The sequence below is a fragment of the Bradyrhizobium sp. WSM4873 genome (assembly GCF_055811355.1).
The window spans coordinates 14731-245416 of record NZ_JBVVPS010000005.1 but is presented as its reverse complement, the minus strand read 5'-3'; the positions used below and the strand labels follow the sequence as shown (position 1 = coordinate 245416).

Genomic DNA, 230686 nt, shown 5'->3' with positions numbered 1-230686 from the left:
CCTAGATCGAGGGTTCAGGAGAACGCCCACATGTCCCTCGCTCCCTCGATTTCGGTTCCCCGCAGCCGCTTCAATACGCTGCCGCTCGCCATCGGCCTGTTCTGCCTGCTCTGGAGCTACGCCTTCGTCGCCGGCAAGATCGGCGTGACCCATTGCCCGCCGCTGATCCTGCTTGCCGCGCGCTTTTCGCTCGCCGGCATCTTGATTCTCGGTGCCACGCTGGTCCGCGGCGACGACTGGTCGCTGTCGTGGCGCGATGCCGCGATCTTCGCGGTGCTCGGCGTCGCCAACAACGCGCTCTATCTCGGCCTCGGCTACACCGGGCTGCAATCGGTTTCCGCCGGCCTCGGCGGCCTGATCGTGTCGGCCAATCCGGTGTTCACGGCGGGCCTCGCCGCGCTGCTGCTCGGCGAAGGCATGACCTGGCGCAAGGCGAGCGGCCTCCTGCTCGGCATCATCGGCGTGACCTTGATCGTCTGGCACCGCCTGTCGGTCGGCACCGACTCGCTGCACGGCATCGTGTTCACGCTGGCCTCGCTCGCCTCCCTCGTCGCCGGCACTATCCTGTTCAAGCTGCTCGCGCCGAAGGGCTCGCTGTGGATCGGCAACGGCGTGCAGAATCTCGCCGCCGGCGTCGTGCTGACGCCGGTCGCGCTCACCTTCGCTGACGTCCATGCCATCGACTTCACGCCGGGCCTGATCGGCGCCTTCGCTTTCCTCGTGCTCGGCGGCTCGATCATGGCGTACTGGCTCTGGTTTCATCTCCTGAAAGTGTGTGGCGCGACGGCTGCCAGTGCCTATCATTTCCTGATGCCGCCGCTCGGCATGCTGTTCGCGTATCTCGTGCTCGGCGAGCATGTCGAGGCACGCGATCTGCTCGGCATCATCCCGGTCGCACTTGGCATCTACCTGGTGACGCGGCCCGCCAAATCCGTCGCGTAAGAGGAGCCCATCATGCCCATTTCCATCACCCTGATCGGCGGTCCCACTGCGCTGATCGAGATCGATGGCTTTCGCCTGCTCACTGACCCGACCTTCGATGCGCCAGGCGCCTATCAACTGCCGCACGTGAAGCTGGAGAAGACGATCGGCCCTGCGCTCAAGGCCGATGCGATCGGCCCGGTCGATGCCGTGCTACTCAGCCACGACCAGCATTCGGACAATCTTGACAATTCCGGCCGCGACTTTCTCAAAAATGTGAAGCGCGTGCTGACCACCGAGGCCGGCGCGCAGCGCCTCGGCGGGCATGTCGAAGGTTTGGCGCCGTGGGGCACGGCGCATCTGAAACATCGTGACGGCAACTCGCTGACGATCACCGCGACCCCGGCGCGTCACGGCCCGGCCGGCATCGAGCCGCTGTCAGGCGATGTCATCGGCTTCGTGGTGACGTCGAGCCGCAAGGATACAACCTCGGTCTACATCAGCGGCGACACCACCTGGTTCGACGGCGTCGCCGAGGTCGCGCGCCGCTTCAAATGCGGCGTGGTGATGCCTTTCGCCGGCGCCGCGCAAACGCGCGGGCCGTTCCATCTCACCATGGACACCAACGACACCATCGAGACCGCGCGCGCGTTCCCCGATGCGGTGATCGTGCCTGTTCATACGGAAGGGTGGGCGCACTTCCGCCAGAACAGGGAGGATCTGCGCAAGACGTTTGATGTGCTGGGTTTTGGGACAAGGTTGCGATTGCTGGAGCCGGGAGTGCCCACGGTGGTGCAGGCGCCGTAGCTCTCCCCAGTGTCGTCCTGGCGAAAGCCAGGACCCATTACCCCAGGGAGCAGTTTGACGCTTAGTGGTAACTCCGAATCCTCGTAACCACGACTGCCTGTGGTTATGGGTCCTGGCTTTCGCCAGGACGACGGCGGAGAATTCGTTGGGCTGCTGCGCTCGCAATGACGAAGGTCAATCCTTCCGAAACACAATCGACGCCATCCAGCCCGTCATCAGTGCCATCGCGGCGGTGACGAGGCCGTAGATCAGCCCGTTCTGCCGCGCCGTCGTTGCGACGAACTGCTCGAAGCCGACCTTGACGATCTCGAACGCGGTCTCGGTCTTGCCGATGAACGCGCCGTCGGCGAACAGCTTGATCTCCACCTCATAGGTCCCGATCGGCACCTCCGCCGGCAGTGGAATGCCGGTGCGGAACAATGTCGGTGTCAGGAACGTCACTGCGCTCGGATCCTCGCGGTAGAGACCGCGCTGGGTTCGCAGGCGGATGAAGGCGGAGCGGAACGCGTCGTTCGGCACCACGTCGGCATAGTCGCCGCTGACGCGTTGGGTCAGCAGCACGTTGTTGAGCCCGATCTGCTGGCGCCGCGCGATCTCGGGCGACGTGATGACGTCGAACGGGCGGTTGGCGAACAATGCGAGATAGCTCGGCACTTCCAGGAACTGGCGATAGTCGGTGTTGATCCAGATTCCGAACGTACGCTCCTTGCGTCGCGTCACCATGTCGGCGCGGGGGCCCATCACGGTGACGACGAGATCGTAGGTCTTGCGGTCGGCGGGCGTGGAGGCGTCCTTCTCGACCGAGCCGAACAGCACCAGCTCCTCGCCGGAATAGTTCGGCGTCACCGTGACGCGATGGTTGGAGACCGACACGATCAGCCGCTCGGCGCGCGCAGCGGAGCCGAGCAGCACAACGAGCAGGACCGCGAGAGCTGCGCGCGTCATCCGTTCACTCCCAGCTCGCGGATGGTGAAGAGATCCTCTGGCCGGATCACCAGCTCGATGGCGAAGCGGACGCCGACCGAGAGGATCAAGAGGCCGAGCAGCAGCCGCAACTGTTCGCCGCGGATCTTCTGGCCGGCGCGTGCCCCGAACTGCGCGCCGGTGACGCCGCCGACCATCAGGATCAGCGCGAGCACGGCGTCGACCAGATGATTTGTCACCGCATGCAGCAGGGTGGCAAACAGCATCGTGACCAGCGTCAGGACCATCGAGGTGCCGATCACCGTCGAGGTCGGCACCCGCAGCAGGTAGATCATGATCGGCACCAGGATGAAGCCGCCGCCGATGCCCATGATGGCGCCGATGAAGCCGATCACGATGCCGACGATCACGACCGGAATGACCGAGAGGTAGATCTTGGAGCGCTTGAACCGCATCTTCAGCGGCAGGCCATGGATCCAGTTATGCGTGCGTCGCGGCGGCACCGCGCCACGCCGGGTCCGCATCAGGGCACGCAGGCCTTCGGAGAACATCAGGCTGCCGACGGTGGTGAGCAGCACGACGTAGGACAGTGCGATCATCAGATCGAGCTGGCCGAGCGCGCGCAGCTGCGTGAAGGCCCACACGCCGAGCGCCGTCCCGGTGACGCCGCCGCACAACAGCACGCTCGCCAGCGCCGGATCGATCGCGCGCCGCCGCCAATAGGCGAGGGCGCCGGAAAAGGACGAGGCGGCGATGTGGCTTGCGACGGAAGCGACCGCGACCGCCGGCGTGATGCCGATGAAGATCAAGAGCGGCGTCATCAGGAAGCCGCCGCCGATCCCGAACATGCCGGAGACGAAGCCGACGGCCGCACCCATCGCCAGCACGAGGAAGACGTTGACCGGGAGATCGGCGATCGGGAGATAGAGCTGCATCGAGAGACCACGCTTCCGGCGAGACGGATCGATTGCGCGGAATGCTCGCAGGAGGGCAGAACGATTGCCGCGCCTCTCAATAGCGGAATTCGACGGCGGGCGGGACCGGGAATTTCGGGCGTGGTGAATGGCTGCGGTGAGGAGGGTGATCGAGGCGCCGTGGCTCCTCCCATGTCGTCCTGGCGAAAGCCAGGACCCATTATCCCGACTGGTCGTTATCGCGGCAGGCTGTGGCCACACCGTCCTCCAACAACGATCGCTTGTGGTAATGGGTCCTGGCTTTCGCCAGGACGACCAGGCGAGATTTTTCGTCAGAGACGGTTGAGTGACCGCTCTCAGCGCACCGCGGACGCTGCGCGCTTGGCGGCGACCGGCTTCGGCGCAGGCTTCGCGTTGGCCTGCGGGGCGCTGTCCCAGCCGCCGTTCGGGGCCGCAACGTTGACGGCGTCGTCGGGCTGCGGCTCGGCGCTGAAGGTCTGGATCGCGAGCTTGGCGGCCGCGAGCGATTGCGGGTCGAGACGCTTGGCGACGTCATCGCGCTTGGTTGCTGCGTCCGCATCGCCCTGGGCGGCGGCGAGGGTGAACCATTTGTAGGATTCGGCGAGGTTCTGCTCCACGCCGATGCCGCGGGCATAGAGGATGCCGAGATTGAACTGGCTGTCAGCGACGCCGCGGTCGGCGGCCTTCCGGAACCACAGTGCCGCGCTCTTGTAGTTGGCGCCGCGTCCGCCGCCATCGGCGTCGAGCACCGCGAGATTGTGCATCGCCTTGGCGTTGCCGCGCTCGGCGGCTTGCGTGTAGTAGCGGCGGGCGATGTCGGCGTCCTTCTTCACGCCGAGACCCTTTTCGTAGAGTGTCCCGAGGCGGAAGGTGGCGGGTACCACGCCGGCCTGCGCCGCGCGGTCGTACCATTTGGCGGCCTCGTCGTAGTTTGCAGCGACGCCCTTGCCCTCGGCAAAGCGCACGCCGATCTCGTAGGCCGCGGTCGCATCGCCCTTCATCGCGGCGGTGCGCAAGCCGGGGCCACCGATGCCGTCAGGCAGCTTTTCGGTCGGCGGCACCTGGATCATCGCGAGTTTCGCGCGGCTCGTGCCCGACAGCGCGCCGGTGACGTCGCTGGAGGCCGGCTGCGGCGCTGCGGCAGGCACCGGCGGAATTTCGACCGAGGCCGAGTTGCCCGAACTGGCGGCGGGCGCCGGCGCGGCATTGTTCTGGGATTGCCGCCCGATCGGGGTCGGCGAGGTCATCGACGGCGTGACCTGCTCGGGCGTGGCGGGCTTGTTCTCGACCGGCGGCGGGGCCTGCGGCGCGGGTGCGGGCGACGAATTCTCCATCGCCTGCGGCGACGGCGACGGGCTGCCGCCATCGAGCAGGTTCATCGCCATCTTGAAGGTACCGAGCACGATTACGACCACGCTCGCGCCGACCAGCAGCGAGCGGATCTTCGAGGTGATGGTCGAGGCACCTTCCTGGCCCTTGTCTTTGGCGCGGGCGATTGCGGCCTTGGCGCCACGGGCCGGCTTCTCGGTCGGCTGCGCGGCGGCGGCCTGCGCGGCGCGGCGCGCGGCGGCGATGAAGCTCGACGACGACACCGGCTCCTTGGGCGCGGCCGGGATGTCGCTGATTGCACTTTCGGACGCAGCAATGCGCTCCGACGGCGTGGCGATGCGTGCACCCGGCCTTGTGCCCGGCTCGAGCGGATGATCCGGCGGCAGGTCGGGCGCAAGCGCGGCGCGCGGTGGCGCCGTATGCGGCTCCAGGATTTCGCTGATCGCGCGTGGCGGAACCGGCGGTGCCATCGGCATCTGCGGCGGCATCGGCGGCGGCGCCGCCGGCGCGGCGGCATGGAATTCGCGCGGCGCGGCGGCGAAGGCGGCATGCGCCGCCTGCGCGGCTGCCGGATTGGGCAGCTCGGGCTTCGGATCGTATTTCGGGTGCTGCTGTGCTTGCTGCCGCGGCTCGTGCGCCATCGGCGCGGGCGCCATGGGAGCCGCCATCGGCATCGGCTGCGGCGGAGGAGCGGGCGGCGCGGTGCGCACATTGCGCAGATCGCCCTCGATCATCGAGAGACGATCGACGACGTGGCCAAGTGCGTTGTGGACGGCCTCCAGCGAGTCCTGGGTAGTCCGGTTGGTCTCGGCCTGGCTGAAGCGGATGTCGGAGAGCTCGCGCTTGACCAGATCGACCATGCCGGACTCGGCAGGCGGCGCGGAGCTGCGGCTCTCGGCCAGCGCGGAATAGGTCGCCTGCTGCCGCTCCAGGTGGCGCAGGATGTCGTGCAACCCGTCCTCGACGCGGCTGAAATTGCCGTTGCGCGGATCGGAGGCGGCCTCGAGCCGCTCCAGCAGATACGAGACCCGCTGTTCGAGATGAGCAAAGGTCGATGCCGAGTCGTTGCCGACCTGCATGCGGTCGAAACGGTCGGACAGGGCGCGGATCGCGCTTTCGAGATGCTCGCTGCTCTCGGATGGCTGAGGGCGCTCGCGCGTTTCCAAAGCAGCTGTGAGCGCCGCGATGCGCTGCTCCAGCACCGCAAAACTGTCGCCCTGGCCGGACGAACGGGTGACCTGGTCGACCTTGGACGACAGCAGCTGCACGTCGTCCGAGAGCCGTGCCAGCGCTTCGTTGGAGGCGACGTTGGAGACGATGCCGCGCAGTGCCGAGATCGCGCCTTCGAGCTGGCGGACCGTCGAGGGATCGTCATTGGCGCGCAGGATCAGATCGAGCTTGGCGCCGAGATTGCGGATCGCCTCGTCATAGCCGGTGAGCTGCTCGGCCGGCGTCAGCGTGCGGAGCACCTGCTTGATCTCGGAGAGCGCGTGCTCGATGCCGGACAGGACCTGACCGTCGGTGCCGTTGGAGCGGGTCTCGTCGATGCGCCGATGCAGCGAGCGGATCTCGTTCTCGATCGATTCGATCGCGCGGCGCGGCATCGCCTCGGTGATGGCGTTGCGGATCTCCGCAAGCTCGCTGCGGAAACTGTTGATCGCCTGCTCGGTATTGTCAGGCCGCTGCAGCGACTCGATCTGGCTCGTGATCTTGAGCAGATGGCGCTCGAGCGCAGAGAAATCCGGCCCCGGCTGCGGTGGCGGCGGAGCGTAGGCAGGGGGCGCGTAAGGAGCTGCCGCAGGCGCGATCGAGGGTGCTGCGCGCGGCGGCATCTGCCTGGGCGTAAAGCCGTCGAGCTCGCTCTGCCGTGCCGTGATCTCGGCGACCGCGACGTCGAACGAAGCGGGGCTCAGGGGCGGTGAGCTGCGATAGACCTGCGCTGCCGCACGCTCGACCGCATCGGCTTGGCGCTGGCGCGTTTCAACGGGTGCCTGTCGCGGTGCCGGAGCCTGCTGCGGCTTCGAAATTTGCGACAGCCGAGCATCGAGCCGCGAGATCGCGTCGTTGAGCTGACGCGCAACGCCCTGCTCCCGCGAGACGTCTTGTCGCGAAGAATCCTGCCGCGAAGTATCTTGCCGCGGCGCCGGCTTTGAAATTCGTTCGATCTGCTGGGTGATGGCGTCGAGCCGCTGGTGGATGTCGGCGACTTCGCGGCTTTCCTGGCTCGGCACGTGACTTGGTACGTGACTCGGGACTTGGCTCGGAACGTGCTGGGCTTGCGGACGCTGGTCGTAAAGTCCGCGAAAGTTCGGCGGGGCGGTCTCGCCGAGCGTGGAGTTGAGCCAATCGTTGAGTGACATGCCGGCGCGACGCGCAGCAGCTTCGGCCCGCTCCCGGACGGATGGATCGATGCCGTCAACACTCCACGATACGCGCGAATTCATGACTCTGTCCGGTTCCGACTCCGGCGCCCCACCCGGCGCCTCCAGTCTCCCCTCGCGTGCCGGTTGAAAGACAATCGGATTTGGCGCGGGTCGTCTGCCTCGAAAACCGACTTTTGTCTGTTACGGTAAATAACGGGTTAAGGAACCCGTTGACGGTGTCTTAAAGTTGGGCGGGGGCGCTGTGCTCCCCAGCCCGTCGGATGCGATCGGAATCTCGCATTGCCAGGAACTCTCCGGGTGCTAGCAGCTCGGAACTTCAGCGACCAAAGGATGGCTCAGAATGGCTGGTCTGACCGAAGAAGAAGTTCGCAAACGCGCTTATGAGATCTGGAGGGTGCCGGCGAGCCCAGCGGGAAAATGGACACCTTCTGGTACGAGGCCGAAAGCAACTTCTGGCCGAACGCTCGGAGCAAGGCGAGGTGCCGCCCGGAATGACTGACAATTTGCCGAGCTAGGTGCTGTACCCAAACCGTCAGCGGCATTGGACTTAGATCCCGATCGGCGTCCAAGGACACGCGGCAGGAGTTTGTGGCACCCTTGTCGGTTCTCGCATCGGGCCTTAATTCCTGCCCAGACGACACCGGCGAAGGAGATCAGTCCATGCAGCGGAAAAGTTGGGCCTCGTACGAGTGCCCCATGGCCCGCTCCGTTGACGTCATCGGCGACTGGGGCAGTTTGATGATCCTGCGCCAGGCCTTCGGGGGCACGACCCGATTCGACGATTTCCAGAAGGAGCTGGAGATGTCGCGGAATCTACTGACCGCCCGCCTGAAGAAACTCGTCGCCTCTGGCATTCTCGAACGCCGGCCCATCACCGAGGAAGCGCGGCGGCACGAGTACGTTCTGACCGAAATGGGCGAGGATCTCTTTGCGACCATCATCGCACTTCGCCAATGGGGCGACCGATGGCTATTCCGGCCCGATCCGCCCCCCATTCGAATGCTTGACGGCATCGACGGCAGCGAACTGGAGCCGATAAAGGTCCGCTCCTCCCTTGGGCGCGAGATCACGCTTGCCGATATTCGCTTGCGCCGGCGCGCCGCGGGCAAGCCGAAGGCTCGGGCCGGCAACCTCTAGAGCTTTATCGGTTCTAGAGTCTCGTTTGACGCGTTTTCTTCACGCAAACCGGCCTCCATTTCGCTCGAAAACGCTCTGGTTCACGCCGGCGCCGCGACGAGGGCTTGCCAACAACCATTCATGCCAGTAAAAGTTCAATAATGAGACTAATAGGTCGGGCGACCTAGCGCGAGGAGTATGAAATGCGGGCAGCGTACATCAACGGCTACGGCGACAATTCGGTGGTCACCTGCGGGGAGGTCAGCGACCCCGTTGCGGGGGCCGACGAGGCAATGATCGAGGTTCGGGCCGCCGGTGCGAATCCCGTCGAGGTCGCCATGCGCCAGGGTCTGTTCCATGCCGCCTTTCCATTCACCTTTCCGCAGGTGATGGGCTACGACGTCGCGGGCGTTGTTGTCTCCGCGCCCTCGGGCGCGGCGTTCAAGGCAGGTGACGAGGTTTACGCCCGCCTGCCTAACCGGCGTCCCGGCGCCTATGCCGAGCGCGCAGCCGTTCCACTGAATCTCCTGGCCCACAAGCCGCGCACCCTTTCGTTCGAGGAGGCGGCGAGCCTGCCGACCGTCGCCTTGACCACCTGGCAGGCATTTGTGGAGCGCGCCCGGCTCAAGGCCGGCGAAAGCATCTTGATCCAGGCAGGGGCGGGTGGCGTCGGCGCCTTCGCCATCCAGCTCGCCAAGCACCTCGGGGCCTACGTCGTTGCGACGGGCGGACCGAACAGCCAGACGTTCATGGCCGGGCTCGGAGCGGACCGCACGATCGACTACACAACCGAAAGCTTCGAGGCTGCCGGCCCGTTCGATGTGGTCTATGACGGTGTGTGCGGTCCACTGACCGAGCGTGGCATCGACACCCTGCGCGAAGGCGGCCGCTATGTCGGTCTCGTGCGCACCGCCGACGCCCAGAGCTATCGCGAAATCGGCTTACCGCCTCCCGTGGCCGAGCAAGCTTCGGCGGCCGTTCGACCGTTCATCGCGCGCGCCGCTGCCCGAAAGGCGGAGTTCCACGGCCCTCTCACCCGGCCGGACGGCGCTCAACTGGCGGAGATCGCGGCCCTGATCGACACCGGCGCCATCCGCGCTTCCGTGAGCGCGGCCTATGGCTTCGACCAGCTCGCCGCCGCCTACGAGCTTCTGGCCGGCCGACATACGCGCGGGAAGCTCGTCATCGTCCCCTGAGGCAAGGCTCCTTCAACAAGTCCGCGGAACGGAGGCAACCATGAGCGACATCCCCGCTAGGATCAGCATCGACAAGTCCACGCCGGGGTATTGGCGCGTGACCTTCAACAACCCGCCGATCAACGCGATCGACGATCGCACCTACGACGAGTTCTACGACCTGGTGGAGGAGATCGAAGCGGACGATGCGTTGAAGGTCGTGACCTTCGAGAGCGCCAACCCGGACTTCTTCATCGCTCACTACAGCACAGCCGAGCCCCACAGCCGGTTCGGCGCGCCACGCTGGATCGAACCGGCCACCAAGCTGGCTCAGAGTAACGTCCTCAGCATTGCAGTGATCCGCGGCCGGGCGCGCGGCGGTGGAAGCGAGTTTACCCTGGCCTGCGACATTCGCTTCGCCAGCAGGGAAAAGGCGATCTTCGGCCAGCCAGAGGTCGGATGCGGCCTCATCCCAGGCGGCGGGGCGCTTCAACGCCTGCCGATCCTGGTGGGCCGCTCTCGCGCCATGGAGATCATCCTCGGCAGCGACGATTTCGATGCGGAGACCGCCGAACGATACGGCTGGATCAACCGCGCCATCCCCGAGGCCCAGCTTGATGAGTTCGTCGCGAATTTCGTGCGGCGCATCCTGTCGTTCGACAAGCAGGCGCTGAGCACCTGTAAAGCGACGATCAACCAGCACGGGCTGCCGGACCCCGCTCAGCTGCAGGCGACGCAGGACACCTTCTTCACGACGTTCGGCTGGCCAGGCGCAGCAGAGCGCATGGCGAAGCTGCGCGCGCGAGGCATTGGATCCGCCGGCGACTTTGAGCTGAACCTCGGCCGCGAAGTCGGGAATCTTTAGCCGACAGCGGTCTCAGCCCTTGCCTTCCCGCTTGCCATCCTCCAGCGGCACCACGGTGCCGTTTGCGCTCATCGCCGACAGCGCCTCGAGCGCCTCTTCGCAGAAATCGGCCACCATCTGCTCGTGCCGGGCGCCGAGCTGAAGCAGCAGCAGGTTACCGAGGTCGAGCACGCCGGAGGCCGCGCCTTCCGGAAAGCGCTTCTTCAGGATGCGCTCGTAGTTCTCGTGGCGATCGCGGTGGTGCTCGAGCCGGGCCATCAGGTCGGTGCGCATGGGCTCGAGGCCGATGCTGTCCAGCGCATGCAGCCGCACCAGGAGGTCGTCCTTGATGGAAGGGGGCGTGCTTGGCCGCGCGGCCCAGTGCCGCAGCGCTGTTCGGCCCTCCGGAGTGAGCGTATAGATCAGCTTATTGGGCTTGCCGGTTTGCACGACCTCGCGGCCCTGGATGTAGCCGCGGTCACGCAGCTTGGAGAGCTCGCGGTAGATCTGCTGGTGGTCGGCCTTCCAGAAGAAGCCGATCGAGGAATCGAATGTCTTGGCGAGCTCGTAGCCCGTCATCGGACGTTCCGTCAGGCATGCGAGGATTGCGTCGCCCAAAGCCATGACCCGGTCCTCCTGTTCTCGACCTTAACCAATTGGCTTGACTTTATGCGCATCGGCGCATATGCGTCAATGTGCATATGAGGCGACCCAAGAACGAGGGCAAACACCGCCCCGAAAATCCTAGTGGAATCAACCTTCGCGCTACTGTGCATGGGGTTGTTTTCGCGTTTTTTGCCCAAGCCTTTAAGTTGCACTGCCTTTAGGGAGGCACCTGAATGACCGGCCTCGAGTCCTGGTACGGCTACATGAAGTCGCATGACCAGGCAGCGCTCTGGGACCTGCTCCATCCCGACGCAATCTTCGAAAGCCCCGTCGTGCACGCGCCGCAGCGCGGCCGCGACATCACCTTCAAATATCTCGCCAGCGCCGAGAAGGTGCTCGGTGGTGCCGGCTTCAGCTATGCCGGCGAATGGAAGAGTGAGAGCGGCGCCGTGCTCGAATTCAAGACCATCATCGACGGCATCGAGATCAACGGCGTCGACATCATCACCTTCGACGGCGAGGGCCGCATCACGCATTTCAAGGTGATGGTGCGGCCGCTCAAGGCCATCGACATGCTGCATCGCCTGATGGCGGAACAGCTCGCCGCCGCTCAATCCTAAGCCAGCATCATCGCTTCAAGGCCTGCCGGGAGACTACCATGCCGATCTACAAAGCCCCCGTCGAAGACGTGAACTTCCTGCTCAACGACGTCTTCCAGATCGACCGCTACGACAATCTGGCCGGCTTCTCCGATGCGTCGAGCGACGTGCGCGAAGCCATTCTCGGCGAAGCCGCCAAGCTTGCCGAAGAGGTGCTGCAGCCGCTCAACCGCGTGGGCGATCTCGAAGGCTGCAGGCGCGCCGATGACGGCAGCGTCACCACGCCCAAGGGATTCAAGGAGGCGTTCAAGCAGGTCGCCGAGGGCGGCTGGCTCGGCCTGTCGGCACCGACCGAGTACGGCGGCCAGGGTCTGCCGGTGACGCTCTCCCAGGCCGTCAACGAATTCCAGATCTCCGCCAACATGGCGTTCTCGATGTATGGCGGCCTCACCATGGGCGCGACTGCGGCGTTGATCGTCCACGGCACGCCGGAGCAGAAGCAGACCTACGTGCCGAAGATGGTGGCGGGCGAGTGGACCGGCACCATGAACCTGACCGAGCCGCATTGCGGCACCGATCTCGGCATGCTCCGCACCAAGGCGGTGCGGCAGGCCGACGGCAGCTTCAAGATCACCGGCACCAAGATCTTCATTTCGGCCGGCGAGCATGACCTCGCGCCCAACATCATCCACCTCGTGCTGGCCCGCATCGAGGGCGCGCCCGCCGGCATCAAGGGCGTGTCGCTGTTCGTGGTGCCGAAATTCCTGGTCAATGCCGATGGGTCGGTGGGGCAGCGCAACGGCGTGGTCTGCGGCTCGATCGAGCACAAGATGGGCATCCACGGCAATTCCACCTGCGTGATGAACTACGACAACGCCGTCGGCTGGCTGATCGGCGAAGAGAACAAGGGCATGCAGGGCATGTTCGTGATGATGAACGAGGCCCGCCTCGGCGTCGCCGTGCAGGGTCTCGCGCAGTCCGAAGTGGCCTATCAGAATGCGGTCGCCTATGCCCGGGATCGCATCCAGGGCCGCTCGCTCACCGGCGCCAAGGCGCCGGACAAGCCGGCCGATCCGATCATCGTTCATCCCGACGTGCGCCGCACGCTGCTGTCGATCCGCGCCTTCAACGAGGCCGCGCGCGCCTTCGTGATGTGGACCGCGCTGAAGAGCGACGTCGCCCATCGCTCCGAGGATCCCAAGGATCGCCAGGCCGCCGACGATCACATGGGCCTGATGACGCCCGTCCTGAAAGGCTTCCTCACCGATTACGGCTTCGCCAACGCGGTGCAGGCGCAGCAGATGTATGGCGGCCACGGCTACATCGCCGAGCAGGGCATGGAGCAGTTCGTGCGCGATGCGCGCATCGCGATGATCTACGAAGGCGCCAACGGCATCCAGGCGCTCGACCTCGTCGGCCGCAAGCTGCCGCGCGACGGCGGCCGCGCCATCATGGCGTTCTTCGGCGAGGTCATGGCCTTCGCCAAGGAGAACGGCGGTGACGAGGCGATGAAGCCTTTCATCACGCCGCTCTCGGCGTCGCTCGGCCATCTCCAGCAGGCCACGACGTGGCTGATGCAGAACGCGATGGCCAAGCCCGACAATGCCGGTGCCGCCGCGACCGATTACCTGAACCTCTTCGGTTTCGTCGCGCTCGGCTACATGTGGGCGAAGATGGCGAAAGTGACACAAGCCAAGATTGCCGAGAGCGGGGCAACTCCCTATCTCTCGACCAAGCTCGTCACCGGCCGCTTCTTCATGGAGCGGATGCTGCCGGAGACCGCCGCCAATCTCGCGCGCATCCAGGCCGGCTGCGCCACCATCATGGAACTGCCCGCGGAAGCGTTCTGAAGATTCCGCCCACCAATGATAGCGACCGCGCGGCGGTCGCGACCAATAACTGCAATCAGGAGGCGCCCATGGCAGATGCCTATATTTACGACCACGTCCGCACCCCGCGCGGCCGCGGCAAGGCGGACGGCGCGCTGCACGAAGTCACCGCGCTCGCGCTCGCGACCGTGCCGCTGAAGGCGCTGAAGGACCGCAACAACCTGCCGGAAGATTCCGTCGATGACGTCATTCTCGGCGTGGTCGATCCCGTCGGCGAAGCCGGCTCCGACATCGCGCGCTTTGCCGCGCTGAAGGCGGGCTTGGGCGAAGCGGTGCCGGGCGTGCAGATCAGCCGCTTCTGCGCCTCCGGCCTCGATGCCGTGAATTTTGCCGCAGCCCAGGTGATGAGCGGCCAGCACGAGCTGGTGATCGGCGGCGGCGCCGAATCGATGAGCCGCGTCGGCATCGGTGCGTCCGGCGGCGCCTGGCCGATGGACCCGTCAATGGCAGTGCCGGCGTATTTCATGCCGCAGGGTGTCTCGGCCGATCTGATCGCAACCAAATACGGCTTCTCGCGTGACGACGTCGACGCCTATGCGGTGCAGAGCCAGCAGCGCGCGGCGAAGTCCTGGGAAGAAGGCCGCTTCGACAAGTCCGTCGTCCCGGTGAAGGACATCAACGGCCTCACCATCCTCGCCAAGGACGAGCATATGCGTCCTTCGACGACGATGCAGTCGCTGGCGCAGCTGCAGCCGGCGTTCACGATGATGGCACAGATGGGCGGCTTCGATGGCGTCGCGGTGCAGTCGCATCCGGAAATCGAGCGCGTCAATTACGTGCACCACGCCGGCAATTCGTCGGGCATCGTCGATGGTGCCGGCGCCGTTCTGCTCGGCAGCAAGGAAGCCGGCGGCAAGTACGGCCTGAAGCCGCGCGCCAAGATCCGTGCATTCGCTAATATCGGCTCTGAGCCCGCGATGATGCTGACCGGCCCGGTCGATGTCACCGAAAAGCTGTTCGCGCGCTCCGGCATGAAGAAGTCGGACATCGACCTGTTCGAGCTCAATGAGGCCTTCGCCTCCGTCGTGCTGCGCTACATCCAGGCCTTCGACATCGACAACGCCAAGATCAACGTCAATGGCGGTGCGATCGCGCTCGGCCATCCGCTCGGCGCCACCGGTGCGATGATCCTCGGCACCGTGCTCGACGAGCTCGAGCGAACCAACAAGGCGACCGCACTGGTGACGCTGTGCATCGGCGGCGGCATGGGCACGGCCACAATCATCGAACGCGTCTAAGGGTAGGGAACAACCAGCATGGCTTACAAGAACTTCAAGGTTGAGACCGATTCCGACGGCATCGCGCTCGTCACCTGGGACATTCCGGGCCGTTCGATGAACGTGCTCGACGAGACCTCGACCAGCGAACTCGACGCGATCGTCAAGGCGACCACGGCCGACGCCGCGGTGAAGGGCGTCGTCATCACCTCCGCCAAGGAAGCGTTCTGCGCGGGTGCCGATCTTTCCATGCTCGAAGGCATGAACCAGGCCTACGCAAAGGTCTTCAAGGAGCAGGGCGAGACCGCGGCGAACCAGATGCTGTTCGAGCAGAGCCGGCGCTTCTCACAGGTGCTGCGCTCCATCGAGACCTCCGGCAAGCCGTGGGCGGCGGCGATCAACGGCCTCGCGCTTGGCGGCGGTTTCGAGATCACGCTGTGTTGCCACTACCGCGTGGCGGCGGAGAATCCCAAGACGCGCCTCGGCCTCCCCGAGGTCAAGGTCGGCCTGTTCCCGGGCGCCGGCGGCACGCAGCGCGTGCCGCGCCTGGTGCCGCCGCAGGACGCGATGACGATCCTGCTCAAGGGCGATCCGGTTACGGTCGAGAAAGCCAAGGCGCTGAATCTGATTCACGCCGTCGTCCCCGCCGCCGATCTGATCAAGGCGGCAAAGGACTGGATCAAGGGCGGCGGCAAGGCTGTTGCGCCCTGGGACGAGAAGGGCTTCAAGCTGCCAGGCGGCCCGGTGTTCTCCAAGGCCGGCATGATGATGTTCCCGGCCGGCAATGCGATCTATCGCCGCGAGACCTACGACAATTATCCGGCTGCGCGCGCGATCATGAGCTGCGTCTACGAGGGCTTGCAGTTGCCGATCGACGCCGCATTGCGGGTGGAGTCGCGCTACTTCACCTCGGTGCTGCGCTCGAAGGAAGCGGCCGCGATGATCCGCAGCCTGTTCCTGTCGATGCAGGAGCTCAACAAGGGTGCGCGTCGTCCGAAGGACGTGCCGCCGACCAAGGTGAAGAAGATCGCCGTGATTGGCGCCGGCTTCATGGGCGCGAGCGTCGGCTATGTCTCGGCGCGCGCCGGCCTCGACGTCGTCCTGATCGATCGCGACCAGGAGAGCGCCGACAAGGGCAAGGCGCATGCGCAAAAGGTGATCGAGGAGCAGATCAAGAAGGGCCGCGCCAAGCCCGGCGACGCAGAAGCCCTGCTCGCGCGCATCACGCCGACCACGGACTATTCCGCGCTGAAGGACGTCGATCTCGTCATCGAAGCCGTGTTCGAGGACCGCAAGGTCAAGGCCGATACCTTCGCCAAGGCGCAGGAGCATATGAAGCCGGACGTGATCTTCGCGTCCAACACCTCGACGCTTCCGATCACCTCGCTGGCGGAATCCTTCAAGGACCAGGGCAGGTTCGTCGGCATCCACTTCTTCTCGCCGGTCGAGAAGATGATGCTGGTCGAAATCATCCAGGGCAAGAACACCGGCGATCTCGCGATCGCGACCGCGCTCGACTACGTCCGGCAGATCGGCAAGACGCCGATCGTCGTCAACGACTCCAGAGGCTTCTTCGCCAATCGCTGCGTCGGCCGCTACGTCGCCGAAGGCAACGAGATGTTCCTCGAGGGCGTGCCGCCCGCGATGATCGAGAACTGCGCCAAGATGGCCGGCATGCCGGTCGGTCCGCTCTCGCTGTCGGACGAGGTCGCGCTCGACCTCGGGCTCAAGATCATGAAGGCGACGGAAGCCGATCTCGGCCCCAACGCCATCAATCCCGACCAGAAGAAGCTGATGGTGGAAATGGTCGAGAAGCAGGGTCGTCTGGGCCGCAAGAACAGCAAGGGTTTTTACGACTACCCCGAGAAGGGCAAGGGTCAGAAGAGCCTGTGGCCGGGTCTCTCCGCACTGCAGCCCAAGCAGCTCGATCCTGATACGCTCGACGTCGAGGAGCTGAAGCAGCGCTTCCTGGTGGTGCAGGCGGTGGAGGCCGCGCGCACGGTGGAGGACCACGTCATCACCGATCCGCGCGAGGCGGATGTCGGCTCGATCCTCGGCTTCGGCTTCGCGCCGTTCACCGGTGGCACGCTGTCCTACATCGACTTCATGGGCACGAAGAAGTTCGTCGAGCTTTGCCACAAGCTGGAAGCGAAATACGGCTCGCGCTTCACCCCGCCGAAACTCCTCGAGGAGATGGCCGCGAAGGGAGAAACCTTCTACGGCCGCTTCGCTCCGAACAAGGCGGCGGCGTGATTCTCTGAACCCCTAGCCGGGATGAAAAATACGAAAGGCCGGATCTCGATCCGGCCTTTCGCATGGGCGCCTCAGGCAGCCTGAATCAGTCCTTCCTTCTTCATCGCCTCCTGCACCTGCGGCCGCGCCGCGACGCGGGTCTTGTACGCGGCAAGGTTCGGCATCGCCGAGAGGTCGAACTTCATCCGGTCGGCCCAGGTCAGCATCGTGAAGAGATAGCCGTCAGCCACCGTGAACTGCTTTCCCATGAGGTAGTCGCGGCCGGCGAGCTGACTGTCGATGTATTTCAGCTTGCCCATGACGCGGTCCTTGAAGAAGGCCTTGGCCTCATCGTTCAGCGTCGGCGCGAACATCGGGCCGAAGCTCTTGTGGACCTCCGAGGTGAGGAAGTTCAGCCATTCGAGCAGCTTGTAGCGCTCGGAGCTGCCGTGCCCCGGCGCCAGCGCCTTGGCTGAGGCCTGATCGGCGATCATCTGGACAATCACCGGGCCTTCGGTCACGATCTCTCCGCTATCGAGGCCCAGCGCAGGGACCTGGCCCTTGGGGTTCAGCTTCAGATAATCCTCACCGTTTTCGAGCTTCTTGGCCCGGATATCGACCTTGACCAGTTCATAAGGCAGGCCGGCTTCCAGGAGCGCGATATGGGGGGATAGCGAGCAGGCACCGGGCGAATAGTACAATTTCATGGAATTTCCTCCTCTTGTTGCTTGGTTCAGGCGAAAGAACGACTACATGCATCTGCTTGAAATAGTCAAGATTGATGCAGGTGCATCGAATAGGGTAAGAGACGGGCGACGAGCTTGAGCGGGACCATGAAACGCAAACCATCGACCGAGGCGACCTCCGCCTGGATCCGCTTGATGCGGGTGCAGAGCCGTGTGCTCAATTGCGTCGAGCAGGACCTGAAGAAGGCCGGCTTCCCACCGCTGGCATGGTATGACGCGCTGCTCGAACTGTCACGGGCGCCCTCGGGCGAGCTCCGGCCGGTGGAACTTGAGCGGCAGATGCTGATCCCGCAATATTCGACATCGCGGCTGATCGACCGCCTGGTCGACGAGGGCCTCGCCTCGCGGCGCGAATGCAAGATCGACAAGCGCGGCCAGTTCGTGGAGATCACCGAAGCCGGCCGCGAATTGCAGAAGCGGATGTGGGGCGCCTATTCGGCCGCGATCGAGAAATATGTCGGTTCGAAACTGTCCGATGCGGATGCCGTGAAGCTCAGCGGTCTGCTCGACCGTCTGGGCTGCTCGTGCGGCGAGATGAAACTGCCGCCTGCCCACGTCAACGAAACCACGCCGTTGCGATGATCGCGCGGCAAACCAGCTCGTCCGTGCAGCCGGTGGCTGCGCGGACCATCCCCGTCACCCACGCGCGTTCGATCGAAGCGCTTTTGATTAGAGTCTGATATGGCGCGAGACCAGATCGATATGACGCCGTTGCAATCGCGTGACGAACTCGTCAAGTGGTTCGAGGAAGGCTGCAAGGACCCGTCCGAATTCCGCATGGGCACCGAGCATGAGAAGACGCCGTTCACGCTCGAAGGCCACCGCCCGGTGCCCTACGAAGGCCCGCGCGGTATCGGCGCGCTGCTCGAAGGCATGAAGCTCCTGCTCGGCTGGGAGCCGATCATGGAGAAGGGCAACATCATCGGCCTCTACGACGTCACCGGCGGCGGCGCGATCTCGCTGGAGCCCGGCGGGCAGTTCGAGCTTTCGGGCGCCCCCGTCGAGAACGTGCACCAGACCCAGAGCGAGCTGATGGCGCATCTGGCGCAGGTGCGCGAGATCGCAACGCCGCTCGGCATCGGCTTTCTCGGGCTCGGCATGACGCCGTCCTGGTCGCGCGCCGACATCCCGGTGATGCCCAAGGGCCGCTACAAGATCATGACCAATTACATGCCGAAGGTCGGCCAGTACGGCCTCGACATGATGTACCGGACCTGCACCGTACAGACCAATCTCGACTTCTCCTCCGAAGCCGACATGGTGAAGAAGCTGCGTGTCTCGCTTGCGCTCCAGCCAGCCGCAACCGCCTTGTTCGCCAATTCGCCGTTCACCGAGGGCAAGCCGAACGGCTTCCTGTCCTTCCGATCCGAGATCTGGCGCGACACCGACGATGCGCGCGCCGGCATGATGCCGTGGGCATTCGAGGACGGCATGGGCTTCGAGCGCTATGTCGACTACGCGCTCGACGTGCCCATGTATTTCGTCAAGCGCGACGAGGACTACATCGACGTCTCGGGCTCCTCGTTCCGCGCCTTCTTCGATGGCCGCAACAACAATTTGCCCGGGGAACGTCCGACGCTGTCGGATTGGGCCAACCATCTTTCGACGATTTTCCCGGAGGTACGGCTCAAGCGCTATCTCGAGATGCGCGGCTCCGATGGTGGCCCGTGGGGCCGACTGCCGGCGCTATCGGCGTTCTGGGCCGGGCTGCTCTACGACGATGTGTCGCTGGATGCCGCCTGGGACCTTGTGAAGCACTGGACTGCGCATGAGCGTCAGGCCCTGCGCGACGACGTGCCGCGCTTCGGTTTCAAGTCGCGGATCAAGGACCGCTATCTGTTCGAGATCGCCAAGGAGTGCCTCGTTCTGGCACATGCCGGCTTGCGCCGGCGCGGCCGGATCGACCAGCTCGGCCGCGACGAGACGCGGCATCTGGAGCCGCTCGATCGCATCATCGATTCCGGCCGCACGCCGGCTGAGGAGATGCTCGACAAGTTCAAGGGTCCCTGGAACGGCTCGGTGGAACCAGCCTACGCGGAATACGCCTTCTAGACACAAGGCCAGCGATCGGGACCCGAGCCGTTCATCGCCCGTACAGGTTTGCGGCGATCAAATGGCCGGCTGAAAAACCCGAGCGTCGTCAATAACTCGAAAGCTGTTCCGATGGGGAAGGGCCGCCTGGCCGTCATGGCAAGGGTCCTAGCAAGCGTGCTGGCAAGCGTCGTGGCCTGCGCCGCGCTGCTTTCGCTCGTGTTTGCGAGCTGGCCTGCGCGTGCCCAGACGGCGTTTGATCGGCCCGGCGGAGACTATTTCAGCACCCCCGTCACGTCGGGCGATCCGGAGGATTGCGCGCTGCTGTGCGAGCGCGACCGCCGTTGCCGCTCGTGGAGCTTCAGCTATCCTGACGTCGAAGGCGGCTCGGCCGTGTGCTGGCTGAAGAACACGGTGCCTGCGCGCGTGCCGGGAAGCTGCTGCATCTCCGGTGTGCGCGGCGCTGGCGTGATCGAGCCGCGTGTCGAAGGCGTGGAGACCTCGATCGACCGCCCCGGCGGCGATTTGCGCAATTTCGAGATGAAGGACGGCGAAGGCGAAGAAGCCTGCAAGGCCGCCTGCACCGCCGACAACAAATGCCGCGCCTTCACCTATGCCCGCCCCGGCTACACCGGACGCGAAGCGCGCTGTTTCCTGAAAAAGGAAATCAAGCCGCCGCGGCGGAAGGCAGGGTTCACGTCGGGCGTGGTGCGGTAAAGAGATTCCACGAGGGGTGAGGCACTCTTGTTTGGCCCACCTCAATGCGCCGCGATCACCGTGATCTCGGGCCACAGCGCCTTCCAGCGTGCCGCCTTCGCCGCGTAATTGGCGGCGGAAAAATTCGGCGCCCGATTGGGGCGCACGATCAGCTTCGCGACGTCGTCGAACCCGTGCGGCGCGTAGACGTCGAAATCCCCACCGGCGGGGCGAATGCCCACCTGCGTATTCTCCGTGAGGAAACGGTCGATACCGTTGGTCGCGCGCATCAGGGGCGGATAGGGCAGACCGTGCTTGCCGGGATACCAAAGGTGCACGCGCGCCTGGTTGCGGATTTCGACCTTGGCGCCGAGATGCGCGAGCTGCGCGTGCAGCTTGCGGATCACCGCGTCTTCCGCCTCCCATGAGGTGTCGGAATCGAAATAGAACACGTCGTAATCGGCGATGCCGTGATCGATCGGTCGGCCAGTGAGCACGTTCCACACCGTCTGCACCAGGCAGCCCGCGACGAGCCACGCATCCGGCAGCGCGAGGCGATGGACTTCATCGAGGATCGCTGCGTTGAACGGATTTCGCAGGGCGAGAGCCAGAAATTCGTCGCGGTCCATCACTGTTGCGCTCCCTCTCCCGCGTGCAGGAGAGGAGTGAAGACATTCGGCCTTCAATGCACGGCGGTGAAAAACCGCGCCATGCGAAATCCGGACAGCCAGGTCCACACCGGCTGGCCGCGAATGCCGAGATCCCAGGATCCGAGCACGGCATCCGCGCGGCCGACCAGATTGTCGATCGGCAACATGCCGACGCCGCCGGAGCGCAACGGCACGCGGCTGTCGGCGGAGTTGTCGCGGTTGTCGCCCAGCACGAAGAGATGGCCTGCCGGCACCGTCACTTCCTGCGTGTTGTCGAGCGGACCGTTGTCGCGCATCTTGAAGATCAGGTGCGAGACGCCGTTCGGCAGCGTCTCGACATAGCGGTAGGCGGGTTCGCTGCCGCCATTGTCGTCCTCGGCGGCGCCAACGCCGTCCGGCTTCAGCTCGGCGGGGCGGTCGTTGACGAAGAGCTGGCCCTGGCGCAGCTGGATGCGGTCGCCGGGCAGACCCACGACGCGCTTGACCCAGGCCTGCGAGCGGTCGCCGGGCCAGCGGAAGACCACGACGTCGCCCTGCTTCGGCGTCTCCGCGAAGACGCGGCCGCTCTCAGGCAGGTTGATCTGGATCGGCAGCGACGAGGTGCCGTAGCCGTAGGGGAATTTCGAGGCGATCAAGGCGTCGCCGATCAACAGCGTCGGCTCCATCGAGCCCGACGGCACGTAGAACGGCTCGGCCAGCGCACCCTTGGCGATGAACACCGCGGCGACGATACCGGCGAGCTGCACCAGCTGGCCGGCCCAGCCGCTGCTCTTCCGTTTGGTGGTGACAGTTATCTTTTCGACACTCATCCGCCTGTTCCACCCACCGTAATACGTTCCATCAACAGCGACGGCTGGCCGACGCCGACCGGCACGCCCTGACCGTTCTTGCCGCAGGTGCCGATGCCGGTATCGAGCGCGAGATCGTTGCCGATCATGCGGATGCGATGCAGGTCGGTCGGCCCGTTGCCGATCAGCATGGCGCCCTTCAAGGGCGCACCGATCTTGCCGTTCTCGATCTTGTAGGCCTCGGTGCACTGAAACACGTATTTGCCCGAGGTGATGTCGACCTGGCCGCCGCCGAAATTCGCGGCGAAGACGCCGTTCTTCACCGAGGCGAGGATCTCGGCCGGATCGCGGTCGCCCGCGAGCATGTAGGTGTTGGTCATGCGCGGCATCGGCACATGGGCATAGCCCTGGCGACGGCCGTTGCCGGTCGGCTTCATGTTCATCAGGCGCGCGTTCTGACGGTCCTGCATGTAGCCGACCAGGACGCCGTCCTCGATCAGCACGGTGCGGTTGGTCGGCGTGCCCTCGTCGTCGATCGACAACGAGCCGCGGCGCGAGGCAATGGTGCCGTCGTCGACCACGGTAACGCCCTTGGCCGCGACCTGCTGGCCCATCAGGCCGGCAAACGCCGACGTCTTCTTGCGGTTGAAGTCGCCTTCGAGGCCGTGGCCGACCGCCTCATGCAGCATCACGCCGGGCCAGCCGGCCCCGAGCACGACGTCCATCTCGCCGGCGGGAGCGGGAATCGATTCCAGATTGACAAGGGCCTCGCGCAGCGCGCCGTCGGCGGCGTCGCGCCAGGACTTAGCTTCGATGAATTCGGCGTAACCGGCGCGGCCGCCATATCCCTTGCTGCCGCTCTCCTGGCGGTCGCCCTGACCGGCGACGACGGAGACGTTGACGCGCACGAGCGGGCGGATGTCGCGATAGCTCTCGCCGTCGGGCCGCAGGATCTCGACCACCTGCCAGGTCGCGCCCAGGCTGACACTGACCTGCCGCACCCGCGGATCCTTGTCGCGCAGATACGCGTCGATCTCGGCGAGCAGTTTGACCTTGGTCTCGAAGCCGGGGGAATCGAGCGGATTGTCGTCACTGTAAAGCCGCACGTTGGTATGCGCTGGAGGCGCGGCGAAACTGCCGGAATAGCCGCCGCGCACGGCCGCGACCGCGTCCGCGGCGCGAATCAGCGCCGGCAGCGACACGTCGGAGGAATGCGCGTAGCCGACAGCATCGTCCTTGACGGCTCGCAGGCCAAAACCCTGCGAGGTGTCGTAGGTCGCCTGCTTCAGCCGCCCATTGTCGAACATCAGCGCTTCGGTCTGGCTGTATTCCAGGAACAATTCGCCGTCGTCGGCACCGGCAAGCCCGCGCGCGAGCTCGTTGCGAACCTGGTCGCGGTCGAGATTGGCGCGGTCGAGCAGGGAGGTTGTGGCAGGGTTGGTCATGCGTCCGTCCATTATCGGGGGATGTGAGGCAAGATAATGGTTTCCCGGCAGTTCCGCGAGGGGCTTGGCCGTCACATTACGGAAACGATAGGAAGGGCTGGAAGCAAGGGGCCCTGACGCGGACGCCGATCGGTGCTATGCTAGTTTCATGAATTACCGAGATATCATCTCGATTGAACCCGGCAAGCGTGGGGGGCGACCCTGCATCCGCCACATGCGGATCGCTGTGGCAGATGTGCTCGGCTGGCTGGCTGCTGGCCAGACCCACGCTCAAATCCTCGACGACTTCCCCGAACTGACCGAGGACGATATCCGCGCTTGCCTGGCCTATGCCGCCGACCGCGAGAGGCGATTGGTGACCGCACCGATATGAGGCTGCTGTTCGATCAGAATCTCAGCTTCAAACTTTGCCAGATGATCGCCGACCTTTTTCCGGCTTCGAGCCAGTCCGGTCTCATGGCCTGTCCGAAGTCGCCGACGGTGTACTTTGGGAGTTTGCGAAGGCAAATGGCTTCGCGATTGTGACCCAGGACGTCGATTTTGCCGAGCTGGCGACCCTGTTGGGCTCTCCACCCAAAGTGGTTTGGCTTCGGGCCGGCAATCAAACGACGGCGACGATTGCGGCTCTGCTTCGCCGTCACGCGCGGACGATCGAGTCCTTCGAGAGCGATGACAGCACTGCCTGCCTTGAGATTTATTAAACCGGGAATAGCCTACGGCAGTTTGTCATATCCCTCGCCGAGCCCATTCAGGCTGAGCGGGAAGCCGATGCCTTCTTCCGGGGTCTCGAAGATGATGAAGGTCGCGGTCTTGGCGGTGCGGAGCTGGCCGAGCAGCTTGTCGTCCATGACGACCTCGGCGACACAGCCATTGGGCAGGCAGCGGACAAAGCCGGCCCGGCCGACATCCTGGTTGTCGAGCTTGAGGCCGAGGCCGGAGGGCAGGAGAACGCCGAGAGGGGCGACGACCCGCATCAGGCGGCTTTTCTGGTCGGCGGTCTTGAGGACGATCACGGTCAGGCCGGCGTTGGAGCGGTCTTCGGCCACCACGCTCTGGATCAGGGCGCATTGCTCGGACTGGGCGCCCGGCGGGGTGTCGCAGCGGATCTGCCAGTCGCCATGGACGGAGCGCACCGCGCCCTGCGCATGGGCGAGGCCCGGAAGCGCCAGGGCGACGACCGCCGCCAGCACGGCAGCCAGCATCGTGAGGCCGCCAGCCTGGCTTTTAGCCCGCCTTGCCATGGATCTCGAAAACCCCATCGGGTCGGTCCCTCTGCTCGCCTGGGTCGCTCGCGTCAGGCGGACTGATACGGGAATGACGGCGTCTTGAAGGCGATTCGCAAGCAAATTCCACGCCGCCACGGCCGCCGTCGCCCGCACGAATCAGGTTCCTGTGCGGCTGTCCGCCAGTGCCTACCGCGGGCAATTCCGCTGTCAAGCGGCAGCATCCCGGGAAATGGTATTTTTGTCTGATGTTACTAGGAAATATCTTGCGGGTGATGGCTGACAGACGAGGCTCAAGACTGCATTGCGATAGATCAAGAATTATGGTTTGAGAGGCTTGATTTCGGCGTTCTAGCGATCTGGCCCCAATTCCTCTTAGAGGTATTCTTGCGCGGCGGTTTGTCAGACGGGGGGATCGAATAAAGCGTTTCCCGAAAATAGGGGAATGCACTTGGGGTGATTTCGTTAGGGGAGCGCGAACGGCATGAAGATGTCGATGGGCCCGGTGGGCCGGCACTTGCTGGGATTGGCCGTAGCGGGTCTGACGCTGGCGACGGGCGGTGCGGCATTTGCCGAGCTCGGGCAACCGGCTGCGTGGGAGTGGACGCTTCAGCAGTCCGCTTCCCCGGTGATGGACAACATCGTCTGGTTCCACAATTTCCTGTTCGTGCTGATCACGCTGATCACGCTGTTCGTTCTGGCGCTGCTCGTGATCGTGGTCGTCAAATTCAACGCGAGAGCCAATCCGGTGCCGTCGCGGACCACGCACAACACGCTGATCGAGGTGGCGTGGACGCTCGTTCCGGTGCTGATTCTGGTCGGTATCTCGGTGCCGTCGTTCCGCCTCCTGTTCCTCGAACTCGACGTGCCGAAGGCGGATCTGACCATCAAGGCGACCGGCAAGCAGTGGTACTGGTCCTACGCCTATCCGGATAACGGCAAGTTCGAGTTCGACTCGCTGATGGCCCAGGACAAGCAGCCCCGTCTGCTCGGCGTCGACAACGAGATGGTGGTGCCCGTCAACAAGGTGGTTCGGGTTCAGGTGACCGGGGCCGACGTGATTCATGCCTTTGCGCTGCCGTCCTTCGGCGTCAAGATCGACGCCATTCCAGGCCGGCTCAACGAGACCTGGTTCAAGGCCACCAAGACCGGCATGTTCTACGGCCAGTGCTCGGAATTGTGCGGCAAGGACCACGCCTTCATGCCGATCGCCATCCGCGTGGTGAGCGACCAGGAGTTCGCCTCCTGGGTCGAGACCGCGAAGAAGAAGTACGCGAGCGGCGGCACCAGCACCTACGCCTCCACGGCCGGCCCGACGCAGTGAGCGCCGGGCGAACGGCTCGAGGAAACTGAAAGCGACATAAGGGCGGGACCTCCAGAGGTCCGATCGGGACGCAAGGCAGGATTAGAAAATGGCAACGAGCGCAGCGGCACACGGCGATCACGCGCAAGACCACGGACATGACGAGCACGCCCATCCGACCGGATGGCGGCGCTACGTCTATTCGACCAACCACAAGGACATCGGCACGATGTACCTGATTTTCGCGGTCATCGCCGGCGTCATCGGCGCCGCGATGTCGATCGCGATCCGCGCCGAGCTGATGTATCCGGGCGTGCAGATCTTCCACGAGACGCACACCTACAATGTGTTCGTGACCTCCCATGGCCTGATCATGATCTTCTTCATGGTCATGCCTGCGATGATCGGCGGCTTCGGCAACTGGTTCGTGCCGCTGATGATCGGCGCGCCCGACATGGCGTTCCCGCGCATGAACAACATCTCGTTCTGGCTGCTGCCGGCGTCGTTCGCGCTGCTGCTGATGTCGACCTTCGTCGAGGGCGAGCCGGGCGCCAACGGCGTCGGCGCCGGCTGGACCATGTACGCGCCGCTGTCGAGCTCGGGCCATCCGGGCCCGGCCGTCGACTTCGCGATCCTGTCGCTGCATCTGGCGGGCGCCTCCTCGATCCTCGGCGCCATCAACTTCATCACCACCATCTTCAACATGCGCGCGCCGGGCATGACCCTGCACAAGATGCCGCTGTTCGTGTGGTCGATCCTGGTGACGGTGTTCCTGCTGCTGTTGTCGCTGCCGGTGCTCGCCGGTGCGATCACGATGCTGCTCACCGACCGCAATTTCGGCACGACGTTCTTCAACCCCGAAGGCGGCGGCGATCCCGTGCTGTTCCAGCATCTGTTCTGGTTCTTCGGTCACCCCGAAGTGTACATCCTGATCCTGCCCGCCTTCGGCATGGTCAGCCAGATCGTCTCGACCTTCTCGCGCAAGCCCGTGTTCGGCTATCTCGGCATGGCCTACGCCATGGTCGCGATCGGCGGCATCGGCTTCGTGGTGTGGGCGCACCATATGTACACGGTCGGCATGTCGTCGGCGACGCAGGCCTATTTCGTCGCCGCCACGATGGTCATCGCGGTCCCGACCGGCGTGAAGATCTTCTCGTGGATCGCCACGATGTGGGGCGGCTCGATCGAGTTCCGTGCGCCGATGATCTGGGCGGTGGGATTCATCTTCCTGTTCACCGTCGGCGGCGTCACCGGCGTGGTGCTGGCGAATGCCGGCGTCGACCGCGTGCTCCAGGAGACCTACTACGTCGTCGCGCACTTCCACTACGTGCTGTCGCTCGGCGCGGTGTTCGGAATCTTCGCCGGCTGGTACTACTGGTTCCCGAAGATGTCGGGCTACATGTACAATGAAGGGCTCGCGAAGGCGCACTTCTGGGTCACCTTCATCGGCGTGAACCTGGTGTTCTTCCCGCAGCACTTCCTCGGCCTCTCGGGCATGCCGCGCCGCTATGTCGATTATCCCGACGCGTTCGCGGGCTGGAACCTGGTCTCGTCGGTCGGTTCCTACATCTCCGGCTTCGGCGTGCTGATCTTCCTCTACTGCGTGATCGACGCCTTCGCGAAGAAGGTGCCGGCTGGCGACAATCCGTGGGGTGCAGGTGCGACCACGCTGGAATGGACGCTGCCCTCGCCGCCGCCCTTCCACCAGTTCGAAGTGCTGCCCCGCGTGCAGTAAGCCAATGCTCGCGGCGCCCGTGACGGGCGCCGCGGCTCGACAACCAAGCGAGTCAGTCTAGTGTCCGTCCTCGACCACAACGCCATCGACATCAATCCCCGCATCTCCGAAGCGGAGGTTGGCGATTACATCGCGCTCCTGAAGCCGCGGGTGATGTCGCTGGTGATCTTCACCGCGCTGGTCGGAATGGCGATGGCGCCCGGGCATTTCCACCCGGTGCTGGCCATCACCTCGCTGCTCTGCATCGCGGTCGGCGCCGGCGCGTCCGGCGCGCTCAACATGGCGCTGGAAGGCGACATCGACGCCAAGATGTCGCGCACGGCGAACCGCCCCATTCCACGCGGCCGCATCACCCGTCCCGAGGCGATGACCTTCGGCATGACGCTCGCCTTCTTCTCGGTGATGACGCTCGGCATCCTCGTCAACTGGATCGCGGGCGCGCTGCTCGCCTTCACCATCTTCTTCTACGTCGTGATCTACACGATCGGCCTGAAGCGCTGGACCGCGCAGAACATCGTGATCGGCGGTGCCGCCGGCGCGCTGCCGCCGGTGGTCGCCTGGGCCGCGGTCACAGGCACGGTCGACGTCGAGCCGCTGCTGCTGTTCGCCATCATCTTCTTCTGGACGCCGCCGCACTTCTGGGCGCTGGCGCTGTTCCGGTCCGACGATTACGCGCGCGCCGGCATCCCGATGCTGCCCAACGTCGCCGGCCCCGACGCGACCCGGCTTCAAATCCTGCTCTACACCATTGTGCTGATCGCGGTCGCTGCTGCGCCCTGGGCGCTCGGCTATTTCGACGCCATCTACGGCATCGTCTCTCTGATCCTCGGCGCCGGCATGCTGGCGTTCGCCGTCAACGTCTATGTGCGTCGCGAGCGCAGCCAATCGCTGCGGGCGACCCGCAAGCTGTTTGCATTCTCCATCCTCTATCTGTTTGCGCTGTTTGCGACCTTGCTGGCCGAGGTCGTGTTCCGGGCGCTTGCGCCGATGGTAGGGAGCGCATGATCGCAGGGATGGCCGACAAACCCGAGATAGATGGAATCGTCCTCACCGAGGCGCAGAAGAAGAGCCGTCGTCAGCGCTCGATCGCGATCGCACTCGCGCTCGGCGTGCTCGTGGTGCTGTTCTTCGCCGTGACCATGGTCAAAGGACCGGCCGTGCTCGTCCGGCCGATGTAGGAAACATGGATCAGAAGCCGACCATATCGCAGGATCAGAGCCGGACGGCCACCAAGGGGCGCAGGCCTGCCAAGGGGCTTGGCCGCGACGTGGTGGTCGCCTCGATCTGCGGCGGCGTGGTCGCGCTGATGGTCGGCGCCTCCTACGCGGCGGTGCCGTTCTACAACTGGTTCTGCCGCGCCACGGGCTTCAACGGCACGACCCAGGTCGCGACGTCGGCGCCGGCCAGCGGCCCGATCGCACGGAAGATCGCGGTGCGCTTCGATTCCAACGTCGCGCCCGGCCTGCCCTGGAAGTTCGAACCCGAGCAGAGCGAGATCGAGGTCAATATCGGCCAGGTCGTGACCGTCTTCTACACGGTGACGAACCAGGCCGCGCGGACCACCGCAGGCCAGGCCGCCTACAATGTCGCGCCGCTGACGGTCGGATCCTATTTCCAGAAGATCAACTGCTTCTGTTTCACCGAGCAGACCATGGCGCCCGGCGAGAAGCGCGAGATGCCGGTCGTGTTCTACGTCGATCCGTCGATTGCCGACGACCACGACAACGACGGTCTCAACACGATCACGCTGTCCTACACGTTCTATCCGGTGAAGGATCCGGTGGTGAAGCCGCTCGCGGCCAGCGAAGACGACAAACGCAAGGGAAATCTCTGATCTCCGGGCTCACGCGCCGGGGTTGGACATAAGGGGATAAGTGCCTGACAGGCACGGGATTGAGGAGCGAGACCGCAAATGGCAACGGCGCACACCAAGCATCACGACTACCACCTGGTCGATCCCTCGCCATGGCCCGTCGTCGGCTCCATCTCCGCCTTCATCATGGCGGTCGGCGCGATCACCTGGATGCACCACATGTTCTCGGCCGCGCCGATCATCTTCGGTGTCGGCACCGTCGGCGTGCTCTACACCATGGCGAGCTGGTGGGGCGACGTGATCAGGGAAGCCCAGTACAAGGGCGACCACACCCGCGTCGTGCAGCTGCATCACCGCTACGGCATGATCCTGTTCATCGCCTCGGAGGTGATGTTCTTCGTCGCCTGGTTCTGGGCCTATTTCAACGCGGCGCTATTCCCGGCCGACGCCGTCCACGCCACCCGCGATGCGGTGTTCGGCTGTGGTCTCGGGACCGCGGCCGGCGCCTGCGCCGTGCCGGGCACATGGCCGCCGCACGGCATCGAGACCTTCGATCCCTGGCATCTGCCGCTCCTGAACACGCTGATCCTGCTCACCTCCGGCACCACGGTGACCTGGGCCCACCATGCGCTGCTCGAGAACGATCGCCAGGGCCTGAAATATGGCCTGATCCTCACCGTCGTGCTCGGCGCGCTCTTCACCTGCGTGCAGGCCTATGAGTACAGCCACGCGGCATTCTCCTTCGGCGGCAACGTCTACGGCGCAACCTTCTTCATGGCGACCGGCTTCCACGGTTTTCATGTGCTGGTCGGCACCATCTTCCTGCTGGTGTGCCTGTTCCGCGCCTATGCCGGCCACTTCACGCCGACCCAGCATCTCGGCTTCGAGTTCGCCGCCTGGTACTGGCACTTCGTCGACGTGGTCTGGCTGTTCCTGTTCCTCTGCATCTATGTCTGGGGACACGGTGCCGAGACCATGGCCCACGGCGCGCATTAAGCGGGCTGACATCGGATCGAGAAAGGGCGGCCCCGGGGCCGCCCTTTTGCTTTCTGCGCGCAGGGTTTCGGCAGAAACTGTGATAGACCCTTTGACCATGAACGAAGCCAGCGATACGTCCGAGCCGCAAGTCACCGTCCTGCAAAGCGCGCTGCGCGGGCTTGCCTGCAGATGCCCGCGCTGCGGCCAGGGCAAGCTCTATGCGGGCTTCCTGACGCTAGCGCCGTCCTGCGAGCGTTGCGGCCTCGACTACGCCTTCATCGATTCCGGTGACGGTCCGGCGATCTTCATCATCATGCTGGCCGGCGCGATCGTGGTCGGCTGCGCGCTCGTCGTCGAGGTCAAGTACCAGCCGCCGTACTGGCTGCACGCGGTGCTGTGGCTGCCGCTGATTCTCGCGACGACTCTGCTGCCGTTGCGCGCGATGAAGTCGCTGCTGATCGCGCTGCAATTCCACCATAAGGCGGCGCCGGGCCGGCTGGTCGACCGCGCGAAATGAACGAGACCGCGCGCAAGCCTCGCGTGGCCGGCTTCGCGCTGTTCACGCTGTTCCTGACCGCGGTCTGCGTCGTGCTCGGTGTCTGGCAATTGCAGCGCCGCCTCGCCAAGCATGAGCTGATCGCCGCCCTCACCGAGCGCCTCGCGGAAGCACCGGTCGCTCTGCCGCCGCCGGCACGATGGGCGGCGCTAAGTCCCGCGCGCGATGAATTCCGCCGTGTCAGCTTTACCGCGACCTATGCGCCGTTACCCGATGCAATGGTCTATTCCCCCGGATCCGCCGTACGCAAGGATGCGTCAGGCCCCGGCACCTGGGCGTTCCTGCCGGCGCGGCTGCCGGGCGGAGAGACGGTGGTCATCGATGCGGGCTTCGTCGAAAACACCATGCAGGATCGCAGCGTCGAGGATCGCGCGGTCAAGAAGCTCGTCACGGGCCAGGCGGTCTCATTCACCGGCTATCTGCGCTTCCCGGAGGCACCTGGCTGGCTGACCCCGGCGGCGAACCGCGACAAACGGCTGTGGTTCGTGCGCGATCACGTGGCGATCGCGAGCGCGCTGGGCTGGGGCGCGGTTGCGCCGTTCTATGTCGACCTCGAGCAGCCCGCCCCCGAGAACGGCGTTCCGCGGCCGGGACCGCTCGACGTGCATCTCAAGGACGATCACCTGCAATACGCCATCACCTGGTTCACGCTTGCAGGCGCCGTGCTCATCGCCTTCGCCGTGTGGGCAAGAGGGCGGCGGCGGGGCTGAACTGCGCAATCCCTCCAGGGAACCCGGTATCGCCCGGGGTTTACCATTCAGCAGACATTCACGAGTGTGGTCCTAAGCCGCCATCGTTTTTCCGCGGCAGACAGGATTGCAGCGTGAGCGATTTCGACCAGATGGGAATTGTCGTCGACTGGGTGGATGCCTGCAGGAAGGGCGACCTCGCGACGCTCCTCGATCTCTATGCGGACGATGCCGAGGTCGAATGCACGTGCAACGGCACGCAGCACTATCGGGGCCGGAGCGAGCTCGAAGCCTATTGGCAGCCGCGTCTCAGCGCCTTCTCGTCGGCCGGTTTCGGGTTGGAGGAAATCCATCCTGCGCCCCACGGCGTCGATGTCGAATATTCCGTCGCCGGCGCGCTACGCATCCGCGCCTCGTTTTGTTTCAGTCCCGACGGCAAGATCCGCACCACGTTGTGCGAGCCGGCGCGACAGAACGCGCAGCTTGGCTGTGCGTGCTAGAGTTTCGGTTCTCATTAAATCAGAACCGAACTCTGGATTCTGTTTTGACTCCTTTTCTTCACGCGAACCGGTATCCACTTCGCTCGAAGACGTTCTAATCGTTGACCGGCGCCTCGCGTGCCGGTCCGGCGGGAAGGCGGCAGCGCACATAGGTCCTGTCGTCCACGCGCAGCAGTGACAGCGATCCGCTGAGTGCGCGCACGCGCTCATGCATGCCGGTCAGGCCGCGGCCGAACACATTGCCTTCGGGAAAGCCGCCGCCGTCGTCGGAAATCTCGATGGCGACCGTGTCGCCGGCGACGGTCGCCTGCACATGGGCATTGCTGGCGCCGGCATGACGCAGCACGTTGGTCAGCGCCTCCTGAATCACGCGATAGACGGTCTGAGCCAGCGGCCCGTCGATCGCGTTGAGATCCGGATCGATCGTGTCCGTCAGGTCAATAGACGGCGCCTGCTTGCGAAAATTCCGGAGCAGCGTCTGCACGCTGGTCTCCAGACCCAATTCCTCAATATAGAGCGGTCGCAACCGGTCGAGGATGCGGCGGTTGGTCTGCTGGAGCGCCTCGACCGATTGCAACACCTCCTGTGCCGAACTGCCGGGATTTCCCGCAGGAGGCGAGGCGTCGGCCAATGCGATCGTGCCGGCGCGGATGCTGAACAGCAGCGGACCGAGTTCGTCGTGCAGTTCGCGCGCGAGATCGCGCCGCTCGTCGTCCTGGAGCGACACCAGGCGGTGCAGCAGGTCGCGATTATCTTGGCTCAATTGCGCCAGCGTTTCGGCCAGCGCATTGGCCTCTTCACAGCTTTGCCGGATTTCCGGCGGTCCTCCGACCGGGATGGGCGTTGCATAGTGGCCGCTCCGCATCCGCGAGAGTCCTTCGCCGAGATCTTGCAGCGGGCGCAGGGCCGATCCCGCGAAAACATACGCAATGGTGCCGGTGAGCACCATCAGCACGGCAACGAGGATGGTCAGTGCGAGAAAGCCGATCCACTTCTCGAACAGGTCGGCCGACAGGTCCGGCAGGAAGACGAGATCGCCGACACGCTGGCCGTCGATCGTCACCGGAGCTGCCGCGTTCACGTCCGGAATGGCGAGCAGGTCGACAAACCATTGTGGTACGCCATGCGGCTTGCGCAGGCCGCCCCTCGCCGAGGAAGCTGGACCCGTCTCTACGGCACGGAATTGGATATCGGAGGAGGTGTCCAGAGAATGGACAAAGGCGTCCAGCGTCTGCCGCGGATTGTTTGAGGTCCGCAGGGTGTTGTTGAGCGCGGCGGCAATGGTCTGGATCGAACGCCGCCCCGGCTCGTTCTCGTCCGCCAATTGGTCGGTGGCGAAGGTTTGGAGCAGCACGCCGCTCATGATCAGCGCGGCGAGGAAGCTCAAGCCGAGTGGCAGAAATAGTTGGGTCCTGAACGAGAAGCGGTGCCACATTAGGTCAATTCTAACGCGCATCAGGGGATTTTGCTCTTTCCATTTGTTCCCGTCGGTTTATGAGTCGAAAAACTAGAGAGTTACAATGCAAGATACTGCCAAGCCGGCGACCCGAGTCCTGATTGTCGACGACCATCCCGTGGTGCTGTCCGGTTGCCGCACCCTGTTCGCCTCCGACCATTCGATCCGGATCGACGAGGCGACCGACGCCAAATCCGGGCATCGCGCCTATGTCACCAAGCGCCCCGACGTCACTGTGATCGACATCAGCCTGCCCGACGTCTCCGGCTTTGAACTGATGCGGCGCATTCGCAAGGACGATCCCGACGCCAAGATCATCATGTTCAGCATGAATGACGATCCGGCCTTCGTGGTGCGGGCGGTCGAGCTTGGGGCGCAGGGCTACGTCTCCAAGGGCGACGATCCCCGGATCCTGCTCAAGGCGGTGCGCAAGGTGGTTGCGGGCGACAATTTCATCTCACCGCAGCTCGCGGAAGCCGTGACGTTTTCCGGCGCGGCGATCAAGGCCAATCCTGCCTCGCAGATGACGCCGCGGGAGCTCGAGATTCTTCGCCTGCTGGGTCGAGGCGACAAGATCGTCGAGGTCGCCGAGGCACTCGGTATCTCCTATAAGACCGTCGCCAACACCACCTCCCTGCTCAAGCAGAAGCTCGGTGCCAAGAACCATTCCGACCTGATCCGGATCGCGGTGGAAATCGGGATGAACTGACGCCCGGGGCGCCGAACCGGCTGCTCCAGGATGCTGCCGGTTCGGCGGGCGGACCGGTCTCGGCGCTCAGCCGGGCAATGCATGGATAGCGCCGATACCATCCGCCGACACAATGGGCCCAACCGACGTTCGTTCCCGAACTGTCCTGTCGCTTGGGATATAATGGCAATGCGTGACGCAGTGCCGCTGGCGAACGCTTGCCCGCGCCGAAACGCGTCGGGAAAAACAGGAACATTTTCTCACACATCCCGTTTTGTCCCTTGACGATGTCGTGACAGCCGACGAAAGCTTGCGCGAACAGTTTTTGCGGGTCGGTGACCCCAAGAGGCCAAACTGGTCTGCACACAACGACAGACCTTCCAAGAGAGGGCTGCGGCATTGCCGCAGCCCTTTTCGTTGGCAGCCTTTTTCCTTGGATGGCCCCAGCCGCGAAGCGGTTTCCTGATGCCGCAAAACACTTTATGGTGGCTCAAAGCCTCTGGCTGTTAACAAGTAATTTCGTAAAATCAAAGGCTTGCGGATCGAGCCCAAGCTCGGCCGGCCTTTGGAGGGCAGTTTGACTCGTTATATCTCGACCCGGGGCGAGGCCCCCGAACTCGGCTTCTGCGATGTGATGCTGACCGGGCTCGCCCGCGACGGCGGCCTGTATGTGCCGGCCACCTGGCCGCAACTCTCGCCTGACGCCATCGCCGGCTTCTTCGGTCGCCCCTATTGGGAGGTCGCGGTCGAGGTGATCCGCCCCTTCGTCGCCGGCGAGATCTCGGACGCCGAGCTAGGCCGCATGGCGAACGAGGCCTACGCCACTTTCCGCCATCCGGCGGTGGTGCCGCTGCGCCAGATGGCGCCGCACCAGTTCGTGCTGGAGCTGTTCCACGGTCCGACGCTCGCTTTCAAGGACGTGGCGATGCAGCTGATCTCGCGGCTGATGGACCACGTGCTCGCCAAGCGCGGCCAGCGCACCACCATCGTGGTCGCGACCTCGGGCGACACCGGCGGTGCTGCAGTCGACGCGTTCGCAGGGCTCGAAAATGTCGATCTCATCGTGCTGTTCCCGCATGGCCGCATCTCCGAGGTGCAGCGGCGGATGATGACGACGACGGGCGCGGCCAACGTCCATGCGCTCGCCGTCGAGGGCAATTTCGACGATTGCCAGGCCCTCGTGAAGGCAATGTTCAACAACCATCGCTTCCGCGATGCGACGTCGCTGTCCGGCGTCAATTCCATCAATTGGGCGCGGATCGTCGCCCAAGTGGTCTACTATTTCACCTCCGCCGTTGCCGCCGGTGCACCCGCGCGCGCGGTGGACTTCGTCGTGCCGACCGGCAATTTCGGCGACATCTTCGCCGGCTATGTCGCCAAGCGCATGGGTCTTCCGGTGCGGACCCTGGGCATCGCCGCTAACGTCAACGACATCCTGGCGCGCACGCTGAAGACCGGGATCTACGAGGTGCGCGAGGTCCACGCGACGGCGTCGCCGTCGATGGACATCCAGATCTCCTCGAATTTCGAGCGGCTGCTGTTCGAGGCTGGCGGGCGCGATGCCGCCGGCGTGCGCCGTCTGATGGATTCGCTGAAGCAGTCCGGCCGCTTCGTGCTGCCCGATGCGACGCTGGCCGCGATCCGCGAGGGGTTCGACGCAGGCCGCGCCGACGAGACCGAGACCGCGGCCGCGATCCGCGCCGCCTGGCGCGAGGCGGGCGAACTGGTCGATCCTCACACAGCGGTCGCGCTTGCGGTCGCCGACCGCGACACCACGGACAGGACGGTTCCCAGCATCGTGCTGTCCACCGCCCATCCGGCCAAATTCCCCGATGCGGTCGAAGCCGCCTGCGGCCAGCGGCCGCAACTGCCGGCCTGGCTCGATGGCCTGATGACCAAATCCGAACACATGAAGGTGATGAAGAACGACCAGGCCGAGGTCGAGCGGTTCGTGCTGTCGGTCAGCCGCGCCGCGAAACAGGGAGTTGCCGGATGAGCGTCGAGATTTCCAAGCTTGCGTCCGGCCTGACCGTCGTCACCGACAAGATGCCCCATCTCGAGACCGCGGCGCTCGGCGTCTGGGCCGGCGTCGGCGGGCGCGACGAGAAGCCCAATGAGCACGGCATCTCGCATCTTCTGGAACATATGGCGTTCAAGGGCACGACGAAGCGCTCCTCGCGCGAGATCGTCGAGGAGATCGAGGCGGTCGGCGGCGACCTCAACGCCGGCACCTCGACCGAGACCACGTCCTATTATGCACGGGTGCTGAAGGCTGACGTGCCGCTCGCGCTCGACGTGCTCGCCGACATCCTGGCCAATCCGGCCTTCGAGCCCGACGAGCTCGAGCGCGAGAAGAATGTCATCGTGCAGGAGATCGGCGCGGCGCAGGACACGCCTGACGACGTCGTGTTCGAGCATCTCAACGAGCTCTGCTATCCCGACCAGCCGATGGGCCGTTCGCTGCTAGGCACTGCGAAGACCTTGCGTGCCTTCAGCCGCGACTCGCTGCGCGACTATCTGTCGACGCATTACCGCGGGCCGGACATGGTGGTGGCGGCGGCCGGGGCGGTCGATCACGAGCAGGTGGTCGCCGAGGTCGAGCAGCGCTTTGCCAGTTTTGAGGGGACAGCGGGTCCCAAGCCGCAACCCGCGCAGTTCGGCAAGGGCGGCACCAAGGTGGTGCATCGCGAACTCGAGCAGGCGCATCTGACGCTAGCACTGGAGGGCGTGCCGCAGACCGATCTGTCGCTGTTCTCGCTCCAGGTCTTCACCAACATCCTCGGCGGCGGGATGTCGTCGCGGCTGTTCCAGGAGGTGCGCGAGAAGCGCGGCCTCTGTTACTCGATCTACTCGTTCCATGCCCCCTATACCGACACCGGCTTCTTCGGCCTCTACACCGGCACCGATCCGGCCGATGCGCCCGAGATGATGGAGGTCGTGGTCGACATCATGAATGATTCGGTCGAGACCCTGACCGAGGTCGAGATCGCGCGGGCCAAGGCGCAGATGAAGGCGGGGCTGCTGATGGCGCTGGAGAGCTGCTCCTCTCGTGCCGAGCAGCTCGCCCGGCATGTGCTGGCCTATGGCCGGCCCCAGACCGCCGAGGAGCTGGTGGCCCGGATCGACGCCGTCAGCGTCGAATCGACCCGGGATGCGGCGCGTGCGCTGCTTTCGCGTAGCCGCCCTGCGGTTGTCGCATTGGGCAGTGGCAGGGGTCTGGACACGGCGGTGTCTTTTGCGGAAGGATTGACCCGGGCACGCGCCAAGGCGCGGCTGCATTAGGAGCCGCGCACGGGTTGATCCGTCCCCGGGAAGCATCACCATGGCCCTCTTCCGCCTGCCATCCAGTGGACCCGCCGCTCTCGCGCCGCGCGGCAACGGCCTGTTGCTACGCGCGCCGCAGATGTCGGATTTCCTGCAATGGGCCCATCTGCGCGAGTCCAGCCGCGATTACCTGACGCCCTGGGAGCCGATCTGGCCGTCGGACGATCTCACGCGCTCCGGTTTCCGCCGTCGCCTGCGGCGCTATTCCGAGGACATCGCCGCGGACCGGTCCTATCCCTTTCTGATCTTCCGGGAGCTCGACGGCGCCATGGTCGGCGGCATCACGCTCGCCAATGTCCGCCGCGGCATCGTCCAGGCCGGCACCATCGGCTATTGGGTCGGGAAGCCCCACGCCCAGCGCGGCTACATGACGGCCGCACTGCGGGTGCTGCTGCCAACGCTGTTCGGCGAGCTCAATCTGCACCGGGTCGAGGCCGCCTGCATCCCGACCAATGCGCCGTCGATCCGGGTGCTGGAGAAGTGCGGTTTCTCCCGCGAGGGGCTGGCGCGCCGCTATCTCTGCATCAACGGGATCTGGCAGGACCATTTGCTGTTCGGCCTGCTGCACGAGGATTTCCGCGGCTGAGTCCGTTCATTCATGGGACCAAAGTCTGCTGTGTGCCTGCCTTGGGTTCGCCGGTTTTGACGATATAACGGCGCAAGCCGGCCGGTGATCGGCCGGGATGTTGTCATGGAGTATGGGCGTTGAAGGTGCAGGAGCTTCGGTCATCGCGGAATGCGTTGCGGCGGGGGGCAGCGGTCGCGCTGGCGTTGTCAGTTGCGCTGGTCTCCATTTCGCCGGTCGCGGCGCAGTCGCTGACCGATCGATTCAAGGGCCTGTTCGGCGGCAAGTCGGACGAGCCGGCCCAACCCAAGCCGGCGCCTGCACCAGGCCAGCCGGCGGCTGATGACGATCTTGATTGCCCGCAGGTCACGGTGCGTGCCGGAGCCTCCACCTACGCGGTCGGTGCCACCGGCAAGCCGGCCGTCGGCAACGAGATCCGCTTCCAGGCCACCATCACCAAGATGGCGCGCGAATGCGCCCGCAATGGCGGCGACATCACGGCCCGGATCGGTATCCAGGGCCGCGTCATTGCCGGTCCCGCCGGCGCGCCTGCGAGCGTCGAGGTGCCGCTGCGCGTTGCCGTGGTGCAGGGCGGCGTCGGCGAGAAGGTGATCGCTTCCAAGGCCTACCGGACCACGGTCGGAATGTCGGAGGGCGGCAGCGTGCCGTTCACCTTCGTGGCCGAGGATCTGGTCTATCCGATGCCTCCGGCCAAGGACGCCGATAGCTACATCTTCTATGTCGGCTTCGATCCGCAGGCGCTGTCGCCCGAGCCGAAGGCGCGGGCGAAGAAGAAGTAGCCACGTAAAGATAGTCGTCATGCCCCGCGAAGGCGGGGCATCCAGTACGCCGCGGCTTCTCGACTGGTCAGGACTGTCTCTGAATAGTGGATCGCCCGCCTTCGCGGGCGATGACATCAGATTTGCCGATGCCGTGCCCGACAAACAAAAAAGCCGGCGCTCATCGCGCCGGCTTTTTGATGGGTGAAGGCGAGGCCCCTCAGTTCAGCTTCTGCCTGACTTCGGTGATGCCCTTGGCGAGCAGATCGTCGGCGACCTGGCCCTTGACCGACTGCGACAGGATCGTGGAGGCGGCCTGGACGGCGGCTTCGGCGGCTGCGGCGCGCACATCGGCGACTGCCTGGGCCTCGGCGAGCGCGATCTTGCCCTCCGCGGTCTTGGTGCGGCGAGCGACGAAATCTTCCACCTTGGCCTTGGCCTCGGTTGCGATGCGCTCGGCTTCGCTCTTCGCGTTTGCGATGATGTCGGCGGCCTCGCGTTCGGCCGAGGCGGTGCGCGCCTTGTAGTCGGCGAGCACTTTGGCGGCTTCCTGCTTGAGGCGCGTCGCGTCGTCGAGCTCGGCCTTGATGCGATCGGCGCGATGGTCGAGGGCAGTCATGGCCTTCTTGAAGACCCCGAGATAGCCGAACCCGACCATCAGGATCACGAAGGCGATGGCGACCCAGGTTTCAGGATCGAAGAACATATCGATTAACCCTTCAAGGACGCATCAACGGCGGCATTGACCAACGCCGCGTCCGGAACCACGCCGGTGAGCTGCTGCACGATGCTGCCTGCCGCGTCGGCCGCGATGCCGCGGACGTTGCTCATGGCGGTCGCACGGGTCGAGGCGATGGTCTTCTCCGCCTCGGCGAGCTTGGCCGCCAGTTGCTCTTCCAGCGCCTTGCGCTCGGCGTCCGCCTGCGCATTCGCCTTGTCGCGGGATTCGTTGCCGATGGCCTGCGCGCGCGAGCGTGCCGAAGCAAGCTCGCTTTCATAGGCCTTCAGCGCCGCTTCGGACTGGTCCTTCAGCTTCTGCGCTTCGGCGAGGTCGCCCTCGATCTTGTTCTGACGCGCCTCGATCGCACCGCCGACGCGCGGCAGAGCGAGCTTGGACACGATCACGTAAAGCGCGACGAAGAAGATCGCGAGCGACACCAGCTGTGAAGCATAAGTGCCGCTCTCGAACGGCGGAAAACCGCCACCGTGGTGACCACCGTCAGCCTCAGTGTGAGCGCCCGCCGCCGGACCTTTTGCGCCGCCATGACTTTCAGCCATGGAGTACTCCTGTTGCTGTCATGCGCGTCGCTTCGGTTGAAGCGGCGCGAAAAATCGTTCTCAGAGGGGAACGAACAGCAGCAGCAGCGCGATCAGCAGCGAGAAAATGCCGAGCGCTTCGGTCACGGCGAAGCCGAAGATCAGATTGCCGAACTGGCCCTGAGCGGCCGAGGGGTTGCGAACGGCTGCGGCGAGGTAGTTGCCGAAGATCACGCCGACGCCGACGCCCGCGCCGCCCATGCCGATGCATGCGATGCCCGCGCCGATAAGTTTTGCTGCTGCCGGATCCATTTTAGACTCCTTGGAAGAAAGATTGGGTTTTGGGTGGAAATTCCCCGGACCGCTCAGTGTCCCGGATGAATGGCGTCGTTGAGGTAGATGCAGGTCAGGATCGCAAACACATAGGCTTGCAGGAATGCGACCAGAATCTCGAGAGCGTACAGCGCGACCGTGAGCGCCAGCGGCAGCACGCCGCCGACCCAGCCAAGGGCGCCGAGCGAGAAGCCGAGCATGGCGACGAAGCCCGCGAACACCTTCAGCGCGATGTGGCCGGCCAGCATGTTGGCGAACAGACGAACGCTGTGGGAGACCGGCCGCAGGAAGAACGACAGGATCTCGATGAACATCACCAGCGGCAGGATGTAGCCGGGGACGCCGTGGGGCACGAAGATCGAGAAGAATTTCAGGCCGTTCTTGGCAACGCCGTAGATCAGCACCGTGAAGAAGACCAGCAGCGCGAGTGCCGCGGTGACGATCAGATGGCTCGAGATCGTGAAGGTGTAGGGGATAATGCCGACCAGGTTCGAGACGCAGATGAACATGAACAGCGAGAAGATCAGCGGGAAGAACTTCATGCCTTCCGCGCCGGCCGTCGAGCGGATGGTCGAGGCCACGAATTCGTAGGAGATCTCGGCGACCGATTGGAGTCGCCCGGGAACCAGCTGCGTGCCGCTGGCGAGCATCAGGATCGAGATGATCGCGACCGCCACCAGCATGTAGAGCGACGAATTGGTGAAGGCGATCGTGTGATTGCCGATATGGCCCAGGGTGAAGAGAGGCTCGATGTTGAACTGGTGGATCGGATCGATTTTCATCAGCGCGGCATCTCTTGGTCTGCCGGGCGATGCCGGCGGGTCTCGGTCTGCCGGTCAGGCCGGCCCGTACCGGCTCGAGCCGGCACGATCATTCCTCTCCTGGAGTGGATCGCTTAAGAACCACCGCGCCTGTTTTGACCCGCGCCTGCCGTTCTCACCACATTCACCACGCCGGCGACGAAGCCCAGCAGCAGGAACACGATGAATCCGAAAGGCGACGTCGACAGCAAGCGGTCGAAACCCCAGCCAATCCCCGCTCCGACAACGACCCCGGCGACCAACTCGGAGGATAACCGGAAACCAAGCGCCATCGCCGAGGCTCTGGCCGCTCTGTCTTCACCGTCACCTGCGGGTTGCTCGGTCTTGACGTGGCGGCCGCGAAATTCGGACAACCGCTGATCAAGATTTCCGAGCCGATCGGAAAGCGCAGCTTCCTCGGGCGATCTATCGCGATCTCCATTCTCGCCGTGTCCCGTGCCCTGTGTCATGCAACGAAGACCCGAAACGCCGCGGCTGAATGGAAATTACGCCCGCCACCCTCAAAAGCCGCGCGGACCATACTGATGGCCCATAATCAAGTCAAGCCAAGTCACGATTGTGTCCATTCCCGTTATGTGTCTGATTTATCTGGAAATATTGACGCGAGCGGTAGCGCTGCACACAGCGTGACGCCGCACCGCAGCAGGTCTCCGCTTGATCGGCGGACGCAGTCGCCATTTCGCCCAGTGGCAGGGATCAAAGGGGGCGCCGCGATCGTTCATCTCAGAGGCGCGTTTTGGGCGGCGGATCGCCTCGCCGGGGTGTAGAATTTGCGAGAAGTGCCACCTTTATGAGCGCCATCTTTGGAAGTGCTAGCGGCGCGTCGTGGCGGAGAATGCGATGAGAGCAGCGAATTCATCCACAGCATCATGGCTTGCGGCGGCGGCGTTCGCCGCGGCGATGGCTGTCAGCGCCGGCGGCCTGGCCGCGCAATCTGCGCCCGACAGCGAAAACGGCCGCTACAGCATGACCCCCATCCCCGAGGGCGTGCTGCGGCTCGACAGCCGCACCGGGACGGTGTCGACGTGCACCAAGAGCAGCGCCGGCTGGGCCTGCTACGCGGTACCCGATGAACGTGCCGCGCTCGACGCCGAGATCGGCAGGCTCCAGGCCGAAGTCGAGACGCTGAAGGGACGGCTTGCGGCGGGGCCGACCGTGTCAGGCAAGATCGACGAGGCACTGCCGAAAACCGATCCGCTCAAGAAGGCGGAGCCGCAAGCACGAGAACCAAAGGCCGCCGAGGGCGACCGCAGGATCGAGATCCCGCTGCCGAGCGACCAGGACGTCGATCGCGTGATGTCATTCCTGGAAAGGGCCTGGCGCCGGCTGATCGACATGGCCAACCGCGTGCAGAAGGACGTGTCGGGGAGGATTTAGCGGGTCCCTCGGTGTCGTCCTGGCGAAAGCCAGGACCCATACGCCGCAGCCTCTCTGTTTTTCTCGGTGCGCGTGGCCAACTTCTCGTCATCACGAGCATTTGGGGTAATGGGTCCTGGCTTTCGCCAGGACGACGTAACGGGAGCGCTCATGACGTCAGCCAAATCCATCTCGCGCTCGGCGCCGCGGTCAGGGCCGGCCACCACCATCGCATCGTCGCTGCTGACTGTGCAGACGCCGGGGCGCGGCTTCAGCGACCTCACCGCCGAGGCGGCGCGGTTCATCGCCGACGTTCATGCGCGGGACGGCGTGCTCACGCTGTTCATCCGTCACACCTCGGCGTCTCTGACAATCCAGGAGAATGCCGATCCATCGGTGCTGGTCGATCTCACTACGGTGCTGACGCGGCTCGCGCCCGACGATGAAGATGCGGGCTGGACGCACGACACCGAAGGGCCGGACGACATGCCGGCGCATATCAAAACCATGCTGACGGGGACATCGCTCCAGGTGCCGGTGCTGAACGGCAGGCTCGCGCTTGGCACCTGGCAGGCGATCTATCTGATCGAGCATCGCGCCCGTCCGCACCGGCGCGAGGTGGTGCTGCAATTCCTCGGCAGCAATCAGTAGAGCGTTTTCGAGCGAAGTGGATCCCGGTTCGCGTCAAGAAAACGCGTCAATATAAAGAATCCGGAGTTCAAAACAAAACCGGCCGCGGAGACCGCGGCCGGTTGGCGTTGATCTGGATCTGCGTCGATCAGGTCGTCTTGATATCGACGTCCTTGGTCTCCGGCAGGAAGAACAAGCCGATCACGACGGTAATCGACGCGAAGATGACCGGATACCAGAGGCCCGCATAGATATCGCCCGTCGAGGCCACGATGGCGAAGGCGGTCGCCGGCAGCAGGCCGCCGAACCAGCCGTTACCGATGTGGTAGGGCAGCGACATCGAGGTGTAGCGGATGCGGGTCGGGAACAGTTCGACCAGCATCGCGGCGATCGGGCCGTAGACCATGGTGACGAAGATCACCAGGACGAACAGCAGTCCGACGACCGCCGCCACCTGCGGACGGAAGATGTCGAACGGATGCGCCATCTTCACGATGCCCGCATCGCCGGCCTTCGGATATCCGGCTGCCTGCACGGCGGCGAGGACCGCCGGATTGCCATCCTTGGCGTTGGCGTAGGCGACTTCCTTGCCGTTGACCATCACCTTCACGCCGGATCCGGCCGCACCTGGCGTGGTCCCGTACTTGACCGACGACTGCGACAGGTAGGCACGTGCGGTGTCGCAAGGCGAGGTGAAGACGCGGGTGCCGACCGGGTTGAACAGGTCGCCGCAACCTGCGGGATCCGCCACCACGTCGACCTTGACCGACTCGATCGCCTTTTCCAGCGCCGGGTTGGCGTTGGTGGTGATCATCTTGAAGATCGGGAAGAAGGTCAGCGCCGCGATCAGACAGCCGCCGAGGATGATCGGCTTGCGGCCGATCTTGTCGGAGAGCATGCCGAACACGATGAAGAAGCCGGTCCCGAGCAGGAGCGACCAGGCGATCAGCAGGTTGGCGGTGTAGCCGTCGACCTTGAGGATCGATTGCAGGAAGAACAGCGCGTAGAACTGGCCGGTGTACCAGACCACGCCCTGGCCCATCACGCCGCCAAGCAACGCCAGCAGCACGAGCTTGCCGTTCTGCCAATTGCCGAAGGCTTCCGTCAGCGGGGCCTTCGAGCTCTTCCCCTCGTCCTTCATCTTCTGGAAGATCGGGGATTCGTTGAGGCGAAGCCGGATCCAGACCGAGACGCCAAGCAGCAGCACCGAGACCAGGAATGGAATGCGCCAGCCCCAGGCTGCGAAGTCGGGTTCGCCGAGCGCGGAGCGCGTGAACAGGATCACCAGCAGCGACAGGAACAGTCCGAGAGTCGCCGTGGTCTGGATGAAGGAGGTGTAGTAGCCGCGCTTGCCGTTCGGAGCATGCTCCGCGACGTAGGTCGCCGCACCGCCATATTCACCGCCGAGCGCGAGGCCCTGGGCGAGACGCAGCGCGATCAGGATGATCGGGGCCGCGATGCCGATGGTCGCCGCATTGGGCAGCAGGCCGACGATGAAGGTCGACAGACCCATGATCAGGATGGTGACGAGGAAGGTGTATTTGCGGCCGACGATGTCGCCGACACGGCCGAACACGATCGCGCCGAACGGGCGCACCAGGAAGCCCGCCGCGAAGGCCAGCAGCGCGAAGATGTCGCGGGTTGCCGGCGGATAGGCCGAGAAGAACTGCGCGCCGATGATGCCGGCCAGCGAACCGTAGAGATAGAAATCGTACCACTCGAAGACGGTACCGAGCGAGGAGGCGAGAATGACGAACCGTTCGTCCTTCGTCATCCCTCCCGCGCCTGCTTGAGACACAGCCATTGTCGACATGTTGAGTCGCTCCCCGAAAAATCGTTTCCTCGCGCCCTGGATGTCCGGTCATGCCGGATCAACCCAAGCCTTGCCCCCAAGGTAACATTGGCGTGAAACCCGCCCCAATACGACTTTCGGCCTTTCGCACTGACGCGCACCTGACGCCGCGGGCGTTCCATCCGGCAACATAGTGCCGACCTGTGGATTAACCCCGTTGCTGCAAAGGGATAATGTCCACTTGCATGCCACGGCTGGTCGGGAAAGAATTGACCAGCGCCCCGCGCCGGCTTACTGGCCCGGTGCGATTGCCAGCAAGAGAACGATGAACGCTCCCTCGACCCATCTCGTCATTGCCGATGACCATCCATTGTTCCGCGACGCGCTGCGGCAGGCGGTGGCAGGCGTCCTGAGCTCGGCCAGGATCGATGAGGCTGGATCGTTCGAGGATCTGACCAAGCTTTTGGAACAGACCTCCGACGTCGACCTGATCCTGCTCGACCTCTCGATGCCCGGGATTTCCGGCTTTTCCGGCCTGATCTATCTGCGCGCGCAATATCCGGCCATTCCGGTGGTGATCGTCTCGGCTTCCGACGACAGCGCCACGATCCGCCGCTCGCTGGATTTCGGCGCCTCCGGTTTCATCCCGAAGCGCTTCGGCGTCGAGACCCTGCGCGACGCCATCCTCAAGGTGATGGAGGGCGACGTCTGGGTTCCCGCCGACACTGATCTGTCGGCGGTCGCCGACCCCGACATGACGCGCCTGCGCGACCGGCTGGTGACGCTGACGCCGCAGCAGGTCCGGGTTCTGATGATGCTGTCGGAGGGATTGCTCAACAAGCAGATCGCCTATGAGCTCGGCGTCTCCGAGGCCACCATCAAGGCGCATGTCTCAGCCATCCTGCAAAAGCTCGGCGTCGAAAGCCGGACCCAGGCCGTGATCGCCGCCGCGAAAATCGCCGGCGGCCAATGGAAGCAGGGCACCCCGACGGGGTGAGGCTGTAGCGAGCGGACGGCCCGTGGTCGCAGCCCGGATGGCTTGTCCGCCGTAGCTCTAAGAGCGAGGGAGGAAGCGTAGCGCAATCCGGGGCCGCTCGCCCCGCATCGGCACCTTCCCGGATTACGCTTCGCTCCATCCGGGCTACCGGACCTCCTCTGTGTCGCCTCTGTCAATCCGCTCACGCAAATATATTCCGCTTTACCGAAATTCGGAAACGGCGTATGTGTCGGTCATCCCGGCTCATCCTTGAGGGGCGATCTTGTGGTCGTCACGTTCGCGAGCCGGGGCTTGCGGTGGACGCGGCAGCGTTCGGGTGCGAGAGGCCAAGGGCAGGGCGGATTGCTCTCCGTGAGCCCAAGGCTTCGTTCCGACGAGCGGCGCTGTCAGGCTTCGTCTCGTCTGTAAGTTTCCGGCTCCGTCGACAGGGCTGGAAAAACTGCGGCGAAATGGCGGGCCGTGCGTACGGCAAAACCGTGTGGTCCTGGCCGTCGTTGCTACGGTCAAGCCCCGGCGAATGCGGCATCTGCGTCAACCGGCGCGGTGTCGGTGAATTTCGTTGGGACGAGGGAGGCCAGCAGGAACTCGGCTCCCGGGAGATCACGGCATAAGCCGTCCAACCATCGCGCAGGGAAGGCCGAGTGATTGGCTACACCTGTATGCTGCTGTGCGGTTTTCCTGCGTGTGCTTTTCGCGCAGCGGACCGCGGGTGCCAGCCGGCACCCGGCCTTCCCTGCGCCCTCTTGGGTTTGAGGGTGAAGTGACCAAGCAAAGCTCGGGCGAAACGCGCCGCGAGAAGGCGAGCGCATGTGCGTCGCCTCGCGCTCGGTGTCATCGTCCGCGCAGGCGGACGATCCAGTATTCCAGAGACGCCTGTGGTGGAATCGAGACGCCGCGGCGTACTGGATTCCCGCTTTTGCCGGGAATGACAGCGCTGGTTGGAGAACCAGTTTGCCGCCCCAGCAATCGGGCCGCAGATGCTGGAACCGGAACCTCACAACTTCTCACAACTCCAAACGGGTGTCTCGCGGTCACCGCTGCTAGTCAGTGCACGACCGATCAACGAGGGAGCAGCATCATGAAACAGATCATCGATCAGCACCGGCGCCAGTTTTTCGGCGTCGCCGCGGGAACTGTCGCCGCCGGCCTCGGCGTGATCGGCCTCGCCCGCGCCGAATCGGAAGCGCCGCGCTCGGCCGCAACGAATGCGTCGTTCGGCGCGATCAAGCAGATCGATGCCGGCGTCCTCAACGTCGGTTACGCGGAGGCCGGTCCTGCGAACGGTCCGGTCGCGATCCTGCTGCACGGCTGGCCCTACGACATTCATGCCTTCGTCGACGTCGCGCCGATCCTGGCGAAGGCCGGCTATCGCGTCATTATCCCTTATTTGCGCGGCTACGGCTCGACCCACTTCCTCTCCGAGGAGACACCGCGCAACGGCGAGCCGGCAGCAATGGCTGCCGACATTATCGCGCTGATGGACAAGCTCGAAATCAAAAAGGCGGTGGTCGCCGGTTTCGATTGGGGCGCGCGCACCGCCGACATCATCGCCGCGCTGTGGCCGGAGCGGTGCCGGGCGCTGGTGTCGGTCAGCGGCTATCTGATCTCCAGCCAGGCCGCGGGCAACGCGCCGCTGCCGCCGTCGGCCGAGCTGCTATGGTGGTACCAGTTCTATTTCGCGACCGAGCGCGGCCGCGCCGGATACGAGAAATACACGCATGATTTCGCCAAGCTGATCTGGAAGCTGGCCTCGCCGCAGTGGAAGTTCGACGACGCCACCTTCGACCGGAGCGCGGCGGCGCTGGACAACAAGGATCACGTCGCGATCACGATCCACAATTACCGCTGGCGGCTCGGGCTCGCCCAGGGCGAAGCCAAATACGAGGAGCTCGAAAAGAAACTTGCGGCAGCTCCGGTGATCAGCGTCCCAACCATCACGATGGAAGGCGACGCCAACGGCGCGCCGCATCCCGATCCAAGCGCCTATGCCAAGAAGTTCTCGGGCCGCTACGACTATCGCCTGATTACCGGCGGCATCGGCCACAATCTGCCGCAGGAAGCACCGCAAGCCTTTGCCAAGGCCGTCATCGACGCCGACGGCGGTGCCTGACGCGCTACTCTGCCGCCACTATCTGCTGCGTGCGCCACTGGCCGAGCAGGGCGCGCAGCGAAGCCGGCTTGACCGGCTTGTTGAGCACCGCGACCTTTTCGTCCCGTGCAGCCATTTGCACGGCGGGGCTGCGGTCGGCGGTGATCAGGATCGCGGGGATGCCGTCACCGAAGCGGCGGCGGATGTCGCGGATCGCGGCGATGCCGTTGCCGCGATCGAGATGGTAGTCGACCAGCAGGCCGGTCACGCGGCGGCCGGCAGTTTCGATCGCGGCGATCGCGCCCTCGGGATCGGCGACCGCAATCACTTCGGCGTCCCACGCCTTCAGCAGCGTGCGCATGCCGTCGAGGATCGCGGCGTCGTTCTCGATGCAGACGATCAGGGTCCCCGAGATCGAGGTGCGTGCGAGCGGCGTTGCGCTGGTCACGGCCGCGGTGTGGGTGATCGCCTTCGCCGTCGGCGCCGTCACGGAAAACACAGAGCCGCCGCCGACATTGGAATCGATGGCGATGTCGTGCTTGAGCACGCGCGCCAACCGCTCGACGATCGACAGGCCAAGGCCGAGGCCGCGGGCGATCCGAGCGCCCTGCTCGAGGCGGTGGAATTCCTTGAAGATCTCGCCGCGCTTGACCGTCGGGATGCCGACGCCGGTGTCGTAGACGCAGATCTTGAGCGAGGCGCCATGGCGGCGGCAGCCGACCAGCACGCGCCCCCGCGGGGTATATTTGATCGCGTTGGAGATCAGGTTCTGGAGCAGCCGCCGCAGCAGGAGACGATCCGACTCGACGGGCAGCGAGCATGGCACGAAGACGAGCGCCAGATTCTTGGCGCGTGCGATCGGCGCGAATTCGATCTCCAGCGAGCGCATCAGATCGGCCATCTTGAAGCTCGAGATGGAGGTCGTCATCGCGCCGGCGTCGAGCCTGGAGATGTCGAGCAGCGCGCCGAGGATCTCCTCGATCGCCTGGAGCGATTCGTCGATGTTCTCGACCAGCCGCGTCTCCTCGCCGCTGTGCTGACGCTCGACCAGGCTCGTGACATAGAGCCGCGCCGCGTTCAGCGGCTGGAGAATGTCGTGGCTGGCGGCGGCGAGAAAGCGCGTCTTGGAGATGCTGGCGTCTTCGGCCGCGCTCTTGGCCAGCGCCAGCTCGGAATTCAGCCGGGTCAGCTCCTCGGTGCGGTCGCGCACCCGCTTCTCCAGCGTCGCATTGGCGCGCTCCAGCGCTTCGGCCGCCTCGAACGTGGGCGTGACGTCGGTGAAGGTGATGACGAAGCCGCCGCCGGGCATGCGGTTGGTCAAGATCTCGATCACCATGTGACGATCGGGCAGGCGCTCGAGATAGGGCTCGCCGTCGGTGGTGTAGGCCACCAGCCGGCGCTCCAGCATGGCCTCGCGCTCGATCGGATCGGCCGGCTCGCTCACGCCCATGAATTCCAGGATTTCACGCAACGGCGTGCCGAACTGGATGAAATGCGGGGGAACGTTGAGGAGATCGCCGAACTGCCGGTTGGAGCAGATCAGTTGCAGATCGGCATCGAACACCGCGATGCCCTGGCGCACATGGTTGAGCGCAGTCTGGAGGATCTCGCGGTTGAAATGAAGCGCCGCATGGGAATCGTCGAGCAGCTTGAGCGCAGCCTTCGCCGACACCGTCCGTTTGCGCAGCAGCAGCGACATCACCAGACGCGAGGAGGCCGCACCGATCGAGGACGCGATCAGGTGCTCGGCATGCTGCAGCAGCTCGAAATCGGCGGGCGCCCCGGACTCCAGCCGCACATTGCGCCGCGCGGAGAATGCCTCGAACGAATGCCGTGCGCGGTCAGGCCCGAGATATTGCGCCACCGTGGTCTGGATGTCCTGCACCGTGACGGTGGTGCGCCAACGGCGGAAGTTCGGGGAGATCGGCGCGAGCGTGTTGGGGACGAACAGATCGGCCTGCACCAGCTCGATCGACGACGGCCGGCGCGCCAGCGACAGCAGCACATACGTGAGGATATTGAGCGACAGCGACCAGACCACCCCGTGCATCAGCGGCGGCAAATCGGCGCCGAACAACGCCTGCGGCCGCAGCGCCTCGATTCCGAACGGGCCGTGCTGGAGCAGCAGGATGCCGGCCGTCGAAGTATCCATGAAGCTCGGGATGAACAGCGTGTAGAGCCACACCGCGAAGCCGACCAGCATGCCGCCGATCGCGCCGCGCGCGGTCGCGCGCCGCCACAGCAGTCCGCCGAAGAAGCTCGGTGCAAGCTGGGCGATGGCGGCAAAAGACAGCAGACCGATCGCCACAAGCTGGGTGTTGCCGAGCGCGCGGTAGTAGAAATAGGCCATCACCATGATGGCGAAGATCGCGAGCCGGCGCGAACGCAGCAGGAAGTCGCTGAAATCGGCGCCGCCGGTGCGCCCCTCGGGCCGTCGTTGCAGCACCAGGGGCACCACGAGATCGTTCGAGACCATGATGGAGAGCGCGACGCATTCGACGATCACCATCGCGGTCGCCGCCGACAGGCCGCCGACGAAGACGGCGACGCTGAGCAGATCCGCGCCGCCCTCCATCGGCAGCGCCAGCACGTACATATCGGGATCGGCGGCGCCGAACGGGAAGCTGACGAGGCCGGCGAGCGCGATCGGGATCACGAACAGATTGATGGCGACGAGATAGAGCGGGAACAGCCAGCGCGCGCGGCCGACCTCGGCGTCCGAGGAATTCTCGACCACGCTGACGTGGAACTGGCGCGGCAGCAGCATGATCGCGCACAGGGACAGCAGCGTCATGGTCAGGAAGTTGCCGATCGACGGCGAATAGTTGATGACGCGCACCGCCTCCGGCGTCTTCATCGCGCGCTCGATCAGCTCGTGCGGCGAGAACATCCAGAAGGTGACGAAGATGCCCGCGGCGAGGAAGGCGACGAGCTTGATGATGGATTCGGTTGCGACCGCCAGCATCAGGCCGTGCTGGTGCTCGGTGGCGTCGGTCTGCCGCGTGCCGAACAGCACGGCAAAGGCCGCCATCGCCAGCGTCACCATCAGCGCCACGTCGCCGAAGATCGGGATGTGGGAGAAGGCCTGGTCTTCGCTCAGGATGGTTTCGAGCGAGGAGGCGACCGCCTTGAGCTGGAGTGCGATGTAGGGCACCGAGCCGATGATGGCGATCAGCGCGACGGTTGCCGCCACCGCCTGGCTCTTGCCGTAGCGCGCTCCGATGAAGTCGGCGATCGAGGTGATGTTGTGGGCCTTCGCGAGCTGGATCACGCGGCGGAGGACGCCGGCCCCTAACCCGATCATCAGGATCGGGCCGACATAGATCGCGAGGAAGTCGGTGGAGGTGCGGGTGGCGAAGCCGACCGAGCCGAAGAAGGTCCAGGAGGTGCAGTAGATCGCCAGCGACAGCGGATAGATCAGCCCCGAGGCGCGGCCGCGCCCGGCCGGCCTGCGGCGGTCGCCATGGCTCGCCACCAGGAACAGAAAGCCGATATAGCCGAAGGCGGCGGCGATCACGCCCCAATCGTGCAGCATGGCGAGCGTGCTTCTCCCGGGCGCGCGCTGGCCGCGCCCGATCTCATTTTCGCTGTAAATCTAGCGCGTTGGACGGGTGGAGGCGACAGCGAAATGCCGTGTGGGTGCGGGAACCGGGGTTGTCGTTAAGCGGTGGGGCGAGCTGCCCGCTCACCCTCGCCCCGCTTGCGGGGAGAGGGTGGGGTGAGGGGACTCTCCCCGGTGACGGTGATAGTTGGATTCGCGGAGACTCCCCCTCACCCGGAATCCGCGCTTCGCGCGCATTCCGGCCTCTCCCCGCAAGCGGGGAGAGGCGAGGGAAACGCCTACTCCGCCGCCAGCGACTTCTCGCGAAGCGGCAGGCCCAGGCGGTCCCACACCTGCAGCAGGGCTTCGGCGAGTTGATCGATCAGGCCGTCGTCGTGATAGGGCGAGGGCGTGATGCGCAGGCGTTCGGAGCCCTTGGCAACCGTCGGATAGTTGATCGGCTGGATGTAGATGCCATGCTGTTCGAGCAAGAGGTCGGAAGCCTGCTTGCACTTCTCCGCGTCGCCGATGAACAACGGGACGATGTGGGTGTCGCTCGACATCACCGGCAGGCCGGCGGCGTTGAGGATCGCCTTGACCCGGGCGGCGCGATCCTGGTGACGCTCGCGCTCCCAGCTTGATGTCTTCAGATGCTTGATCGCGGCGGTCGCGGCCGAGCAGATCGCCGGCGGTAGCGCGGTGGTGAAGATGAAGCCCGGCGCATAGGAGCGCACGGCGTCGATGATCTGACCGTTGGCGGCGATGTAGCCGCCGAGGCAGCCGAACGCTTTGGCGAGCGTGCCTTCGAGAATGTCGATGCGATGCATCACGCCGTCGCGCTCGGCGATGCCGCCGCCGCGCGGGCCGTACATGCCGACGGCGTGGACCTCGTCGACATAGGTCATCGCGCCGTACTTCTCGGCGAGGTCGCAGATCTTGGCGAGCGGGGCGATGTCGCCGTCCATCGAATAAAGGCTCTCGCAGGCGATCAGCTTGGGCCGGCTCGGGCCCGCAGCCTTCAACAGCGCTTCGAGGTCGGCGAGGTCGTTGTGGCGGAACACGACCCGCTCGCATCCGGACTGGCGGATGCCCTCGATCATCGAATTGTGGTTGAGCTCGTCCGACAGGATCAGGCAGTTCGGAATGAGCTTTGCGATGGTCGCGATGCCGGTCTGGTTCGAGACGTAGCCGGACGTGAAGAGCAGCGAGGCTTCCTTGCCGTGGAGATCGGCGAGTTCGGCCTCGAGCTGCACAAGCGGATGATGCGTGCCGGCGATGTTTCGGGTGCCGCCGGCGCCGGTGCCGACGCGGGTCGCGGTCTCGACCATCGCGCCCACCACCTTCGGGTGCTGGCCCATGCCGAGATAGTCGTTGGAGCACCAGATCACGACGTCGCGCTTGCCCTTGGGCGAGTGCCAGAGCGCATGCGGGAACCGGCCGGCGATGCGCTCGAGATCGGCGAACACGCGGTAGCGCCGCTCGGAGTGGAGACGATCAAGGGCGGAATTGAAGAACTGGGCGTAATCCATCGTCAAACCTGCAGCGGAACCGACCAAAGACCCGCATATCCTTAGAGCTTTTCTAGCTCCAATGTCTATGCGCTATCCCACATTTGGACCTGCGGGGCATTTGGGCAAAATGCCCTATCATGCGATTTGAAACTTGATCCGGATCAAGTTCACGCGAGATGCAATGTTGCTCTGCACCATCCGGTGAATTGAGCGCAGCCCTCAGGTCGTCCTGAACTGCAACACGCCGTCTTTCATCTCAGCCGTCAGCCGGCCTTCCACGATCATGTAGTTGACGTGGGCGACCAGTTCGCCGGCGGCGAAACCCATCTGGTGTTCGTCCAGCACGTGCTTGTTGAACACCACGGGCACCAACGCGCGCGAGGTCTGCGGCACCTCGCGGCAGGCTTCCGCGATCAGGCGGCAGCGCTCCTCGTGGTGATCGGCGAGCTGCTTGATGCGGGTCTTCAGTCCGTAGAACGGCACGCCGTGGCCGGGCAGCACCAGCACGTCATAGGGCAGCGTGGTGGTGAGGCTGGCGAGCGAGGCCAGATATTCGCCGAGCGAGTTCTGGTCGGGTTCGACCGCCCACACGCTGACATTCGGCGAGATCTTGCTCAGCACCTGGTCGGCCGAGAGGAACAGCTTGTCGTCGGCGCAATACAGCATCACCTGGTCGAGCGCGTGTCCGCCGCCGGTGATCACCTTGAAGCGGCGCGTGCCGATCACGACGTCCTCGCCATGCGAGATGCGCCGGTAGGACGGCGGCAACACCGAGACGCGCTTGAGATAGTCCTGGCCGCGGCCGAGCAGTTTTTCGGTGAGCGAATCGTCCATGCCGTGGCGGCGGAAGAACAGCCGCTGCGCCTCCTTCCGCTCCTCGGTGCCGCGGTTCTGGTGATAGACCGATTGCAGATATTCGACCTGCGACATCACCAGCGGGCAGTTGAACCGCTCGACGATCCACCCGGCCAGACCGACATGATCGGGATGGGAATGGGTTACGATCAGGCGCGTGATGTTGACGCCCTTCAACGGCCCGTCGAACAGCTTCGTCCAGGCTTCGATGGTCTCCTCATTGCCGAAGCCGGCGTCGATCATGGCGTAGCCGTCGCCGTCGGCGAGCAGGTAGATGTTCACATGGTTGAGGCGGAACGGCAGCTTCAACCGCGCCCACAACACGCCCGGCTTCACCTCGACGACCTCTTCGGGGCCGGGATGCTGTTCCCAGGGATAGCGCAGGGCGTCGGCGGAGGACTGCACGGTGTCGGTCTTTGCGTTCATGCTACCGGCTTAAACCCGCTCGTCACGGCGCGCCAGCCGAAAAAGGACGCTGGCGCGGCCCGCATAGCGGTCATTCCGGGCTACGGAACGACCCCTTACGCCGCCCGCATGTTGTTGAGGAACGCGTCGATCTCTCCGCGCAGCATGTCGGCCTCGCGGCGGAGCGCGTCGGAGGCGCCGAGCACTTCGTTCGCCGCCGCGCCGGCTTCCGCCGAAGCCGTGGAGACGCCGACGATGTTGCTGGAGACCTCGCTGGTGCCGCCGGCGGCATGCTGGATGTTGCGGGCGATCTCGCGTGTCGCCGCGCCCTGTTCCTCGACCGCGGCGGCGATCGTCGTGGTGACGTCGTTGATCTCGCCGATGATCCGGCCGATGCCCTGGATGGCGCCGACCGCCGAAGTCGTCACCGACTGCATGCTGGCGATCTGGCTGCGGATCTCCTCCGTCGCTTTCGCGGTCTGGCTTGCGAGGCTCTTCACCTCGGAGGCGACCACCGCGAAGCCACGGCCGGCTTCGCCCGCGCGCGCCGCCTCGATGGTGGCGTTGAGCGCCAGCAGATTGGTCTGCGAGGCGATGGTCTGGATCAGGTCGACCACCACGCTGATGCGGCTCGCGCTGTCGGCGAGGCTCTGTACCGTGGCATCGGTCGCGCCGGCTTCGTCGACCGCTTTCCTGGCGATCGCGGCCGAGGTGACGACCTGCTTGCTGATCTCCTCGATCGAGGACGAGAGCTGCTCGGTGCCTGACGATACGGTCTGCACGTTGACCGAGGTCTCTTCGGCTGCGGATGCAACCGCGTTCACCAGCGCATTGGACTGATCTGCCGTGTTCGACATGCTCTGCGCGGTCGATTGCATCGAATTGGCTGATTGCGCGAGATTGTCGAGTGCGGAGCGGACCGTGCTCTCGAAGTCTGCAATCTTCGCCTCCATCTGCGCCGCACGCTCGGCCTTGGCGACGCGATCCCTGTCCTGCTCGCTCGCAAGCGCCCGGGCTTCGATCATGCTGTCGCGGAACACCGTCAGCGTTTCCTTCATCGCGCCGATCTCGTCGTTCTGCCGGGAGCGGACGATCTCGGTATCGAGGTCGCCGGCAGAGAGCAACTGCATGGCGCGTTGAAGCTCGCGAATGCGGCGCAGGATGTTGCGGCCGACATAGAGCCAGACGAACAGCGCCGAGCCGACCAGCGTCAATGCGCCGAGTGCCAGCATCGCGGTGGTCGCAAGCGAAATCTCCTGCCGCGCCTGGAAGGTCGACGCGTTGGTCTCCTTCTGCACGCCTTCGACGAGCTGCTGCACGCTGATGCCGAGGCCGACATTGAGCTTGCGGGTCTCGTCCAGAATGGTCTGGCCGTAGTCGATGGCGTCGAGCTCCTTCTGGCGGATCTTGAAAACGCCAGACTTGCCTTCGCCGAAGGCGAACAGCTTTTGCACGGTGTCGCGCACCGCTTGCATCGAGGCCATGTTCGGAAGGTCCTCGAGGTTCGACTTGACGCGGTCGCGAGTCGCCTTGAACTCCTTCTCGATCGCCTCCAGCGTATCGCTGTTGTTGGCCGACAGCGCCGCCATCATGTCGGCGGCCATCAAATTGCCGTTGGCGGAGATGGTCGCGACCTGGGAGACGGTGCGGGCAGCTTCGGTGGCATCGTCGGCGGAAACTTCCGCCGCGCCGAGGATCGCGTTCAGGCGCGTCTGCGCGTCCAGCATGGCAGGACCGGCCGCACCGACGAAGGTGAGCTGCGCCTTGCGGAGCGCTTCATATTGCTTGTCATGCAACGCGCCGGTATCGAGCCGCTCGCGCGCTGCCGACACCAGACTCTGGGTCGCCTCGTCGATGCTCTTGGCGGTGTCGCGCAACGCGGTTGCGACCTGCTTGTCGGCGCCGAGCTCGATGATCTCGCCGAGCTTGGCCATGGCGAGCTGCTGGATCTCCTGCACCTTCTTGGTGCGTTCGTTCAGCGCCTCGTCGGACGGCGACGCCAGGAGGCCCGGCCCCTGCGCCGCGAGCGTTGCGCTTTGCGATGCGAGTTGAAGGCTGGCGGAAAGGCGCGGGATGTCGCGGCCGCTCAGGTCCATCATGGTGCTGCCGAGATGGTTGAAGACGAAGCCGGCGCCGGCTGCAATCACGAGGCCCATGCCCGCGATCACCGCGAAGGCCGTGAACAGGCTGCCGCGCACGCCCCATGTCGGCATTTTGAAACGAGGCCGGATACGACCAAGCAAACGGCCAAGGCCCAGACGGATTGCCATCAAAATTCCCCCACGCGTGATCTTTATGTTTTCGCCGCGGAGTATCCTTGGGACGGGTTAAAAAATCGCAAGTTGCTCAATCGGTTGCGTGCGTTCCGCACAGCGAAAAAAGAAGGGCCGGCAACGATGCCGGCCCTTCATCATGATAAGGTCTTGGTAACCGTTTAGTAGCGCGCGACCGCCGAGTTGGCCCAGTTGAAGCGGTAGTTGACGCCCGCCTTGATGGTGTGGTCGTCGGTGGTGAAGTTGCCGGTGCCCGCCAGCGGACCACCGGTGAAGTGCGCGTCGCCGAAATTGTAGTACTGGTACTCGGCCTTGGCCGACCAGTTCGGGGCGAACATGTATTCGAGGCCGGCGCCGACGGTGTAGCCGTTGCGGTGGTCGCCCGTGATGACGAAGGCAGCCGGCACGCCGCCGACAGTGACCTTTTCGTTGTTGTCCGAATAAGCGTAGCCGCCCTTCACATAGAGCAGGCCCGGACCCCAGGTGTAGCCGACGCGGCCGGTGATCGAGCCGAGACCGCGCTGGTCGTTGGTGTAGGCGACGCCACCCGGGAACACCGCGCCGACGCTGCCGGAGAGCCAGGAATACTGGCCTTCGACGCCGACGACGAAGTTCGGGTTGAACTGCCAGTCCGCACCGGCCTGCAAGCCGCCGAGGAAACGGCCGTTGCCGTTATTGCCGGTGGAGAGGCCGCTGAAATTGTTGTCGCTGGAGAACGCGCCGCCGACATGGCCGCCGATATAGAAGCCGGTCCAGTTGTAGATCGGCGCGGCATAAGCGGGCGCGGGCGCCTTATAGTAATTGCGGTTACCGAGATCGGCACCGACCGCCGGTGCGGCAGCGCCCACAACGAGCAGCGCAACGGTCGCAAACAGAAACTTCTTCATCGTCCAACTCCAACACTTAGGTCCCCGGCAGGCGCGCTTTCCGCGCCGTCGTTGATTCTGCAGATAGCTCGCTTTTGACGAAAATGCTGTCACATCCGTGGCACAGCGGCAGCCAACCTAACGTATTGGGCTGCAAATAATTTTCGTGCTTAATGGCGGCTTAAGAAATGGTGAAGGAAGGCTTAACCCGGCGCTATTAGGGTAACTTGCGCGCGCATCTCCTTAACCAAGACGGCGCCGCGCCTCATCGCGCATCTGTTCGCGGAATGCAGCGCGCTTTGCGGGCCGGTCTTCCTCGCGCACGTCATGGCGATCGAAGACGTCGAACTTCTCCAGGATCGGATAGCGCTCGCTCGCCATCGCGAGCACGCGCAGCACCTTGGTCGCCGACGGTGTCGGGCCGCTCACTTCCCAGCGCCGAATGGTGTCGGCGCCGCCCTTCTCCGGCAATCCGCAAAGCCGGGCCATGTCGGCCGCGGTGAGCTTGCGTTCGAGGACGTCTGAGAGATCGTTGCGGAGTTGCTTCAGTTCGGGACCGGTCATGTCGCCTCAATACGCGCAGTCGATGAGGTGAATGCACTAGCGCTGATTCGGGTCCATCCGAAGGCGAGCCGCGCGTCAGAGGCGGGCGTGCTAGTCTCGCGCCCGCCGGGCTCAGCAAAGGAAAGGATAGCCGCATGCCCGTGTTCAAGCTGCCTCTGTCGGGGGACGTCGTGCAGTCCATCAACCCGATCACGTCGTTCTTCAGCCCGACCGGCGGCCAGTTCGGTCTCGTGAACATCACGGTGGGCCAATCCTCGGCGCCCGATGTCGAGAAGGACCTGCTGTCGGATGTCGGCAGTTACGGCAAGCAGATCGGCCAGGTTGCGGATGCGCTGCTCGTGGTCATTGAGCATCTGGAAGCGCTCGGTGACAGCGCACTCGGCGACGACAAGGCAATCACGGCTTTCAAGGAGCTGATGCACTCGGTCGCGACCGTCAAGGAGCGCCACAACCGCAAGGCCTGTCGTCCGCGGCGGCGCTGATCAAGCCGTGCAACCGCTCCCCGGCACCTTCGCCCGCGCACGGAGTTATGAACGGGACCGCTATGGAATTCTTCCGAACAATGAACACTTGGCGCAAGGGGTCCACGGCGACCAAAGGATCAGCCATGACAAGCCTCAAATTCGCAATTGCCGCACTTATCACGGTTGGCCTAACTACGGCCCCCTCCGTTGTCGAGGCGAAGAAGCACAGATCCGCCAGACATTACAGCTCCGGTCTCGCGGCCCCGAACTATGGCAGCGCTGGAGGGGCGATGGCCGCGCCGTCGAGGGCTTACGGTAGCTCAGGACAGTCGGTCGGGACGGTCACGGCGCCGTCGATCGGCACGTATAATTGGCCGTCGGTCGGCGTGACCAACGCAGTCCCGACCTGGAGTAACACAAACCCGCCCGTCCGGTAGGCGCGCCTGTTCGGCGAGCCAATCCCGGTCTCCGCCTGCCGGTCGCAATGCCAGAGAAGATGGAGCGCGACCAGTAATGATCATGGCGGTGGACCAGGCATTTCGGATCGTTCAGGGACAGCGCAGCTCGATCCTAAATTCCCCGGCCGGCCTGTTGGCCCATCACGCAGCGCCATCCGGCGAGACGCTCGGCCGGATGCTGGTTCATCCATTCGGCGAGCTGTGGCGCACCCATCAGGCACGATTGCATCGAGACGTCGGCGAAGTCGGATGTGGTGACGGTCTGCTCGTGACAGTTCGCTGGAGAGGCGAGGTTGCAGAGCACGGCGATGATCTTGATCACGCGAGGTTGCCTCCGTCGCCGCGACGCGCGGAGGCTCCGCTCGACGATTCGCTTGCCGGATCAGCCGGCGGGAAAATGCTGTCGTAGATCGCGCGCGCTTCCTGGATGAGGCGAATGCGCTCGCGCTCGGATTTCGAGACAAACTCAATAACCTGGCCCATGTCGGCTCCAATAGATCCTCGATCCATCATCACATGATGGAAATCATTTCATCCGGATGTGGGGTGCCGGCTCCGGCTTTGCAGCCGTGCAGCGGTCACGAGGGATAAAAAGCCCGTGAGTATTCCGTTCCTGAGGTGGAGCAGGATACCTTCAACGATGCGCCCGATCTCACGGCGCATCTGTTCGGTGGGGACCGCTTCGCTTCATCGTGATGAAGAGTTGAGCCCCGCGGGATGATGGCACGGCGGCACATTTTGTCGCGCGTGGAGTTGTAAGGTCACTCAGTGCACGGGTTGCCTCGACGAACGGCATCGCGATTGAGAGACCGCGCCCGAAAGGATCAGCCATGACAAGAACGAAACGCTCCATTGCTGCACTTATTGCTCTCGGATTGTCTGCAACGCCACTCGCTGCAAACGCACAAACGTCGGGGACGGGGACACCAAACAGCACGAGCGGACGCTCCGGAGCACCGGTACAGCAAGGGACCATTGGAAGTTCCGGGCAGACCGTCGGAACCGTGACAGCGCCGTCGATCGGAACGTCCAACCAGCCCTCCGTCGGCGTAACAAACTCAGTCCCCACCTGGAACAACACGAACCCCAGAACCAAGTAGAAGCCGCGATCGGCTGATTTAAGCTGTCGGCGCGTGCTCTCTCTGCCCGGGGACGGCCGCGAGCAGTTCGCGCGTATAGGCATGCTCGGGCGCGGCGAACAGCTGAGCGGTCGGTTTCAGCTCGACGATGGCGCCGCGCTGCATCACCGCAATGCGGTCGCAGATTTGCGCCGCAACGCGAAGGTCGTGGGTGATGAACAGCATCGAGAGGCCGAGGCGAGCTTTGAGGTCTTCGAGCAGCCTCAGGACCTGCGCCTGCACGGAGACGTCGAGCGCCGAGACGGCCTCGTCCGCGACGATGATCTCGGGCTCGAGCGCGAGCGCGCGCGCAATGCCGATGCGCTGGCGCTGGCCGCCGGAGAATTCATGCGGATAACGCTCGAGCGCGCCGGCATCGAGCCCGACCATCTTGAGGAGATCGCGAGCGCGGTCCAACGCCACCTTCGGATCGGTGCCGGCCGCGATCGGGCCGTCGGCGATGATGTGGCCGACCTTGCGCCGCGGATTGAGCGAAGCGAACGGATCCTGGAAGATCATCTGGATGCGATGGCGCTCGGCGCGTAGCGCCTTGCCCGCGAGCTTTGTGAGATCCGTCTCGCCGATCCGCACGGTGCCGCGATCGGCTTCGATCAGCCGCATCACTAGGCGGGCCACCGACGATTTTCCGGAACCGGATTCGCCGACGAGGCCGAGCGTCTCGCCCTTGAGAATCGTGAAGTTGACTTCGCGCGCGGCATCGACGCGGCGGTCCTCGCGAAACCAGCCGCCCGAGGTGACGTAGGTCTTGTCCAGTCCGATCACCTCGACCGCCTTGGCCTGGTCGTCGAGGGGGCTGCGGGCGGGCGGGTCCATCGTGGGCACGGCGGCGAGCAGCGCCTTGGTATAGTCGTGCTGCGGCGCGTTGAAGACCGCCGAGGCGGGCCCTTCCTCGACCACCTTGCCATGGCGCAACACGACGACCTGGTCGGCGATGTCGGCGACGACGCCGAAATCATGGGTGATGAACATCACCGCCATGTTGCGATTGCGCTGGAGGTTGCGGATCAGCTTCAGGATCTGCGCTTGTGTGGTGACGTCGAGCGCGGTGGTCGGCTCGTCCGCGACCAGCACCGCCGGTTCGAGCGCGAGCGCCATCGCGATCATGGCGCGCTGGCGCTGGCCGCCGGACAGCTGGTGCGGATAGGCGCGCACGATGCGTTCGGGGTCGGGCAGGCCGACTTCGCGCGCCAGCGACAGCGCCTTGGCGCGCCGCTCCTTCGGCGTGAGCAGGCCGTGCGCCTCGAACATCTCCGCCATCTGGTCGCCGATCCGCATCAACGGATTGAGCGCGGTCATCGGCTCCTGGAAGATCATCGCGAGCCGTCGGCCGCGCAGATCGCGCCAGCCGTCGTCGTCGAGTTTGAGCAGGTCGCGGCCTTCGAACTGGATCTCGCCGGAGGTGACGGTGACCGTGTCAGGCAACAGGCCCATCAGCGCGTGCGCGCACATCGATTTGCCGGAGCCGGATTCGCCGACGACGCAGACGATCTTGCCGGGCCTCAAATCGAGCGAGACGCCGTCGACCGCGAATGGCCGTTCCGCCCCCTTGGGCAACGCGATCCGCAGATTCTTGATGGAGACGGCGGGCGGTGCGGTCATGATCAGCGGCCCTCCCGCGACAGTCGCGGATTGAGCGCGTCGTTGAGGCCTTCGCCGATCAAATTGAGGCCGAGCACCGAGATCAGGATGGCGACGCCGGGAAACACGGTGATCCACCAGGCCTGGCGGATCACGGTGCGGCCGGCGCCGACCATGTAGCCCCAGGAGATCAGATTGGGATCGCCGAGGCCGAGGAATGCCAGCGAGGATTCCAGCAGGATCGCGGTTGCCACCATCAGCGAGGCCAGCACGATCACCGGCGACAGCGTGTTCGGCAGGATTTCGCGCAGGATGATCCAGGTGTTGCTCTGGCCCGTGACCACGGCGGCCTGGACGTATTCCCGCGTGCGCAGCGACAGCACCTCGCCGCGGACGAGGCGCGCGACCGGCGGCCAGCTTACCAGCGCAATCGAGGCGACGATCGAATAGATCGAGGGCTGCAGGATTGCGACCAGCACGATCGCGAGCGCAAAGCTCGGAATGGTCTGGAAGAACTCGGTGAAGCGCATCAGGGCGTCGTCGACCCTGCCGCCGAAATAGCCGGACATGGCGCCGATCGGCACGCCGACGACCAGCGCCACCAGGGTGGAGACCATGCCGACGAGCAGGGAGACGCGTGCGCCAAAGATCATGCCGGCGAACACGTCGCGGCCGAGCGCGTCAGTGCCGAGCGGCACGGTCGCGAGCGTGAACGGCGGCAGGAACGGCCGCTGAACCATGCGCCAGGGCGAGTTCGGGAACAGCATTGGACCGAACAAGGCGACCGAGATCGCAAGCAGCAGGATGATCAGCCCGATGACGCCGCTCGGGCTCCTCATCATCGATTTCCAGAACTGTTTCATGTGGTGAATTCGATGCGCGGGTCGACCAGGCGATAGACCAGGTCGGTGATGAGGTTGAAGATCAGGACCATGGCGGAGCAGATCACGAAGACGCCGAGCAGCAGATTGTAGTCGCGCTGGAGCAGGGCGTCGTACATCAAGCGTCCGATGCCGGGCCAGGCGAACACGGTCTCGGTGATGACGGCGCCGCCGATCAGGGTGCCGGAGTGGACGCCGGCGAGCGTCACGACGGGCAGCAGCGCATTGCGCAGCACATGACGGCGCTGGATCACGGCGTCGGACAGACCCTTCGCGCGCGCCGTCTTGACGAAGTCGAGACGCTTCACCTCCAGCATCGAGGCGCGCGTCATGCGGGTGTAGGTCGCCATGAAGAACAGGCCGAGCGTCATCGCCGGCATGATCAGGTGCCTTGCGACGTCGACAGCATGAGCGAAGCCGGTGAGGTTGGCGCCGACCGTTTCGTAGCCGAAGCTCGGCAGCCAATCCATGGTGACCGAAAACAGCAGGATGCTCATGAGCGCCACCCAGAAGATCGGCATGGCGTAAAAGATGAGCGCAAAGACGGTGATCGCGGTGTCGAGAAAGGTTCCGGCAAAGCGCGCGGCGAAGGTGCCGAAGAGAATGCCGAGCACGAGCGAGATCGCGAAGGCCGTCAGCGTCAGCAGCAAGGTCGCCGGCAGCCGCTCGCCGATCAGCTTCGCGACCGGTGCCTGCTGGCGGAAGGAGAAGCCGAGGTCGAGGGTAGCAATGCCCTTGACGTAGATGAAGAGCTGCTCGGGCAGCGGCTTGTCCAGGCCGAACTTCTCCCTGAGCTGCTGGACGAAGATCTGGTCGCTGGCGCCGGCCTCGCCCGCCATCACCACGGCGGGATCGCCGGGCGCAAGCCGGATCAGGAAGAAATTGAGGACGACGATCGCAAGCAGGACGATCACGCCCTTCGCGACACGCTGAGCGACAAAGGAGAGCATTGTTAGATGGCGATCAAATCAGGTTGAACGCAGCGGCAGTCGCGGTGCGCCCCCTCTCCCGCTCGTGGGAGAGGGTAGGGGAGAGGGTATTTCCGCAGAGGGATTGCCAAGTGGAGAGAACCCTCACCCGCTACGCTCTTCGAGCGTAGCGACCTCTCCCGCAAGCGGGAGAGGTAAGGGGAGCTTGGAACGCCCGTCATTACTTGTCGAGCCATGCGTCCTTGAAGCCGTCATTGACCCCGATGCCGGTCGTGATCAGGTTCTTGACCTTGCAGCGCATGATGGTCGGGAATTGCAGCTCGAGCATCCAGGCCACCGGCACGTCCTCGACCAGGATCTTCTGCGCCTTCTCGTAGATCTCCTTGCGCTTGGAGTCGGGCGTTGCCACCGCGCCGTCGGCGAACAGCTTGTCGATCTCAGGGTTGGAGTAGCCCTCGACGTTGTTGAACACCTGGCCCTTGGCGATGGCGCTGGAGACGTAGTTGCGGCCGACGCCGAGCGCGGGATCGCCGTATTGGTACAGATAGGTGAAAGCGATGTCGTAGTCCCAGTCGCCGATCTTCTGGTTGCCGCCGGCGACGTCGGTGGCGATGGTCTCGATGTTCATGCCAACGTCCTGGAGGTTCTGCTTCACGGCTTCACCCCAGCGCTGCCAGGTCTCGCCATAGGCGAGCGGCAGAAGGCGGATCTTCTCGCCCTTGTAGCCGGCTTCCTTCAGCAGCGCCTTGGCCTTGGCGGGATCGTAAGGATATTTCGGCACGTCGTTGGTATAGTATTTGATGGTCGAGGCCGACGGGCCGGTCGCGACCTTGCCGAGCCCGTTCCAGATCACGTCCTTGGCGAAGTCGCGGTCGATCGCATACATGACCGCCTGCCGCACCCGCTTGTCGGCGAGCGGACCCTGGCGGTTGTTGAGCCACAGCCAGGCCAGCGGTGAGAAGAACTCCCAGCCGGCACCGGTGACGCAGGTATCCTTCAGCTTGGACAGCCGCGGCACGTCGAAATTCTCGACCGAACCGCCGGGCAGCACGTCGACCTTGCCGGTCTCATACGCCACCGAGCGCGCCGCAGCGTCGGGAATGATCTGCCAGTAGATCTCGTCGAGATAGGGCTTGCCCTTCTCGTAATAGTTCGGGTTCTTGACCAGGCGGATGAAGGAGCCCTTCTGCCATTCCTTGAACATGAAGGGGCCGGTGCCGACAGGGGCGTTGTTGTAGGGATTGGTCTTCCAGTCGGTACCTTCATAGAGATGCTTCGGCACCATCGGCATCGAGCCGACCTCGAAGATGCCGAGGAACGGACCGAACGGCTGCTTCAGCGTGAACACCACCGTGTAGTCGTCGGGAGCCTCGACCTTGTCGACCTGCGCGAGATTGTTGCGGGCGCGCGCATGCGTCTGTTTCAGCATCTCGAGCGAGAACAGCACGTCGGCGGCAGTGAAGGGCTTGCCGTCATGCCAGGTCACGCCCTTCCTGAGCTTGAACGTATAGGTTTTTGCGTCCTCGCTGACGCTCCAGCTCTCGGCGAGCTCCGGCTGCGGTTCGAGCTTGGGGCTGTAGCGAAGCAGGCCCTCGAAAATGTTGCCCGACACCATCTGCACCGGGCCGTTCTGGACCATCGCCAGCATCAGGCCGGGCGGTTCGGGCTGAATCACGGCATTGATCGCTCCACCCGCTTTCGGCTCTTGCGCCAGCGCAGGGGCCGCGAGGCCGCAAGCCAGGAGGACACCAAGCAACACTCGTTTTGACATGTCGTATCTTTCTCAAGCGAGACCAGCCGCAAACGCTTCGCACGTCGTGGCGCGCAAAGCTACGGCCGGCCCATCCCAGTCCCCATCCGGGATCGAGGCTCACACGGTCTCATTCGGCGCCGCAAGATGAAAGTCTCGACAATGTTCGCACAAAAAATGTACAGCGCGTCCTGTTATGGCGTTTGACGGCCAAACCGGCGCCGCCGCGCCGCGCGGCTTCAGGAGGGCCGCAGCACCCGTTGCAACTCGGCAAGCGCATCCGCGAGTTGCTCCCGGTGCGCGATGTCGTCCTTGGGGATGGCCGCGACACTGCCCGCGAGCTCGCGCAGGATCCCGGCGAGCAGGCCGAAATTGAGGTGCAGGTGCACCGATTTGCGTTCGTCCGCGGTGCCCGGATGCTGCAGCACCAGCGCAACGCCGCTGCCGTCGAGACGTGCCTCGAACCGCGATGAATGCCCGAACGTGCCGACATAGAACTTGTCGGGATATTCGAGCGCGATCTCTGCCTTGTCGGGAACCGGCTTGGACATGTGAGCCTCGTTGATGTGATGCTATTCTGGCCGGGAATAAACTCGGCCGCCTTGCGATAGGTCAGAGGCGGGCTCGCTCCCGATTTGATTCGGATCAAAGCCGGGCTGCGGCTTCTGCGATCTGATGGCAGGACGGGTGAAGTTTCCGCGTGCCCGGTCAACTGCGAGTGCATCGGCAATGAACGTCCATTCCACCATTCCCGAAGCCGATTCAGGCGATATCACCATCTCTCTCGTGGACGAGGCGTCGGCACGTTGCGCGCAATTGCTCGGCGATGCCGGCCTCAGGCTGACGCGCCACCGCCTGGCGCTCGGCCAAATGCTGTTTCTCCGCCCTCATCGTCATGTGACAGCGGAGGGGCTTTATGAAGAAGCGACGGCCGCCAATCTGCGGCTGTCGCTTGCGACCGTCTACAACACGCTGAACCAGTTCACCGAAGCCGGCCTGTTGCGCCGGATCGCAGCCGACGGCATCAAGTCGTTCTTCGACACCGACACGTCCGTGCATCCGCATTTCTACCTCGAAGGCGAGGATGTGCTGGTCGACGTCACCGACGGTCTGACCTTCACCAGGATGCCCGAGGCGCTTCCGGGCCACGAGATCGCGCGGCTCGACGTCGTCGTCCATCTGCGCCGCAAGCGCGACGCGAACCCGGCATGAGGATCGTCTAGCGCAAGCCGGCCCGCCGGAATCCTTCCAGATAGTGCTCGCGGTCGGCCTCGTTGGCCCATGGCAATTGCGTCGAAATCCAGTGCAGCGAGATGTTGGGCTGGGTACGGCGGAGCTCGCCCAGCGCCATCTCCGCAAGCACGCCGTCGCCGGTCATGCCGGCAGAAACCGCGAGCACGCGGTAGGCGCCGGTGAGGTCGCCGCGATGGCGGATCGCCTCCCGCGCGAGCGCGATGGCCTCGCCATAGCGCCGCTCGGTGAAGCGGGCATAGCCGGCGATGCCGTGATAGATCGCCAGGGATGGATCGCGCGGCGAGAGCCGCATTGCCCTCTGCGCGGCCTCGAATGAATCCTTCGGTCGCCCGGTATAGGACAACGCCAGTGCGTAATAGCCTTGCGCCAGCGAGAAGTTCGGATTGAGCGCGAGCGCCTGCTCGAACTCGGACAGTGCGTCCGCAAGCCTTCGCGTCGAGAAGTAGACGCTGCCGAGCGCGGCGTGCGCCCAGGCGTCCTCGTGGTCGCAGCGCACCGCGGCGAGCGCGGCGGCTTCCGCCACCGGCGCCACCACCGCAAGCTCGGCCCAGCCGAGATGCACGCCGAACATGTGGTTCGCCGCGAGCACTGACAGCGCTTGGCCGTAGTTCGGATCGATCCCGACCGCGCGTTCCAGCAGCGCGCGCGCGGCCTCATGATCCCGCCGCGTTACGCGCCAGTAATGCGACAGCGCCCGCATCAGGAGATCCCAGGCATCCAGGCTCGCGGGGGGCTTGCGATGGGCGCGAAAACTTTCCGCCGCATGAATCTGCGGCTCGATCGCCGCGGCGATCGCGTTGGTGATTTCGTCCTGCACGGCGAACACGTCGACCAGCTCGCGGTCGTAGCGCTCGGCCCAGAGATGGCTGCCCGACGTGGCGTCGTTGAGCTGCGCGGTGATGCGCACCCGGTTGTCCGACTGGCGCACGCTGCCTTCGACGACGTAGCGGACGCCGAGTTCCTCGGCGATCTGCCGGATGTGGACAGCGCGGCCCTTATAGGTAAAGGACGAGTTGCGGGCGATCACCATGAACCAGCGCTGCTTCGATAGCGCGGTGAGGATGTCCTCGCTGATGCCGTCGCCGAAATAGTCCTGTGCGGGATCGCCGCTCATGTTCTCGAAAGCGAGCACCGCGACCGCCGGACGGTCCGCCAGGGCGCGCGGCAAAGCAGCGACGGCTTGCGTGGGGGCGGTCGCGGCTGCCACTTCTTCCCGGACTTCGCCGACGAAACGAAAGCCCTTGCGCGGAATGGTCTTGATCAGCCGCTGGCTCGCACCGTCGTCGCCGAGCGCCTTGCGGGCGGCGTTGATCCGGCTGTTCAGGGCGGAATCCGAGATGATCCGGTCGCTCCAGATCTGACTGATCAGGTCATCCTTGCTGACCACGCGGGTGCGCTGCGCCACCAGATAAAGCAGGAGATCGAACACCTGCGGCTGCAACGGCACGGCGGCTCCGCTGCAGGTGAGTTCCCGCAGGTCGCCGTCGAGCACATTGTTTTCAAAGCAAAATCGCACGTTTCTGTCGTCTCAAGCAAAAATCAAAGTCGTCTCAGGCGAAAATCAACCGTCCGCGAAAGTCTTGGGACCTCGGGTGCGGCATGGTGCAGCGACCAATGAAGTGCCGGCGTTTTGGCACAACGGAGCTGTTTATGACCCAAATTGATCATCAGGTTCATCCTATCGGCCCGGTTGCGGGCTCACGCATTTTCAAGTTCATCGCCTTTCTGTACGGAATTGCGGCGTATCTCGTGTTTTTCGTCACCATTCTCTACGCCATCGGCTTCGTCATGGGGCTGGTGGTGCCGAAGACCATCGACACCGGGACCGATACACCCGCGGCCGAGGCCGTCATCATCAATCTGCTCGTGATGGCCCTGTTTGCGGTCCAGCACAGCGTGATGGCGCGCCGGCAATTCAAGGCCTGGTGGACGCAGTACGTCCCCAAGCCGGTCGAGCGCAGCACCTATGTGTTGTTTGCGAGCCTGTCATTGCTCCTCCTGTTCTGGCAGTGGCGCCCGCTGCCCACGGTCATATGGGATGTCGCGAACCCGGATCTTGCTGTGACGATCGTCACGCTGTCGCTGGTGGGCTGGGTGCTGGTGTTTACCTCGACCTTCATCATCAATCACTTCGAGCTGTTCGGATTGCATCAGGTGACCAATCATCTCGTTGGCAAGGAGGCGTCGCCGCCGCGCTTCAAGACGCCACTGCTCTACAAGTTCGTCCGTCATCCGATCTATCTCGGCTTCATCATCGCGTTCTGGGCGGCGCCGGTCATGACCGCGGGCCATCTGCTGTTCGCCGCCGTGACCACGCTCTACATCTTCGTCGGCATCGCGCTGGAGGAGCACGATCTCATCGACCTCTTCGGCGACGAGTACCGGCAGTACAAACAACGGGTCTCGATGCTTATTCCCTGGCGCAAGTCGGTATAGCTTACGCGTCGTTCGGCCGCGTCCGCCGAAAGGAGGACGCGCGGCGGCGCCGAGGCGCGTAACGGATCCTGCCGGACGCAACCTTCAACGCTTCTCGGGGTGATCCCCCGTCACCCTGACGCTATCAGTGCGAGCAAAGCTCGTCGCGACCCCGCATTCGTTTTTGCCGAGTTCTCGGCAAACAGGAGCGGGGAGAGGAATCTCAACAATCATCAACGGAGACGACCTAATGAAACATGTTGGAAACTGCTTCTGTGGCGCAGTCACGATCGAGGTCACGGGTGCGCCGGAGGCGATGGGCTATTGCCATTGCAGCTCGTGCCGCTCGTGGTCGGGCGGTCCGGTGAATGCCTTCAGTCTGTGGAAGCCCGAAGCGGTGCGCATCACCGAAGGTACAGAGAACGTCGAGACGTTTACCAAGACGCCGCTCAGCCAGCGCAAGTATTGCAAGAAATGCGGCGGTCATCTGATGACCAACCATCCGCCGCTCGGCCTGATCGACGTCTTCACCGCCGCTATCCCCACTCTCGCGTTCACGCCCGGCGTCCACGTCAACTACGCCGAGACGGTGCTGCCAATGCGTGACGGCCTGCCCAAGCTCAAGGATTTCCCGGCCGAGTTCGGCGGCAGCGGCGAGATGATGCAGGAGTAGCGGCCCCCATCTCCTCTCCCGCAAGCGGGAGAGGAGAAATTCGCTACCTCATCCCCGCGCGCCGCAATCCCTCAAGGTAATGCTCGCGATCCTCGTCCCGCAGCATCGGCAGCTCACGCGTGATCCAGGCGAGCGAGATGCCGGGTTGGGCGCGGCGCAAGCCTTCCAGGGCGGACGCCGCGCGCGCGGAATCCCCCGACATGCCGGCGGCGGCCGTCAGCACCCGATGCGCGCCGACGAAATCGGCGCGCTGCCGCATCGACTCGCGCGCCATCTGTGCGGCTCCTTCGTAATCGCGGCCGATGAACCGGGCATAGGCGGCAACGCCGCAATAGATCGCCGCGAGCGGGTCGCGCGGGCTCAGCCGCAGCGCGCGGCGCGCGGCGACATCGCCGTTCTGCCATCGTCCCGCGTAACACAGTGTCACGCCGTAGAAGGCATGCGCCATCGCAAAGTTCGGATTGAGGTTCAGCGCCAGCTCGAATTCGGCCAGCGCGTCGTCGAAGCGGCGGCGGAATAGATAGGTATAAGCCAGGCCATGATGGGCCCAGGCATCCTCGCGATCGGCCTCCACCGCCGCGAGCGCGGCGCGCTCGGCGACCGGCACGGTCACGGCCATGTCGGACCAGCCCATATGCGCGCCGAAGATGTGGCTGGTCGCGAGCAGGCCGAGCGCCTTGCCATAGGTGGGATCGAGCGCGACGGCCTTTTCGAGCAGTCCTTGCGCGGCGGCATTGTCCTCGCGGGTGATGCGCCAGTAATGCGACAATGCGCGCATCACGAGGTCCCAGGCATCCAGGCTTCCCGGCGGCTTCTGCTGGGCGCGAAAACTCTCGGCGGTATAGAGCTGCGGCTCGATCGCGGCGACGATCGCCTCGGTGATCTCGTCCTGCACCGCGAAGATGTCCGCAAGCTCGCGGTCGTAGCGTTCGGCCCAGAGATGGCTGCCGGTCGAGACGTCGTTGAGCTGCGCGGAGATGCGCACGCGATCACCGCTCCGCCGCACGCTGCCTTCGAGCACGTAGCGCACGCCGAGCTCGCGTGCGACCTCGTTCATATGCACTGCGCGGCCTTTGTAGACGAAGGAGGAGTTACGCGCGATGACGAAGAACCAGCGCAGCTTCGACAGCGCGGTGATGATGTCCTCGCTGATCCCGTCGGAGAAATAATCCTGCTCGCGGTCGCCGCTCATGTTGGTGAAGGGCAGCACCGCAATCGCCGGCCGGTCCGGTAGCGGCAGCGGGGCCTGCAGAAGGTTCGCTCCGAAGTGGGATTCCGGCGCGGTCGCCCCACGCTTGGTCTCGACGTCGCCGACGAAACGAAAACCCTTGCGCGAGATGGTGCGGATCAGCGCCTGGCTCGCGCCGCTGTCTCCGACCGCCTTGCGTGCCGCATTGATCCGGCTGGTCAGGGTGGATTCGGAGACGCTGCGCCCGTGCCAGATCTTGTCGATCAGCTCGTCCTTGCTGACCACCCGGTCGCGGTTCTCCATGAGGTGGACGACGAGATCGAACACCTGCGGCTCCACGGCAACGGGAACCTGCTCGCGGCTCAGCTCGCGCAAGTCGGTATCGAGCAGGTGATCCCGGAACAGAAACTGCACGTCGAAAACTCAGACCTCAAGGCAACATCGGGCAATGATGAAAGCAAGACGGATTTCGGCTGATGTCTGTGAGTCCGCCGATGGGCCTGCCCGGTTCACCACGATCGCGTGATGGCAGGCATGCAGTTTACGGGGAGGAATGCAACCTGGATTAGAATAAAGCCGTTTCGGCCGGATTGTCGCGATTTCCTCACGTCATTGCGAGCGCAGCTAAGCAAATTCAGCCTGTCGCCGCGGAGACAGCATGGATTGCTTCGTCGCAAGGGCTCCTCGCAATGACGGTGTTGAGGCAATGGCGTGCGGCAGCTTCCCATGTTGTCCTGGCCTTCGCGACAGCATCGAATACCTGCCGAATAGTGAATGTCCATTGCCGAACAGTTCCGTGTGCGTAAGCTGCCCTCACACAAAACACCAACCAGAAGAAACGCCCATGCCCGCTTTTCATGCCTCGACCACCGTGCTGGATTCCATGTTGTTCCGCGATGCCTTCGGCACGCCGCAGATGCGGGAGGTGTTTTCCGATATCGCGACGGTCGCGCGCTATGCCGAGGTCGAGGTCGCCCTGGCGAAGGCGGAAGCGAAGTGCGGGGTGATTCCGCAGGATGCCGCCGATCAGATAGCGGCTCGGACCGACGCTGCCGTGCTGGATTTCGACCTGTTGCGGCAGGAGACCGATGTCGTCGGCTATCCGATCCTGCCGCTGGTGCATCAGATTGTGAAGCAATGCGGCGATGCCGGCCGCTATGTGCATTGGGGCGCGACCACGCAGGACATCATGGACACCGCCGTGGTGCTGCAACTGCGCGCCGGGCTCGAGATCGTCGAGCAGGACATCGCGAGCTTGCGCACAATCCTCGCCGACCTCTCGAAGCGCTACCGTGACACGCCGATGGCGGGCCGCACCCATCTTCAGCAGGCGCTGCCGGTCACCTTCGGCTACAAGACAGCGATCTGGCTCGCTATGTTCGACCGCCATGCCGAGCGGATCCGTGAATTGAAGCCGCGCGTCCTGGTCGGCCAGTTCGCCGGCGCCGCCGGCACGCTGGCCTCGCTCGGCGACAAGGGGTTCGAGGTGCAGGAAGCGCTCTGCGCCGAACTGAAGCTTGGCGTTCCCGCCTCGACCTGGCATGTCGCACGCGACGGTTTTGCCGAGGCCGTGAACTTCCTGGCGCTCGTCACCGGCTCGCTCGGCAAGATCGCGCTCGACATCATGATCATGGCCTCGACCGAATTCGCCGAGGTCTACGAGCCCTTCGTCAAGGGACGCGGTGCTTCCTCGACCATGCCCCAGAAGCGCAACCCGATCTCCTCGGAACTGATGCTCGCGGCGTCGAAGGCGGTGCGCCAGCACGCCGGCCTCATGCTGGATGCCATGGTGCAGGACTTCGAGCGCGCCACCGGGCCCTGGCACGCCGAATGGATGGCGATCCCCGAGAGCTTCGTGCTGACCGCCGGCGCGTTGCACCAGGCGAAGTTTGCGCTCGCCGGCCTGATCGTGGACGAAAGCAAGATGAACGAGAATCTGGCCGTCAGCCGCGGTCTGATCGTGGCCGAAGCCGTCATGATGGGGCTCGCGCCGCAGATCGGGCGGCAGGAGGCCCATGACGTGGTCTACGACGCCTGCCGGCTCGCCCATGAGAAAGGTCTTACGCTGGCGGACGCGCTATCGTCCGATTCCCGCGTCTCTGTCAGAATCGACCGTGCCACGATCGAGGCGTTGACATCACCGAAAAATTACCTCGGCCTTGCTCCCGCCATGGTCGACCGGGTGCTGAAATCGGCAACGCGTTGAAAACCAAAATGCGCGAAACCGCGTATCTTTGGGGTGTCGCAAGGCACTCGCGCACTTGTGTCCAGCGATGCTAGACTTAAATTGAGCAAGAGACGTTCGGCAGAGGATCCGACATGACTGGTCAACGCATCACTTCCACTCCCATCGATCCCGTGAAGCTCGACCGGCTGGCCGAGGTGGCGGTGAAGGTTGGTCTGGGCTTGCGGCCGGGCCAGGATCTGCTCTTGACGGCACCTGCGATCGCATTGCCGCTGGTGCGGCGGATTGCCGTGCATGCCTACAAGGCCGGCGCCGGCATCGTGACGCCCATACTCTCGGACGAAGAGATGACGCTGGCGCGCTACCGTCACGGTCACGACGACAGCTTCGATCGCGCCGCCAACTGGCTCTACGAGGGCATGGCCAAGGCGTTCTCGAACAACACCGCGCGTCTTGCCATCGTCGGCGACAATCCGATGCTGCTCTCGGGCGAAGATGCTTCCAAGGTCGCGCGCGCCAGCAAGGCCAATTCCATGGCCTATCAGCCGGCGCTGGAAAAGATCGTCAATTTCGACACCAACTGGAACATCATTGCCTATCCGAGCCCGTCCTGGGCGAAGCAAGTCTTTCCGAACGATCCTGAAGAGGTCGCGATCGGCAAGCTCGCGGACGCGATCTTCGCGGCGTCCCGCGTCGATCGCGAGGACGCGCCGGCCAATTGGGCGAGCCACAATGCGGTGCTGCGGGAGCGCACCAACTGGCTCAACGGCCAGCGTTTCCGCGCGCTCCAGTATTCGGGCCCGGGCACCGACCTCACCATCGGCCTCGCCGATGGTCATGAATGGGAGGGCGGGGCCTCGCTGTCCAAGAACGGCATCAGCTGCAACGCCAACATCCCGACCGAAGAGGTCTTCACCACGCCGCATTGCCGGCGCGTCTACGGCCATGTCGTGAGCTCGAAGCCGCTGTCCTACCAGGGCACGCTGATCGACAACATCGCGGTGCGCTTCGAGGACGGCAGGATCGTCGACGCCAAGGCTTCGCGCGGCGAGGAGGTCCTGAACAAGGTGCTCGACACCGACGAGGGCGCGCGCCGTCTCGGCGAGGTGGCCCTGGTGCCGCATTCCTCGCCGATCTCGCAGAGTGGATTATTGTTCTACAACACGCTGTTCGACGAGAACGCGGCCTCGCACATCGCGCTCGGCCAGTGCTATTCGAAGTGCTTCGTCAACGGCGCGCAGCTCACGCCGCAGCAGATCGCGGCGCAAGGCGGCAACCAGAGCCTGATCCATATCGACTGGATGATCGGCTCGGCCGAGACCGACATCGACGGCATTCTGGCCGACGGCAGCAAGGTGCCGGTGTTTCGCAAGGGCGAATGGGCGAAGTAACTACGCCGCCGCGTTGCGCAGCATCGGGCTGTTGTCGATGCTGAAGCGGTTAAACAGCGTCGTGAACGGGCTGCCGTCGGTGGCCCGCACGACGGCGTCGGAGGCCGCCACCGCGTCGTAGAGCGCACCGACCGGATCATTCGCCTCGGGCAGGTCGAGACCCCCGCGGATTTGCTCGCGGGCCTCGTTGACGTCGTCCTCGTCGTCGAGTGTCGCCTCCAGCGCGTCCGCCGCCCGCCGCATCTCATGGAGGTCACCGCCGGCGGAAAATTTGAGGATGTCGAGCCAATAGGGGCGCGCCACAACGAGCTGGACGAAAGCCTCGAAACTCTCCGCGACGATTCCCGCGCGGCCTTCCGACGAGACGTAGAGTACGTTCTGAGAGGGCAGCAGCACGAACGCGCCGCCGGAGCCGTCACTGCCGATCTGCCAGGGGCTTTCGATGCCGTCGACGGTGAACCAGGGCTCCTCGTCGGTTGCGAAGGAGACATCAAGGCTGCCGAGCCAGGCGACGACCTCGCCTTGAGCTGCGAGAACCTCCGGGGTGAGGGGCATCGGTATGGCTCCTTTCAGATAGCTTCGCGCACTTTGTCGCACCCCGAAAAAGAAGGGTTCATGTGTGCGAAATTGCAGGGAAATTGGGACGTTAACCGTTTCGCGTCTGCAACTTGCGGCTGATTGTCGGGCCCTGCGTAAGAAAGAATTAAAAACCGGCTACTAGCGTTCCCGCCATCTTTGAACAATCCGGGCCGAGACCCGGCGGATCATATTTTATCCCCTGGGGGAACAGATGTCGCGCACATTGATTGAAATCAGCAGTTGCAATGTAGAGCTTGAGCTGCGGCCGATCGAGCCGTCCTGGATCATCGAGGGCAATCCGGTGTCGCGCTCGCACATCCTGTCCACCAGCGCCGACGGCACCGCTTCGACCATCATATGGGCCTGCACCGAAGGCCGATTCAACTGGTACTACGACATCGACGAGACGATCATGATCATGGAAGGATCGATCGTGCTCGAAAGCGACGGCATGCCGCCGAAGCGCTACGGCCCGGGCGACGTCATCTTCTTCCGCAACGGTGCGCATGCCAAATGGCATGTCGAAGGCCAGGTCAAGAAGATCGCCTTCTGCCGCAAGACCAATCCCGTGATGATCGGCTTCCTGATCCGCGTCGTCAACAAGCTCAAGAAGATCTTCGTCTCCACAGGCGAGCGCCGTCCGGCCTCGCTGATGGGCGCCGGTTAGAGTTCAATCAGTTTCAAGGACGCTTCCCAGCGGTCACGACGGAAGAGGGGCCGGGATCAACATCCCGGCCCCCTTCTCGTCATGGCGCCAATCCCTTTAAGGCAAATCGAGCCGGTAGAAATTGCTCGCGGTCTGCGAGAACAACGCCGTCTTCTCGGTCTCGCTCAAGGGCGCCGCGATACGCTTGAAGGCGTTGAAGATCACCTGGTAGCTGCACTGGCCCTTGTCCGGCGGGAAATTGCTCTCGAACATCGCGCGCCTCGCGCCGAACGCCTCGATGCAGGTCTCGATATAAGGCCGCCAGGCCGCGGCAAGCTCCTCGGATGACGGCGGCCTCTCGCGCAAATGGAAGTCGTAGCCGAGCAGGCACATCGCGAGCCCGCCGAGCTTCACCACCACGTTCTCGCATTTAGCCATCTCCTGGATCGAGGCGCGCCATTGCGGAAACACCGCCTCGCGCCGTCCGGCAAAGCGGCCGATTCCGGTCGGGCCGCCGCAATGGTCGAGCACGATCCTGGTGTCGGGAAATGCGCGGGCGAGCTCGGTCAGCTCGCCGATCTGCGGATGGAACAGCCAGGCGTCGAAGCTCAGGTTCAGCGGCGAGAGACAGGCAAAGCCCTTGCGGAAGGTCGGGTCCTGCAGCAATCCCTGCGGTCGGCTCGCATACATGCCGGCGACAGCAGGATCCTGGTCCCAGGCCGAGGAATGCCGGATGCCGCGGAAGCGACCATTGCCTGCCGCGATCTCGGCCTCCAGCACCGGTTCTGCGGCATCGCCGAGCAGCAGATTGACGTGGCTGACGATGCCGGCGCAAATCGCGGCCTTGCCGTAACCGCCGCTGGCGCTCATCGCGGCGACGCCATTGGCGAATTCGACTTCGCCCACCGGCCGGAACGCCTCGGGCCCGTGCGCACGATACATCGAGCGGCAGTCGACATAGACGGTGGCGGTGACGTTGTGGCCGGAGGCGATATCGGCCGCCATCTCCTCGATCAGATAGCGGTGCCCGCGATTCCAGAGATGGTGATGGGGATCGACGATCGGCCGCGAGGGATCGATGATCTCCTCCCGATGCAGCGCGAGCCAGTCCTCGCGCGGCTCGACGAATAGCCCGCTCGTGTTGGCGGGCAGACCGCTTGCTGCCATCGGTGTTCGCTCCCCTTACGTATGCTTCTTGTTCGGGGGAGCCTAGCACCTCGTCATCGCGCGCAGCAGCGCGCGTTGCGCAACCGCACCCGTCATCGCGGGCACGGCGGCGCCGTCATCAACCCTTGCGCCGCTTCGCCCTCACATCGACCACCAGCCGCCAATCGGTTGCAGTGGCCGGCTTGACCTCGCCGAGCCAGTGGAAGAAATCCTCGGTGATTTCCGTAAAACTCCAGCGCGTCAGTTCGCCGGCTTCGGTCGTGCCTTCCTGCGCGATGTCGGCATTGCGTGGACGGCCGATCTGCTGGCGGAATATGCAGCGGCCGGGATCGAACCAGGAGATCCGCCAAGCATCGATGGTCGGATCGTAGACCCGCAGCGTCGTGCCGTACCAGTTGCCGGCGATCGGCAAGGCCGGGCTGCCGGTTGGGCGCGGAATGATCCAGACGTCCTGCACGGCGCGGCCCTCCAGCACCCAGCCGAAATGGATTTCGCCGGGGGCGGTATGCTTCGTTCCATCGGGTCCATGGGCGGTGATCTCGGCGTCCCAATCTCCGACGAAGCGGCCATAAAGCTGGAGCGCCGCCGCGTGCTCGGGGTTCGGTCCCTCCGCGTGCAATAATCTCGCAAAGTCGGTCATGTCGATCTCCTATGCTCAGGAGATCAGCACGATCGGGCGGCAGCCGACTTGGAGAAAATTGCGCGTCAGACGCCGTCGAGAATGATCACCGTCGGCTTCGAGGGCAACGCATCCCTCGAGATCCGGAAACTTCGTTCCATGCGGCGGTCGATCTCGAACTGCTGGCCGATGCGTTGCATGAAATCGTCGAGCGGGGTGGCGAAGCGGTGCATCGGCAGCACCACCGAGGCGCGCAGCCGCTTGGTGATCTCGGAGACGCCGTCGAGCGACATGGTGTAGGTGCCGTCGATCGGCACCATCACGATGTCGAGCCGTCCGATCTGGGCAAAGTGGCTGTCGTCGAGCTTGTGGTGAAGATGGCCGAGATGGCCGATGCAGAGGCCCGCGACCTCGAAAATGAAGATCGAATTGCCGTCGCGGATCATGTCGGCGCCGGAATCGTCGCCGAAATAGCGGCGGATGTCGGTGGTGACGTTGCGAATGAAGGTGTCGCCGATGCGCTCCGACACGATGGCCGGCTTGCCGTCCTCGCCCCAGCCATGCAGCACACGAGGAATGCGCTTGTCGGGATATAAAGAGTAGTGCGTGCTGTGGGCCCGATTCATGGTGACGACATCGGGCAGCCGTCCCACCTGGTAGGCCCCGCTATAGTCGGTGGCGATGCGCAAGCCGCCGGGCGTGTCGATGAAATAGGTGGAATGTCCGGCATAGGTAATCTCGACCTCGGGCGCGGCCGCCGCCTGCCTGAACGCGACCGATATGACGCGTGGCGCCGCATTCGCCATCGCCAGGCATTCGCTGCGTTGTGGCTGTTGGGCGAGGGCAGGCGAGAGGAATGCGCCGAACAGCGCCAGAGCCGCCGAAACCAGTCGTCGCATGAATCCATCCCCGATGACTTCAGGGGAAAGTCTAGCTTGCAATGCAGCGCGTGGCCAACGACGCGCGATCAACAGCGCGTCAGTGTCCCACCCTCACGCCGGCCCTTTATCACTCCCGCCTTGGGCTGAACTTCCAGGTGATGGCGACGAGGCCCGCGGTGATCAGGCCGCTGACGAGACCGACGATGGGCAGCGTGAGCACCAGCGCGGCGCTGGCAGCCCAGCCGATCGAGGAGAACGCCTCGGCGAAGGTCGCAAGCCGCGACGAGGTCTGGCGGCGGCGGAATTGGCTGCGCCGGGCCTGCACCCGGAACCAGAGCTGGATTGCGGTCGCGGAGGCCGCGCTGACGATCACCGCACCGGCGCTGACCGCGGCCTGGAACGCCGAGGCGAAAGCTACCGCCGCGATCAGCGGGCAGAAGATCACGGCGATTGCGATCAGCACCACCTCGATCTTGGCGCGGATGACGCTGGACGGCGTCAGCGGCGCGGTCGCAACCAGGTCGGGCGCGTCCTCGCCCGAGATCGTCAGCCAGGCAAGCCCGCCGGCGAGTTGTCCCGCCGCCATGACGATGACGGGCGTGATCAGCGTCAGCGCCGCGGAGCTGTCGGCAAAGTTGCGCCAGAGCAGCAACGCCGGCGGCACCAGATAGAGCAGCTGCATCAGCGTCTGCGAGATCAGCCAGGGATCGCGCCAGAGCAGTGAAAATTCCTTGCGCCGCAGGGCATGCTGCCGCGATCCGCCGCGGAACGGGCGCTCCTTCGCGCTGCGACGGCCGGACGCGGCATAGGCGGCGGCATCGATCGCCGTGTCCGCAAAGCGGCCCGAGAAGGTCGCCATGACGCTTCCGAGCAGCACGAGCCCGAGCGCCAGGAGCAGCAGCAGCGCTTCGGCGTCGCCCATCGCCGCCCGCGCCGGCCACCACCAGATGCTATCGGCATCGGGCGCGTAGTTGGCGATCGTGCCCGAGGTCAGGATGGTGAAGCGCGACAGCGTGCCGTAGGATATGATTGCGGCCACCTGGAGCGCGATCACGAAGCCGGCGCCGATGATGGCGGCGAGGATCTGGGCGACGAACCGTGTCCGCGCCGGACCGATCAGGCGGAACAGCAGGATGGTGACGGCGATCGCGATCGCTGCGGCCGACAGGCCCATCGCGACGACGACGCCGAACGCTGCGAGCCAGCGCGCGCCGCCCCCGAATACCAGCACGTCGATGAAAGGCGTCGAGAACAGCAGCGCCATCACCGTAATGGCGAGCGCGATCGCAGCGATGCGCACCGAGAACAGATTGGCCAGTGTCGCGGGTGAGGACATGATGAGGTCGAGATCGGCGCGTGCGTAAAAAACCCGGGTCACCGATTCGATCGCCTGTGACAGCATCAGCGTCCAGGCGAGAAAAATCGTCGCCGAAATCACGATCAGCGAGGATTTGTCGAGCGGCAATTGCAGGTCGGCGAAGCGGCCGATCACCGCCCAGGCCGGCACGTGCAGCAGCGCCGCGAAGAACAGCAGGCCGATCACCGCGGCACGCGTTCGTTTGCGCCGCCCGCCGGTCATCATGGCGAGCCATTCGCGCCAGGCGAGCCGGAACTCGTGGCGCGCGAACCAGGACAGCGCGGTGGCCGAGCTCATGCGGCTTCCTGGAGTGTCACCAGCGCGATGAAGAGATCTTCCAGACTGGTATCGGCGTGCCCGTTTTGCTGGCGCAGCTCGGTCAGCGTGCCCTCGGCAACCAGGCGGCCGGCTGCGATCACGCCGATGCGGTCGGCCATGCGTTCGGCGACCTCGAGGATATGCGTGGTCATGATGACGGTGCAGCCGGCGCGGACGCGCTCGCTGAGGAGTCCCTTGACATGGCGGGCGGAGACGGCGTCCAGTCCCGTCAGCGGCTCGTCGAGGATGATGAGGCGGGGATCGTGCACCAGGGCGCCGGCGAGGGCGACCTTCTGGCGCATGCCCTTGGAAAAACCCTCGCAGCGTTCATGCTGGTGCGGCTCGAGCCCGAGCGAGTTCAGGAGCTCCGCTGCGACCGGTTCCGAGAGGGATGGTGCGATGCCCCACAGACCGGCCACGAATTCGAGATATTCGAGCGGCGTGAGCTTGTCATAGATCATGGGCTCGTCGGAGACCCACGCCATCACCTGCTTGGCGGCGACAGGGTTTTGGAGCGCATCGATGCCGAAGATGGAGACCGCGCCGGCATCGGGCCGCAAAAGGCCTGCAACCATGCGCAAAGTGGTGGTCTTGCCGGCACCGTTGGGGCCGACCAGCGCATAGAATTCGCCGGCATGGATGGTGAGATCGAGGTTATCGACCGCCAGACGGTCAAAACGCTTCGTTAACCCCATGACTTCGAGCGCCGAGTCGTCCCGCTTCATCACGGCCACACCTTGCGGTTTTGCATCGCTCGCGACCATGACCCGAAGATGTTTCGGCACCGTGAATCGCGCTGCCGCAAATTCCGTCATCCGGATAGGACTAAAGGCAAGTCACCGTTTCAAGTCACCGTTTGTTGACAGCGCTTGGCGGTTCAGGCTGAATTGGCGAAGGGACGAATGGCGCGAACGCAGCGAAACGACTGCGTAGCGACTGAACACAAGATGCGGCAAGGCGGTCAGGAAGAACCGCCGGTTGTATCGGGAGGATGCGCGACGATGCTGGATTTCGTTCAGCAGCTGGTCAGCGGTGTTGCGCTCGGCTGCGTCTACGGCCTGATCGCGCTCGGCTTCGTGCTCGTCTACAAGGCCACCGAGGTCGTCAATTTCGCCCAGGGCGATTTGATGATGCTGGGCGGCTTCTTTGCCTTCACCTTCATCGGCATGATGGGGCTGAACTACTGGGTCGGCTTTGCCGGCGCGGTGGCGGCGATGGCGCTGTTCGGCATGCTGGCCGAGCGCGTGGTGGTGCGGCCGATCCTCGGCTATCCGCAATTCTCCATCATCATGGCCACCATCGGGCTCGGCTATTTCCTGCGCTCGGTCTCCGGCATGATCTGGGGCACCGATGATTTCAAGATCGACACGCCATTCAGCCAGGGCGTGCTGCGGATCGGTTCGCTGGTGCTCGCCCATGACAAGCTCTCGGTGATCGCGGCGACGGTCATCCTCTGCGCGCTGCTCTGGCTGTTCTTCAACAAGACCACGCTCGGCACCGCGATGCGCGCAAGTTCCGAGAACATGCTGGCGGCCTATTACATGGGCATCCCGGTCAAGCGCGTGGTGTCGATCGTCTGGGCGATCAGCGCGGCGGTTGCGACCTGCGCCGGCGTGCTGCTGGCACCGATCACCTTCATCCATTCCAATGTCGGTCTCGTGCTGGGCCTGAAAGCGTTTCCGGCCGCCGTGCTCGGCGGCTTCGGCTCGATCCCGGGCGCCGTCGTCGGCGGCGTCCTGATCGGCGTCATTGAGAGTATGGCCGGCTTCTATCTGGCCGAGGGCTGGAAGGACGTCGCGCCCTACATCGTGCTGCTCGCCGTGCTCTTGCTCAAGCCCGAAGGCCTGTTCGGCCTTCACGTCCGCAAGAAGGTCTGAACGCATGCGCTTCCTGTTCAAGACCGACTACGAGGACGACATCAGGCTGTTTCCGCATTCGGGCTATTACGTCTCATACGGTCTCCTGCTGGCCGTGCTGCTGATCGCGCCCTATGTGCTCTCCAGCTATCTGATGAGCCAGCTCGTCTTCGTCTGCATCTACGCGACAGTCGGCGTGGCGCTGTTGATTTTGACGGGTTTCACCGGGCAAGCCTCGCTCGGGCATGCGGCGTTTCTCGCGATCGGTGCGTATACGGCGGCCTATCTGCAGAAATATGGTGTGCCGTTCCCGGTCTACTTTCTCGCCGCAGGGCTCCTGACCGGGCTGATCGGTGCGCTGGTCGGCTTCCCCGCGCTGCGGCTGCAAGGCATCTACCTCGTCATCGCCACCATCTCCTTCGCCTTCATCGTCGAGGAGATTCTGGCGCGCTGGGAGAGCGTCACCAACGGCAACGAGGGCATGCGGATCAAGGCGGTGTCGCTGTTTGGGGTCGCCGTCTCGCGCGACAGCCCCACTTTCTATTTCCTTTGCCTCGCCGTGCTGGTGCTGACCATCGTCGGCACGCTCAACCTGTTGCGCTCGCCGACGGGGCGCGCCTTCGTCGCGATCCGCGACAGCGAGACCGCGGCGCGCAGCATGGGCGTCAATGTCGCGCTGTACAAGGTGAAGTCCTTTGCGATCTCCGCGGCGATCACCGGCTTCGCCGGCGTCCTGTTCGCGCACAAGCTCTCGTTCATCTCGCCGGAGATGTTCACGCTCCAGCTCTCGATCGAGTTCATCATCGTGATCCTGATCGGCGGCACCTTCAGCCTGCACGGCGCGGTGCTGGGAGCGATCTTCATCGTGATGATCGATCCGTTCCTGACCTACCTCAAGGACGACATGCCCGGCATCATCGCCGGCATTGCCGCGACCTTCGGAGCGGGCACGCAAGCCGCGGCCAATATCCAGTCCAAGGTCGCCGCCTTTGCCTCGCTCAACGGCCTGAAAGGCGCGATCTACGGCATCATCATCGTATTGTTCGTGCTGTTCGAGCCGCTCGGGCTTTACGGCCGCTGGCTCAAGATCAAACTCTTCTTCCAGCTGTTCCCGCTCTACAAGCGCGCCACCTTCAAGCGGCAGAAGATCTACGTGAAGTCGGAGCGCAACCGATGAGCTATTTTCGCGCCGAGAGCTTGTCGCTGCACTTCGGCGGGCTGAAGGCCGTCGATGCGGTGTCGTTCGCGGTCGAGAAGGGCGAGATCCTGTCGATCATCGGGCCCAACGGCGCCGGCAAGAGCTCGATTTTCAACCTGATTTCGCGGATCTACCGGCCGACCTCGGGCCGCATCTTTTTCGAGGATCAGGACATCACCGAGCAGCCGCCCCATGACATCGCAAGGCTCGGCATCGCCCGCACGTTCCAGAACATCGAGCTGTTCGAGAATGCGACCGTGCTGTCGAACCTGTTGGTTGGCCGCCACCGGCATTCGACCACACAGCTTTGGCAGGAGCTGTTGTTCCTGCCAAGCGTACGGGCCGACGAAAAGCTGCATCGCCGCAGGGTCGAGCAGGTCATCGAATTCCTCGATCTCGAGCCTTACCGCGACAAGCTGATCTCGGGTCTGCCCTACGGCGTGCGCAAGGTGATCGAGCTGGCGCGCGCACTATGCTCGGAGCCGAAGCTGATCTTGCTCGATGAACCGTCCTCGGGCCTCAACGTGGAGGAGACCGACGACATGTCGTTCTGGATCCGCGACTTGAAGAGCGAACTCGGCGTCACCGTGCTCATGGTCGAGCACGACATGTCACTGGTCAACCGCGTCTCCGACCGCGTCATCGCCCTGAACTACGGCCGGGTCCTGGCGATGGGCTCGCCCGCCGAAGTGCAACAGCACCCCGATGTCGTCGCCGCCTATCTGGGAGCCTGACGCGATGGATGCCGTGGTGACACCAGACATCATCCTGAAACTCTCCAACATCGAGAGCTATTACGGGCCGATCATGGCGATCCGCGGCATCTCGCTCGAAGTGCCGCGCGGCCGCATCGTCACGCTGCTGGGCGCCAACGGCGCCGGCAAGACCACGGTGCTCAAGACGATCTCGGGCATTCTCGATCCGCAGAAGGGCGCCATCGAGTTCATGGGCAAGTCGATCCAGCGCATGGAGGCGGACAGGATCGTGCGGCTGGGCCTCAGCCACGTGCCGGAGGGACGCGAGGTGTTCCCGTTCCTCTCCGTGCGCGAGAACCTGATGATGGGCGCCTATCCGCGCAGCGATCGCGATGGTGTCGCGGACGATCTGGAGCGCGTCTACGGCTATTTCCCGCGGCTGAAGGAGCGCATCAACCAGCCGGCCGGACAGCTCTCCGGCGGCGAGCAGCAGATGCTCGCGATCGGCCGCGCGCTGATGAACCGGCCGACGCTGTTGCTGCTCGACGAGCCCTCGCTCGGGCTGTCGCCGATCCTGGTGAAGGAGATCTTCGCTATCATACGCCGCGTCAACGAGGAGCAGGGCATGTCGATCCTGCTGGTCGAGCAGAACGCCAAGGTGGCGCTGGAGACGGCGCATTATGGCTATGTGCTGGAGATCGGCCGGATCGTGATGAACGACAGCTGCGACCGTTTGATGCATTCGAAGGACATCCAGGAATTCTATCTTGGCGCCAAGGAAGCGGGCGCACGAGGCGAGCGGCGCTGGAAAAAGAAGAAGACTTGGCGTTGAAGCAAGACTTGGCCCTGAAGCAAGACTTGGCGTTGAAGGAAGAATTGGCGTTAGATCGGGAGACCCGTCCGGAACAATAGACCGCCGGCAAGGCAGGCAGCGGAGGGGAACGCGACAAGGAGGAGACTTGCATGGCCCGACCGGCGGTGCTGACGGTCGCTGACACCATCGCGAAGAGCTTTTTGCGCGCCGCGGAAACGCGGGGCGACAGGCCGGCTATACGCGAGAAGAAATTCGGGATCTGGCAGCCGACCAGCTGGCGCGAATGGCTGGAGATCTCGAAGGAGATCGCCTACGCGCTGCACGCCATCGACTTCAGGCCCGGCGACGTTGCCTCCATCATCGCCAATGCCGTGCCGGAATGGGTCCATGTCGACATGGGCATTCTGTGCGCCGGCGGCGTCTCTTCCGGGATCTATCCAACCGATGCCTCATCCCAGGTCGAATATCTCGTCAACGATTCCCGGACGAAAGTGATCTTCGCCGAGGACGAGGAGCAACTCGACAAGGTCCTGGCCTGCCGCGCACGCTGTCCGTCTCTGCGAAAGATCATCGTGTTCGACATGGAGGGCCTCAGCGGCTTCTCCGATGAGATGGTGATGTCGCTCGACGAGTTCCGTGCGCTCGGGCGCAACCACATGGCCGGCCGTGAGGCGCTGTGGCAGGAGATGATCGACAGTCGCAGCGGGAGCGATCTCGCGGTCCTCGTCTATACATCCGGCACCACGGGCCCGCCCAAGGGCGCCATGCACGCCAACCGCAGCGTCACGCACCAGATGCGGCACGCCAACGATTTCATTCCGGCGCGCGAGAACGAGGACCGGCTGATCTTCCTGCCGCTCTGCCACGTCGCCGAACGGATCGGCGGCTACTACATCTCGGTCGCGCTCGGCTCGGTGATGAATTTTGCCGAGAGTCCGGAGACCGTGCCGGATAATCTGCGCGAGGTGCAGCCGACCATCTTCCTCGCGGTGCCGCGGATCTGGGAGAAATTCTATTCCGCGATCACCATCGCCCTGAAGGATGCGACGCCGCTGCAGCAATGGGTCTACCGCCGCGCCATCGATATCGGCTATCGCATGGTCGATTGCAGGATGGAAGGGAAGCCGCCGCCGCTGTTGTTGCGGCTCGCCAATGGCATCGCTTACCGGCTCGCCTTCCGCAACATCCGGCGCATGATCGGGCTCGATCGTTGCCGCATCGCCTTCACCGGCGCGGCGCCGATCGCGCCGGAGCTGATCCGCTGGTATCTCGCGCTCGGGATCGACATCCACGAGGTCTACGGCCAGACCGAGAATTGCGGGGTCGCCACCATGATGCCGGCGGAGCGGATCAAGCTCGGCTCGGTCGGCAAGGCGGTGTCGTGGGGTGAAGTGGCGCTGTCGCCCGACGGGGAAATCCTGATCAGGGGCGACTTCCTGTTCATGGGCTATCTGAACCAGCCGGAGAGGACAGCAGAGACCATCGACCATCGCGGCTGGCTGCATACCGGCGACGTCGGCACCATCGACAATGAGGGCTTCGTCCGTATCACCGACCGAATGAAGGACATCATTATCACCTCCGGCGGCAAGAACATCACGCCGTCCGAGATCGAGAACCAGCTGAAATTCTCGCCCTACATCTCGGACTCCGTGGTGATCGGCGACAAGCGGCCATACCTCACCTGCCTCGTGATGATCGACCAGGAGAATGTCGAGAAATTCGCGCAAGACCACGACATCCCCTTCACCAATTATGCCAGCCTGTGCCGCGCGACGGAGATCCAGGACCTGATTTGGCGCGAGATCGAAGCGGTCAACGCCAATTTCGCCCGTGTCGAGACCATCAAGAGATTCTATCTGATCGAACGCCAGCTCACTCCGGAGGACGAGGAGCTGACGCCGACCATGAAACTGAAGCGCGGCTTCGTGAACAAGCGTTACGCCGCCGAAATCGACGCGATGTACCCGGCGCGGGCGGTGGCTTGAACAATCTTGTTTGAACAACAGCGAAGGAGTGATGGCCCCACCCTTCGCACCATAAGGGCCCCAAGGAGAGGAGACGTCAATGTCGAGATCGTTGAGAACGTTCGGCTTTGCGGCAGGCGCGGTGGTGCTCACCTGTTTGCCGGCCGTCGCGCAAACCAAGGTCACCAATGAAGGCATCTCGGCCTCCGAGATCGTCATCGGCACCCATCAAGATCTGTCGGGGCCGATCAAAGGCTGGGGCGTGCCGGTCTCGAACGGCATGAAGATGGCGGTCGAGGAGATCAACGCCGCCGGCGGCGTCCAGGGGCGAAAGATTCGGCTTGTGGTCGAGGACAGCGGCTACGACCCGAAGAAGGCTGTGCTCGCATCGCAGAAGCTGATCGAGCGCGACAAGATCTTCGCGATGGTGGGGCCAATGGGTTCGCCGACTGTCCTGGCGGCGCAGGATATCCTGCTCGACGCCGGCGTGCTTCAGCTGTTCCCGCTGACGGCGGCGGAGTTCACGTTCAAGTTCGATCCCGCCAAGCCGCAGGAGCGGCTGAAGTTCAACAATCTGCTGCCCTATGTGGAGAGCACGCGGGCGGCGCTGAAATACATGATGGAGTGGAAGAACTTCAAGAAGCCATGCATCATGCATCAGGACGACGAGTACGGGAAGAACGTGCTCGACGGCTTCAACCAGCAGCTCACTGCCATGAAGGTCCAGCCGGCCTCGATCACGAGCTACAAGCGCGGTGCCTCCGACTTCAGCGCGCAGGTCGCCAAGATGAAGTCCGACAGCTGCGACCTCGTCGTGCTCGGCGCTGTGCTCCGTGAGCCCATCGGCGCGATGACGGAAGCCAAGAAGCTCGGCTGGGACGTCACCTTCCTCGGCGCGACGCCAACCAATGTGATGGAGGTGCCCATGCTCGGCAAGGAGGCGGTCGAAGGGCTCTATGCGGCGTCCGGATTCGAGATCCCCTACGAGGACACCGCAAAGGGCAAGGTGAAAGACTGGCTGGTCAATTACAAGAAGATGTTCAGCACCGATGCCAACACGCAGGCCATCATTGGCTACAACGCGGTGATGACGTTCGCGTTCTACGCCAACAAGGCGGGCAAGGATCTGACCGGCCAGAAGATGCTGGACGCGCTGGAATCGGGCGACAAGTTCCTCGACATCTTCAACTCGCCGCCGACCAAATTCTCGAAGACCGACCACCTCGCCAACACCATCACCCAGGTGCAGCAGGTCAAGGGCGGCCGCTGGGTTCTGGTGAAGGACAATCTGATGTTTTGATTTCTTCGCCTCTCCCCGCATGCGGGGAGAGGCCGGAATTTGCGCAGCAAATTCCGGGTGAAGGGGCTGTCCGCGAGTCCAACTGTCGCCGGATTCGCTGAAGCAGCCCCTCACCCCAACCCTCTCAGCGCGAGCGAAGCTCGTCGCGACCCCGTAAGAACGGGGCGAGGGAGAGGACACAGCCCTACGATCCCCCACCCGCGGTGCCTGAATTCACCGGGGCCAACTCGTCTTCCCGGCAGCGCCAGCCATCGGCGGCTTTGACAAACGCAAACGTGCGCTGGACCCGTAGGCGGCGCGTGACATTGAAGGCGTCTGCGGAGCGCTCCTTGGTGCCGACGCCTGGCTGCGGACGGCCCGTTCTGGCGTCCCAGCAGGTGCCCGTGCACGTCGTGGCGATCTTGCTACAGGTGGCGAAGGGTGCCAGCACGGCCATCTCGATTTCGCCCGTGACCTGCGCCTCCTGCTCGCCCACCTGGCTGTCGAGCGCGTAGACGCGGTTGATGCGGAGGAAGTTGCCGCAGGAATTGGCCGCGTGGATTCGTGCGGCGCAGAAATCGACGGCATCGGTATCGGGCGCGCGGGCTGCGACCTGCCGGCCGAACACCTTCTTCGGATCGCCTTTCGCAGCGCCAATCTGGTCGGCCTTGTGCTTCAGATAGCCGGCGAGACAGTCCTCCGCGGACTCGAGCTCCCCGAGCGGCACGTTCTCCTTGCCGACCAGATTGCATTTGCGATCGCGCTCCCGCGTCCACCGGCCATATTCGGCGAAGGCAAAGCGTGCCGCGGTCGGATCGAGCTTGCCGATCAGGCCGAGGACCTGGCTGTTCAACTCGGTCTCGGCCAGCGCCAGCGACGGGTCCGCACAGATCAGCGCGCCCGCGGCGGTGTTGGCGGCGAGACAGTCGAAATCCGGATCGCGCACGATCGCGGCGCGCTCATCGGTCACCTTGAGAAGACATGCCTTCACCCGGTCGAAATCGTCGGTGCGGATCGCGGTCTGACCGACGATGCCGCAACCGAGATTGCGCTGGCGAACCCAGATCGCGTTCTCCTCGATTCCGGGCAGGCGATCGGGCAGGCGGGCAAGCCGCGCCTCGATTCCCGTGCTCAGCTTCTCGGCGGCGGCGGCAAGCTCGGCATCACCGCAGAACAATTGATTGCCGGGATCGCGGATCTGCTGGCAGTTGTTCCTGACGAACAGCGGCAGCCTGTCGGCGACGGAGCGGTCGGACGGGCTGGATTGTGCGAAGCCTGGAGCCGCCGGCAAGGCCAGCAGCGCAAGCACAGTCAGCACGATGAACCGCATTCCAGTCGCCCCCGCATAGCCGCGGCCATGCTAGCGTCCCGAATCGCGCGGCGAAATGGCTTTGTGGGGTAAGCGTACTTTATACTGGTAGCCCGGACGGAGCCACCGGGCGACAACAAGATCAACGCGCCTCGGCGGCGATCATCGAGAATCGCACAGATTCGTCGACATATTTCAGCACGGCCGATTGATAGAGCACGAACAGCGGCTGGTAGCTCCGTGCGACGTCGTCCTCGACCATTGCCATGCGGCGGTTGTCGAGCATCAGCCAGTGGCCGTCGAGCCGTGCAGCGACAACCGCATGCTCTTCGCCGGCCCTGACGTCACGCACCACGACGATGCGGAGATCTTCGGTGGCGACGCCTGCGAGCCGCAGGGCGGCGAGCTTGGCAATGGCATAGTCCTCGCAATCTCCGGCGCCACGCGCGAAAGTCGCGAGAGGTGAGCTCCAGACGTCCTCGGAACCGTCATCGGCGGCACGGATGGCGAGGTTGATGGCGCGATTGGTTTCGCCGAGCAGGGCGCGGCCGTCACGGCTGCGGGCCTGGTCGACGATGGCGAGCAGTTTCAGCGCAGCGGGCGAAGCGCAATTGTCCCGGTCGCCGTCGCACAGCGCGAGCTGCACCATGTCATCGTCGAGCATGGACCTCAGCGCGAGCCATTTCTGTTGCAGGCTGCCGGCGGAGATGGCGAAGGCGAACACGCCGAACGGCTCGGCGGATTTGCGCACGAGGACGCCGGCTCCCGGCGACAGCAGAGTGCCAGCGCGAAGCTCGGCGGCCGATCCGAGCAGGATCAATCCGCACAGCACAAGGATTGCGCGCCAAGCGCGCGAGCGAGCAGCGGTCTCCATCTGACATCCCCTTCCGGCTTCGCCAGGTCCCCCTCGACCTGTACGTGCCGGGCTTTGTTGCTTTCGCGGAGATAGTGCGAGGCAGGCGGTTTTGTTCTGCTTAACGCGCCCGGCCGGGGTCCCAAAACCGGGCAACAGGCTGAAACGGGCCTGCTTAAATTGCGTAAAATTTTACGATTAGCCGGCTAGGAGGGCGGCAGTTGCCGCGAAGAAGGACCAATTGCAGGCACAAGTTGTCGCGGAACTGATTCTGCGCCTTATGGCTAACGGCCCGCTATTTCACGAGTTCTGTTAGCTGGATCACAGATTTGGCTCCGTATTTGCCGCAGGGTGGTGCGGGGCACCACGAACAAAAGATGACAGAAGTATCTATTGTAGAATTTCTACAATGGAATACATGGGGTTACTGGAAATGAGCGGAAATAAGCGCTACTTTACTTATGAGTATTTCAAAAACTACTTTGGCTTCTCTGCGGACGCCCAGCCGCCTGAGAGCATCGACCGCTTGGTGATGCCAAATCACACAAGCAATAGGTGGTTTCGCTAAGGACTTGGTAATGATATGCAAGTTTAGGCGAGCGATACTTACTTAGATTTTAACTCCTTTTTTGGTGCCCCGATTGAATTACGCTGGCAAATTTGACGCCGCGATTTCCTTGGACGGCTTGGGTTCCCGATCGCCCGCCGATGGCCACGTCGATTCCTTTACCGCGAAGGCACACGGCCACGTGCCTGACGGCGCTTTCGTCGTTCCCGACCCGAACCTGATCTTCAACGGCGATTTCAAGCGCGCCGGTCTCGACCTCGTGCTGTCCCATGACGGGCACGATTTCGTCGTTCACGATTATTTCAGGGGCGACAAGCGCGCGGCGATCGCCTCGCCCGACGGCGCGCATCTCACCGGCGACGTCGTCAACGCACTCACCGGCCATGTGCAATACGCGCAGGCCGCCTCCGGCATTGCCGCCGCGCAGGTCATCGGTCACGTCACCAAGCTCTCCGGCAGCGCGACCGCGGTCCGTAACGGCGTCTCCGTCATCCTGAACAACGGCGACAACGTCGAGAAGGGCGACGTGGTCTCGACCGGTGGCGACTCGACGCTCGGCATCACGTTCATCGACGGCACGGTGTTCGGCCTGTCCTCTAACGCGCGGATGGTGCTGAACGACATGGTCTACGACCCCAACGGGTCGAACAATTCCTCTCTGCTCAGTCTGGTCGCGGGCACCATCACCTTCGTTGCCGGTGAGACCGCCAAGCATGGCGACATGAAGGTCGACACGCCGGTCGCCACCATGGGCATCCGCGGCACGGCGGTGCTGAGCCAGATCAACTTCGTCGTTCCCGCCGGCGGCGGCGATCCGCAGCCGCAGGCGAGCTTCCAGGTGCTGGTCGAGCCGAACGGCACGACGGGCTCCTACATCCTGTTCGACAAGGTCACGCTGCTGCCGATCGCGACGGTCAACCAGGCCGGCCAGATGATCCAGATCAGCGGCGGCAACGTCTCGATCTCCAATGCCCTGATGTCGCCGGACATCCAGAAGCTGATCACGGACGTGTTCACGCTGAAGTTCACGGACAACAACAGCAACACCAAGCTGACCCAGAACTTCACCGACTCGATCACGCAGACCGGCAACATTGTCTTCATCAAGACGGATACCGGTGCCACCGCGACCGCGACCTTCACGCATCTCCCTGACCCGGGATCGCCGGCGTCCGGCCATGATCCGTCGACCAGCACCCGCATTCCGGGCCCGCCCGTTCGTCAAAGCCTCGATCTCAACGGCAATGTGAAGACGGCGTTCGGGTTTACCGAGCGCGCGGACACGACCGGCGACACAACTCATTACGATACCATCTCCGGTCGCATCACCTTCGTCGATCAAAACCTGGCCGATCTGCCGACGGTGAGCATAGACCTCGGCGATACGCCGAACTTTGTCTACAAGAACGCCAGCCAGCAGGATGTCACCGGCGCGCTCTCTGCACTCCAGAAGCAAGACATCGCGGCAACGCAGATCCAGATCAGCGTCGCCGCAGCCGCCGGTAACAACAACAACGGCTCGGCGGTCTGGACCTACACGATTCCCGACCACGTCTTCGACTTCCTCGCGGCGGGCGAAACGTTGACGCTGACCTACAAGGTCCGCGTCAACAATAATTTCTCGGTCAATCCCGAAACGTCGACCATCGACATCACCATCACGATCACCGGCACCAACGACAAGCCGGTGATCACCACCAGCGTTCCGACCATCATCTTCGAAGGCGGCACCAGCGTGCCGGGTGGCCCGCTCACCAGCGATGTTCCGACGACGGGCACGCTGAGCTTCGACGACGTCGATCTCACCGACAAGCATACGGTGTCGGTGGCGTTGACCAGCGCGACCCTGCCTGATGGCACCGTTCCGCCGGGGCCGCTTGCGGCGTTCCAGAGCGCGATGTCGGTCGCGATCGCGGCGGGCGCCGACAGCACCGGAGACGGAACCGGCACCATCAACTGGTCGCTGGCTGACCTGCCGGTCTATCTCGCCGACTTCATCCCCAAGGGTGAGGTGCTGACGCTGGTCTACACCGTGACGCTCAAGGACGCGCAAGGCGCCACCTCCCAGCAGACCATCACCGTCACGATCACCGGCACCGACGCTCCCGCCGTGGTGTGGATCGCGACCGACAAGCCCGGCGCTCCCTCGGGCGGCTTCTGGAAGGATGCGGCCAACTGGGCAACCGGCACGGTCCCGACCATCAATGACGACGTCATCGTCATCACCGACCAGCTGCATGGGCTGACGCCGTCCTATCCGGTGACGATCGACGCGGCTGCGTATGCCAAGTCGATCACGATGAACGACTACGACACCACGGCCGGCCACACGGCACCAGAAGTCATCAACAAGAGTGCGCTGACGATTGCGGGCGAGATCAGCCTCAAGGCCGATTCGAAGCTCACCAATTTCACGGCAAGCACGATTTCGGTTGGTGGCAAGGCCGAGTTCCGGGATAGTAGCGTACTCACCAATGCCGGTTATCTGACGCTTGCGGCCGGTGGCGATTTCGCTGGCGGTACCACGATCACCAATTCCGGCACGATTGAGCTGTCCGGCGGCACGCTGAAGACGCTCGCCGCAATTAACAATGCCGGCGGCACGCTGAAGGCCGATGCCGGCACGACGCTGATCGTCGACACCGCCACCATCAGCGGTGGCACGGTCACCATCGCCGGCACGCTGGAACTCGACGGCACCAGCGTCCTCAAGGACGGCACGCTGAACAATTCAGGCGCGGTCAACGTCAAGGGCACTGCGGAGTTCGCCCACGAGACCGCCTCCAACACCTCCAGCGGCACGATCAAGGTGCTGGCGAATGGCTGGCTGACGATCGACCAGGGTTCGACGGTTACCAACACCGGCAGCGTGACGATCGATGCTAACGGCAAGCTGACGGTCAATGGCGCCACAATCAACGGTGCCGGCACGGTCACCGGCAACGGCGAGATCGACCTGACCGGCGCTGCGGTGCTGAGCGGCGGCATCCTGAACAACAACGCGGCCTTCAAGGTCAGCGGCACCGGCAATGCGCTCGACCACGAGACGATCACGAATGCGACGACCGGCACCATCGAGGTGCTGGCGAACGGCGCGCTGACGATCGACCAGGGTTCGACCGTCGCCAACACCGGCAACGTCACGATCGATGCCAACGGCAAGCTGACGGTCAACGGCACCACGATCAGTGGTGTCGGCACGGTCACGGACAGCGGCGAGATCGACCTGACCGGCGCTGCGGTGCTGAGCGGCGGCATCCTGAACAACAATGCAGTGTTCAAGGTCAGCGGCACCGGCAACGCGCTGGACCATGAGACGATCACGAATGCGACGACCGGCACCATCGAGGTGCTGGCGAACGGCGCGCTGACGATCGACCAGGGCTCGACGGTTGCCAATGCCGGCAACGTCACCGTCGACGCCACGGGCAAACTGACGATCGACGGCGCCACAATCAACGGTGCCGGCACGGTCACCGGCAACGGCGAGATCGACCTGACCGGCGCTGCGGTGCTGAGCGGCGGCATCCTGAACAACAACGCGGCCTTCAAGGTCAGCGGCACCGGCAATGCTCTCGACCACGAGACGGTCACCAACGCGAGCACCGGCACGATCGAAGTGCTGGCGAACGGCGCGCTGACGATCGACCAGGGCTCGACGGTTGCGAATGCTGGCAACATCACGGTCGACGCCACCGGCAAGCTGACAGTGAACGGCGCGACGATCAGCGGGGGTACGATCGACGGTCTCGGCACGATCGACGTCACCGGCGCCAGCAAGATCGATGGCGGCGCGACGCTGAGCAGCTCTGCCGTGACGGTTGAGAGCGGCGTCATACTGACGCTGGATGACGTGACTGTTGCGGGCACCGCAATCGCCAATCATGGCACGGTCAAGGTCGATGCAAGCAGCAAGCTGACATTGAACGGTGCAAGCCTGACCGGCGGCGCGCTCATTGTTTCGGGTACGCTGAATTCGACCGGCACAACTGCGATTACCGACGCCAACATCTCGAACAACTATTTGATCGAGGCAACTCTCGGCGCGTTGACGCTGTTGGCGACGAGCTCCGCAACCTCGATCGCGAATGACGGCATCCTCCGGGCCAATGGCGCCGAGCTCGACATCAGCGGCGAAGCCATCGCAAACACCGGCACGTTGGCGGCGATCAATCACGGGACACTGAAGCTGATCGGGATGACGGTGACCGACACCGGCAGCGGTCATGTCTCGGTCGAGTCCGGCTCGACACTCGATCTCCAGGGCGCGACCATCGACGGCGGCACGGTGACGATTGCCGGTACGCTGGAATCGACTGGCACGAGCGCGATCAACAACGCCGACATCACCAACACCGGCACGATCACGGTGACCAGCGGTACGCTGACGATAGATCCTGCCATCCTCCACACCATCACCAATCACAATCTGATTCAGGCGAACGGTGGTGAACTCGATATTTCCGGTGACCTGATCGTCAACTCCGCCGATATCATGGCGGTCCATGGCGGCACGCTGAAGCTTGCGAGCGTCATCGTCACCAATTCCGGCGGGACGATTGCGGTCGACGGCACCTCAAAGCTCTATCTGACCGACGTCTCGATCAACGGCGGCAGCCTGAGCAATGCCGGCAATCTCTACGGTGTATCCGGCTCCAACACCGTTTCGGCGATGGTCACGAACACCGGCACCATCGAGGTGCAGGCCGGCACGCTCAACCTCGCCGGCGGCCTCAGCGGTGTCGGCTCGGTCATCATCGATAAGGGCGCGACACTTGAGCTCGCGGGGGCGACGGCGCAGACCATTGCCTTTGCCGGCGGCGCCGATACGCTCCAGCTCGACAAGGTGGCGGGCCAGAGCTTCACCGGCACCATTGCCGGTCAGTCGACGAAAGCCGGCACGTTCACGATCAAGGGCGCGGCCGATATCACGACATCGAGCGGCGATGCACTCGACTTCACCGCATCGGGCGGCACATCCGCAACGCCCGCCAAGATCGTTCTCACGCCCACCGGTGCACTGACTGGCGCGGCCAACGGCGTCGCCGTCACTCAGAACGGTACCGGCGATATCTCGTTCACGGCGACCGGCGACATCAAGGGCCTCGCCGGCCACGGCATCTGGTTGCGCGACAGCGCGACCGGCGCCGGCGATATCACTGTCAACAATCTCACCGGCCAGGCGACCGGCACCGGCGCGAATTCGGTCGGCGTTCTTGTCGAGAATTTGAACAGCGCCAGCGCCGGCGGCATTTCGATCACCCAGCTCGGCGGCGCTATTGGCGGCGCATACGGCATCGACGCGACCACGCAGGGCAACGGGGACATCGCCGTTGACGCCGGCGGTACCGTCACCGGCAGCTCCGTCTACGGTATCCGCGCGCGCAGCTATGGCAGCGGCAGCGAGACCGTCACGACGGAGGCCGGAAGCGTCGTCACGTCGGGCAGCTCGGCCATCATCGCGGTCAATCGAGCAAATTCGATCGACGCCTCGGACGGCAGCACCATCACCGTCACGACCTACGGCACGATCAATTCCGGCAGCACCCTGAACCAGAGCGGCAACACGCCGGCGGGCATTCAGGCCGGCTACACCGGTGCCACGACCGGATCGAGCGCCAATACCAACGTCAACGGCACCGTCATCATCAGCAATCACGCCAACATCAACGCCGCGGCGGGCTATGGCATCGACGCCTACAATTACGGCAATGGCGACGTCAGGGTGACCAGCTTCGCCGGGACCACGATTTCGGTCTCCGGTACCCAAAGCGTCGGTATCAACGCCTCGGCATTGAGCGGCGGCACTGGCGACGTGACGGTCACGCTTGGCGCAAATGTTACGATCTCGGGTGCGACGAGCTACGGCATCAGGGCTTACAGCATCGATGCGGGCGACGTCAGCGTTACCATGGCGAATGGCGACAGCATCACGTCTGGCAGCACCGGCATCGTGGCGGTCAACTACGCCACCGCGATCGCTGGGGGCATCGGCAGTACGATCTCGGTCGAGGCCCATGGCACGATCCACTCCGGCTCGACCTCGAATAACGACGGCACCACTCCCGGCGGGATCATCGCCGGCTATAAGCCCGGCGGGGCCGGAACGTTCTCGAATGCAGTCAAGGGCGACGTCACCGTCACGAGCGATGCAACGATTATCGCCGATGCGGGCTACGGCATCGAGGCGTTCACCTGGGGTGCCGGCAACCTCACGGTCACGACCGGTGCGACATCCTCGATTGCCTCAGCAGGTACCGCAATCGGCGCCTTCGATCACGGAGGCGGCGACGTCAACGTCACCATTAATGGCTCCGCTACCGGCGAGGTCGGCGTGCATGCCATCGCTAACGGCAGCGGCGACGTCACCATCGTCAATCACGGTGCTATCACCAGCACGAGCCTCGCCGCCATCCGCGTGACGCAGAACGAAGTCGGTGCGACCGGCTCGACCCATATCACCAATACCGGATCGATCGTGGCCCCGAGCGCCCATGCGGCGATCTTCATCCAGGAGAACGCGACCGGCATCGCGCAGATCGACAATTCCGCCACCGGAACGATCGGACCTGCCCTCGCCTCGACCGTGACCGCCGCGACCTACGCCATCGTCGAGACCGGCGGCGCCATCACGATCAACAATGCCGGCCACATCAACGGCAATATCTCGGTTGCTACCGCGACGTTCAACAACGAGTCCAGCGGCACCTGGACGGTCGCCGGCTCGGGCGTCTTCGGCAACGCGTCGTCCATCGTCAACCACGGTGCCATCGACCTGCATGGCGCGTCGATCTCCGGGACCGGGCTGAGCGTCGAGAATTGCGCGACCATCGACAGCTGGGGCACGGCGTCGATCACGGGTACCATCGCCAATGCCGGCAGCATCGAGGTCCATGACGGGGCGCTGACGCTGTTCGGCTCGGTGTGGGGCTCGGGCTCGGTCACCGTCGACGTCGGCGCGTTGCTGAAGCTCGACGGCACGGTCACGCAGACGATCACACTCGACGGCGACGGCGCCCATCTTCAGATCGATACATCGGCCTTTGGCGGCTCTATCGGCGCGCTGTCCACGAACGACACAATCGATCTGTCGACCATCAAGTACGGGCTCGGTACCAGCGCGGTCTATGTCGCCAACAGCAATCCCTCCACCGGCGGCGTGCTGACGGTGACCGATGCGGACGGAAATCACATCAGCCTGACCCTGTCCGGTGCCGACTACAGCAATGCCCATTTCGCCGGGAGCGACGACGGCACCGGCCACACGCTGATCACGATGACCGACGATCACGCGCCGGCCTTCACCGCCGGCGGCGTGTTGGCGGGGGGCGTCTCCGAGCAGGCGGACGCCACCGGCGACTTCGCCACGTCCGATACGTCAACGCCCTCGACCGGCGCGATTGCCTTCACCGACATCGATTTGACCGACCTGCCCACGGCACAGATCACCGGCCAGGCCGTGACCTCGCTTGGCGCCGATCACAGCACTAATCTCACCTCGTCGCTCACGCCCGACGAGATCGCGGCGCTCAAGAGCGGACTGACGCTTCTACCGCAGGCCGGGCTGAACAATGGCACCGTCACCTGGAGCTATTCGATCGCCGACGGCGCGCTGGACTTCCTCGGCGAGAACCAGAGCGCCAAGGTAGTCTCTACCGTCACTCTTGATGACCATCAGGGCAAGACGGATACAGCCGAGGTCACGATCACGATCACCGGCAAGAACGATGCGCCCGCGATCACGGTCGGAACGGACGACCATTCTGGCGCGGATCTGCTTGAGACGAATACGGAGCTGGTGAAGCATGGTACGCTGACGGTTTCGGATGCCGATGCCACCGATCACGTGACGGCCGCGGTCGATCATCTCGATATCTATTTCGACGGCGAGCCCCAGACCGACTATGTCGGCGAGCCCTCGAGCGCGACGCTGCTCAACTATCTGGCCGTGCAGCCCGGGGACATTCTCGATGGCACCGCCACCCACACCACGTTTACGTGGGACTTCAATTCAGGCAGCGAGACCTTCGACTTCCTTGCCGCCGGCCACACGCTGTCGCTACAATACACGATCGTGCCGGACGACGGCCATACGCCGACCGGAACCGGTAACAGCGTCATCGTCATCAACATCGCCGGCAGCAACGATGCCCCGACTCTGGGTGACGCGACGCTGGCCTCGGTCCGTGGCGATAGCACCGATCCGGATGGGACCGCGGTCAGCGCCCTGTTCGCCGGCAAGTTTGACGACGCCGACGACGGCGCGAGATTCCAGGCCATCGCGGTTAGCGCGGATAGTGCCACCTCGGATCAGGGCGTCTGGCAGTACGAGCTCGTCGGCACCGATCAATGGGTTGATGTCGGGGCGGTCAGCAACACGAGTGCGCTGGTGCTGAGCCTGGATACGCTGATCCGCTTCGTGCCGGCCGACGGCTTCACCGGGACGCCGGATGCGTTGGGCGTGCATGCCCTCGACGACACCTATATCGGTGCAATCACCGATTCCTCGTCGCCCGCGACGATCGATCTTACGGCGACGGGCACCGGCGGCACGACGCCTGTCTCGCACGACCTCACCACTATCGATACGAAAGTGACGGCGCCCCCCGCCAGCGGCCCTGTCATCAACACCGATCACTTCCAGGTCTGGCACACCAACGAGCCGAACACCGACTCCATCACCGGTCTCTCGGTCGTTGATACCGATTCCGGTGCCGCGACGGACGACTTCAAGATGACGGCCGTAACCGGGCAAGATCCGGACAGTAGCGTCGATCCGGGGACCGCTTGCGGCAACCTCGACGATATCAACTCGGTCCTAGCCGACGGCGTCACCTACAGTCCAGGAGCCACCCCGCCCGCGACTGACCAGATCACACTGACGGTGACGGACAAGACCACGGGCCTGTTCGACACCGTCCACTTCATCTTCAACGAGGCTGGCGACACCAGCCTGGGCGTCAGCCTGCAAGGCGCCGGCGGCAAGGACGTCATTTTCGCCACCGATACCAACGACACGCTGACCGGCGGCGGTGGCAAGGATCAGTTCGTGTTCGCGCCGGCTGCGATCGGGTATGACCATAACGGGCATCCAGTCACCGATTTCTCGCACACCATCAACGACTTCACGATCGATCTGGACAAGATCGACCTGCGGCAGTTCTCGGATGTCGGCTCCATCGGCAGTCTCACGATTTCCCAGCAGCAGGGCACCGACGACACGCTGGTGACCTGGCATCAGCAGGTCACGCAGCCGGAAGGCGCGCCGATTACGGAGAACGAGTCGGTGCTGCTCAAGAACGTGATTGCCGCAAGTCTCAAGGCTAGCGATTTCATCTTCCACGCCTAGGGAATGCCAATGCCTTCGCGCGACCGGCCCGCGGCATGACCGCGGCAAAAAATCCATAATCCTCCGCATTCAGGAATGGCCAATCGCGGGCCGGCGCTCCATGATCGGCGCACGGCATGATGCGAGGCAGGAAGTCCAGCCACCATGAAACGTCTCAAGATCCTGCGGCGGTGGTTTGCGCGGAAGTTGGGGTTTGCGCGGCTGATGTGCCTTGCGCTGCTCGTCGTATTTGCCGGCGCTCGCCTCTGGGATCCGCCGCCGATCCAGGAACTGCGGCTGCGCACCTTCGACATGTTTCAGTTGATCGATCCGCGCCACAAGGCGGCGCGGCCGGTCACGATCGTCGACATCGACGACAAGAGCCTCGCCAGGCTTGGCCAGTGGCCGTGGCCGCGGACGCGGATCGCCGACCTGATCCAGAACCTCACCAGTCACGGGGCAGTCGCGATCGGCTTCGACGTCGTGTTCTCGGAGGCTGATCGGCTCAATCCGGATCTGGTCGCGAGCCAGATGCGGTACCTGGACGACGCCACCCGCGCCAGGCTGCGCGAGCTGCCGAGCAACGACCAGATCCTCTCCGAAGCGATCAAGCGCTCGCGCGTGATCCTGGGCGAGACCGGGCAGCGGGCGATTTCGTCCGAGGTCGACAAGTCGCTGCCCTTCACCGGCGTCGCGACGGTCGGCGAGGAGGGCGCTGAACGCTTCCTGTTCGAATTTCCCGGGCTGTTGCGCAACGTGCCCGAGATCGAGAAGGTCGCGGCCGGCCGCGGCCTGTTCTCGATCAAGACCGAGCGCGACGGCCTGATCCGACGCGTGCCGATGATCATGCGCGCCCAGGGCATGGTCATGCCCTCGCTCAGCCTCGAGATTTTGCGCGTCGTCACGGGCACGCCGACGCTGCTGGTTCGGACCGACAAGACCGGCGTGCGGGCCGTGCGTCTCAAGGGCGTGGAGATCCCAACCGACAGGAACGGTCAGCTCTGGGTGCATTATGCGCGCCAGGATCCCTCGATCTACGTCTCGGCTGCCGACGTGCTCGACAATACCGTGCCGCCGAACAAGATCGCCGGCAAGCTGGTGCTGATCGGCACCTCCGCGGTTGGGCTCAATGACATCAAGACCACGCCGGTGTCCTCGAACATGCCTGGCGTCGAGATCCACGCCCAGGTGCTGGAGAGCGTGCTGAGCGGCGCGGTGATATCCCAGCCGAACTATGCGCTCGGCGTCGAGCTGCTCGCCGCGCTCGTCATCGGCTTGCTCGTCATCATCTTCACGCCGAACCTCGGACCGGTCCGCCTCGTGCTCGCCGGCGCGACCTTCGCCGCGATCCTGATCGGAGTGTCCTGGTTCTTCTATGCGCAGCACCGCTATCTGATCGACTTCACGTATCCGCTGCTCTCGACCACCGCGATCTATCTGACGCTGATCTTCGCGAGCTTCGTGCGCGAGCAGCGGCAGCGCGTGCAGATCCGCGGCATGTTCGCGCAATACATGTCGCCGGTGCTGGTCGAGCAACTCGCGCAGTCACCGGAAAAGCTCGTCCTCGGCGGCGAGGAGCGCGAAATGACGATCATGTTCTCCGACGTGCGCGGCTTCACCACCATATCGGAAACCTACAAGCACGATCCGCAAGGCCTCATCGCGCTGATGAACCGTTTCCTGACTCCGCTGACCGACGTGATCATCGATCAGAAGGGCTATATCGACAAATATATGGGCGACGCCATCATGGCGTTCTGGAACGCGCCGCTCGACGATGCCGAGCACGAGGTCAACGCCTGTGAGGCGGCGATCCAGATGCTGGAGAAGATCGACGCGGTGAACAAGGACCGCGAGCAGGAAGCCATCGATGGCGGCCACGTCTACATCCCGCTCAATGTCGGTATCGGTCTCAACACCGGCATCGGCGTGGTCGGCAACATGGGCTCCGACCTGAAGAAGAACTATTCCGTGCTCGGCGACAGCGTCAACCTGGCGTCGCGCCTCGAAGGCCAGTCGAAGGAGTACGGCTTTCCCATTATCGTCGGCTCGAGGACCGCGCTCGCGGCCAAGGACAAGTTCGCGATTCTCGAGCTCGACTTCATCATGGTCAAGGGCAAGACCGAGCCGGAAGTGATCTACGCCATCGCCGGCCGCGCGGACGTGATGCATTCGGGCGCGTTCCAGCGGCTGCGCAACGTCACCATCGAAATGCTCGCCTGCTACCGCAGCCGCGACTGGCAGGGCGCGCTGGACGCGATCGAACGCGGCCGCGGGAGCGAAGATGCCGACACGCTGGAAAAGCTGTTCAAGCTCTATGAAGTGCGCATCAAGGAATTCCAGGTCAATCCACCGGCCGAGGGTTGGACCGGGGCCTATGCGCTGCTGACGAAGTAGCGGAGCAGATGCGCGGTTTGAAGCTAACCACACACTCGCTGTCGTCCTGGCGAAGGCCAGGACCCATTACCCCAGGCAGAAGTCGTTACGGCGAGCGGCCAACCACCAATCTTTGCCAAACGAATTCGGTGGTTATGGGTCCTGGCTTTCGCCAGGACGACGGCAGAGGGTTGAGCCGTCGCCTCACTCCGCCCCGATCGTCGTGAGGTCCTGGAACCAGTGCTGCGCCTGCACGAACTGCTTGACCTTGGGCGACAGCGCGTGCGGGTTGGTGTCGTGCACCACCCATACCAGCGTGGCGTCGTCGACGATCAGCGCGTGCGCCTGCGCCAGCAGCTCGTCCTGCTTGGTGCTGTCGAAGGTCTGCTTGGCCTCGTCGATTAGTGCGTCGACCTTCGGATTTTTATAGCCGCCCCAGTTGACGCCGACCGGCGCGATCTGGCTCGAATGGAAGAAGCGGACGATGGCGTAGAGCGGGTCGGAGGTGACGTAGGCGATGTTGTTGGCGGTAATGCCTGCGTTCATCTCGTCGGCCGCGCCCTTGCGCCAGTGGGTATAGAGTGTCTCGAGCTCGACGACCTTGAAATCGATGTCAATGCCGATCTCCTTGAAGCTCTGCTGCAAGAATTCGTTCATCGGCAGCGACAGCATCTGGCCGGTGCCGCCCTGTGCGATGATGAAGGTGGCCTTCAACGGCTTCGCCTTGGAGTAGCCGGCTTCCTCGACCAGCTTCTTGGCGGCGGCGACATCGTATTTCAGCTCGAAGCTCGGCTTGCCGAACCAGGGGCTCGACGGATCGACCTGTCCCTTTGCGGGTTTCGCAAGGCCATTCATCAGACCCACCACGGCTTCACGATCGATCGCGAGGTTCAGCGCCTTGCGCAGGCGGATGTCGGTCCAGGGCGAACCCGGCAGCACGCTCAGATGATAATTCCAGACATGCGGCGTGACGTTGTCGACGAGCTTCATGCCGGCGGCCTTGAGCTGCGGCACGGCATCCGGCGCCGGCGTTTCGATCAGATCGACTTGCCCGGCCAGCAGCGCATTGGTGCGCGTCAGCGCTTCCGGCATCGGCACCAGCACGAGCTTGTCGACCTTGGGAATGCGCTTCTTGTTCCAGTAATCCGGATTCTTCGTGAGCTCGGCGAGCTCGCGCGGCACCAGTTTTGTCAATTTGAACGGGCCCGTCCCCGAAGGCTGGCTCGCGAACTTGTCCCAGTCCTTGCCGAGCTTCTCGTATTGCGTCGGGCTCGACACCAGGAACCACAGCATCTGATAGGGAAAGAAGGAATCGACCGTCTTGGTGGTGATCTCCACCGTGGAGTCGTCGATCTTGGCGTAGCTCGCGACCGAGGGCAGGCGGGTCTTGACCTGGGCGCTCTGGCGCTTGTCGAATTGCGGCGCCTTGTCGTTGAGCACCTTGTCCAGATTCCAGATCACGGCATCGGCGTTGAACTCGCTGCCGTCGTGAAACTTCACGCCCTTGCGCAAGGTGAAGCGCCATTTGGTCTTGTTCTCGGCATCGACTTTCCACTCGGTGGCCAGTCCCGGCACCAGCTTTCCCGGCCGGTCGGCGACGTCCATTTCCCAGGCCACGAGCGGATCGTAGATGGTGTAGGCCGTGAACTGGTAGGCGCCGGCGCCGCGATCGGGCTGGCCGGTGGTCAGCGGGATGTCCGCCATCGAGATGCCGTAGCGCAGCACCGTCTCGGCGCCCGCGGGAATCGCGGACAACGCCAGCACAAGCACGGCGAAACACGTCGATAGTCGGATACGCATGGGCCAAAACTCCAGGGAAGGCTTCAAGGACAATCGGAGCCAAACCTGCAATCTTGATGCCAGAATAGGCAGCAAGGTGCTTTCACCCAGGCGTCATCACAAGGACTTGTCGTCGCAGGGGCAATTTGCAGAATAAGTTTCCCCATTGGCATAGGCATTGCATACGATTGCATCAAAATTAGTCATCGAAGCCGGAAAAGGATTGAGTCAATGCTTATCAATAAGAACAAGACCCGCGCGGCGCTGATCGCGTTGCTGGCGCTCAGTAGCGCGGCTGCGTGGCCGCGCGCGGCCAGTGCCGAAACGGTGCTGCGCATCGCCATGACTGCCGCCGACATTCCGCGCACGCTGGGCCAGCCCGATCAGGGCTTTGAGGGCAACCGCTTCACCGGCCTCACCATGTATGACGCGCTGACCGGCTGGGATCTGTCCTCGGCCGACAAGGCGAGCGTGGTGATTCCCGGCCTTGCCACCGAGTGGAAGGTCGACGATGCCGACAAGACCAAATGGACTTTCAAGCTGCGGCCGGGCGTCACCTTCCATGACGGCTCACCGTTCAATGCAGACGCCGTGGTGTGGAATGTCGAGAAGGTGCTGAAGCAGGACGCGCCGCAATTCGACGCCAGCCAGGTCGGCGTCACGGCCTCGCGCATGCCGACGCTGGCGTCGGCGAAGAAGATCGACGACATGACGGTCGAGCTCACCACCAAGGAGCCCGACAGCTTCCTGCCGATCAACCTCACCAATCTCTTCATGGCGAGCCCGGCGAAGTGGCAGCATTTCTACGAAAAGGCGGAAGGCGCTGACGCCAAGGCGAAATCGCAGGCCGCGTGGACCGCGTTTGCCAAGGACGCCGCGGGCACCGGCCCGTGGAAGATGGCCGCGTTCACCCCGCGCGAGCGGCTCGAGCTGGTCAAGAATGCGAGCTACTGGAACAAGGACCGCGTGCCCAAGGTCGACAAAATGGTGCTCCTCCCGATGCCGGAAGCAAATGCGCGCACCGCGGCGCTGCTCTCCGGGCAGGTCGATTGGGTCGAGGCACCGGCGCCGGACGCGTTGCCCGAATTAAAGCAGCGCGGCTTCAAGCTCTACGCCAACGAGCAGCCGCATGTCTGGCCGTGGCAGTTCTCGCGCGTCGAGGGCTCGCCATGGAACGACATCCGCGTGCGTAAGGCGGCAAACCTCTGCGTTGATCGCGAAGGCCTCAAGGATGGCCTGCTCGCGGGGCTGATGGTGCCGGCGACCGGCACCTTCGAGCCCGGCCATCCCTGGCGCGGCAAGCCGACCTTCGAGATCAAGTACGACAAGGCTGCTGCGCAGAAGCTGATGCAGGAGGCAGGATTCGGCCCGAACAAGAAGCTGACGGTGAAGACCCAGACCTCGGCGTCCGGCTCGGGACAGATGCAGCCGCTGCCGATGAACGAATATCTGCAGCAGGCGCTGGCCGAATGCTATTTTGATGTGCAGCTCGACGTCATCGAGTGGAATACGCTGTTCACCAATTGGCGCCGCGGCGCCAAGGACCCCAGCGCCAACGGCTCGAACGCGACCAACGTCACCTACGCGGCGATGGATCCGTTCTTCGCGCTGGTGCGCTTCCTGCAATCGGGCATGGCCCCGCCGGTCTCGAACAATTGGGGTTTCATCAACAATCCCAAGTTCGACGAGCTCGTGAAGAAGGCGCGGCAGACCTTCGATCCCGCCGCGCGTGACGCCGCGCTCGCCGAACTGCACGCGGCCTCCGTCGACGACGCAGCCTTCCTCTATGTCGCCCACGACGTCGGCCCCCGTGCCATCAGCCCGAAGGTGACGGGCGTCGTGCAGCCGAAGAGCTGGTTCATCGACTTCTCGCTGGTGTCGATGAACTAGTGAGGAGAGCACGCTGATAGGGCTCCCCTCCCCCTTGTGGGGAGGGGGTTGGGGAAGGGGGTTCACACGGGCGGTCCTTGTGTGGCCACCCCTCTCCCTAACCCTCCCCCGCAAGGGGGGAGGGAACCCTCTCATCGTGCGTCCCTTACTGTAGCCCGCGCACCCATTCGTGCGACATCCCGTCAGGTAATTCAGTGCTCGCCTATATCGCCAGACGCATCGTCTACGTCGTTCCGATCGTCATCAGCGTCGCGCTGGTGTGTTTTCTGCTCGTGCACATCACGCCGGGCGATCCGCTGGTGGCCGTGCTGCCGGCCGACGCCTCGCAGGAGCTCGCCGCGCAGCTCCGCACCGCCTACGGTTTCGACCGCCCGCTGCCGGTGCAGTTCGGGCTTTGGCTGCTCCGCGCGCTTCATGGCGATCTCGGCAATTCCATCGCCACGGGCCGCCCGGTGCTGGCCGAGGTCATGCGTGCGGTCAGCAACACCGTCACGCTGGCGATTGCGGCGGCGATCATCGGCTTCACCATGGGCATCCTGCTCGGCCTGATCGCCGGCTATTTCCGCGAAACCTGGATCGACAAGCTGGCGACGTCGTTTGCCATCGCCGGCGTTTCGGTGCCGCATTATTGGCTCGGTATGGTGCTCGTCATCATCTTCTCGGTCCAGTTGAACTGGCTGCCCGCCGTCGGCGCCGGACCCGGCGGCTCGGCCGCCTGGGCCTGGGACTGGGCGCATTTGCAATATCTCGTGCTGCCGGCGATCACGACCTCGGTGATCCCGATGGGCATCGTCACCCGCACGGTGCGCGCGCTGACCGGCGACATTCTCAGCCAGGATTTCGTCGAGGCGCTGCGTGCAAAGGGCCTGCATGAGCGCGGCGGGTTCCGCCACGTCATCAAGAACGCCGCGCCCACCGCGCTCGCGGTGATGGGACTTCAGCTCGGTTACATGCTCGGCGGCTCGATCCTGATCGAGACCGTGTTCTCCTGGCCGGGCTCGGGCTTCCTGCTCAACTCGGCGATCTTCCAGCGCGACCTGCCGCTGCTCCAGGGCACGATCCTGATCCTGGCGCTGTTCTTCGTCTTCCTCAATCTGCTGGTCGATATCGCGCAAGCCGCGATCGACCCGCGCATCAAGCGGGGTTAGCGGGATGAGGTGCCACACATTCAGTGTCGTCCCGGCGAAGGCCGGGACCCATAACCCCGAAAGGTGGTTGTGGAACGAGACGGCAACGACGAGTCCTCGCCAAATGGCCGGTCGTGGTTATGGGTCCCGGCCCCTCCGTGCGCAATTGCGCACTAGGCCGGGACGACATCGGAAAGTGCGGCTATGACCGATCTTCCGCTCTCCGTCACCTCCGACGCCGCGCTTCAGTCCGCGCCCGCGACCAAGGCGCGCGGCTATTGGGCGACCGTGGGCCGTCGTGTCCGGCGCGACAAGGTCAGCATGGTCTGCGCGCTGGTGCTGCTGCTGATCTTCCTGTCCGCGATCGTTGCGCCGTGGCTCGGTCTGGAAGATCCGTACAAGGGCTCGATGATCCGGCGCCTTCGGCACATCGGCACATCAGGCTACCCGCTCGGCACCGACGAGCTCGGTCGCGACATGCTGGCGCGACTGATCTATGGCGGCCGGCTGTCGCTTCTCATCGGCATTTTGCCCGTGATCCTCGCCTTCTGCATCGGCACGTCGCTCGGCCTCGTTGCCGGCTATGTCGGCGGCAAGCTCAACACCGCGATCATGCGCACGATCGACGTGTTCTATGCCTTTCCGTCCGTGCTGCTGGCGATCGCGATCTCTGGCGCGCTGGGCGCGGGCATCCTCAATTCCATCGTGTCGTTGACGGTCGTGTTCGTGCCGCAGATCACCCGCGTCGCCGAAAGCGTCACGACGGGCGTGCGCAACATGGACTTCGTCGATGCCGCGCGCGCCTCCGGTGCCGGTCCATTCACCATCATGCGCGTGCATATCCTCGGCAATGTGCTCGGTTCGATCTTCGTCTATGCGACCAGCCTCATCTCGGTCTCGATGATCCTCGCGGCAGGCCTGTCCTTCCTGGGTCTCGGCACCAAACCGCCGGAGCCGGAATGGGGCCTGATGTTGAATACCTTGCGGACCGCGATCTATGTCAATCCCTGGGTCGCCGCGCTCCCCGGTGCGATGATCTTCGCGGTCTCGATCTGCTTCAACCTGCTCTCGGACGGCCTGCGCAGCGCCATGGACATCAGGAACTAGCCATGAGCGAAACCAACGCGTCCGTCACGATGCTGGAGCCGATCGAAGACCTCGGCGGCGTCGCCCAACCGCTGCTTCAGGTCAACGGCCTGACCAAGCATTTTCCGGTGCGAGGCGGCCTGTTCGCCGCAAAGCGCACCGTGCGTGCCGTCGACAATGTTTCCTTCTCTGTCGCCAAGGGCGAGACCGTCGGCATCGTCGGCGAGTCCGGTTGCGGCAAATCGACCACCGCGCGGCTGCTCATGCATCTGATGCCGCGCGACACCGGCGACATCATCTATGACGGCATGAGCGTCGGCCAGTCGCTCTCCCTGCGCGAGCTGCGCCGCGGCATGCAGATGGTGTTCCAGGACTCCTACGCCTCGCTCAATCCGCGCCTGACAATTGAGGAATCGATCGCCTTCGGCCCAAAGGTGCACGGTATGGCCGACGGCGCTGCGCGCGTGCTGGCGCGCGAGCTGCTGGGCAAGGTGGGCCTGGTTCCCGCAAACTTCGCCAACCGCTACCCCCATGAGATATCCGGTGGCCAGCGCCAGCGCGTCAACATCGCGCGTGCGTTGGCCCTATCGCCGCGTCTAGTGATTCTCGACGAAGCGGTCTCCGCGCTCGACAAATCTGTCGAGGCGCAGGTGCTCAATTTGCTCGCCGATCTCAAGAGCGAGTTCGGCCTGACCTATCTCTTCATCAGCCACGATCTCAACGTCGTCCGCTACATCAGCGATCGTGTGCTGGTGATGTATCTCGGCGAGGTCGTCGAGCTCGGCCCGGTCGACGAGGTCTGGGACCAGCCGGCACATCCCTATACGCGCGCACTCCTTGCCGCGATGCCGTCTTCGGATCCGGATCGTCGCACCGAGACGCCGCCGATCACGGGCGATCCGCCCAATCCGATCGATCCACCCTCGGGCTGCCGCTTCCATACCCGTTGCCCGTTTGCGGAGCCGCTCTGCGCAAATGCGACACCAAAACTCACCGCGCTGGATAATATGGGCCATGAGGCCGCGTGCTACATGGCGATCCCGGGTTCAGGCCATAGCCGCGCGCCGAAGGAGGAAACCGCATGACGAGACCGACGACAAAAGAGATCAAGGCGACGGCACAGGTCGCAGGTGTTCCCGTCGACGATGAGATTGCGACGCGCATCTCCAATTCCATCGGACCGGCCTTCGAGGGCTTTGCGGCCATTGCCGGCACGTTGCCGTTCGATCTAGAGCCCGCGTTCTATCCGATCGCGCAGACTGCCAAGGTCTCGAAATGAGCACCGAGCCTGCATTGATGACGCTCACCGAGGTCGCGCGCGCAATCGCGATGAAGCAGGTGTCCTCGCATGAGGTGACGCGCGCGCTGCTGCATCGCATCGCGCAATGGCAGCCGCATCTCAACGCTTTCATGTCGATCGAGGCAGAGGCGGCGCTGAAGGCCGCCGATGCCGCCGACGCCGAACTCGCCAAGGGCGAAGTCCGCGGTCCGTTGCACGGCGTGCCGCTCGCGCACAAGGATATGTACTACGACGCAGGGCACATCGCGACCTGCGGCTCGCTGATCCGCCGCGATTTCGTTCCGACCGTCACCTCGACTGCCTTGCAGCGGCTGAAGGACGCCGGCCAGGTTCGGCTCGGCACGTTGCATCTCGCCGAATTCGCCTATGGCCCGACCGGCCATAACGCCCATTACGGTCCGGTGCGCAATCCCTGGAACGTGGCGCACATTACCGGCGGCTCGTCGTCCGGCTCCGGCTCGGCGGTCGCGGCGCGATTGACCTATGCCGCGCTTGGCTCCGACACCGGCGGCTCGATCCGCATGCCCGCGCATTTCTGCGGCGTCACGGGATTGAAGACCACGGTCGGCCGCGTCAGCCGCGCCGGCGCGATGCCGCTGTCGCAGTCGCTCGACACGGTCGGCCCGCTCGCCCGCACCGCCGAGGATTGCGCGCTGCTGCTGGCGCTGATGGCCGGCCCCGATCCCGAGGATTCGACCGCGAGCCGTGAGCCGCTGTCTGACTATGTCGGCGCGACCAAGGGCTCGCTGAAGGGCCTCAAGGTCGGCGTCCCCTCGTCCTTCTATGTCGACGATCTCGACGGCGAGGTTGCGCGCGTGCTGGACGAGACCATCGCGCTGCTCAAGCGTGAGGGCGCCGACATCGTCACGGTCGAGCTGCCCGATCAGCGGCAATTGTCCTCGGCAAGCCAACTCGTGCTTGCAGCCGAAGCCGCCGCCTTCCACAAGCGCTGGATGATCGAGCGGCCGCAGGATTATGGTCCGCAGGTGTTGATGCGGCTTCAGAACGGGCTCGCCGTCCCCGCCATCACCTATCTTGAGGCAATGCGCTGGCGCGGGCCGGCACTTGCCGCGCACAATGCAGCCACGGCTGGCGTCGACGCGATCATCGCACCGGCTTCGCCCGTGCCGGCGCCGACGATCGAGGAGAGCGACGTTGGCGGCGGGCCGAATGCGCCGGCGCTGTTGCAGCGGCTGACGCTGTTCACCCGTCCGGTGAATTACCTCGGCCTGCCGTCGCTCACGGTGCCCTCGGGCTTCACCAAAAGCGGTCTTCCGATCGGCATGCAGCTGATCGGCCGCTCGTTCGATGAAGCGACGCTGCTCACCATCGGCGCCGCGTTCCAGCGCGCCACCGACTACCACGCTCGGCTGCCGAAACTACCGTCATGACAAAGCTCGTCGAGATCTCAGGCCTCAATATCCGCTTCACCGGTGAGCGCACGGTCTATGCCGTGAACGATCTCAGCCTCTCGCTCGGCGACGGCGAGGTGCTGGGCCTGCTCGGCGAGTCCGGTTCGGGCAAAAGCGTGACCTTGCGTGCACTGATGCGGCTGTTGCCGAAGAAGCGCACGCAGATCACGGGCAAGGTCAACGTGATGGGCCGCGACGTGCTCGCCATGAACGACGAGCAACTGTCGTCGTTCCGCGGCCAGACCGTGTCGATGATCTTTCAGGAGCCGGCGCTCGCGCTCGACCCGGTCTACACCATCGGCGCGCAGATCGCCGAAAGCGTGGTGCGTCACGAGGGCAAGTCGTATGCGGAGGGCAGGGCGCGCGCACTCGAAATGCTCGATGTCGTGCGCATTCCTTCCGCAAAACGCCGGCTCGATGCCTATCCGCACGAGATGTCCGGCGGCATGCGTCAGCGCGCCATGATCGCGCTGGCGCTCGCCTGTCGTCCCAAGATATTGCTCGCGGATGAGCCGACCACCGCGCTCGATGCTACCGTGCAGATCCAGATCCTGCTGCTGTTGCGTGAATTGCAGCGCGAGTTCGGCATGTCCGTTATCTTCGTCACCCATGACATCGGGGTCGCCATCGAGATCTGCGACCGGGTCGCGGTGATGTATGCCGGCCAGATCGTGGAGCAGGGCACGCTTCGCGACATCGTCCGGTCGCCGGTGCATCCCTACGCCAAGGGTCTGCTCGCCTCGACCGTCCACGGGGCCAAGCGGGGACAGCGGCTCGAGACCATCCCCGGCACCCCGCCGTCGCTCGGCGAGAAGCCGCACAACTGCTCCTTTGCGCCCCGCTGCGCCGTAGCCCAGCCGCGCTGTCTGGAGCAGCTGCCTGGGAGCGTGGAGGTCGGGCCGGGCCGGGCGGCACGGTGCGTGCTGGCGGAGCCGGTCACCGCACTGTCGTGATTTTGGACTCCAAGCGGCGAGCGGGGAACAGCATTCAGACCTCGTTCATCCCGGTTCCGCTTCCATGGAACCGTTCACGGAGAGGGACCTCACTTATGTACATTTCCAATGAAGGCCTGCTTGTCATCCTGTTCGTCGGCCTGGTGGCTGGTTGGTTGGCCGGCAAGGTGGTGCGCGGAACCGGGTTCGGCATCATCGGCGACATCGTGGTCGGCATCGCCGGCGCGCTGGTGGCAAGCTTCCTGTTTCCGAAGCTTGGCATTCACATCGGCACCGGACTGATCTCGGAGATCATCTATTCCGCGATCGGCGCGGTCATCCTGCTGCTGGTGGTGCGGCTGGTCCGCGGCGGCGGCCGGTTCTAATGGCGCCCGAGTTCAATTGATCGAACTTTTGACCTCTCCCCGCCCGGGGAGAGGTGACATGTCTGCAAGAAAAAGCCGCAAGATCGTGGGATTCCGGACTTGCGTGCAAGGCCGGTCGCGGGTGATGTGGGCTATAGGGGTCCCGGGTGTTCGACTGCGTTGGGCGATGAGCGCAAACGCGATGTTAATCCGGGTCAATTACTCCTGAATTTGCCTTTGAAATCAGGGGCTTTGGCCCCTACCCGAAAGAGATCAGACTGATGGCAGCCGTTCCCGGCGTCCGCCGCTCAGAGCTCGGTGATGCGCTGCGCGCCTGTCGCACGGCGTTTGTCGGCGTCGGCTTGATGAGCTGCATGATCAACCTGCTCTATCTGACCGGGTCGATCTTCATGCTGGAGGTCTACGACCGGGTGCTGCCGAGCCGCAGCATTCCGACCCTGGTCGGCCTGATCGTCCTCGCCAGTTTCCTCTATATGGCGCAGGGCGTGCTGGACATGATCCGCAATCGGATCCTGGGTCGGGTCGGCACCGCGCTGGACGAAGCCCTGAACAAGCGGGTGTTCGACACCATCGTGCGCCTGCCGCTGCTGGTCGGCAGCCGCAACGAGGGGCTTCAGCCGCTGCGCGATCTCGACAATGTCCGCTCCTTTCTTGGCGGCATGGGCCCGAGCGCGTTCTTCGACCTGCCCTGGCTGCCGCTCTATCTCGCCATCTGCTTCGCCTTCCACGTCATGATTGGCGTCACCGCGCTGGTCGGCGCCGTCATCCTGGTCGGGCTGACGCTGGTCACCGAGTTCATGTCCCGCCAGCCGGCGAAAGAGGCGATGGGGCTTGCCGCCCAGCGCAACGATCTCGCCCAGGCCAGCCGCCGCAATGCCGAAGTCATGGTGTCGATGGGCATGGCCGGCCGGATGAACGCGCGCTGGAGCGAGGCCAACGAAAAATATCTCGACGGCAACCAGCGTGCGAGCGACGTCGCCGGCGGTCTCGGCGCGGTCGCAAAAGTTCTGCGCATGATGTTGCAATCGGCCGTGCTCGCGGTCGGCGCCTATCTGGTCATCCACCAGGAAGCGACCGCCGGCATCATCATCGCCGGCTCGATCCTCTCAGCCCGTGCGCTTGCGCCGGTCGACCTCGCGATCGCGCACTGGAAATCCTTTGTCGCGGCACGCCAGAGCTGGCACCGCCTGACCCGCCTTCTGGAGCAGATGCCGGCGCAGACGATGCCGACTCAGTTACAGGCGCCCACCAGCCGCCTCTCGGTCGAAGGCATCGCCATGGTGCCGCCGGGCGACCAGCGTCTCATCGTGCAGGACATCACCTTTGCGCTCGAAGCCGGCAACGGCCTCGGCGTGATCGGACCGAGCGGCTCCGGCAAGTCGTCGCTGATCCGCGCGCTGGTCGGCGTCTGGCAACCGGTCCGCGGCAAGGTGCGGCTCGACGGCGCGGCGCTCGACCAGTGGTCGTCGGACGTGCTTGGCCGCCATATCGGCTATCTGCCGCAGGACGTCGAATTATTCGGCGGCACGATCGCGCAGAACATCAGCCGCTTCGATCCCGAGGCCACCTCTGACGGCATCATCGCTGCCGCCAAGGAAGCCGGCGTGCACGAGATGATCATCAAGATGCGCGAGGGCTACAACACCCAGGTCGGAGAGCAGGGCACGGCGCTCTCCGCGGGCCAGGCACAGCGCGTGGCGCTGGCGCGCGCGCTCTATGGCAACCCGTTCCTGATCGTGCTCGACGAGCCCAATTCCAATCTCGATACCGAAGGCGACGAAGCGCTGACCCGCGCCATCCGCGCGGGGCGCGAGCGCGGCGCCATCGTCATCGTGGTGGCGCACCGTCCGATCGGCGTGGAAGCGGTCGACCAGATCCTGGTGCTGCGCGACGGCCGCATGCAGGCCTTCGGGCCGAAGGAGCAGGTGCTCGCCCAGGTGCTTCAGCCGCGCGTGACGCCGCCGGCGCCGATCAAGATCGTCAGCGAAGGCGGAGCCAAGGCATGAGCACGATGGCGCTCGGCGGGGCGAAGCCTGCCGCGAAGAGGACCGTACGGCAGTCGATCCGGTTTCACCTGATGCTCGGGCTTGGGATCGTGCTGGTCCTCCTGGTCGGCCTCGGCGGCTGGGGGTCGACCGTGCAGATCTCGGGCGCGCTGATCGCGCCGGGTCAGATCGTGGTCGAATCCAACGTCAAGAAGGTTCAGCATCCGACCGGCGGCGTCGTCGGCGAGGTGCGTGCTCGCGACGGCGACGTGGTCAAGGCTGGCGACATCGTGGTGCGGCTCGACGACACCGTCACCAAGGCTAACCTCGCCATCGTCACCAAAAATCTCGACGCCGCGCAGGCGCGTGCGGCGCGGCTCCAGGCCGAGCAGCGCGGGATCGACAGGATCGACTACCCGCAAGCGCTGCTCGATCGCGGCAACGATCCCGACGTCAAGGCGCTGCTCTCGGCCGAAACCAAGCTGTTCGACGTCCGCGTCAACGGGCGCGCCGGCCAGAAGGCGCAGCTGCGCGAGCGCATCCAGCAGCTCAACGAGGAGATCGAGGGCCTCTCCGCGCAGGAGCGGGCCAAGGACAGGGAAATCTCGCTGGTGCAGCAGGAGCTGATCGGTGTCCGCGATCTCTATGACAAACACCTGGTGCAGATCTCGCGCCTGACCACGCTCGAACGCGATAGCGCCCGCCTCAACGGCGAGCGCGCGCAATACATCGCCTCGCGCGCGCAGGCCAAGGGCAAGATCACCGAGACCGAGCTCCAGATCATCCAGGTCGACAAGGACATGGTCAGCGAGGTCTCGAAGGACCTGCGCGAGACCAACGACAAGATCGGCGAAATGATCGAGCGCAAGGTCGCCGCCGAGGACCAGCTTCGCCGCGTCGACATCCGCGCGCCGCAGGACGGCATGGTGCTGCAATCGACGGTGCATACCGTTGGTGGTGTCATCACCGCCGGCGACGCCCTCATGCTGATCGTGCCGCAGGCCGACGATCTCCAGGTCGAAGCCAAGGTCAATCCGGTCGATATCGACAAGCTGCAGATCGGTCAGAAGACTCTGTTGCGCCTGTCCGCCTTCAACCAGCGCACTACGCCCGAGCTCAACGGCGTCGTCAGCCGCGTCTCGCCCGACGTCACCACCGATCAGCGCACCGGCCAGAGCTACTACACCATCCGCGTCTCGCTGTCCGCAGAAGAGGTCGCCAAGCTCGGTGACTCCAGGCTGATCCCTGGCATGCCCGCGGAAGCCTTCGTCCAGACCGGCGACCGCACCATGCTGTCCTATCTGATGAAGCCGCTGCACGACCAGTTCATGCGGGCGTTCAGGGAGAAGTGACGCGCGGAAGCGCATCCTCGCCTCCTTTCGTCATTGCGAGCGTATTGAAGCAATCCAGGTTGCCTCCGCGGCGGGATTTCTGGATTGCTTCGCTACGCTCGCAGTGACGGGCGGCTTCTTTTTTGCTTTAGTTTTCTTGCTATAGCTCGATTCAGCCCCAGCAACCCGGCGTCGAACAATGCAATCCATCCAATCCCCACCCTCCGTCGCGACCGAGTCCTTTTCCGAGGCTGGCCTCGCCGTCGCCCGCCTCGAAGAGATCTACGAGCGCAACACGAAGTTCCTGCGTGACCGGTTCGAAGCTTACGTCAACGGCGAGGCAATCACGACGCGGGTGCGGGCCTTCTATCCCTTCGTCCGTGTCACCACCGCGACGCATGCGCGGCTGGATTCGCGTCTCGCCTACGGCTTCGTCGCGCGGCCCGGGGTGCACGAGACCAGCGTCACGCGTCCCGATCTGTTCCGGACCTATCTCACCGAGCAGATCGGGCTATTGATCCAGAACCACGGCGTCCCGGTCGAAATCGGCGAGTCCAGCGAACCGATCCCCGTTCACTTCGCCTACCGCCGCGACATCAACATCGAAGCCGCCATCACCACCAGCGAGAATTCGTCGGTGACGCGGTCGCTGCGCGATGCGTTCGACGTGCCGGATCTGGCCACCATGGACGATGCCATCGCCGATGGCACTTTCGAGCTTCAGCCCGGCGCGCCCGAGCCGCTGTCCCTGTTTCGGGCAGCCCGCGTCGATTACTCGCTGCGCCGGCTCTACCATTACACGGGCACGGACCCCGAATATTTCCAGAACTTCGTGATCTTCACCAACTACCAGTTCTACGTCGACGCCTTCGCGCAGCTCTGCCAGCAGCGGCTTCAGGCTGGCGAGGCCGGCCTCGACGCTTTCGTTGCTCCAGGCAACGTGATCACGCGCAGCGGCGGCGCGACGACAGGCGTTGCGCCCGCGCGGGCGCCGCAGATGCCGGCCTTTCATCTGGTCGCGCCCGGCTATCGCGGCATCACCCTGATCAACATCGGCACCGGTCCGTCGAACGCGCGCAACGTCACCGACCATGTCGCCGTGCTGCGGCCCCATGCCTGGCTGATGCTCGGCCATTGCGCGGGCCTGCGCAACACGCAGCGGCTCGGCGACTACGTGCTCGCGCATGGCTATGTGCGCGAGGACCATGTGCTCGATCGTGAGTTGCCGCTGTGGGTGCCGATCCCGGCGCTCGCGGAGATGCAGGTGGCGCTCGAGGAGGCCGTCGAGGACGTCACCGGGCTCGAAGGTTTCGAGCTCAAGCGCCTGATGCGTACCGGCACCGTCGCGAGCGTCGACAACCGCAATTGGGAGATCAGCGGGCCCGATGTCATTCGCCGCTTGTCGCAGTCGCGCGCGGTTGCGCTCGACATGGAATCGGCCGCGATTGCCGCCAACGGTTACCGCTTTCGCGTGCCCTACGGCACGCTGCTGTGCGTCTCCGACAAGCCGCTGCACGGCGAGATCAAGCTCGCGGGCATGGCCAGCGAATTCTACCGCCGCCGCGTCGGCCAGCATCTCGAGATCGGTTTGAAGGCGCTGGAACGGCTCAAGCAGCAGGAATCCGAGCGACTGCATTCGCGAAAGCTCCGCAGTTTCGCCGAAGTTGCGTTTCAGTAGGCGATGGATGGCCTTTGCTGCTGACAAGCAGCGGGATTTTCGGCATCTTCGGCGCGGGGGTCGACCGGGACGACTTGATGCCACTCATGCGCGACAGGATCGTTGGCCATGATCTCGAACGGCTCGCCTTTCGCTTCACCATGCTGAACGACGGCGAGGTCGTGCAGTGCCAGATCAGCGACGCCGCGATGGACGAGCTTGCGGGCATGCAGGGCACCGAAAGCAGCGCCCGGCAGGCCCAGTTCCTGTCGCTGCGCGAGACCATCGAGCGGCTTGCGTCAGACCTCTACGACGAGGCGCCGCGGGTCAGGGGTCATGTGGTGCGGATCTTTACGCGACATTTACAGCCGTAGTTCCGCTCCGGCCTCCGCAATCATGCTCCGGGGCAGTTCATCGGTTGGTCAAGATCTAGGGTGCGTACTTAGAAAATCTGGTGCTAAGAGTAGGCGCGCGTGATGTCCGCTTGTCCTCCAACAGCGGCGCGAAAGCGGACGTTGTCGGACTTCCAAGAAGGACCGCTTGCGGACTTGCGACTCGTGCAATTGGCTTTGTATAGACGCGACGAAGCCGGAGAAAAGGCGCTTCCACGTAAACGAAACTGATGATCCCGATCGGAATCATCAGGGTGAAGCAGGCGAATGACCACGCCAATGCGACGTAGAAGTTCGAAATGTCCATGACGTGGCGTTGAACGAACTCCGCTAGTTCGACCACGAAGAACGTATGCAGCAGGTAGATCGAATAGCTATATTCGCCAATCTTCGAGAACGCCCATGAAAGGCCAGCGTTCCTCAGCCTGAAACTGGTGTCATAGTAGGCGACAAGCGACGAGTAAGCGACGGCTTCGGCGGTCGGGAGGATTATCCACAGCGGATTGCGCTCTGTTCCGTAGTAGCCACCGGCAATGTCGAACATCCAGAACCCCACAGTGAACGCTGTGAGTATTCCAATGGCGGAAAGGTGTCTTCCGGTGAAAATGTGTCGATAGCTGAACGCGGTGATGCCCAAAGCGAACTGATCTATGCGGCCAATGATCGTGTAGTACGCGAAATATTCTACTTCGCCGACCAATAGGAAGATGATGGAGCGTAGGGCAATTGCTGCTCCCACGAAGATGAGTGGTGTCCACTTATGGCGCCTGCTCGCGTAGATCAGAAAGGGCAGCGCGATATAGAAATGCATTTCGATGGTGATGGACCACGCGCCATTCGGCCAAGCTGGGACCACGAATCCCTTCGCTAGATCTGCGAGGTATCCACCAAGCCTCCCGCCCTCCGCATGCCTGATGATCCCGATCAGGATGAGGACGAGGACCAGGAGCGGGGCGAGCCGGATCAAACGGTTCCAGAAAAATGCACGGTAGTTTATCGTTTTGCCGTCAAGCAACTTCGCGAACAGATATCCGCTGAGCGTCATGAAAAGCGCCACTCCGGTGTGACCTTCGTCAAACAGGGCCAGCGGAAACACAGCCGGGGCGCCCTCGAAGGTCTCAGGATAAGCACCAGCGGCATGCGTGAAGTGCCAAGCGAAAACCATGAGCACCGCGACTGCCCGAACGTGGTCAAGCCCGATAAAGTGCAAACCTGCTGATGACTTCAATTTTATCCTTCAAGTCTCGAAAGACTTAGACCGTGCGAGGGCCAAATCGCGCCTAGAGATAGATGAGCAAAGCAACCACTGGTTAAAACTCGGTTGCTCACGGAGAAGGAGTTGTTCAGTTTTCAGCAATCGGGCGGCTATGCGATTGCACGCGACGCCTCCTCCTATGGGTAATCCACGATCGAAACGCCGAAAGAACCGCCGTCTCAAATCGTTCGAGCTGGCCTTTCAGCCGAAGAGCGTGTTTCTCGAGGAGGTGCCAGGAGGCGACAGCGACGCCAAAGGCAATCGGCAGGCTGATCAGGACGTTCAGATACCAGTACTGAAGCGACGGGCCCAGCGCTGCAACGCACTGCTGTATGACGAATCCATAGAGGTACATCCCGTAGGAATAGTCGCCGGACGACACGATCCAGATTCGCCGCGGGTTCGTGAGGCCCAGATAACACGCGATATAGGCGGCCGGCACGGCAAAAATCGCGTCGCTGCGTCCGCCGGCCATGCCGATCATGCAAAGTACAAGCGCGAACAGGCCCGTCGCCCGGTTGAACGGTACCTTGTCGCGCCAGAGGTAGAAGCCGACGCCTAGGAGGAAGCAGAACACCAGAATGTGCGGGCGAAGGTGAATGAACAGTTCGTCTGAATGGTAGATATCGTACCAGACGAGGCCGATCTGGGCGAACACCAGGAACCCAAGGTATAGTGCCCTGTTGAAGCAAATCGTGGTCGCGGCAAGAAGCGCCAGGATAGCGTAACACCACAGCTCATACGGCACCGTCCAGAGCTGAGCATTCACCAGATCAGGCACCGGATTGTAAAGAAATACACCCGGGAGTTCGAAGTGGACGTCGCCGAGCATGTTGAGAAAATAGACATGGAATCTCGGGTCCGCGAAGTACTCGGTCAAAGGCATCGCGGTGAAGATCGGGCCGATGATGATGGCTGAAAGCGTCGTCTCAACCACGAGAGCGGGCGCGATGCGAAGCACGCGCAGGCCGATAAACGAAATCAAGCTCTTGCACCTCAACAAGCTGCCCGTCACCAAGAACCCGCTCAGGGCGAAGAAGAGCGCAAGAATCGTTGCGTTCACCATGCGAAAATGGCCTGCTACCTCCATTGCCCGATCGAGGCCAAGTGTGACGTTCGCGCTGTGCAGGCAGATGATCGTGGCCGCCAGCGCAATCCGCATGTAATCGAAACCTGCAGGCCGATTGCGCGAAACAGCCAGCTGATCAGCAAGACTGAACATGGTTGTGGTCTTAGCGGGAGGCCACAAAGCCGCACGCCGAAGCGGCGATCAACCAGCAGCACTTCTCGATCCGCCGACGCGTGGCGGGCTCCCAGCGCACTTGAACCCGCGATCCGCATGCCTTTCGACGTTCCAATGCGGGGGAGCGCCCCCATGCGGAGTAGGTCAGTCCGCTGAACATTCCAGATTCCCAATTGCGACAGCAGACGTGAAACTTCGCGCTGCTTCTTGGGGTTCTAGCACGCGCATCGTGCGGTTGTATTTACAATGAGTACTATCGTTTGTGTTGGTGAAGAATTTGTTCCTAAAGTTGACGGCGGCCCTCCAAATATGGAACCGACGGGCGCCCAGTTAAGCCGGAAAGAGAAGCTCCGGATTGAAGACCCAGAAGATGCCATTCAGGACACGACGGTCATTCACCCGTGGCACGCCGCGCGAGTTATCCGGCAGCACCGGCTTAATGGCAAACCTCGTGCTTGATCTTTGGCGCCGCGAACGTGGATTTCGCTTTCCGAGGTTTGCCTGGCTCGGCTTTATCGTGTCGACCGCGGGACTGTTCTCGTACCTGGTCTTCGCAGGGCCCGGTTTGAACATCTCGCCCCTGTACCTGCTCGCCACGGGTCTCGTCACAGCTGCGGCGCTGCTGCTCCTGAAAGAGTCGCGTTGCGACTTGGCCGGCCCGGAGCAGTTGCCTCAATCCTGAGCGCCCTGCCTGATCCGGCCATCAGCTGTCGAACATGATCACGCTGCGCAGCGTCTTGCCGGCCTTCATGTTGGCAAACCCTTCGTTGATCTCGGAGAGCTTGAGCTTGGCCGAGATCCAGTCCTCCAGGTGCAGCCGGCCGCGCAGGTAAAAATCCACCAGCCGCGGCATGTCGACGCGAAAATGGTTCGAGCCCATCGAGGAGCCCTGGATCCTGCGCTCGCGCAGGAAATCGAAGCCATGAAGCTCGATCTTCTGACCGAACGGAATCATGCCGACGATCGTGGCCGTGCCGCCCGAAGCGAGCATGCCGAAGGCCTGCTCGGCCGTCTCCTTGCGGCCGAGTACCTCGAAGGAATGATGCACGCCGCCATTGGTGAGATCGCGCACCTGCTTCACGACGTCGCCGTCTGCCGGGTTGATGATGTCGGTGGCGCCAAGCTTGGTCGCAAGCTGGAGCTTGGCCGGATTGGTGTCGATGGCGATGATGCGGCCGGCGCCCGCGATCTGCGCGCCGTTGATCGCAGCCATGCCGACACCGCCGCAGCCGATCACGGCCACGGTCTCGCCGGCCGTCACCTTCGCCGTGTTCACGACCGCGCCGTAGCCGGTAATGACGCCGCAGCCGATCAGCGCGGCGAGATCGAGCGGCATCTCCTTCCGGATTTTGACGATCGCGTTCTCGTGCACCAGCATCTGCTCGGCGAAGGACGAGAGGTTGAGAAACTGATGCAGCTTCTCGGAGCGGGCCCATTGCATCCGGTTGGACGCCCCCGGCAGCAATTTCACCGTGGTGTCGGTGCAGAGCACAGTGCGGCCCGTGGTGCAATTGTCGCAGGTGCCGCAGAACACCGAAAGACAGGTGACGACATGATCACCGGGCTTCACATAAGTCACGTCGGAGCCGACCTGCTCGACGACACCGGCGGACTCGTGCCCGAGCACCGCGGGCAGCGGATGCGGATACAGGCCCTCCATGAAGTGCAGATCGGAGTGGCAGAGGCCTGCGACCGAGGTCCGGATCAGGACCTCGCGCGGGCCGGGCTTCGGCAGGCTGACATCCTCGATGACCAGAGGCTTGTTGACTTCATGGAGGACGGCGGCCTTCATCGAGCACTCCCTATCGCTTTTTTTGCTTTGAACGTGGGCGCAGCCTACGCCGCCAGGACCAGTTCGCCAACCTCGCTCATATCAGCTGCGCGGTCGCCGAGCAGCAGCGTGGCAATCTTCTGCTGCGCGGCATTTTCCGTCAGCCGGAACGGATCGCTCGGCGACACCCGGTGGTCGACCACCAGCCGCGACAACAACAGCCTTCGCGCATCGCCGCGCATGTCGTGAATACGATGTGCCTCCCAGGCGAGCGCCACGGCACTGGCGACATGATAGAGCAGGCTGGTGGCGCGGCGCGCATCGGCTTCGTTTTCGGATTTGGCCGCGACCTCGCGCGCAAAACCGACCGCGCGATCGGTGAGGCCGCGGAGCCGGTCGCGCCAGGCCTGCGGCACCGAGGGGCTGTCAGCGAGGCGGGCGTGCAGATCGGCGGCGAGCGCGGATTCGGCGCCGTGGCGGCCGACCGCGCGCCTCAGCGCATCAATCGCGACGATGTTGCCGGTGCCTTCCCAGACCGAACCGAGATGCGCATCGCGGAGCAGGCGGGCGGTCGCGAACTCCTCGATATAGCCGATGCCGCCGCGCATCTCGAGCGCATCGCCACAGACCTTTCGTGCATCGCGGGTGGCGCGGAATTTCAAGGTCGGCGTCAGGATGCGCAGCAGTGCGGCTGCATCCTGGCTGCCGGCCTCGGCGCGGTCGAGCGCGTCCGCAGTGAGAAAGCTCATCGACAACGCTTGCTCGACCGGCAGCATGATTTTCAGCATCTGGCGCCGGCCCAGCGGCAGGTCGATGATGCGGTTGCCGAACACCACGCGATTTTTTGCCACCGTCATCGCGTCATGGTAGGCGCGGCGCATCAGCGCGGTGGACTTCACGCCATTTGAAAGCCGCGACGAGTTCACCATCTCGGCCATCTGCACGAAGCCGCGGTCGAGCTTCCCGACCGCGTAGGCGATCGCGCCTTCGAGCTTGATTTCGCCCGAGGCCATCGAGCGCGTGCCGAGCTTGTCCTTCAGACGCACGATCCGGTAGTGGTTCTGCGAACCGTCGTCGAGGAAGCGCGGCATCAGGAACAGGCCGACGCCGCGCGTGCCGGGGCCGGCGCCTTCGGGGCGCGCCAGCAGCATCACGATCTTTGCGTCGGCGTTCGAGCAGAACCATTTTTCGCCGGTGAGGCGCCAATGGTCGCCTTCCTGCACCGCCGTCGTGGTCAGCGTGCCGACGTCGGAGCCGCCTTCCTTCTCGGTCATGAACTGGCCGCCCTGGGTCAGCTTGCTCATGTCGGTCTGGGTCAGGCCGTCGAGATATTTCGCCTTCAGCGCGTCGCTGCCGAAATTCGCGAGCAGCTTGGCGCAGCCGTCGGTGACGTTGATCGGGCAGCCCATGCCGAATTCGGTCTGGTTGAACAGGAACGTGAAGGCGTGCTTGGCGACGACGGGATATTTGTCCGGCCAGCCCATGATGCCCTTGCGGATCGAGAGCGCGTGGATGCCGAACTCGCCGAAGGCTGCCTTCTCCAGCTCGCGATAGGCCGGGTGGTATTCGATCCACTGCACGTCGCGGCCGAACTTGTCGCGATGGTGCAGCACCGGCGTGTGCCGGTCGGCGAGCCGCGCGCAATCGTCGAGATGTCCGCCGGCGAGTTCGCCCAGCCGATCGAGATGCGGCTCGATATGGCGGAATAGCGTCTCCGGCAGATGGATGCGCAGGAGATCGGTGAGTGCCTGATCGGCGCGGTAGAAATTCATGCCGGTGGTGTCGGGCGCCAGCAGTCCGGATGGTGCGGCCGCGACCTGTTTTGGCTGCGCGGGGGCCGGCTGTCGCATGATCGTCCTCTTCGTTTCCGCCTTGCGGCCATTTTGCGCTGATTTGGCGCTTGCCGCTTGGGATGATGTCGATCATGCTCCAGTCGCGAAAGCGGATAAAGCCGCAAATTGTCAGGGAGGCATGATCGCCGCGTGGGAGCAATTCGCCCTGCGGAATTGTGATCGCCCGGCTGGTTGTCCGCGCGGACCGTGCATAGATCAGCGGCTTCCCGTCTTCGAGAGATCACGTCATGGAACACCCGAAATACAAGATCGCCCTCATCGTCGGTGCGGGCGAAGGCCTGAGCGCCTCGCTGGCGCGGCTATTGTCCGTCCAGGGCATCCGCGTTGCGCTGGCCGCGCGAAAAATCGAGAAGCTCGGCGCGCTCTGCAGCGAGACCGGCGCCAAGGCCTATGCCTGCAACGCCATCGAGCCTGATGAGGTCGAGCGCCTGTTCGGCCTCGTCGAACGCGAGATCGGCACGCCCGATTTGGTCGTCTACAACGCCAGCGGCAGGGCGCGCGGGCCGTTCGTCGATCTCGTTCCGGCCGACGTGGCGAACGCCATTGCGGTCAGTGCCTATGGCGCCTTCCTGGTGGCGCAGCAGGCGGCCAGGCGCATGCTGCCGAACCAACACGGCGCGATCCTGTTCACCGGCGCCTCGGCCAGCGTCAAGGGCTACGCGCAATCCGCGCCGTTCGCGATGGGCAAGTTCGCACTGCGCGGGCTCGCGCAGAGCATGGCGCGCGAATTGTCGCCGCAAGGCATCCATGTCGCGCATTTCGTGATCGATGGCGGCATCAGGAGTGCAGCGCGCACGGAAGCGCCGGAAAAGCCGGATTCGATGCTCGATCCCGATGCGATTGCGGAGAGCTACTGGAACGTGTTGCAGCAGCCGCGCAGCGCCTGGAGCTGGGAGCTGGAGCTGCGGCCGTGGGTGGAGAAGTTTTGAAGGCAAGCTGCCGTAGGATGGGCAAAGGCGCATAGCGCCGTGCCCACCATCAACGACGAAACAGCAATGGTGGGCACACTTCGCTTTGCCCACCCGACAAGGGCGGGAATCATGACCAGGGAAATCACCATCGATACTGGCACCAGTGAACTCCTCTGCGTGATCCGCGATCGCGTCGCATTGATCACGCTGAACCGGCCCGAGGCGCGCAACTCGCTGTCGGACGCGCTGACCCCGGCGCTGCGCACCATGATCCGCTCCTGCGGCGAGAACCCCGATGTCGGCGCGCTGCTGATCACCGGCGCGGGCGAAGCGTTCTGCGCGGGCGGCAACGTCAAGGGCATGGGCGCGCATCGCGACCCCAAGAAGCTGGAGATGTCGCAGGAAGATCGCATCGCCGATCTCCAGGAGCGGCAACGCCTGCTCACCGGCGCACTGGTCTCGGTGCGCAAGCCGACCATCGCGGCATTGCCGGGGCCGGCGGTCGGCGCGGGGCTCGCCATCGCCATGGCCTGCGACATCCGCATTGCCGCGCAATCGGCCTTCGTGGCCACCGGCTATGCGCGCATCGCGCTCAGCGGCGATTATGGCATCGCGTGGCTGTTGACGCGCCTCGTCGGCACCGCGCGGGCGCGCGAGCTGCTGTTCACCGGCGATCGGGTCGATGCTTCCAGGTGCGAGGCCATCGGCCTCGTCAACCGCGTGGTGCCCGACGACAAATTGCAGGCGGAGGCCTTCGCACTGGCTGAATCCCTCGCTGGAGGTCCGCGCCTCGCGCTGCGCTACATGAAGGACAATCTCGACGAGGCCCTGCTGTTCGACTTCGAGACCGCGCGCGATCACGAAGCCGAGCGGCTGGTCCGCCTGACCACGACCGCCGATCACAAGGAAGCGGTGCAAGCCTTCATCGAGAAACGCAAGGCGGTGTTCACGGGGAAGTAGCGGCGAAAAAAAGCCCGGCTCCGTTTAACCAGAGCCGGGCTCGAGTGGTGTCAGGCCGAGGCTGAGGGGCTATCGGCCTGACGGGAAAGAGCGACGAGGCGCCAACTCGCGCAGGGAATGTCCTTCGGCGCGACGGAAATCTCCTTGTCGAAGCGCACCAGCTTCCAGTCGTCCGGATGATTGACGAAGGCGAAGCTCGATTTGCGCGCGAGCGAGATCATGGCCGCGTTGGAGCGCAGCGTGTCGCCGAACATGTGGTCGGCGCCAAGCGCGGCCGCGCGGCATTCGAGATTCTTCATCAGCGCGGTGGCGATGCCCTGGCCCTGCCAGCGGTCCGCAACCGACAGGCCGAATTCAAGCGTCGCGGTTGCGGCATGCAGTGCGTAGCGCGCTTCGGCGACGATGGTCTCGAAGCCGTCGACCATCATGGTCGCCACCACGGTAAAACGTTCGCGCTCGCCGACCTGAAGGAATTCCTGCAGGAGGCCCTGCGGCAGTTCGCTCATCGCACCGAAGAAGCGGTTGTAGCGGGAGCGCGTCGGGAGCGAGCGAAAATAGTACTGGAGCTCCTCGGTGTCGCGCGGCTCGACGAAGCGAACGCGCAGCGCCTCGCCGTGCCGCGTGCGCAACGTGTCCGAATATTGCTTCAGATCTTCCAGGCGAAGGGTGCTCATGACACGCGCCCCAAGGGGACCAAAGGGAAAGGAGACCGCCGGCGCCCCACAGTCAGGCGGCGCCGGCCTGGCGGCCAATCAGGCCCGCCAAAAGGGTTTGTCGGCCTCGTAGGCCACATCGCTCCAGGACAGCCCGACGTCCTGAAGGTCACGCGCGGACCAGTTGGTAAGCTCCCGGCGGGTCCGGTAGCGCTCGTGCCAGACGTGAAGGGTCTCGCCGATCTGGTGGATCAGGCCGGGTGCATGATGATTTGTCATCGAATTCTGGGTCAAAGTAGACATTTTCAGCTCCTTGAGCTAACTTGCCCGCCAATATCTGCCTGCTGATGCACTGCGACAAACGACAATTTGTACTCTTTCGCATGAAATAACGTCATGTATCCTGCTGCCAGATGACTGCCAGATTGCCCTCCCTGAACGGATTGCGGGCCTTTGAGGCCGCCGCGCGCCATCTCAGCTTCACGCTGGCCGCGTCCGAGCTGAACGTGACCCAGACCGCGATCAGCCATCAGATCCGCAGGCTTGAGGAGGAGCTCGGCATCCGGCTATTCGTCCGGCAGAACCGCGCGCTGACGCTGACGCCGGAGGCGCGCGACTATTTGCCGGGCGTCCGCGCCGCCTTCAACGACCTTCGCCTCGCCACCGACCGGCTGCTGCGCAAGGACGACGACAAGGTTCTGACGGTCTCGACGCTGGCATCGCTTGCCGCAAAATGGCTGCTGCCGCGGCTGACCGATTTCCAGGAGCACCATCCCGGCATCGACGTCCGCATCACCACCTCGACCGGCCTCGTCGACTTCCAGCGCGACAATGTCGATGCCGCGATCCGTTACGGGCGCGGCCAGTGGCCGGGTCTGCGCGCCGACTGGCTGATGGCGGACGAGCTGTTTCCGGTCTGCAGCCCGTCTCTCTTGCGCGGTGACAAGCCATTGCGCTGTCCCGAGGACCTCAAGAGCCACATGCTGCTGCACACCTCCAACGCCAACAGCGACGACTGGCGGCTGTGGTTGACGGCGGCGGGTCAGCCGGCCGACATCGCCAGGCAGCCCGGCATCACCTTCGACATGATCTTCATGACCATCCAGGCCGCGATCGACGGCATCGGCGTGGCGATGGGGCGGACCTCCTACGTTCAGGACGACATTGCCAAGGGCCGGCTCGTCGTCCCCTTCAAGATCGCGCTGCCGGCCGATGCCGGCTTCTATCTGGTCGCGCCGGAGGGTCGCCGCGAAGCGCCGAAGCTCGCCGCATTCCGCGATTGGATGATCGCTGCAACGCAGAACAAAGCCTGAGATCGCCGGCGCATGCCCGCGCCACCTGCTTCTCGCTACAGCTCCACCACGACGTAGTGGCTCTCGACCGTCACGGGTATCGTCTCGGCGATATACGGCCCCTTCACCACGCTTGCACCCGGCTCGACATGGGCCGGGTAGGCCTTCACCCGGAAGCGGCGGGGCTCGCAATAGGACTGGCCGGTTCGGATGTCGAACTCCCAACCATGCCAGGGACAGCGAATGATCTCGCCGAGCTTGGTGTATTCGATCTCGCCCGGATCCGTCGATTGCGCGAGCCCGATCAAGGGTCCCTCGCACAGCGCCGCGCCCTGATGCGGGCAGCGGTTCATCAGGCCGAAATATTCACCCTTGATGTTGAAGATTGCGATCGGCCGTCCGTCGATCTCCAGAAATTTTCGCGTGCCGGGCGGCAGCTCGTCGACCGCGGCAATCACATGCCGCGCCATCAAGCGATCCCGTACAGCTTCTTCGCATTGCCGAGATAGAAGGCCTCGCGGTTGTCGTCGCTGACGCCTGCGGGCAGCACGCGCGAGGGTTCGTCATAATCCCAATGCGGATAGTCGGTCGCGAACAGCAGCCGATCCCAACCGATCCACTTGATGACGTCGAACAGATCCTCGCGCCGCTCCGGATCCTCCATCGGCTGCGTGGTCCACCACACCTGCTCGCGGATATATTCCGACGGCGGCCGTTTGACATGCGGCACCTCGCTGCGCAGGCGCTGCCAGACCTTGTCGAGCCGCCATGCCAGCGACGGCGCCCAGCCGAAGCCGGCCTCGATCATCACCATCTTCAATTTCGGGAAACGCTCGAACACGCCCTCCAGCACCAAGCTCGCGAGCGCCGATTGCTGGCACTGCGAATGTCCGACCATTTCCTCGATGTAATAGGAAGGCCAGCCCGACGGCGTGATCGGGTTGCCGCCGAAGCCGAAGGCGTGGACGCCGACGGGAAGGCCGGCCTCTTCCGCAGCCTGATAGATCGGCCAGTAGCGACGCTGGCCGAGCGGCTCGACATTGCGGCTGAGCAGCAGCACCTGCACGAAATTCTTGTCGCCGGCGCGCTCGCGGATCTCCGCGGCGGCCGACAGTCCGTCCTCATTGCCGACGACGATGGAGGCCTTCAGCCGCTTGTCCTTGCTGGTCCATTGGTCGATCTGCCAGTCGTTGATCGCCGAGCACAAGGCAGCCGAGAGCTCGTGATTGCGGATGCCTTGCCCGGTGTTGAGCGGATTGAGCACGCCGAGCTGCACGTTGTGGGGGTCGAGCAGCTGCTTCTGCATGAAGGACAGCGAGGAGCCCTGCGGCCCGCCTTCCGGCGGATAGGCGTCGCGGCGCGAGGCGTTGGGCTGGGCCTTCGGATAGGGCGGACCTTCCATCATGCCTTGATAGGCATGGACGCCGTAGACTTCGAGATGATGCTGCCAGCGTTTGGCGAGGTAAGGATAGAGCTCGGCGCGGGTCGCGCGTGCCGGATGGATGTCGCAGTCCGCGATCGCGGTTTTGACGGTCAGTGGGGAAGCGGCTTCGGAGCTTTCGCGGAACTGAATATTCATCGCCTTGCCTCCTTTGGCAGCGGCTAAGTCAGGCGGGGATAGGTCGCATGCGGATTATCGATCATGATCTTGCGCACGAGATCGGGGGTGAGACCTGCGGGCAGCGCCTCCTGGCCGTCGAACTGCCAGTGCGGATAGTCGGTCGAGAATACGACCAATTCGTCCGACTGCATATGATCAAACAGGCGAATTAATGTCGCCTCATCCGGCGGCGCATCGAATGGCTGTAACGAAAAGCGGATGTTGCTGCGCACAATGTCCAGCGGCGCGCGATCGACCCACGGCGTCTCCATCCGCACGCCGCGCCAGAACTTGTGCAGGCGCCAGAGAAATGGCGAGATCCAGGACACCCCGGATTCCAGCATCACCATTTTCAGCAACGGATATTTGGCGAACACGCCCTCGACGATCAGGCTGGTGAGCTGGGTCTGGAACGCCTGGGCCTGACCGGCATAATCCTCGATGTGGTAGGAACCCCAGCCCACGGCGGTCGGCGGATTGTGATAGGCGGAACCGGCATGAATGCCGATCGGAAGGTCCAGCCGTTCTGCCGCCTCGTAGATCGGCCATAGCGCGCGCTTGCCGAGCGGCGTGTCGCCCATCGCCAGCATCAGCACCTGCACGAAGCGGCGGTCCGTCGCACAGCGCTCGATCTCGGCGACAGCCTTCTCGACGCTTTGGGTGGGGATCACGATGGAGCCGCGCAGCCGCGTATCGCGATCGAGCCATTCCTTCACGAGCCAGTCGTTCAGTGCGCTGCAGAAGGCGGCCTGCAGATCCTCGGAAAACACCATCTGCACGCCATAGAGCGGATTGCAGATGGCATGGGAGAGCTGAAAGGGATCGAGCACATGGCGCTGCATGTCCGCCCGGCTTTCGCCCGGCTTGCCGCTTTCGGGGCGCCAGTCGGGCCGCGCCGTGATCGGCGAGTTCTGCGGGTAGGATTGCGAGATGAGATCGACCATGCCGCGCGTCGTCACCTGATCGCGCCAATAGTCGTTCAGGTACGGCAGCAGGCTGGTCAGATGCGGCACGGCCGGATGCACATCGCAATCCACTCCGCCGGCGATCAGGGACGCCATGACGTGTCCTTCACGTTTCCTCGTCGCGTCTTCTCGCGGGCGGCGCTTGGCCGCTCCGCCTTTGGCTGCCATTGAAGCAGGCCTGCCCGGCGGCTGCAACTCGGCCAACGGCGCTGTCATATGCTAGAAAGGCCGAGCTCGGTTGCGAAGGCATAAGGGGTCAAGGAATGAAAGAGCTCGTCGGCATTGCGGAACAGGTCGCAGCGAAATTGATCGCGCGCAAACAGACCATTGCCGTGGCGGAATCCTCGACCGGCGGCCTGATCTCGGCCAGCCTTCTCGCGGTACCCGGCGCGTCCGCCTACTTCCTCGGCGGGGCCGTGGTCTACACCCGCGATGCCAGGCGCGTGCTGATGGATATTGCGGACGAAGGAATGAAGGGCTTTCGCTCCTCGTCGGAGCCCTACGCGCAGCTGCTGGCCGAGCAGATGCGCAGCCGTTTCAACTGCGATTGGGGCCTGTCCGAAACCGGCGCCGCCGGCCCCACCGGCAATCGCTACGGCGATGCGGCGGGCCACAGCTGCATGGCGGTCGCCGGGCCCGCGGTCGAGGTGATGACGCTGGAGACGGGCAGCAACGACCGCTTCGCCAATATGCAGATATTTGCAGCGACAGCGCTGAAATTGCTGTTGAAGAATCTGGAGCGGTGACCTCGTAGCGCCGTCGCAATGGCGAACGCATCAATCGTCGAACATCTTCGGCGGCACGAACCCGCCGAACTCGCGTTCGATCAGCTCGGCGAGCTTCAGCGGCGTGCGGTCCTCGAGGAAAGGCCCGATGATCTGCACGCCGACCGGCAGGCCGTCCTTCGACAGGCCGAGCGGAACGGCCGTTGCCGGCAGGCCCGTCAGCGTGGCGATGCCGGGCCAGGCAAGCTGGTCCGGATAGGCGTGGTCCTTGCCATCGATATTGATCCGGCGCTTTTCCTGCTCCGGCGAATGATCATGCGGATAGGCCGGCGTGGGCATGATCGGACAGATCACCGCATCGAATGTCCTGAACAATTGCCGCCATTGCGCGCGCAGGCCGGCGCGGGCGCCTTCGTCGAACACCCAGGCCTGATGTGTGCTGGTCATGCCACGCAGCCGCTCGGCAGCAAGACTCTTGTCGTCGGGCGAGAGCTGCGCCGCTCCGGCACGCGCGCCGGCGAGAATGTCCGGCGGAGAGAAGGCGCCCAGAAAGCCCATCAGCATGCGCATGTAGAGGCGAGAGGCTTCCGTGAAGTCTGGAAACAGCGGGCTTTCGCGCGTTATGCTCGCGCCGGCGCTCGACAATTGGTTCGCCAGCTTCTCGATGGCGCTGCGAATGTCGGCATTCGCAGGCAGCAGCGGGTGGCTGTCGATCACCAGCACACGGAAATCCTTCAGCGCGCGGTGTCGCGCCTCCGGCAGCGCTAGCTTGTATCCGACGCCCAGGTCCAACGGATCGGGACCTGCCATCACATCCAGGAGCAGGGGCAGGTCGACTGCGCTCCGCGCCATCGGACCGATCACCGCCATATCGCGCTCCATCGGGATGGCTGGAAATGGCGGCGGCGTGTGGCCACGCGTTGGACAGAGATTGTAGGTCGGCTTGTGCGCATAAACCCCGCAATGAAAGGCCGGCACGCGCAGCGAGCCGCCGATGTCGGACCCGAGCGAGAGTGGTCCGTAGCCTGCCGCCAGCGCCGCAGACGAGCCGCCCGACGAGCCACCCGGCGTGCGGCCGAGATCGAATGGATTGTTGGTCGTACCGTAGATCTCGTTGTAGCTCTGCCAATCCGCCAACCCCACGGGCACGTTGGTCTTGCCGAGGATGACGCCGCCGGCACCCTTCACCCGCGTGATCGAGAGCGCATCCTCGGGCGGCTTGAAATCTTTCTGCGGCGTCCAGCCCCAGGTCGTGGGCAGGCCGGCGATGTTGAAGGATTCCTTGATCGTCATTGGCAGGCCGAGCAGCGGCTTGTGCTCGCCGCGGGCCAATGCGCCGTCCGCCTCGCGTGCGGCGTCCAGCGCGCGGTCGAAATCCCGCACGCAGATCGCGTTGACCTTGCCGTCGTGCCGTTCGATGCGGTCGATCGCATCCTGCGTGAGCTCGACCGCGGAAACCTTCTTCGCGGCCAACGCGGCCGACAGCGCGACCGCGCTCTTGAAGCTCCATTCGGATTTGGCCATGGCGCATCTCCTGTTCTTATTGTCGAACGATGATGCGCAGTTTGGCCCAGCACCGCAACCGCCGTTTGATCGCGATTGACATGTGAGCAAGACGGAACGCGGTGAGCCAAGCAATCACTCGCAGTCATCGCCCGGCTCGGGCGATCCAGTATTCCACCGGGGCCGATCGGACACGGAGAGGCCGCGGCGTACTGGATGCCCCGCCTTCGCGGGGCATGACACCGAGAGTGAGGCTGTTACGCCGCTCCGATCAATATCCCCACCGCCAGCACGATCGCGCCGCCGAGGACGATCTGGAACACGGCCTGGAGGAACGGTGTATCCATGTAGCGCGCGCGGATGAAGGCGATTGCCCACAATTCGAAGAACACGACAATTCCGGCAATTCCGGTCGCGATCCAGAATGCGTTGGCCCAGCGATCGGGCACGAGATAGGGCAGGGTGTGCCCAAGCCCGCCGAGCGTCGTCATCAAGCCGCAGGTGAGACCGCGCAGCCAGGGCGAACCACGCCCGGTCAGCGAGCCGTCGTCGGACAGCGCTTCCGCAAAACCCATGCTGATGCCGGCGCCGATCGAGGCGGCGAGGCCAACCAGAAACGTTTGCCAGTTCTGATGCGTCGCGAAGGCAGCCGCGAACAGCGGCGCCAGCGTCGAGACCGAGCCGTCCATCAGGCCGGCGAGACCTGGTTGCACATATTGCAACACGAACATGCGCCGGTTGGTGCGGTCTTCCTCGGCGCGCACGTCAGAACTCAGGATCTGGTCCGTCAGCTTCGCCGCCACCTCTTCGTGGCCCTTCTCGGCCTCGGCCAGATCGCCGAGCAGGCGGCGCACGCCGACGTCCTGCGCCTGCTCAGCCGCCTTCACGTAAAAGCGCTCGGCCTGCAATTCCATTGTCTCGACTTCCCTGCGGACGGTGTCGAGCGGCAGGTTCTTGGTGAGCCAGACCGGACGACGGCGCAGGAAGCCTTTGACATCCTCGCGGCGGATCGGGGGCAAATGCGGACCGAAGCGCTGCTCGTACATTTCCAGCAGCATGTGACGATGGCCGCGCTCTTCCTCGGCCATCTGCTCGAAGATCTTGGCGGAGTCCGGATAGCGCTCCTTGAGGTCTTCGGCGAAGCTCATATAGATGCGGCTGTCCTCCTCCTCGGAGGAGATCGCGACCGCAAGCACCTCGCGCTCGGTCAGATCGGCAAAATTCTTCACGGCGGCCCTGTCTGATTAGTTTAGAATAGTTCTAAACTATATAGGGCGCCGAAGTTCCCGGGTCAAATCACGCCCCGGCTCTTCGCCAGGAAATCGAGCAGCAGGCGGCTCACCTCGGCCGGCTGTTCCTGCTGCACCCAGTGACCGGCGCCGTCGACGAGGTGGCAGCCGAGCAGCTTCGTACAGGTTCGCGCCTGCATCGCCTCGAACACGCCGGGACGCTGATAGGTGCCCCAATCCTGCTTGCCCGAGATGAAGCAGGAGGGGACGTCGATGGTGCGGCCGGCCAGCAATTCGAGCTGGCTGTTGAATGCACCCGATGTGCCGCAGCGATACCATTGCAGGCCGCCCTGGAATCCGGTGCGGCCATATTCGGCGCTGTAGTAGGCGAGCTCGCGGTCGGGGAGCCATTGATTGGCCGCGATCGCGGCCGGCGAGGGCATCTCCTTCGCAACCGTCTCGGCCATGGTCTCGTTCAGGTCCATCACATAATAGGTCGGCAGCTTCGCCAACTCGTTCGCCGACCACGATTTCAGCGGATATGGCTTGTTGTCGGTCCAGTCCGCGCTCTTGTGATGATAGTAGGCGCGCAGGAAATTATGCACGCCTTGCGGCGCGCAGTGCATATCGGCATTCGCCGGGCGTGTCGCATAATACCACTGATAGTGCTTGCGTGGACGCGGCAAGGCGGCGAGCTCGCGATGCACGGGGTCTTCGGCCGGGGGCTTTGCCGGCGTGTCGACCGTGTTGAACGGCAGCGGCGGCGCTCCGCCGAACGGCGCGCTCATCATCGCCACCGAACGAAACACGTCGGGCCGCATCAGCGCGCACCAGGCCGCGACCGGGCTGCCGAAATCGTGGCCGACCACATCGACCTGCCTGTAGCCGAACGCCGACACCAGCCCGAGCGCATCCCGCACCAGGTTGAAGAGCGAAAACGGTGCGAGATCGCCGTCGTACTCCGCGCTCCATCCCGTCGTCCGGCCATAGCCGCGCTGGTCCGGCGCGATCACGTGATAGCCGGCCGCGCTCAGCGCCGGCATCACCTTGCGCCAGGAAAAAGCGAGCTCGGGAAAGCCGTGCAGCAGCAGGATGCAGGGCCGTCCCTTGGTCTCGAAGCCGGCCTCCAGCACGTGCATGCGCAGGCCGTTGATGTCGTCGACATAGCGTGAGCGAATGCCGGCGGGGAGCGGGATCTCGGGGAGGTCGGTCATTGCTTTCTCCACACGGGTGGAATCGTAGGGTGGGCAAAGGCGCGCTTTGCGCGCCGTGCCCACCATCATTCTATAACGCGTTTGGCATGGTGGGCACGCTTCGCTTTGTCCACCCTACGGCATCTCGGCTAGATCACACCGCCGCGCAGACGAAGCCGCTGCCCTTGCGCTTGATCTTCCCCGCTGACGGCGACGGAAATGCGCGGTGCAGCACAGCGTGTCGGTGTCGCAATAGCGTTCCAGGAAGCTGCGGCGCGTCGTTGCCGCCTTGGCCTGATCGAGGTCGAACTTGACCGACAGCTCCGGATAGAGCGTCTGGATCGGCGAGTGCATGAGGTCGCCGGAGAACACGGCGTCGTCCCTGCCGTGGCCCATCGTGATGGCGATATGGCCCGGCGTGTGGCCGGGCGTCGGCAGAATACGAACGTGATCGCCGATCTGGTGATCGTTGCCGACGAGCTCGTGGCGTTTGGCCTCGACCACCGGCAGCACGCTGTCGGCGAAGGGTGGCACCTCCGCCTTCGCGTTCTGCTCGGTCCAGTGATCGAACTCCTGCTTGGCGAAGACGTAGCGCGCTTTCGGGAAGGTCGGCACCCAGCGGCCATTCTCCAGCCGCGTGTTCCAGCCGACGTGATCGACGTGCAGATGCGTGCACATCACGAAGTCGATGTCGTCGACCGAGAATCCGGCGGTGTTGAGTCCGCGCAGATAGGTGTCGTCGGTCTTCATGTTCCATTTCGGCCGCTGCGGCCGGGGCTTGTCGTTGCCGATGCAGCTGTCGACCAGAATGGTGTGGTGCGGCGTCTTGATCACGTAGGACTGGAAGCACAGCATCAATGTGTCGCTGTCATCCAGGGCTTTCGCCTCCCTCATCCATACGCGGTTCTCGGCCAGCAGCTCCGGTGTCAGCCCCGGCAACATCTCCAGTGCCGGCACGAACGAGGTTTCCTGCTCGATGATGCGATGGATGGTGAGATCGCCGACCGCGTATTTCAGGCTCATGAGAACTCCGAAGAGTTAAGCCGCGGGCGGCACCGAGATATTCACGGAGGGCCGCTCCAGCATCTTCTGGTGGAAGGCGTCGAGCTTCGGATAGGCCTTGCGCCAGCCGCAATCGGCGAAGCGGAAGTCGGCATAGCCGAGCACGCAGACGAGGCCGATCTGCGAGATATCGAACGGGCCGTTCAGCACTTCAGGCATGTTCTCGAAGCGCGCCATGCCGATCCAGGCCCGGTTCCAGTGGTCGTCCGACCACGCCTGCCATTGCAGGCCCTGCGGCCGCACCATCTTCTCGTAGCGGCACAGCAGCATGGAATCGAGCATGCCGTTGATCAGGGCATGATTGGTCTTGGCCTTCCAGCGCCGCGGACCGTAATCGGGGATCAGGCTGCCGCCGGCCATCTCGTTGAGATATTCGACGATGACGTAGGAGTCCAAAATAACATCGCCGTCATTGGTGATCAGCACCGGCAACTTCTTCAGCGGCGTGATCTTCGAATAATCCTCGTTGGCCGTGCCGGGCGCGACGGTCGCCGGCGTGAACTCGATCTTGTCGATCAGCCCGAGCTCGATCGCGGCGATGCGCACCTTGCGGGCGAAGGGGGATGCGGGGGAGAAGGTGAGCTTCATGGGACAATTCCCTGCGATCGGTCTTGAGCAAACGGTGTCTCCTCCGTCATGGCCGGGCTTGACCCGGCCATCCACGCGCTTCCGCGTGGTTAGACTGTGAGACGTGGATGCCCGGGACAAGCCCGGGCATGACGGCGAGTGTTGCGCTGGCCGCGGCTTACGCCGCGACGATCTCCTGGCGCTGTTCGCCGAGGCCTTCGATGCCGAGCGTGATGACGTCGCCGACATTGAGGAAGGTCGGCGGCTTCATGCCGAGGCCGACGCCGGGCGGGGTGCCTGTCGTGATGATGTCGCCGGGCAGCAGCGTCATGAACTGAGAGACATAGGAGATGCACTTGGCCATCGAGAAGATCATGGTCTTGGTCGAGCCGGTCTGACGGCGCTGGCCGTTGACGTCGAGCCACATCGGCAGGTTCTGCACGTCCTTGATCTCGTCCTTGGTGGCGAGCCAGGGGCCGAGCGGGCCGAACGTGTCGTGCGACTTGCCCTTGGTCCACTGACCCAGGCGCTCGATCTGGAAGGCACGCTCGGAGACGTCGTTGCAGACGCAGTAACCGGCGACGTGGTTGAGCGCGTCGGCTTCCGAGACGTATTTTGCGCGCGTGCCGATGATCGCGGCGATCTCGACCTCCCAGTCGAGCTTGGTCGAGCCGCGCGGCTTCTCGACGGCATCGTTCGGGCCGGACAGCGAGGTGTTGGCCTTCATGAAAATGATCGGCTCGCTCGGGATCTCGGCGCCGGTCTCCTTGGCGTGGTCGCTGTAGTTGAGGCCGATCGCCACGAATTTCGACATGCCGGTGACGGGGGCGCCGAACCGCGGCTTGCCGGAGACGGCGGGCAGCGAGGCCGGATCGAGCGCCGCCAGTTTCTTCAGGCTCTCGGGCGAATAGGCCTCGCCGGTCAGGTCCTTCACATGCGCCGACAGGTCCCGCAACTGGCCGGATTTGTCGATCAGGCCGGGCTTCTCCGCACCCTTCTCGCCATAACGAACAAGCTTCATTCTCGTTTCTCCCTGGAATGGACCGATCGGTTGAACAGCTTCATGGAACAGGGCGGCGGGAAATTCAACCGCTCAAAGAGGGGCGCATTGCAGCCCTCTCGATTCGGGAGGTTGGTCCGGGGCACGAGACCTAGGCCAGCGCCTCGAACCTGAATGCGTCCCCGTCCCGCTTGATGTGCCCGGCCGAAAAATGCCCGCCGATTACCAGCGTCGGGGTGTCGGCAAACCGGCCGAACAATTCGCGCCGCGTCGCGGCAGATTGGCTCTGATCGGAATCCGCGGTCGAGGACCAGCCGAGATGCGCCATCTGGCAGGGATGATGGGCGACGTCGCCCGTCAGCACTCCCTGCTCGCCGTCCGACTGGATCAGAATGCTCATATGCCCGGGGCTGTGGCCGGGGGTCGGGATCATGCTGATCTCGTCGCTGAGCCGGTGGTCGCTCGGGATCAACTCGGCCCGGCCGGCATCGACGATCGGCTTCACGGAATCGTCAAACACGGCCCGCTTGTCCGGCTCGGTGGAATGGTCGCGCCAATGCTCATACTCGGTCCTGCCGAAGACATAGCGCGCGTTGGGGAAGGTCGGCAGCCATTTGCCGTCGTCCCATTTCGTGTTCCAGCCGACATGATCGACATGAAGATGCGTGCACAGCACGGTATCGATGCTGTCAGGCGGAAAGCCCGCCGCAATCATTGTCTCCATGAACGGCGTGGTGCGATTGTTCCAGGTCGGGACGTTGCGGCCCTGCTTGTCGTTGCCAAGCCCGGTATCGACCACGATGCGGCGCGAGGCGGTCTCCACCACCAGCGAATGGATCGACATCTTCAGCCGGCCCTCTTCGGTGGCGAAATGCGGGATCAGCCAGGGCAGCTTCTGGATTTCTGCATTGCTCGCCAAGGGCAAAATGAAGCGGGTCGAGCCGACCGTCTCCAATTCCACGATCTTGCTGATTTTGACCCTGCCGACCTTCCACTGCATCCGGTGCATCCTCATGTTCTTGCTTTGGCGGGGAACATGCGCAGTTTGGCCGTCAGGCGCAATGGATCATCTGACGCGGTGCGGCGTTATCGCGGGAACCCAAGGGAAAGCAAAAGGCCCAGCCATGCCAGAGCTCGCAATCTCCGCGGAGAAGGTCGCCTTCATCATCGAAAAGGCGCGTGAATTCGACGTCAAGCAGGCGGATTCCGATCCGGATTCCGGCTCGAACGCGACGGATGACGATGCGGTCGACGTCCTCGAGGATGACGGCTCCGATCCGGTCGTCAACGAACTCGGAAGTTTCATCGTGGCCATGAACGAGGACGAGCAGATCGATCTCGTCGCGCTGACCTGGCTCGGCCGCGGCGACGGCACGATCGACGATTGGGACGATTTGCGCGCACGCGCGGTGGAGGCGCGCGCGGAGTATCGCAGTCCCCGGCGCGAAACGGCGCATTATCTGCTGGGTGAGCCGATGCTGGGCGATCTGCTCGCCGACGGGCTCGACGAATTCGGCGTCGACTGGACCGACGGAAACCCTGTCGCCGATTCATCCAGTCCGAGCCAGCGGGACGAAGACGAGCCCACCAAGCAACAGCGGTGATCCCGGCCGATATCAGCGCGCGCAGTCGACGACCACGGTGCCGAGCTTGTCGCCTTTCTCGACGGCGGCGTGGGCCTGCGCCGTCTCCGACAGCGCAAACTGCGCCGCGACATTGTGGATTCGCGGCCCCGCCGCCAGCCATTTCGAGATGTCGGCCTGCGCCGCCACAAGCAGCGCCGGCGGCAGCGCGAACAAGACGAGCGAGCGGAGCGTGATGCACTTCTCCATCAGCTCGCGCATCGGCACGGTCGGCGTGCGGTTGCCGTTCGTGGCGTAGACCGCGATTGTCGAGTTCATTGCGATCAACTTCAGGGTCGTCGCGATGTTGCCGCCGAAATCGACATCGACCAATCGGTCGACCCCGCGTCCGCCGGTGAAGGCCATGGCCTCGGCAACGACATCTTCGTCCCTGTAATTGACCACGAGGTCGGCACCGGCCTGTCGCGCCTGCTCGCCTTTCATTGCCGAACTGACGGTCGCGATCACCTGCGCGCCGCCCCATTTCGCGAGTTGCACGGCGTAATGCCCGACTGCACCTGCGCCCCCGGTGACCAGCACCGACTTGCCGACGATCGGTCCGTCCGCAAACAGGGAGCACCACGCCGTCATGGCGGGAATGCCCAGCGTCGCGCCTTGCGCAAAAGAGAGATTGTCCGGCAGCGGCGTCACCAGATGCTCGGCAAGCGCGATATGTTCGGCCGCGGTGCCAAAGGCGCGGCCGTTGCGCTGGCCGTTGAACAGCCAGACCCTGTCGCCGATCTTGAACCGCGTCGCGCCATCGCCGGTCTGGTCGATAAAGCCCGCGCCATCGCTGTTCGGAATGACGCGCGAAAACTCCTTGGCGCGATAGCTGCCCCCGCGCCGGCCGACATCGGCCGGATTGACGCCGGAGGCTTCCAGGCGAATACGAACTTCGCCTGGACCTGCGACCGGCGTCGCCATCTCACCATAGGTGAGGACGTCCGCCGCCGGTCCTGTCTCCTCGTACCAGACCGCCCTCACAGCGTTCCCGGGAAGGCACCGCCATCGAGCAGGAGGTTCTGCCCGGTGATGAAGCCCGCCTTGGCGCCGCACAGGAAGGCGCAGGCGTAGCCGAACTCGTCGGGGTCACCGAAGCGGCCCGCGGGGTTGAGCTTGGCGCGCTCGGCCAGAACCTGGTCCGGCGTGATGCCGCGCTTCTCGGATTCCCCCTTCGCGGTACTGCGCAGACGGTCGGTTTCGAACGGGCCCGGCAGCAGGCCGTTGATGGTGACGTTGTTGATCACGGTCTTGCGCGACAGGCCGGCGATGAAGCCGGTGAGGCCGGCGCGCGCGCCGTTGGAGAGACCGAGAATGTCGATCGGTGCCTTCACCGCGGCCGAGGTGATGTTGACGATGCGGCCGAACTTGCGCGCCATCATGCCGTCCACGGTCGACTTGATCAGCTCGATCGGGGTCAGCATGTTGGCGTCGATCGCCTTGATCCAGTCGTCGCGGGTCCAGTTGCGGAAATCGCCGGGCGGAGGTCCGCCGGCATTGTTGATCAGGATATCCGGCTCGGGGCAGGCCTTCAGCACGGCCTCGCGGCCCGCCGGCGTCGTGATGTCGCCGACGATCTCGGTAACGGTCACATCAGGATAGGCCTTGCGGATGTCGTCGGCCGTCTTCTTCAGGGCCTCGGCGCCGCGCGCGGTCAGCGTGACGTGTACGCCGGCCTCGGCCAGCGAGATGGCGCAGGCGCGTCCGAGGCCTTTGCTGGATGCGCAGACGATGGCGCGGCGACCTTTGATCCCAAGATCCACTGTTTCACTCCCGTAATGTCATGCAGGTTTTTAAGATGCCGCCATTCTAGCCAACCTTGGCGCCGCTGATAAGGGATTGGCTCGCATCAAAATGCATGCACGCCTGCGCGGCGATGCAAATGCGCCTCATCAGATGCGCCGCTCCTGCTTGAGGCGGTCGATCGCGGAGGCCGCTTCCGGCGGCAGCGACTTGAAGCCCATCTGGCCGATCGTCGAGAACAGCGGCCGCAGATGCGAGCCGGCGAGAAACGGCGGCTGGCGGTTGGCAGGCACGATCTGGTCGAACACCAGCACCAGGGTCGTGGCGACGAGGCCGACCCTGATGGCGCCGAGCGCTGCGCCGCCGAGCCGGTCGCCGATGCCGGCCTGCCGTATCGTGTCGCTCAGCGCCAGGCGGCCGAGATATCCAAACAGCATGCCGACCACCACGAAGATTCCGAAGAACCAGATCCAGTTCTGCAGCAGCGGCGCATTCGGATTGCCTGCGATTTGCGGGACGATCAGCGGCATCAGCGCGACGGCGATGGGGGCGGCGAGGAGATAGGCCAGGATCGTCATGGCGCTGCCGAGCAGGCCGGTCCTGAAACCGAAGCCGATCGCGACTGCGAGCGCCGCATAGACGGCGAGATCGAAACTGTTCATGCGCGTGACCCTGCCATGGAACGAATGAACGCAGAACCGATCATTCCAGTTTCAGATCGTTAAAATCGTCTGTATTGATGGCCCCAAAGCTCAGGGAAAGCGTCATGTCAGACCTATTCGACGTCAGTCAAGAAACCATCCTCGTCACAGGTGCGAGCCAGGGCTTGGGGCGGCAATTTGCCAGGGTGCTGGCGGCGCACGGCGCGGCCGTCGCGCTCGCGGCGCGGCAGACCGACAAGCTGAAGAGCCTGGAAGAGGAGATCCGCGGCAAGGGCGGCCGTGCCGCCGCCGTCGCGCTCGACGTCACCGACACCGCATCGATCGCCAGGGCCGTCGATGCCGCGGAAGCCGCGCTCGGCCCGGTCACGGTGCTGATCAACAATGCCGGCATCGCCATCGAAAAGCTCGCGACCGAGCAGACCGAGGCCGATTGGGACGCGGTGATCGGCGCCAATCTCAAGGGCGCCTATTTCCTCGCGACCGAGATCGCGCGCCGCATGATCGCGCGCAAGCAGGCAGGCAACATCGTCAACATCGCCTCCGTGCTCGGCACCGGCGTGCTGAAGGCGTTGTCGCCTTACGCGATCTCCAAGGCCGGCATCATCCAGGCGACCAAGGCGATGGCGCTGGAGCTCGCGGGGCAGAACATCCGCATCAACGCGCTGGCGCCCGGCTACATCGACACCGAGATGAACCACGCCTTCTGGTCGACGCCGTCAGGCGAGCGCCTGACCAAGCGCATTCCCCAGCGCCGCATCGGCGCCGAATCCGATCTCGACGGCGCGATCCTGCTGCTGGCCTCGAAGGCCTCGCGGTACATGACGGGCAGCGTGGTGACGGTGGACGGCGGATTCTTGCTGAATTGATTGACTGTCGTCCCGGACAAGCGAGTTCACTCAGGCGTCGTCCCGGACAAGCGCAGCGAAGCGGAGCGCAGATCCGGGACCCATAACCACAGGGAGCAGTTTGGCGAAGACTCGTGGTTACCATCTCACGCCACGACTGCTCCCTGGGGTAATGGATCCCGGCCTTCGCCGGGACGACGAGGTGGAGTCACCGCATCTCGCCCCTGATCATATCCGCCGCCTTCTCCCCGATCATGATGGTCGGGGCATTGGTGTTGCCGCCGATCAGCGTCGGCATGATCGAGGCGTCGACGACGCGCAGGCCTTCCATGCCGTGCACCTTCAGCGCCGGATCGACCACGGCCATCGCGTCAGTGCCCATCTTGCAGGTGCCGATGGGATGATAGACGGTGTCGACACGCGCGCGCAGGATGGCGCGGATGTCGTCGTCCGTTCTCACGTCGGACGTGAACATGTCCTTCTTCTGCAACGCGCGCATGGCGGGCGTCTCCATCAGCCGTCGCGTGGTCTTGAAGCCCGCAACCATCGTCTCGAGATCCTCTGCCTCGCCCAAGAAATTCGGATCGATCATCGGCGCTGCCAGCGGATCGGCGCTTTTCAGCCAGACGCTGCCACGGCTCTTCGGTCGCAACAGGCAGACATGGCATGAGAAGCCCGCCTCCTTGTGCTTCTTGCGGCCGTGATCGTCGAGCATCGCGATGATGAAGTGCAGCTGGATGTCGGGCACATCGAGATCGGCCCGGGTCTTCAGGAAGCCGCCACACTCGGCGAAATTGGTGGTCATCAGGCCGCGCCGCTCCCCGCGGTAGCGCTGGATGGCGCGGAGCAGGGATGGCAGCCGGCCGAGCGATGAGTGGACGAAGTGCGGATAGTCGGAGGCGTAGACGAACACGAAATCCGGATGATCCTGCAGATTGCGCCCGACGCCCGGCAAATGATGCACGACGCCGATCCCGTGCGCGGCAAGCGCCTCGCCGTCGCCGATGCCCGACAGCATCAAAAGCTGCGGTGACTGGAAGGCCCCGGAGGCGAGGATCACCTCGCGCCGCGCGCGCAGCTGCTTTGTCTGCTTGCCCTGGATGTATTCGATGCCGACCGCGCGCCCGCCTTCGAACAGGATGCGCGTGGCATGCGCATGCGTCTCGACACGCAGATTCGCGCGCTTGCCCATGTGCGGATTCACATAGGCGCGCGCCGCGCTCCAGCGCTCGCCATTGTGCTGCGTCACCTGGTAGCTGCCGAGCCCTTCGTGGTCCTCCGCATTGAAGTCCTCGCGGATGCGGAACTGCGCCTCGCGCGCGGCCTGATGGAAGACGTCGTGGATCGGATTGTCCGCGCGCAGTCTGTTGACATGCAGCGGGCCGCCCTTGCCGTGATATTCGCCGTCGAAATCGGCGTTGTTCTCCGAGCGCTTGAAATAGGGCAGCACGTCCGCATACGACCAGCCGGCATTGCCGAGCGAGGCCCAGTGGTCGTAGTCCCATTTGTTGCCGCGGATATAGACCATGGCATTGATCGCCGAGGACCCGCCGAGCCCCTTGCCGCGCGGTTGATAGCCGATACGGCCGTTCAATCCCTTCTGCGGCACGGTATCGAAGCCCCAGTTCGCGGCCTTGTACGGCAGGGCGAGCCCGAACGGCGTGGTGATCCGCCAATTGTCGTTCCGTCCGCCGGCATCGAGCAGCGCCACGGATGTCCCCGCATCCTCCGACAGCCGCCCCGCCACCGCGCAGCCGCCGGAGCCCGCGCCCACGACGACGAAATCCAATGTGTCAGTCACTGATGTTCCCCCGTTATCGTCATTCCGGGGCGATGCGGAGCATCGAACCCGGAATCTCGAGGTTCCGGGTTCGCTTCGCGCCCCGGAACGACCACCCCTACGACATGAACCGCATCATCTTCTCCAGCCGCGCGATCTTGCCGCCATAGGGCGGATAGAGGTCGGCGAGGCGGTTGAATTTCGAGCGATAGAACACCGGCTTCAGCTTGCTGAAGGTGCGAAAGCCCCATTCGCCGTGATAGGCGCCGGTGCCGGACGCGCCGACGCCGCCCATCGGCTGGTTGATTTGCGCGAAGTGGAACAGGCAGTCGTTGATGGTGACGCCGCCGGAGATGGTGCGCGCCAGCACCTCGTCGCGCGCATTGCGGTCCTTGCCGAACCAATACAGTGCCAGCGGTCGCTCGCGGGCGTTGACGAAGGCGATGGCATTGGCCGGTTCGCGATAGCCGAGCACGGGGAGCACCGGGCCGAAAATCTCCTCCTGCATCACCGCCATCTCTGCGGTCGCGCCCACGATCAGCGTCGGCGGGAATTTGCGGTGCGCCTTCCAGTTCGGATCGTCCGCCTTCGCCGGCTGCAGGATCTTGGCGCCGCGGCGTGCCGCATCCGCGACGAGATTCTCCAGCCGGGCATAGTGCCGGTCGGAGATCACGGAGGTGTAGTCCTTGTTGGAGGGGTCGGTGCCGAACATGCGTCGCATCTGCGCGCGCACTTTTTCGGCGAAGGCCTGCAGCGAGCGTTCGGGCACCAGCACATAATCGGGCGCGATGCAGGTCTGCCCGGCATTGAGCAGCTTGCCGTAGGCGATCCGCTCGGCGGCCTCTTCGAGATCGGCCGAGGCGTCGATGATAACAGGCGACTTGCCGCCGAGCTCGAGCGTGACCGGCGTCAGATTGCGCCCCGCGGCCTCCGCCACCAGCCGCCCCACCCGGGTGGAGCCGGTGAACACCAGATGATCGAACGGCAGCGATGCAAAGGCTTTTGCGATCTCGTCCTCGATGCCGGTGACGAGCACTTCCGCAGCGTCGAACCGCGCGGCGACCGTCTCCTTCAGCAGGCTTGCGAAATGGGCGACGTGCTCGCTCGGCTTGATGATGACGCGGTTGCCGGCGGCGAGTGCGCCGATGGCGGGCGCGAGCGTCAGCTGCAGCGGGTAATTCCACGGCGCGATGATGCCGACGACGCCGAGCGGCTGCGGCATCAGCCGGTTGCGCGCGGGCAAAAATTGCAGCGCCGTCGAAACGCGCTGCGGCGCCATCCAGCTCTTGAGGTGTTTCGTGGCATGACGGATCTCGGAGAACACCATCATGGTCTCGGCGATATTGGTCTCGACCGCGCAGCGGTGGCCGAAATCGGCCGAGATCGCCTGCCGGAAGCGCTCCTCGTTGTCGGCAACGACAGTGCGCAGCCGCGCCAGCCGGTCGAGCCGCTCGGCAAGGCCAGGCGCCGGCTCGGCCCGCGACCGCGCGACCATGGCGTGGAAGGCGTCTTCGACGGCCCGAAGCGGGGCGCTCGGCGGCGGATGGTCCAGGGGGCGATCGGAGGGGCGATCCGAGGGACGTTCCAAGGCGTGGTCCATGGCGTTCTCCCCTTTTAAGTGGCGTTTCCGCCTGGTTTTGTGGCCGCAAGCTGGCCCCTTGTGGAACTTCTGGCAAGGGCGGCCCAGACAGGCCGCAAATTCGTCCACCGCGCTGTCATAAAGTCGAAAAAAACGTCCCCGCAGCCCTTTCCAAAGCCACCCCGGGTTGGTACATACCGCCCGCACCCAACGGGCTTTGCCCGGGGTTGCCTTCCAAGGAAGCCTTCGGGACGGACGAAGCAAGCCACGCGAACAGCGCCGGCCCTTCATTCACCGTCCCCGGCACTTTCACGAAGGCAAAGCAACGGTTAACGCGGGGTGGAGCAGCCCGGTAGCTCGTCAGGCTCATAACCTGAAGGTCATAGGTTCAAATCCTATCCCCGCAACCAGATATGATGCTGTAACAGCAGCAGAAAACCAGAAAGCCGCTCTTTCGAGCGGCTTTTTGTTTGCCTAGAATCGCCACCGAGTCGCCACGGCGCCCCATGCCGTACCGCCGGTTCGAATCCCACTCTCTCCGCCATACAGGCTGAAAAGTTCTTGTTCTTCAGCGCTTCCTTGCACCGGGTGTTTAGCGGCCCATACTCCAGCCCATACCGGTGATCAGACGGAGCGGGAGCTTTTGCCGCGTCATAAATTGGCAGCGGTACGCGCCAGTTTGTGCAATTTGAACCCGCCTTGTGAGGATCCGAGCGCTCAGACTTAAAAAGCAGAAGCCCGGAGCACGCCTGGAGTTGAGAGGCCCTAAGTCAACTTCCTGAACGCGGCAGGGCACTCGCTCCTATTCAAACCCCTTTGCTTTTAGAACCGCTTGGGCGGCAGGCGAGGTAAGGAATGTGACCAACGTTCTTGCGGCGTCAGTCTGGTTGCCGCCGGTAACGATGCCGGGGGCGAACTGGGTGTAGTTCTGAATTGTCGACGGCAACGGGCCAACGAATTCGACGGATGGTTGGGCCAAGACTTCGCTAACTTGATTGAACCCGATCTCAACGTGGCCGCTGGCAACGCTTGCGTACAGCACTTTTCCAGACGGAGAGAGCTTGGTCTTGGGTTTCATTTCCTCAGCGATGCCCAACCGTTCGAGCAAGCTGGCCATGTAGATGCCACTCGCACCCCCACCGGCCGGATCAGGATAAGTAATCGAGCTTGCGGCCAACATCGCACGTTTGAAGGCGTCGGCTGAACTGATGTCGGGCTTCGCGGCACCCTTGCGCACAAAGGCACTAACACCGACCTTCGCGATGACGATGCGGTCGCCCGCCATGACTTTGTCTTGCGCGCGAAGTTGGTCCATCAGTGGCGCAGAGTTTATCACAAGATCGGCAGCCTCACCCTTTTGAAAACGGTCCGCGATAGCGCCCGCATTTCCGTAAGCTACGGTTACTTTGTGTCCCGAGGATCTTTCAAAATCTGGGACCAGTACGTCAATCGCCGGGTGCAAAGCCACGGCGCAAAGAAGCTTAATCTCGGCACCGCGGGCGGCAAACCCAGTGACGCCGATAAAGGCAACTCCAAGTACGAGTTTTGCAGAGAATCTCAGATGGCGAGGTCGCGAGCGCGGCCCCCGATCTGAAGCTTTTGTCCGGATCGACCAGACATGCTTGGGTCGCAGCGGCGGCTTCGCCCCAGTCAGCTTGCCTTTGTTCCACGGCACGCGCTTGGGCGCGCGGGTCGCATTCAATTGATCCTGCATGGCGATACTCCTCGGCTCGGTTACAGAGGCGAGAAGCATGACCCACCGGATTAGCCACTGGAACCAGGTCGGCTTTCTGGCCAAAGCGGACCCCCAGGGCCGGCCGGGTGCCAAACGCCTGTCGCGATTGACCCGGAGCGGAAGTGGCAACGAGCATTTGCGACAGAATGCCCTGCGAAGAGCGCCGATCTTGATTAAGGTCAAAGGAAAGAGCCCAGCCAAACGTAAAATTTACCACCGCGTGAGTGGGTTGCGGGTTGCTTGGGGCGGCTTGGGTGGAGCTTGATGTCTTCAAATAAGGGCGTTGTTTTCGTCGTCGACGACGACCCCGGTATGCTGCGAAGTATAGGTCGAATACTGCGACAGTTCGGCTACGGCAGCCTGCTCTTTCCGACTGCGAGTGCTTTCGAAAATCACGCCGATCTTGACGAGGTAATTTGCGTTCTGCTCGACATAAACTTGGGCGATGGGTCAGGGATCGAAGTGAGACGGCGTCTCAAAGCGGCCGGGAATAATGTGCCGGTCATCTACATGACTGGAAACGACAGCCCCCTCATTCGCGAGACTGCACTTCAATCTGGGTGCCTTGCCTACCTGGTAAAGCCGTTCTCGGCCAAGTCGCTGATAGAGCCGATTGAGCGAAGGTCGAGTACCCAAACCGGATATCCGCCCTAGCCCGACCGCTAATAGCCCTTTTTCTTGTCAATCATCTTATTGAGCCCTTATCGTTCCAACACTCGGGTTAAGTGCCCGGACTAGGATGGCAATGCGTTTCTGGCCGACAGCCTTTTCATGGCGAAGTTGTCGCGCGCGGAGCTTCACCGCTGTGCTGGCCATCGCTTTGTTGCAGGCGACGGTGCGCCAAAGTCAGGCGGCCGATCCAGCAGCCAAACGCGTTCTGATGTTGCATTCGTTCGGACCACAATTCAAGCCTTGGAGCGATTATGCTCGCACGATTCGAGCCGAAACCATTCGTCAGGTAAAATCGTCGATTGATTTCACAGACTTCTCGCTCGCCAGCGCAAAATCGGACAACGCAGAGCCCGAAATCCCGTTGGTTCAGTATCTCCGGGCGCTCTATCTCAGGGAGCCACTCGACCTTATAATCGCGGTGGGAGCGCCCGCCGCAAGCTTTATCCAGAGGCATCGCAGCGAGTTGTTTCAAACGACCCCAATGATCTTCACGGCTGTTGACAGGCGCCGCGTCGATTTTAGTCAACTTTCGGAAAACGACACGGTCGTAGCCGTCGATCACGATTTTGCTGCCATTCTCAAGACTATCCTGCAAGTGCTGCCGGATACCAAAGCGTTAGCAATTGTGAACGGAGTATCTCCCAACGAAGTATTCTGGCACGCGGAAATACAGCGGCAAGTAGCTCCCTTTGCGAACAGGGTCGTCTTGAAATGGTACGATGAGTTGCCTTTTGCCGACATTCTCAAGGACGCAGCGAAGCTGCCGCCACATAGCGCGATTCTCTGGCATTTGATGAATGTGGATGCAGCAGGTGTCTCTCATGAAGAAAACGAGGCGTTGAATGCATTGGCTTCCGTAGCCTCTGCCCCCATCTTCTCTTACGACGGCTCCTTTTTTGAAGGCGCTCTCGTTGGGGGGCCGATGTTTTCCGTGTTGGAGAGCAGTGCAATCACGGCCAGTGTCGCGAACCGAATCCTTTCGGGGGAAAGGGCGGGGGACATCAAGACCCGGCCGATTGAGTTCGCGGCTGCAAAGTTCGATTGGCGGCAAATGCAGCGCTGGGGAATTAGCGAGAACAATTTGCCTGCTGGAAGTACCGTTTACTTCCGAGAACCGATGGTGTGGGAACGGTATGCATGGCAGATCGCATCTGTCGTCGCGATTCTTGTGATACAGGCCGGATTTATTATTATCCTGTTACGCGAACATCGTCGGCGTCAACTTGTAGAGGTGCAGTATAGGCAGCGCACGGCGGAACTTGTCCATGTCAATCGCATCGCCACGGCTGGCGAACTGACCGCCTCAATTGCTCATGAAATCAACCAGCCGCTCGGCGCTATTCTGACCAATGCCGAAACCGCTCAGGTGATCCTGAAATCTCCGAGCCCCGACATGGCGGAACTGAACGAGATCGTCGGCGATATCCTGCGCGATGACCGCCGCGCCAGCGAAGTCATTCGGAGGATGAAGAGCCTGCTGAAAAAAGCACCCTTTGAACTGAAGAGCCTCGACTTCAATGATCTCGTTGGTGAGACTGTCGAACTCGTTCTTGGCGTTGGACGAAAGGTCGAACTGGTTAGTGTGATCACGCCGGAAGCGCTTCCGATCCTCGGCGACCGCGTTCAACTTCAACAAGTCATTCTTAACCTTGTCACGAACGGGATCGACGCGATGAAGGAGATACCTACCGAAAACCGCATCATAAGCATGCGGACTGCGCGCGTCGAAAAATTTGCCGAGTTGTCGGTGTCGGATCGCGGGCCGGGCATTCCCGAAGACAAACTGAAAGAAGTCTTCGACCCGTTCTACAGCAGCAAAGCCGAAGGCATGGGCATGGGGCTGTCCATCGCGCGCACCATTATCGAGGCCCACAATGGGCAGATAAGGGCCGAAAATCGGGATCATGGCGGTGCGTTGTTCCGGATCAGGCTTCCTATTGTCCAATAGTTCGTGAACCATCTCGCGACCCGTACGACCGTACTTCTGCTGATGGCCCATCAGCGAAGTAGCGGCGCACCTCGTTGAGGTCCGCTTATTGGGCATAAAGGACTCTGGCGCGGCGTCGGCCCGGCAGATTTATGAGTTCACGGTCTAGCACTACTTTGGCAGAAAGTTGATTTTGCCGCGATTTATAGGATTCCCGAATCAAATTTTCAATGATTCATGGGTGGTCGGCTCTTGGAGGGCTGACCATGGCGGGATGGGAAGACGAACTTGAACGCTGGCTGATGCCGTTTTTGGACCGGCTGGGTCATAAGACCCGGCAGCGGATGTGTCCTCTGTATGTCGCGGGACTGATCGGTCCTGGCGATCGCAAGAGCGTTCAGCCGATGGCGGAGCGCCTTGTCACGGGCAACTACGATCAGTTGCACCATTTCATTGCGGACGGTGTCTGGGACGCGACGCCGCTGGAGACGGAGTTGCTTAACCAGGCGGACCGACTTGTCGGCGGTAGCGATGCGGTGCTCGTTATTGATGACACGTCACTGCCGAAGAAGGGCGAATGCTCGGTCGGTGTTGCGGCTCAATACGCGTCGGCTCTCGGCAAAACGGCAAATTGCCAAACGCTGGTGTCTTTGACGCTTGCGCGCGGTGAAGTGCCAGTGATGGTCGCGTTACGTCTCTTTCTGCCTGATAGTTGGACAAGCGACGTGTCTCGTTTGAAGCGCGCTCGCGTGCCGGTCGAACACCGAACGCCACGGTCCAAGCCGGAAATTGCTTTAGCCGAGATCGACCGCGCGATGGCAGCCAACGTGCACTTTGGATGTGTGCTGGCGGATGCAGGATACGGACTTAGCGCACCGTTTCGACAAGGGCTAACGGAGCGCGGGCTGGCCTGGGCGGTCGGCATCCCTCGACACCTGAAGGTGTATCCGGTTGATGTGAAGCTCATTTGGCCGATTACCAAAGTCCGCGGGAAACCACGAAAGCACCACGTGCCCGATATCTTATCGATTGCGGCAGAACAAATGCTGGCCAGTGCCAAATGGAAAGCCGTGAGCTGGCGCAGCGGGATGAAAGGTCGGCTGAAAGCCCGATTTGCTGCTCTCCGTGTCCGCACCGCCGACTGCCCTCCTCAGCGGATTTGGGATAAGGGTCAACAGCATCTCCCGGGCGACGAAGCCTGGCTCATTGGCGAGCAACGTGCCTCAGGGGAGAAGAAATACTATCTTGCCAATCTTCCTGCGGCGACGGATCTGCGCACACTGGCCGCCACCATCAAGGCAAGATGGATTTGTGAACAAGCGCATCAGCAGTTGAAGGAGGAACTCGGACTTGATCACTTCGAGGGGCGATCATGGCAGGGTCTTCATCGCCACGCGCTGATGACAATGATTGCCTACGCCTTCCTGCAGCATCGCCGCCTCGCACACGCGGGGCGGAAAAAAAAGAATCAACGGACCTCCGCCTCAGCCAACCATGCCCGCCGTTCGTCACGCCATCGTCGATCTCATTCTTCGGCCGCCCTCTCAGCGGTGTCCGCACTGCCGAAAACAAATCGTTGAAAAACACTGGCGTAAATGGATTCTGCCAAAGTAGTGCTAGGAATGCTGCTCATTACGGTGTTTGATAACTGGATGAAGGGTTACAGCATATTCTGCTGGGTTATGCTGGCGCTTTTCTCGATGTTCGCGATCCTAGTCAACGCACTGATGTTGGTGGTGCGGATCAAGCGGTCGAGCGCAACAGCTACACCCGCTGCAGTTCAGGGGAGCAGCCGCCCCACGAACGTTCGCTTTTTGCAAGGTCGCAGTTCGAAGGACTACAGGAAAAGAGACCCTCAACTAGCGTTGATGGCCTAACCCGATCCCAAGTTTCAACGCTTTCTGACGCAAGGAACCTACGGACCTCTTGGTCAGCTTTGCAATCTTGGTCACAGGAGTTCTTGCTTTCGAATGAGCCCGCAACTCCTTCACGTCCTCCTTGGTGTATTCCCGCCTGACTGTGTTCTTTGATTTTTTGGCCATGTCGACTCCGATTAACTGAGTGGCCTTCTATCATGATTGAGTTGATCAGCAACTTGATTGCACAGGGACACTAATCACGTTCGCCTCGCCTGAAATTCGGGCGTGATGCTCTAGTTCGCGACATCAAAAAAGGAACTGCAGCGCGTCGGCTGCTACGCCGGAGCGATCGAGAGGATTGGGCGACAGCAAAGTCCGGGCCGGAAAATTCCTGGGGGCTGCGAAGATTGTGAAACTGCGCGGAACCCAGGCCTGAAACTGTTGGACAATATTCGAGCCAGGCGGATCGAGCTTTCTTTTCGACATGCTCAATCGGGAGATTGAGTGCGTTGCAAAGACCTGCGGAGTGGGCATAAGGCGGCACGAATTAACCTCTCGTTCACCATAACGGCCCATCCTGCTCCCCATACTCAGTTCGCGCATGGGTCCGTGGCAATGTCGCAGCATCATTTTAGAAGAGCAGAGAACGTGGTTGGTTTTCACAAGCCTGCGCAAACGCACGCAGGCGCTCACGCCCTGAACCTCGTGCATCAAGCCGCAGACGTGTTGAGCAGTATCGAAGAGCAGGCACGTCAGAGCGAGAGGCGGGCTGTGGCAGCTGAGCGTGCTCACCAGGAGCTTTTGACAAATGCGGACCGCAAGCTCCTTGAGGCCTCAAGGGCCCTCGAAGAGGCCCAGAAGCGCATTGAGGGTCTACAGAACCGGGTCACAGCCTTTGAGTGCCGTGCGCAAGCCGCTGAGGCAGACGCGCACAGCGCGAAGCAAGCCTTAGCATTGGTCGAGGAAGCCATTCGTAGGCGGTTGCTGTTCACTAACGATGACATGAACGGTCAGATGGCTGCAGTCGCCTAACGGCACTCACTCTCGCAAGTGTCGCCAGGAGCCGAACGGGAAGATATCTGCTCATTCCTGCAGCTACCGGACACCGAAGAAACTGAAACGTGCTTCCCCGAGTGCGATTCAGCGAATTGCACCGTGCACCGTGAACGCTGAGCAGCACGGTATCGCGTACCGGCGGCTCAAAGGCAATGCTCAACCGAAAGCCGTGCTGAACCTCACATGGCGCCGCAGCGCACCGTCATCGGTGGTTCGTAACTCCGTGAGCTTGGTACGACGAGATGCACGGAATTTCGCAGCGGACCGTAGGGTTGACGCAAAGCAAAGTCCGGATAGGTCGCGACTGTGGAGAGTCGGAGCGGCGGTGCCTGAGCACCAATCGAACTCTCGATCAGAACGTATGCAGGAGCTTCATCTCGGCCGCCAGCCGGAAACTACGCTTGCCGGCCAGCGCTGTCGCTTCCCAAGACGCACCGTTGACCTCGTAACGGCCCGAAAAGCCAATGCCCACTTCGTACCCGCCGAAGATCGCGTCGCGAGCCGCCGTGTGTTCCTGGTTGACGATTTCACCGCGCCAGCGGTTATCCGCAGAGGAGTAAGAGCCGAGATAGTAGAAGAAGGCGTCTCCGCCCAGCATGCGGCCGTCCTCCAGCAGCATCACACCGGTTAGTCCGCCGTCAATCCCATCGAGCGCGCGGATGCGAAGCCCGTAGAGGCCATTCGGGATGCCGCCGTTGCCGACCTTTCCTGGTGGCGGCAATGACTCCTCATCCAAGCTGGTCATCACGGCATGCATCACTTGATCAGGGAGCCGGACCGGAGAGGCGTCAAAGTGATAGGAATCGCCGACCGCACGGCCGCGCAGGATCAGCTCGTCATCGTCCGCACCATAGAGCTGTCGCACCTCGGGATTGAGGGCATGGCGCTGCCCGGCTACGCGACCGACGATCACGCCGTCGATCTCTTCGTAGCTTCCGACGTGGGCGAAAGCCGAGTTTCCGCCCAGCATGCGGCCACCGCGGACATGCATGACGCTACGGTTCAGCACGGGACCGGCGCGATACTCGCATTTGTACAATCCGTCGAACACCAGCCCGGCCTCAGCTTATTGCCCAGCATAACCTAGCCGGACAGATGATGCGGTCAAAGTACTATCGCCGGCCGGCCCATCTTGTTTCTTGGACGAGCGGGACACCTTCTTCGCCAAGAAAGAATTGGTGACATGGACCAAATATACCCCGGAGAATGGGCATCACCATGAGGTTCCTTCCTCGATCCTCACAGAAGAGCGGTAGCCCCGACCGCTACGGGCAACGGTTCCGAACTGCCGATGGACGCTAACCACGATGGCCGCGCGCCATCTGGCAAATGTATATCAAGCGCTTTTCCGACAAAAAGCATCCCCCTCCCGCATCCAGCGCGAGCGAGTAACATTGTGATCTTTCGGGGCGTCCTGCTCTGGACCCCCTTCCGCAACGAAGTCGAAGCCCAAACCGATCAGCCATCGCGATGATGGTAACCCTTTGGGTTTTCGCCTGTAGTCGCGTATTTGGCGATTGCCCAAACCTTAGCCAGTTGAGGACGGCTTGGGCTGGCCGAAGGAACCTCATTACCAACCATATCGAAGAACCCTTGAGCAACTATCCGTAATGACGGGCTCGATTGATTACCGCCGAGCTGAGCCAGGAAATTGCTGCGCGTGTACGACTACCCAACCTGTAAGTAGTTGTTCTGGAATGACAGCTGCCATAACTTGCGTGATCGCAGTCCACCTTTGAAGGGCCGCTAAAAACTCTTACAGGGTGGAAATGGCCCGTACCGGGGCTCCTAAAAGTTCGGCGATTTGGTCCGCGGAGGACGAAGAGAAGCTCTTACACATGCGGGCAAGCGGAGCGTCCTTCAGCGAGATAGCTGCGGATCTCGGCCGTAGCCAGACTTCAGTCGAAGCACGTTATTCCAACCTAAAGAAGCAAGCTAAACTGCAAGGCTGAGCCGCATGGGCAATTGGCGCCTTGGGTGTCTGGGGAAGTTCTCGCGAAATTACCTGACTCAGCTAATGGAATGGTCCGGCGTGCTCCGGCCCTGCGGGTACGAGAAGCTGGCAAGGGTCGCCCAAGACAAGGAGCACGCTATGTCTCAGAAACTCCACGCTTCGTCCGCCGTCGGAACGAGATTCTTCTTCGCCATATCAGGTTAGTCAGCGGGGGCCAGCAGGCTGGGCTTTCCCCCTCTTTAAGATGCTGTCGGATGAAGGTCACGCCGACATCCTCGCCGTTTACCCACGCCAGTTCGCATCTGCGATAGGCAAGGCCGGTAGATGAGAGCACCAGGAAAAACTCATTCAAGGGCAATCCCCCACTGTGCCCTCGATCAAAAGCTTAGCTCCGCCTTCAGATACGTCTTTCAAAGTGCAACCGCGTTGCCATGTTCGTCGATTGCCATCATGCTCGCCGGAATAGCTCGCTCGAACGCAACCCGCCGCGCTCCTCGCTTGTCCGGCGCTCTCATCACGCGCCCTCCAGATCAGGCAGTGAGGGCACCAGCGACGGCATCTCCAGGCGTGAGGATACGAGCGAGGAGCTTGCGACCGAGCAGTCCCGGCCCTGTTCCTTTGCGTGGTATAGGGCAATGTCGGCGTCACGTGTGAGCGCCAACTCATCTGTGGTGGCATCGCGCTTTTCGGCGACGCCCACGCTGATCGTCACGTACTTTCGCTGCGACCGCGGATGTTGGATCTGCAAACGAGTGACCAGCATCCGAATCGCGTCGGCCACCTTCACCGCCCTTTCCTCGTTCACGCCAGGCAGGATCACCGCGAACTCCTCGCCGCCGTACCGCGCCGACAATCCTCCCGTGTTTGCGGTGGCGCTTCCGATCACCTCGGCAATGCGTTGGAGGCAACCATCCCCGGCCTGGTGGCCGAGTGCGTCGTTGAAGCCCTTAAACTGGTCAATGTCGATCAGGAGAACCGATAGCATGTCATGTTTGGCGTAGGCCTCACGCAAGAAGGCATCGAAGCTGCGCCGGTTCGCAAGCCGCGTCAGACCGTCTGTCGTCGCGAGCTGCGCCAGTCTAAGGTTGGCTGATGACAGCTCGTCCTCGAGTTGCTTCTGCTTCGTGATGTCGCGAAGCGTTCCGACGATCTCTAGTTCGCCGCCGAAGGACTGCTCCGCCAGCTTGAAGTGCGCCTCCAACCATGCGATGGCCCCATCTCCCCGCCGAATACGAAACCGAACCGAGCTGGAGGCGCTCGCATGCTTCACTTCTCGGCTTGCGGCCATGACCTTTTCCCGGTCGTCGTCATGGACCACGTCGAGACACGACCTACCGAGGAAATCATTCTCGGTCATCCCGAGCACAGCCACCACGGAAGGTGACACGTAGCGAAGGTATCCCTTTCGGTCCATCACGATGACGATGTCGGCGATGTTGTCCGCTAACAAACGCAGACGCGCCTCCCGCTCCCGCAGCGACCGTTCGAGTCCGGTCCTGAAGGTGAATTGGCTCCTCAAGAGCGCCGCCATTCCGATGATGATGGCGACCAGCAGGGCCGCTACGACCGCATCCGAGATGAGATCGGTGTGCCAGTTGGCCAGCACCTCGTTCTCTGATCGCGCCACCGTGACGACCACCGCGTATTCGGGGTCCAGCTCGTATGCGATGTATTTGGTGAGCCCATCGAACGGGGAGGTGATCTTATAGGACCCGCTCGGGCTTTCGATCAAGCGCTTCTGGAACAGTGAGGTGTCGGCGATCTTTCGACCACTTTCCACCACGGGCCAGCGAGCGAACATCGTTCCGTCCGCGGACAGGAGGCTAATGCCGCCTTGAGCGCCGACACCAAATGACGAATAGAAGTTGCTGAAGTAGTTGCAGTCGATCGCGGCGACCACAACACCTGCGAAGTCCCCGGTTGGAGTGCTGATCCGCTTCGACAGGATAATGGACGGTTGCCCGCTGGTTCTGGATATGATCGGTCCGCTCACGAGCATCTTGGGGCTGGGATCGTCTCGATGGTGCGCGAAGTACGCTCGATCGGAGTTGTTGTAGTCTGGTAGGCGCTCGAAGGACGAGTATCGCCAATTGCCCTCCGCATTCAAAACGCCGATCTCCCGGATCTGCGGCAGAGAACTGGTCGTGCTGACTAGGTGGGCATTGAACCGCTCAGGCAGCGGGCTCTGGTACTTCAGCAAGTCTGCCAACCCGGTCATGCCCACATCAGGGGCTTTGAGGGTAGTGGTTGCATGCCGGGCCAGCGAACGGGCCAGGTTACCTAAGTCCTCCTGTGCCCGGACCAGGGTGGCATGACGGGCCCCCGATACCTTCCACGACACGACGCCAAGGACGCACGCCATCATGACGGCCAGGAAGGCGCCGACGACGAGTTGGGGCTTGCGGTGTATCGCCTGGTGGAGTGATGCCACGACCGTATCACCTGTTCGGGTGCATTCGATATGACGATCATCATTTTTAGCTTCAAAGCTGCTAACAATCGTCGCCGAGGTTGAGGCGAATTGCAGTCTTTGGCTAACAGGCCTTTGAGAACCTGAGCGGAATTCGGCAGGACACGTGGTACTTAGGTAGTGCACCATGGCCACGCGGGCCGCTCCGCCGCCTTTGGATCTGCAGCCCGCGAGCCGCCCTAGCCGCACGCCGGACCCGAAGCCTGAAGCTTTCGCTGCCAGGCGCGCCGAGTGTCAATGGGCGCCGAACTCGGCCCGTTGAACTAACGGCGGCAATTCCTTTTCGCAGCTGACCAATTTTGCTTTGAGATGGGGTCCCGATCGGCGCCGATCGTGACCCCACCCCAACGTGGCTTTTTAATTTCGTTCAGACGGATACTGCCGGTACTTTAAGCGACGTGACCCCGGCGCCGATTCACACTCGCTCGAGCCATGGGTCAAGATCCACGTGAGTCTTCTTGCGGACCATGGCTTGGAAAGCGGTGATGATTTCGCGAGCTTCCAGCAGTCAGAGCCAATATTGCAGCCCGGATAACAGAACCGAGTGCCAATTCCCGATAGCGCCCGGTACTCCACCGGACATGCGCAGCCATCTGATTAATACTACCCTGTCTGGGATTCGGAACCCATTTCGTATGACGCGCGGCAACGAGCGGGGCAGCCCACCGATCCTGATTTGCAGCAAGTGCAGGCGGCCAATGGATTATCTTGCGATGCTGCCACAGATTGTGAACCTACCCGCAGTGTATGCTTACAGGTGCCTCCCGTGCCTGAGGATTGATACGATCATTATGGAGTAGCCCGCGTCGGCGCCGAGGCTATCGACACCCCACGACAGTAGCTCGACGCCGACCGATGTCACCAATCGATGATTCGCAGCCCGCTGGTCGGCGCTTCGAACTTGCCGATAGGCGCTAAGAGATTTCGGGCGGAGCACTGAATTCGCAGGCTAATTGTGGTTCGACCAGGAAACCGTAGCGCACTACTCAACTGCGATTGCCAGAATTCACGAACTTGCTCTCAGTCCGTCAGACAATGCCCGCGTCTGGCTCGACAATTGGCCATAGCTCACCAGCCGCACATCCAGGTCGAAGCGCTGGACCTTCTTGATCGCGCGCTTGATGGCAGTGTGGATCCATCCGGACGCGTTGCCGAACGCCCGCCGCGGACCAAGCGTGAGCAGCACAATATTCGACGCCCGGGGCCGGCGCCGAGGGCTGCAAGACGTGCAGTGCGCTCTTCTGCGCCGTCTTCACCAGTCATTCTGCTCGGTGCGTTGCACGTGCGAACCTGGCAGCATCACCCCGCCACTTTCAGCCTTGACCTGCTTATCAGACGGGCCGGGCATCTCGGCCAACGCACTGTTGAGATTGGCCGCCGCGGCCATGGTCTTCTTGCTGATTCCGACCTTGCTCCCCGCCAGCCTCATTTCTGCCCGGTATCGCAAGCGATGCTGCGAACGTTCTTTATGCATTGATTCCTCCGGCTCGGCGCCGAGATGACATTGATTGAAGTGATCGGCTATTTGGCGTCGGCTCTTGTCCTGCTCACGTTCTGCATGAGCACCATGTTGAGCCTGCGAGCGGTGGCAATTTGCAGTAACCTCGCGTTCATCAGCTACGGTTTCGGGGCGGGGCTGCACCCTGTCCTTATTCTTCACGTCGTCCTGCTTCCTTTGAACATAGTATTGCTCGTTCGCATGATGTCTTTGCTTCGAAAAGCGAAACTAGCAGCGGCAACGGATCTTTCTCCATTGTGGATGCAGCCATTCATGTGGCCGAAGCATTTCAAGGCGGGGGAGACAATTTTCAAAAAAGGCCAACACGCCGATCTGCTTTATATGGTGGTATCGGGCGAAGTCGCGCTTCCGGAGATCGAGCAGCGACTTTCGGCAGGTGATCTCTTCGGTGAGATCGGATTATTCTCTCTGGAGAGGCGACGCACGCAGACCGCAGTGGCAGCAACGAATGTGGACTTGCTTTGCATCAGCGACGAAGCATTGAAAAAGCTCTGCGAGCGCAATCCTGGCTTATCGTTGTACTTCCTGCGACTGACGGCTACTCGAATGACGCAAAATGCCTCCCGGCTGACTCCTATCGCCGGTAGTCAGTCCGACTGAGATCTTCGACCGGATCGCTTCCTGAGACTCCGCTTGGGGTCCAATAACGGACATGTTCTGCTTGGAAGAGATGGTAACCCCCAAGACGTAGTCATTCCGGCAGTCCCGCCTTGCGGATCCCCTCGATCGTTAGATGGTTATGCCGGTGCCACTGGGCGCCACGCTTCAACCATTCCGAAACCCGAAAATTCGGCTCGATCGCCAACAGGCGCGCAACCGCCTGCTCCACTTCGGCCTCACGTTCCAGATGAGCCAAGGCCGATGCAAGGCAGCGATAGGTCGTCGCGTAGGTCTGGTTCTGACGAGCGGCTTTCCTCGCAACCGCAACCGCCTCGTCGAAGCGCCGAAGCTCGATCAACGCAATTCCCATGGGCGCAAGCGCAAGGAAAAGCATAGGGTCGAGCGGGTTCAAACGAATCGTCCTTTCAAAGCTTCGAACTGCCTCCGCGGCCTTTCCCCCAAACAGGTAGGCATACCCTCGCATATTCCATGCAAGAGCTGAATTCTGATTGAGAACGACCGCACGGTCCACCATTTCCGCCGCAGTGGGAAAGTCCTCTGTCAGATAAGAGGTTACAAAACCGACGCTGGCCAGGAAGTCCGGATCATCTTCGTCGATGCTGAGCGCCAACGAAAAAAGACGTGTCGTTTCCGCAATCTCGCGGTTCAAGTCATTAGCCCAGCCCTGCGCTATTCTGAGGGCGTGACAGCTACCCGCCAGATGCGCGGCAAACCCATAATTGGGGTCGATCTCCAATGCGCGTTCGCTCAGCCGTAGCGCTTCGGCGAGCCCTTCATGGGTCATTGAGTGGAAATGTGGCTGCGCGCGGAGGCAGAGGTCGTACGCACTGAGGTCGGCTGGTCGACGCCGCGCCAACTCGACCTCGGCCTTTTGTACGGTGGGCTCAATCGCGGAGACTACGCCTTCGGTGATCATGTCCTGCAGAGCAAAGACGTCGTCTAGTCTACCCTCGAAACGATCCGCCCAGAGGTGTGCACCCGTCGTGGCATCGATCAACTGACCGGTGATGCGAAGCGTCCCCGTCCCCTTGCGCACACTACCCTCGACGACATAACGAACCCCAAGTGCACGCCCCACCTGTTTGATGTCGACTGCTTTGCCCTTGTAGGTGAAGCTCGAGTTGCGGGCGATCACGAATAGCGACTTGAAGCGGGAAAGTGCGGTAATAACCTCCTCAACGATTCCATCGGCAAAATATTCCTGTTCTGGATCTCCAGACATATTTTGGAACGGCAACACAGCGATGGAGGGTTTATCGGGCAGGTCAGGCCTTAGCGGGGTCTCAGCGTGCTTGGATATCGACGAAAGGTTGTCGTCGATCAGGAGCCGCCAAGCAAGCATCGGCTCGGCAATGTTCTTCAGCGACTGCAGACCCATTTGGTCGAACGCCAGCCCGGCTTTGCCGCGAATTTGGCGTTGCGCGTCATCGGAAACGCAGATGCCGCCCGGTTCGGCAATCCCTTCGAGACGGGCCGCGATATTGACGCCGTCGCCGAAAATGTCGTTCTCGTCGATGATGACGTCGCCAACATGAATGCCGATGCGAAATTCGATCCGCTTGTGTTGCGGCACACTGATGTTTTGCGCCGCCATGGCTCGCTGAATTTCAGCAGCACCCCTCGCGGCGTCAACCGCGCTTGCGAATTCGACCAACATGCCATCGCCCGTTGTTTTTACTATCCGTCCGCGATGGGCGGTAATAGTTGGATCAATAAGGTTCTTCCTGAGCGACTTGAGCTGGGTCAGCGTGCCTTCCTCATCTGAACCCATTAAGCGACTGTATCCGGCGACGTCCGCCGCCAGAATAGCCGCAAGTCGACGCTGCAGGTGCTCCTTTGTCACGCAGGGACCTCGGACGAGTTCAGCTCCGCAGATCAAAGCATGCCGGACTTTTTTCGGCTAGGCTCAATGTCCGAACTGGGTCACACAATGGGAAGAACGCAACCTGAGCAAATCCGGTCCCCATGCGTCACTGAGTGGACTTCTTGGGCTGCCACCGTGACTTCGGCGACGAGCCAGGAGCGGTCATCGAAGGCTCTTCGGTTCGGTGCCAATTGCGAACTTGAGACGCGCAAGAACGAAACACCACCGCTCACGATACCTGTCGTCTGGCTCTATCCTTGCCAAGGTCTCACTGGCCCTGGTCAGCACAGTGACCTTGGGCAGGAAGAGAATTGCAGTCGAGGCGACAGTGAACGTAGGCGTTCTGATGCGCGTCGCACTTCCATTCGACGGTCTGACCAGCAGCGAAACACGTGCCGGCGCAGTTAATCTGCGTCCCGCCAGTGGATCGAACTTGATAGCTCGTGACCGCGCTGATCTTGCGGCCCAGTTCATTCGGTCGCCTTGTGAAACCAGCGTCATCCGCAATGCAAAGCGGAACATAGGATAGAAACGCTATCCCCGCTGCCAGTGCAATGGTCGAAGGTGCTTTCACGGCGCGCTCCTGCTTGACGGTACGCGTCTTCGAATTTCCAGGCCGAGACCGATCGTTCGATTCATGGCATGACGGCCGCTGCCACAACATCGCCGCCGGTCATCCCCGAACCTGCTGCGGCGAGGTAAATCGCCACGACCGCAAGCACAGCGAACGCTGCGTATCCGAGGAGGATCAAGCCATCGAAATTGCGAGCTGTCGGTCCGTAAGAAGCGTTCTGGATCCTGTCGGTAATCGTCATGTTGATAATCCCTTTGTGAACAACGACGGTGGTCGCGTGGCAACAATGCGGGCAACTGGGATCGCGCGGAACGCTCGTTCGGAGTTGACGCGCGAACTCACTTCGATCCGCCAAATCGCACGATCTGCGCGTGCTGTCCTGACGCGCTAGACTGCGCGATCTCAGTGTCTTTGGCTCCAGCCTGAAGGTACCCCGCGCCGACGAGAACGAGCAGAACGGCGGAGTAGGCTAAAGACCATCCAATCTGCCATCTGCGCCACAGCTTGCGGTCCGCGGGACTTAGCTCTTCGAGGTATTGTCTCCGATGAAACTCGAGATAGTCGACCATATGAGCCTCCATCATCAGCCCGCGTCTTGCGGATCCCTGCTCGCCTCCACATCGTCAGACCAACAATGGTCAAACATCCGACCGTGTTAAGCGCGAAAATGGTCGCCATCACAGCGTCATGCGATACGATCATCGCATAGCTTACTGTCGCTATATTTGCGGCGGAGAACAGCAGCCACGTAAAGACTGAGACGGCCTTGGCGCCGCTGTCGTCGCGGTGAACGCGCACGATCTGGGGAAAATAGCCGAACAACCTTGCGGTGTTCAAAAGTGCAAAAGCGCCAAATGAGTAATCTGCCAAAGTCATTTTCTGCACTCCAATACCTGACTATCGTGGCCCGCTCTTCTGTGAACCAGCTCATAGGTCTTCTGGGCGAAGGAGCTAACATTGCCTCCCAGGTTGCCCGCTCAGTCCCGGCAGTTCATCGACGGTGGGTATGGTCAAATGTCTCGGGATGATTGGATTCCGATCAAGATTAATCCGGGCACGGAACGTGCCAAAGGCAAGGTCGATCCTGGCACCCGCCCGTTGCGCGAGTCTTCGCATTGGCCAATTGTCACCCATGTAGATGAGGTCAACGCTTCGCGCATCCAAACCAGAAGCTTGAACCATGGACGCATTCAGCAGCCGCCGACCCATCCCGCGCCGACGAGATGCTCGCTCGACCACGATCAGAAGCTCCAATACACGCGAGCTGTCCTGCCGATAAAGCTCCAGTATCCCGCGAAGCCTCTGTTCGGAGAAGATTCCAAGCAAGAGCTCAGCGTTTTCGAGCGCGGTAATCGCGAGCAGCTCGAGCTGCGCATCCGAGAGCGGGGCACCAAACCGGCAACAGCGGGTCTCGGCATCGAGTCCGAACAAAAATGTCCGCAACGACGGAAGCTGCCCGATGTCGAGCTGTCGGATGTCGAGATCAGGGCGCTGTGGATTGGACCACAACGGCACGTCCCTCTCAGCTCGCAGGCTTCCGCTAAGCGCCGCCATTGGCGTTCCTGTGTGCGAATGCAACGGTTCAAGTGCCGATATTCAGTTAACTTGGCCCAATGTGAAAAAATTCCCGAAGGCTACTCGAAATCTTTTTCTTTCACGGCTGGAATAAACGGCGACATTTTCGAGTCTCTCTCTGCCGTTGAATCCCGTGACGAGTTAGCCGTTCGCGCGACGCCTCTAACCTGGCAAGCCGATTGCGCCTGTAAATTGTGCAGCAGGAGCCCTCGGGCGGTCGGATGCGATAATCGCCTCGCGCTGCCCCAATTGCAGCCGAATGGTCCATTTGGATAACGTTGGCTGCCGCTGCGACCAATGCACCGAATTGCGAAGCTGCTTTTGCTTTGCAGATGACGCTTTGCAGGAGGCGTCCACCTTTTTTCGGACGGCTGGGAATATTTGGTTCCATATTGTAGTTCATTAAGCAGGGGACAAGGTTGAACCCTAACGACGACAGGAAGAAATTCGCGACCGTCGTTGCGCCCCATCTGGCCGATGCGCATGCGTTTGCGCGCTGGCTGACGCGTAACCGTGCAGACGCCGAGGACGTCGTGCAGGAGGCGTGCATCAGGGCGTTTCGGGCGTTGCCACGGTTCTCGGGACCGAATGCACGCGCTTGGCTGCTGACGATAGTGAGGAATACCGCTTTCACCTTGCTCAGGGAAAAAAAAACCGCGGCGCTAGTCGGGCTTGACGAACTGAGCGAGACCGAACGCTTCATCGTCGAGCGGGGAAACGAAGGGAATGCGGCAGGATCGCCGGAAGCAGCGTTGATCGCCGCCGCCGATGCGGCGACACTTGAGGCGTCCATCTCGGCCCTGCCGGCCGAATTTAGGGAAGTATTGGTCTTGCGGGATATCCAGGGACTCGAATACCGCGAAATCGCCAGCATCACCGGTACCCCGATCGGGACGGTGATGTCGAGGCTTGCGCGGGCCCGCCACAAGCTGATTGCACGAATGAAGGAGGAGAGTTGCTGATGCCGTTCTTCGACGAAGACGTGCATCTCATTCATGCCTACCTAGACGGGGAACTTGACCTCGTGGCGGCGCTCGCAATCGAGCGCAAGATCGCAGCCGACCCCGACTTGCAGAAACTCGCAGATGAAATCGCCGCGTTGAAGAAGGTGCTGGCTGAGAAATTCCCGCCGGAGCCGCTTCCTCCCCGAGTCCGATCGCGTATCGAGGCCGCCTTTGTACTGGAAACTAGGCAGCGAATGCCCGGTTGGGCCAAGATCGCGGCATCGCTCCTCTTCGCCGCTGCCATATCCAGTACCTTGACCGGAATTGCTCTCCGCGGGGCCGGGCCGCAGGCGATTGTAGTAGCCGAACTCTTTGACTCCCACCTTCGCTCGCTGATGGCAGCGCAGCTCACGGATGTTGCTTCCTCGGACCAGCATACGGTTAAGCCCTGGTTCAATGGTCGGATCACCCAGTCGCCTCGGGTCGTTGATCTCGCGGCTCAAGGCTTCGACCTAGTAGGCGGTCGGGTTGATGTCGTCGCCAGGACACCGTTGTCGACTCTCGTGTATCGCAGACGCGAGCACGTGATCAGCCTGACGGAAGTCACGCAGCGTGATCAGCTCGAGTTGCCGTTCGACCGGCGGGTGGAGAATGGCTTCAACATGATCAGATGGACAAACCGTGAGAGATCGTATGTCGCGATTTCGGATTTGAACACGAATGAACTTGAAGCCTTCGCCAAGGCGTTCCGAGGTGACCCCAGCTAGTGCCAGCCTTTCGGCCCCGCCCACTCCACCAACAGTAAAGGGCGAGTGGAAATGCCGAATGCCTAGATTCGACGATCACGCCATGGATATTTTTTCATAGCCGCCCCTTTACCATGGCCAAACGGGTAGACACCTCGTGCCAATTAGGGAACGTACTCGTCAGCGCGGAAAGTGAGAGCTGTTTCGACGAGTAAAGCTTTCGAACCCAAGCGAGTGAATTGCTTGTTCTTGTGAAGATGGGCCAAGAACCGACTACGCAGAAGGCGCGTCAAGTGTCAATCGGCGCCGAACTCGGCCCGTTGAACTAACGGCGGCAATTCCTTTTCGCAGCTGACCAATTTTGCTTTGAGATGGGGTCCCGATCGGCGCCGATCGTGACCCCACCCCAACGTGGCTTTTTAATTTCGTTCAGACGGATACTGCCGGTACTTTAAGCGACGTGACCCCGGCGCCGATTCACAATCAGGCTACTCGAAGCTGTTGATTGAGGGCCTACGGAAGGCGGGGTTGCCAGAGTAGCTCGCCTTCCGTGATGATCGAAAGGCTGCACCTTTGCAGCGCATGTGTCCGGTTATGGCCCATCGCGGACATTCAACGTAGTTGTTTGCACGTCCGCTAAGCGCGTCAAAGCGAGCATCGGCCATTGACCTGCTTCTTCCATAACAACTGGTATGCGAACACGTCGGCAGGAGTCCAAGCAATAAAGTCGCTACACCAATGGGTCATTGCCTTTCGGCTGCTGCAAGAACTTCGGCATGTGGTTACGCGGTTCACGATCACGCGGGGCGGGGCGTTCGGACGGGTCGCGGCCGAGCTTGGACTGCAGCTCGACGAGGTCGGTGAAGACGTCGGCCTGGCGGCGCAACTCGTCGGCGATCATCGGCGGCTGGCTGGCGATCGTGGAAATCACGGTGACCCGCACGCCGCGGCGCTGAACGGCCTCGACCAGAGAGCGGAAGTCGCCGTCACCCGAGAACAGCACCATCTGGTCGATGTGCTCGGCGAGCTCCATGGCGTTCACGGCGAGCTCGATGTCCATGTTGCCCTTGACCTTGCGGCGGCCGGAGGCGTCGATGAACTCCTTGGTCGCCTTGGTGACGACGGTGTAGCCGTTGTAGTCGAGCCAGTCGATCAGCGGCCGGATCGAGGAGTACTCCTGATCCTCGATGATCGCAGTGTAGTAGAACACCCTAAGCAGCGTCCCGCGGCTCTGAAACTCCTTCAGCAGGCGCTTGTAGTCGATGTCGAAGCCCAGAGTTTTCGCCGTCGCGTAGAGATTGGCCCCATCGATGAAGAGCGCGATCTTGTTAATAGTGGAGGCCATTTTTACTTTCGCGGAGGTACTTCATCAGGAAATGCGAGAAGGAATGCTTCGCAGAAGACTGAAGATGAAAGGCGGACACTTATTGTAGCATAGTTGCCATGGGCGATGTGCGCTAGACGGTTGAAAAGGGGATGTTCGATGGTGCCTTGTGACTCCAGGTCGCAGGCGGTTAATTGGTCTTTTTGCCCATACCGTTTTCAGGCTGGTCTTGCCATCTCGCGCGGTACTACAGTGCGCGGGCCGCACATAGCATCATCTCGGATGAAGGCAGAATTTTCGTAATTGGCGGAAGTGAGCGTGGCCGGCCTGCGCGCGCAATGGTCCTCGAAGATTCGCGTCAATCCTTCTTACCGGTTTAGACAGATGGCGTCGCCAACCTGGGGTCGTCACCTCTTCGGAACGAGGTTCGACAGCATCATCACCAACTGAGCCTGGCGATGTGTCCCCGTTTTCATAAAAACAGACTTCAATTGATTGCGCAGGGTCTGCTTGGAAAGTCCTCGCTCTGCCGCAAAACTCTCCAAATCCTTGCCGCTCGCAAGAGCCAATGCGAGCCGGGATTCTGCGGCCGTCAACTCAAAGGCCTCGCGCAGAGTCATCATACCCGCTGACTGCGTTAGGTCGGTGTCGGAGACAACTAGTATTGCGTGGAAGAGGGAAAGGGGAGAGTCGGTTAGACCAGTAAGCCGCATCGGGTAGATGACAAGTCGGCCGCCTGAAACCTTTTGCAGAACTATGGGCGCGATAGTGAAGGCTTTAAGGCTCCAGAACAGAGCTCTAATCGCGTTGTGCAGGAGCTCATTTGATTTCGGATCTTGGCAGCGAATGCGTCCTGCTGAAATCTGCAGGTCCAATCCGATGAGTCGCTCCGCCGCCGGATTGACGCGAACGACGTGGCCCGACCGGTCAAGCAGAAGTGCCGCGCGCTCGGAGAAATCGAAGGCACTTAGTGCTGATTCCCCTTTTGCCAGGCCGAGCGCTGCGCAAGTCTGAACGACCGAATCCAAACTGTTGGACAACTCGGAAAGAGCTTCCAATTCACTCGCGGAATAAGAACCTTGATCCGGTGTCCTTTGTAAGCTCAAATTCCAAACCAGATCTCCCCGGCCGATCCGGACGCCTGCCCAACCGCTGAGATTACAGTTCCGAAGGAACTCTTGATAAAAAGGCGAACGCTTGCGTGCGTCTAATGGCATGCAGTCGTCGTCTGTCGCCACTCCATTGGCCAAGAAGGCGGCCTTCCCGCGGTAGCGTTCGTCGCGGCCTTGCCATCCGTCACTAACGTAAACATTTGCGCTGCGATCCATGGAAGGAGTAGCAGCAACGATAGGCAATGCTCCGACAACTGGTAACAGGACCGCGCCATACGACCCGGTGCATTCCGCCGCCGTCTGCAATGCCTCTGTCCAGAGAGAGGGATCGATCGCGGCGGCGGCCAACACGCCGCTAAGTCGCTGCAGATCAAAGGGTTCCATCCACTATTCCGACGTCGTCGAATGTGCCGCAGCACCTCTAAAGGCGTAGCCCAATTGGGCCATGCTGCCTCAGGACATTCGTCTTATCAAGGGGTTGGGGTAGCCCCGCGAGACCCACTTCGGCAAGGCGAGAGCAAAATGACCATCATGGAAGTTGGCCACGGTCCTACAGGGGCTCGTAGCGACCGCCCTCTGGGCAATGCGGGCCGGTCCGCTGTTCACGAGTTTCGCTGTGCATGAGCCCGTATTCATGAACAGCTACGAACGCAACTTCTGTCGAAATAGAACCAGTGATCTGCCAACCTTTGACATCGATGTTCAGCGCAGGGGGCGACGTTGGGGCTGGTTCATTCGGACAAGCTCGGGCGAATGCTTAGTAAAAGGCCGAGAGCGCAATCGGGCCGAGGCGAGATATAGGGCGGCACGAGCGCTGTTTCAGCTATTGGCTTCCTCGCCCTACCAGAAAGCAGTCAAAGAAGCTTTGCGCGCCGGCAGACCTAGTTGGTACACTTTCCCACGTTAGCGCGACACGAGAGAAGCGACACCCATTGCTTCAACGGTCGCACTGGTACGAGCTGCCCAGCGGATTGCACTCAGGGATCGGCTGTCGAGTGTGAGCGGGATGCAGGCTTTGAGCAGGGATCTTCAAGCGATACGACTAAGGACGTTTGCGACTTGAGATCGACGCCGGCCGCCGAGTGCCTTATCTAACGTGCATTTTCTCGACTATCGCGTAGAGCAGCACGAAGATCGGTAAGAAGACGAAGAACCAAACCACTGACTGATCGGTTTTCGCGAATTCGCGGTTTGGGTTGCTGTCGGTCGCGTGAGGCGTTGTCAAAGGAGGTCGAGCGGGCCGCCGTCGTCTTGCGAGGCGGCCTAGCAGGCGCCGGACCGTCGCTTCGGGAGACGACTGCCGGTTCATCTTGATTTTCTGAGCGTGAACATAGACGGGAATTCTCGTACCCGCTCGATATTGACGTAACCGCTTCCGTTCAGCCATTCCTGCCAGCAATAGGCGAGGGATGCAGGATCGATGTTAAGCCCATTTCTCGCGATGGCGCGTCGCGTGCCCAGACGGCCCGCCCACTCCTTGTTGCCATTAGTTGGATCGACGCGAACGGCGACGTAAACGGCTGAGTCGTTCGTCAAAGCAATCTCCGCAGGTGCTTAAATGATCTGGCGTCAATACGGAGAGATTATCGGCAGGCCGATTTTAAGCAACGACGATCGTTGCTGCGGGTGCGAAGACCATCGTCCTGGCCGCGCGTGCTTCGAACTCAAGTGCCTGCGCACCAAGAACGACGATCAAAGATGAGCTTGAGATCGTGCGCAAAACTCAACCCGTCCCGCCGACAGATCGCGATCAATTTCGGAGAAGATAGGTCCGTGATCGCCTGCAAAGTTTCGGATAACAAACGCAGGCCTGCGAGTTCGACAGGTGAGTACATCAGAGTGGCGACGCCCAGAAGTTGCGCGACGACATGGAAAAATTGTACAAGGACGCTGCTCATCACTTCCCAGAAATCCACAACATCATAATCGGCTATTTTGGCTCGAGTCGCTGAGGACATGCGTTGACCATGGCCGTGATCGGAAAGTCTCGTTGGAGTCGTCGTCCCCCGCAATTGTTGTCAAGATTGTTAGCCACTTTAGGCTGTGGTCGGCTTAGCTCCTGGCGGCGGCTTCAATTTGAGAGGCTCCAACCCCGGTAAGGTGGCATCCGTGGGACGCGGTGGCTTTGGCTCCCCAGTGTTCTTGGCGCGCCTTCGTGGTCGGTCGCTGCGCAGGACGCGCGATCGTTCATCTCTGCGTGGGAGAAATTTTGATGCGATGTATTTCCATTTTCTGGCCGATGCCCTTCAAGTTTTGGTAGTCGCGCGACGCCGGGCATCCTTTGACGATGTCACTGACTCCGGGAGCCTCCATCACCATCTCTGTCAGGCATATTTCGTTGACACCGGCTAGACCTTGCACACGGGCGGCAATATTCACGTCCTGTCCGAAGTAGTCGATCCGATCGTTGAGCCTTACGGCTATGGCCCTGCCTCTGTGCACGCCGATTTTGAGGCCGAGCGGCCGCGAAGCGGTTTCGTTGAATCGCGACAGCTCTTCGATCATCTCGACGGATGCAAGAACGGCATCCTGTGAACGCTCGAAGCCAGCCATGACTGCATCACCGATTGTTTTCACGATCGTACCAGATCGATTCCTAATGATCTTATTCAAGATGTCGAAGTGCTGACGGACGAGAAAATAGGCATTCACATCGCCGATGCTTTCGTACAGCGGAGTCGAATCCTTTAGATCAGTGAACAGATAAGTGATGTCGGATACGGCTAGACTATCGCGCTCATCCACCAGTTGGGTCTTATAGAGTTCGCCGAAGCAGGGGGTGAGCAATAATCGCTTGCCGGAAAGAAAAGGCTCATACTCGACCAGATGGGGCTCAAACAGGGAAGGATACTGGAGAAACCAGAAGCGGCCTCGATCCTTGGTGCGGTTCTCAATGTGGATGATGTGTTTGCCTGGGCTAAGATCGGCCGTCTGTCGAAACGCAAAGCGTCCGTCGCCAAGGATCATATTTCTCGGCCCAGTCGGCCGATCAGCAACTACAAACCGTCCCGATTCGAGCTGGATCAGCGATTCTTGGCGTTCCGCCGGTTCACCGTTCGCGAAGAAGACCAGAAGAAGCTTGTGGCTAAGATCGAGCACCTCGAAACGGCCCGCAGTTACGTCGAATTCAAAGTCCAACCGCTGACCTGCCTCAAGATCGGCAAATCCCCGCGAGAGTGCCGCAACGAGTTGCTCGTGTGTCATTCCGTGCGGGGGCTTGAAGTCCTTGGAGAAGTTGTAACGGAGATAGTAATCTTGGACGGACAGCATGTCCGGATGACGATATAGGATGTCGCGAACCAAGTTCGAGACGGTAAAGGTGACTTGGATGTAGTCGTCAAGCGTCGCCTCATTGAGGGCGTTGCAGAACTCGCATTGGAAACGTGGATGAACCTGGTCTAGCTCACGAAAAGTGCCGGCAACCTGCGGGCAATAGGCGCAGATGAGCAGCCACTGCATCTCGAATAGGCCAACCTTAGCGGCGTGGACGAACAGCTCGATTCCTTCAGCGTCACTTAGGCGGTTGGCAGTCGCGTATTGGATAGGATTGACGCGAAAGAGATCATAGTCGCCAGAGCTGCGAATAAAAGCTTCGAGATCCGAAAGGGTCTGAGGCGCCCAGCTCGCTATCGACCCGAGCTCTATGAGACGCTGATTCAGGAGGCCTTCGTTGACTGGGGATGACCCTTGCATATCAAGTATGATACCTCGCTCCATGCTGGCAATACGGGTTAGTCGGCCATTCGACTAGCGACGCGACAATCGACGCGGTCCCTTTGTGTCCAACTGGTTTTGGTCGAACCGAGCCGGATAAAAAATGTCAGCTCTATTGGCCTGTATCAGTCGGCAATGCGACACTTTGATCGAATAGGCAATGTCTGGTCTTGTCCATCATGTCCATGAGAGCGGTGCGTTGACTCGAGGGCAAGCCGTGCGCGCTACGTTATGAAATAAGCTCAGGACCGGGCAGGCGCCCCTCCCTCGCATTTCCGTCAACGTTGATCGCCATATGAGCTGGATGCTTGGATCATGCGTCAATGGTCAACCAAAGCCGTTTGAACGACGCGGATTAAACGCGCGACGCTGTTGTTCTTTGGCTTCGTGTCTGCTGGCGTTTGGTTGCAGGGCGGCGCCAAAGGTCAGACTTTAGTCGCTCCGCCGCTTCCACTCGCTCCGCCGTCGAGCGAACGGGAGCCGGCACCTCGGACCACCCCTAAGAATGCCTGGTCGACAACGGCGGCGGCCAAAGTATCGTCGCCACCGGCGCCGGCCAAGAATCAAGGCCTTCGGCGGAGAGCAATGGCGGGCTGTCGTCGCGGACCGACGCTCTCCGGCCGGCAGCGTCGGACAAGGTTTTGTCTACACCATTGATCGGCGCGCCTGCGTCGGTCCTCAGCCCAGCCGGGGACTACCATGGCTTTAACGTCGGCACGGCTGACGATAGTGAACGTCAGGTTATGCGGCGCGAACCATGAAGTCCCGCGCAGCAAGACCTTCCTAGCCCAATTCGGGAGCAAACAACACCCGGCACAGCACCTGATTGAGCAAGAAGATGAGGCATTGAAGCGCAAGCTTACGATCTGCCGCGGCTGCAAGTAGGTGGTCGGCAATGACGGCAGGCGCTGTTGACCCATGGCAAGCGCTTGTTGATTCTCGCATGGGCCTATTGCGGATGAAGACTATGGCATGTGGAGGTCGCGGAGCAACGTAAAAGCGTGCCTCACAGGCAAGGCATTCCAAGTGCTCCGCAATGTCAACCCGCAATCCAGATAACATCGTTTTTGACCAGCAATCCGGGCATTCTCTCTGGTTCAATGCGTCAAGAGCATCTGCGTCAGTCATTTCGAGCTGGTGGAAACTGGCTGCATCAGACACCGAAAGAGCGACTGATGTGTTTCGCCATCACGATAGCAACATCCGTATAGCGGCCGTTCGACCAGAACTGATCGCAAACCAGCAAAAAGAACAGCGCACTAAGCGAAATCAGAATTCCCTTGCACATAGCGGACTTGTCCCTTGATGAGACTGCCAACCGAGCAGGTATGAACTGAGAGAGACGATACGCTTCTGAAGCCGCAGTTGCGACGATCTGCAATGATTACAGGCTGGCAAGAAGCCATTGCTAATCCGTTAACTGACGGATCCGACAATCTCTGCGGAAGGTCGGCCTCTGGTCCGAAGCTGCTGATCTCGGAGACGTTCGCTATTCGGGCTATCGTCTCGAACCCTCGCGTGCTCTCCCCTGGAGTCAACAACTATTCATTCCTGAGTCGGCCGACCGTGAACTCTGAGCTGTCTGAGCTGAGAGCAAAATGTGAATGTCTTAGGCGACTTGGTCAAACTCAGTCCTGGGGGCTCAAGGTGAAACAGTCACGCTCTTGAAGACGGTGCCGCCATTGTTGGACCGGCCGCTGAAGCGGACGGTCTGCGGGCCTCGCGAGGTGGCACTGAATTTCCAGATGGCGGAGCGCGTATCGGCCTCCGTTACAGTGCCAAGTGTGAGGCTGGCCGCATTTGGAAAATCCATCGCCACCCCATCCTCGCGGGTGGTCGAGACCCCGAGCAGGCTTAGACCGCTAGACCCCGCCGCCGCTGACACCTGAACTCCATATGCCTCGTAACTCGGGTTGAAAATGGTTGTCTTGATTGTGAAGGTCGAGCCGATCGCGGGAGACGTTGTGCTCGGCGTAGCCGTCATCGAAATCGCAGGCGTTGGATCGCCGCGAATAATTTTAGCTGCGATTGCCACCGGTAAGCCAAATGAGGGAGCTCTCCAGTTGATTGCTTTGAGCCGGAGAACGCCAGGAGGCGGATTGTCGATGATGAGATATTCGACGTTGTCGATATTAGACTGCGAGGCCCAGCCACCACATTGTCCAACTGCGTCCGGCGTGCAACTGGCGCCGGGATCGGCCCACAGGTCAACATCGTATGTCACCGCCTGTGACGCTCCTGCGCTCGCTTCGGGCTCGTCCCAAGTAAGCACAGCGACGACCCGCTTGGTACCCCGAGGCACGTCGATGTCGAAGAAGCCCCAAGACTTGTCGGTGATTGTCATCCATGCCCAATGGCCGCTCCAGCCGTTGGGGTCGAGGCGCGCCCAATGCGATTGATAATCGGAGACGCGTCCGAGCCCAAAATCACTGCGTCCGCCACCGGTGTTGTTTGCCGGACTGACCTCGTCCGAATGCAACGTAGCGGAAGCCATGAGATGGGCACGCAGCAAGTGCGGTCGATCTCTGAAATCAGGATAGTGCTCCAGCAACGTTGCCGCGATGCCACTGACATGTGGCGTTGCCATGCTGCATCCGCTCTTATCCGTATAACCATCCGTCGTTCCCGCCTGCGCAGAGGTCACGACAGCCCCCGTTGCAACGAGGTCTGGCTTCATCCGATTATCGCCGGTCGGGCCGCGGCTGCTGCTGCCGGACAATTCGCCAACTAGGCTTGATCCCGCGTCCTGCACGTTTCCGACTGTGAGCGCATTCTTGGCCACGCCGGGTGACCAGATCGATTGCGCGCCCGGACCGTTATTGCCGGAGCACACGATGTAGGCCTGGCGTGTTTCCCAGACCCGGGCGTCGAGCTTGCGCGATTCGGAATCGGTTCCAGTCTGCCCCGATCCGCTCGCCCCACCGCTCAGATTGATGACAGAGGGGCGTGGCGCGTCGCAGCTGGTTGCGTCCGCCATGTAGTCGATCGCGTCCCGCAGCCAAGAGTTTTGTCCGGTGTTGGTCGATTTCCAGATCTTTCCAACCCGGATGCGCTCACGCGAACCGACCGCAGTTGCGACGCCGCGGAACCGCGCTTTCGCAGTGCCAGTTCCGGAGATGGTTGCGAGGACGTGAGTGCCGTGGCCATTCTGATCATTCCAAACGCCCGCGGCGTCGCTCGTGAAATTAATCCCGCAACCGTTCTTGTTGAGGTCTTGGTGCATGGTTGCGGCCGCACTTCCCAACATGGCGCCGGTGTCGAGTAAGCCCAATACAGTTCCCGCACCCAGGAAGCCGGACGCACGGATGTAATCGACTCCATTCGTAGCCATGCTCTGATCGTGTCCACCGCCGCTCCGGCGCTCGATTTCGATGAACAGGATGAAATCCAAACCGGAAAGAATGCGGATCTGTTCGGGTGTTGCGAGAGCCTCATAGCTCCGCAACACCGGGTCGTAGCGACCCACCTCCGCACCCGTAGCTTGGACCCGTTCGGCGAACGAAGTTTTGGGATCAGGTTCGAACAGGCTGATAATAATTGGAAATCGAACCACCTCGGAGCCGAGACGCTCGATCGCAGATTTCAGCTCCGGCGCTAATTTTTGGTCGGGTGAGGGGTAAGACAATGATCTAAACCCGGGCAATTTGGCAATGCCCTCCAACGCCTGTGCTTGCAGGGGGACGCGGACCTTGAGTGCTGTCCCATGCAGCCCGAGCGATGCGACCCCGAACTCGCTCATCAGCGTGCGCTCCGTGGCCGCGTCCGGCAGGAAATCCATCAGCAGAAAGGCATAGGTCTCAGTCCGCTCCCCTGCCGCTAAATCCGATCGTATGCGCGGGTCGACCCCGGAGGCCGGTGTCATCGTTCCTCCCGAGAACCCAAGCTGATAGGCCTCAAATGATCGGACATCCGACGCGCCGCGCGAAGGATAATCGGCCGGAGGCTTTGGGCGATCCTTTGGCGCAGACAGCGGCCTGTTGGGCGCCTCCGTTTGGACTGTTGTCGCCTCGGCGCCCCGATGCGGAAGTGCATCGCGCGGCGGCTTGCGATCGACAGGGAAAACCAACCGATCCGCCACATCAGATTTGCTCGGTCCGAAGTCGCGACGTTTGGTGTCATCCGCGCTCGTGGCATTAGGTCGCCCAACGCCCGCCTGGCGCAATTCGAAGTTTCTGACCCCGTCCTGAACGGCTTCGAGCGAAATGGGGTCACCCTCGCCGTCCCGATTGATGCGCATAGCGCTATTCTGGCCGCTAGACGCGCCTTCCGCGGCAGCAACGGTCTGCGCGGACGCAAGCGCGACGGGCGCAGCAACCAATAAGGTCGCAACGAATGTTTTCAACCGCGCTGAACGGCAGCAATAGGCCAAACGCTTGGGTAAGAGGGTTTCGTTCATTGGCTTCCTCCAAATGAACATTCTTACAAGGCGACTTTGATCCGATTTCTGAATACTCGCAATGGCGCACAAGCCGTCAATCAAATTTGCTTCGCGCCAACATCCGACGCGGTCGCGCTCAATCTTTTGCGTTGAGCATCCTAGCAAATCAATAAATGAACCCTAACAGTACGACGGAAGATTATGCAGTGATTTAGCTCACAAGATTGCTAGTTCGATTCAAAACAGACAGGCTCGTGAACCCGATCAGCCCATCGTTCTATAACCACGCATACGCGAGTGCTGCCAAATCGAATTAATTGCCGCCGCGCACTCAAGCCGCGTTGGCCTCGGATTCAGTGATCCGCTGGAATTCGAACAGCAGCTCCTGAAAGTGCTTGGCGAGATAGCCGACCACCTTGCCGTTGCGCAAAAGCTTGGAGAGGTAGCCGACGGCCAGCACCAGATCCAAATGATCGGCGCCGTAGGTCTGCTCAGCGACCTTGAATTCGCGGGCCAGCGAGGCGGATTCCCGCTCCATCAGCGTCAATTGCTCATCCGAAAGGCCTTTGGGGGTGCGCGGCGTATAGCCGGTCGCCAGCTGGTTTTTCGGCGTAGCCGCGACCAGGGAGCGCATATAGCTGTTGGAAAAATTGTTCATGGCGATCATCAATTCCGCCACCTCGATTTGCCGGATAGCGCCCAGTTTGCGCAGCTCCGAAAAGGTGTTCAGCGTTAGATGCCGCTCCTTCAAGAGCTCGACTGCCTCGGCGCAAATGCCGTCCAGGAGTTTGCGGCGTCGCCGAATGCTGGCCACATCGACATTGAGAGCTTTGGCGATTCGCGCTTCGGAGACACCGTTTTCGACCGCTTTGAGGATCATCCGGTGTTCCTGGATGATCGCAATGCGATTCACTCGCTTGTTGTAGGTAAAGGCCTCATCCTCAGTGGACACCAGGCACTCAACCTCGAAAAGTCCGCGCTCCCGCAGCACCTCCAGCCGGAGATGGCCGTCCAGCAACAGATATTTGCCGTGGTTCTCGCGGCTGCGTGCCACCACAGGCGGCTCAACCAAGCCGATCTCGCCGATCGAGGCCGCGATCTGACGGTATTTCGGCGAGCGCTTTAGTTCCTCCGAGACTAGCTTGAGGGGTTGGATGTCCGCGAGCCTGACCGACAGGGTCCGCTCCTCAAAGCCCATCCGCACCGAAATATGAGGCCGGCGTGCCATGGCGCCTAGCCTTGCTCATGCAGGCGAAGCGCAAGGTTCTTTGGCATGGTGTCCAGCTTTTCGCCTTCCAGAAGGGTGAGGAACTCAGGCTCGGTCAAAAGCTTGCGCAAGGCTTCCAAAATGAAAACCAGCCGCGCTTTGGTACCGTTCGACTTGCGGATCAGAACGCGTTTCCGATCGACGTCCTGACGATAAGCTCGCAACAGCGCGTTTGAGCTGATCGGAGCCCCATCAGTCCGGCGCGGGCCGGTCTTATATCCCTTGCCGCGGCGGCGGCGCTGTTCGATCAGCTTTTTGGCCGCCAACAGGCGCTGGCCGCGTAGCAGCTTTTCCTCATAGGCTTGCTGCAAGACGGTCTGAATGTCGTTGTCCGGGGCTTGTGCGATCAGGACGGCGACGCTGACTGGCATTTGGCCGGCCTCAACCGCACGGAGCAGACGGTGCTCGCCTCCCTCCAGCAGGCTGCTAACACCCTTGACGTACTCGACGCTGAGCCCGGTCTTGCGTGCGATCTCGTCGGGCTCATAGCCACGCTGCCTCAGGCCCTCGATGTCGTGCAGGAGGTCGATCGCCCGATGTTGACGCCTCGCACAGTTCTCGACCAAGCTCATGATCGCGCTGTCCTCGTTGGTGGCGTCGACGATGACGGCAGGAATTTCGCGCTGCCCGAGGGCTTGATACGCCTCCAGGCGTCCCTGACCACACACTAGGTCGTACCGTGGCTCACCTTCGCCGGCTTTCCGTTTGACTGTGATCGGCCGTTTCAGTCCGAGCTCGGCGACACTGGTGACGATCTCCTTGAAAATCCGGCGATTGCGTGCGCGCGGATTGACGACATCGATGGACCCGACGGGGATAATCTCAATGCTTTGGGCCGATCCCATAGCTGACCTCCAACAATTGTGAACGCGCGGCAAGTTCAAACAGCATCTCAAGGCTGTCGAAGCGATAGGCGTCGAGCGCCAGGCCATTGTTTTCAGCCAGGGCAACCCGGTCGGCCTCCATCTCAAAGCGAGGCAAGAGGTAGTAGTCCAGAATTCCGCTATTCATCTGATTCATTCGAATGGCGACGGTAATGTCCGGACGCAAGCCTGCGTCGAACCGGATTTTCCAGCGATGCGAGCCAGCGATCGTCTGCTGTGATCGGACCAAGCACAGTGATGTCGTGAATTCATCGTTGACAGTGAGGAGGTCCGTCTCGTCATCCTGTTGGACCGATCCGCCAATCTCTTTAATGCCGCGGACGGTGGAGGCGATCAGGTCAGGATACATCCGGCGCAGCGCGCGATTGATCTCGATATAGCGATAGTCCCGGTCCGGCGTGAAGCCAATCAGTTCATAAGCTCGTATGAGGCTGCCAAACCGGGTGCGATAGGCGCTGCTGGACGGCCCGACCTCCAGTTCGTCTATGATTATCCCAGACAGATAGCCGTGCTGCTCCAACAGGCCGCGGAGCACATCCAGAAGCTCCTCATCGGAATAGCGCTTACAGCGTTCAACAATGATTGCTTGCGCGGATCTGAATGTATCATCGTCGATGATAGGCTCAAAAGCCTGATCGTGACGAACCCAGCGTTCAGGCGGATTATAGATTCGCTGGCCCTTGAGCTTACATGAGCACCTGTTCCAAACATTGTTGCCAATGTACTTCTCGTTGATGAGGATTTGGTGCACGGTCGCCCTGGTCCATGGCCGGCCGAGATCAGTGGTAATGCCTTTGGCATTGAGGCTGTCTGCATCTCCCGCTCGCTTTTGTCTTGCGCGACGAATGCCTCGTAGATGAACCGGATGGTCTCGATCTCTTGTTCTGGACCGGGGATGAGCACGATTCTGTCGGTTTGAATGCTCTTGTGCTCGCCGCGGACGAGCTCCGCCTTAGCAACACCATTTTGATCGATTAATTGCCGCCTCAGCCCAAATCCGGCCGGCCCGCCTTGGCGGTAGCCAAGCTCGATCAGGCGCCGTTGGCCGGCAAAGACTTTGACCGAGAGTTCTCGGCTGTATTCACCCGCCATCGCTCGCTTGACGCCCTTGACGATGGTCGAGACCGGGCTGCCGTCATTTTCGAATTGCTCGGCGCAATACCGGACCGAGATGCCCGCGCGTTTGCAGATGTACTCGTAATAGGCGCTTTCATCGGCGTCCTGGAATCTGCCCCAGCGGCTTACATCGTACACAAGGATGGTCGAGAATTCGGCCACTCCGGTCTGTACGTCCTCGATGAGTTGCTTGAGAGCCTGCCTGTCATCAAGATTGAGGCCGCTCTTGCCGCTGTCCTCATAGGTTTTCTCGATCCGAAAGCCGTGACGAGCTGCGTATTCGCGTATCGCTTGCGACTGGTTCGCTGTCGAATATTGTTGGTGATCCGTCGACATCCGCACGTATTCAGCGGCGCCTTTCGCGGCCTGGCTTCCCAGTTCGGCGCCTGAATGGGACGTGCCCTGCAACATGGTCGCCCTACTCGTGTCAAGAATGCATGGTCGACTATTGGAATTATAACTTAGCTCGGGGGGAAATATGTTTCCGAAAGCGGGCAAGAAGTTTCCAAACGGCGGAAGGGCGTCCGCCACTTACGCAAGTATGATTGCCGATATCCTGAAGTCGGAGCTAGGCAACAGCCATCAAGCTCAGAAGACATTGATGAGGTGGACGGGGGCGAACGAAAGAACTGCTAAGAATTGGCTCTCAGGCACGAACGGCCCTAGCGGCGAGCACTTGTTGCGGCTAATGCAAAATTCGGATCGGGTCTTCGAGTTCGTCTTAAAACTATCGCACCGACCCGCATTGCTATCCAGTCAAAGGCTCGCAGAGGTCAGGGACAGTTTACAGCTGACTGCCGATCTGCTCTCACAAGTTATCGAGGTCGAGGACAGACGAGACACGTCAAGTTGAACGATAGAATGGGTAGCCGATCCGAGTCTCGCAATCGATCTCCGGCCCTCCGCCCGTTTCCGAAGAAAGTAATCCTGATAGGCAAAGCCAACAGGACGAAACCTGCCGACGCATCATTCAGGATACATCGACGACCAGCGCGACCTATAGCGGCTACTCCGCCGGTTATGCTGGGTCGATTTGGGCGTGTGCAATTTGGCAGTATGCAGGACGTGGTGCCGACCGGCGCTTTTGGCCCGCTGCCCTCGGCTACGAAGTTAAGCTCTGATGCTTTCCGCAGAACAAAACTTAGCTCAGGTGAAAACCGAAGGATCACGCAGCTTCAACTCGCGCAGCACGGCATCGTAGAAGCCAGGAGTTTCAGCCTGTAGCTTCTTCATTACGCGCGCGACGCTGTCCGGAGTCAGGAGATCGCCCGGCTTGATCCAGGCCACGCCGCCGTCATCGGGTACGATCTCACCGATCTTTGGAATGTGCTTTGGAATTAAACTGGCGATGATCTTCGCCGTCTTGGCATGGGCGGCGAATTCGTCCACGAAGAATTGCGCCGGCACGCGGGTAATCAAGCCGTCGACCGGCAAAGCGACCGCGGTATGCAGCACATTGCTGCTGCCCTGCATCTGCTCTTCGATCACAAGATAGACGACGTAGCTACGCTCGGCCAGCTGGTTCGTCACCGTGACCTGCAGCTGGTCGCGATTCCAGTCGATCGTGTAGCTGAGATGGACGGTCTCCTCGTGCACATCACGATGCTGCCCGTCGGCCGGCGGCGATACCGGTCGTTGCCAGGCGAGTTCGGGAATCGAAGGCCCAATCTGGGTGCCGTTGCCGAAAACATTATCGGTCAAGATCATGTCCGGAATCCCCCCAAGCGGACCTCTGCTTTCTTGCCAGGGGTCGATGATCATCCCGCTCAGATGATCGACGTAGTCATCGTGGGCAGGCTCGGGCGGGGTGGGCACCCACCAGTCGAACGTCGTGGCCTTGATCGCAACTGTCCCGGTATTGCGAATGCGTTCGCGCGGGCTTGCGGTCCAATTGGCGACCAGCTCGGCGACGCCGGTCTCCGCCGTTCCATGGCTTACGTTCAGCTTCTGAAATCCCGGATGCTGCGGATCGTTCTCATAGGTACAAATCTGGTAGTCGGAATAGTCTGTATCCCGCCAACCGTTCTGACCCGCGCTGCTCTTCAGCGTCCGCAGCACGATCCGGTATTTGATTGGATTGACGCGCACCACCGACTGGGTCTGTACCAAGACCCTGCACATATATTCCTGAAACCGGCGCTTGGCAGTCGCCGTGATGACTTGGCCGGTATAATGCACCGGGTTGCTCTTTACAGTAACTTCGGTCTCGGTGTCTGGATTGCTATAAAGCTTGACTTTCCCCGGGATGACGGTCTCGCTCACCGACGGTTCAATCGCTTGGTTCCGGCACAACGCGGAAAGCCGCAGCAGCTCCGGATAGCCGCTCATCGCCAGCAGGTCGGCATAGTCGATTTCCGACTGCGCGTTCGCCGCGGTGGCGCACTCCTCGCGATTGACAATTTCATAGGATTGCGGGAACGAGCCCTTCCTGAATCGCGCCGGCGGCATCCAGCGTACATCCATCGTGCCGAGCTTGGTGGGGGCGGTGGCACTGGTGTGCGACGCCCCAGCCCGCATTTCGCTTGCCGCCAGCGCCGCCAGGAAACCTGAGAAGTACGCGTCGTCGTGATAACGCAAATCCAACGCGCCGACAGCCCACTGGCTCGCGTGCGGTTTCAGACGGATGGCGTCAACGATCGGCACGAGAGCAGGGTTTCCTTCGACCGAGCCGAACGTCATCGGAATATCTAGCGATCCGTCGTAGTCGTAGAAGATTTGATTGAACTGATCCGCCGTGTAGATGGTTCGCGCCAGGACATTCTTGCGCATGGCAGTAGCAAGTTCCTGTAGGTCGCTCGCGAAGCCAATCAGCTCCGCCCGGAACTCACCCGTGGTGCGATATTCCGGCGATATGCCTCGGATACATGCGAGATAGGTTCCAATCGCGAAGCTCGCGAAGGGGAACATTAGGCGATGATCAAAATTGGGCCCGTCCGATGGCATCGTGACGGGCACCATTTCCGGCGTGCCCGGCGGGTCGCTTTTGGCAACTCCGGGCAGGACGTTCAGCAGGGTGCCTAGGAACGGCCAGACCAGCGTGTGTTCGCCGCGCTGGAAATCCGCGAGCCAGGACCCGAGGGCAACGGCACGATTGAAACCATCGAGATGCTCAGTGTGCGCGTTGATCAACGTTCGGCGCTGGAATTGCAATTCCTCAGGCGTGGGATCCCAGTGTGGATCGTTCATACTCTCGGCGAAGCCGTTCACGACAGTGGACAAGGTGTCGATCTCGGAGCGCGCCGTTTGCAGATACTGCGCTTCCATCAGGTGCGCGAGTGCAGAAAAGTGCGTGGTCATATAGCGCTGAAGCTCGTCGAACTTCTTGTTGATCGCCGGATCTTCGTCCTTAAGAATCTTGAACAGCTTCAGCGCGCCTACCACCACGGCAAAGGCGGCTGCCACTGGCGCAACGTAGCTAGCGAGCTTACCGATGCCTGCCAATAGATCGAGGGTCTTCTCGACCCAGTCGAACTTGCCGAACTTCTCGACTAGCGCTCCCTTCTTATTGATGTCGACCAGCGCGTCCTTTAAGCTAGAGATCGCATCCTTGAGTTTTTGTGGATCGACCGGGAGCGTAAACGGCGCTTCATAAACCGGCACATTGGGCACGGGCCCGCTGCGCAACGCGCCGTTGCTGTCCAAATAAACGCCATTTCCGAGATTCAGCGAAAACACCGGATCCGAAACGGGATCAGCCATGCTCACGCTCCCCTCCCATGATTTGCAGGAAATAGATCACAAAGTTGTAGCGGCTGCTAATAAAATCGTAGGCTGAACTTCAAAAGGGTTTAAGGCTGATCAAGGCGGCTTTCTCGGACGGCCGGAATTAACGCACCGCGGGCAACGATCATGGACTTTGAATAGCTGGGTTGGCCTCGCCCCGCTTGCCGACATCCGCCGCTCCTCCGCTTCATGCGGTGCCTACAAGCTCAGCTGCACACGCTAGGACGCTCAAGCGGACCGAAGACTCGTCGTTGAGCGCCTTTGGAACAAAAAGGCCTCAAGCGACACAAACGTCGCGAGCCACGGCCGCTACGTCGCTTTCCGATGGCCGAGGTTGCCATACTACTCCTTCTGGAGATCGGCTTCGCAAAGCTGCGGCCTAGCCGCCCTCAGCGGGATTTGGACCACCGATGGTCACGCGTTCGCGCGCAATCGAAGGCAGTGGAGAGTCTAATGCCGAAAGGAGCGGGCAGAGCCTGCTGCCCTACTGCCGTTCGAGCGTAACGACGCCAGTCCGCAGGGTCTTGCGAGAAAGTTGCAAAAGCGCAAGTATTGGCTCAGTTTTGCCTTATCTTCGGAATGAACGCTAAGGAAAAGCGAGCCAACTCGCACAGTAGCGGGACGCGACGGTGTGGCGTTATCGCGTGCTGGGTCGATCCGCTCTTCACCCAACGGAAGGACATCGGATCAGATGGTTTCATTCGATTGGCGCGAACGCCCGCAAGCATCACCGTGGGGCGGGTTCTTCATTCAGAGCCGGGCTGGCCGAAACCGGAACAATTTCGAAGTCGTCATTCCTTGGCCGGATGGTGGTCTGGCTCACTTCTACCGGGACAATGACAACGCTGCTGCTTTGCAGTGGTACGGACCGACGCTGTTCGCGCAGGGCGCGCGCTATCAAGGCGTATCGGTCACTGAATCGGACTTCATGGTTTACTCGGGCACGCCGACCAAGAACTTAGAAGCTGTCGCAGTGCGTGAGGATGGAACACTGGAGCATTGGTGGCGAGAAAACGGCGGAGCGTTGACGTGGCGCCTCGGTTCGGTAATCGCGCAACGTTGTAGGGGTGTCCCGGCTATCACGTACTCGGGAGCATTGTTCAGCGACATCCCGCTTATCCCCGGCGCCCATAAAGAAGCGCACGATCCAGGGATGTTTCACGTTGTGGTCGCGACTAACGCCGGGGGGTGGGATTGGTACGTCAAAACGACCGACCCTACGTCGGCATGGACACAAGTGCCAAGTTTTCCTGGAGACTTAAAGCCTGAGGCTTACAGCGGTGTGCTCGTATCCAGCGGAAAGCTTGTTGGCATGGGCATCACCCTTACTCCAGTCGGCGCAAGCTCTACCGAAACGACGTACAAGGAGGTGTGGGAGGACAGGAGCTGCGCCCACCGCGGGTACACCTACATCATTGGCGTCTCAGAAGATAATGCGTTGCAGCTTTGGTGCGCAACAGACCCATATTTTCAGGAAATCGGACATGATGCCGGTCGCATCCAATGCGAATGGATCGGTGCCGACAGTATCACCATGCCTAGGCCCGACATCCAGTCACAAGAATTGCGGGCCTTCTACGGTCGACCATCATTGATCCAGGGCGATTACGGCCAAAACGACTCCGGTTTCGCCGACAGCGGTCACTATGGCAACTTAGAACTTGTAGTCCCGCTCAAAACAGGCGGGCTGCTGCATCGAGCACGAGATGTCGGACAGCCGTATAACCTTACGGTCATAGACAAAGGCTGGGGGCCGGCGACACAATTCGCCGGCAACACGCTTTATGACGAAGTGTCGCTCATCCAATCGAACTACGGACCAGACGATCACGGTAACCTCGAACTCGTCGCCCGAAACAAGTGCCAGTTCGGTTTCGACTTCTTCTGGCGCGAGGACGATCAGTGGCGCGGCCCAATTTATGTAGGTCGAGAAAACGGCGCCGTTCCTATCGGCACCAACACACAGGCTCTGAAGGTGCTGGCCGGAACGTTGGTGCCGGCGGACAAGCTCGCAGCGCTGGGATCCATCAACGTCTTGACCAGCATCGAACCGGTGTCGAAAATCGTGGCCTGGTTGGGTGATTCTGACACCCCATATCCTGCCTTGGCAGACGCTCTTCTGATTTTATTGGTTAGTCGACGGTTGACATCGCCGGCCTTCATCGATGTCGTCCGCGGCTTCTACGAAGATGATCTCGGCCAGCCGTCGCCGCGGTCCGTTGACGACGTGAACATGGAGGCACTGCGGACCGCTGTTTTGAAAGCCTCAAATGAAAACAACGGCACCGAGTTTACCACGTTTGACGCACTGGTCGGGTGACTGGGGCGAAGACAACCCGAGCGCTGACTATTAGAGGGCGTCAATCTGGTTGCTTTCGAAAAGGCAGCGCGGCCTTTTCGAGAGGTTTCTGCTCGGTTGGCTTAAAGCGGGCTCCTAACCAGCCGGGTCCCTCAGCGCCCTCGCCAACCGACTGCTAACCGCTGGTGCGCTCTCTCTCGCGTGCAAAGCAACTACCCACTGCTCATTGCAAACTTGCCCACGGGAGGGGTTGCGGGACGAAGTGGAGACTAACCAAAAATTCTTCCTCGGCGATAGCCGACGGCGGGCGCAAAACGGCCAATTCCCAGCAGGAAAGGGTGTAGCCTTTCCTTCGATCGCACCTACAGCGGAGAAACTTCGGTGCTGGCGCTCTCGTGTCGAGAGCATCTGGTGAGCAGTGGTTCCAGCAAGTTTCTTTCTAGATTCTCTCCCTCCAGCGAGAGAACTGCAAAACGTCTCGGTGCGTGCTCACCGCTCCGGTGATTTCTTCGATAGAGTAGCTCTTCGAGGCGCTTGCGTGTCAACCTGTCAACCGTGTCAACCCAAGAATTGCCCGTACTAGCTGGCGAATTTTCGGGGCGCGCTTGGGCCGTATGGGGGAGGGGGCTGGGAGGGACCCGCGGGCTCGAGGCAGATTGTATCGAGCGGACAAGTGTTCAGCCCTAGTCCGAAAAGCGGACGCTCTGCACGTGAGTCGGTTTGGTCTGCTGAGGGCCACGAGCAGTCGCTTTGCTTCCGTGTTGCCCGCCGATCCGACGCGAATGACACCGAATGTAGCTGCCAAACGAGGGGCGGCTTATTTCCTCCACCCAAAATTCCATGGCGTGGGAGAGTAGTTTATGAGAAAATCGGAGCAGAAGTGGGTTCTCAAATGGCTTTTGAAATCACACGCTCCAAAAGTCGGGTAGCTCGGTCGCTGCAGTATAGGACTGCCTCCATCTTTTGTGGAGTTCTCTTGTTGACAGTGTTCGCGAACGTTGCCTCCGCCGCCGATCCAAAGGCCGTTGTGGACGCGATACTGGGCGATGCAATCCCTAGACTCCAAGATGCGATGGTGTCGATGAGCCAAGGTTGCTCGGGCGGGGCCCACGGAGTACCCCCAGTTAACTGGGGTCCGTTGCAGGTCCACGGTAACACGGCTGTCAATGCATTCAGCGCCGCAAGATCGGCTTTGGCAACGAACCAGACGCCGGTGGCCGTGCAACAGATCAAATCTGGTTTGAGTGAGCTGGACGCATTAGTCAACGGTTTGAATATGAACTGTTCTGGGGGCGCGCACGGAGAGAATCCCGTGTCCTATGGCAACTATGTGACGTTCAGGGATAACCTGAAAACAGAACTACAGACAGCGTTGCGCTTCCTTTAGTGGTCTCCACTTCGTGCGTTTGAGCCTATTGGGTTGGATCATGTAACTATTCTTGGTAGCGGCGGCCCAGCGTGAAACGTCTGTCCAAGCTCGATTTATTCTCGATGCAGGGAGAAACTCGAACCGATGGGGAATCGTTGCGATTGCGGGCAAGGCAAGTTCTTGCGTGACTGCAAAGCATCGCAGGGTTGGGGAGACCCCGAACTCTGCGCGCGCTCAATCCGATGTCTACTGGTGCATTGCGTCAACCTTTTTATCCTTATTGGCGTGATTTTGTCCACGCCAGCGCTGGCGCAGTTCGATGCGCAGCATCCACCGCCGGATTGGATGGAGCGGGGGTTCGAGGCAGCGATCAACGATTTGGCTGCGACTCGGGGCGGGATCGAGATCGACGCTGATTTGTACCTATCCACGTTTGTGCCCCTCGGGCGCGCGGGCCCAGTCATCGACAGGTTGCTGCCTCTCCTCAGCGACCGAGACCCATCCATCCGCGCCACCGCGGTACAAGCCCTCGGCCGGATTCCAGCGGGTGAGCGCGCGGGCCCCGTCATCGACAGGCTGCTGCCCCTCCTCGGCGACTCGAATAGCTCCATCAGGGGCGCGGCGACGCAGGCGCTCGGTCAGATTGCGATCGGTGAGCGCGCGGGCCCGGTCATCGACAAGCTGCTGCCGCTCCTCAGCGACAAGGACCGCGCTATTAGCGCTGCAGCGGCACAAGCCCTTGGTCAAATTACAACCGCTGAGCGCGCGGGGCCGGTTATCGACAGGCTGCTGCCCCTTCTAGACGATCCGAATAGCTCCATCAGGGGCGCAGCGATACAAGCCCTCGGTCAGATTGCGACCGGGGCGCGCGCGGGCCCCGCCATCGACAAGCTGCTGCCGCTCTTCAGCGACCAGGACCGCACTATTAGCGCTGCAGCGGCACAAGCCGTTGGTCAAGTTGCGACGGGTCAGCGCGCGGGCCCCGTCACCGACAGGTTGCTGCCACTCCTCGGCGACCCGAATAGCTCTGGCGCAGCGACACAGGCCCTCGGTCAGATTGCGACCGCTGAACGCGCGGGGCCGGCTATCGACAGGCTGCTGCCCCTCCTCGACGATCCGAATAGCTACATCAAGGGGGCAGCGATACAAGCCCTCGGTAAGATTGCGACCGGCGCGCGCGCGGGGCCGGTCATCGACAAGCTGCTGCCCCTCCTCGTTGATTCGGATAGCTCCATCAGGGGCGCAGCGGCACAAGTCATCGGTCAGACTGTGACCGGTGAGCGCGCAGGGCCAGTCATCGACAGGCTGCTGCCCCTCCTCGGCGATCGGGATAGCTCTATCAAGAGAGCAGCTATAGAATCCCTCGGTCGGGTTGCGACCGGGGCGCGCGGCGGCCCTGTGATCGACAAGCTGCTGCCCTTCCTCAGTGACCAGGACGCCTCCATTGTGTACGCAGCGGCACAAGCTCTCGGTCAGATTGCGACCGGCGAGCGCGCGGGCCCGGTCACCAGCGCGCTGCTACCCCTCCTCGACAACCCGAATAGTCCCGCCAAGAGTGCGGTGGCACGGGCCCTCGGACAGATCGCCACCGGCGAGCGAGCGCGCCCAGCCATCGACAAGCTGCTGCCCCTCATCGGCGACCGGGACTCCGCTATTAGCGCTGCAGCCGCACAAGCCCTCGGTCAGATTGCAATCGGCGAGCGCGCGGGTCCCGTTATCCACGGGCTGCTGCCTCTCCTTAGTGATCCGAATAGCTCCATCGTGCGGGCGGCGGCACAAGTCCTCGGTCAGATTGCCCGCAGCGAGCGTGCGGGCCCGGCCATCGACCAGCTGATGCCGCTCCTCCACAATACAGACAGCTCCGTCAGCAGCGCGGCCGCTCTAGCCCTCGGTCAGATCGCTACCGGCGAGCGCGCGGGCCCGGTCATCAACGAGTTGCTATCGCTCTTGGGCAGCTCGAAAAGCACCGTCGTGAGGCGCGCAGCGGCAGAAGCCCTCGGTCGGATTGGACCAGGCGATCTGAGTGCTTCGTTATCCGCCATTCGCCTCATCAACTCTCGTGAGGACGAAGCGGCAGGGGTGCTTCGGGCGGCGGCGCATATCGCGACTGGAGCGGACGGCAAAAAGGACGGTAGCGAGCGGTTCCTCGCCTGGCTGGGAGCCCCCGACGCGTTGCCACGGGATTTAGTTGTGAACAATCCCGCGGAAGCTCAAAGAGTCCTTCAGCTGCTAACGGATCATTGGCAAGAGCTTTCAACATCACAGCGCACTCGCGTAGAAGCCGAAAACGCCGCGATGGCGGCGATCGAAGCGGCCTGCCAAACCCCCACCGAAACGAGCAGCCTCGCGGAGTTCGTTCGCGTCTCCATCGCGTGGCTACGCGACCTGCCGATCGAGGGCCCCGTTCACCGCTGCTGGACTTCTGACCAAAAGCGGACGGTTGAGGCACTCCTCGCCGACTTCAGGAAGTCCCATTCGACCCATGCGCAGGCGCTCGCCGCGATTCTCAGGAGTGAAGACATTGCTCCAATTAGCCTCTGGCTAAGCTGGTCGCTGGTCCTCTGGGCACTGTTCTGGACTGCTTTCCTTGTCGCCTTTCCCTGGTCGCGGACAATCCAGGCGATTTTTTTCTGGAATCCGCAGGCCCGGCAGTTTCTTAGCGCTGGCTTCGTGCCGCTCCTGCTGCTCGTCCTGCCGCCGCTGCGGCGGCGCCTGCTCGCGCCATTCCGTGACGATCTCATCGCGCAGGCAAGGCTCGATGAATTTGCCGAGCTCGGTTATTTCGCTGAGGGCCGCGCGCGCTTGAACGACGGAGAGCCCGTTTGTCTTTCCCAATTACGGTGGGCTCTCGCGGGGGGCGTTGTGCTTCAGGCCGACTCAGGGCTGGGCAAGACCAGCCTGCTGCGCGAGATCGCGGCAAAGGCGACGCAGCCGGTCGCCTTCCTCCATGCACGCGACTGCGCCAACGGCGTTGACGTTGCCATCTCCCGCATCATTCACGACGTGCAGGAAACGGGCTTCGTGCGGAGTCTCGTCCATACGCGCGCTCTCCAGGTGATCGTGGACGGCCTTAACGAGGTCGAAGCCGATACGCGCGAAAAGATCCGAGCCTTCGCCATGTCCAAGGGTGACGTGATCGTTGCGACCCAGCCGATCGAGTGGCGCCTGCCGGCGAATTCCCGAAAAGTCGAGCTTCTGCCCCTGGACCGCAGCGAAGCGACCGCGTTCCTCATGTCACGGCCTGTCGGTGCGGACCAGACGCAGCCGTGCCAAGGAGAGGCCTACAAGGACGCCGTGCGAAAGTTCGTCTCGAGCGCTTTTGATGAGCCGCCGCCGCAGATTGAACGTGGGACGGCGGAACTGATGCTGTCGAACCCGTTCGACCTTACTTTCGCGGCCGAGCTTCTGGCGCGGGGGCGCATGCCCTCGCCCACAGCACTGGTGGACGAGGCTTTTCGGCTCGCAGACGAGCGCTATCGGGAGATCGCCAAGGTTGCCTTTCCCCTCGATGCCTTTGGCCTACATGCGGTCAAAATGCGGATCGAGGATCGCAACAAGCTGAGCCCCGATGAATTCCCAGCCGAGACTTCATGCCTGCAGGAGCAGCGGCTTCTCGTCCCAAGGGCGATCAAAGGTGCCCACGGTGAGGAGAAGAATTGGCTCCTGTTCCGGCACGAACGCGTGTGGGACTTCTTCATTGCAGCGGCTTTTAAGGATCCGGACCTTTGGTCAAAGCACCTCGGCGATGCGCGTTTCCATGGCGTCTACCTACGGATAGCTGAGACCTGGGACCCCGATAGCGCCGAGAGGGTCATGACTCATTTGAACGTCACCGCCGCACATTCGGGCGATCATTCGACGAGCGACGAGTTCATCAGGCGGCTCGACAGGCGATTCCCCCAAATAAAAAGTTCGCGGAAGCTAGTGAAGAAGTTGCATGCCGGTTAGGAAAGGACCCGAAACCCTGGCATCGGGCACCATTAGCCCGCGTGCCTCCTAGCAGTTGAACTGCGTGACGGCTCAATGGACGGCTGCCTGGCCAATAGGTGGCCATAGTTAGTTGTCTGCACACGATGCCAGCTTTTTGACCCATAGCTGACACGGATCCCGCGGCGATGCCACTTTAAGAACGCCTCCACTAATTTCGCGCCCTCGTTGCCTACGCCGGCTGTTTGTCCCCACCGCTACTCGTTTCCGAACACATGTTCGGTGTATTCGGTAAGTTCGGTCAGATTTTGCGATGTATGGCTAGCGCATTTGTGGGGCGCGTTTGTGCCGTAAGGGGTGGGGGACCGGGAAGGACTCACGCCCGGTACCAAACCCCGATGGCCGGCGATGCCAGAACTGCGTTGGCATCGCAACATGACGAAGCAGTAGCATAGCCTCGGTCGACGCGAGGCGCTTGCACCTTGACTTCCCCGCCGAGCATCGGCGTCGCCCCTACCAAATTAAAGAGTTCTCGGCACGAAGTCGCAGCAAGTTTGTTCCCGCATCGGTCGCGGCCCAGGTCGTTACGGCACCGTCTTCAATCATGCTGGACGAAACCAGGCCATTTTTAAAGAGAGCAATCACGTCCGGATCGCTCCATTCGCTGACGCTGAGCGGAAATCGAAATTTGGTCAGGGCTTCCAGCAGGGTCCATTGCTTCGCATTCATACCACGGGCAAAATTGATCTGCCTCACTGTCTTCGCAAGGCCGAGTTGATCGATCACAAACTTTCGCATAGTTGGTTTCCATAATGTGGGGTGTCTCCACGGCACCACTAGGTCACTCCAAAAGAGACGACACTTCTGAGCGCGCGCGTATATGTTAAATGAAGTAGTGACTAGTGACGCTGGTGACATAGTCGGGGCAAGGGCTTTTGGGTCCGGACGTCTTTGGCGTCACCAGTCCCGTCACTTAATCGGTGCCGTCGCTGCGTTTGTAAAACCAAATCCGGTCACCCCGTTTGCGCTTTTGCTTTCTGACGAAGTCTAGCGATTTCAGGCAACGAGCGACGCGATTTTGCTCTCGTTGCTCCCATTGACCTGCCGGCAAATTAAATACTTCCGTCAGGATTTGCGGAATGGTGACGGACGATCGGGTCGCAACGAACTTTCCAATCAGATTGTCCCAAGGATCTCCTTCATACCGCGCCCGCTGTTCATCCGCGGCTGCCGCCTGCACGTCTTGGTCTTCGAACCACCACTTCTCGCCGCAGGCAAAAGCGTGCTGGGCTTCCGCCCAAAGTTGGTCGCGCACTGTTGCCAGCCCGCCGAGGTCAATCTTGCCGATCTTTACCGGCCAGAAACGACGTCCACCGGTTTCGTCCTTCAGGTAGGCGTCGGAATTCGTTGTCCCCCAGAAGACGCACGATCGCGGCTGTTCAATCACGCGACTTCCGTAAGGAGGCCGGTAGCGATCCGTCGTTCGACTAATGAACGCCTTGATCCGGCCGGCGTCGGCGCGGGACATCGCGTCAAGTTCCGAAATCTCGATAAGCCACGCCCCGCTAAGCTGCATTGCTGCATCTTTGCTTCCGAAATCGGCAATTTCGTCGGAGTACCAGGGTTCAAAAAGATGCCGAAGCAAAGTCGATTTCCCGAGCCCTTGGGCGCCCTCCAAGATCGGCATGGTGTCCACTTTTGACCCGGGACGACGAATTCGCGCGACGGCTGCGATGAGAGCGCACCGGCCCACCTGACTGTGATAGGGGGTATTTGGGACGCTCAAATAGTCGGATAACCAAGTGGCCAACCTCGCCTGGCCGTCCCACGCGCATCGATCCAAATACTCGACCACCGGGTGAAACCTCTGTCTCTCCGCGACAGCCGTGATGGCTTGGCCGGCAATATTGGGATTCACCGCGATCCCTTGGCGTTGCAGCCATTCGGCGGCGCGGATATCATCGACATCAGACCATGGACGCGGTGCCCAATCCTTGTCTGATTGTTCCCAAGGCGGTGCCCCGAGCAACATGATCCGCGTCGCAAATTCATTGAACTTGATGAGCCCGGCGAATGGCGGAGCATTACCAAACAAAGTGATGGCATTAGCGAGCAGGGGCTTCAGGACCCCATGTTCGGACCTCAGCAGATCTGCTTTCCAATCGGCCTGCGCCACATCGGATGGACCTTCAAGGACCATTCGAGCAATCTTTTCGTAGTTGTCCATTTTAGCTAGCCGTCGCCGATATCGGACGTGGACTTGCGGCGTCTTGCGGACATCCATTCGTTCAGATCGACGGAGGAATAGCGAACTGATCGGCCAATCTTAATAGCAGGTGGGCCGTCGCCAGATACGAAGAGCTTCGCCAGAGTGCTTTCGCCCAGCTTCAAGTATGCTGCCGCTTGCTTGCGGGTCAGCCAAGTCTCGGTCGTCCCAGTCACATTCAACTCCATTTCCTGACAACGCAGGAATATCGCTGCGTTGCCCCTTCATACCTTCGGAAATGGCCGCCGCTCCGACGTCAGATTAGAAGTCGCGACTAATGTAGGAATTACGGTTCCGAGTTGTAGAACCGTCTGACAGCTTGCTCTTCCGACGGAAGATTGTAGTCGACCTCTCCCTTCCCGAGCCGCTCATCCTCTCTGCGCCAGTCTTTGACAACGGCACGAGTGATCTCTGCGAAGGAAAAACCAGCTCGGTCTGGATAGACTTTCTTTCCTTTGATGGTAATGCGGTCCAAGCTTCGCGCTAACCGACGCTGCTTTTCTCCGACCCTGCGCTGCTTCGTTTTTGTAACCTTGGCGATGAACAGCTTGCGGGCTTCGATTTCTTTCACGAACGGATTAGAGATAACACGGTGATAGCCGGGTTCTCCATTCAACGAACTCGCGCTCGGTACAAACTCGCCCGATGGGAAGCTGTGATCATGAAGGGCGCTGGCTCGATAGCTGCGGACAGAGCGAACGGAAACGTCGTAAGTTACGCTTCCGTCTATGTTCGGGGCGATGTTGGAAGCAATCATTACGAACTCGGTCCAAACTTCAACGGGGATTGACCTTACAGGCGCGGCATCAATCGAGCCATATGCCTGAAGTTGGCCACTTCTAATGGCTTGTTCAACCTTCAAGAGACCGGTGAACAGTGGTGAACTCTCCGGATCATCAATTTCGGTGTTAGCCTCGATGAATTCGGCAACGTTCCCAAGTGACCACCAAATGGGATCGAGCAGGGAAAATGAAGTAGGCGACCTTACTTCTGAAGCTGAATAGCCGGGGCCATCCATCATTTCAGCGAGGATTTCGGGGGGCAGGTCGCCGGGATGTGGAACACCCTGTTCGAGCGAACCCTCTTCGTCAGTCCCGAGATTGGGCGGGATCTCCCCGAACCAGTCAGGGGCAGCAGATGAGTTACTCACGGTAATTCTCGATTATTCAATCAGGTATTGTGCTGGCGGTTCGGCAACCGATCACCCATCGCGATCGCTATTTCACTCGCTATGTGGTCCGATGCACGTCGAAGCGGATCATTGTCGAGATGGGCATACCGGGCGGTAGTGGCCGGCTGTGAATGCCCCAACAGTTTTCCGATGATGGGCAACCCAAATCCCGCACCGGCGCCATAGCTAGCGTGGGTATGTCGAAGATCGTGGATTCTCACCCCAGCCAAGCCCGACCGCGTACTCACAAGCTTCCAGGGCTTGTTGAGATCATGGCGCGGTTGGTTGGAAATATCGCCGGCAATCACGTAGTCATCGACCCTTGGAAGCTTCTCAAGAATAGCGACGGCCGGGGCGTTGAGAATAATGGCTTTCTGTCCCGTCTTGCTATCTGGTAACAGGAGCAGTCCACGCTGCAGGTCGACATACTCCCATTTGAGTTCGAGAATTTCCCGAAGCCGGGCGCCCGTGAGGATCAACAGACGCAGTGCGGCGGCCACATGAGGCCCAATTTTTGTGCGGCCGTTTTTCGGGATGTGCTTCGCGTTTGGTTGGCCTTGGTCCACGATCCACGGAATGCCTACCGTTTCGGCTTCACGAATTGCATCCCCCAGGCGGCCGAGCTCCGCTGAGCTCAGGAACCGTTCGCGGCGCTGCTCGCGAAATGCTTGGACGTGGGTTGCGGGATTGTGCCCCTTGGCGACGAGGCCGCAGACGGCCGCGTACCGAAAGACGGATCCGACGAACTCGACGACCCGATTCGCGGTCATCGGCGTCTCCTTGCCGATCTTCCGGTGCATTTTTGAGACGTCAGCACTGTCGAGCGCATCGAGCTTACGGGTGCCGAGGAGGGGAGCGGCGTGCTTACGGAGATAGATGCGGTAATTCACGACCGTGCGCGGCTTCAGTTTCGTCTCGGCCTCCTCGCTGAGATAGCGCTCGCCGAAGTCGGCGAATGTTGGCATGGCGCGTTCGTTCGACCGCTTGCGGGCGGGGTCCTGTCCGAGTGCCACCGCGGCGAGGGTTGATTTAGCCGAAAGGCGAGCCTGGTCCGGTGTCATGCTCGAGGTCGATCCGAGGACCATCCGAGTCTTGCCAACACTCCGGCCGCCGGCGCCGCTGCGGTATTCGACGCACCACCTTTTGGTGCCGGAGGGGAGCACCTTGACGCAAAAGCCGGTCAGTTCGCTGTCGTAAAAAATGGTCGGCTTGTCGACCGGTTCGATTGCGTCGATGGTCCTTTTCGTCAGCTTCAATACTGGCACGTTTGCCCCCCAGAATCGCCACCGAGTCGCCACCGTAACGGGAATGGCAGGATATCTCGGGAAATCACGATACCAATGTTCACTAGTATTTTGAGTGACTTAGGTAAAGTGGGGAGCCTTGGGATAAGTCCAGAAAACTGTGAAATTCATACTCATAACCTGAAGGTCATAGGTTCAAATCCTATCCCCGCAACCAACGCTCCCCTAGATTCTAGGGGTTCGGCCGCCCTCTCGGAAATCCTGAGCAGAGCGGCGAGTTGGCCGTAAATGTCGATCTGCACGGGTTTGTACCGGCCCCGTGGATGAACGACGACTTTCTCGACTATCTCCCGAATAGCCTCATGGGCAGCCAGACGGCTGTCCTCATCCGATTCCGCCAAGGCCTTCTTCAGGTCCCTGATCTTGTCGCGATAGGCGTTGCCGGCGTTCGGGTGGAATTCGACCGTTGGCGGAATGACCTCGGCAATCGCTGCCTCGATCTCATCGCGCTCGGCCTCCAGTGTCGCCAACCGGTCACGCAGGGCACGGCTGGGCGCTTCGCCTAGCAGAGCTTCCACCGCCTTTGAGATTGAGCCGTTGACGTTCCCGAGCCGCTTTTCGAGGTCGCGGCGCCGGTGGGCGGTCGAGCCGTGCAGCTCGCGCGCCATGCGATGATACTCGCGGACATATTCGGCGATCAGCTCGGGGGCCGCCAGGTTCTCCTCAATGCCTTTCAGGACCACGGCCTCGATGGCCTCGCGCGGCACCGTTCGCCGGTTGTCGCAAAGGCCAGTCTCTTTCATGCGCGTACAGACCAGGAGCGACCCGCGCTTGTCGTTGCCGCCAACGACATAGCCGGACCCGCAGCATCCGCACTTGACCAAGCCGGAGAGCAGATTTTTTGGACGCGTGGTGTACGATCCTTTGGGGCCGCTGCGATCTTGTCGCCGGGCCCGGACCTTGGCCCAGGTCTCGGCATCGATGATGCGCAAATGCTCCGCCTCGGCGGTCATCCACTGATCGCGTGGATTCTCACGGCTGATGCGCTTGCCCGTCTCGGGATCTTTGATGAAGGTCTGGCGGTTCCATATGATGCGCCCGGCGTAAAGTTCGTTTTGGAGGATGCCGTTCAGGCGCTTGCGGCTGCCAGCAATCGTCGACGCGTTCCAGACGCCCCCGCGCGGCCCCGGGACACCCTTCTTGTTCAACGCCGCGGCGATTTCCCGTGGCGAGTTTGCATTGAGGTAATCGCCGAAGATATTGCGTACGACCGCGGCTTCCAGCTTGTCGATCTCAAGCTCGCCGGGCCGCCCGGGGACGGCGCGATAGCCGTAGCTGCGACCGCCGTTGTGGCGACCATCGCGAACAACGCCCGCCTGGCCGCGCCGTGTCTTCTGCGCCAGGTCCTTGAGGTACAGCGCGCCGAGCAACCCCTTCACTCCAATATGGATGTCGCCAGCGATACCATCCTGCGCGGTGCGGATCTCGATGCCGGCGAAGCGCAGCCGCTTGTGGATACCCGCCAAATCTTCCTGGTCGCGCGAGATGCGGTCCAAGGCTTCGGCAACGACGACGTCGAACTTGCCGGCCTTGGCATCGTGCATGAGGCGCTGCCAACCAAGCCGGTTCACCATGCTTGCGCCGGAAATGGCGCGGTCATCATAGACCGCGACGACAATCAGCCCTTCGCGCTGGCAGATGGCGCGACAGAGCGCGACCTGGTCCTCAATCGACCGGTCGGTTTGCTTGTCCGAGCTAAACCTTGCGTAGATCGCCGCTTTCATTGTCGCTACTCGCGTCCGTTGTGCGGTGTTGTCGCTCATAATCGGCGATAGCTGCAGCGCGAGCAAGGGCACGAACGAATCGCAGCAATGCGTCGTTGTGCTTGCTGCATGGCGACTGGTCTCGTGCACGAGAAGCCGCTGCTTGATCCGCTCGATCAAGCGAGCGCACGAATAGCTCGGCCGGCGTCACCTCTGACGGTGGACCAGACATATTGAGGGCACCCCAAGGCACGATGGCCGCACACGCGACCATCCGGTTGAGACTGAAAAGCCTCCGGGACATCGAGCTCGGGTGTTGAGCGATCTTTGGGGTGCTGAGTTCTTCGGTCGGCGCGCTGGCTGAGAATGCGGCTCTGGATGATTGCCGGGCGTTTAAAAGCGCTTTTGCCGTCTTTGAAGTAGCTAGGTTCGTTTTCGAGCGGAAAGGGTTTTAAATTCGTTTGGTGCAGTCCTAGAGGACGGATGTCATCCTATCCTGCTTCTGCCTGAATCTCAAGACTCCTCGTGAGGACCGCTGTCGGTAGATGAGCATATTCTGGAAATGGTCGATGCACTTACACGGAACGTGGCCGCAACTGCTTCCTGTGACTTTCCGGCCAAGCATTGCTCCCGTGCAGCTTCACGGTCAGCTGCCGTGAGTTTTGGCTTGCGGCCGAACCGCACACCGTTGCGGCGTGCGCGCTCTCGCCCCTCGCGGGTACGGCGAATGATATCATCCCGCGTCTTGCGGGCGATGTAGCCGACCAGCGCCGCCAGCACCTCGCCGAGTTCGTGCGTGGTATCCGCCCAGGGCTCGGCCAACGATTTGTAAGCCGCACCGCGCGAGGTGATGTCGGCCAGTATGCTCAGCATTTTGAAAGGTCCGCCACGGGTCAACCGGTCAAGTGCCGGCACAATGACGGTGTCGTTCTTGCGCAGCCGACGGAGCAATCGCGCTAACTCGCGGCGGTGGTCGTTCACGCCGCTTTCTTTCTCGCAAAGGATTCGCTCGCAGCCCGCGGCCTCAAGCTGAGCAATCTGAATGTCCAGCTCTTGGCCTGATGTGCTCACGCGGGCATAACCGAAGATGGTCATTGCCGCCGCCCACCTGTTGCAAGACTCCTAAGTTTTGCAAGGTAATTGGCGATCGTAACGGAAGGCCACGGAACGGAGCGTTTTTCGTGAGTCAGCTCAACAGCTTGAGCTAGCCACTCCGTAGCGCCTCTTATTTTCATCCGTGACTGATTCTGCCCCGAGACGCTGGCATTCGTAAATCAGGATTTTTGCATAGAAACGGAAACCTTTTTCTCGGGGGGTTTCAATGTTTGTCGCAGCCGATTTGCTGCCGTGGCGGACTCTGCTCATGCGCGAGAGGGTCTTGCCGGGCATTCTCTGTCTCTCGCTTCAACTCACCCTGGTCGGCTCGCTGCCGACAACTGTACAGGCGGAGCCCGCAGGCTCGCGGATGCCGCCCACTCTCGGTGACTGGCGCTTCATCGTCGAAAACGGCCGTCCCGTCGCGATGGCCAAGCGGACCAAGTCCGACGGCGATCATCTTGCTGGTATGCGCATCGAGTGCGGCGCCAAGGGCAATCTCGAATATGTGCCAGTGGCCTTGCGCAGCGCCATCAAGACCCTCTGGGTCAACGGCATGGACGACATCAATTTCACCATCCCTCTGGTGAACGGTCGCGTGACCGGCGCCGACAACGCGATGCTGTCGAAGGAATTGCTGAAGTTCGATACGTTGGCGAAGAAGGACAATCAGAAGACCTGGACCATCGCCATGAGCATCGATGGACCGGAGATGGCATTGCAGGACATCGTCATGGGTGGCTTCGCCCAGGTGCGCGACTTGATGTTGAAGGGCTGCAAGCCATGAAGCTGCTTCGCCATTCTGCGATCACAGTAGCCCTTCTTCTTATGACCAGCGGCTGCTCGGCAAGCAACACGGTCGGCTTTCAGTGTGAGCTTCGAGACAGCAGAGGCAAGATGTCGCTGCATCTATCAGCCGACTTCGATAAAGGCCTCTTTACCGGTCGGGTCGGCGCTGCCGCGATGATGGTCAAGAAGCCCGCAGCGGTCGACATCGGTTCAGCGTCTGATCCAGCCAACTCGCAATTCCGCTTCAAGATCGACGCAAACCCCGGCCAGACGTTCATCATCGTCAGGCCCGGCGGTGATGCGATCATTTCGTCCTGGAGCGGCGCCACAAGCAACGGGTCGGGCCACTGCACGGTCGATACCTTCAAGGGGCTTTAGCCATCGCCCCTCATCAATACCCGCCGCACAGAGGTAACGCGGGTCACGAAATCAGCCCGGCATGGTGCCAACGCTGATAACAGGAGAAGTCCAGTGAGTATCTTCGGCAAACCTACGCACTCTGCGTCCTTCGGCGAGTCCGTCCTTGGTGGTTCCACACCTACGCATTCCGCTTCGTTTGGTGAGATCGCGAGCGGCGCCGCCGTCCAGGTCTCGAATGCCTCGGTGGGGCAGAAGCTTTCCGGTTCATCGACCGCGACGCACGCCGCCAGCTTTGGTGAGAGAGTGTGCGGCGACTCCACGCCCGTCTTCTCGAAAGACTGAAGCCTCGCGCTGTGCCAATGCTACTAGCTGCTACCCGTCGCCTGACCCGCGCGTGAGGCGGCGGGGTACGGCGCGAGGGGCATCCGGCCCCCTCTTGGCCGGACTGCACCGCGCGCAGCGCTGTGCGCGGAAAGAAGGAATTCTAAGGATATAAGGATAGGCCGCGTCATTCGTTTCACTTCAAAAGCTTGACTATGGTTCAGGTGAGGTCTGGCGCAGCGTCAAGTGAGGTCTAGCGCAGTTTCGGGTGAGGTTTGGCGCAGCCTAGGGTGAGGTCCCGCGCAGCAGCGGGTGAGGTCTGGAGCAGCGCTTTTGGCATACAGATCTTCCGCTTCCCAACAGCGGCCCTAGTATGCCGGTGAGGTCTGGCGCAGTGTATACGGGCAAGCCCTAGACAATCTGAAGAGGGCGCCAGGCGCGTAACGCCCGATCATCACCACTTCCAATCAATTCCACGCGAAATTCCAGCAGGCGCCCCTCAGGGCAGCTGCCCACGGCCTTCTTCAGGTCGCGATTGAAATACTTCTGCTGCTGCTTTGTTTGGAAGCGTTCTCCGAGTTCTAGAAGCGACACTACGAATGGTGTGCCGTCCTTGGGCACTTTCAGGGACAGAAAGCGGTACAGCGCGCGGTGTAGCGGCTGCGCGAGGATCATATAATCCCGGTTGAATGTCTTCAGCATCGGGACAGCCCGCTCGACAATGCCCGAGTAAATCCAGTCCGGAACGGCAACGCGAATGCGCGTAGCGGCCCCGGTATTCGTTTCGGCTAACTTCTCATATGCGCTTCCCACGAGCCGAAACTTCCCGCCGCGATACTTGGTGCCCTTCATCGGGTCTACGACCACCTCCGCATTCCAAAGGCGGTCAAGGCTGCCCAATATGTCTTCGCTGATCGAGCCGCCCCATTTGCGCCGTTTGAACCGCACAACTTCGCTAATGCTCACATCAAACGTGCGTGGCGGCGGCGTCGGGGTCGACGGCGAACGACCCGCTCTCTTCTCTATCTCGTAGCGTTCCAACTGGCTGCGGTACTGATTGGCCAAGTCCGCAAGCCAGGTCTGCATCATCAACACCAGGTCGTAGTCATCGATTGTCGGCAGCGCATGATCGCCAATTGCTTTTACGCGAATGGTGACGCCCTGCGGCGTCGTGTAGACCAGTTCGCTCCTCGTTTCCTTGCGCCGATCAAGGGTAAATGGCGTCATCTCCATGAGGTGCACATCGTCCTTAAGCGCCAGTTCTGAAAGCTCGGGGATGAAGAAGTCGCGTTGCGCGTCTTCGGGGGCGACGGCGCGCAGGATTGTCTCAATCGGTGCAACCTCGACCGGTCCTTCCTCCCCACGTACCACGACGCGGGCGGTAACCGGTCTTCCGCTGATGTCGGCCGCGATTGCCCTGATCGCCTCTAGAAAGTTGCGGTTGATGACGCTGGCTGAAAACGTCGTCTGGGCGGTGACGGTCAACACATCAGCCACCAATTCGAAGCCCGCCCCCCGAAGCCAATCTGCGAATGTTTGAGCGCCTAACTTCGCCTTGAGGCGTTCGGCGATCAAATCGTCCAGCTGTGTAATCGTATCCACGATTAGTCGTATTCCCGATTCTACGGGTGGGCGGGAAATTCGACTTCCAGCACTCGCCGGATCTCATCGGCCATGATCTTGCCTCGCTGGGCGCACGCGATTTTGACGCGGGCGTGCAGCTCGACCGGCACGTCAATCGTGAACCGCTTCATGGCGACTGGTACCGCTGCTTCAACCTTTTTCAGATGGGGCTCGACTCCCTCCTCTACCCAGTCATCCGGAGCCTTGGGTTTAGGCGCGGGCATCTTGAAAGAGACGGCTTTGGTGCTCATGCGGCGACTTTCCATACATTGTTATTTGAAAGGCTGGCGGCCAGCCTAACGATCTCCCTTGCGGCGTCGCTGTCTGGATCAGCTTCAATGACAGCCAGGCCGCGTGCGGCACTTTCGGCGTAGATGACGCGCTGGGTCAGAGATCGCTCGCAAACCGGCAGGTCGAAATTGGCAAGTGCCCCCACAACGTCACGTCCAATGGCCGTATTTGCGATTTTGCGATTAATCACAAATACGGCTTCTAGCCCTTCCTTGAACTGCCGGGCTTCCTTGACAAGTTGAACTGTGTCGGCCGACGCCCATACATCGTAGGGCGATGGCTGAACCGGGATGACGACAAGATCGCTGGCCATGATCGCGGCGCGGCCCAGCTCGCTTACACGTGGTGAACCATCGATGATCACCACGTCGTAGTCGCGAGCGATGCTCGGCATGTCCTTGTGTAGGGTCGGCTTCGGCATGCCGACAACCGCAAACAGCGGCTCGTCCTCTCTGGTTGATGACCAGGCCAGCGAGCTGCCTTGCGGGTCTGCGTCGACCAAAAGGACGCGTTGACCGTTTCTGGCGTAGACTGCGGCCAGGTTGATGGCGATGGTGGTTTTACCTACACCGCCTTTTTGATTCAGAATGCCAATAATCATGAATATCGCAATCGCTTATTTACGGCTTTACGATTGCACGTTTTCACGATCTTGTAGTGGGCTGTGCTCACTGGTTGGGCATCTACATCATTAGAATCGCAAATACGATTTTGTGATTCCGCGATTTCACAACGACACGATTACCAGGAAATCTCGACGTCAAAGCCAGTGGCTTGGCGGCCGTCCTCTGTGGTCGCAACCCGGCTATGCCACTCGACGGTGAGCCCGTTATTCTTGGCCCATTCTTTGAGGGTTTCCGCGCCATCGGTCTTCGTCAGATCGATTCCGTCGGGCAATCGGATGCGCAGAGCTTTGTGGCCGTTCTTGGCTGCGTTGTGCAGGGTCACTTTGATCTTGTCGCTGCGCAAATGCGTGGCGGCCAAATTCTCCAGCGCCGTCGTATAGGAGTTTTCAAGTTCGGGGATCAGTTTCGATAGAGGGGATTTCATGGCCTGCGATTCTGCGCCTTCGCGAACCGACTGCCAAGATAGGTATCGGTGATAGCGAGCCGACCATGCCCCAGCTCCTTCGATATTTGCATCCGCGCGCGGAAGTCCACCGCTTTCTCGGCGCGGCTCATGCGTTCATATGTGGCGCCGCCGGCTGCAGGGCAGGGACGACCAGCCAAAGTCCGGTAGCGCCACTGGGCGTACCAGTGCCGATGGCCGTGCATATTGCGGATGCCGGCACCCCAGGTCACATGCTCCACTTCCTTGCGGAAATCGATGTAACGCTGACCTTGCGGGATGAGCGAGCCGTCACCGCAGGCCTGGCGTAGTTCATTCAGCAGCGCGCGCTGGCGTTCATGCGTGACTGGAATGTCTCGCGCACGGCCACCCTTGCACCAGCTCGATTGCATCGCCAGCCGGTCGCCTTTGTCGGCCTGGCTGACCCGAAACTTCAAACTCTCTTCGAGGCGCATACCGAAGGCCATCTGCAAGCGTAGCGCCAACTGTGCGCGGTAGGGCAGGGCGGCCAGCTTTCCGACCGGTGTAGCGTGAGCACGATTGCCGTTGAAGCTTGAACGCTTCTCGATGCCGGCGCTGTCGTTATCGCGTGGCACGACATTGGGTTTCCGGACCCTGCCGGCCCACCAGCGCAGCCAGCCCATCCGGTTTTTCATGGTGCCGGCCGAGAGACCGGACGATCGCCAGTGCCCCAGCAGGGCCTCGACATGGCGCGGCTTCAATGAGGATGCGGCAGGGAGCTTGAACCCAAGCCCGCGTAGATCGCGCGCCATGAGCTGCAAGCCCCGGTGCCGCTGGTTACGCGTCAGGAACGACCCTTCGCCATCGCCCAGGGCGATGGTCTTAAGGTCGTAGGCGAGCGTATCCATCGTCGTTACTTTCGTTAGTGTTCATGACCGCCGCGACAGCCTTGGCATGTCGTGGCCCGCCAGTTTTGGCGGAGAGGTCGTGTCAACGCGGCGAGCGACGCCGCATTGCCTCGTTCTGATCTGTAATCGGTTCGCTACCGGGAATGCGGCCAGCTCCTTCGTGGCTGTGCATCGGCATTGCCAAATCCATAGCGCTTCCTTGTCACTACGTACCTCGTTTGGGTCCGCAGCCGGCATTGCCCGTAGGGATGCACTGGCGGCGGGATCGCTGGATCGCGTCCAGCACGTTTGCGTTTGGTCGACATCTCTTGCTCCATTTGAAAAGGTCGTGGCCGGTTGGCCGGGGGTGGTTCGTTTGGTCGTACAAGCCTGGCGAATTGCTTCTGGCACTCGCCGGCACTCATGCAGTGCAGAGCCCGTGCCTATCCTGCACGGGGTGCAAAACGGTTGTGCAATCGCGGCGGGAATCTGTCTGACAAGCTTATCGTCGTGCGTGCAGCAAGCGCCCTCACTACTGGAGCATTGCAGTAGTGAGGGCGCTTTCAGCACCTGTTGCCTGGCGGCATCGGGAAGGGGAGCCTTCCCAAACCCTTCCCATGGCCGCTTTGGGCTGCGCCATCCAACGGCCAGCGGAGGCCTCCGCACCACGCGCCGCCCGCTGTGCAAGAAGCACAGCGGGACATGCCGGCTATTTGAAGAGGTCGGGCTGCGGATCGTCGATGACGCCGTTGTCCGACTTGAACTTGGCGGTCGTCATGTCTTCCGAGGCCCAGGGGAATTGGAGCAGCTCGCACGTAGGGCAGGGCGAGTTGAAGGGCTCGGGGGCTTCGGTCGTCCACTGCATAAGCGGATGAGCCCAATTGCACTTGTACCAATGGCGATGCATTGGCATCAGTCTGGCTCGATCTGTTCGTCAGCGTGGTAGTTACTGTCCGTCAGGACTTCGGGCCGGTAGTGTGAGAGCTTCTCGTCGTCACACTTCGGGCAAACCCTCGCCAAGGGAATTCCCCTGGCATCATTTGCCCAGCGTGAAGCAAGCCCGCTGCCACAAGGGCAGGGGCGATCATCGAGCGGCATTGCAGCCTCCGTTAGGATTTCACCATCGTGACCTTGCAAGTCATCAGGTTACGGCGAGCTTCTTTGAGCCCGTTCACACGCCGATATCCCTCGTCGCTGCTCCACGGGTGGAATCGCCACGATGGTGAAAAGGTTGAAGATGTTTTTAGGGTAGAGGCGAATCCTGCACCACTTGGCGGTAGATGAAAGTGCTTCGCTGCCGATGCATGCCTGTCCGTTAGGCAAATAAAGAGCCTGACAGCTTTACGTCCTCTCTCGTTGGGGCAGCATCGAGGGCACAGCGCTTCGCTGGAAACACCCATCGTTTGAAAGGAAATTTGATGTCTGAGAGCCGAAAGCCCTCGCACGATGCATTTGCCGTGAGCGGTACGGGAAGAAACAGCACGTGGACCCGCATTGGCGCAGCATGGCCGAATGATGATGGCAAGGGCTTCAACATCGTTATCGTGCCGGGCCTCGCCGTCACGGGGAAGATCGTTCTTCGTGAGCCGAAGCCCCAAGCCGAACAGGAGGCTGACTAGACGCCGCCTCGCTAACCGAAGCGAATGAACTCCTGAGCGCGATTAGCGAACTCATCGAAGGGACATCCTGGCCTGACTGGCGCAAGGATGATTTCATCCGGGCCGTAGAAGCTCTGGCAGAGGCCCAACTCGTCGTTGAAGGGGCGATCGGTATGCCGGGTGACGCAGGATGCCGGGAGCGCTTTGCCGCCGCCTTCATCCTGTTTGCGAAATGCTAAGGCTCTCCCACGGGAGGGCCGCTTTTAACTCTGGCGTGTCCTGACGGTCGGGCTTTAGGCGTTGCCCGGAGCCACTGCGTCGTCTCCGCCCTTCGGGTCACAATCCCTCACGCGAAGCGCTTGTGAACTCTTCGCCGGAGGCACTCGGTCACGCATTTGCCTGCGGCATCGCTGTCACTAATGCGCGCTCCGGGTGCCTTCTTGACCGGTCTCGTCGCTGCAGTCGGTCCCGCATCCCGCTTCGCGGCGCTTTGCTGATGCTCTTGCGGCTGCATATTTGCCGGCCCTTGCCTTCGCGCAGGCTCTTTCGGCATTCCGGTCACATGAATGCCTGGATAACTGGCAGCGACGATTGCTCGAGGGGACAACGGGTGCCAAGGTGTCAAAAATTGACACAGACTGATTCGGGGGTCCAATGACACTGCGCCGCGCTCAAAAACGAACAGAATTCAAGGCGTTGCGCGAGCAGGCCGGTCTCACTTTCCCGGAAGCCATGGAGCTTCTGAAGCTCGAATACCGGACTGCGCACCGCTATGAGCGGGGAGAAACAAAACCCACGAGACTTGTCCTCGATGTCCTCCGCCAGGAAGCCGACAAGCGTCTGGCGGCCGAGGACGCGGCGACCGGGTTCCGGTTCATTGACCTGTTTGCCGGCATCGGCGGCCTGCGCTTCGGCTTCCAGGCGATCGGCGGCAGGTGTGTATTCACCTCGGAATGGGACTTGAAAAGCCAGCAGACCTACGCGCTGAATTTCCCGGACAACCATCCGGTGGTGGGTGATATCCGCGAATACTCGGCCAGTCCGGACAGGGTCCCCGAGCACGACGTCCTCCTCGCGGGATTTCCCTGCCAGCCGTTTTCGATTGCGGGGGTGTCGAAGAAAAATGCCCTAGGCCGCCCTCACGGCTTTCTTTGCGATACCCAAGGCACGCTGTTCTTCGACACGGCGCAGATCATTGCCCATCACCGGCCGGCGGCCTTCCTCCTGGAGAATGTCAAGAATCTTGAGCGGCACGACCAAGGCCGGACTTTCGCAACCATTATCAATGTTCTGCGAAACGAGCTTGGCTACCACGTCCAGCACCGGGTGATCAGCTCCGAGCCTTGGGTGCCGCAGAAACGCGAACGCATTTTCATCGTCGGCTTCCGCGAGCCCACCGATTTCGATCTGGAAAAGCTGAAGCTGCCGTCCAAGGAGAAAGGGCCGAAGCTGGGCGACATTCTCCTGCCTCCTGACGAGGTTGATCCGAAATACACGCTGACGCCGCATCTCTGGAAATATCTCCAGGACTACAAGGCCAAACACAATGCAGCCGGCAACGGTTTCGGTTACAGCCTGTTCGGACCCGATGACGTGACCCGCACTCTCTCGGCGCGTTACTACAAAGATGGTTCTGAAATCCTTGTTGCGCAGCCCGGTAACCGTCCACGCCGTCTGACGCCGGTTGAATGCGCGCGCCTCATGGGCTTTGAGACGAAGAAGCGCAAGTTCCGGATTCCGGTATCCGACACCCAGGCCTACAAGCAGTTCGGTAACGCCGTCGTTGTCCCTGTCGTTGAGTTTATCGCCAAGGCTATGCGGCCCCACCTTGAAAAGGCGCTCGCCGCCAGCGCACGGGCTCCCGCAAAGCCCAAGGAGCCGGTGCGAGCCGTGACGCGTCCCGATCGCCAGGTGGCTGCTGCACATGGCTGATGTGGTTTCCTCCGAGGTGCGCAGCCGGATGATGGCAGGCATCCGGGGGACCAACACCAAGCCCGAGTTGCTGCTCCGCAAAGGCCTGCACGCCGCAGGCTTCCGTTTCCGGCTGCATGACCGTCGCCTGCCTGGGCGGCCGGACGTGGTCTTCCCGCGTTACAATGCCGTGATTTTTGCACATGGCTGCTTCTGGCACGGCCACGACTGCCACCTGTTCAAGTGGCCATCGACGAGGCCTGACTTCTGGAAAGCAAAGATCGCCCGCAATCGCGAGAATGACGCGCGCACCTCCTCTCGGCTAGCCGAGCTCGGATGGCGTCAAGGTGTCATCTGGGAATGTGCCCTGAAGGGAAGAACGCGGCTGCCGGTCGAGAAGGTTATGGCGCGAACGGCCGCCTGGTTGAAATCGCAACGGCCGGCCCTTGAACTGCGAGGGCATCCGTGAGTTTCCGGCGGGGAATCCTTTCCGACTACTTCGAGGGTGCCGTCGTCAAGAAGCTCACGCTTGTCGAAACGGTCACACCAAAGTCCAATCAGCATGAATTTCAGGGAACGCGGCCGTTGCGTGCGCTCTTCGGCGACGCCGACCGCAAGGGTATCCCGACCCGGTTCATCTGGCTTGCGGACGAGCAGGATGCACTCGGCGAAGATGGCTTTCTCAGCTGGTCGAATGTCCGCAAGGGAAAGCCGCGGGCGCCGGAGTATCACCTCTATTACTCGGGCAACGCTGTTACCGAAGCGATGAAGCCGGGAGACAGCATGTTCTTGGCGCTCCGGCGTGACGGCGCAGTGATGGTGGTAGTCGTGCCCGCCGCCAGCACGGTGCTCAACCAGATGCTCTGGCTTTTCGGCTTTGATGAAGCGCCCGAGCAGGGGGAGAAATTCCGCCAAATCAGCGAAGCCGACTCTGCGCGGCTCGATTTCGCAGCGCGCTACATTCTCGACGAGCTTGGCATCGAACCGGAGGAGCCGGAGGCAGATGCGCTTGACGAGCTTGTTGCAAGGTTTGGCGCAAAATTCCCTACGACCCGCATATTCTCGGAATTCGCTCGCAACAGCCTCAATGATATCTCTGTCATCGAGGATCCGGACGGTGCCCTGTTCTCCTGGATGGAGAGGGAGGAGCTGCTGTTTCGCCGGCTTGAACGCCATATCGTTTCCGAGCGCATCCAGTCGGGCTTTGCAAGCAGCGATGGTGCCGACGTTGATGGCTTCCTGCAGTTTTCACTCAGTGTGCAGCAGCGCCGCAAGTCACGTGTCGGACACGCTCTTGAAAATCACCTTGAGGCGCTCTTCACGGCACATGGCGTCCGCTACGTACGCGGTGCCGAAACCGAGAACCGCAACCGGCCGGATTTCCTTTTTCCCGGACAGACCCAGTATCGTGATCCCGCCTTCAACCCGGCGCTGCTGACGATGCTGGGTGCCAAATCGACCTGCAAGGACCGCTGGCGCCAGGTGTTGTCAGAGGCCGAACGCATCACAAACAAGCATCTGCTCACGCTGGAGCCTGGCATCTCGGAAAACCAGACCGACGAAATGCGCGCAAAGAGCCTCCAGCTCGTGTTGCCGGCACAGCTTCACGAGACCTACCGGCCGTCACAGCGCGCCTGGCTGTTCACCGTGAATGATTTCCTGAGGCAAGTGAAGGGGAGACAGCGTCCTGCTTGATCAAAAGTAGCACGCTCGCCTGTGTGTCCGGACTCCATCTGCAGTTGCGAATCGCCTAGAGCCGGCAGGCGGGGGATTCCAGATGCAATGTTTTCATCCTTACTGCCCGGCAGGTGACGGGAAGAAGAGCTGGGATGAGGTCGTCGACCTGCCCGTGCTCAAGCTGAAGAAAAAGGACCGTGCCGGACTGCTGGCCGCACTTAACAAGAGCTTCGGTGCCCCGTCGGCCAAGCCGGTCGCCAGAACAATACCTGTGCCCAGCATCGCGGTGGGTATCAGTACGCCGGCAGTTTTCTTACGCGCGATGAAGCACGGCGGATCGCGAAGGCAATCTCCCGGCTTCCGGAGCTACTCAAACGACCGCAGTACTAGCCGGCCTCGCCGCCGTCTTTCGAAGGGCGGGGGGCGGGCGTGCGTACGGTGACCGGCGGTATCGGCCTGGTCCGGTGCTTCTCGTAGCGCGACGCAAGATCGAGCAGCCTCCGCTTGATGAAGGGGTCGGCTTTGTCGGCCAGGCTGCGGATCAATATCGACCGCTGTTTGTTGAATTCATCGTCCAGCATGGGATTACCAAATAATCCCGATTATACTGGCAGGCATTGTCATTTGTTAGTTTGAGTGGCGTATGGTTAAGCGTGCGAGGTCCCGTGTGCGTGCCGCAGGAGCGGAGATGCCGGGATTCATCAGGCCGCAGCTGGCCACGCTGCGCTCGAGGGCGCCAGCAGGCGACTATCTTCACGAGATCAAATACGACGGCTACCGCGTGCAGCTGCACCTCAACCGGGGGAAGGCGAAGGCCTACACGCGCAACGGTCTGGACTGGACCAAACGGTTTTCCGTCATCGCCGGCGCATTCGATGTGCCAGGTCAGGCTATCGTCGACGGCGAGGTGGTCGTCGTTCATGAGGGCCGCACCAATTTCTCCGAGCTGCAGGCCGAACTCGCCAGAGGCGATCAGGATCGTTTGTTGTACTACGCCTTTGACCTCCTTTGGCTGGACGGTGAAGACCTGCGCAAAAGGCCGCAGGTTGAGCGCAAGCGGCTCTTGAAAGAGCTGTTTGATGCTCACGAGCTGCAGGCGCCCGTGCTCTACAGCGAGCACCTCGAAGGCGACGGGCAGGAGCTGTTCGAGCATGCGGCCAGGCTGAATTATGAGGGCATCATCTCGAAGAGAGCTGATGCACCGTACCGCTCCGACCGGAATGAGGCCTGGCTGAAGATCAAGACCGTGCAACGGGGCAAATTCCCGGTGGTGGGCTTCGTCAAGGACCCGAGCGGCGTTGCCGCGCTGTATCTCGGCAAGCAGGAAGGCAAGGATCTCGTCTACATGGGCAAGGTCGGCACCGGCTGGTCGCGGACGGTCTCAAGCCAGATCCGCAAGAAGCTCGATGCGGTGATCAGCCCGAAAGCGAAGCTAACCAGGCCGGTTCGCAAGCCAAAGGCAACCTGGGTCGAACCGAAGTTCTACGCTGACGTGGAGTACCGGGACATCACCTCCGAAGGGCTGCTCAGGGCGAGTTCGTTCAAGGGGCTAACTACAAATAATTCTCGCAAGTGAACTAGCGCGGCCGGTTTTTCGGTGATTATTGGAAAGCCTCTCAATGGAGGCTCAGATGATCCAGATCAGCGTGCTCAAGTTTCTTGTCGAGAAAGGTCCGGGCAGAACCGAGATCGAACTGGCGCGCGCAATACACGGCGCGAGCGCTTACCAGCAGCAGGTGAACCAAGACCTGCGGATGCTGGTTGACCGTGGAGACGCAGTGCGTCGCGGTGGCGGTCCCGACGGCCCCTATAGATACTATCCGAGCTGAAACTGCTCGGCTGGGCCACACACATGCCGCGAAACTACGCGGCTTACGATACAATCCAGTGGCTTGCGTTTATCATCGACGCATGCGCTCCGCCTTGCTCGGCTTGATGCTGGCCTCCGTGGCTGGCGTTGCCATGGCCCAGGACTGGGGCAACCTGGCCGTCATCTCCTCGACGCTTGGCAACAACACCGGGCGGCTCTGCATCGGCGATCACGCGCGGCCGGGCGACATCGGGTGTCCGACCTGGGCACCGAGCCTGACCGCGGCAGGCGATCTCACCGTCAGCGGCAGCGTGACGGCCGCGCAATTCATTGGTGACGGCAGCGGGCTCACCAACGTCGGCGCAACCAGTACCGATCGCATCACCAGCGGCACTACCAGCATGCTGGCGATCAGCAGCACTGGATACATTAGCCTCACCCAGGCGGGCACGAATACAGGATGGTTCGACCCGACGCGAGGACTTGTGACCATCGGTGTCAGCAGCACTGGACCGATCAGTGCGACGCGCCTCTATTCCTCCGGCACTGCGAGCGCGCCGCTTGGTTTCTTTACTGGCGACGGGAGCAGTTTTGGATGGGGTACAGGCGCACAGACCGCCATGTTCGGGAACGGTGCCAGCAAATTCATCGCCTTCACCACCTCCGGCACCGAAGCCGTGCGCATCGTCAGCAGCGGCTTCGTTGGTATCGGCACCACCGCACCCGTCCACCACCTCGATGTCACCGGCGGCAACATCTATCTTCACAATTCCTACCCGACGCAGAGCTTCTTCTATATCGGACACAGCCCTTCACAATATGGCTTTCTCGGCTGGAATCCGCCCAATAACTACATCGAACTCAGCACCCCGGGGAACAGCAGTGCGTCCATAGTTTTTCGCCCGAGCAGCACTACTGCGATGACCATCAGCGCTAGCGGCTACGTCGGCATCGGCACCACGGATCCCGCTTACAAACTACATGTGAACGGATTGGCCGCATTCTGGGGCAATGGCAATCATGATGTCATCGTCGCCAACACGACTACCAGCAATACAATCGACTTGTTCAATGGGAATACTGGTGTCGTTGCCTCAAGGTATTTCATCTCCTCCACCAACAGTTGGTGGTCGGTGGGTGTCGATGCCAACGATAGCAACAAGTTCAAATTCACGGCCAGCAGCGGGTTCACCGGCAACGGCGACCGTCTGGCCATTACCCGCACCGGGAACTCCATTATGGGCATCAATACTGTCACGCCCACTGCCACGCTAGAAGTCTCCGGTACGATCAGCGCCACCAACTTGCTGGTCAACGGCATCAGTATTACCGGCGCTTCGATGGCCGACCGCATCGTCAGCGGCAGCATCAACGCGGTTGCCGACGTCTCCTCTGGTGCGGTGCGCGTAAGCGGCACCCTGGCGCTCAATAACACCGGCAGCGAGCCGTGCGACGCGGCGCACTACTATACGTTCCGCGCCAACCCGGTCACGCAGCGCTTAGAGATGTGTAGACCATAAGTCCTGTTCGTTCCTCGCAGAAGGTATCCGAGCGCTTCTGCTACCATCAGGCGGCCAGACGCTCCTTAACGAGCCCGTTCAACAGTCCCTCGGCTCCGTAGGCCTTCAGGCCTCGCGCAAGCGCTGTGTCAGAAATAAACACGTAGCGGCCACGCACCAGCAGGCCGCCATACATATCGAGGTCCAGCAGGTCGCCGGGGAGGACCGTACCGGCCATCTCCGCAGCTTCTCCTTTAGTCATGTAGCCCGCGGCGACTACCCGATCCCTCGGCTCATTGAGCGTATAAACGAGCGTCATTTCCCTCGCCAAACGCTCTTTGCACGTCTTGTTGATATGCGCGACCAACTTTCGAAGCTCGAACATTTTCGTTCGCGTAGTCCCGAAACTTTGAGCTGCTTCGGCCAGCTCTTCGCCCTTCGGGCTCAGGCGATCGTCGTCTATGGCATAAAGGATGTGCTCTCCGGCCAGGATCTTCGCGCCGTTTTCAATCCGCCGTTCGAGGATATCGTCGTAATAGCTGGCTCGGGTCATAAGGCACCTCTCGGCCTTGCAGGTTGAGGCACAATCAGCATCAGGTATAACTGCTTCCGCGCAATACAAGGACCGTCCTGTTCAGGGGGAAGAGCAATGCAACGAGCCTGCTTGTGCGCGGCTTTTCTCGCGCTGTCTGCGGTCGGCCACTGCCAGGCGGAGCCGGTCAGCGTAGACACCATTGCCGTGGTGGATGGCGACACCATTCATCTTGGTCCGCCGCGAGCCCGGGTGCGCTATCGGCTGGTGGGTTTTGACACGCCTGAGATTCGGACGCCGCGCCGAAAAGTGTCGGCCGACGAGAGGGTGCTAGGTCGCTTGGCCAAGGAACGGCTGGTCGAGCTCCTCCACAGCGGACCGGTCGACCTGACCGAGATCGCCTGCTCGTGCCCACCGGCTACGATTGGCACCAAGCGATGTAACGCCGGTCGCAAGTGCGGTATCCTCAAGGTCAACGGGGCGGATGTGGGCGCGACTCTGATCGCTGAAGAACTTGCGGTGCCGTTCGTCTGTGGCGAGACGCGCTGTCCTCCAATGCCCAATTGGCCGAAGATTATCGAATCCCAATTCCCTTCCAGGAGGACGGAATGACCGTGCAGCACGACGAAGCGCGCAGGTTGCTGCCCCTCATCGTGCACGCAGCCAAGTCGAATCAGTATCTTAGATATCAGGATGCCGCTGAGTTGCTGGGCCGACCAAGGGACAATGCCCGCACGGTTGCGCAGGTTTGCGATTTGCTGGATTCGGCCGCTGCGCTCGCCGACGTGCCTCTGCTGGCCTTGGTCGTCGTGCTCACTGCGGAAAACAGGATCAATCCGAAAGCTTGGACCGCGCAGGGCATTGAGCCAGGGATTCGCGAGGGCATCATTAAGCGTTCTAAAGCGCATACGTTCACGGATGCCGATTTCAAAGCAATTGCGCTTGCCCTGGAGCAACTGAAAGGTCACAGCAACCGAACGGCGTGGAAATATCTCGCCACCCTTATGCCCTCCGCCGAACGGCGACGGCGCCTGGCGGGAATGACGGATTTGGCGATTGCTGGCGACGCAATCAATGACCTGGACGAGCTTGGCTCCGAAAAGCCCGCCTATAAGGTCGTTCAGACGAAGCAATACGCACGAGACTCCAAGGTACGGGCTGCGGTCCGGGCACGTGCAGGCGGCAGGTGCGAATACTGCGGGGAGGAAGGCTTCCTATGCGATGACGGGACACGATACCTCGAATGCCACCACATCATCGCTCTGGCCAATGACGGGGCTGACTTAATGAGCAATGTCGTCGCGGTATGTCCGCGTGATCACCGCGAGGCGCATTATGGAAAGCGCCGGGACAAAATTGAGGAAGAGATGGTTGCAAAAGTGAAGGCCGCCGAGGCGCGTCGACTTGCCGAATAGACCGGCAGCGCCGGGTGAAACGCGCATGAGAGGTATTTGAATGATATTAATGGCTTATAGGGTGTAATTCCTTGGCGGGTACTCCTCCCAGCCTTCTAGAAGCTCACTAATCAGTAAAGCTGACCAGTGCTGACTAGAGCTGACAAGGTACTGACTACGAGGGAGTTGGCCTTGCCGGCTACTGCGCTTACCCTCACGACTGTTGATCAGCAAAACGAGGAGCTACACATGCGTGCTATGCCCATCGGCCATCGTCTCCATGAAGATCCTATCGAAGGTGGCAACTCGGCTGACTAGCGCTGAGGTTATACAGAGTCGGACGTGGCGGGGTGGCCGGGAACGTCAGCCGCTCCGCCCCGTAGCCGCTCAAGTTCGGCGTGAATTTCTTCAATCTCCTCGTTCAGCGAGGCCGTTGGAATGTGAAGCTCCATTCGTGCTGGCTCATACTTAACGAACTTTTTGAACAGCTGCCTCACCTTCTTGTAAATCGTCGCGGTTGGCGGGAATCGATCTTTTCTATCGTAGGGCTGCTTCAGCTTTACGAAGAGGATAGGTTTAGCCAAGACATTACGCGTATTGTAGTGAATATCTAGAACGACCGCCAAGATATGGGAAATCGGATATCCGCTCGGAAAGGGCGCGAGACAAGTTCCGATTGGGTCTCGGTCACTTTCGTAATCAATCCTGATTTCGATAGTGTCGTTGCGCGACACGACATGGACCGACCCGTTCGGAGTGCGGTTCTCGTACTCGTAATCACGCTGGACGATTTCGAGAGTATTCGAGCCATTCCCACTGAATCGAATTTCAAAATTTTCCACGTTTAGGATCGACTTGGTGCCGCTGCGCGCAATGAGGAAGCGCGCGTAATGGCCTGGCAAAAGTGAGCGGACGTCAAACTCCCGAGATTGCAAAACGGGTGTGGGGGATGGTGGTAAGCCGACGGCTAAGCGGGCAAGTTCGTAACGAGGGTGGGTATTCGGAATTATCGCGATCAACTGTTCTGGCGGCAACGTAAAGTCCGTTAGTGCAAAATGCACTGGAGGATCGAGTGCCGCGCAAAGCTCGATGGCTTTTATATATTTTTGTCTGGGCAGGGATGTCTGCGCGTTAGGTCCAACGTCGCTGCAGATGCGCGACCAGAAGCCAGTATCCTTGATCTCCAGCTTCTTTCTTAACTCAGTGAGATTGTCCAGACTGAGTAAGCGCATCAACATTGGCAGATTGTATTTTTCAGGCTTCTTGTACGGCCCGCGTCTAGTCAGCAGTTGGTCAGTCAATTTCGCCTCATCCATTCTGCTTCACGACAAAGGCAGTCAGGCCTCTGACGTCCAATCTGATAACGACTGATTACGCACTCGTAGCTTGAGACAACGCCGAGGTGAGACGATCTCCCTCGCGGATGTCCCGCAACACACGAAACGTCGTGTGGAACACTAGCATGGAATATTCACCATGAAACTCTTGGTTGCGCTTGCGAGCGCGCTTCTCGTCTTCGCATTTGCGGCTGCGCCTGCCACCGCCGGTTACGTTACGTTCCGGGCCGGGACGGGTACACCGTGGACCTATTGGACCATCTATTATCACACGGGCGGCAGCAGCAACCTTGCGCTTCAGGCCGGACAGAAGCAGTGCCAGAGCCAGATCGAGCCCGGCGACTCCTTCAGCTCATCGACGGCCGGCATTCCGGCGAACAACGCTCCCCGCTATCCCTTGGCGCCGTACATCAAGAATGCCTGCGAGTAGGATTGACGCCGTCTCTTTACGGACCTTCCAGAGGCAGGGGCCCGGTGAGCATGTGCTCTACCGGGCCTGTTTCATTGGAAGCAACGCAAGTCGGGCGCGAGGCAGCGCTAGATCGCCTCGTTGGCGCCTGCGCTTCATTCGCTAAGGGGAGGGCGCTTATAGCGCGATATCCAGCCTTAGCGATTTTCTGCGGCGCGGAAATAGCTACTATAGAGGCGATCAAGCGTGCTTTGTAAAACATATGCGAAAGGCTGAGAGAGGCCTCAACGCTTTGGCCCCACAAGCAAATGCATCGCGGTCCGGTTTGGGTTAGCGATATTCGGAGGAGCGATCCGGGCCTCTACCTTGTAAGACGCCAATGCTTCAACGAGTGCTTCGGCAGCGGGTCGTAGGCCTTGCGCTGACGCTGGGTCCAAGTGAATTTCCAAATTCTGAGAGCTAATATTCCCAGCGATTGGATGATTGCCGCGGCCGCCTATAACGTTGACGTTTGGACCTTGCGGTTGCCAATCTACCTGTTGCCACCCCGCGTTTTGCAGAATTTCCTCAATATCCCATGCGAAGTCCGCTTGCTCGATATCCCCCATGCCGAAGCCAATATCGAAGACGGTCCCTCGAAAGGTCGTCAATAATTTTGCGATCGCTGCCTTGTTGGGACTTAGCACGTACCGGCGCGGCGTCAGAAAATTCTTGAGGTTCTCATCTGCTGCGGCCGCGCGCTCGATTGCCTCGGCTAGTCGCTCCTCCGTCCTAATTTGCAGATCCTTCTGATGCTCCGATGATCGTCTGCCAAAGTGAACTTCGGCGTACACGCCGGCAGCAATGAGAGCGGTCGCTATAACTGGCCCCCAGGTTTCAATCCAACTGCTCCCATGCGGGTAATAGATGGCCAGAACAACTTCAGCCACCAAGCCAACAATAATAGCCCATGCGCCCCATTCTGCGCGGCCCTCCTCGCGATCGATGGCCTTTCTTAAATCGGTGTCTTCTTGCATGTGAGATCCTTGAACCGATGAACGCACAATTCCAGCCCTTCAATATATCTTTGCCTCCGCACCTTCAAAGTATGTCGTTAGGGTGCACCCAAATACCACACTGCTTAGCCTCAAAGAACATGTGTCATTGGAGTCGATTTCCGAATTTCTTGACAGGTGAGTCGCCGAGTCTCAGACTTCCTGTCACAGAATGAAAGCATAGGAGTTGACGGGGCAGATTGTCGGTTACCTACGGGTCAGCACGCTCGACCAGAAGACCGATCGTCAGCTTGTCGGCATACAACTTCACCGCACGTTCACCGACCATGCCTCGGGGAAGGACACCCATCGGCCAGAGCTGGCACAGATGGTGGCTTACGTTCGAGATGGCGACACCGTTGTGGTCCATTCGATGGACCGTCTGGCCCGCAACCTTGAGGATCTCCGCCGCCTGGTCCGGGAGCTGACCGGAAAAGGCGTCCGCATCCAGTTCTTGAAGGAAGGCCTTACATTTACGGCGGAAGCGTCGCCGATGTCTCAGCTGCTGCTCAACGTCATGGGCTCCTTTGCTGAGTTCGAGCGGGCACTGATCAAAGAGCGTCAGCGCGAAGGCATTGCGATCGCGAAGACGAAGGGCATCTATAAGGGGCGCCGCCGTGCATTGACGCCTGCCCAGGTCGACGAGTTGGTCGCCCGGGTCAAGGCGGACGGGAAGAAGGCTGTGCTAGCGCGCGAGTTTGGTGTCAGCCGCGAGACTGTGCACCGCTATCTGCGTGCCGCCAGGACTGCCGCGCAGGTTCAACGAAAACAAAAAGAGGAGGAAATCGCATGACTGCGCTCATGCTCACCCGTATCGACAATCATCGCAATATGGCGAGGTTCTACAAGCTGGACATTCAACCAACACTGTTCGGCGAGTGCTCGCTCGTCAGGGAATGGGGCCGCATCGGTCGCGCCGGCACGGTTCGGATCGAAACGTACCAGAGCCGGGGCATGGCTGACCTTGCCATGGTCGCGAATTGGGCTCGGAAGCTCAAACGGGGCTATCGCTAATCGTGAAATCGTAGAATCGTGGCTTAAACGCGGTTCCTGCGTCCTTACCGCCAAGCAATCCGCTTGGCGAAACGAGCAATGTTCTCCATAGCCAAAAGCAGGTAATCCTTTTCCCCGCGGCCGAAGCCAGCCTTCAGAAGCAGTGGCTGTAAGTCGCCTTTCCAGCTTTCGAAGATAGGTCGTGACGTCCGGCTATCCCATGATGCCCGACCAATAGGGGCCCATATGAAGTCGCTCCGCTCAATCGCCGCTTGCAAGGTGGCCTTATCATTCGAAAGCGTAATTTCCGCCAGTGTTCCCAGCAATTCAAAATGTTCAAACAAGCTGGTGTATTCAGCCTTGGTGAAGAGATAGTCCTCGGTCCAGCTGGAGAACAGTTTGTGGAGATGATCGCTGAGGGCCGTCTTGGCCCTTTCGACCTCAGAGACGAGCTGCCAAGGGTCGTTTTCCGTTCCTTCCCAGCGTGTGAGCAGGAGATGAGAGGCGATGGGCGTATTGTCCTCTCGGCCGGTACGGATCGGCGCCGCGAAAAGCTTGAACAATTCGGCAAAGCGCTGAGCCTTGAGGAGACCAATGCCATAAGCGTAAAGCAACAGCACCGCTGGATAGGTCCTCAAATTCGTCAAGAAGTTGAAGCCGCCCGCGGGTTCGCGAAAGCCCAGTTTGGTGATAACCTCTGATGCGTCGCGAAACTCGTCACCAGTCCCGTAACGCCCCATTACTCCGAAAATCCTAGCCAGCACTTCGGTCTGGGCCTCATAACGCGCCACGGCCGAAATGAAATAGTGGTTTGACCAGGCTCCGCCCGGATGAGTGATGCTTGTGGAAATCTCCTGATCAATCAGGCGCAGCTCACCACCAATCAACTCATCGAGCTGTATCCGAAATTCCGACTTGGCCAGATATTTCTTCGCACTCGATACCATCAACTCAACACTTCGCGGATTCGGCCGCTGAGCTTCCGCCTGGGCGGACACCAATGCTTCAACACGTTCAAAGAATGCGTTGGCCCCTTCGATTTTGATAATTCTGCCGGCGCGATGTTCAATCAGCGATTGGGCGACCGGAGAGGTTTGACCACGGGCAGCCCAGAACATCGGATAGCGGCGGTTGGGGGCCCGGGTGACTGCTGCGCGCAAGGCAGGGTCCCAATCCCCTGACCAGCCGCAAACGATCAGGCCGTGCTCATCAATGATGCGGTCAAGTAATGTGTTGAGTCCGGGGGTGTAAGAACCCAGCTCGGAATCCGTGTTGCGAATGCGTGTGTCGAGGTAGTCGCCGTGAATCTTGACGACGTAACAGCGGCTGTGAATCAGTGGCACTGCGCCTTGCAACGCATCCTCAGAGGCGATGACCGTTGGCTCGACTCCATGCTCTCGCAAGGCATTCTCAATCAACCGGTCAAAGTTCGTGGTGATGATCACTCGTACGTGGCCTGCGGCAACCAGACGCGCGATGGCCTGGTGGGCCCGGGTAGGGGTTTTTCTGCCGGCCGCAATGTCATCCTCATTCGGCTCGATGTAACTGTGCAGGACCGAACGCCGCTCGTCAGGCGTCGTTGTGAGTTGATCCAGCAACTCGGAATATCCAGGGTCGGTGCCGAACGTTTTCTTATACCAGCTCGCCCAGTCCGGTTCGCCGGTGACACCCTTTAAGGCAGCCACCCGGCGCACCAGGTCGAGCGTGACCTCCCAGCCGGTTGGAATTTCAGCGGGACGCGACACGCCAGAGCCAAGTAGCAGGCAATAGACGCCCTTATTCTCGTAGATTGAGAAGGCCAGCGCTGTAAGTGGATCGATCATACCGTTCTCGTGTTGTGTTGCGGTAATCTAGTTGCTTTCGTGCTGGCCACAACCAAATACACAGGGCGCTGCCGCCTGGCCTAACGGACGGCTGGCAATCCCGAGAAGTCTGGCTTGCTGTCTGGCAGTGGAATTCGGCTCGTGCGCAGCGCCGCATCAGCATGGGAATAGCCAGCCCGCATAATATTCAGCCGAACATCGTCTGGATATCTGGTCAGGCGCGTGGCGACCTCGGCAGCGTGCTTTGCCTGTTCAGCCGTGAATCCCAGCTCATTGGTGGCGCCATAGGATGCGATGGGTTCGCCGATGCCCCAGTAGGCTATACGCCGCTCGCCAGTGCGTTCCAGGCCGAACAACACCCGCCGACGCATGTTAACGCCCTGCTGCAAGGCAATGTTGCTTGCACGGACGGCCTGCGAGAGCCAGTTCGATCGGGGAGCGATGCTTGGTGGTGTTATCGAGCCTCCGTCGCTGACCAAGATGGTCTTGTACCGCTTCCAGACCGGCTCAAGCCCGAGATTGTCGTACACGCCACCATCGGTCAGCCGGAGCCGTGTTGTGTAAGGCTCGCGGTGAAGGTCAGAGCCGTTTTCCGGCTGAACTGCCCCGGGCGGGACATTGATGACGGCCGGCGATAGGTAAGGTGGAAACGAAGCGGAGGCGGCGACGACGGGCGCAAGCCGCAGCGTGGGATTGCGCCACATACCCACGCGGTAGTCTGCGGCATAGTCGCGAGCGAATCGCCACAGGACGCCGCTTTGAAGACTGGTTGCCGTAAATGAGAAGCGCGGGCGTTGCGGCAGGTCCTGAAGGGTCTTGCCGCGAAACAGCCAATGATCGTAGGCCAGAGCCGCGACGCCCGAGGCATGGACGAAGGGCAGAAAGCCAAGAGCGATTGCCGGAATGTCGATGTACTTGCGCGAAAGCGCCAGAATCGGCTCGGCCACGCGTTCTGTGAGGTTGGTGGCAATTCCGTTCTGGTCGAAGGTGAGCTGATCCCACCCGACGGCGAGCGCACCTGCCGCGAGCGACCCGCCTGACACGCTCGCCACCCGGTCCAGCTTGGCCAGCAAGCCAAGCTCGTTCATGCGGACGAAAGCTCCGAGGTGAAACAGCATGGCACGAAATCCGCCACCAGACAGGCAGAGCCCGATGCCGTCCTCGAGCTTTTGCCCGCCGAGAAAGTCCACGGCGACCGCTGCCTCTGGCGGATCGTCCTGCGAAGGCGCCTCGCTCACGTCGGGGCCTCTTCATCGTCGACGGCGGCACCCAGACAGATCCTGATGCCGGTATCGCCCGCGATAAGCATGACGCCGGGGCAGCCGTCCATCGACAACGTCGTGGCGAGCCAGCCGAGTTGAAGGAGATCTTTGCCGCTTGGATCAGTGCGCGCGCGGCGAGGGTGTGAGTGCCACTCGCCGACGTAGCGGACCTGATCAAGGGTCTGGGCAATGGCGGCCTCGACGCCCTGGCGCAACCCTTTTGTTCCCCGCTTGAATTCGGTCTCGGATGCTGCGCTATCAGGCGGCGCGGGCCATGCCTCGATGATGTCAATCCGAGCCGCGAGCAGGTCGACCACGCCAAAGAGAACGCCGCCGGTCTCTGCCGGCAAGCCGGCCGTTCTCATTTCCTGAATCCGGGCTTCCAGGCTGCTAGGCAGCGTGATGGTCCAGCCAAGGATGGATTGTGCCCGCACCGAACCGATCTCGCCGTGATGGACTGTGACGCTGCCATCCTTGGACAGCGACCAGACTCGCAGGTCGCTTTCTGGCTTGCCCACCGCTTCCATCACCGCCGCGGAAGCCAGCCCGGCAAGGATTTGCGCGCGAGCAGCGGGGATACGGTTGGTCACGGCGCGGCAGGCGCCCGCATAAGGCACCGCATCGACGGACTGCGACAGATGATCTTCCAACGCAGGGACTTTCAAGACGTCGGCGTAATAGTTCGCTTCGAGCAGGCGCAGCTCAATCGTCCGGTCCTGGCTTTCCATCAGCAACACCACCGCGGTGCCGGCGGGGTTGAAGAAAACGCTGGCGCGCCGGGCCCGGGTGGCGTGGTCAGAGAGCCATCTTGCCACCGGGACCGACGCGGCGGCATCAATCACCAGGTCGGCGCCTTGCAGGGCGGCGGCGACCTCATCTGCCCTGGTCGCCGGCTTGAGCACATCCGCGTTGATGGCATCGGCGCGTAGATCGGTGCGGACCTGCATCAGTCGCCGCGCGAGCGAGTCGGCCTTGGACATGCCGATCTCTGTGGTGGTGAGTTCATGACGCGCGAGGTTGTGCGGCAGCAAGTAATCGGGGTCAATGAAGGTCCAGTGCTGGCCCAACCCCTGCCGCGCGAGCGTCTCGGCGACCATCGAGCCGATCGCGCCGGCGCCGATCTGCACGACCCGTCGCGGGACATCAACGGAGTTTCCGGCAAGATCAAGGGCCCGGCGCTGGTCAAACCCGACGTGCGCCACGGTCACGAGCACGATCATCCCTGCCAGCGCCTGCTCATCGGCTTTTGCAGGCGTAAACAGCCGGGCATAACGAGCACCATGCGCTTCGGGCGAGCGCCCCAGGAGGCCGAGGGCGACGCCGATCTCACCCAGCGTGGCCAAGGTGAGGAAGGCGACGTCGTCGCTTTCGCCGGTTGGGTTGCCGTCAGGTCCGATGATCGGCATACGCAGCAGCAGGCCAAGTCGCGTCTCGAAATTGGTCTGGCTGCCGGCCGCGCTCCACGCTGCGATGCGCGCCGTCAGCACCTCCGCAAGGTCGACGCCGCGAGCATTCAGCTCATGGAGGAGGGAGCCTAGGTTCGCAGGAGCGCGTCGCATCCGGCTCATGGCGCGCGGCTGCAGCGTCAAGGCGATCACCATGAAGGTGCCGGCCTGTAACCGCTGCAGCTCGCCTGGCTGCGGCTCCCGCAGCGAGACCACGACCGGGTTCTGAGGATCGTGGGCAAAGGCTATCAGTTCGCGCGTTCCCCCGTCGAAGGTGTTGCGCGGAATAATCAGGTGATAGCCTTCGCGCATAAAGAACGGATCGGGCGGCTGACGGAGGTCGTGAAGGCCGCCGCGTCCGGCGCGCTCGAACCATTTGATAATGCGGTGCAGAAGCTCGGCCGGCGTATAAAGCGGGCGCGCCTCTTGCCAAGGCCGGTCATCCACGCAGAGCGAAAAAGGAACGCCGTCTGGCACCCAGTTCTGATGGGGTGTGTCAGGGAAGTCCGTACGGAGGGCTAGCACCGAGGGCGCGTAGCTGCCGTCGGTCGTAAACAGGATGCCGATGGGCTCTTCTCGCAGGAGCTGATATGCCGGCCGCTGCGTGCGGTTGGTCCGCACCTGAATGATCAGCAGCTCACCTTCGGCGTTCGGGCCGCTGCGTCGGGCGCCTGTGATGGTCGCGAGGCCCTCGGCCTGGTTGACAAGGAAGTCGCGGAATCGGACCGCCATCGAGCCGGAGAGGTGCTCCGGCTCGACAGATTCGCCCCAGATGTGCAGCCAGTCGTGCAGCATCGATCAACCAGCGCGAGCCGGCCGCGAGGTCGCGATGCCGATCGCGGAGGGGGCGGCCAGCACCAGGCTGACCCCGGAGGCGGTGATCTCGACGACCAGCGGCTTCGGCCGGGACACCGACGGCGTCTCCATCGTCACCTTGAACTCGCCGTCCTTACCGTTGACCACGCGGCGGTGGTGTGCAGCCGCCTGGCGGTGCGGCGGCTGGTCGCTCTTGTCGCCGTCGCTGCCCTTCACGGGAATCGGGTCGCTCGGCGAGATGATCAGGCAACCCTCGCGGCCCTGCTCGAACAGCCACTTCACCTCCGGCACCGGCACCGTCTCGTCCTTGCCGCGGTCCGGGCCGAGCGAGAGGTACGAGCAGTGGTGGAAGAGCTTCAGCACGTCCCAGAGCAGCCGGCCTTCACGCTTGTGGCGCTTGGTGGTCTCGACGATCTTGGTGAGCGTCTCGTAGTCGGCGTCGGAGCCGAGCAAGCCGTAGCTCTCGACCCCGCCTTCCATGAAGGTGACCTGCATGACGATGCTGTCCTGGTTGCGGTCCTCGACCTCGCGGTCGTTGAGGCGCCACGCGAACGGGCTGTGCACGAAGAACTCGGCCCTGTCGGCGCCAGCCTTGTCGAAGCCCGGCACGGTCTGGCCGGCATCGACGATGCAGGAGGCGCGGCTCTCGACACTCAGGCCCCATGAGGCCAGGAGATCGTGCAGGTGACCGGGACGGGAGAACACCTTGATGCCCTTGCCAGCCCGCAGACGCGCCCGCGCTTCCTGCCGGATGATCCGCGCCTCGCCATTCGACCCTTCCTCGGTGACAGCCGCCGCCGGCACCCACAACTCCTTGATCTTGATGCGGCCCGCGCCCTGGTAGGCCGCGGCGTGCTCGAACCAGAAGAAGTCGCTGGAGCCCTTGATGTGGTCGTTGTCGAGGTGCGTGAAGCAGACCACGTCGAAATAGTCGCGATCGGCGTCCTTGAGGTCGCGGCGCAGCTCTTCCGCCAGGTCGACCCGGAGGTCGTAGGGATCCTTGGGGTCCCGCATGTTGGCGAAGTCGATGAGGACCTTACGGCTGCTCACGAGATCGATGCGGCAGGTGTCCGCATTTCCAAGAGGGAAAAACGTAATCCTTGCAGTCATTTATGCCTCCTTCCGGGGCGGTGCCGATACGCGGCGCGGTTGATAGAAGCTCCCGAATGCCACTCCAGCCTGGAAGCATGGCTTGTATGCCTACTCCGAACATAATGGAACCTGTACCGGGAGTCAAGGAACTGCTATCTTGCTACTCCGAACAAAGGGGAAGCCGTTGAAATGAGCGAAAAAATCGGAGCCAAGATCAGAAAGCTTCGGTTGGGAAAGGGGCTGACACTTGATCAGCTGGCCGAAAAGTCAGGGTCGAGTAAGTCGTATCTCTGGGAGCTGGAGAACAAGGACCCGCCGAGGCCTTCGGCCGACAAGCTGGCCGGCATCGCCAAGGCCCTTGAGGTCACCGTTGACTACCTCCTCGGCGAGGATACGCCCGAAGAACTGATAGCTGCCGAGGACAAGGCGTTCTTCCGCGAATATCAACGCATGACGCCGGAGCTGAAAGCCACGCTGCGCCAAATGCGCAAACTGCTGGATGACAAGTCATGAACTTCGACGGGTGGGGATCGCAGCGCTGGGCGATTCATCTGACCCAGCTTCTGAACGCCGCCAATCCGCCGGACCGCTATCGCTTTAATATTGCGGCGTTCGCGAAAGAGATCTCCAGCACCCTGTTTCCTGACGACCCCATCGCCGACGTGCGCAGCGTCGATCTCGAAGACTGCGAAGGGGCCTTGTTGCCATCCGATTCGGGCAAGCGTTGGGGCATCTACGTCAACAAGAAGGGCTCGCCGCGTCGTCGCCGGTTCACGGCGGCCCATGAGCTTGGCCACTACCTCGTCCACCGTAAGAAATACCCTGACGGCCTGCGGTGCGATGAGGCTGCCGTCGACGGGCGTAACGGTGTCGAGATAGAGCGAGAGGCTAACGACTTTGCGTCAACGCTGCTGATGCCTCTCGATGACTTTCGGCGCCGGATCCCGGCAAAATCGGAAACGGATTTCGACCAGCTCAGCGAATGCGCCACGCACTATGACGTCTCTCTGGTCGCGGCCATCCTGCGCTGGCTTCGGTACACTGAGCGCCGTGCCATAATCGTCGTCTCGCGCGATGGCTACATGAACTGGGCCTGGTCGAGCGAAGCAGCTCTCAAGACCAGAAGATACTTCAAGACCAGCGCCGCGCCGGTCGAGGTGCCGGCCCGCTCGCTGGTGGGGCAGTCTATCTTCACGGAGGAAGCCCGAGCCGGCGTGAAGCATGCCGAAGGTGTGTGGTTCGATGAGCCGACCAAGGAGATGACGCTGCGGGCCGAGCAGTACGACCTGAACTATACGCTGCTGCAATTTGCGGACGCGGTCCCCGTGTTTCATCACGATGGGCCCCGCGATCTGGATACTTACGACCGCTTTATGGGAGTCCGGGAATAACCCCCAAGGCGTCAGGATACGGCTTTGCCGAAACACATAAGGCTGTGATAGGATAGTCCCATGCAGACGGCTGACGTTATCTCCCGCTTGAAATCCCTAGAGCCCCAACTACGGGCCTTTGGCGTCGCCGGGCTCTACATCTTCGGCTCTTACGCCAGAAATGAAGCGGGCCCCGATTCCGACGTCGATGTGTTTATCGATCGGGCTCCGGGTGCAGAGCTGGATCTCGACGCCTTCGTGGGCGCATACGACGTGCTAAAAGCGGCTTTGCCGGTCAATGTGGATTATGGCACGCGGTCGGGACTGTCCAAGTTCATTCGGGATGACGTGGAACGCGAGGCCATCCAAGTTTTTTGATGGCGCCCACCAAGACGCCCGTTGTCCGCCTTCTGCACATCATCGATGAGGCGGAGGCCATTAATGTCGCCTTGCAGGGGCTAACCCTGGAGCGCTTCCAGCAGTCATGGGTGCTGCGGCGCGCCGTCGAACATGGATTGCTGATCATTTCGGAAGCCGCCAAGACGCTGCCGGCCGACCTCAAGGAGGCGGCACCGGACATCGCCTGGCGCAAGATCGAGACCCTGGGCAATTTTCTGCGTCACGAATACCGCGATGTTGAGCCAGAATTGATCTGGAGCATCACACAGGACAATTTGCCGGGCCTCGTTGCAGCAGCACGTCGGCTTGTATTGCAGACCAGGGAAACCGAGCCGGCCTAGGGCGGTCGAACCCCATTTCGTCGCAAATACGATTTTGCGATGATGTAATTTTACGGCCGAGTTTATTCGCCGCAGGAAACAGGTGACCGATGCCATTTCCCAAGAGCAGAGCCAAGGTGCGCGCTTATCACTTTATCGATCGCGACTACGGGCTCGATGACCTTCGCAAGCGCCGCCTCAAGATCGCGACCATCGCCAACCTAAATGATCCCTTTGAACTGGTGCCATCGTCAACCGACAAAAACGTACGGGCCCGATTCCGCGCCTGGCGAACCAAATTCGATAAAGCCTACGGCATGCTCTGCTTTAGCGGCCATTGGAGGAATCCAGTGCAATGGTCGCACTATGCCGAGAGGCACAAGGGCCTGTGCTTCGGCTTCGACATTCCTGCGAACCTGCTCACGAAGGTCCGCTATGCCGCCAAGAGGCTTCCCGCCCGCGTCGACGTCATAGAGGGCGGTGGCTTTGATGCGCAGAAGGAAATACTCAAGGTCCTTTCTACCAAATACCAGCACTGGCGGTACGAGAACGAGTTGCGGCTATTCACGAGCCTCAAGGATCGAGATCCCAAGAGCAACCTCTACTTCGCGGAATTTTCCCCGAACATGGCGCTGAAAGAAGTCATCGTCGGTCCATTGTCGACGATCACACGTGCGGAGCTGCTATCAGCGCTGGGCGACCAGGCAGAGGGAGTCGAGGTGTACAAGGCGCGACTGGCATTCAAAACTTACGCAGTGACCCGACAACTCGACCCCTCGAAGTGGGACCAGCTCGTTTGTCGTTAGACAGCGCCGCCGCTCCCTATCGACGTACCCAACGCCCGGCTGACTCATGAACGGACGGCTCCCACAACCAACCCTGTCGAGAATCGGGGGATCAAGTCCCGAAAACGCTCAAATCTGCGGCTGTCGGCTTGACCCTCCAAAAGCATCCGTTCTAATTTTGTTCTCATGGGTGCGATTCTGACCGACCCATGCCCTTTTGAATGACGACACCAGCTGCCAGGAACCGGACAGGCACCATGCACGAGATCCTCTGTCCCCACTGTACCAAAGCCTTCAAGGTGGATGAATCCGGCTATGCGGATATCCTGAAGCAGGTCCGTGACGCCGATTTCACGGAGCAGCTCCACGAAAGGCTGGAGCTGGCCGAGCGCGACAAGCAGAGCGCCGTTGAATTGGCCAAGGCCCAGGCCCGCAGCGATCTGCAGAAGAGCACGACTGCGAAGGACGCTGAAATCCAGGAGTTGAAGGCCAAGCTTGAGGGGAGTGGCGTCGCCCAGAAGCTGGCTGTCACGGAGGCGCTCAGTGCCGTCGAGAAGGAGCGGGACAGGCTCGCGAACGCCCTGGCCGAGTCGGAGCGCGAAAAGAAGGCTGCGTCCGAGCTTGCTGAGGCCCTTTTGGCGGGCGAGGTGCACAAGGTCTCTGCTGCCAAGGATGAAGAAATCCAAGAGCTGAAGGCCAAGCTCCAGGCTGTCGAGCTTGAGAAGAAACTCGCCGTGACCGAAGCGGTCGGCACGATTGAAAAGGAGCGCGATGAGCTGAAGAACGGCATCAAGCAGGTTCAGCTTGAGAAGCAGCTCTCCGAGAAGTCCCTCAAGGACAAGTACGAGACGCAGATCAAGGATCGCGATGACGCGATTGAGCGCCTCAAGGATATGAAGGCCCGCCTCTCGACCAAAATGGTCGGCGAGACCCTGGAGCAGCACTGCGAAACCGAATTCAACCGGGTTCGCTCGATGGCCTTCCCGCTGGCCTACTTCGAGAAGGACAACGATGCGCGGACCGGCAGCAAGGGCGATTACATCTTCCGAGACTTGGATGACGCCGGCACCGAGATCATCTCGATCATGTTCGAGATGAAGAACGAGAGCGACAGGACCGCCACGAAGAGCAAAAACGAGGATTTCCTCAAGGAACTCGACCGCGATCGCAGCGAGAAGGGCTGCGAATACGCCATTCTGGTCTCATTGCTTGAATTGGATAACGAACTCTACAACACCGGCATCGTTGATGTTTTCCACCGGTACCCGAAAATGTACGTCATTCGGCCGCAGTTCTTCCTGCCGATGATTACGCTTCTGCGGAACGCGGCGACCAACTCTCTGAAATACAAGACCGAGCTGGCGCTCGTGAAGGCGCAGAATATCGACATCACGCAGTTTGAAAGCCAGCTGGAGACGTTCAAGAACGGATTCTTGAAGAACACTGATCTCGCTTCCAGGCACTTCCATACAGCGATCTCGGAGATCGATAAGTCCATCGATCACCTGCAGAAGACGAAAGATGCGTTGATCGGTGCAGACCGCAACCTGCGCCTGGCGAACGACAAGGCGCAGGATGTGACGATCAAGAAGCTGACGCGGTCTAACCCGACGATGGCGGCGAAGTTCGCAGAGCTCAAGAGCTCGCCCGCTGAAGCCGCTGAGTGAGATCGGGAGCTTGGTCAACGAGGCGCGTGGCTGCCCGAACTGGTTCGGGCGCTACAAGCTAGAGCGGCGGCGTAGTTCAGCAGTTCCCAGCGGGCGATGCTTTCCGGCTCCGCCTTGCGCCTTCCGCTTCGATGACTACGCGATATTGCTCCTCGTCAGCGATCTGGGTCCAGTTGACGCGCCCTCGCAGATGGTCTTCTCGATGATGATCCGATCGATTGGGCAATGCGGTGGCTCGGAAATCTGGCCGAGGCACCAGTGGTACTTGAGTGCGAGATTCAGCAGCTTCTGAGCAACGCCATATCTGTACCGTCCGTCTCGCAAGGAGCCCGGAAGAGCCCCTGTGCCGAATTCCACTAGTTGCGCAAGGTTGAGATAGTGCTGCTGCTCCGTGCAGGGGCTCACGTAGTGCGGAAGCAGATGGCTTGTTATGAATTCCTGAAGCTTGTCGCGTAGTTGACCCGTCTGTTTTGAACCTGGCGCATACAAATTGGCGCGCTGCACCGATGCTGCCCAAGCGAGCGTCCAGAGCTCTGTCAGCACAAACTGCTATTCAGGTCCAAGCGGGTGCATGCGTGATCTATCCGAAGTCTTTGCCATGAGACGACCTTAGCGCTCCCTAAGATCTCTGCACCACTCGGCCGGTAGGGTCGGGTGAATAGGCCCGCAGCGCGTGCCGGCAAGGGCATCCACCCGTTTCCAACGCGCGCCGCAAGAGAGGGGCGCCCGTCGGAGCCTCGGGCGGAGCCTCCCTGTGCCTGCCCGCTAAAGCTGCGAGCCTCGAATTCTCCCGACCGGCCGCGATGGCGCAGCCGATAACCAAAGGGAGACCCAAAATGGCCAAGATACTCAACGTCAACGACCTCTGCGACGCAATCGCGGGGTCAACGCTCGATCGGCACACCCAGCGGGCAATCATGGGTAGCATCGAGGCTGCCGTATCGCGAGCGGCTATCGTGATGGCCGAGCACTACGGCGTGATCTCGGCGCAGGCGGAGTATGAACAAGGCTTCGGCGGGCTGTGCGTCAATTTCCGCCCGGCATTCGAAGGCCAGGACTGCCCGGACGTGATCAATGCAGGCGACGAGGGCGGAGACTGGCCGTGAGTCAGCAAAAAGGCCCCTGGTCAGGGGCCTCAAGGCCTCGGTTACAGACGAGGCCATGAATGCATCCTAATGCACTCGCAAACGGTCGCCAAGGGGCACGACGTATCAAGGAAAATGCAGCTCACGCCCGTGCGCTTGCGCGCCCGGTCGGTCGCTGCTTCTCCACTACGATCAATCAACGAAAGTTCGTCCCCATGGAGTTACAGACATGGAAAATGACCCTCACCCTCAAATCCTGCCAGAATGACCTGGAATGGATGCGTTGCTGGCTTATGGAAAACGCACCGCCAATACCCAGCAGCGACGCCGAAGTGGTCGCCCAGTTCATACAAGTCGTGGTGACTACTCACGACGCCTGGCTATGGGTCGACTGCCTTGTTTCGGTCGGACAAGCCCCATCTCTGAAGGCTTCGCGATTTCACGAGACCTCCTGCGCTGACCGGATTGCATCGGCTCTGTGCCTGGCGGAGCAAATGGCGAGCCATTGGCGCGACGTAGACCTGAACAGGGAATCGACCGAGACCCTGTCTGACCTGATGTGCGAGCTCGACGGGCTCGGCCACCTCGGTTGCATAATCAAGCTGCTCCGCGCAGCTCTTGTTCATCATCGTGAACCATCACCAATCAACCAATGAAAGCACGACCCAGGAGTTACAGACATGGAAGACCACCCTGCTCATCAAGACGGACCCTCAAAGCCTTCAGGATATCCGCGAGTGGTTCGCGGAACATGCCGCTGATGAGCAGCTGCCACGCAGAAACGACGACCTTCTGGCCAAATACCTGCGGTGCCAGCTTATCGGCAATAGCGAATGGGATGGCGTGAGTCTGGGCATCGACCTTCGTCGCCCTCATCCCGTGCGCCTCCCCTGGCAGCACGCCTTTGAAGGTGACCCACCAGCGCCCGAGGTCATCCGTGCCGACCGTGACCGTGCACGCCGCCGCCAATTCGCGGTCGATTGCTTCGCGCTCTTAGTGTTGCTCATCGTCGGCGCTACCGGTTTTGCTGCCTACCACACACGCACTCAGCGGACGGACGCGTTGCCTTCCGGCTACACTGCGCGGGATGGGTTGGCATCTCTCCGCCAGTCCGAACTTGCCCAAGGCTTATCAATCCCATGATTTGTTTCTTAGGTATGTACGAAAGGGCGGGCGCTGTCGGGGGGGGGGGGGGGGGGGGGGGGCGGGGGGGCCCGGGGGGGGGCCCCCCCCCCCCCCGCCCCGGCGGGGGGGGGGGGGGGCCCGCGCGAACCCCAAACGGGCCAGCGCGGGCGGGGCGCGGGGCCGCGGCCGCGGGCGG

200 protein-coding genes, 1 tRNA gene and 6 pseudogenes are annotated in these 230686 nt (G+C 62.1%); 102 read left to right on the top strand and 105 right to left on the bottom strand.

Going from position 1 to position 230686, the window contains the following annotated elements:
- Positions 1 to 30 precede the first annotated feature (30 nt).
- Complete coding sequence (locus tag AC0L21_RS10940; protein ID WP_473261111.1) at positions 31 to 942, top strand: DMT family transporter; 912 nt, start codon at positions 31 to 33, stop codon at positions 940 to 942.
- A gap of 12 nt (positions 943 to 954) precedes the next feature.
- Positions 955 to 1728, top strand: coding sequence for an MBL fold metallo-hydrolase (locus tag AC0L21_RS10935; RefSeq protein WP_473261109.1), 774 nt, complete (start codon positions 955 to 957; stop codon positions 1726 to 1728).
- A gap of 174 nt (positions 1729 to 1902) precedes the next feature.
- Here the strand turns inward: AC0L21_RS10935 and AC0L21_RS10930 are convergent, their stop codons facing one another.
- The 3 genes from AC0L21_RS10930 to AC0L21_RS10920 form a co-directional block, all read right to left on the bottom strand.
- Positions 1903 to 2673 (bottom strand): TIGR02186 family protein, encoded by a 771-nt coding sequence (locus AC0L21_RS10930; protein WP_473261106.1) that lies wholly within the window; start codon positions 2671 to 2673, stop codon positions 1903 to 1905.
- Positions 2670 to 3587 (bottom strand): sulfite exporter TauE/SafE family protein, encoded by a 918-nt coding sequence (locus tag AC0L21_RS10925; RefSeq protein WP_473261104.1) that lies wholly within the window; start codon positions 3585 to 3587, stop codon positions 2670 to 2672. Before AC0L21_RS10925 ends, AC0L21_RS10930 begins: the two co-directional genes overlap by 4 nt.
- A gap of 335 nt (positions 3588 to 3922) precedes the next feature.
- Positions 3923 to 7360, bottom strand: a complete 3438-nt coding sequence (locus tag AC0L21_RS10920) for a tetratricopeptide repeat protein (protein ID WP_473261102.1) — start codon at positions 7358 to 7360, stop codon at positions 3923 to 3925.
- 636 nt (positions 7361 to 7996) lie between these two features.
- Here AC0L21_RS10920 and AC0L21_RS10915 point away from each other — a divergent pair.
- From AC0L21_RS10915 to AC0L21_RS10905, 3 genes are all read left to right on the top strand, one after another.
- A complete protein-coding gene (locus AC0L21_RS10915; RefSeq protein WP_456766484.1) occupies positions 7997 to 8437 on the top strand; it encodes a winged helix-turn-helix transcriptional regulator in 441 nt (146 codons plus the stop codon).
- 182 nt (positions 8438 to 8619) lie between these two features.
- A complete protein-coding gene (locus AC0L21_RS10910; protein ID WP_473261100.1) occupies positions 8620 to 9612 on the top strand; it encodes an NADP-dependent oxidoreductase in 993 nt (330 codons plus the stop codon).
- A 40-nt stretch (positions 9613 to 9652) separates the two neighbouring features.
- Entirely contained in the window at positions 9653 to 10456 is an 804-nt protein-coding gene (locus tag AC0L21_RS10905; RefSeq protein WP_456766482.1) for an enoyl-CoA hydratase/isomerase family protein, read from the top strand.
- 12 nt (positions 10457 to 10468) lie between these two features.
- Here AC0L21_RS10905 and AC0L21_RS10900 read toward each other — a convergent pair whose 3' ends face one another.
- Positions 10469 to 11059 carry a PadR family transcriptional regulator gene (locus AC0L21_RS10900; RefSeq protein WP_007605045.1) on the bottom strand — a complete coding sequence of 197 codons (591 nt, stop codon included), beginning with the start codon at positions 11057 to 11059 and terminating at the stop codon, positions 10469 to 10471.
- Between the two features lie 215 nt (positions 11060 to 11274).
- Between AC0L21_RS10900 and AC0L21_RS10895 the strand changes: the two genes are divergently transcribed.
- From AC0L21_RS10895 to AC0L21_RS10880, 4 genes are all read left to right on the top strand, one after another.
- On the top strand, positions 11275 to 11661 hold the full coding sequence (locus AC0L21_RS10895; RefSeq protein WP_473261097.1) for a nuclear transport factor 2-like protein: 387 nt from the start codon (positions 11275 to 11277) through the stop codon (positions 11659 to 11661).
- 38 nt (positions 11662 to 11699) lie between these two features.
- Positions 11700 to 13490, top strand: coding sequence for an acyl-CoA dehydrogenase C-terminal domain-containing protein (locus AC0L21_RS10890; RefSeq protein ID WP_473261094.1), 1791 nt, complete (start codon positions 11700 to 11702; stop codon positions 13488 to 13490).
- A 68-nt stretch (positions 13491 to 13558) separates the two neighbouring features.
- Positions 13559 to 14767 carry an acetyl-CoA C-acetyltransferase gene (locus AC0L21_RS10885; RefSeq protein WP_473261092.1) on the top strand — a complete coding sequence of 403 codons (1209 nt, stop codon included), beginning with the start codon at positions 13559 to 13561 and terminating at the stop codon, positions 14765 to 14767.
- Positions 14768 to 14785: 18 nt separating this feature from the next.
- A complete protein-coding gene (locus AC0L21_RS10880; protein WP_473261090.1) occupies positions 14786 to 16999 on the top strand; it encodes an FAD-dependent oxidoreductase in 2214 nt (737 codons plus the stop codon).
- Positions 17000 to 17070: 71 nt separating this feature from the next.
- Here the strand turns inward: AC0L21_RS10880 and gstA are convergent, their stop codons facing one another.
- Positions 17071 to 17685 (bottom strand): glutathione transferase GstA, encoded by a 615-nt coding sequence (gstA, locus tag AC0L21_RS10875; RefSeq protein WP_473261087.1) that lies wholly within the window; start codon positions 17683 to 17685, stop codon positions 17071 to 17073.
- Positions 17686 to 17811: 126 nt separating this feature from the next.
- Here gstA and AC0L21_RS10870 point away from each other — a divergent pair, with 126 nt between their 5' ends.
- From AC0L21_RS10870 to AC0L21_RS10860, 3 genes are all read left to right on the top strand, one after another.
- On the top strand, positions 17812 to 18306 hold the full coding sequence (locus AC0L21_RS10870) for a MarR family winged helix-turn-helix transcriptional regulator (RefSeq protein WP_007599417.1): 495 nt from the start codon (positions 17812 to 17814) through the stop codon (positions 18304 to 18306).
- Positions 18307 to 18405: 99 nt separating this feature from the next.
- The gene (locus AC0L21_RS10865; protein WP_473261085.1) at positions 18406 to 19776 is read left to right on the top strand and encodes a glutamate--cysteine ligase; all 1371 of its coding nucleotides are present in this window, start codon (positions 18406 to 18408) and stop codon (positions 19774 to 19776) included.
- Between the two features lie 111 nt (positions 19777 to 19887).
- A complete protein-coding gene (locus AC0L21_RS10860; RefSeq protein WP_473261083.1) occupies positions 19888 to 20472 on the top strand; it encodes a PAN domain-containing protein in 585 nt (194 codons plus the stop codon).
- Between the two features lie 41 nt (positions 20473 to 20513).
- Here the strand turns inward: AC0L21_RS10860 and AC0L21_RS10855 are convergent, their stop codons facing one another.
- The 3 genes from AC0L21_RS10855 to tldD are packed head-to-tail and all read right to left on the bottom strand — an operon-like array spanning position 20514 to position 23334.
- Positions 20514 to 21080, bottom strand: coding sequence for a nucleotidyltransferase family protein (locus AC0L21_RS10855; protein ID WP_473261154.1), 567 nt, complete (start codon positions 21078 to 21080; stop codon positions 20514 to 20516).
- 53 nt (positions 21081 to 21133) lie between these two features.
- Positions 21134 to 21910, bottom strand: coding sequence for a signal peptidase I (gene lepB, locus AC0L21_RS10850; RefSeq protein ID WP_027515268.1), 777 nt, complete (start codon positions 21908 to 21910; stop codon positions 21134 to 21136).
- A complete protein-coding gene (tldD, locus tag AC0L21_RS10845; protein WP_473261080.1) occupies positions 21907 to 23334 on the bottom strand; it encodes a metalloprotease TldD in 1428 nt (475 codons plus the stop codon). The genes lepB and tldD overlap by 4 nt, the downstream gene beginning before the upstream one ends.
- 148 nt (positions 23335 to 23482) lie before the next feature.
- On the opposite strand from tldD, the gene AC0L21_RS10840 reads away from it, so the two are divergent.
- Together AC0L21_RS10840 and AC0L21_RS10835 are read left to right on the top strand one after the other, a co-directional pair.
- Entirely contained in the window at positions 23483 to 23707 is a 225-nt protein-coding gene (locus AC0L21_RS10840; RefSeq protein WP_007599426.1) for a DUF433 domain-containing protein, read from the top strand.
- A gap of 34 nt (positions 23708 to 23741) precedes the next feature.
- Complete coding sequence (locus AC0L21_RS10835) at positions 23742 to 24035, top strand: DUF5615 family PIN-like protein (protein WP_473261077.1); 294 nt, start codon at positions 23742 to 23744, stop codon at positions 24033 to 24035.
- Positions 24036 to 24047: 12 nt separating this feature from the next.
- Here AC0L21_RS10835 and AC0L21_RS10830 read toward each other — a convergent pair whose 3' ends face one another.
- Positions 24048 to 24593 carry an invasion associated locus B family protein gene (locus AC0L21_RS10830; RefSeq protein WP_473261073.1) on the bottom strand — a complete coding sequence of 182 codons (546 nt, stop codon included), beginning with the start codon at positions 24591 to 24593 and terminating at the stop codon, positions 24048 to 24050.
- Between the two features lie 448 nt (positions 24594 to 25041).
- Here AC0L21_RS10830 and coxB point away from each other — a divergent pair, with 448 nt between their 5' ends.
- The 9 genes from coxB (at position 25042) to AC0L21_RS10785 (ending at position 32131) form a co-directional block, all read left to right on the top strand.
- Complete coding sequence (gene coxB, locus AC0L21_RS10825; RefSeq protein ID WP_473261071.1) at positions 25042 to 25881, top strand: cytochrome c oxidase subunit II; 840 nt, start codon at positions 25042 to 25044, stop codon at positions 25879 to 25881.
- Between the two features lie 88 nt (positions 25882 to 25969).
- Entirely contained in the window at positions 25970 to 27595 is a 1626-nt protein-coding gene (gene ctaD, locus AC0L21_RS10820) for a cytochrome c oxidase subunit I (protein WP_007605061.1), read from the top strand.
- A 60-nt stretch (positions 27596 to 27655) separates the two neighbouring features.
- Positions 27656 to 28600, top strand: a complete 945-nt coding sequence (locus AC0L21_RS10815; protein WP_473261069.1) for a heme o synthase — start codon at positions 27656 to 27658, stop codon at positions 28598 to 28600.
- The gene (locus tag AC0L21_RS10810; protein ID WP_007599435.1) at positions 28597 to 28773 is read left to right on the top strand and encodes a hypothetical protein; all 177 of its coding nucleotides are present in this window, start codon (positions 28597 to 28599) and stop codon (positions 28771 to 28773) included. Before AC0L21_RS10815 ends, AC0L21_RS10810 begins: the two co-directional genes overlap by 4 nt.
- A gap of 5 nt (positions 28774 to 28778) precedes the next feature.
- The gene (locus AC0L21_RS10805; protein WP_473261067.1) at positions 28779 to 29429 is read left to right on the top strand and encodes a cytochrome c oxidase assembly protein; all 651 of its coding nucleotides are present in this window, start codon (positions 28779 to 28781) and stop codon (positions 29427 to 29429) included.
- 78 nt (positions 29430 to 29507) lie between these two features.
- Positions 29508 to 30404: a cytochrome c oxidase subunit 3 gene (locus AC0L21_RS10800; protein ID WP_007599437.1), complete on the top strand. Its 897-nt coding sequence runs from the start codon at positions 29508 to 29510 to the stop codon at positions 30402 to 30404.
- Between the two features lie 97 nt (positions 30405 to 30501).
- Complete coding sequence (locus tag AC0L21_RS10795) at positions 30502 to 30903, top strand: DUF983 domain-containing protein (protein WP_473261065.1); 402 nt, start codon at positions 30502 to 30504, stop codon at positions 30901 to 30903.
- Complete coding sequence (locus tag AC0L21_RS10790; protein ID WP_473261061.1) at positions 30900 to 31652, top strand: SURF1 family protein; 753 nt, start codon at positions 30900 to 30902, stop codon at positions 31650 to 31652. Before AC0L21_RS10795 ends, AC0L21_RS10790 begins: the two co-directional genes overlap by 4 nt.
- Before the next feature lie 113 nt (positions 31653 to 31765).
- A complete protein-coding gene (locus AC0L21_RS10785) occupies positions 31766 to 32131 on the top strand; it encodes a nuclear transport factor 2 family protein (protein WP_473261059.1) in 366 nt (121 codons plus the stop codon).
- A gap of 94 nt (positions 32132 to 32225) precedes the next feature.
- Here the strand turns inward: AC0L21_RS10785 and AC0L21_RS10780 are convergent, their stop codons facing one another.
- Positions 32226 to 33566, bottom strand: coding sequence for a histidine kinase (locus tag AC0L21_RS10780; RefSeq protein ID WP_473261152.1), 1341 nt, complete (start codon positions 33564 to 33566; stop codon positions 32226 to 32228).
- A gap of 85 nt (positions 33567 to 33651) precedes the next feature.
- Here AC0L21_RS10780 and AC0L21_RS10775 point away from each other — a divergent pair, with 85 nt between their 5' ends.
- The 5 genes from AC0L21_RS10775 (at position 33652) to AC0L21_RS10755 (ending at position 38964) form a co-directional block, all read left to right on the top strand.
- Positions 33652 to 34296, top strand: coding sequence for a response regulator transcription factor (locus AC0L21_RS10775; protein ID WP_473261057.1), 645 nt, complete (start codon positions 33652 to 33654; stop codon positions 34294 to 34296).
- A gap of 556 nt (positions 34297 to 34852) precedes the next feature.
- Positions 34853 to 36271, top strand: coding sequence for a threonine synthase (gene thrC / locus AC0L21_RS10770; protein ID WP_473261054.1), 1419 nt, complete (start codon positions 34853 to 34855; stop codon positions 36269 to 36271).
- On the top strand, positions 36268 to 37557 hold the full coding sequence (locus AC0L21_RS10765; RefSeq protein ID WP_473261052.1) for a M16 family metallopeptidase: 1290 nt from the start codon (positions 36268 to 36270) through the stop codon (positions 37555 to 37557). The genes thrC and AC0L21_RS10765 overlap by 4 nt, the downstream gene beginning before the upstream one ends.
- Positions 37558 to 37597: 40 nt before the next feature.
- Complete coding sequence (locus AC0L21_RS10760) at positions 37598 to 38185, top strand: GNAT family N-acetyltransferase (protein WP_007605081.1); 588 nt, start codon at positions 37598 to 37600, stop codon at positions 38183 to 38185.
- 119 nt (positions 38186 to 38304) lie between these two features.
- Positions 38305 to 38964, top strand: coding sequence for a hypothetical protein (locus tag AC0L21_RS10755; protein WP_473261050.1), 660 nt, complete (start codon positions 38305 to 38307; stop codon positions 38962 to 38964).
- Between the two features lie 199 nt (positions 38965 to 39163).
- Here AC0L21_RS10755 and AC0L21_RS10750 read toward each other — a convergent pair whose 3' ends face one another.
- The 5 genes from AC0L21_RS10750 to AC0L21_RS10730 form a co-directional block, all read right to left on the bottom strand.
- On the bottom strand, positions 39164 to 39649 hold the full coding sequence (locus AC0L21_RS10750; RefSeq protein WP_473261048.1) for a F0F1 ATP synthase subunit B family protein: 486 nt from the start codon (positions 39647 to 39649) through the stop codon (positions 39164 to 39166).
- A 5-nt stretch (positions 39650 to 39654) separates the two neighbouring features.
- Positions 39655 to 40221 carry a F0F1 ATP synthase subunit B family protein gene (locus tag AC0L21_RS10745; RefSeq protein ID WP_473261045.1) on the bottom strand — a complete coding sequence of 189 codons (567 nt, stop codon included), beginning with the start codon at positions 40219 to 40221 and terminating at the stop codon, positions 39655 to 39657.
- 60 nt (positions 40222 to 40281) lie between these two features.
- Positions 40282 to 40512: a F0F1 ATP synthase subunit C gene (locus tag AC0L21_RS10740; protein WP_007599451.1), complete on the bottom strand. Its 231-nt coding sequence runs from the start codon at positions 40510 to 40512 to the stop codon at positions 40282 to 40284.
- Positions 40513 to 40565: 53 nt separating this feature from the next.
- Entirely contained in the window at positions 40566 to 41315 is a 750-nt protein-coding gene (locus AC0L21_RS10735) for a F0F1 ATP synthase subunit A (protein ID WP_007605089.1), read from the bottom strand.
- 113 nt (positions 41316 to 41428) lie between these two features.
- Positions 41429 to 41803 carry an AtpZ/AtpI family protein gene (locus tag AC0L21_RS10730; protein WP_007599457.1) on the bottom strand — a complete coding sequence of 125 codons (375 nt, stop codon included), beginning with the start codon at positions 41801 to 41803 and terminating at the stop codon, positions 41429 to 41431.
- A 391-nt stretch (positions 41804 to 42194) separates the two neighbouring features.
- Between AC0L21_RS10730 and AC0L21_RS10725 the strand changes: the two genes are divergently transcribed.
- Both AC0L21_RS10725 and AC0L21_RS10720 read left to right on the top strand, forming a co-directional pair.
- Positions 42195 to 42731, top strand: coding sequence for a hypothetical protein (locus AC0L21_RS10725; RefSeq protein WP_473261043.1), 537 nt, complete (start codon positions 42195 to 42197; stop codon positions 42729 to 42731).
- Positions 42732 to 42881: 150 nt separating this feature from the next.
- On the top strand, positions 42882 to 43361 hold the full coding sequence (locus AC0L21_RS10720; RefSeq protein ID WP_473261041.1) for a secondary thiamine-phosphate synthase enzyme YjbQ: 480 nt from the start codon (positions 42882 to 42884) through the stop codon (positions 43359 to 43361).
- Between the two features lie 127 nt (positions 43362 to 43488).
- On the opposite strand, the gene AC0L21_RS10715 is transcribed toward AC0L21_RS10720, so the two are convergent.
- Complete coding sequence (locus AC0L21_RS10715; RefSeq protein WP_473261039.1) at positions 43489 to 45114, bottom strand: MFS transporter; 1626 nt, start codon at positions 45112 to 45114, stop codon at positions 43489 to 43491.
- Positions 45115 to 45457: 343 nt separating this feature from the next.
- Here AC0L21_RS10715 and AC0L21_RS10710 point away from each other — a divergent pair, with 343 nt between their 5' ends.
- Positions 45458 to 46129 (top strand): response regulator, encoded by a 672-nt coding sequence (locus AC0L21_RS10710; RefSeq protein WP_473261036.1) that lies wholly within the window; start codon positions 45458 to 45460, stop codon positions 46127 to 46129.
- A 1078-nt stretch (positions 46130 to 47207) separates the two neighbouring features.
- Complete coding sequence (locus AC0L21_RS10705) at positions 47208 to 48239, top strand: alpha/beta fold hydrolase (protein WP_473261033.1); 1032 nt, start codon at positions 47208 to 47210, stop codon at positions 48237 to 48239.
- A 4-nt stretch (positions 48240 to 48243) separates the two neighbouring features.
- Here the strand turns inward: AC0L21_RS10705 and AC0L21_RS10700 are convergent, their stop codons facing one another.
- The 6 genes from AC0L21_RS10700 to AC0L21_RS10675 all read right to left on the bottom strand — a co-directional run bounded on the left by AC0L21_RS10700 (position 48244) and on the right by AC0L21_RS10675 (position 58233).
- Positions 48244 to 51753, bottom strand: a complete 3510-nt coding sequence (locus tag AC0L21_RS10700) for a PAS domain-containing hybrid sensor histidine kinase/response regulator (RefSeq protein ID WP_473261031.1) — start codon at positions 51751 to 51753, stop codon at positions 48244 to 48246.
- Between the two features lie 305 nt (positions 51754 to 52058).
- Positions 52059 to 53288 carry a 5-aminolevulinate synthase gene (gene hemA / locus AC0L21_RS10695; protein WP_007599472.1) on the bottom strand — a complete coding sequence of 410 codons (1230 nt, stop codon included), beginning with the start codon at positions 53286 to 53288 and terminating at the stop codon, positions 52059 to 52061.
- Between the two features lie 201 nt (positions 53289 to 53489).
- Positions 53490 to 54551: an MBL fold metallo-hydrolase gene (locus AC0L21_RS10690; protein ID WP_473261028.1), complete on the bottom strand. Its 1062-nt coding sequence runs from the start codon at positions 54549 to 54551 to the stop codon at positions 53490 to 53492.
- A gap of 95 nt (positions 54552 to 54646) precedes the next feature.
- The gene (locus tag AC0L21_RS10685) at positions 54647 to 56800 is read right to left on the bottom strand and encodes a methyl-accepting chemotaxis protein (protein ID WP_473261026.1); all 2154 of its coding nucleotides are present in this window, start codon (positions 56798 to 56800) and stop codon (positions 54647 to 54649) included.
- Positions 56801 to 56964: 164 nt separating this feature from the next.
- Complete coding sequence (locus tag AC0L21_RS10680) at positions 56965 to 57690, bottom strand: outer membrane protein (protein WP_473261024.1); 726 nt, start codon at positions 57688 to 57690, stop codon at positions 56965 to 56967.
- 222 nt (positions 57691 to 57912) lie between these two features.
- Positions 57913 to 58233 (bottom strand): hypothetical protein, encoded by a 321-nt coding sequence (locus AC0L21_RS10675; protein ID WP_007599476.1) that lies wholly within the window; start codon positions 58231 to 58233, stop codon positions 57913 to 57915.
- A gap of 134 nt (positions 58234 to 58367) precedes the next feature.
- Between AC0L21_RS10675 and AC0L21_RS10670 the strand changes: the two genes are divergently transcribed.
- Both AC0L21_RS10670 and AC0L21_RS10665 read left to right on the top strand, forming a co-directional pair.
- A complete protein-coding gene (locus tag AC0L21_RS10670) occupies positions 58368 to 58715 on the top strand; it encodes a hypothetical protein (RefSeq protein WP_473261022.1) in 348 nt (115 codons plus the stop codon).
- Positions 58716 to 58840: 125 nt separating this feature from the next.
- Positions 58841 to 59134 carry a hypothetical protein gene (locus AC0L21_RS10665; protein WP_473261019.1) on the top strand — a complete coding sequence of 98 codons (294 nt, stop codon included), beginning with the start codon at positions 58841 to 58843 and terminating at the stop codon, positions 59132 to 59134.
- Between the two features lie 133 nt (positions 59135 to 59267).
- On the opposite strand, the gene AC0L21_RS10660 is transcribed toward AC0L21_RS10665, so the two are convergent.
- Both AC0L21_RS10660 and AC0L21_RS10655 read right to left on the bottom strand, forming a co-directional pair.
- Positions 59268 to 59477, bottom strand: a complete 210-nt coding sequence (locus AC0L21_RS10660) for a hypothetical protein (protein ID WP_473261017.1) — start codon at positions 59475 to 59477, stop codon at positions 59268 to 59270.
- Positions 59474 to 59638, bottom strand: coding sequence for a hypothetical protein (locus tag AC0L21_RS10655; RefSeq protein WP_473261015.1), 165 nt, complete (start codon positions 59636 to 59638; stop codon positions 59474 to 59476). The genes AC0L21_RS10660 and AC0L21_RS10655 overlap by 4 nt, the downstream gene beginning before the upstream one ends.
- A gap of 347 nt (positions 59639 to 59985) precedes the next feature.
- On the opposite strand from AC0L21_RS10655, the gene AC0L21_RS10650 reads away from it, so the two are divergent.
- Entirely contained in the window at positions 59986 to 60255 is a 270-nt protein-coding gene (locus tag AC0L21_RS10650) for a hypothetical protein (protein WP_473261013.1), read from the top strand.
- Positions 60256 to 60273: 18 nt separating this feature from the next.
- On the opposite strand, the gene AC0L21_RS10645 is transcribed toward AC0L21_RS10650, so the two are convergent.
- From AC0L21_RS10645 to AC0L21_RS10625, 5 genes are all read right to left on the bottom strand, one after another.
- Entirely contained in the window at positions 60274 to 61893 is a 1620-nt protein-coding gene (locus AC0L21_RS10645) for an ABC transporter ATP-binding protein (protein WP_473261011.1), read from the bottom strand.
- Between the two features lie 2 nt (positions 61894 to 61895).
- Positions 61896 to 62735 carry an ABC transporter permease gene (locus AC0L21_RS10640; RefSeq protein ID WP_473261009.1) on the bottom strand — a complete coding sequence of 280 codons (840 nt, stop codon included), beginning with the start codon at positions 62733 to 62735 and terminating at the stop codon, positions 61896 to 61898.
- Entirely contained in the window at positions 62732 to 63703 is a 972-nt protein-coding gene (locus tag AC0L21_RS10635; protein ID WP_473261007.1) for an ABC transporter permease, read from the bottom strand. Before AC0L21_RS10635 ends, AC0L21_RS10640 begins: the two co-directional genes overlap by 4 nt.
- A 199-nt stretch (positions 63704 to 63902) precedes the next feature.
- Entirely contained in the window at positions 63903 to 65453 is a 1551-nt protein-coding gene (locus AC0L21_RS10630) for an ABC transporter substrate-binding protein (RefSeq protein WP_473261005.1), read from the bottom strand.
- Between the two features lie 218 nt (positions 65454 to 65671).
- A complete protein-coding gene (locus tag AC0L21_RS10625; protein WP_007599501.1) occupies positions 65672 to 65983 on the bottom strand; it encodes a hypothetical protein in 312 nt (103 codons plus the stop codon).
- Between the two features lie 178 nt (positions 65984 to 66161).
- Between AC0L21_RS10625 and irr the strand changes: the two genes are divergently transcribed.
- Positions 66162 to 66644 carry a Fur family transcriptional regulator Irr gene (irr, locus tag AC0L21_RS10620; protein WP_473261003.1) on the top strand — a complete coding sequence of 161 codons (483 nt, stop codon included), beginning with the start codon at positions 66162 to 66164 and terminating at the stop codon, positions 66642 to 66644.
- A gap of 7 nt (positions 66645 to 66651) precedes the next feature.
- Here irr and AC0L21_RS10615 read toward each other — a convergent pair whose 3' ends face one another.
- A complete protein-coding gene (locus tag AC0L21_RS10615) occupies positions 66652 to 68202 on the bottom strand; it encodes a winged helix-turn-helix domain-containing protein (protein WP_473261001.1) in 1551 nt (516 codons plus the stop codon).
- Positions 68203 to 68336: 134 nt separating this feature from the next.
- On the opposite strand from AC0L21_RS10615, the gene mddA reads away from it, so the two are divergent.
- Together mddA and AC0L21_RS10605 are read left to right on the top strand one after the other, a co-directional pair.
- On the top strand, positions 68337 to 69122 hold the full coding sequence (mddA, locus tag AC0L21_RS10610; RefSeq protein WP_473260999.1) for a methanethiol S-methyltransferase: 786 nt from the start codon (positions 68337 to 68339) through the stop codon (positions 69120 to 69122).
- Between the two features lie 229 nt (positions 69123 to 69351).
- Positions 69352 to 69774 carry a GFA family protein gene (locus AC0L21_RS10605; protein ID WP_473260997.1) on the top strand — a complete coding sequence of 141 codons (423 nt, stop codon included), beginning with the start codon at positions 69352 to 69354 and terminating at the stop codon, positions 69772 to 69774.
- 43 nt (positions 69775 to 69817) lie between these two features.
- Here AC0L21_RS10605 and AC0L21_RS10600 read toward each other — a convergent pair whose 3' ends face one another.
- Entirely contained in the window at positions 69818 to 71377 is a 1560-nt protein-coding gene (locus AC0L21_RS10600; RefSeq protein WP_473260995.1) for a winged helix-turn-helix domain-containing tetratricopeptide repeat protein, read from the bottom strand.
- A gap of 430 nt (positions 71378 to 71807) precedes the next feature.
- On the opposite strand from AC0L21_RS10600, the gene pcaB reads away from it, so the two are divergent.
- Together pcaB and AC0L21_RS10590 are read left to right on the top strand one after the other, a co-directional pair.
- Complete coding sequence (gene pcaB / locus AC0L21_RS10595; RefSeq protein WP_473260993.1) at positions 71808 to 73169, top strand: 3-carboxy-cis,cis-muconate cycloisomerase; 1362 nt, start codon at positions 71808 to 71810, stop codon at positions 73167 to 73169.
- Between the two features lie 113 nt (positions 73170 to 73282).
- Positions 73283 to 74539: an aminopeptidase gene (locus AC0L21_RS10590; RefSeq protein ID WP_473260991.1), complete on the top strand. Its 1257-nt coding sequence runs from the start codon at positions 73283 to 73285 to the stop codon at positions 74537 to 74539.
- Here the strand turns inward: AC0L21_RS10590 and AC0L21_RS10585 are convergent, their stop codons facing one another.
- Complete coding sequence (locus AC0L21_RS10585; RefSeq protein ID WP_473260989.1) at positions 74540 to 75094, bottom strand: hypothetical protein; 555 nt, start codon at positions 75092 to 75094, stop codon at positions 74540 to 74542.
- Positions 75095 to 75329: 235 nt separating this feature from the next.
- Here AC0L21_RS10585 and AC0L21_RS10580 point away from each other — a divergent pair, with 235 nt between their 5' ends.
- Entirely contained in the window at positions 75330 to 75785 is a 456-nt protein-coding gene (locus tag AC0L21_RS10580) for a cupin domain-containing protein (protein ID WP_473260987.1), read from the top strand.
- 96 nt (positions 75786 to 75881) lie between these two features.
- Here the strand turns inward: AC0L21_RS10580 and AC0L21_RS10575 are convergent, their stop codons facing one another.
- The 5 genes and pseudogenes from AC0L21_RS10575 to AC0L21_RS10555 all read right to left on the bottom strand — a co-directional run bounded on the left by AC0L21_RS10575 (position 75882) and on the right by AC0L21_RS10555 (position 80831).
- Positions 75882 to 76931 carry an amidohydrolase family protein gene (locus AC0L21_RS10575; RefSeq protein WP_473260985.1) on the bottom strand — a complete coding sequence of 350 codons (1050 nt, stop codon included), beginning with the start codon at positions 76929 to 76931 and terminating at the stop codon, positions 75882 to 75884.
- 118 nt (positions 76932 to 77049) lie between these two features.
- Positions 77050 to 77571 (bottom strand): hypothetical protein, encoded by a 522-nt coding sequence (locus tag AC0L21_RS10570; RefSeq protein ID WP_473260982.1) that lies wholly within the window; start codon positions 77569 to 77571, stop codon positions 77050 to 77052.
- Positions 77572 to 77636: 65 nt separating this feature from the next.
- On the bottom strand, positions 77637 to 78449 hold the full coding sequence (locus AC0L21_RS10565; protein WP_473260980.1) for an MBL fold metallo-hydrolase: 813 nt from the start codon (positions 78447 to 78449) through the stop codon (positions 77637 to 77639).
- Between the two features lie 68 nt (positions 78450 to 78517).
- Positions 78518 to 80085: pseudogene (locus AC0L21_RS10560) on the bottom strand (permease).
- Complete coding sequence (locus tag AC0L21_RS10555) at positions 80082 to 80831, bottom strand: ABC transporter ATP-binding protein (protein ID WP_473260978.1); 750 nt, start codon at positions 80829 to 80831, stop codon at positions 80082 to 80084. Before AC0L21_RS10555 ends, AC0L21_RS10560 begins: the two are co-directional and overlap by 4 nt.
- A gap of 276 nt (positions 80832 to 81107) precedes the next feature.
- Between AC0L21_RS10555 and AC0L21_RS10550 the strand changes: the two genes are divergently transcribed.
- The 6 genes from AC0L21_RS10550 to AC0L21_RS10525 all read left to right on the top strand — a co-directional run bounded on the left by AC0L21_RS10550 (position 81108) and on the right by AC0L21_RS10525 (position 87936).
- On the top strand, positions 81108 to 81983 hold the full coding sequence (locus AC0L21_RS10550; RefSeq protein WP_007605146.1) for a branched-chain amino acid ABC transporter permease: 876 nt from the start codon (positions 81108 to 81110) through the stop codon (positions 81981 to 81983).
- 4 nt (positions 81984 to 81987) lie between these two features.
- A complete protein-coding gene (locus AC0L21_RS10545; RefSeq protein ID WP_473260976.1) occupies positions 81988 to 83139 on the top strand; it encodes a branched-chain amino acid ABC transporter permease in 1152 nt (383 codons plus the stop codon).
- On the top strand, positions 83136 to 83894 hold the full coding sequence (locus AC0L21_RS10540) for an ABC transporter ATP-binding protein (protein ID WP_473260974.1): 759 nt from the start codon (positions 83136 to 83138) through the stop codon (positions 83892 to 83894). Before AC0L21_RS10545 ends, AC0L21_RS10540 begins: the two co-directional genes overlap by 4 nt.
- A gap of 4 nt (positions 83895 to 83898) precedes the next feature.
- A complete protein-coding gene (locus AC0L21_RS10535) occupies positions 83899 to 84687 on the top strand; it encodes an ABC transporter ATP-binding protein (RefSeq protein ID WP_473261148.1) in 789 nt (262 codons plus the stop codon).
- A gap of 131 nt (positions 84688 to 84818) precedes the next feature.
- The gene (locus tag AC0L21_RS10530) at positions 84819 to 86657 is read left to right on the top strand and encodes an AMP-dependent synthetase/ligase (RefSeq protein ID WP_473260972.1); all 1839 of its coding nucleotides are present in this window, start codon (positions 84819 to 84821) and stop codon (positions 86655 to 86657) included.
- Positions 86658 to 86736: 79 nt separating this feature from the next.
- Complete coding sequence (locus AC0L21_RS10525) at positions 86737 to 87936, top strand: ABC transporter substrate-binding protein (RefSeq protein ID WP_473260969.1); 1200 nt, start codon at positions 86737 to 86739, stop codon at positions 87934 to 87936.
- 184 nt (positions 87937 to 88120) lie between these two features.
- On the opposite strand, the gene AC0L21_RS10520 is transcribed toward AC0L21_RS10525, so the two are convergent.
- Positions 88121 to 89245 (bottom strand): lysozyme inhibitor LprI family protein, encoded by a 1125-nt coding sequence (locus AC0L21_RS10520; RefSeq protein ID WP_473260967.1) that lies wholly within the window; start codon positions 89243 to 89245, stop codon positions 88121 to 88123.
- Positions 89246 to 89366: 121 nt separating this feature from the next.
- Positions 89367 to 90098 carry a transglutaminase-like cysteine peptidase gene (locus AC0L21_RS10515; protein ID WP_473260965.1) on the bottom strand — a complete coding sequence of 244 codons (732 nt, stop codon included), beginning with the start codon at positions 90096 to 90098 and terminating at the stop codon, positions 89367 to 89369.
- 665 nt (positions 90099 to 90763) lie between these two features.
- Here AC0L21_RS10515 and AC0L21_RS10510 point away from each other — a divergent pair.
- Positions 90764 to 99994 (top strand): VCBS domain-containing protein, encoded by a 9231-nt coding sequence (locus AC0L21_RS10510; RefSeq protein ID WP_473260963.1) that lies wholly within the window; start codon positions 90764 to 90766, stop codon positions 99992 to 99994.
- Between the two features lie 144 nt (positions 99995 to 100138).
- Positions 100139 to 102370, top strand: coding sequence for a CHASE2 domain-containing protein (locus AC0L21_RS10505; protein ID WP_473260961.1), 2232 nt, complete (start codon positions 100139 to 100141; stop codon positions 102368 to 102370).
- Between the two features lie 183 nt (positions 102371 to 102553).
- Here AC0L21_RS10505 and AC0L21_RS10500 read toward each other — a convergent pair whose 3' ends face one another.
- On the bottom strand, positions 102554 to 104149 hold the full coding sequence (locus tag AC0L21_RS10500) for an ABC transporter substrate-binding protein (protein WP_473260957.1): 1596 nt from the start codon (positions 104147 to 104149) through the stop codon (positions 102554 to 102556).
- 210 nt (positions 104150 to 104359) lie between these two features.
- On the opposite strand from AC0L21_RS10500, the gene AC0L21_RS10495 reads away from it, so the two are divergent.
- The 12 genes from AC0L21_RS10495 to AC0L21_RS10440 all read left to right on the top strand — a co-directional run bounded on the left by AC0L21_RS10495 (position 104360) and on the right by AC0L21_RS10440 (position 117608).
- Positions 104360 to 106018, top strand: a complete 1659-nt coding sequence (locus AC0L21_RS10495) for an ABC transporter substrate-binding protein (protein ID WP_473260955.1) — start codon at positions 104360 to 104362, stop codon at positions 106016 to 106018.
- A gap of 194 nt (positions 106019 to 106212) precedes the next feature.
- Positions 106213 to 107166 carry an ABC transporter permease gene (locus tag AC0L21_RS10490; protein WP_473260953.1) on the top strand — a complete coding sequence of 318 codons (954 nt, stop codon included), beginning with the start codon at positions 106213 to 106215 and terminating at the stop codon, positions 107164 to 107166.
- Between the two features lie 183 nt (positions 107167 to 107349).
- Positions 107350 to 108252 (top strand): ABC transporter permease, encoded by a 903-nt coding sequence (locus AC0L21_RS10485; protein WP_473260951.1) that lies wholly within the window; start codon positions 107350 to 107352, stop codon positions 108250 to 108252.
- 2 nt (positions 108253 to 108254) lie between these two features.
- Entirely contained in the window at positions 108255 to 109316 is a 1062-nt protein-coding gene (locus tag AC0L21_RS10480) for an ABC transporter ATP-binding protein (RefSeq protein WP_473260949.1), read from the top strand.
- Positions 109313 to 109510, top strand: coding sequence for a hypothetical protein (locus tag AC0L21_RS10475; protein WP_473260946.1), 198 nt, complete (start codon positions 109313 to 109315; stop codon positions 109508 to 109510). Before AC0L21_RS10480 ends, AC0L21_RS10475 begins: the two co-directional genes overlap by 4 nt.
- A complete protein-coding gene (locus AC0L21_RS10470; protein WP_473260944.1) occupies positions 109507 to 110922 on the top strand; it encodes an amidase in 1416 nt (471 codons plus the stop codon). Before AC0L21_RS10475 ends, AC0L21_RS10470 begins: the two co-directional genes overlap by 4 nt.
- Positions 110919 to 111896, top strand: coding sequence for an ABC transporter ATP-binding protein (locus AC0L21_RS10465; protein WP_473260941.1), 978 nt, complete (start codon positions 110919 to 110921; stop codon positions 111894 to 111896). The genes AC0L21_RS10470 and AC0L21_RS10465 overlap by 4 nt, the downstream gene beginning before the upstream one ends.
- Positions 111897 to 111991: 95 nt before the next feature.
- Positions 111992 to 112261 (top strand): GlsB/YeaQ/YmgE family stress response membrane protein, encoded by a 270-nt coding sequence (locus AC0L21_RS10460; RefSeq protein WP_007605178.1) that lies wholly within the window; start codon positions 111992 to 111994, stop codon positions 112259 to 112261.
- 260 nt (positions 112262 to 112521) lie between these two features.
- Positions 112522 to 114267, top strand: coding sequence for a type I secretion system permease/ATPase (locus tag AC0L21_RS10455; RefSeq protein WP_473260939.1), 1746 nt, complete (start codon positions 112522 to 112524; stop codon positions 114265 to 114267).
- On the top strand, positions 114264 to 115598 hold the full coding sequence (locus AC0L21_RS10450; protein WP_473260937.1) for an HlyD family type I secretion periplasmic adaptor subunit: 1335 nt from the start codon (positions 114264 to 114266) through the stop codon (positions 115596 to 115598). The genes AC0L21_RS10455 and AC0L21_RS10450 overlap by 4 nt, the downstream gene beginning before the upstream one ends.
- A 178-nt stretch (positions 115599 to 115776) precedes the next feature.
- Positions 115777 to 117255: an AMP nucleosidase gene (locus tag AC0L21_RS10445; protein WP_473260935.1), complete on the top strand. Its 1479-nt coding sequence runs from the start codon at positions 115777 to 115779 to the stop codon at positions 117253 to 117255.
- A 77-nt stretch (positions 117256 to 117332) separates the two neighbouring features.
- A complete protein-coding gene (locus AC0L21_RS10440; RefSeq protein ID WP_473260933.1) occupies positions 117333 to 117608 on the top strand; it encodes a DUF1488 family protein in 276 nt (91 codons plus the stop codon).
- 55 nt (positions 117609 to 117663) lie between these two features.
- Here AC0L21_RS10440 and AC0L21_RS10435 read toward each other — a convergent pair whose 3' ends face one another.
- From AC0L21_RS10435 to AC0L21_RS10415, 5 genes and pseudogenes are all read right to left on the bottom strand, one after another.
- Entirely contained in the window at positions 117664 to 118854 is a 1191-nt protein-coding gene (locus tag AC0L21_RS10435; RefSeq protein ID WP_473260930.1) for an acyltransferase family protein, read from the bottom strand.
- Between the two features lie 115 nt (positions 118855 to 118969).
- Positions 118970 to 120103, bottom strand: coding sequence for an acyltransferase family protein (locus AC0L21_RS10430; RefSeq protein ID WP_473260926.1), 1134 nt, complete (start codon positions 120101 to 120103; stop codon positions 118970 to 118972).
- A 381-nt stretch (positions 120104 to 120484) separates the two neighbouring features.
- Positions 120485 to 120565 (bottom strand): annotated as a pseudogene (locus AC0L21_RS10425) (IS5/IS1182 family transposase); the annotation flags it as partial.
- A gap of 262 nt (positions 120566 to 120827) precedes the next feature.
- Complete coding sequence (locus AC0L21_RS10420) at positions 120828 to 121916, bottom strand: Zn-dependent alcohol dehydrogenase (RefSeq protein ID WP_027570101.1); 1089 nt, start codon at positions 121914 to 121916, stop codon at positions 120828 to 120830.
- Between the two features lie 44 nt (positions 121917 to 121960).
- A complete protein-coding gene (locus AC0L21_RS10415) occupies positions 121961 to 123745 on the bottom strand; it encodes an acyl-CoA dehydrogenase family protein (protein ID WP_473260924.1) in 1785 nt (594 codons plus the stop codon).
- A 230-nt stretch (positions 123746 to 123975) separates the two neighbouring features.
- Here AC0L21_RS10415 and AC0L21_RS10410 point away from each other — a divergent pair, with 230 nt between their 5' ends.
- Complete coding sequence (locus AC0L21_RS10410; protein ID WP_473260921.1) at positions 123976 to 124677, top strand: SDR family NAD(P)-dependent oxidoreductase; 702 nt, start codon at positions 123976 to 123978, stop codon at positions 124675 to 124677.
- A 111-nt stretch (positions 124678 to 124788) separates the two neighbouring features.
- Positions 124789 to 125619, top strand: a complete 831-nt coding sequence (locus AC0L21_RS10405; RefSeq protein WP_473260919.1) for an enoyl-CoA hydratase — start codon at positions 124789 to 124791, stop codon at positions 125617 to 125619.
- A 50-nt stretch (positions 125620 to 125669) separates the two neighbouring features.
- Here AC0L21_RS10405 and AC0L21_RS10400 read toward each other — a convergent pair whose 3' ends face one another.
- Positions 125670 to 126293 carry a GNAT family N-acetyltransferase gene (locus AC0L21_RS10400; RefSeq protein ID WP_473260917.1) on the bottom strand — a complete coding sequence of 208 codons (624 nt, stop codon included), beginning with the start codon at positions 126291 to 126293 and terminating at the stop codon, positions 125670 to 125672.
- Between the two features lie 78 nt (positions 126294 to 126371).
- Positions 126372 to 126575 carry a DUF1127 domain-containing protein gene (locus tag AC0L21_RS10395; RefSeq protein WP_007599575.1) on the bottom strand — a complete coding sequence of 68 codons (204 nt, stop codon included), beginning with the start codon at positions 126573 to 126575 and terminating at the stop codon, positions 126372 to 126374.
- A gap of 110 nt (positions 126576 to 126685) precedes the next feature.
- Here AC0L21_RS10395 and AC0L21_RS10390 point away from each other — a divergent pair, with 110 nt between their 5' ends.
- The gene (locus AC0L21_RS10390; RefSeq protein ID WP_473260915.1) at positions 126686 to 127585 is read left to right on the top strand and encodes a transcriptional regulator GcvA; all 900 of its coding nucleotides are present in this window, start codon (positions 126686 to 126688) and stop codon (positions 127583 to 127585) included.
- Between the two features lie 35 nt (positions 127586 to 127620).
- Here AC0L21_RS10390 and AC0L21_RS10385 read toward each other — a convergent pair whose 3' ends face one another.
- Genes AC0L21_RS10385 through AC0L21_RS10375 form a run of 3 tightly spaced genes read right to left on the bottom strand, consistent with a single transcriptional unit; the run spans position 127621 to position 130225 of the window.
- Positions 127621 to 128034 (bottom strand): Rieske (2Fe-2S) protein, encoded by a 414-nt coding sequence (locus AC0L21_RS10385; protein ID WP_473260913.1) that lies wholly within the window; start codon positions 128032 to 128034, stop codon positions 127621 to 127623.
- The gene (locus AC0L21_RS10380) at positions 128034 to 129143 is read right to left on the bottom strand and encodes an amidohydrolase family protein (protein ID WP_473260911.1); all 1110 of its coding nucleotides are present in this window, start codon (positions 129141 to 129143) and stop codon (positions 128034 to 128036) included. Before AC0L21_RS10380 ends, AC0L21_RS10385 begins: the two co-directional genes overlap by 1 nt.
- A gap of 23 nt (positions 129144 to 129166) precedes the next feature.
- Entirely contained in the window at positions 129167 to 130225 is a 1059-nt protein-coding gene (locus tag AC0L21_RS10375) for an amidohydrolase family protein (RefSeq protein WP_473260909.1), read from the bottom strand.
- 167 nt (positions 130226 to 130392) lie between these two features.
- Between AC0L21_RS10375 and AC0L21_RS10370 the strand changes: the two genes are divergently transcribed.
- Positions 130393 to 130875 (top strand): CinA family protein, encoded by a 483-nt coding sequence (locus AC0L21_RS10370; protein ID WP_473260907.1) that lies wholly within the window; start codon positions 130393 to 130395, stop codon positions 130873 to 130875.
- Positions 130876 to 130905: 30 nt separating this feature from the next.
- On the opposite strand, the gene AC0L21_RS10365 is transcribed toward AC0L21_RS10370, so the two are convergent.
- The 7 genes and pseudogenes from AC0L21_RS10365 to AC0L21_RS10335 form a co-directional block, all read right to left on the bottom strand.
- Complete coding sequence (locus AC0L21_RS10365) at positions 130906 to 132378, bottom strand: amidase (protein ID WP_473260905.1); 1473 nt, start codon at positions 132376 to 132378, stop codon at positions 130906 to 130908.
- Positions 132379 to 132614: 236 nt separating this feature from the next.
- Positions 132615 to 133586: an iron exporter MbfA gene (gene mbfA, locus AC0L21_RS10360; protein WP_007605213.1), complete on the bottom strand. Its 972-nt coding sequence runs from the start codon at positions 133584 to 133586 to the stop codon at positions 132615 to 132617.
- Between the two features lie 62 nt (positions 133587 to 133648).
- On the bottom strand, positions 133649 to 134800 hold the full coding sequence (locus tag AC0L21_RS10355) for an alpha/beta hydrolase (RefSeq protein WP_473260902.1): 1152 nt from the start codon (positions 134798 to 134800) through the stop codon (positions 133649 to 133651).
- 133 nt (positions 134801 to 134933) lie between these two features.
- Positions 134934 to 135802 (bottom strand): annotated as a pseudogene (locus AC0L21_RS10350) (MBL fold metallo-hydrolase).
- Between the two features lie 15 nt (positions 135803 to 135817).
- Entirely contained in the window at positions 135818 to 136429 is a 612-nt protein-coding gene (locus tag AC0L21_RS10345; RefSeq protein WP_473260900.1) for a glutathione S-transferase family protein, read from the bottom strand.
- Between the two features lie 157 nt (positions 136430 to 136586).
- Positions 136587 to 137429: a fumarylacetoacetate hydrolase family protein gene (locus AC0L21_RS10340; RefSeq protein ID WP_007599594.1), complete on the bottom strand. Its 843-nt coding sequence runs from the start codon at positions 137427 to 137429 to the stop codon at positions 136587 to 136589.
- 130 nt (positions 137430 to 137559) lie between these two features.
- The gene (locus tag AC0L21_RS10335) at positions 137560 to 138408 is read right to left on the bottom strand and encodes an MBL fold metallo-hydrolase (protein ID WP_473260898.1); all 849 of its coding nucleotides are present in this window, start codon (positions 138406 to 138408) and stop codon (positions 137560 to 137562) included.
- A 124-nt stretch (positions 138409 to 138532) separates the two neighbouring features.
- On the opposite strand from AC0L21_RS10335, the gene AC0L21_RS10330 reads away from it, so the two are divergent.
- Positions 138533 to 139012, top strand: coding sequence for a DUF3775 domain-containing protein (locus AC0L21_RS10330; protein WP_027515358.1), 480 nt, complete (start codon positions 138533 to 138535; stop codon positions 139010 to 139012).
- A 12-nt stretch (positions 139013 to 139024) separates the two neighbouring features.
- Here AC0L21_RS10330 and AC0L21_RS10325 read toward each other — a convergent pair whose 3' ends face one another.
- From AC0L21_RS10325 to AC0L21_RS10315, 3 genes are all read right to left on the bottom strand, one after another.
- Positions 139025 to 140014 carry an NADPH:quinone reductase gene (locus tag AC0L21_RS10325; RefSeq protein WP_473260894.1) on the bottom strand — a complete coding sequence of 330 codons (990 nt, stop codon included), beginning with the start codon at positions 140012 to 140014 and terminating at the stop codon, positions 139025 to 139027.
- Positions 140011 to 140793, bottom strand: coding sequence for an SDR family oxidoreductase (locus AC0L21_RS10320; RefSeq protein WP_473260892.1), 783 nt, complete (start codon positions 140791 to 140793; stop codon positions 140011 to 140013). The genes AC0L21_RS10325 and AC0L21_RS10320 overlap by 4 nt, the downstream gene beginning before the upstream one ends.
- Before the next feature lie 129 nt (positions 140794 to 140922).
- Positions 140923 to 141435, bottom strand: a complete 513-nt coding sequence (locus tag AC0L21_RS10315) for a CvpA family protein (RefSeq protein ID WP_473260889.1) — start codon at positions 141433 to 141435, stop codon at positions 140923 to 140925.
- A gap of 104 nt (positions 141436 to 141539) precedes the next feature.
- On the opposite strand from AC0L21_RS10315, the gene AC0L21_RS10310 reads away from it, so the two are divergent.
- Positions 141540 to 142301, top strand: coding sequence for an SDR family oxidoreductase (locus AC0L21_RS10310; RefSeq protein ID WP_473260887.1), 762 nt, complete (start codon positions 141540 to 141542; stop codon positions 142299 to 142301).
- A 187-nt stretch (positions 142302 to 142488) separates the two neighbouring features.
- Here AC0L21_RS10310 and AC0L21_RS10305 read toward each other — a convergent pair whose 3' ends face one another.
- The gene (locus tag AC0L21_RS10305) at positions 142489 to 144081 is read right to left on the bottom strand and encodes a GMC family oxidoreductase (RefSeq protein ID WP_473260885.1); all 1593 of its coding nucleotides are present in this window, start codon (positions 144079 to 144081) and stop codon (positions 142489 to 142491) included.
- A 97-nt stretch (positions 144082 to 144178) separates the two neighbouring features.
- Positions 144179 to 145660, bottom strand: a complete 1482-nt coding sequence (locus AC0L21_RS10300) for a coniferyl aldehyde dehydrogenase (RefSeq protein WP_473260883.1) — start codon at positions 145658 to 145660, stop codon at positions 144179 to 144181.
- Between the two features lie 312 nt (positions 145661 to 145972).
- Between AC0L21_RS10300 and AC0L21_RS10295 the strand changes: the two genes are divergently transcribed.
- Positions 145973 to 146049: transfer RNA gene (locus AC0L21_RS10295), tRNA-Met, on the top strand.
- 392 nt (positions 146050 to 146441) lie between these two features.
- Here AC0L21_RS10295 and AC0L21_RS10290 read toward each other — a convergent pair.
- Positions 146442 to 147353, bottom strand: coding sequence for a molybdate ABC transporter substrate-binding protein (locus AC0L21_RS10290; protein WP_473260881.1), 912 nt, complete (start codon positions 147351 to 147353; stop codon positions 146442 to 146444).
- 285 nt (positions 147354 to 147638) lie between these two features.
- Here AC0L21_RS10290 and AC0L21_RS10285 point away from each other — a divergent pair, with 285 nt between their 5' ends.
- From AC0L21_RS10285 to AC0L21_RS10275, 3 genes are all read left to right on the top strand, one after another.
- Positions 147639 to 148028, top strand: coding sequence for a response regulator transcription factor (locus tag AC0L21_RS10285; RefSeq protein ID WP_473260879.1), 390 nt, complete (start codon positions 147639 to 147641; stop codon positions 148026 to 148028).
- A gap of 91 nt (positions 148029 to 148119) precedes the next feature.
- The gene (locus AC0L21_RS10280; RefSeq protein ID WP_473260874.1) at positions 148120 to 149994 is read left to right on the top strand and encodes a sensor histidine kinase; all 1875 of its coding nucleotides are present in this window, start codon (positions 148120 to 148122) and stop codon (positions 149992 to 149994) included.
- A gap of 209 nt (positions 149995 to 150203) precedes the next feature.
- Entirely contained in the window at positions 150204 to 151553 is a 1350-nt protein-coding gene (locus AC0L21_RS10275; RefSeq protein ID WP_473260872.1) for an IS701 family transposase, read from the top strand.
- Between the two features lie 279 nt (positions 151554 to 151832).
- Here AC0L21_RS10275 and AC0L21_RS10270 read toward each other — a convergent pair whose 3' ends face one another.
- Entirely contained in the window at positions 151833 to 152015 is a 183-nt protein-coding gene (locus tag AC0L21_RS10270) for a hypothetical protein (protein ID WP_473260870.1), read from the bottom strand.
- 432 nt (positions 152016 to 152447) lie between these two features.
- Here AC0L21_RS10270 and AC0L21_RS10265 point away from each other — a divergent pair, with 432 nt between their 5' ends.
- A complete protein-coding gene (locus tag AC0L21_RS10265) occupies positions 152448 to 152864 on the top strand; it encodes a hypothetical protein (protein ID WP_473260868.1) in 417 nt (138 codons plus the stop codon).
- A gap of 376 nt (positions 152865 to 153240) precedes the next feature.
- On the opposite strand, the gene AC0L21_RS10260 is transcribed toward AC0L21_RS10265, so the two are convergent.
- The 4 genes and pseudogenes from AC0L21_RS10260 to AC0L21_RS10245 form a co-directional block, all read right to left on the bottom strand.
- Complete coding sequence (locus tag AC0L21_RS10260) at positions 153241 to 153939, bottom strand: GrlR family regulatory protein (RefSeq protein WP_473260866.1); 699 nt, start codon at positions 153937 to 153939, stop codon at positions 153241 to 153243.
- A 1039-nt stretch (positions 153940 to 154978) separates the two neighbouring features.
- A pseudogene (locus AC0L21_RS10255) lies at positions 154979 to 155357 on the bottom strand (PilZ domain-containing protein).
- Positions 155357 to 157441, bottom strand: a complete 2085-nt coding sequence (locus AC0L21_RS10250; RefSeq protein WP_473261146.1) for a diguanylate cyclase domain-containing protein — start codon at positions 157439 to 157441, stop codon at positions 155357 to 155359. The pseudogene AC0L21_RS10255 and the gene AC0L21_RS10250 overlap by 1 nt, the downstream one beginning before the upstream one ends.
- A 1123-nt stretch (positions 157442 to 158564) precedes the next feature.
- Positions 158565 to 158786: a hypothetical protein gene (locus AC0L21_RS10245; RefSeq protein WP_473260863.1), complete on the bottom strand. Its 222-nt coding sequence runs from the start codon at positions 158784 to 158786 to the stop codon at positions 158565 to 158567.
- A 24-nt stretch (positions 158787 to 158810) separates the two neighbouring features.
- On the opposite strand from AC0L21_RS10245, the gene AC0L21_RS10240 reads away from it, so the two are divergent.
- Complete coding sequence (locus AC0L21_RS10240) at positions 158811 to 159431, top strand: Crp/Fnr family transcriptional regulator (protein WP_473260860.1); 621 nt, start codon at positions 158811 to 158813, stop codon at positions 159429 to 159431.
- 91 nt (positions 159432 to 159522) lie between these two features.
- Here the strand turns inward: AC0L21_RS10240 and AC0L21_RS10235 are convergent, their stop codons facing one another.
- From AC0L21_RS10235 to AC0L21_RS10220, 4 genes are all read right to left on the bottom strand, one after another.
- Complete coding sequence (locus AC0L21_RS10235; RefSeq protein WP_473260857.1) at positions 159523 to 161295, bottom strand: adenylate/guanylate cyclase domain-containing protein; 1773 nt, start codon at positions 161293 to 161295, stop codon at positions 159523 to 159525.
- 656 nt (positions 161296 to 161951) lie between these two features.
- Complete coding sequence (locus AC0L21_RS10230) at positions 161952 to 162131, bottom strand: hypothetical protein (RefSeq protein ID WP_473260854.1); 180 nt, start codon at positions 162129 to 162131, stop codon at positions 161952 to 161954.
- Positions 162132 to 162228: 97 nt separating this feature from the next.
- Complete coding sequence (locus tag AC0L21_RS10225) at positions 162229 to 162459, bottom strand: hypothetical protein (RefSeq protein ID WP_473260852.1); 231 nt, start codon at positions 162457 to 162459, stop codon at positions 162229 to 162231.
- 382 nt (positions 162460 to 162841) lie between these two features.
- Entirely contained in the window at positions 162842 to 163444 is a 603-nt protein-coding gene (locus AC0L21_RS10220; protein ID WP_473260850.1) for a GNAT family N-acetyltransferase, read from the bottom strand.
- 440 nt (positions 163445 to 163884) lie between these two features.
- Between AC0L21_RS10220 and AC0L21_RS10215 the strand changes: the two genes are divergently transcribed.
- Both AC0L21_RS10215 and AC0L21_RS10210 read left to right on the top strand, forming a co-directional pair.
- On the top strand, positions 163885 to 164427 hold the full coding sequence (locus tag AC0L21_RS10215) for a sigma-70 family RNA polymerase sigma factor (protein WP_377829402.1): 543 nt from the start codon (positions 163885 to 163887) through the stop codon (positions 164425 to 164427).
- Positions 164427 to 165176, top strand: a complete 750-nt coding sequence (locus AC0L21_RS10210) for an anti-sigma factor family protein (protein ID WP_473260847.1) — start codon at positions 164427 to 164429, stop codon at positions 165174 to 165176. The genes AC0L21_RS10215 and AC0L21_RS10210 overlap by 1 nt, the downstream gene beginning before the upstream one ends.
- A 709-nt stretch (positions 165177 to 165885) precedes the next feature.
- Here the strand turns inward: AC0L21_RS10210 and AC0L21_RS10205 are convergent.
- The 12 genes and pseudogenes from AC0L21_RS10205 to AC0L21_RS10150 form a co-directional block, all read right to left on the bottom strand.
- The gene (locus AC0L21_RS10205; protein ID WP_473260844.1) at positions 165886 to 166500 is read right to left on the bottom strand and encodes a LabA-like NYN domain-containing protein; all 615 of its coding nucleotides are present in this window, start codon (positions 166498 to 166500) and stop codon (positions 165886 to 165888) included.
- A gap of 386 nt (positions 166501 to 166886) precedes the next feature.
- A complete protein-coding gene (locus tag AC0L21_RS10200) occupies positions 166887 to 167975 on the bottom strand; it encodes a helix-turn-helix transcriptional regulator (RefSeq protein WP_473260842.1) in 1089 nt (362 codons plus the stop codon).
- 921 nt (positions 167976 to 168896) lie between these two features.
- A complete protein-coding gene (locus tag AC0L21_RS10195) occupies positions 168897 to 169127 on the bottom strand; it encodes a hypothetical protein (RefSeq protein WP_473260839.1) in 231 nt (76 codons plus the stop codon).
- 128 nt (positions 169128 to 169255) lie between these two features.
- A complete protein-coding gene (locus AC0L21_RS10190; RefSeq protein WP_473260837.1) occupies positions 169256 to 169549 on the bottom strand; it encodes a hypothetical protein in 294 nt (97 codons plus the stop codon).
- Positions 169550 to 169778: 229 nt separating this feature from the next.
- Positions 169779 to 171284 carry a DUF5939 domain-containing protein gene (locus AC0L21_RS10185; protein WP_473260835.1) on the bottom strand — a complete coding sequence of 502 codons (1506 nt, stop codon included), beginning with the start codon at positions 171282 to 171284 and terminating at the stop codon, positions 169779 to 169781.
- Between the two features lie 1663 nt (positions 171285 to 172947).
- Entirely contained in the window at positions 172948 to 175701 is a 2754-nt protein-coding gene (locus AC0L21_RS10180) for a S8 family serine peptidase (RefSeq protein WP_473260833.1), read from the bottom strand.
- 313 nt (positions 175702 to 176014) lie between these two features.
- Positions 176015 to 176911 carry a plasmid partitioning protein RepB C-terminal domain-containing protein gene (locus AC0L21_RS10175; protein WP_473260830.1) on the bottom strand — a complete coding sequence of 299 codons (897 nt, stop codon included), beginning with the start codon at positions 176909 to 176911 and terminating at the stop codon, positions 176015 to 176017.
- Positions 176912 to 176916: 5 nt separating this feature from the next.
- The gene (locus AC0L21_RS10170) at positions 176917 to 177795 is read right to left on the bottom strand and encodes a ParB/RepB/Spo0J family partition protein (RefSeq protein ID WP_473260828.1); all 879 of its coding nucleotides are present in this window, start codon (positions 177793 to 177795) and stop codon (positions 176917 to 176919) included.
- Positions 177773 to 178369, bottom strand: a complete 597-nt coding sequence (locus AC0L21_RS10165; protein ID WP_473260826.1) for a hypothetical protein — start codon at positions 178367 to 178369, stop codon at positions 177773 to 177775. Before AC0L21_RS10165 ends, AC0L21_RS10170 begins: the two co-directional genes overlap by 23 nt.
- Before the next feature lie 96 nt (positions 178370 to 178465).
- Positions 178466 to 178624: pseudogene (locus tag AC0L21_RS10160) on the bottom strand (recombinase family protein); the annotation flags it as partial.
- Between the two features lie 308 nt (positions 178625 to 178932).
- Positions 178933 to 179286: pseudogene (locus AC0L21_RS10155) on the bottom strand (recombinase family protein); the annotation flags it as partial.
- Positions 179287 to 180096: 810 nt separating this feature from the next.
- Positions 180097 to 182649 (bottom strand): hypothetical protein, encoded by a 2553-nt coding sequence (locus AC0L21_RS10150; RefSeq protein WP_473260824.1) that lies wholly within the window; start codon positions 182647 to 182649, stop codon positions 180097 to 180099.
- A gap of 715 nt (positions 182650 to 183364) precedes the next feature.
- Here AC0L21_RS10150 and AC0L21_RS10145 point away from each other — a divergent pair.
- The 3 genes from AC0L21_RS10145 (at position 183365) to AC0L21_RS10135 (ending at position 190289) form a co-directional block, all read left to right on the top strand.
- Positions 183365 to 184993, top strand: coding sequence for a hypothetical protein (locus AC0L21_RS10145; RefSeq protein WP_473260822.1), 1629 nt, complete (start codon positions 183365 to 183367; stop codon positions 184991 to 184993).
- A gap of 955 nt (positions 184994 to 185948) precedes the next feature.
- On the top strand, positions 185949 to 186359 hold the full coding sequence (locus AC0L21_RS10140) for a hypothetical protein (RefSeq protein WP_473260819.1): 411 nt from the start codon (positions 185949 to 185951) through the stop codon (positions 186357 to 186359).
- A gap of 234 nt (positions 186360 to 186593) precedes the next feature.
- Positions 186594 to 190289, top strand: coding sequence for a HEAT repeat domain-containing protein (locus AC0L21_RS10135; RefSeq protein WP_473260815.1), 3696 nt, complete (start codon positions 186594 to 186596; stop codon positions 190287 to 190289).
- A 492-nt stretch (positions 190290 to 190781) separates the two neighbouring features.
- On the opposite strand, the gene AC0L21_RS10130 is transcribed toward AC0L21_RS10135, so the two are convergent.
- From AC0L21_RS10130 to AC0L21_RS10100, 7 genes are all read right to left on the bottom strand, one after another.
- Positions 190782 to 191066, bottom strand: a complete 285-nt coding sequence (locus AC0L21_RS10130; protein ID WP_473260810.1) for a hypothetical protein — start codon at positions 191064 to 191066, stop codon at positions 190782 to 190784.
- 175 nt (positions 191067 to 191241) lie between these two features.
- Positions 191242 to 192495 (bottom strand): virulence-associated E family protein, encoded by a 1254-nt coding sequence (locus AC0L21_RS10125; RefSeq protein ID WP_473260808.1) that lies wholly within the window; start codon positions 192493 to 192495, stop codon positions 191242 to 191244.
- Between the two features lie 5 nt (positions 192496 to 192500).
- Positions 192501 to 192722, bottom strand: a complete 222-nt coding sequence (locus tag AC0L21_RS10120) for a helix-turn-helix transcriptional regulator (protein ID WP_473260806.1) — start codon at positions 192720 to 192722, stop codon at positions 192501 to 192503.
- Positions 192723 to 192820: 98 nt separating this feature from the next.
- On the bottom strand, positions 192821 to 193684 hold the full coding sequence (locus AC0L21_RS10115; protein WP_473260803.1) for a hypothetical protein: 864 nt from the start codon (positions 193682 to 193684) through the stop codon (positions 192821 to 192823).
- Positions 193685 to 193704: 20 nt separating this feature from the next.
- Positions 193705 to 194970 carry a tyrosine-type recombinase/integrase gene (locus AC0L21_RS10110; RefSeq protein WP_473260800.1) on the bottom strand — a complete coding sequence of 422 codons (1266 nt, stop codon included), beginning with the start codon at positions 194968 to 194970 and terminating at the stop codon, positions 193705 to 193707.
- A gap of 152 nt (positions 194971 to 195122) precedes the next feature.
- Positions 195123 to 196892 (bottom strand): recombinase family protein, encoded by a 1770-nt coding sequence (locus AC0L21_RS10105; RefSeq protein ID WP_473260798.1) that lies wholly within the window; start codon positions 196890 to 196892, stop codon positions 195123 to 195125.
- Between the two features lie 333 nt (positions 196893 to 197225).
- Positions 197226 to 197807 carry a recombinase family protein gene (locus AC0L21_RS10100; RefSeq protein ID WP_473260796.1) on the bottom strand — a complete coding sequence of 194 codons (582 nt, stop codon included), beginning with the start codon at positions 197805 to 197807 and terminating at the stop codon, positions 197226 to 197228.
- A 268-nt stretch (positions 197808 to 198075) separates the two neighbouring features.
- On the opposite strand from AC0L21_RS10100, the gene AC0L21_RS10095 reads away from it, so the two are divergent.
- From AC0L21_RS10095 to AC0L21_RS10085, 3 genes are all read left to right on the top strand, one after another.
- Positions 198076 to 198594, top strand: coding sequence for a hypothetical protein (locus AC0L21_RS10095; protein WP_473260794.1), 519 nt, complete (start codon positions 198076 to 198078; stop codon positions 198592 to 198594).
- Positions 198591 to 198974, top strand: a complete 384-nt coding sequence (locus AC0L21_RS10090; protein WP_473260792.1) for a hypothetical protein — start codon at positions 198591 to 198593, stop codon at positions 198972 to 198974. Before AC0L21_RS10095 ends, AC0L21_RS10090 begins: the two co-directional genes overlap by 4 nt.
- Before the next feature lie 93 nt (positions 198975 to 199067).
- The gene (locus tag AC0L21_RS10085; RefSeq protein ID WP_473260790.1) at positions 199068 to 199298 is read left to right on the top strand and encodes a hypothetical protein; all 231 of its coding nucleotides are present in this window, start codon (positions 199068 to 199070) and stop codon (positions 199296 to 199298) included.
- A gap of 390 nt (positions 199299 to 199688) precedes the next feature.
- Here AC0L21_RS10085 and AC0L21_RS10080 read toward each other — a convergent pair whose 3' ends face one another.
- From AC0L21_RS10080 to AC0L21_RS10055, 6 genes are all read right to left on the bottom strand, one after another.
- Complete coding sequence (locus AC0L21_RS10080; protein ID WP_473260788.1) at positions 199689 to 200879, bottom strand: replication initiator protein A; 1191 nt, start codon at positions 200877 to 200879, stop codon at positions 199689 to 199691.
- A gap of 20 nt (positions 200880 to 200899) precedes the next feature.
- Positions 200900 to 201151 carry a hypothetical protein gene (locus AC0L21_RS10075; RefSeq protein ID WP_473260786.1) on the bottom strand — a complete coding sequence of 84 codons (252 nt, stop codon included), beginning with the start codon at positions 201149 to 201151 and terminating at the stop codon, positions 200900 to 200902.
- A complete protein-coding gene (gene parA, locus AC0L21_RS10070) occupies positions 201148 to 201792 on the bottom strand; it encodes a ParA family partition ATPase (protein WP_473260783.1) in 645 nt (214 codons plus the stop codon). The genes AC0L21_RS10075 and parA overlap by 4 nt, the downstream gene beginning before the upstream one ends.
- 140 nt (positions 201793 to 201932) lie before the next feature.
- Positions 201933 to 202241 carry a hypothetical protein gene (locus tag AC0L21_RS10065; RefSeq protein ID WP_473260781.1) on the bottom strand — a complete coding sequence of 103 codons (309 nt, stop codon included), beginning with the start codon at positions 202239 to 202241 and terminating at the stop codon, positions 201933 to 201935.
- Positions 202238 to 203128 (bottom strand): phage integrase N-terminal domain-containing protein, encoded by an 891-nt coding sequence (locus AC0L21_RS10060; protein WP_473260778.1) that lies wholly within the window; start codon positions 203126 to 203128, stop codon positions 202238 to 202240. Before AC0L21_RS10060 ends, AC0L21_RS10065 begins: the two co-directional genes overlap by 4 nt.
- Before the next feature lie 688 nt (positions 203129 to 203816).
- Positions 203817 to 204020 (bottom strand): hypothetical protein, encoded by a 204-nt coding sequence (locus tag AC0L21_RS10055; protein ID WP_473260774.1) that lies wholly within the window; start codon positions 204018 to 204020, stop codon positions 203817 to 203819.
- 505 nt (positions 204021 to 204525) lie between these two features.
- Between AC0L21_RS10055 and AC0L21_RS10050 the strand changes: the two genes are divergently transcribed.
- The 4 genes from AC0L21_RS10050 to AC0L21_RS10035 all read left to right on the top strand — a co-directional run bounded on the left by AC0L21_RS10050 (position 204526) and on the right by AC0L21_RS10035 (position 208311).
- Positions 204526 to 204726 (top strand): hypothetical protein, encoded by a 201-nt coding sequence (locus AC0L21_RS10050; protein ID WP_473260772.1) that lies wholly within the window; start codon positions 204526 to 204528, stop codon positions 204724 to 204726.
- A gap of 633 nt (positions 204727 to 205359) precedes the next feature.
- Positions 205360 to 206637 carry a DNA (cytosine-5-)-methyltransferase gene (gene dcm, locus AC0L21_RS10045; RefSeq protein WP_473260770.1) on the top strand — a complete coding sequence of 426 codons (1278 nt, stop codon included), beginning with the start codon at positions 205360 to 205362 and terminating at the stop codon, positions 206635 to 206637.
- Entirely contained in the window at positions 206630 to 207085 is a 456-nt protein-coding gene (locus AC0L21_RS10040; protein ID WP_473260767.1) for a very short patch repair endonuclease, read from the top strand. The genes dcm and AC0L21_RS10040 overlap by 8 nt, the downstream gene beginning before the upstream one ends.
- Entirely contained in the window at positions 207082 to 208311 is a 1230-nt protein-coding gene (locus tag AC0L21_RS10035) for a type II restriction endonuclease (protein ID WP_473260763.1), read from the top strand. The genes AC0L21_RS10040 and AC0L21_RS10035 overlap by 4 nt, the downstream gene beginning before the upstream one ends.
- A 368-nt stretch (positions 208312 to 208679) precedes the next feature.
- Here AC0L21_RS10035 and AC0L21_RS10030 read toward each other — a convergent pair whose 3' ends face one another.
- On the bottom strand, positions 208680 to 208874 hold the full coding sequence (locus tag AC0L21_RS10030) for a hypothetical protein (RefSeq protein WP_473260761.1): 195 nt from the start codon (positions 208872 to 208874) through the stop codon (positions 208680 to 208682).
- A gap of 62 nt (positions 208875 to 208936) precedes the next feature.
- On the opposite strand from AC0L21_RS10030, the gene ligD reads away from it, so the two are divergent.
- From ligD to AC0L21_RS10015, 3 genes are all read left to right on the top strand, one after another.
- A complete protein-coding gene (gene ligD / locus AC0L21_RS10025) occupies positions 208937 to 209869 on the top strand; it encodes a non-homologous end-joining DNA ligase (RefSeq protein ID WP_473260758.1) in 933 nt (310 codons plus the stop codon).
- Between the two features lie 55 nt (positions 209870 to 209924).
- Positions 209925 to 210122 carry a hypothetical protein gene (locus AC0L21_RS10020; protein WP_473260756.1) on the top strand — a complete coding sequence of 66 codons (198 nt, stop codon included), beginning with the start codon at positions 209925 to 209927 and terminating at the stop codon, positions 210120 to 210122.
- A gap of 82 nt (positions 210123 to 210204) precedes the next feature.
- Positions 210205 to 211623 carry an autotransporter outer membrane beta-barrel domain-containing protein gene (locus tag AC0L21_RS10015; protein ID WP_473260754.1) on the top strand — a complete coding sequence of 473 codons (1419 nt, stop codon included), beginning with the start codon at positions 210205 to 210207 and terminating at the stop codon, positions 211621 to 211623.
- 46 nt (positions 211624 to 211669) lie between these two features.
- Here AC0L21_RS10015 and AC0L21_RS10010 read toward each other — a convergent pair whose 3' ends face one another.
- The gene (locus AC0L21_RS10010; RefSeq protein WP_473260752.1) at positions 211670 to 212155 is read right to left on the bottom strand and encodes a hypothetical protein; all 486 of its coding nucleotides are present in this window, start codon (positions 212153 to 212155) and stop codon (positions 211670 to 211672) included.
- Positions 212156 to 212251: 96 nt separating this feature from the next.
- On the opposite strand from AC0L21_RS10010, the gene AC0L21_RS10005 reads away from it, so the two are divergent.
- Both AC0L21_RS10005 and AC0L21_RS10000 read left to right on the top strand, forming a co-directional pair.
- Positions 212252 to 212746, top strand: coding sequence for a thermonuclease family protein (locus tag AC0L21_RS10005; protein WP_473260748.1), 495 nt, complete (start codon positions 212252 to 212254; stop codon positions 212744 to 212746).
- Entirely contained in the window at positions 212743 to 213549 is an 807-nt protein-coding gene (locus tag AC0L21_RS10000; protein WP_473260746.1) for an HNH endonuclease, read from the top strand. Before AC0L21_RS10005 ends, AC0L21_RS10000 begins: the two co-directional genes overlap by 4 nt.
- 305 nt (positions 213550 to 213854) lie before the next feature.
- Here AC0L21_RS10000 and AC0L21_RS09995 read toward each other — a convergent pair whose 3' ends face one another.
- On the bottom strand, positions 213855 to 214829 hold the full coding sequence (locus AC0L21_RS09995; RefSeq protein WP_473260743.1) for a hypothetical protein: 975 nt from the start codon (positions 214827 to 214829) through the stop codon (positions 213855 to 213857).
- Between the two features lie 175 nt (positions 214830 to 215004).
- Between AC0L21_RS09995 and AC0L21_RS09990 the strand changes: the two genes are divergently transcribed.
- Positions 215005 to 215295 carry a hypothetical protein gene (locus tag AC0L21_RS09990; protein ID WP_473260741.1) on the top strand — a complete coding sequence of 97 codons (291 nt, stop codon included), beginning with the start codon at positions 215005 to 215007 and terminating at the stop codon, positions 215293 to 215295.
- A gap of 263 nt (positions 215296 to 215558) precedes the next feature.
- Here AC0L21_RS09990 and AC0L21_RS09985 read toward each other — a convergent pair whose 3' ends face one another.
- On the bottom strand, positions 215559 to 216290 hold the full coding sequence (locus AC0L21_RS09985) for a hypothetical protein (RefSeq protein WP_473260739.1): 732 nt from the start codon (positions 216288 to 216290) through the stop codon (positions 215559 to 215561).
- A 205-nt stretch (positions 216291 to 216495) separates the two neighbouring features.
- Between AC0L21_RS09985 and AC0L21_RS09980 the strand changes: the two genes are divergently transcribed.
- Entirely contained in the window at positions 216496 to 217101 is a 606-nt protein-coding gene (locus AC0L21_RS09980) for a recombinase family protein (RefSeq protein ID WP_473260736.1), read from the top strand.
- The gene (locus AC0L21_RS09975; RefSeq protein ID WP_473260732.1) at positions 217098 to 217322 is read left to right on the top strand and encodes a WGR domain-containing protein; all 225 of its coding nucleotides are present in this window, start codon (positions 217098 to 217100) and stop codon (positions 217320 to 217322) included. The genes AC0L21_RS09980 and AC0L21_RS09975 overlap by 4 nt, the downstream gene beginning before the upstream one ends.
- A 44-nt stretch (positions 217323 to 217366) precedes the next feature.
- Here the strand turns inward: AC0L21_RS09975 and AC0L21_RS09970 are convergent, their stop codons facing one another.
- From AC0L21_RS09970 to AC0L21_RS09955, 4 genes are all read right to left on the bottom strand, one after another.
- Positions 217367 to 219124 (bottom strand): SIR2 family protein, encoded by a 1758-nt coding sequence (locus AC0L21_RS09970; RefSeq protein WP_473260730.1) that lies wholly within the window; start codon positions 219122 to 219124, stop codon positions 217367 to 217369.
- 80 nt (positions 219125 to 219204) lie between these two features.
- The gene (locus AC0L21_RS09965; RefSeq protein ID WP_473260728.1) at positions 219205 to 220362 is read right to left on the bottom strand and encodes a patatin-like phospholipase family protein; all 1158 of its coding nucleotides are present in this window, start codon (positions 220360 to 220362) and stop codon (positions 219205 to 219207) included.
- Positions 220359 to 222626, bottom strand: a complete 2268-nt coding sequence (locus tag AC0L21_RS09960; RefSeq protein WP_473260724.1) for a ThiF family adenylyltransferase — start codon at positions 222624 to 222626, stop codon at positions 220359 to 220361. The genes AC0L21_RS09965 and AC0L21_RS09960 overlap by 4 nt, the downstream gene beginning before the upstream one ends.
- Before the next feature lie 3 nt (positions 222627 to 222629).
- A complete protein-coding gene (locus AC0L21_RS09955; protein WP_473260720.1) occupies positions 222630 to 223757 on the bottom strand; it encodes a ComEC/Rec2 family competence protein in 1128 nt (375 codons plus the stop codon).
- 171 nt (positions 223758 to 223928) lie between these two features.
- Between AC0L21_RS09955 and AC0L21_RS09950 the strand changes: the two genes are divergently transcribed.
- The 9 genes from AC0L21_RS09950 to AC0L21_RS09910 all read left to right on the top strand — a co-directional run bounded on the left by AC0L21_RS09950 (position 223929) and on the right by AC0L21_RS09910 (position 230508).
- Positions 223929 to 224252, top strand: coding sequence for a helix-turn-helix domain-containing protein (locus AC0L21_RS09950; protein ID WP_212283604.1), 324 nt, complete (start codon positions 223929 to 223931; stop codon positions 224250 to 224252).
- Positions 224249 to 225130 (top strand): ImmA/IrrE family metallo-endopeptidase, encoded by an 882-nt coding sequence (locus tag AC0L21_RS09945; protein ID WP_473260718.1) that lies wholly within the window; start codon positions 224249 to 224251, stop codon positions 225128 to 225130. The genes AC0L21_RS09950 and AC0L21_RS09945 overlap by 4 nt, the downstream gene beginning before the upstream one ends.
- Before the next feature lie 60 nt (positions 225131 to 225190).
- Positions 225191 to 225487 (top strand): nucleotidyltransferase family protein, encoded by a 297-nt coding sequence (locus AC0L21_RS09940; protein ID WP_473260716.1) that lies wholly within the window; start codon positions 225191 to 225193, stop codon positions 225485 to 225487.
- Positions 225487 to 225849, top strand: a complete 363-nt coding sequence (locus AC0L21_RS09935) for a HepT-like ribonuclease domain-containing protein (RefSeq protein ID WP_464128743.1) — start codon at positions 225487 to 225489, stop codon at positions 225847 to 225849. Before AC0L21_RS09940 ends, AC0L21_RS09935 begins: the two co-directional genes overlap by 1 nt.
- A gap of 89 nt (positions 225850 to 225938) precedes the next feature.
- On the top strand, positions 225939 to 226634 hold the full coding sequence (locus AC0L21_RS09930; RefSeq protein ID WP_473260712.1) for a DUF2971 domain-containing protein: 696 nt from the start codon (positions 225939 to 225941) through the stop codon (positions 226632 to 226634).
- A gap of 236 nt (positions 226635 to 226870) precedes the next feature.
- Positions 226871 to 228280, top strand: a complete 1410-nt coding sequence (locus AC0L21_RS09925; RefSeq protein WP_473260710.1) for a DUF2130 domain-containing protein — start codon at positions 226871 to 226873, stop codon at positions 228278 to 228280.
- Between the two features lie 836 nt (positions 228281 to 229116).
- Complete coding sequence (locus AC0L21_RS09920) at positions 229117 to 229386, top strand: hypothetical protein (protein WP_473260707.1); 270 nt, start codon at positions 229117 to 229119, stop codon at positions 229384 to 229386.
- Between the two features lie 215 nt (positions 229387 to 229601).
- The gene (locus tag AC0L21_RS09915; RefSeq protein WP_473260705.1) at positions 229602 to 230021 is read left to right on the top strand and encodes a hypothetical protein; all 420 of its coding nucleotides are present in this window, start codon (positions 229602 to 229604) and stop codon (positions 230019 to 230021) included.
- Complete coding sequence (locus AC0L21_RS09910; RefSeq protein WP_473260703.1) at positions 229984 to 230508, top strand: hypothetical protein; 525 nt, start codon at positions 229984 to 229986, stop codon at positions 230506 to 230508. The genes AC0L21_RS09915 and AC0L21_RS09910 overlap by 38 nt, the downstream gene beginning before the upstream one ends.
- The last annotated feature ends 178 nt before the right edge of the window (positions 230509 to 230686 follow it).

Bases quoted from the DNA above. Each gene is read 5' to 3' on its own strand.
- AC0L21_RS09935 (WP_464128743.1), top strand. From the start codon at position 225,487: ATGGCGCCCACCAAGACGCCCGTTGTCCGCCTTCTGCACATCATCGAT.
- AC0L21_RS10145 (WP_473260822.1), top strand. From the start codon at position 183,365: ATGGTTTCATTCGATTGGCGCGAACGCCCGCAAGCATCACCGTGGGGC.
- AC0L21_RS10565 (WP_473260980.1), bottom strand. From the start codon at position 78,449: ATGCGACGACTGGTTTCGGCGGCTCTGGCGCTGTTCGGCGCATTCCTC.
- parA (WP_473260783.1), bottom strand. From the start codon at position 201,792: ATGATTATTGGCATTCTGAATCAAAAAGGCGGTGTAGGTAAAACCACC.
- AC0L21_RS10870 (WP_007599417.1), top strand. From the start codon at position 17,812: ATGAAACGCAAACCATCGACCGAGGCGACCTCCGCCTGGATCCGCTTG.
- AC0L21_RS10205 (WP_473260844.1), bottom strand. From the start codon at position 166,500: ATGGCCTCCACTATTAACAAGATCGCGCTCTTCATCGATGGGGCCAAT.
- AC0L21_RS10920 (WP_473261102.1), bottom strand. From the start codon at position 7,360: ATGAATTCGCGCGTATCGTGGAGTGTTGACGGCATCGATCCATCCGTC.
- AC0L21_RS10575 (WP_473260985.1), bottom strand. From the start codon at position 76,931: ATGGCAGCAAGCGGTCTGCCCGCCAACACGAGCGGGCTATTCGTCGAG.
- AC0L21_RS10725 (WP_473261043.1), top strand. From the start codon at position 42,195: ATGAGAGCAGCGAATTCATCCACAGCATCATGGCTTGCGGCGGCGGCG.
- AC0L21_RS10120 (WP_473260806.1), bottom strand. From the start codon at position 192,722: ATGGAGTTGAATGTGACTGGGACGACCGAGACTTGGCTGACCCGCAAG.
- AC0L21_RS10545 (WP_473260976.1), top strand. From the start codon at position 81,988: ATGCGCTTCCTGTTCAAGACCGACTACGAGGACGACATCAGGCTGTTT.
- AC0L21_RS10520 (WP_473260967.1), bottom strand. From the start codon at position 89,245: ATGCGGTTCATCGTGCTGACTGTGCTTGCGCTGCTGGCCTTGCCGGCG.
- AC0L21_RS10185 (WP_473260835.1), bottom strand. From the start codon at position 171,284: ATGCAAGGGTCATCCCCAGTCAACGAAGGCCTCCTGAATCAGCGTCTC.
- AC0L21_RS10760 (WP_007605081.1), top strand. From the start codon at position 37,598: ATGGCCCTCTTCCGCCTGCCATCCAGTGGACCCGCCGCTCTCGCGCCG.
- AC0L21_RS10810 (WP_007599435.1), top strand. From the start codon at position 28,597: ATGATCGCAGGGATGGCCGACAAACCCGAGATAGATGGAATCGTCCTC.
- AC0L21_RS10375 (WP_473260909.1), bottom strand. From the start codon at position 130,225: ATGGCGTCCCTGATCGCCGGCGGAGTGGATTGCGATGTGCATCCGGCC.
- AC0L21_RS10390 (WP_473260915.1), top strand. From the start codon at position 126,686: ATGACTGCCAGATTGCCCTCCCTGAACGGATTGCGGGCCTTTGAGGCC.
- AC0L21_RS10340 (WP_007599594.1), bottom strand. From the start codon at position 137,429: ATGAAGCTTGTTCGTTATGGCGAGAAGGGTGCGGAGAAGCCCGGCCTG.
- AC0L21_RS10790 (WP_473261061.1), top strand. From the start codon at position 30,900: ATGAACGAGACCGCGCGCAAGCCTCGCGTGGCCGGCTTCGCGCTGTTC.
- AC0L21_RS10925 (WP_473261104.1), bottom strand. From the start codon at position 3,587: ATGCAGCTCTATCTCCCGATCGCCGATCTCCCGGTCAACGTCTTCCTC.
- AC0L21_RS10530 (WP_473260972.1), top strand. From the start codon at position 84,819: ATGGCCCGACCGGCGGTGCTGACGGTCGCTGACACCATCGCGAAGAGC.
- AC0L21_RS09930 (WP_473260712.1), top strand. From the start codon at position 225,939: ATGCCATTTCCCAAGAGCAGAGCCAAGGTGCGCGCTTATCACTTTATC.
- AC0L21_RS09985 (WP_473260739.1), bottom strand. From the start codon at position 216,290: ATGCAAGAAGACACCGATTTAAGAAAGGCCATCGATCGCGAGGAGGGC.
- AC0L21_RS10065 (WP_473260781.1), bottom strand. From the start codon at position 202,241: ATGAAATCCCCTCTATCGAAACTGATCCCCGAACTTGAAAACTCCTAT.
- AC0L21_RS10535 (WP_473261148.1), top strand. From the start codon at position 83,899: ATGGATGCCGTGGTGACACCAGACATCATCCTGAAACTCTCCAACATC.
- AC0L21_RS10315 (WP_473260889.1), bottom strand. From the start codon at position 141,435: ATGAACAGTTTCGATCTCGCCGTCTATGCGGCGCTCGCAGTCGCGATC.
- AC0L21_RS10720 (WP_473261041.1), top strand. From the start codon at position 42,882: ATGACGTCAGCCAAATCCATCTCGCGCTCGGCGCCGCGGTCAGGGCCG.
- AC0L21_RS10300 (WP_473260883.1), bottom strand. From the start codon at position 145,660: ATGGACCACGCCTTGGAACGTCCCTCGGATCGCCCCTCCGATCGCCCC.
- AC0L21_RS10400 (WP_473260917.1), bottom strand. From the start codon at position 126,293: ATGAGCACCCTTCGCCTGGAAGATCTGAAGCAATATTCGGACACGTTG.
- AC0L21_RS10170 (WP_473260828.1), bottom strand. From the start codon at position 177,795: ATGGGATCGGCCCAAAGCATTGAGATTATCCCCGTCGGGTCCATCGAT.
- AC0L21_RS10930 (WP_473261106.1), bottom strand. From the start codon at position 2,673: ATGACGCGCGCAGCTCTCGCGGTCCTGCTCGTTGTGCTGCTCGGCTCC.
- AC0L21_RS10505 (WP_473260961.1), top strand. From the start codon at position 100,139: ATGAAACGTCTCAAGATCCTGCGGCGGTGGTTTGCGCGGAAGTTGGGG.
- AC0L21_RS09975 (WP_473260732.1), top strand. From the start codon at position 217,098: ATGACTGCGCTCATGCTCACCCGTATCGACAATCATCGCAATATGGCG.
- AC0L21_RS10445 (WP_473260935.1), top strand. From the start codon at position 115,777: ATGCAATCCATCCAATCCCCACCCTCCGTCGCGACCGAGTCCTTTTCC.
- AC0L21_RS10015 (WP_473260754.1), top strand. From the start codon at position 210,205: ATGCGCTCCGCCTTGCTCGGCTTGATGCTGGCCTCCGTGGCTGGCGTT.
- AC0L21_RS10805 (WP_473261067.1), top strand. From the start codon at position 28,779: ATGGATCAGAAGCCGACCATATCGCAGGATCAGAGCCGGACGGCCACC.
- AC0L21_RS10935 (WP_473261109.1), top strand. From the start codon at position 955: ATGCCCATTTCCATCACCCTGATCGGCGGTCCCACTGCGCTGATCGAG.
- AC0L21_RS10605 (WP_473260997.1), top strand. From the start codon at position 69,352: ATGAAACATGTTGGAAACTGCTTCTGTGGCGCAGTCACGATCGAGGTC.
- AC0L21_RS10640 (WP_473261009.1), bottom strand. From the start codon at position 62,735: ATGAAACAGTTCTGGAAATCGATGATGAGGAGCCCGAGCGGCGTCATC.
- AC0L21_RS10265 (WP_473260868.1), top strand. From the start codon at position 152,448: ATGTCGCAGCATCATTTTAGAAGAGCAGAGAACGTGGTTGGTTTTCAC.
- AC0L21_RS10275 (WP_473260872.1), top strand. From the start codon at position 150,204: ATGATTCATGGGTGGTCGGCTCTTGGAGGGCTGACCATGGCGGGATGG.
- AC0L21_RS10210 (WP_473260847.1), top strand. From the start codon at position 164,427: ATGCCGTTCTTCGACGAAGACGTGCATCTCATTCATGCCTACCTAGAC.
- AC0L21_RS10915 (WP_456766484.1), top strand. From the start codon at position 7,997: ATGGCCCGCTCCGTTGACGTCATCGGCGACTGGGGCAGTTTGATGATC.
- AC0L21_RS10740 (WP_007599451.1), bottom strand. From the start codon at position 40,512: ATGGATCCGGCAGCAGCAAAACTTATCGGCGCGGGCATCGCATGCATC.
- AC0L21_RS10515 (WP_473260965.1), bottom strand. From the start codon at position 90,098: ATGGAGACCGCTGCTCGCTCGCGCGCTTGGCGCGCAATCCTTGTGCTG.
- AC0L21_RS10380 (WP_473260911.1), bottom strand. From the start codon at position 129,143: ATGAATATTCAGTTCCGCGAAAGCTCCGAAGCCGCTTCCCCACTGACC.
- AC0L21_RS10745 (WP_473261045.1), bottom strand. From the start codon at position 40,221: ATGGCTGAAAGTCATGGCGGCGCAAAAGGTCCGGCGGCGGGCGCTCAC.
- AC0L21_RS10040 (WP_473260767.1), top strand. From the start codon at position 206,630: ATGGCTGATGTGGTTTCCTCCGAGGTGCGCAGCCGGATGATGGCAGGC.
- AC0L21_RS10735 (WP_007605089.1), bottom strand. From the start codon at position 41,315: ATGAAAATCGATCCGATCCACCAGTTCAACATCGAGCCTCTCTTCACC.
- AC0L21_RS10580 (WP_473260987.1), top strand. From the start codon at position 75,330: ATGTCGCGCACATTGATTGAAATCAGCAGTTGCAATGTAGAGCTTGAG.
- AC0L21_RS09925 (WP_473260710.1), top strand. From the start codon at position 226,871: ATGCACGAGATCCTCTGTCCCCACTGTACCAAAGCCTTCAAGGTGGAT.
- AC0L21_RS10345 (WP_473260900.1), bottom strand. From the start codon at position 136,429: ATGAAGCTCACCTTCTCCCCCGCATCCCCCTTCGCCCGCAAGGTGCGC.
- AC0L21_RS10130 (WP_473260810.1), bottom strand. From the start codon at position 191,066: ATGCGAAAGTTTGTGATCGATCAACTCGGCCTTGCGAAGACAGTGAGG.
- AC0L21_RS10685 (WP_473261026.1), bottom strand. From the start codon at position 56,800: ATGGCAATCCGTCTGGGCCTTGGCCGTTTGCTTGGTCGTATCCGGCCT.
- AC0L21_RS09960 (WP_473260724.1), bottom strand. From the start codon at position 222,626: ATGCTGCACGACTGGCTGCACATCTGGGGCGAATCTGTCGAGCCGGAG.
- AC0L21_RS10625 (WP_007599501.1), bottom strand. From the start codon at position 65,983: ATGTCCAAGCCGGTTCCCGACAAGGCAGAGATCGCGCTCGAATATCCC.
- irr (WP_473261003.1), top strand. From the start codon at position 66,162: ATGAACGTCCATTCCACCATTCCCGAAGCCGATTCAGGCGATATCACC.
- AC0L21_RS09920 (WP_473260707.1), top strand. From the start codon at position 229,117: ATGGCCAAGATACTCAACGTCAACGACCTCTGCGACGCAATCGCGGGG.
- AC0L21_RS10270 (WP_473260870.1), bottom strand. From the start codon at position 152,015: ATGGCCAAAAAATCAAAGAACACAGTCAGGCGGGAATACACCAAGGAG.
- AC0L21_RS10655 (WP_473261015.1), bottom strand. From the start codon at position 59,638: ATGGGCCAGGTTATTGAGTTTGTCTCGAAATCCGAGCGCGAGCGCATT.
- AC0L21_RS10440 (WP_473260933.1), top strand. From the start codon at position 117,333: ATGCCACTCATGCGCGACAGGATCGTTGGCCATGATCTCGAACGGCTC.
- AC0L21_RS10335 (WP_473260898.1), bottom strand. From the start codon at position 138,408: ATGCAGTGGAAGGTCGGCAGGGTCAAAATCAGCAAGATCGTGGAATTG.
- AC0L21_RS10750 (WP_473261048.1), bottom strand. From the start codon at position 39,649: ATGTTCTTCGATCCTGAAACCTGGGTCGCCATCGCCTTCGTGATCCTG.
- AC0L21_RS10675 (WP_007599476.1), bottom strand. From the start codon at position 58,233: ATGACCGGTCCCGAACTGAAGCAACTCCGCAACGATCTCTCAGACGTC.
- AC0L21_RS10095 (WP_473260794.1), top strand. From the start codon at position 198,076: ATGCGCGAGAGGGTCTTGCCGGGCATTCTCTGTCTCTCGCTTCAACTC.
- AC0L21_RS10795 (WP_473261065.1), top strand. From the start codon at position 30,502: ATGAACGAAGCCAGCGATACGTCCGAGCCGCAAGTCACCGTCCTGCAA.
- AC0L21_RS10310 (WP_473260887.1), top strand. From the start codon at position 141,540: ATGTCAGACCTATTCGACGTCAGTCAAGAAACCATCCTCGTCACAGGT.
- AC0L21_RS10890 (WP_473261094.1), top strand. From the start codon at position 11,700: ATGCCGATCTACAAAGCCCCCGTCGAAGACGTGAACTTCCTGCTCAAC.
- pcaB (WP_473260993.1), top strand. From the start codon at position 71,808: ATGCCCGCTTTTCATGCCTCGACCACCGTGCTGGATTCCATGTTGTTC.
- AC0L21_RS10730 (WP_007599457.1), bottom strand. From the start codon at position 41,803: ATGACACAGGGCACGGGACACGGCGAGAATGGAGATCGCGATAGATCG.
- AC0L21_RS10710 (WP_473261036.1), top strand. From the start codon at position 45,458: ATGAACGCTCCCTCGACCCATCTCGTCATTGCCGATGACCATCCATTG.
- AC0L21_RS10090 (WP_473260792.1), top strand. From the start codon at position 198,591: ATGAAGCTGCTTCGCCATTCTGCGATCACAGTAGCCCTTCTTCTTATG.
- AC0L21_RS10715 (WP_473261039.1), bottom strand. From the start codon at position 45,114: ATGACGAAGGACGAACGGTTCGTCATTCTCGCCTCCTCGCTCGGTACC.
- gstA (WP_473261087.1), bottom strand. From the start codon at position 17,685: ATGAAATTGTACTATTCGCCCGGTGCCTGCTCGCTATCCCCCCATATC.
- AC0L21_RS10780 (WP_473261152.1), bottom strand. From the start codon at position 33,566: ATGTGGCACCGCTTCTCGTTCAGGACCCAACTATTTCTGCCACTCGGC.
- AC0L21_RS10410 (WP_473260921.1), top strand. From the start codon at position 123,976: ATGGAACACCCGAAATACAAGATCGCCCTCATCGTCGGTGCGGGCGAA.
- AC0L21_RS10355 (WP_473260902.1), bottom strand. From the start codon at position 134,800: ATGACCGACCTCCCCGAGATCCCGCTCCCCGCCGGCATTCGCTCACGC.
- AC0L21_RS10630 (WP_473261005.1), bottom strand. From the start codon at position 65,453: ATGTCAAAACGAGTGTTGCTTGGTGTCCTCCTGGCTTGCGGCCTCGCG.
- AC0L21_RS10765 (WP_473261052.1), top strand. From the start codon at position 36,268: ATGAGCGTCGAGATTTCCAAGCTTGCGTCCGGCCTGACCGTCGTCACC.
- AC0L21_RS10905 (WP_456766482.1), top strand. From the start codon at position 9,653: ATGAGCGACATCCCCGCTAGGATCAGCATCGACAAGTCCACGCCGGGG.
- AC0L21_RS10430 (WP_473260926.1), bottom strand. From the start codon at position 120,103: ATGTTCAGTCTTGCTGATCAGCTGGCTGTTTCGCGCAATCGGCCTGCA.
- AC0L21_RS10290 (WP_473260881.1), bottom strand. From the start codon at position 147,353: ATGCAGGATCAATTGAATGCGACCCGCGCGCCCAAGCGCGTGCCGTGG.
- AC0L21_RS09950 (WP_212283604.1), top strand. From the start codon at position 223,929: ATGAGCGAAAAAATCGGAGCCAAGATCAGAAAGCTTCGGTTGGGAAAG.
- AC0L21_RS10570 (WP_473260982.1), bottom strand. From the start codon at position 77,571: ATGACCGACTTTGCGAGATTATTGCACGCGGAGGGACCGAACCCCGAG.
- AC0L21_RS10230 (WP_473260854.1), bottom strand. From the start codon at position 162,131: ATGACGATTACCGACAGGATCCAGAACGCTTCTTACGGACCGACAGCT.
- AC0L21_RS10330 (WP_027515358.1), top strand. From the start codon at position 138,533: ATGCCAGAGCTCGCAATCTCCGCGGAGAAGGTCGCCTTCATCATCGAA.
- AC0L21_RS10465 (WP_473260941.1), top strand. From the start codon at position 110,919: ATGACAAAGCTCGTCGAGATCTCAGGCCTCAATATCCGCTTCACCGGT.
- AC0L21_RS10055 (WP_473260774.1), bottom strand. From the start codon at position 204,020: ATGCCAATGCATCGCCATTGGTACAAGTGCAATTGGGCTCATCCGCTT.
- AC0L21_RS10420 (WP_027570101.1), bottom strand. From the start codon at position 121,916: ATGAAGGCCGCCGTCCTCCATGAAGTCAACAAGCCTCTGGTCATCGAG.
- AC0L21_RS10415 (WP_473260924.1), bottom strand. From the start codon at position 123,745: ATGCGACAGCCGGCCCCCGCGCAGCCAAAACAGGTCGCGGCCGCACCA.
- AC0L21_RS10830 (WP_473261073.1), bottom strand. From the start codon at position 24,593: ATGGGGTTTTCGAGATCCATGGCAAGGCGGGCTAAAAGCCAGGCTGGC.
- AC0L21_RS09940 (WP_473260716.1), top strand. From the start codon at position 225,191: ATGCAGACGGCTGACGTTATCTCCCGCTTGAAATCCCTAGAGCCCCAA.
- AC0L21_RS10885 (WP_473261092.1), top strand. From the start codon at position 13,559: ATGGCAGATGCCTATATTTACGACCACGTCCGCACCCCGCGCGGCCGC.
- AC0L21_RS10365 (WP_473260905.1), bottom strand. From the start codon at position 132,378: ATGGCCAAATCCGAATGGAGCTTCAAGAGCGCGGTCGCGCTGTCGGCC.
- AC0L21_RS10840 (WP_007599426.1), top strand. From the start codon at position 23,483: ATGAATTACCGAGATATCATCTCGATTGAACCCGGCAAGCGTGGGGGG.
- AC0L21_RS10075 (WP_473260786.1), bottom strand. From the start codon at position 201,151: ATGAGCACCAAAGCCGTCTCTTTCAAGATGCCCGCGCCTAAACCCAAG.
- AC0L21_RS10060 (WP_473260778.1), bottom strand. From the start codon at position 203,128: ATGGATACGCTCGCCTACGACCTTAAGACCATCGCCCTGGGCGATGGC.
- ctaD (WP_007605061.1), top strand. From the start codon at position 25,970: ATGGCAACGAGCGCAGCGGCACACGGCGATCACGCGCAAGACCACGGA.
- AC0L21_RS10910 (WP_473261100.1), top strand. From the start codon at position 8,620: ATGCGGGCAGCGTACATCAACGGCTACGGCGACAATTCGGTGGTCACC.
- AC0L21_RS10880 (WP_473261090.1), top strand. From the start codon at position 14,786: ATGGCTTACAAGAACTTCAAGGTTGAGACCGATTCCGACGGCATCGCG.
- AC0L21_RS09990 (WP_473260741.1), top strand. From the start codon at position 215,005: ATGAAACTCTTGGTTGCGCTTGCGAGCGCGCTTCTCGTCTTCGCATTT.
- coxB (WP_473261071.1), top strand. From the start codon at position 25,042: ATGAAGATGTCGATGGGCCCGGTGGGCCGGCACTTGCTGGGATTGGCC.
- AC0L21_RS10800 (WP_007599437.1), top strand. From the start codon at position 29,508: ATGGCAACGGCGCACACCAAGCATCACGACTACCACCTGGTCGATCCC.
- AC0L21_RS10705 (WP_473261033.1), top strand. From the start codon at position 47,208: ATGAAACAGATCATCGATCAGCACCGGCGCCAGTTTTTCGGCGTCGCC.
- AC0L21_RS10590 (WP_473260991.1), top strand. From the start codon at position 73,283: ATGACTGGTCAACGCATCACTTCCACTCCCATCGATCCCGTGAAGCTC.
- AC0L21_RS10680 (WP_473261024.1), bottom strand. From the start codon at position 57,690: ATGAAGAAGTTTCTGTTTGCGACCGTTGCGCTGCTCGTTGTGGGCGCT.
- AC0L21_RS09970 (WP_473260730.1), bottom strand. From the start codon at position 219,124: ATGATCGATCCACTTACAGCGCTGGCCTTCTCAATCTACGAGAATAAG.
- tldD (WP_473261080.1), bottom strand. From the start codon at position 23,334: ATGACCAACCCTGCCACAACCTCCCTGCTCGACCGCGCCAATCTCGAC.
- AC0L21_RS10855 (WP_473261154.1), bottom strand. From the start codon at position 21,080: ATGGACCGCGACGAATTTCTGGCTCTCGCCCTGCGAAATCCGTTCAAC.
- AC0L21_RS10550 (WP_007605146.1), top strand. From the start codon at position 81,108: ATGCTGGATTTCGTTCAGCAGCTGGTCAGCGGTGTTGCGCTCGGCTGC.
- AC0L21_RS10895 (WP_473261097.1), top strand. From the start codon at position 11,275: ATGACCGGCCTCGAGTCCTGGTACGGCTACATGAAGTCGCATGACCAG.
- AC0L21_RS10125 (WP_473260808.1), bottom strand. From the start codon at position 192,495: ATGGACAACTACGAAAAGATTGCTCGAATGGTCCTTGAAGGTCCATCC.
- AC0L21_RS10555 (WP_473260978.1), bottom strand. From the start codon at position 80,831: ATGAAGCGGGACGACTCGGCGCTCGAAGTCATGGGGTTAACGAAGCGT.
- AC0L21_RS10150 (WP_473260824.1), bottom strand. From the start codon at position 182,649: ATGGCTGATCCCGTTTCGGATCCGGTGTTTTCGCTGAATCTCGGAAAT.
- AC0L21_RS10100 (WP_473260796.1), bottom strand. From the start codon at position 197,807: ATGACCATCTTCGGTTATGCCCGCGTGAGCACATCAGGCCAAGAGCTG.
- hemA (WP_007599472.1), bottom strand. From the start codon at position 53,288: ATGGATTACGCCCAGTTCTTCAATTCCGCCCTTGATCGTCTCCACTCC.
- dcm (WP_473260770.1), top strand. From the start codon at position 205,360: ATGACACTGCGCCGCGCTCAAAAACGAACAGAATTCAAGGCGTTGCGC.
- AC0L21_RS10050 (WP_473260772.1), top strand. From the start codon at position 204,526: ATGTCTGAGAGCCGAAAGCCCTCGCACGATGCATTTGCCGTGAGCGGT.
- AC0L21_RS10285 (WP_473260879.1), top strand. From the start codon at position 147,639: ATGTCTTCAAATAAGGGCGTTGTTTTCGTCGTCGACGACGACCCCGGT.
- AC0L21_RS10245 (WP_473260863.1), bottom strand. From the start codon at position 158,786: ATGCATAAAGAACGTTCGCAGCATCGCTTGCGATACCGGGCAGAAATG.
- AC0L21_RS10280 (WP_473260874.1), top strand. From the start codon at position 148,120: ATGCGTTTCTGGCCGACAGCCTTTTCATGGCGAAGTTGTCGCGCGCGG.
- AC0L21_RS10665 (WP_473261019.1), top strand. From the start codon at position 58,841: ATGACAAGCCTCAAATTCGCAATTGCCGCACTTATCACGGTTGGCCTA.
- AC0L21_RS10175 (WP_473260830.1), bottom strand. From the start codon at position 176,911: ATGGCACGCCGGCCTCATATTTCGGTGCGGATGGGCTTTGAGGAGCGG.
- mddA (WP_473260999.1), top strand. From the start codon at position 68,337: ATGACCCAAATTGATCATCAGGTTCATCCTATCGGCCCGGTTGCGGGC.
- AC0L21_RS10250 (WP_473261146.1), bottom strand. From the start codon at position 157,441: ATGGTGCACTACCTAAGTACCACGTGTCCTGCCGAATTCCGCTCAGGT.
- AC0L21_RS10495 (WP_473260955.1), top strand. From the start codon at position 104,360: ATGCTTATCAATAAGAACAAGACCCGCGCGGCGCTGATCGCGTTGCTG.
- AC0L21_RS10865 (WP_473261085.1), top strand. From the start codon at position 18,406: ATGGCGCGAGACCAGATCGATATGACGCCGTTGCAATCGCGTGACGAA.
- AC0L21_RS10405 (WP_473260919.1), top strand. From the start codon at position 124,789: ATGACCAGGGAAATCACCATCGATACTGGCACCAGTGAACTCCTCTGC.
- ligD (WP_473260758.1), top strand. From the start codon at position 208,937: ATGGTTAAGCGTGCGAGGTCCCGTGTGCGTGCCGCAGGAGCGGAGATG.
- AC0L21_RS10585 (WP_473260989.1), bottom strand. From the start codon at position 75,094: ATGCCCCTCACCCCGGAGGTTCTCGCAGCTCAAGGCGAGGTCGTCGCC.
- AC0L21_RS10470 (WP_473260944.1), top strand. From the start codon at position 109,507: ATGAGCACCGAGCCTGCATTGATGACGCTCACCGAGGTCGCGCGCGCA.
- AC0L21_RS10690 (WP_473261028.1), bottom strand. From the start codon at position 54,551: ATGAACGCAAAGACCGACACCGTGCAGTCCTCCGCCGACGCCCTGCGC.
- AC0L21_RS10475 (WP_473260946.1), top strand. From the start codon at position 109,313: ATGACGAGACCGACGACAAAAGAGATCAAGGCGACGGCACAGGTCGCA.
- AC0L21_RS10645 (WP_473261011.1), bottom strand. From the start codon at position 61,893: ATGACCGCACCGCCCGCCGTCTCCATCAAGAATCTGCGGATCGCGTTG.
- AC0L21_RS10385 (WP_473260913.1), bottom strand. From the start codon at position 128,034: ATGGCGCGGCATGTGATTGCCGCGGTCGACGAGCTGCCGCCCGGCACG.
- AC0L21_RS10940 (WP_473261111.1), top strand. From the start codon at position 31: ATGTCCCTCGCTCCCTCGATTTCGGTTCCCCGCAGCCGCTTCAATACG.
- AC0L21_RS10860 (WP_473261083.1), top strand. From the start codon at position 19,888: ATGGGGAAGGGCCGCCTGGCCGTCATGGCAAGGGTCCTAGCAAGCGTG.
- AC0L21_RS10650 (WP_473261013.1), top strand. From the start codon at position 59,986: ATGACAAGAACGAAACGCTCCATTGCTGCACTTATTGCTCTCGGATTG.
- AC0L21_RS09955 (WP_473260720.1), bottom strand. From the start codon at position 223,757: ATGACTGCAAGGATTACGTTTTTCCCTCTTGGAAATGCGGACACCTGC.
- AC0L21_RS10030 (WP_473260761.1), bottom strand. From the start codon at position 208,874: ATGCTGGACGATGAATTCAACAAACAGCGGTCGATATTGATCCGCAGC.
- AC0L21_RS10700 (WP_473261031.1), bottom strand. From the start codon at position 51,753: ATGCTGCACGATTGGGGCGTGATCGCCGCCGCCTTCGGCTATATCGGC.
- AC0L21_RS10670 (WP_473261022.1), top strand. From the start codon at position 58,368: ATGCCCGTGTTCAAGCTGCCTCTGTCGGGGGACGTCGTGCAGTCCATC.
- AC0L21_RS10775 (WP_473261057.1), top strand. From the start codon at position 33,652: ATGCAAGATACTGCCAAGCCGGCGACCCGAGTCCTGATTGTCGACGAC.
- AC0L21_RS10480 (WP_473260949.1), top strand. From the start codon at position 108,255: ATGAGCGAAACCAACGCGTCCGTCACGATGCTGGAGCCGATCGAAGAC.
- AC0L21_RS10460 (WP_007605178.1), top strand. From the start codon at position 111,992: ATGTACATTTCCAATGAAGGCCTGCTTGTCATCCTGTTCGTCGGCCTG.
- AC0L21_RS10000 (WP_473260746.1), top strand. From the start codon at position 212,743: ATGACCGTGCAGCACGACGAAGCGCGCAGGTTGCTGCCCCTCATCGTG.
- AC0L21_RS10485 (WP_473260951.1), top strand. From the start codon at position 107,350: ATGACCGATCTTCCGCTCTCCGTCACCTCCGACGCCGCGCTTCAGTCC.
- AC0L21_RS10010 (WP_473260752.1), bottom strand. From the start codon at position 212,155: ATGACCCGAGCCAGCTATTACGACGATATCCTCGAACGGCGGATTGAA.
- AC0L21_RS09945 (WP_473260718.1), top strand. From the start codon at position 224,249: ATGAACTTCGACGGGTGGGGATCGCAGCGCTGGGCGATTCATCTGACC.
- AC0L21_RS10395 (WP_007599575.1), bottom strand. From the start codon at position 126,575: ATGTCTACTTTGACCCAGAATTCGATGACAAATCATCATGCACCCGGC.
- AC0L21_RS10450 (WP_473260937.1), top strand. From the start codon at position 114,264: ATGAGCACGATGGCGCTCGGCGGGGCGAAGCCTGCCGCGAAGAGGACC.
- AC0L21_RS10540 (WP_473260974.1), top strand. From the start codon at position 83,136: ATGAGCTATTTTCGCGCCGAGAGCTTGTCGCTGCACTTCGGCGGGCTG.
- AC0L21_RS10190 (WP_473260837.1), bottom strand. From the start codon at position 169,549: ATGTCCTCAGCGACTCGAGCCAAAATAGCCGATTATGATGTTGTGGAT.
- AC0L21_RS10220 (WP_473260850.1), bottom strand. From the start codon at position 163,444: ATGGCGGCGCTTAGCGGAAGCCTGCGAGCTGAGAGGGACGTGCCGTTG.
- AC0L21_RS10900 (WP_007605045.1), bottom strand. From the start codon at position 11,059: ATGGCTTTGGGCGACGCAATCCTCGCATGCCTGACGGAACGTCCGATG.
- AC0L21_RS10225 (WP_473260852.1), bottom strand. From the start codon at position 162,459: ATGGTCGACTATCTCGAGTTTCATCGGAGACAATACCTCGAAGAGCTA.
- lepB (WP_027515268.1), bottom strand. From the start codon at position 21,910: ATGAGTGTCGAAAAGATAACTGTCACCACCAAACGGAAGAGCAGCGGC.
- AC0L21_RS10500 (WP_473260957.1), bottom strand. From the start codon at position 104,149: ATGCGTATCCGACTATCGACGTGTTTCGCCGTGCTTGTGCTGGCGTTG.
- AC0L21_RS10020 (WP_473260756.1), top strand. From the start codon at position 209,925: ATGATCCAGATCAGCGTGCTCAAGTTTCTTGTCGAGAAAGGTCCGGGC.
- AC0L21_RS10180 (WP_473260833.1), bottom strand. From the start codon at position 175,701: ATGAACGAAACCCTCTTACCCAAGCGTTTGGCCTATTGCTGCCGTTCA.
- AC0L21_RS10635 (WP_473261007.1), bottom strand. From the start codon at position 63,703: ATGCTCTCCTTTGTCGCTCAGCGTGTCGCGAAGGGCGTGATCGTCCTG.
- AC0L21_RS10370 (WP_473260907.1), top strand. From the start codon at position 130,393: ATGAAAGAGCTCGTCGGCATTGCGGAACAGGTCGCAGCGAAATTGATC.
- AC0L21_RS10200 (WP_473260842.1), bottom strand. From the start codon at position 167,975: ATGGAACCCTTTGATCTGCAGCGACTTAGCGGCGTGTTGGCCGCCGCC.
- AC0L21_RS10005 (WP_473260748.1), top strand. From the start codon at position 212,252: ATGCAACGAGCCTGCTTGTGCGCGGCTTTTCTCGCGCTGTCTGCGGTC.
- AC0L21_RS09915 (WP_473260705.1), top strand. From the start codon at position 229,602: ATGACCCTCACCCTCAAATCCTGCCAGAATGACCTGGAATGGATGCGT.
- AC0L21_RS10455 (WP_473260939.1), top strand. From the start codon at position 112,522: ATGGCAGCCGTTCCCGGCGTCCGCCGCTCAGAGCTCGGTGATGCGCTG.
- AC0L21_RS10525 (WP_473260969.1), top strand. From the start codon at position 86,737: ATGTCGAGATCGTTGAGAACGTTCGGCTTTGCGGCAGGCGCGGTGGTG.
- AC0L21_RS10240 (WP_473260860.1), top strand. From the start codon at position 158,811: ATGACATTGATTGAAGTGATCGGCTATTTGGCGTCGGCTCTTGTCCTG.